This window comes from Pedobacter sp. CG_S7, assembly GCF_040544395.1.
Lineage (GTDB): Bacteria > Bacteroidota > Bacteroidia > Sphingobacteriales > Sphingobacteriaceae > Pedobacter.
This window is the reverse complement of sequence record NZ_JBEONS010000001.1, coordinates 115,343-346,028: the sequence shown is the minus strand read 5'-3', so window position 1 is coordinate 346,028 and position 230,686 is coordinate 115,343. Positions and strand designations below refer to the sequence as shown.

Sequence of the window (230,686 nt, the reverse complement as noted above, 5' to 3'; positions counted from 1 at the left end):
CTAAAACCACCAGTGTAGTAATGGGCTGCCCCACATTACTGATGGTATTAAATATTGCCCTGAGTGTATACAAGGGCGAAGTGCCAATGTCTCCATAAACAATTCCTAAACTAATGAGTAAGCCTGCGGCCGATAACTTATGAGTCCTTTTAGGGTCTGACACAATTGTATAGATAACAGTAATTTGTGTAAAATTTGTTAAATATTGTTAAATATTGTCTTTTAAACAATTTCTTAGAATTCTTTGTTTTATAATATATACTTTTGTTTAAATCAAATGAAAAGACCAACACAAATAACGCTTCTTATTTATACGCTATGCATTGCATGTATAAGCGTATTTGGAAGCGCACAAGTTTGTGCTCAGCGAGCGGACAGTATTTACTATGCATCCTTAAAAAAGAAAGTTAATAATACGCCACAAATTAAGACAAATATAAAGTCTTACCGTCCTTTCTTCGGTTTTATCCCCTATAATACCTTCTCCAGCAACTTCAACAAAGCAACAGTATCTAAATCTGATAAAATTTTAACAGTAATAAAAGTTTATCCAAATCCGGTTGACGACCAGATCAACATCACTTTTAGATTAGAGCGTGAATCCCAATTGTCTATTAAAATAATGGATCTACTGGGTAATGAGGTGATTACCTTAGCTAATGAGCGCTTTCTTTCTGGCGAAACGACCAAAAACTTCTCCTTCCCTAATCGCTTAAACAGCGGCATTTACTTCCTTAGAATAGTTGCTGGTGGAGAAACCAGTGTAAAACGTATCTCCGTTTTATAGTTTTCATACTTTTCTTTCTTATTTTTACGAAAAACCTATTAAAACTGAAACCTGCAATATGATGCAAGCTTCATCAACATTAATAAGAAAAACGAACAAATGAAGATCATTGCTATTGGACGCAATTATGCTGCCCACGCTAAAGAATTAAATAACCCGGTACCGAGTAGTCCAGTTATCTTTATGAAGCCTGATACGGCCTTGCTAAAAGATAATAAGCCCTTTTATATCCCTGATTTTTCTAGTGATATCCATTACGAACTGGAAGTGGTTCTAAAAATAGGTAAAGAAGGTAAACATATTCAGGAAAAATTTGCTTCCAATTATTTTGAAGAAATAGGCTTAGGAATAGATTTTACAGCGCGAGATCTGCAAAGCAGGCTCAAAGAAAAAGGATTACCATGGGAACTCTCCAAAGCTTTTGACCAGTCTGCTGCTGTAAGTACTTTTATTCATAAATATAGTGTGGAGAACATTTATGATTTTAACTTTGAGCTGGATATTAACCAGCAACGCCGCCAAAATGGAAACACTAAAAACCTTTTGTTCTCGTTTGAAAAGATAATTGCTTTTGTTTCTCAGTACATCACCCTAAAGAAAGGTGATCTTATTTTTACGGGCACACCAGAGGGAGTTGGCCAGGTTCTTGCCGGAGATCACCTGGAAGCCTCGTTAAATGGAAAGGAACTTCTTAATTTCCATATAAAATAAACTAAATGAATAAAAAATACGCTGTAATATTGCTGCTCTGCTGCACTTCCTATTTTGCCAAAGCACAATTCCTAAACAGCAATAATAAATATCCACTAGTCGACTTTAGGACTCCATTAAACATCTTACCGCCAGCATTGTCTGGATCTTTTGGTGAGATAAGGGGTAATCACCTTCATTCGGGGATAGATTTCAGGACCAACCAAAGGGAGGGTTATCCTGTTTATGCCATCGGTGATGGCTATATTTCAAGGCTTAGGGTACAAAACAGTGGTTTCGGACAGGCCTTATACTTAAGTCACCCTAATGGCTATACCTCCGTTTATGGGCATCTGCAACGTTTTAATCCTAAAATAGCCCAACAGGTGGAGCGAATTCAATATGCAAAGAAAACGTTCGAAATAGATGAATTTCCTGCTCCAACGCTTATTCCTATCCGTAAAGGTGATGTTATCGGCTATTCAGGTAACCGTGGAAGTTCTGGCGGCCCACACCTGCATTTTGAAATTCGTGATTCTAAAACTGAAGCAACTATTAATCCGCAGTTGTTTGGAATTGAAATTCCAGACAATATCCCCCCGGTTATCTATTCCATGTATGTGTACCGCCTCAACAATAAACCATTTAATGAATTTACACCTAAACAATATTACCAGGTTTTGGGTGGCTCAGGCAAATATCACCTTAATCAAGTCAATACCCTTCGTATAGGTGGCGAATTTGGCTTAGGTATTACCACAACAGATAAACATAATGGGGCTTCTGGTACAAATGGCGTTTACTCCATACAACTTGAGGTAGATGGCACCGTGGTCTACACTTCTGCCATGGAGCAATTTAAGTTTGAAAATAGTAAGGGTGTAAATTCTCATATAGATTATCCTACCTATATAACCACCAAGCGCACCATACAAAAAAGCTTTGTCGACCCAGGTAATCCGCTCCAAATCTATTACTATTTACAGAATAATGGTCGTATTGATTTTACTGATCAGGGTTTACACGAATTAAAATACACGATTACAGACAGCAAAGGGAACGAAAGTAAGCTGCAGTTTAATGTTCAAGCCGACAGTAATGCGGTTATTCTTGCCAAAGCTTATCCTTCTGGAATTTTATTTCCTTATAACCAGCTGAATGAATTCAACAATAATGAGGTTAAAGTAAGTATCCCTAACGGCAGCCTTTACAATGACTTGAACTTTATTTATGCTACAAAGCCTAAACCTGCTACAAATGCCTATTCTGCTATTCATCAAATTCACAATAAATTAACCCCCTTACATACGGGCTTTGACTTGTGGATAATACCAGATGCAGCTTTAACACCTTACTTAGATAAAGCATTGATAGTGAACACCAACAGGGTTTCTCAAGGTGGCAGTTTTGAAAATGGTTATATCAAAACCAGGGCCCGTAATTTTGGTGATTTCTTTATTTCCATTGATACATTGGCACCCACTATTTCCCCTGTAAATATCTCTTCAGGAAAGAATATGAGGGGCATCAGCAAAATGACTTTTAAAATAAGAGACAACCTTTCAGGTCTGAAAAGTTTTAATGGCTATATTGACGACCAATGGGTTTTGATGGAGTTTGATACTAAAACGGCAACGCTATGGCATACTTTCGACGAGCGTACTTCCCCTGGGAAACATACACTTAAGTTAGTAGTGGATGACTTAAAAAACAATGTTAAAATTTTGAATCTTGATTTTTACCGCTAAAAAATAAAACTATGAGCACATTAATTGAAGGACAGCAAGCACCTGCTTTTAAAGCAAAAGACCAGAATGGTAATCCCGTCTCACTGAATCAGTTTGAAGGGAAAAAAGTGGTATTGTATTTTTATCCCAAAGATAACACCCCGGGTTGTACAACTGAGGCATGTGATTTCAGGGATAATTACCAGGGTTTAACAGCTCAGGGCATTGTAGTGATCGGTGTTAGCGTAGATGACGAAAAATCACACCAGAATTTTATCGCCAAATACAATTTGCCTTTTACGTTGCTGGCCGATACAGACAAGAAAATTGTGGAAGCTTACGGGGTATGGGTGGAGAAGAACAATTTTGGCAAAAAATACATGGGAATTTCCCGTAAAACTTTCCTTATTGATGAGCAAGGTATCATTACCCATATTATCGATAAAGTAGACACAAAAAATGCCACAGCCCAGGTTTTAGAGCTGTTAAAATAAATAATAATTAAACAAGTAAATAATTACATTTGCTGCTATTAACACATTTCCAATTTAATGAAACAGACAATCAATGAATTAGAAAATATCGCTTCTCAAGTTAGAAGGGATATTGTAAGAATGGTTCATGGGTGCCAATCCGGACATCCAGGAGGATCACTAGGCTGTGCAGATTTCGTGACCGCATTATATTTTGAGGCCATGAATCATTCCACAGATTTTAAAATGAAGGGTGAGGGAGAGGATTTATTCTTCCTGTCTAACGGTCACATTTCTCCTGTATGGTATAGCGTATTGGCCAGGTCTGGTTATTTTGACCCGAGCGAAATGGTTACCTTCAGAAAATTAAACACCCGTTTACAAGGTCACCCGACCACACATGAACACCTGCCTGGAATTAGAATTGCCTCCGGATCTTTAGGTCAGGGTTTATCTGTTTCGATTGGTGCTGCTTTAGCGAAAAAATTGAACAAGGATACTTCTCTTGTGTATACATTATTAGGCGATGGAGAATTGCAAGAAGGACAAAACTGGGAAGCCATCATGTTTGCACCACACAATAAGGTAGATAATTTAATTGCTACAATAGATTATAACGGTCAACAAATTGATGGTCCTACAGAAAAAGTCTTATCACTTGAAAATCTACAGGCTAAATTTGAAGCTTTTGGCTGGCATGTAATTACTTCTAATGGTAATGACATGGAGGATATTGTTAAAGCGCTGCACTATGCGAAGTCTTTAACGGGAAAAGGCAAACCGATTTTGAATTTAATGAGCACGCAAATGGGTAGTGGTGTTGATTTCATGATGGGATCGCATAAATGGCATGGTGTTGCTCCAAATGATGAACAACTGGCCGCCGCGTTAGCGCAATTAAACAGCACTTTAAAAGATTACTAAAAAGAATTCTCGTGAGAAAAAAATATACATACACAGAAAAGAAAGACACCCGCTCTGGTTTTGGAGCCGGACTACTTGAAGCTGGAAAAAACAATCCTGAAGTAGTGGCACTTTGTGCAGATCTTGTGGGTTCTTTAAAAATGGATGCTTTTATTAAAGAATTTCCTGAACGTTTTTTCCAAATTGGTATTGCCGAGGCTAACATGATCGGTATTGCTGCAGGATTAACTATTGGTGGTAAAGTTCCATTTACAGGAACTTTCGCGAACTTTTCTACTGGCCGTGTTTACGATCAGATTCGCCAGTCTGTGGCTTACTCTAATAAAAACGTTAAAATTTGTGCTTCACATGCTGGCCTTACTTTAGGCGAGGATGGTGCTACACATCAAATTTTAGAAGACATCGGTTTAATGAAAATGCTTCCGGGAATGACCGTAATCAATACTTGTGATTACAACCAAACCAAGGCAGCAACCATTGCTATTGCCGAATATGAAGGCCCTGTTTACTTGCGTTTTGGTCGCCCTGTGTTGCCGGTATTCACGCCTGCTGATCAGAAATTTGAGATCGGTAAAGCATGGATGGTAGACGAAGGAACGGATGTTACCATTATTGCTACGGGCCATATGGTGTGGAAAGCAATAGAAGCTGGTGAACAATTAGCAGAATTGGGTATCTCAGCAGAAATTATCAACATACATACCATCAAACCTTTGGATGAAGAAGCAATCTTGAAATCTTTAAGAAAAACAGGCTGTGTGGTAACTGCTGAAGAACACAATAAATTTGGTGGTCTGGGTGAAAGTGTTGCTCGTTTGTTAACTACTGAATTACCTTCGCCACAAGAATTTGTGGCTGTTAATGATAGCTTTGGAGAAAGTGGCACACCAGATCAGCTAATGACTAAATATGGTTTAGATACCATTAACATTGTTGAAGCTGCACAGAAAGTGATTAAAAGAAAATAATACATTTATGAAGCAGGTTGAAGATGCAGAAATCATCGCTAAATTCTCTCAGGAGAATACCCGAAGTGAGGCCTTTAACCTGCTTTTAAATAAATACCAACAAAAAATATACTGGCATATCCGCCGCCTTGTTATTGACCATGATGATACCGACGACCTGGTGCAGGAAGTTTTTATCAAAGTCTGGAAAAACCTGGAGAAATTCAGAAATGATTCACAATTGTATACCTGGATTTACAGGATTGCAACAAATGAGTCTATCACTTTTCTGAATAAGAAAAAACAAAAAAACAATACACCATTAGACGAGGTATCGGCTGAACTTGCAGAAAGTTTAGTGGAAACATCCTATTTCAACGGAAACAAGGTAGAATTAAAATTACAGCAAGCCATACTCAGCCTGCCTGAAAAACAAAGATTAGTTTTTAACATGAAGTTTTATGATGATCTAAAATATGAAGAAATTTCTGCTATCGTTGGAACTTCTGTAGGTGCCCTGAAAGCATCTTACCACATCGCTGTTAAAAAAATTGAAACATTTATGCTAAATGAAGACATTACGTTTTAAACCTTTTGCAGTTTAATGCATCAAAACATATGTTATGAATAAGGAGACAGAGGATAATTTAAAAGGAATGATTGGGAAGACGGGGTTTTCTGTCCCAGAGCATTATTTTGAACAGCTAAACAGGGATATCCAAACCCGTATCGCGGAAGAAAACCTGAAAGCACTTGCCACCGGAAACGGTTTTAAAGTTCCTGATTTGTATTTTGAACAGTTAAGCAACAAAATTGAGGCAAAAATAGTATCCGCAACTACTAAAAACCCAACAAATGTTATTCGTTTGTGGAATAGTGATCTTTTAAAATATGCTACCGCAGCTTGTTTCATCTTAATCACTGCACTGGGTCTTTATATTAATAACAACACTTTTAATATACCTGAAGTAGCTACTGAAATGGTAAGTGAGCAAGATCTTTTTGATATTGATGAACAATTAATCATAGATGATTTGCAAAAAGAAACGCTGCTAAAAACCAGGACTTCCGCTTCTGAACAAGAAATTGAGGCTTATATACTTAGCAATTACTCTTCAAATGACATTGCTGCTAACCTTTAAAGAATAGAAGCTTATGAAAGCTTCATCACGTTTTAAAACATATATATACCGATGAAAAACTTAATGCTATTCTTATTATTTACCTGTATAGGAAGTTACGCTTTTTCGCAGAGACCAACTGATAGAAGAGATGAGATTGAATCTTACAGAGTTGCTTATCTCACCCAAAGAATGGAACTTTCTCTAGAAGAAGCTAAGATCTTCTGGCCCATTTATAAACGCTGGCAAGATGAACAGCAGGTTTTAAGAAAAGTGCGCGGACAGAAAATGATCAGCTACAGAAAGATCGAAGATATTGAAACCTTATCTGATAGTGAAGTGCAAAGCTTAATTGCCAATGAGCTTAACATTAAACAAAAAGCATTAAATATTGACAAGAAGTACTATAACCTGTTAAAATCAAGTCTGCCCATCAAAATTGTTGGTAAGTATTACCGTGCCCAGGAAACCTTTAAAAAGGAACTTTTTAACAGGTATAGGGAAGGAAAAAGAAATTAATATTTCTTTAAGCTTAAATCACAGCCTTAAAGCTTAAGTGCAAAGTCAAATTCGTATTTTTACAACATGATCAAGACATTGCGCTTAAATGAGTATAAAGTTCTATGCTATAGAATATTTTTAGGGTATTTGTTCTATTTCATTAGCCGGATTTTATTCTATATTTTTAATGAATCACTTTTTGGCATTGAAGACACCTTTAGTTTATTAAAACTGTGTTACTATGGCCTCGCATTTGACACCACAGCACTATTGTACATCAATAGTCTGTTTATTCTGCTTAGTATACTTCCGCTAATTATCAATAAAGAATTAAAATTTCAAAAATTATTGCTATGGCTTTACTTCATTTCCAATTTAATAGCCTATTCCACAAATTTCTTCGACATCATCTACTACCGTTTTAGCCAGTCAAGATCTACCATGGCAACATTGGATGTCATTGTAAATGAAGAAAACAAATCTGCTCTTTTCACACATTTTATAGGTACCTATTGGTACGTGGCTGTTCTATTTTTATTAAGCAGCCTCCTATGGATCTGGTTGTATAAGAAGGTAAACATTATTAAAGTTAAGCAAAACAGTAAACTGCTTCCTTATTTTTCGTTCTCCCTTGTTGGTATGTTGCTCATCAGCACAATTATTGTAGGTGGAATAAGGGGAGATTTCAAACATAGTACCCGTCCAATTAATCTGGTTGATGCTTACCGGCATGTTCATATTCCAAACCAGGGCGATGTGGTATTGAACACCCCTTTTTCTATATTCAGAACATTAAAAGCGGCCAATTATAAAGTGCCGATGTGGACAGATGAAGCTTATATTAAGACCAACATTAAACCGATTAAACAGTATAACCGCAGCATAAATACAAAGCCAAATGTTGTCATTTTTATTTTGGAGAGCATGGCCAGAGAATACTGGGGCAGTATGAACCCTGAAACTTCCATTCCAAATTTTAAATCTTATACCCCATTTTTAGATTCACTTGCACACAACAGCCTTATCTTTACCAATGGATATGCAAATGGCAGGCAATCTATTCATGCCATGTCTTCTGTTTTAGCAGGTATTCCATCTTTCCAAACGGCTTTTACCTCTTCGCCTTATGCCAAGCAGAAAATACAATCTTTAATTTCAATAGCGGATACTTTAGGCTATCAAACTTCCTTTTTTCATGGAGCTGGTAATGGTTCTATGGGCTTTTTAGGTTTCAGCAATATTTTAGGCATTAAAAATTATTACGGTAGGACCGAGTATAATAATGATGATGACTATGATGGGATATGGGGCATTTGGGATGAGCCCTTTTTTCAATTCATGAATAAAACCCTTGATAAACAACAACAGCCATTTCTGGCTACCATGTTTTCCATATCTTCTCATGATCCATTTAAAATTCCTGAGAAATATAAACAAAGGTTTAAAGGAGGGCCTGTACAAATGGATAAATGTGTGGAATATACAGACCATGCCCTGAGGAGTTTCTTTAATTATGCTAAAACACAAGACTGGTATGAAAACACTATTTTCGTAATCACTGCCGACCATACCAACCAGAGTAATTACGAAGCATATAACAATGCCATAAACCGCTTTGCCATCCCGATCTTATTCTTCAGTCCAAATAAGGATTATAAACTTAAAGGTGTACGAAGAGATTTAGCATCCCAAACAGATATTTACCCTTCAATTGTTGATTTGATGGGCTATGACAAACCTTTCCGCTCCTGGGGCAGAAGTTTAATTGCTAATAACACTAACGAAACTCCTCGGGTAATTAATTCTCCTGGAAGCCTTTATCAGTTTATGGAAGGCAATTATACTTATATTTTTGATGGGGAGAAATTTTCGGGAGTATTTACCATTACAGATAAAAAATTGGAGAAGAACCTTATCGACAATAATAACGCAGAGATGCAAAAGGGCATGGCAAATTGCAAAGCCTATATTCAGGATTACATGTATCGGGTAACTAACAAACAATTAAACCCCTAATACCGCTATAAATCAAAAAAGGCAGCTGTTTTACAGCTGCCTTTTTTGATTTATGAATTTCTTATTACAATTGTTTATCTAACTTCTGTGCCAAGACAGATTTAGGAACAGCACCAACTTGTTTATCTACTACTTCTCCACCTTTAAAAAACAATAAAGCAGGAATATTACGAATTCCAAATTGTGTAGAGATTTGAGGATTATTGTCTACGTTAACTTTTCCAACAATCGCTTTTCCTTCATATTCTTTGGAAATCTCTTCTACAATAGGACCTACCATACGACAAGGGCCACACCATTCTGCCCAAAAGTCAACTAATACAGGTTTATCTGATTTTAAAACAAGTTCTTCAAAGTTTGCATCTGTGATTTCAATAGCCATAATTTCTATTTATATATAAGTTTTATATTTAATATCTCAAACAACATCAGCTAGCATTAACTGCCAACTAATTGCTGCTCTTATTTATACAAAGATATAATCAATACCAATGCCATCAACTTATCAATGCCAAAATGACATTATTTCAACTTACAATTAACACCATTCAATTGCATTAATTGTTCGAGAAAATCATTATTAGGATTGATTTTCAACGACTTCGAAGGCATTTCCAAGAAAAAATTCTGTTCACGGTCGTAAATAGAAAAATGTAACTGGCAGTTTTGCTGCTCGGTAGTCTCCTTATTAACTGCTACAATAGCATTGAAATTTTTAATAAACTCTTCATTGATGCCCTCTATTGGGATTTGTATATTGAGGCATTTGGCAAATTTATCGCGCAAATCAGACAACAGAGCCATAGAGGTAATTTTAAATTCCCAATCGCCCTCTTTCCTGAAACGCTCACCTACCCTACCCCTTATTTGCAAGAAATAGCCATCAGTCATAAATTGTTTAAACTTGATAAAATCCTCACCAAACAAAGCAATTTCACAACTATCATCATAATCTTCAAAAACAATAATTCCAAAAGGCTTACCTGTTCTGGTCATGCGTTGTTCAGCAAGTACGACCAGGCCACCAATCACCAATTCCTTGTTTTTTAAGGACTCAAACTCATACAACACCTCTTCATTGGTGTCGCCGGTTCTGATTTTATTGATCACACTGAGGTGTTTAACCTTTTGCAAACAAAATTCTTTAAGTTCAAACTTATAATTGTCGAGCGGATGGCCACTTAAGAAAATACCTATGGCATCTTTTTCATATTTAAGCTTATCAATAATGCTCCATTCGGGAGCCACAGGCAAGGAAGGTTCTAAAATCAGGTCTGCAATAGTACCACCAAACAAAGAAGACTGTGACGAAGATTCGTTATTCTGGAAGTCGTTAGCATATTTGATCAGTTTTTCGATACCATTCATTTTATCGTTAATGCCGGTAAAGAAATACTGTGCTCTGTTAAAGCCAAAACTATCAAAAGCACCCCCATAAACGAAGCTTTCATAAGCTCTCTTATTAACCGTTCTGGTATTAGAGCGTTTCGAAAAATCGTAGATACTGGTAAAAAGACCATTGGCATTTCTCTCTAAAATGATGCTCTCTACGGCTTTTTCGCCCACACCTTTCATACCCGACAAGCCAAAACGCACTTCGCCACGATCGTTGACAGAGAATTTGATGTCTGATTCATTGACATCAGGGCCAAGTACCTGTACATCCATTTGGCGGCATTCTTCCATAAAGAAAGCAACCTGTTTAATATCGTTCCTATTGTTGGAGAGCACAGCGGCCATATATTCAGCAGGATAATGGGCTTTTAAATAAGCCGTTTGATAAGCGATCCAGGCATAACAAGTAGAGTGCGATTTATTAAAAGCATAAGAAGCAAAAGCCTCCCAATCTTTCCATATTTTTTCAAGAACCACGGGTGCATGGCCTTTCTCTGCTGCCTGAGCCACAAACTTAGGCTTCATTTTGTCAAGCACATCCTTTTGTTTCTTACCCATAGCCTTACGCAAAACATCGGCCTCACCTTTAGTAAAGCCAGCCAATTTCTGCGACAGCAGCATCACTTGTTCCTGGTAAACGGTAATTCCGTAAGTTTCTTTTAAATATTCCTCACAAGCATCAAGGTCATATTGGATCTCCTCTTCACCATTTTTTCTGCGAACGAAACTTGGAATATATTCCAGTGGTCCGGGACGATACAAGGCATTCATGGCAATCAAATCACCAAAAACGGTAGGCTTCAATTCCTTCATGTATTTTTGCATGCCATTAGACTCATATTGGAAGATTCCAATGGTGTCTCCACGCTGGAAAAGTTCATAGGTCTTAGCGTCATCAATAGGAAATTCATCAGGATCAAGCTCTATTCCACTCCTTAATTTGACCAGCTTCACCGTATCCTTAATGAGGGTAAGGGTCTTCAAACCCAAAAAGTCCATTTTCAGCAAACCAGCACTCTCCACCACAGAGTTATCAAACTGGGTAACATAAAGGTCAGAATCTTTGGCGGTGGCTACGGGCACAAAATTAGTGATGTCACTTGGCGTAATGATTACCCCACAGGCATGGATACCCGTATTACGTAAAGAGCCCTCCAGAACCTGAGCCTGGGTTATGGTCTCCGCACTGAGGTCTTTGGCGTTGGCAATACCTTTAAGTTCCAGTACCCTTTCGTATTCATCAGGCCTTAAAGCCTCTTTGAGCGTTTTCTCATCAAGGTTGAATATCTTCGCCAATTTCATATTAGGAATCAGCTTGGCTATTTTATTGGCTTCAAAAAGTGGTAGATCCAATACCCTGGCGGTATCCTTTATAGAAGATTTGGCAGCCATAGTACCATAAGTAATAATTTGAGCTACTTGGTTAGAACCATATTTCTTGATAACGTAATCCATAACCCTACCGCGACCTTCATCGTCAAAATCGATGTCAATATCGGGCATGGAAACCCTGTCAGGATTTAAGAAACGCTCAAATAGTAAATCATACTTAATGGGGTCAATATTGGTGATCCATAAACAGTAGGCCACGACAGAACCTGCAGCAGAACCCCTGCCCGGACCAACAGAAACATCAAGGTTCCTCGCCTCTGCAATAAAATCCTGTACAATAAGAAAATAACCCGGGTAACCGGTTTTCTCGATAGTTTGCAACTCGAAATCCAGTCTTTCTTCAATGGCAGGTGTAATTTCTCCATAACGTTTCTTAGCACCTACAAAAGTAAGGTGGCGCAAGTACTTATTCTCCCCTCTTTTACCAGCATCCTGTTCATCTTCGGGTACTATAAATTGATCAGGGATATCAAATTTAGGTAATAAAACCTCCCTGGCTAATTTATAGATTTCTATCTTATCAATGATTTCCTGAATATTGAAAATTGCTTCAGGTAAATCGGCAAAGAGCATTTTCATCTCATCGCCAGATTTGAAATAATATTCCTGGTTAGGAAGACCATACCGAAAACCGCGGCCACGACCAATTGGTGTAGCCTGCTTTTCGCCCTCTTTTACACACAATAAAATATCATGTGCATTAGCATCTTTTTTATTGATGTAATAAGTATTGTTAGTGGCAACAATTTTTACGTCGTGTTTATTAGCAAGGGCGACTAAAGTTTTGTTGACAATATTTTCATCTTCCTGATTATGACGCATCAATTCAACATAAAAATCAGGACCAAACTGCGTTTTCCACCAAAGTAAAGCATCCTCTGCCTGGTTTTCGCCTACATTTAATAACTTACTGGATATTTCTCCATACAAGTTACCTGAAAGCACAATAATATCTTCCTTATATTGTTCAATAATTTGCTTGTCTATTCTTGGCACATAATAGAAACCTTTGGTATAGGCAATGGAAGACATTTTAGCTAGATTATGGTAGCCCGTTTTATTTTTGGCCATCAAAACCATCTGGAAACCATTGTCCTTTCTACTTTTATCAAGATGGTCTTCACAAACAAAGAATTCGCAACCTACTATGGGTTTAATGATCACTTCAGTTGGCACTTCCCCATTTTCAATGGCTACTTTATTTTTAGCCTCTACACCCTTGTTATAATTCAACACCTGACTCACAAAATGAAAAGCCCCCATCATATTGGCGTGATCTGTCATAGCTACAGCAGGCATTTTATCTGCAGCAGCAGCATTAATCAGCGCTGGAATATTGATAGTAGATTGCAGAACAGAAAACTGCGTATGGTTATGCAAATGCACAAAAGTGGCATCCTTTAATTCTAGTTTATTGTCTTTAAGGGTTTGTTTTGATATTGTACTGCCTTCTGCTTTTTTCAGTCTGGCCCTGATGGCTTCAGAAGCATGCTTGAGGTTAATGTGCTTTATGCCGGTTTTTTGAATTACCCCAGGATTAAACTCTTTAAAAGACTTTATGTATTCAGGTGCCCTGTTCAATTGCTCTGGCTTATAGCCATCAATTTTCAATAACTGCAGGAAGCACCTGGTTGTGGCTTCCACATCTGCTGTAGCATTGTGTGCTTCAGAAAAAGGTTCACCAAATAAATATTGATGCAACTCTGTTAAAGTCGGCAATTTAAACCTACCCCCACGACCACCGGGTAATTTCAACAATCCTGCAGTAATTTCAGTGCAGGTATCCAGAACAGGCATCTCGGCTAGTCTGTTTGTTATGCCCTGGCGGTAAAACTCACAGCCCATGATATTGATGTCGAAACCAACATTTTGACCCACAAGAAATTCTGCTTTAGATAAGGCGACATTAAATTTTGCCAGTGCCTCATCAAGTGCTATCCCCTGTTCTTCGGCTAGTTCTGTAGAAATACCATGGATACGTTCTGCATCATAGGGGATATTAAAACCATCCGGACGAACCAGGAAGTCATGATTTTCCAGCAGCCTGCCATATTCATCATGCAGTTGCCAGGCAATTTGAATACATCGCGGCCAGTTAACAGTATTGGTAATTGGGGCATTATAATTACCTGGTAAACCAGTGGTCTCGGTGTCAAAAATCAAATACATATTAGGGGCAAATTTACGGAATTTTTAGCACCCAATATGGTAGTATTTTTTATTGTGCAGTAGCTTTATCCTTGGCTACAGGCTTATGTCCTTGCGACACCAGCATGGAAGTATCATAACCTTTTGCCTTACAACGACTAATAATATCATCAAGCAGGTATTTGGGTAAATAGGGCTTTCTAGACATGATAAAAAGGTGTTTATTTTCGGGATGGCCAACAACCACATAAGAATAATCTTCAGGAAGTTCAATTACCCAATAATCCACTTTAAAGGGCCACACCATTTGTGCTTTGTATTCTGCATTTCCCGTGCCACGCACAGTAAACAATTTCGAACGTTTATATTTTTGTTTTTCTTCACCAATAACTTTGTAAGTCATGAAAACAGCATAATAGCCATCAGGATGTATCACATAGGTTGCTGTTGTCTGTCTCCAGTGAGCATCAAGAAAAGTGGGAATAGAAAATAGGGAATACCATTTTCCAGCATAGGAGAGCACATCTACTTTTTCAACAGGCATATTATCCATGGTCGTTTCGTTAATTTACTATGAAGCAAATGTAAATTCTTTATCATAAAACCCCCAGGGAAACATAAAGTTTTAAAAACCATTTTTTATAAGGGTCTAATTTTATAACTTGTTCAAATTAATGTAACCATGGGTTTGTAAGCTTCATCACATTTTAAAATATATCATATGAAAATAACTGTTGTAGGGGCGGGAGCCGTTGGCGCTACTTGCGCTGATAATATTGCCAGAAAAGAATTAGCACAAGAACTAGTTTTATTAGATATTAAAGAAGGATTTGCTGAAGGCAAAGCCATAGACATGATGCAGACTGCCGCACTCTTAGGTTTTGACACTAAGGTAACTGGGGTAACCAACGATTACAGCAAAACAGCTGGATCTGCCGTTGCCGTAATCACTTCTGGCTTGCCACGCAAGCCCGGTATGACCAGGGAAGAACTGATTGGCATTAATGCTGGGATTGTTAAAGGTGTTGCTGAAAATATTTTAAAATTCTCTCCGGATGCCATCATCATTGTGATCAGCAACCCGATGGACACCATGACTTACCTTGCGCTAAAATCTCTTGGTTTACCGAAAAACAGGATTATCGGAATGGGTGGAACCCTTGACAGTGCCCGCTATAAGTATTACTTGAGTGTTGCCTTAAATTGCAATTCTAACGATCTTCAAGGTTTTGTTATTGGTGGACATGGCGATACAACCATGATTCCATTAACACGTTATGCTACTTACCAAAGTTTACCGGTAAGCAATTTATTGGACCAGGCGGTATTAGATAAAGTTGCTGCAGACACGATGGTTGGCGGTGCAACATTAACTGGCTTATTGGGTACTTCTGCCTGGTATGCTCCAGGTGCTGCCGGTGCGGCATTGGTAGAAAGCATTGTACGTGATGAAAAGAAATTATTTACTTGCTGTGTGGCTTTAGAAGGCGAATATGGACAAACTGACATTTGTTTAGGTGTACCTGTTATTGTTGGTAGAAATGGATGGGAATCCATCATTGATTATAAATTAAATGAAACAGAACAAGCCGCATTCAATAAAAGTGCTGATGCGGTTAGAACGATGAATAACGTATTGAGCGAGATGAAACTGATCTAAGCTGCATGAGAACGATTATTGTTCCATTAAGGCTCATCAATTTACAAGACGACGGTTTCCACCTTTTGGTGGAAATTGTTGTTTTTGGAAAAATCCACCTGGCTGTTGTGGATACCGGTGCTTCGAGAACAGTGTTTGATAAAGCGATTATTGACAAACACATTACCGATGTAGTGATCCATGAGGATCCACATGAAGAGGATCACCAGGCTACAACACTATTCACTACATCAAATGCCATTCTGGCTACTTTTCCGGTAGTAAAACTAGGTAAGTTGATTTTAAAAGAATTCACGGCTGTAGGCCTTAACCTGCAAAGCGTAAATGAAACTTATAAACAATTAGGTCATCCGGTTATTGCGGCAATTATTGGCGGGGATATCCTCTTTCAATACCATGCGGTTATTAATTATAAAAAGCTATCCTTAAATTTGTATAAATAAGCACAAATAAAAAAGGCTGTCGACATCATTGACAGCCTTTATATAATTTTAGAAACTTTAATTAAGCATCGATTTTCGCATATTTTGCGTTTTTCTCAATAAATTCACGTCTTGGTGCTACCTCATCACCCATTAACATGGAGAAAGTACGGTCGCATTCCACAGCATTTTCAATTGTTGCCTGTAATAAAGTACGATTAGCAGGATTTAAAGTTGTATCCCATAACTGTTCTGCATTCATCTCACCCAAACCTTTGTAACGTTGAATATGAACACTCTCTTCTTTACCTGCACCTTTTAAACGTTGAACGGCAATGTCACGTTGCTGGTCATTCCAGCAATATTCTTGTTCTTTTCCTTTTTTAACCAAATACAATGGCGGCGCAGCAATGTAAACATAGCCGGCTTCGATTAAGGCTTTCATGTAGCGGAAGAAGAAGGTTAAAATTAAAGTAGTAATGTGAGAACCGTCAATATCCGCATCCGTCATGATGACAATTTTATGGTAGCGGAGTTTGGTAATGTTTAAAGCTTTGTCATCATCAGGCGTACCAATACTAACGCCCAGGGCAGTAAACATATTCTTGATCTCATCATTTTCATAGATCTTATGTTCCATTGCCTTTTCCACATTCAGGATTTTACCTTTTAAAGGCAGGATAGCCTGGTAATTACGGTCACGGCCTTGTTTTGCCGTACCACCCGCTGAGTCTCCCTCGACAAGGTAAATTTCACATTTCACAGGATCACTATCAGAACAATCGGCAAGTTTACCTGGAAGGCCTGAGCCACCCATTACACTTTTACGTTGTACCATTTCGCGAGCTTTACGAGCTGCTGAACGTGCTGTTGCGGCTATAATTACTTTATTGATGATTAGCTTGGCTTCTCTTGGATTTTCTTCCAGATAGTTATTTAAAGCCTCCCCAACAGCAATATCAACGGCACCCATTACTTCAGTGTTACCTAGTTTAGTTTTGGTTTGACCTTCAAACTGTGGCTCCTGAACTTTTACAGAAATTACAGCAGTCAGACCTTCCCGAAAATCATCACCAGTAATTTCAATTTTCAAGTTCTTTAACAGACCTGATTTATCGGCATAACCTTTTAAGGTACGCGTTAAACCTCTTCTGAAACCGGCAATGTGTGTGCCACCTTCATGGGTATTAATGTTATTCACATAAGAATGTACATTCTCAGTATAGCTGTCATTGTATTGCAAGGCCAGTTCTACAGGAATACCATTTTTGATGCCTTCAACATAAATAGGTTCTTCAATCAATGAAGGACGATTACCATCTAAGAACTGAACAAATTCTTTCAAACCACCTTCAGAGTGAAAAAGTTCAGTTTCGAAATCACCATTCTCATCAACTTCCCTTTCATCGGTAAGGGTAAGTTTAATGCCCTTATTTAAATAAGCTAGCTCCCTTAACCTGGCGGCAAGGGTATCATAACGATATTCTATGGTTTGAGTAAAGATAGATGCATCTGGCGTAAATGTAATAATGGTACCTCTTTTATCGGTTTCCCCTATAGATTTAACATCATATAATGGCTTACCAATATTGTATTCCTGCACCCATACCTTACCTTCACGATGAACTTCAGCTTTCAAGTGTGCGGAAAGCGCATTAACACAACTTACCCCTACACCGTGTAGACCACCTGAAACTTTGTATGTATCTTTATCAAATTTACCACCGGCATGTAATACTGTCATTACAATTTCTAATGCGGATATCTTTTCTTTAGTAGTGATTCCTGTTGGAATACCACGACCATTATCTTCCACGCGGATAGAATTGTCTTTCAAAATATTTACCTGGATCATATCTGCGTGTCCAGCTAGTGCTTCATCAATCGAATTATCAACAACTTCATAAACCAAGTGGTGTAAACCTTTGGTCCCGGTGTCTCCTATATACATTGAAGGGCGTTTACGAACCGCTTCTAATCCTTCTAATACTTGTATATTATCTGCCGAATAATTTGACTTTGAATCTTGTTCTTCGTTCATATATGTCATTAAAAAATTAAACACAAAAATAATGATTAAAGCGCAAATAAAGGCACATGTGGATAACTATTTGCACTGAAAACAGCATAATTCTGCATAAAAATCACTCTTTTTTAGGATACTAAATTTGAAATTTTATATTTGCTAAAATTTACCGGCCGTCAAACACTTTTATGGCTGAAAAACATACCGCTAATTGCATAGATAAATAAGAAAATAATGAAAATGACGACATTAAAATTAAGCGGAATCGCTACCGCCGTTGCTATAGTTGCTGTTATGGCTTCTTGTCAAAACAAAGATAATGCAACAAGTACAACTACAAAAACGGCTAGTACTAATGTACCGGATAAAGAACAGATTGTTTATGTTAACTCGGATTCATTGTTAACTAAATATCAATACTTTAAAGACCTGCAAACTAAAATGGATGCAAAATCTAAAGCTGCACAAGCAGATATGGGTTCTAAAACGCAAGCATTTCAAAGAGAAGTGACAGAATACCAACAACAACAAAATACTATGCCAGCTGACCAGAGAGCGACAACGGAACAGCGGTTAGCACGTAAACAACAAGAATTGCAAACGTACCAACAAAATGCAGGTTCGGCATTACAACGTGACCAGGCTACAGAACAAGAGAAACTGTATGACAAAGTTGCTGATTACTTAAAAACTTACGCAAAGAAAAAAGGCTTTAAAATGGTTCTTACATACTCAAAAGGTAACAGTGCTATTCTTTTCGCAGATGAATCTTTAGACATTACCAGTGAAGTTATTGTAGGCTTGAACGACGCTTATAAAACTGATAAAAAATAAGTTACTTACCATTTCAATTAATGCCCTGATTTTCGGGGCATTTTTTTTGCTCCTTTATTTTTAATTCAATATGGAAAACACGACTTTATTACACGAAAAATTCATGCGGATAGCCATTCAATTGGCTGAAAAAAATGTTTTGGAAAGCATAGGTGGCCCATTTGGAGCTGTTGTGGTTAAGGACGGCGTAATCATTTCCCAGAGTGGCAATAGGGTAACTGCCACAAATGATCCCACTGCACATGCCGAGGTATCGGCCATCAGACTGGCCTGCACAGAACTGAATGTCTTTGATTTATCCGGTTGCGTGATCTACACGAGCTGCGAGCCCTGTCCGATGTGCCTAAGTGCAATTTACTGGTCACGGATCAGCGCCATTTATTATGCCAACACCAAAACCGATGCAGGCAACTTTGGCTTTGATGATCAATTTATTTATGAGGAACTAGAAAAGCCGATGGACCAACGCAGCATCCCCGTTATACAATTGATGAGAAATGAAGCACAACATGCTTTCCATCTTTGGAAGCAGGATGAAATGAAAAGAACTTATTAATTAGTCCTCTTCAAATAAATTGCCTGTTAAATCATCAATTTCCCGCCTGTCACGCTTTGTCGGTCTACCAGTCCCCCTATCTCTTTTTAGCACTGGGGCATGAAACATCGATTTAAAAGCATGAGTTTCTTCTAGGGGTGTTATGTCTTTATACATGGTAACGGCTAATTTAGCTTCTACCCTATTGTATAAAAGCGCTACCACTTCGATTATTTTTTTTTCAATACCTCTGGAAACCTGGTAAACATCACCAGGCTTTACAATTGCAGAAGGCTTGATATTCTGCCCTTTGATTTTAACACGACCAGCCTTGCAGGCTTCAGTTGCTAAGCTTCTGGTTTTGAAAAGCCGTATAGCCCACAAATATTTATCTATCCTTAATTTTTCTGATTCAGCCATAAAAAATCAAAAATACATAAGAAAACATCGCTCAATACATAAATTTCATTTATTTTGTAAAAAAAATAAAATAAAACATGATAGCAGATTTAAAAAAGTTAGTCGAAGCCGCTTGGGAAGACAGAACTCTATTAGAATATTCACAATATTATGAAGCCATTGAAACTGTAATTATGCGGTTAGACAATGGTGAAATTCGTGTTGCAGAACCTGTATTAAACAACTGGGTAACAAACGAATGGGTTAAAAAGGCCGTAATTCTTTATTTTCCGATCAGAGAAATGAAAGAAATTACTGTAGGTCCTTTCGTTTACCATGATAAAATGAAGTTAAAAACCAATTATAAGGAAATAGGCGTTCGCGTGGTACCAAATGCGGTAGCAAGGTATGGTGCTTATTTAGCTAAAGGGGTAATTTTAATGCCATCGTATGTAAATATTGGTGCTTATGTTGATGAAGGCACTATGGTTGACACCTGGGCAACCGTTGGTTCTTGTGCACAAATTGGTAAAAATGTTCATTTAAGTGGTGGTGTTGGTATTGGTGGTGTATTAGAACCTATACAAGGAGCTCCTGTAATTATTGAAGATAACTGTTTTATTGGTTCAAGAGCCATCGTTGTTGAAGGTGTTCGGGTAGAACGTGAAGCAGTATTAGGTGCCAATGTGGTATTAACTGCTTCTACAAAAATTATCGATGTATCTGGCAGCACACCAGTTGAATATAAAGGGATTGTTCCAGCACGCTCGGTAGTCATTCCGGGAAGCTATACTAAAAAATTCCCTGCAGGTGATTTTCAGGTACCTTGTGCGCTAATTATTGGTAAGCGTAAAGAATCGACAGACAAAAAAACTTCCCTAAATGATGCATTAAGGGAAAATAACGTAGCCGTATAATGAATATTGGTTTTGATGGGAAAAGAGCGGCAAATAATTTAACCGGTTTAGGCAATTATAGCCGGTCGCTGCTCGCGCAGTTGCTAAAGCTTTTCGATCAAAACCAATACTTTGTTTACACACCTAAAGTTACTAAAAACCCCAAAATTATTGCTTTTTTTGAGAGCCATCAGCTTCAGCTAAAGTTACCATCACCTGGTTCCATAAAATTATTCTGGCGAAGTTTTAGCATTAAGAAACAACTTATTCAAGATAAAATTGACCTGTTTCATGGTTTAAGTCAGGAGATTCCTGTAGGTTTGAGAAAAGAAAAAATCAAGTCTGTGGTTACCATCCATGACTTAATTTACTTGCGCCATCCGGAATATTACAAAACCATAGACCGTTATATTTATAATAAAAAAAGTGAATATGCCTGTAAAAACAGTGACCGCATTATAGCCATTAGTGAAAGGACTAAGAAAGACATTATAGACTTTTACGCTATTCCTGAAGATAAAATTGAAGTCATTTATCAGAGCTGTGACGATTCTTTTAAAAAGCTAACTCAGCTTGATGCCCAAAAAAAAGTATTAAAAAAGTATGAATTACCAGACAAGTATTTATTAAATGTAGGTACTATTGAACCCCGTAAAAACTTATTGTTGGTGATTGAAGGTTTACAAGCTATAAATCACGATTACAAACTGGTGGTAGTAGGTAAACAACAGGCATATGCCAGAATAGTTAAAGCAGAAATTAATCGTTTAAACCTCAATGACAGGGTTATTTTTTTGGAGAAAATTCCATTTGAAGATTTGCCAGTAATTTATCAAATGGCTACTATTTTCATTTATCCTTCTCTATATGAAGGTTTTGGGATCCCAATTATTGAAGCTTTGTATTCAAAAGTACCTGTGATTGCTGCAACGGGATCTTGCTTGGAAGAAGCAGGCGGACCTGGAAGCATTTACATCTCGCCGTCGAATGCAAAAGAGTTGGCGCTGGAAACAAACAAGGTTTTAGCAGATAAAGAATTACAAAAAAACATGAAGGAGGAAGGATTGAAATATGTACAACAATTTGACAATCAATTACTGGCAAAACAATTGATGAACTGTTATCTAAAGACCTTAAATGGTAAATTTACATCATGCTAAAAACAGAAATAGACAATGCCATTGCGGTGCTTAAAAACGGTGGTGTAATACTTTATCCTACCGATACGGTGTGGGGTTTAGGTTGTGATGCCACCAATGAAGCGGCCGTAGCCAAAATAAATGCTATTAAAGGACGTGGCGAGGATAAAAGTTTTATTATACTCCTGGATTCTGATGCAAAGCTGCAAAGCTATGTTACCGAAATACCAGATGTAGCTTATGACCTTATTGAATATGCTGAAAACCCTTTATCCATCATTTTTTGTGGCGCAAAAAACCTGGCAAAAAATGTGATCAATAGCGATGGCAGTGTTGGTATCAGAATTGTAAAACATGAATTCTGTAAACAGCTGATACAAAAGTTTCGTAAACCAATAACATCAACATCTGCAAATGTGTCCGGACAGCCAACCCCGACCATATTTGAAGAGATTGACCCTGAAATTAAAAATACAGTTGATTATGTAGTCAATTTGGAACAAGACAAAATGACACCGAAAAAATCATCTACGCTAATGAAATTAGGGCCCAGTGGTCAATTTTCCTTTATTAGAAGGTAACTTTTACTATTTTTGCACCATATAAACCATTTACGAATTTTTTAGCATCTTATGGGTGGATTAAAACTATGGAAAAACACTTAAAACATCCTGTTTTCAAGGTGCTTGCTGATATTGCTAGTCAAAATAATATCGAAGCTTATGTAATTGGAGGTTATGTACGTGATATTTTTCTAAACCGTCCTTCTAAAGATATTGATATCGTAGTGCTTGGCAATGGTATAGAATTTGCTGAATTAGCAGGAAAAAAGTTAAAGACAAAGGTAGCTGTTTTTAAAAATTTCGGTACCGCCATGTTAAAGTATCAGGACCTTGAAATTGAATTTGTTGGCGCAAGGAAAGAATCCTACCGTTCAGATTCCCGGAAACCTATTGTGGAAAATGGATCTATCGAAGATGACCAGCTTAGGCGAGATTTCACCATCAATGCCTTAGCCATTTCTTTAAATAAAACAAACTACGGGGCACTAATAGATCCTTTTAATGGCGTAACCGACCTGAAACAAGGTTTGATTAAAACACCTCTGGATCCTGAAATCACTTTTTCTGATGATCCATTGCGGATGATGCGTGCGATTAGATTTGCATCACAGCTTAATTTCAACATTGATGAAGCTGCGCTTGTAGCTATAAAAAAACAAAAAGACCGGATAGCCATTCTTTCCAAAGAACGTATTACGGATGAATTGAATAAAGTAATTTTGTCTCCTGTACCTTCTATAGGCTTTAAATATTTATTTGATACCGGCCTGTTGAAACTAATTTTCCCTCAAATGGCTAACCTTTATGGTGTGGAGTTCATCAATGGAAAAGGTCATAAGGATAATTTTTACCATACTTTACAGGTTTTAGATAACATTTCTTTAAATACCGATGATTTATGGTTACGCTGGGCTGCTATTTTACATGACATTGCTAAACCACCTACAAAACGCTTTGAGGAAGGTCATGGATGGACTTTTCATGGGCATGAGGATAAAGGAGCTCGTATGGTACCGCAAATATTTGCACAACTTAAATTGCCTCTGAATGAGAAAATGAAATTTGTGCAGAAATTAGTTCAATTGCATTTAAGACCTATCGTTTTGGCACAAGAAGTGGTGACTGATTCTGCCGTAAGAAGATTGTTATTTGACGCAGGCGATGATATAGAAAGTTTGATGTTGTTGTGTAATGCTGATGTGACTACAAAAAATGAATATAAGGTAAAAAAATATAGAAACAACTTTGAGCTAGTTAAACAGAAACTTAAAGATGTAGAAGAACGTGATAAGGTCAGAAACTGGCAGCCTCCTATTTCTGGTAATGACATCATGATCTTTTTTGGACTAACTGCTGGGAAAGAAGTGGGTTTAATTAAGAATGCAATACGCGAGGCAATTCTTGAAGGAGAAATCAATAACACTTATGAGGAAGCGGTACAGTTTATGCTGAGGAAAGCAAAAGAATATGGCCTTAATCCTGTTCAGGAAAAGCATATAACAAAACAATAATTGTTAATTAATAAAAGAAATAAAGATTCAAATGGCAATCTATAGATTTAAAGTAAGTTTTGAAGATTATGATGAGGTGGTTAGAGAAATCGACATCAAGTCTACACAAAAGTTTGAGGATTTACACAAAGCAATTCATCGGTCCACCGGCTATGATCCAGAAAAATCTTCCTCTTTTTATGTAAGTACAGATCATTGGATTAAAGGAGATGAAATTTCCTATATGCCCAACCAACGTAAAGTTGACTGGGGGGTGAGTTTAATGGAAAACGTTAAATTAAACAGCCTGATCGAAGATCCTCATCAGAAATTTTATTATATCTACAATTTCGACCGTCCTTATGATTTCCATGTGGAGTTGATTAAAATAATTTTGGAGACGGATCCAAATATTGAATATCCCTACTTATTCAAAAGTGTAGGTATAGCTCCAAAAATCTTTGACAAAAACAATCCTGCTGCGCTTGCTACGGAAGTTGCGCCAGCGATTAATGAATTTGACTTCCTCAATGAGCTTAATATTGTGCCCGAAGATACTGAAGAACTAGCTGCAATGGGTGGTACAGGCATCAATGCCAAAGAACAAAATGTGGATGATGATGATGAAGAGAAAGATGATGATCAGGATACTTTTGCCGATGATGACGATTATGAAGAAGGATATGACAGTAAAGAGGATGATTATTAGTGCCTAATGATGGAGCTGAATAAAAGCCTTATTGTTATTGTTGGGCCAACTGCTATTGGAAAAACTACAATGGCCATTAAATTAGCCAATCACTTAGCTACAGAAATTATTTCGGCAGATTCCAGGCAATTTTTCAAGGAAATGGAAATCGGTACTGCAAAGCCATCAACAGAGGAGCTTATTGCAGCTCGTCACCATTTTATCAATTCACATAGCATCAATACCTTTTTCAGTACTGGAGATTTTGAAAATGAGGCTTTAATTACTGCTAATAACTTATTCAAAAGCCATGATCAGCTGGTAATGGTAGGTGGTTCTGGTTTGTACATCAATGCTGTTTGCAATGGCCTAGACGAACTTCCTGATACGGACTTAACAATTAGGGCTACACTTAAAGAAACCTTCAGACAAAAAGGTATTGAAGAAATAAAATCAAAGCTCTCCGCAGTAGATCCTGAATTTTATGCAAAGGTTGACCAGAGCAACCCCCAAAGGATGATAAGAGGTTTAGAGTTTTTTCTTTCAACAGGCTTTAAACTCTCTGCTTACCAAACCAATAGCAAAAAAGAAAGACCCTTTAAAATCATTAAGATAGGTTTGAATACAGACCGTGCAAAACTATATCAACAAATTAATCAACGTGTAGACCAAATGATGGATAGAGGCCTGCTGGAAGAAGTAAGAAATCTTCTCCCTTTTAGGCACCATAATGCATTAAACACTGTGGGGTACACAGAACTGTTTAATTACTTGGAAGGAAAACATAGCCTGGAAGAAGCTGTTAGTTTAATCAAACAAAATACACGTCGTTTTGCCAAAAGACAGTTAACCTGGTTCCGCAAAGATCCAGATACCCATTGGTTTGAGCCAGATGCATATTCTGCTATTTTAGCCTACATAAAAACAGCTATTTAAGCTTGGGCCGTTGGTCCGCCAAACTGCATAGGGATTGATGCGTCCTCCTGGATTTTAATACGTCCATTTATAGCTTCATATTTTTCAATGTTATCAAGAAGTGCAATGGCTATACGCTTGGCGTGTTCAGGAGTTAGGATTAATCTGGATTTCACTTTTGCTTTGGGCATACCCGGCATGACCCTGATAAAATCTATAACAAATTCTGTGTTAGAATGTGTTATAACAGCTAGATTAGAAAATATACCCTCAGCTATCTCTTCTGATAATTCAATCTGCATCTGGTTGTCGTTATTTTGTTGCTCCATAGCACAAAACTAACTTAATAATATGAAGGATGAAAATGTTTAACGAAATATAGCATGCATAAAAAAAGTCCCTCAGCTTTAACTGAGGGACTTGAAATAGTTATTAAAAAATTAAGCTTCTACTTCTTCTTTTTTCGATGCTAATAATTTATCGTACTCTTCTTGAGAACCTACAATGATTTTCTCGTAGCCACGTACACCAGTACCTGAAGGAATCAAGTGACCAACGATTACGTTTTCTTTCAATCCAAGCATGTTATCACGTTTACCAGCAATGGCTGCCTCGTTTAACACTTTAGTAGTTTCCTGGAAGGAAGCTGCAGAGATGAATGATTTAGTTCCTAATGAAGCACGTGTGATACCTTGCAGAATAGAACTCGCAGTTGCAGGTTTTGCATCACGAACTTCTATTTGCTTCAGATCTTTACGTTTAAGCTGAGAATTTTCATCTCTTAATTTACGTAAGGAAAGGATTTGACCAGGTTTCACGTTATTTGAATCACCTGCTTCAACGACAACCTTTTTGTCATAGATCTCATCATTCTCAATCATAAAGTCCCAACGATCCACAGAGTTGTTTTCTAAGAACATGGTATCACCTGGATCTTCGATATGAACTTTCTGCATCATTTGATGCACAATTACCTCAAAGTGTTTATCATTGATTTTTACACCTTGTAAACGGTAAACCTCTTGAACACCATTAACTAGGTATTCCTGAACAGCTGCAGGGCCTTTAATTTTCAAGATATCTGCAGGAGAGATAGAACCATCAGACAAAGGCATACCAGCTTTCACAAAGTCATTATCCTGTACCAGGATATGTTTGGACAATGGAACAAGATATTTTTTAACTTCACCTTCTTTAGATTCAATGGTGATTTCGCGGTTACCACGTTTCACACCACCTAAGGTTACAACACCATCAATCTCTGTTACTACTGCAGGGTTTGAAGGGTTACGAGCCTCAAATAACTCCGTTACACGAGGCAAACCACCAGTAATATCTCGGGTTTTACCACTTGTACGAGGAATCTTAACCAAGATCTGACCAGTTTTAACAGCATCACCTTCGTCAACAGCAATGTGTGCGCCAACTGGAATGTTATATCCTCTGATCAATTCACCTTTTTTATCTACAACCCTTACAGAAGGATTTTTAGTTTTATCACGTGTATCAATAATTACTTTCTCACGGTGACCAGTTTGATCATCTGATTCTTCACGGAAGGTAACACCCTCAACGATGGCATCAAATTCAATCTTACCGGCAAACTCCGAAATAATAACGGCGTTATATGGATCCCATGAACAAATTCTATCTCCTTTGGTAATTTTCGCACCATCTTCAACGTACAAGAATGATCCGTAAGGAATATTATTGGTCATGATTATTTTACCAGTAACAGGTTCAATGATTTTGAATTCACCTGAACGACCTAAAACGATCTGGTTAGCAACATCATCATTGATGTTTTCTACGGTACGAATATTTTCAAATTCGATAACCCCATCAAATTTCGCGATAATCTGAGATTCTGCGGCAATGTTTGATGCAGTACCACCTACGTGGAAAGTACGTAATGTTAACTGTGTACCCGGTTCACCAATAGATTGTGCCGCGATAACACCAACAGCTTCTCCTCTTTGAACACGTTTACCAGAAGCTAAGTTACGACCATAACAAAGGGCACAAACACCTCTTTTATTTTCACAGGTTAGAACAGAACGAATTTCAACACCTTCGATTGGCGATTGCTCAATTGCTTTAGCAACATCCTCGTCGATATCATCTCCTGCAGCTACCAATAAAGCACCATCAAGAGGATTAAATACATCATGAAGGGAAATACGACCTAAAATTCTGTCATATAAAGGCTCAACAATGTCTTCATTATCTTTAAGGGCAGTAGTATACATACCTCTCAAAGTACCACAATCAGGAGAATTAACAATCATATCCTGTGCAACGTCGTGCAAACGACGAGTCAAATAACCCGCATCCGCAGTTTTTAACGCTGTATCCGCCAAACCTTTACGTGCACCGTGAGTAGAGATAAAGTACTCTAATACGGATAGCCCTTCTTTAAAGTTCGACAGAATTGGATTTTCAATAATCTCACCACCAGAACCTGATTTTTGAGGCTTAGCCATCAAACCACGCATCCCGCATAGCTGACGAATCTGCTCCTTAGAACCACGGGCTCCAGAATCCAACATCATATAAACAGAGTTGAATCCCTGATTATCACTCGATAACTGCGTCATCACGTATGATGTTAAACGGTTATTAATACGAGTCCAGATATCGATGATTTGGTTATAACGCTCGTTATTGGTAATGAATCCCATATTATAGTTATTCCTTACCTCTTCAACTTCTGCAGAAGCTTGTTCCAATAGTGCTTGTTTCTCTACTGGAATGTTTACGTCTTGCAAATTAAATGACAAACCACCTCTGAATGCCATTTGGAAACCTAATTCTTTGATGTCATCTAAGAAACGGGCTGCACGTGACATACCGGTAATTTTAACAACTTCACCAATAATATCTCTAAGAGATTTTTTGGTTAGCAATTCGTTGATATAACCCACTTCTTCAGGTACCATTTGATTAAATAGTACACGACCAACTGTAGTATCAACAAGTTTATTTACAATAACTCCATTTTCTTCTTTAACATTTACCTTAACTCTGATAAATGCATGAAGATCAATACTTTTCTCATTGTAAGCAATAATTACTTCTTCAGGAGAATAGAAAATTGAATCTTGTCCTTTTACTACTCTTGTCTCATCAGTTCTACGGCCTTTAGTAATGTAATAAAGACCCAAAACCATATCCTGAGATGGTACTGTAATAGGCGTACCATTCGCTGGATTAAGAATATTATGAGCAGCTAACATCAAAACTTGGGCTTCCAAAATTGCAGCATTACCTAAAGGTAAGTGTACTGCCATCTGGTCACCATCAAAATCCGCGTTAAATGCTGTACATACAAGAGGGTGCAATTGTATCGCTTTACCTTCAATTAATTTAGGTTGGAAAGCCTGGATACCCAATCTGTGCAAAGTAGGCGCACGATTCAGTAATACAGGATGTCCTTTAAGAACATTCTCCAAAATATCCCAAACTAAAGGATCTTTTCTATCTACAATTTTCTTAGCAGACTTTACGGTTTTAACAATACCCCTTTCAATCATTTTACGAATGATGAACGGTTTAAATAGCTCAGCAGCCATATCTTTAGGTAAACCACATTCATGTAATTTAAGGCTTGGCCCTACAACAATTACAGAACGAGCAGAGTAATCCACACGTTTACCTAATAAATTCTGACGGAAACGACCTTGCTTACCTTTTAAAATATCAGAAAGAGATTTCAGGGCACGGTTACCTTCAGTTTTAACTGCATTAACTTTACGGGAGTTATCAAATAGCGAATCAACCGCTTCTTGCAACATCCTTTTTTCATTACGCAAAATTACTTCTGGTGCTTTGATTTCGATCAAACGCTTTAAACGATTGTTACGGATAATTACACGACGGTAAAGATCGTTTAAATCTGAAGTAGCGAAACGACCACCTTCAAGAGGTACTAACGGACGCAATTCAGGCGGAATAACAGGAACGATCTTAATGATCATCCACTCTGGGTTATTCTCAATGCGAGATCTGGAACCACGGAAAGCCTCAACTACTTGTAAGCGTTTTAAAGCTTCATTTTTACGTTGTTGAGAAGTTTCGTTTGCAGCCTGGTGACGTAAATTGTATGATAAAGTATCTAAATCAATACGTTTCAATAGATCCTCTAATGCTTCAGCACCCATTTTGGCGATGAATTTATTAGGATCTTTATCATCTAGGTATTGGTTTTCTTTAGGCAACTTATCAAGAATATCTAAATATTCTTCTTCAGTTAAGAAATCCATATATTGGATACCCTCTTCGCCCATAAAACCAGCTTGAATAACTACATAACGTTCGTAGTAAATAATCAAATCTAATCTTTTAGTAGGCAAACCTAATAGGTATCCGATTTTATTTGGAAGGGAACGGAAATACCAGATATGAGCAACAGGAACTACCAAATTAATGTGTCCCATACGTTCTCTACGTACTTTCTTTTCCGTTACTTCAACACCACAACGATCACAAACAATACCTTTATAGCGGATACGCTTGTATTTACCGCAATGACATTCGTAATCTTTAACCGGGCCAAAAATACGCTCACAAAACAAACCATCACGCTCAGGTTTGTAAGTACGGTAATTGATGGTTTCAGGTTTCAACACTTCCCCACTAGAGCGCTCCAATATAGCCTCCGGCGATGCCAGACTAATGGTAATGGAAGTGAAGTTGCTTTTTAATTTATTATCCTTTTTGTAAGACATATCTTTATTATTTGTAAGTCTTAAGTTGAAAAGCATGCGTTATGTAACCATAACGCATACTAATAACCTAAAATTAGTCTAACGTAATATCTAAACCTAATCCGCGTAACTCATGTACCAAAACATTGAATGATTCAGGTACGCCTGGTGTAGGAAGGTTATCCCCTTTTACAATAGCTTCGTAAGTTTTTGCTCTACCGATAACATCATCAGATTTAACAGTTAAGATTTCCTGCAGGATATTGGCAGCACCAAATGCCTCCAATGCCCAAACCTCCATCTCACCAAAACGCTGACCACCGAATTGAGCCTTACCACCTAAAGGTTGTTGAGTAATTAAAGAGTACGGTCCGATAGAACGGGCGTGCATCTTATCATCAACCATGTGGCCTAATTTCAACATGTAGATAATACCAACAGTTGTCGGCTGATCGAATCTATCTCCAGTTAAACCATTATTTAAATAAGTTCTTCCAGATGCAGGTACTCCAGCTTTAGCGATCCATGCTTCCACTTCATCATGCTTGGCACCGTCAAAAATAGGCGTTGCAAATTTAACACCCAATTCCTGACCAGCCCATGCTAATACAGTTTCATAGATCTGACCAAGGTTCATACGTGAAGGTACACCCAAAGGGTTCAACACAATATCAACAGGCGTTCCATCATCTAAGAAAGGCATGTCTTCATCACGTACAATACGCGCAACAATACCTTTATTACCGTGACGACCAGCCATCTTATCACCTACTTTTAGTTTACGCTTTTTAGCTACATAAACTTTAGCCATTTGAACAATACCAGAAGGCAGTTCATCACCCACACTAATAGCGAATTTATCACGTTTATAAGCACCTAATTCTTCGTTTACACGAATACCGTAGTTGTGCAACAACAATTTGATCTGGTCATTTTTATCCTCATCAGTAGTCCATTTATATGGATTGATGTGTGCATATTCCAGTTCAGTTAAACTTTTCTGAGTGAATTTCGCACCTTTAGGAAACAAGAGTTCTTTGTAAACATTGAAAACACCTTGGGATGTTTTACCATTTACAATTTGGAACAACTTATCAACCAATTCGTTTTTAAGGTTCTCAACAGCTAAATTATATCTTTTGTCTAATTTCTCAATTGCAGCTTTCTCTTCTGCTTTTGTAGTTTTCTTAGCTCTGGAAAACAATTTAGTATCAATAACAACCCCTTTAATAGATGGTGGGGTTTTTAAGGAAGCATCTTTAACATCTCCGGCTTTATCACCAAAGATTGCACGAAGTAGTTTTTCTTCCGGTGAAGGATCAGACTCTCCTTTAGGAGTGATCTTTCCAATTAAAATATCACCTTCTTTAACTTCAGCACCAATACGGATAATACCATTTTCATCTAAATCTTTAGTGGCTTCTTCAGAAACGTTAGGGATATCAGAGGTTAACTCTTCTTCACCACGTTTTGTATCACGCACTTCCAATTCAAACTCTTCAATGTGTAAGGAAGTAAAAATATCATCTCTAACAATACGCTCGTTAATTACGATCGCATCCTCAAAGTTATATCCTTGCCAAGGCATGAAAGCAACTTTTAAGTTTCTTCCTAATGCCAACTCACCATTTTCGGTAGCATATCCTTCACAAAGTACCTGTCCTTTGGTAACTTTTTCACCTTTCTTAACGATAGGCTTAAGGTTAATACAAGTATTCTGATTGGTCTTTTTGAATTTGATTAATCTATAAGTTTTGCTGTCACCTTCAAATGAAACTAAACGATCTCCATCATTTCTTTCATATTTAATGGTGATTTCATTCGCATCAACATATTCAACAACACCATTACCTTCAGCATTGATTAACGTTCTGGAGTCACGTGCAACACGACCTTCCAGTCCGGTACCAACAATCGGCGCTTCAGGACGCAATAAGGGAACTGCCTGACGTTGCATGTTGGAACCCATCAATGCACGGTTAGCATCATCATGCTCTAAGAAAGGAATCAATGAAGCTGCAATCGAAGTAATTTGATTCGGGGCAACATCCATTAAATCTAATTTCTCGGGCTCAATAACTGGGAAATCACCCTCGTAACGTGCTTTAACACGTGCCGTAGTAAAATTACCCTTATCATCATAAGCTGCATTTGCCTGTGCAATTGTTTTACCATCTTCATCTTCAGCAGAAAGATAAATAACAGGCTCATCTACTGCAACCACACCGTCAATTACTTTCTTGTATGGTGTTTCAATAAAACCTAAAGTATTAATCTTAGCATGAACACAAAGAGAAGAAATCAAACCAATATTTGGTCCCTCTGGGGTTTCAATCGTACACAAACGACCGTAGTGAGTATAGTGAACATCACGAACCTCAAAACCAGCACGCTCACGCGAAAGACCACCTGGGCCTAATGCTGACAAACGACGTTTATGCGTAATTTCAGCTAATGGATTTGTTTGATCCATAAACTGAGACAACTGGTTAGTACCAAAGAAGGAATTAATAACCGACGATAAAGTACGGGCATTAATTAAATCTGTAGGAGTAAACACCTCATTGTCACGAATATTCATCCGTTCACGAATGGTACGAGCCATACGTGCTAAACCAACACCAAATTGAGCATATAATTGCTCACCTACCGTACGTACACGACGATTAGACAAGTGGTCAATATCATCCACCTCTTCTTTAGAGTTAATTAATTTGATCAGATATTTAACTATAGCAATGATATCAGCTTTTGTTAAAACCTTCACATGGTCTGGCGTATCCATTTTCAACTTACGGTTAATGCGGTAACGACCAACATCACCTAAGTCATAACGTTTATCTGAAAAAAACAAACGTTCAATAATACCCCTCGCTGTTTCCTCATCAGGTGGTTCTGCGTTACGCAAAGCACGATAGATGTTTTCCACAGCCTCTTTCTCAGAGTTAGAAGTATCCTTTTGTAAAGTATTATATATAATGGTATAATCAGCTTGACTCGCGCCATCCTCTTTAGATAAGATGATGGTTTTAACACCCGCGTCAATGATCATATCGACATGTTCATCTTCTAATACAGTGTCTCTGTCTAAGATTACTTCGTTACGATCTATAGAAACTACCTCACCGGTATCTTCATCGACAAAATCTTCAACCCATTTTCTTAATACCCTTGCCGCAAGTTTACGTCCGATGTATTTCTTCAAACCAGACTTGCTCACCTTAACCTCATCGGCCAGGTCAAACAATTCAAGGATGTCTTTATCAGAATCATAACCGATAGCACGCAATAACGTAGTTACCGGGAACTTTTTCTTACGATCAATGTAAGCATACATGACATTATTCACATCCGTAGCAAACTCAATCCACGATCCCTTAAATGGAATTACACGGGCAGAATAAAGCTTGGTACCATTAGTGTGACGGCTCTGGCCGAAAAACACACCCGGAGACCTATGTAATTGTGAAACAATAACACGCTCAGCTCCGTTAATCACAAATGTACCCTTAGGTGTCATATATGGAATAGTTCCTAAATAGACATCTTGAATAATAGTTTCAAAATCTTCGTGTTCTGCGTCATTACAAGAAAGCTTAAGTTTAGCTTTCAGGGGAACACTATAAGTCAATCCACGGTCAATACACTCAGGTATATCATAACGAGGTGGATCAATAAAATAATCAAGGAATTCCAAAACAAAAATATTTCTGGAATCAGTGATTGGAAAATTCTCAGCAAAAACTTTAAATAAACCTTCTGTATGACGGTTATCTGAAGTAGTCTCAATCTGAAAAAATTCTCTGAAGGATTGCAACTGCACATCTAGAAAATCAGGATAATCTATAATATGCTTACTACGTGCAAAATTTACTCTTTGGTCGACTTTATTTGCCAATGGACTAAAGTTAAATTACTTTAAGAATAAACTATTTGTTTGGTTTGCCACAAATAACATTTCATCAGCCAAACTAAATGAAATGTTTATAAACAGGTATAGACTCCGACTGTAATAGTCGGAGTCTATGATAAAGTTATATTAAAATTAAGTGATTACTTAATTTCAACTACAGCTCCAGCTTCTTCCAATTGTTTTTTCAAAGCTTCAGCTTCGTCTTTAGTAACACCAGATTTCAATTCTTTTGGTGCACTATCAACTAATTCTTTTGATTCTTTCAAACCTAAGCCAGTTAAATCTTTAACCAATTTAACTACTGCTAATTTAGCACCACCAGCTTCTTTCAATATAACATCAAAAGTAGTTTTTTCTTCAACTGCAGGAGCAGCATCACCAGCAGGACCTGCAACAGCAACTGCAGCAGCAGCTGGTTCGATACCATACTCGTCTTTCAAGATTTGAGCTAATTCGTTAACTTCTTTAACTGTTAAGTTTACCAATTGCTCAGCAAACGCTTTTAAATCTGCCATTTGTATAGATTTTAAAATTTTATGTAAAATAATTTATTTTAATATGAAACTTTTAGAGGCGTTCCTTAACCTTCTCTTTCTTGAAGAGTTTTAACAATTCCTGCAATTTTACCACCGCTAGACTTAAGTGCTGAAATAACGTTTTTAGCTGGCGATTGTAATAATCCAACAATATCTCCAATAAGCTCTTCTCTCGATTTCAAGCTTACCAAGGCATCTAAATGGTTATCACCAACGTATACCGATGAATCAATATATGCACCTTTAAGTTGAGGTTTATCAGTTCCTTTTCTCAAGGATTTGATCAGCTTTGCTGGTCCATTTCCTGTTGTTGAGAATAGTAATGCCGATTGGCCTTTTAGCGCTGCAAAAATCTCTGATGCATCACCATCCAATGCTTCAATCGCTTTTCTGATTAAAGTATTTTTAGCAACTTGCATTTCGATTCCGCTTTCGAAACATTTGCGGCGGATATTATTTATTTTTTCAACAGACAATCCTGAAGTATCGGCAATATAAAAATTACCAAACTCTTGCATTTTCTCTTGAAGAGCTAAAACTAGTTCGTGTTTTTCTTCTCTGTTCATAATTATGCCCCCGCTACTGATTTAGGTTCGATAGCAATTCCAGGACTCATAGTTGAAGAAACATGAATGCTCTTAAAATAAGTTCCTTTTGCAGCAGAAGGTTTTAATTTTGAAATTACTTGTAGTACTTCTAAAGCATTTTCATAAATTTTCTCTGCAGGGAATGATACTTTTCCTACCGAAGCATGAATGATACCACTTTTGTCAACTTTAAAATCTATTTTCCCACCTTTAACATCGGTAACTGCTTTACCAACATCGTTGGTTACAGTACCTGACTTAGGGTTCGGCATAAGGTTACGTGGACCTAAAACCCGGCCCAGTTTACCTACTTTTGCCATACAAGCAGGAGTAGTGATAATAATGTCAACATCAGTCCATCCACCTTCAATCTTGGCTACATATTCGTCTAAACCTACGAAATCTGCACCTGCAGCCTTAGCTTCATCTTCCTTATCTGGATTACAAAGTACTAAAACACGTACAGTCTTACCTGTGCCGTGTGGTAAAGTTGCGATACCACGAACCATTTGATTGGCCTTACGTGGATCCACACCTAAAGCGATGTCGATATCTACCGAGGCATCAAATTTAGTTGTAGTGATCTCTTTTACCAAAGCAGCCGCATCCTCTAAAGAATACGTTTTACCGACTTCTAGTTTAGCATGTGCCTTTTTTTGATTTTTTGTTAATTTAGCCACTGTTGTAAACTGTTTTTTGTTAATTAATTTGTCCAGGGTGCGTCACCGCTAACGGTGATTCCCATACTGCGTGCTGTACCGGCAACCATACTCATTGCCGCTTCGATAGTGAAGGCATTTAAATCTACCATCTTATCTTCAGCAATCGACTTAACCTGATCCCAAGTCACCGAACCAACTTTCTTACGGTTGGGCTCAGCAGAACCACTCTTTAATTTAGTAGCATCTTTTAACTGGATAGCTACAGGAGGGGTTTTGATGATAAATTCGAAAGACTTGTCAGCATAAACAGTAATTACAACTGGTAATACTTTACCGGGCTTATCTTGGGTACGAGCATTAAACTGCTTGCAAAATTCCATTATGTTCACCCCTTTAGCACCCAATGCAGGCCCTACTGGTGGTGATGGATTTGCGGCTCCACCCTTGATTTGTAATTTAACAAGCGCACTGACTTCTTTTGCCATTTTATGTTTTGTTAATTGTAATACTCAATGTTAAATATGGAAGCATGTAACATTTAAGGTCTTTATTTTATTCTTTTTCTACTTGCATATAGTTCAGTTCAAGCGGACTTTTACGTCCAAAGATCTTCACCATAACTTTCAACTTCTTTTTCTCTTCGTTTACTTCTTCGATAACGCCTGTAAAACCATTGAATGGTCCGTCCATAACTTTAACGTTTTCTCCAACATAATAAGCAATGTTCATTGTTTCGCCTTGTTGGCTCATTTCATCAACTTTACCTAGAATGCGATTAACCTCTGATTGACGCATAGGAACTGGATTGCCGCCTTTATCTCCGAGAAAACCGATCACACTATTAACACCTTTAATAATGTGCTCTAATTCTCCATCTAGCTGAGCTTCTATCAAAACATAGCCTGGGTAGAAGTTACGTTCTTTAGCAATTTTCTTGCCATCTTTCATCTGGTAGTATTTTTCCATCGGGATTAATACTTGAGGAACAAGATTTGAAAAACCTAAACGACTAATTTCAGAATCGATATACTGCTTAACCTTCTTCTCTTTTCCGCTAACAGCCCTAACTACATACCACTTTAACTGATCGTTCATTTAGCTATTTATATTTTAATTAGAAAGTGATTTATAAAAAGTATCTAAAACAAATGTTGATCCCTTATCCATTGCAAAGATAACGATTGCAATGATAAATGAAGCTACAAGAACCAACACTGCAGAATTTAACAATTCTGCCCATGCAGGCCAGGTAACCTTTTGGGTCATTTCTTCATATGATTCTTTAACAAATTGAACTACCTTAGCCATATTTTAGTATTTGCACGGGAACAAGGATTCGAACCCTGATCAAAGGTTTTGGAGACCTCTATTCTACCGTTGAACTATTCCCGTATTGATTTTATTAAAAGAACTTAGTACTTAGATGCTTGGCAATTTTCGCCGTATCTAAGTACTAAGCTTTGTATGATATTAAGTACAAAAGTACTAAATATTATTTTAAGATTTCAGTTACCTGACCAGCACCTACTGTTCTACCACCCTCACGGATAGCGAAACGAAGACCTTTTTCCATTGCGATTGCGTTGATCAATTTTACTGTAATCGTTACGTTATCACCTGGCATAACCATTTCAGTTCCTTCAGCTAGTGAAATTTCACCAGTAACATCTGTTGTACGGAAATAGAATTGTGGACGGTATTTGTTAAAGAACGGTGTGTGACGACCACCTTCAGCTTTTGATAATACATAGATTTCAGCTTTGAAATCAGTATGAGGAGTTACAGTACCTGGTTTACAGATAACCATACCACGACGGATATCAGTTTTCTCAATACCACGTAACAGTAAACCTACGTTATCACCTGCTTCACCATAATCAAGGATCTTACGGAACATCTCAACACCTGTAACAGTTGATTTAAGATTTTCAGCACCCATACCCAAGATCTCAACAGGATCTCCAGAGTTGATTACACCACGCTCAATACGACCAGTTGCAACAGTACCACGACCAGTGATCGAGAATACATCTTCAACAGGCATTAAGAATGGAAGTTCAGTTAAACGTGGAGGAATTGGAATGTAGCTATCAACAGCATTCATCAAATCCATGATTGCACCAACCCATTTTGGATCACCATTCAAACCACCCAAGGCAGAACCTTGAATAACCGGAATATCATCACCAGGGAATTCATAAAACGATAATAATTCACGAATTTCCATCTCTACTAATTCAAGTAATTCAGGATCATCAACCATATCAACTTTGTTCATGAAAACTACCAATGAAGGAACTCCTACCTGACGAGCCAATAAAATATGCTCACGAGTTTGTGGCATTGGGCCATCTGTAGCAGCTACAACAATAATAGCTCCATCCATTTGTGCAGCACCCGTAACCATGTTTTTCACATAATCCGCGTGACCTGGACAGTCAACGTGAGCATAGTGACGTAACGCAGTTGAATACTCAACGTGTGATGTATTGATAGTGATACCTCTTTCTTTTTCCTCAGGTGCTGAGTCAATAGAATCAAATGAACGCGCCTCAGATAAACCTGCATCAGATAACACTTTTGTGATAGCTGCTGTTAAGGTTGTTTTACCGTGGTCAACGTGACCGATTGTGCCGATGTTTAAGTGCGGCTTGCTGCGGTCAAACTTTTCTTTTGCCATGTTTTTATACTTATTAGTAGGTTAACTTTTATTTTAATTTTGTTGTTTTGATAGTATTCAATACAAAAAACCCTGTTCCCTCTGTTCTTATTACAGACTTAACAAAGTTCCTTATTCTATGAGCCAAAGATGGGACTTGAACCCACGACCTCTTCCTTACCAAGGAAGTGCTCTACCGCTGAGCTACTTCGGCTAATCTCAGCTTGCAATCCATTTTAGCCGGCTGCCCAACTTATTTTAGAGCGGAAGACGAGGTTCGAACTCGCGACCTATAGCTTGGAAGGCTATCGCTCTACCAACTGAGCTACTTCCGCTTCTTTATTGGTGGGGGGAGAAGGATTCGAACCTTCGAAGTCTTGCGACAACAGAGTTACAGTCTGTTCCATTTGGCCACTCTGGTATCCCCCCATTCTTTAAACTGCCTACACCTTGCGATGTTGAGTAAAAAGAGCCTCCTATCGGGATCGAACCAATGACCTACTGATTACAAGTCAGTTGCTCTACCAGCTGAGCTAAGGAGGCTTATTAAATTTAAACTTTCATAGAACCTTTTTCCTTTTCTTAAAAGCTCAACGCCTCTTCCGATTGGGAATGCAAATCTACAAGAATTTATCACCTATCCAAAATTATTTTAAAAAAAAATTGACGGTTTTTATGCCGTCAATTTTTTATCGAAAAAACTTTGAAATATATACCTAATAATCAGACACTTCATTCGAGCTTAAAATTTCTTTATGCTCACTTAATTTTGTTCTGGTCTTATCTTTATGTTTAGTAATTTGCTTTTTTAAGGACTCTATCGACAAATCTGTCGCTTCCTCAAATGTTTTACATTGCTCCTTTGCGAACATTGTCATGCCCGGAACTAATAGTTTTATCTCACTTATCTTATTGGCCTCATCATCTACATTCTCTAGTTTTAAATATACTTCCCCACTGATGATCTGATCAAAGTACTGGTCTAACTTATCTACTTTTCTTTGTATAAAGTCTAATAACTTCTGGTCTGCATTGAAATGGATCGATTGAACTCTAATTTTCATGTTGTCCTCCTTTTTTATGCCTTTGGATGGGCTTGTTTATAAATTGTTTTTAATCTTTCAATGGAATTGTGTGTATAGACCTCTGTGGACGCTAAACTAGCATGCCCAAGCAACTCTTTGATTGCATTTAAGTCTGCGCCTCTATTTAATAAGCTGGTGGCATAAGAGTGCCTTAAAACATGTGGACTCCTCTTGTCCTGTGTTGATATAAATGTCAAATAACTTTTTACTGTGCTATAAATAAATGAACGGTTAGCCTGCTTCCCTGTGTTACTAACGATTAAGGCCTCCGTTTTGTTGTCGAAATATTGTAAAGATTTCAAGTTAATAAATTCCCTTAACAATACAGCTAAAGGTTTAGGTAAAGGAATAATTCTTTGCTTCCCGCCTTTCCCATAAACTTTTACACTCCCATCGTAAAAATCGATATCATTATCTTTAAGCGCAATTAATTCAGCAAGGCGCATACCTGTACCAAACAGCACTTCTAATATAAGTTTGTCGCGAACCGAAGCAAAACTTCCATTAAAATACTCCTCAGAATCAAGCAATTTATCTAACTGCTGATCGGCTATAAAAACAGGTAAAGGTTTAGCGGCCTTCGGACTTTTAATTAATGATAAGGGATTGGAAGTAATGACCCCTTGCCGCTGGTTATATTTATAAAAACTTCTAAGGGCAGACATTTTTCTCCCTACTGAATTGGCACCTATGTTATTCTCCATTAAATATACCATGTAATCTCTCACCTGCACATACTTTGCTTCCAGCAAATCAAGCTCAAAAGTTAACAACAGGTATTCTTTAAATTGACGTAAGTCATTTTCATACGATAAAACGGTATGTGGAGAATACCGTTTTTCATGAGACAAATAAGATAAAAATATTTCTATAGACATACTTACTGTTTATGGAAAACTTATAAAGTCAATATAGTAAAAGATCTATACAAATCAATTTATTAAAAATTATTATACAAAAAAAGCGCTACCGAAATTTCGATAGCGCTTTCTATGATAGAACTATGGGAATATTAAATTACTCCTTCTAGTTGCATATTTTGTTTGTAAATAGCGTGTTTCACTAACGTACGACGAGTTACAGATTTTTTCTCGTATGCTTGTCGGCTACGAAGTTCTCTTAAAACTCCAGTTTTTTCGAATTTCTTCTTGAAACGCTTTAGCGCTTTATCAAGTGATTCGCCGTCTTTAATATTAATTATAATCATAACGTTAAAATACCTCCTCTCGTTGTTTTTAGGATTGCAAATGTATAATAAATATTTAACAAATCAACCAGATCGCATTAAAATACTGAGGTAAATAAAAAAACCGGAGAACATTAAAGCTCACCGGTTTTTTTTGCATTATATATTTGGTTAGAATAGGCTATTTATTAATAATTGAATTCTAAGTTAGGCATTCAATACTTCTCTTGCAATAACTATTTTTTGTATTTCAGAGGTTCCCTCTCCAATTGTACACAATTTGCTATCGCGATAAAACTTTTCAACGGGAAAATCTTTGGTATAACCATAGCCTCCAAAAATTTGAACTGCTTCTGTAGATGCCCTCACGCAAACTTCTGAAGCATAATACTTCGCCATTGCAGATTCTTTAGTCATCTTGAGCCCACGGTTTTTCATGTCCGCAGCCTGCCTGATTAATAAATCAGCAGCTTCAATTTCTGTGGCCATATCTGCCAGTTTAAAACTAATGCCCTGAAAACTAGAAATCGGTTGCCCAAATTGCTGCCGTTCTTTTGAATAAGCCAAAGCAGCTTCATAAGCACCTTTGGCAATACCTAATGACAAGGCCGCAATAGAAATCCGGCCACCATCTAATACTTTCATGGCTTGTTTAAAACCATCGCCTAAATTTCCTAATAAATTTTCTTTAGGCACCCTACAATTATCAAATATCATTTCGGTGGTTTCAGAAGCCCGCATACCCAGCTTATTTTCTTTCTTACCGGCAGAAAAACCTATAGTACCCCTTTCTACAACAATAGCAGAAATCCCTTTAGAACTACCCGTTTCACCAGTACGCACCATTACTACAGCAATATCACCAGATTTACCATGGGTAATCCAATTCTTAGCCCCATTAATAACGTAATCGTCACCATCAAGGGTTGCAGTAGTCATCATCCTTAAAGCATCAGAACCTGTATTAGCCTCTGTTAAACCCCAGGCACCTATCCATTCTGCAGTGGCCAATTTAGGCAACCATTTCTGTTTTTGTACTTCATTACCAAAAGCAAGAATATGCCCTGTACATAAAGAATTATGTGCCGCCACCGAAAGGCCGATAGAACCACAAACTTTAGCCACTTCAACAATTACATCTACATATTCCTGGTATCCAAAACCTGAACCACCATAATTTTCTGGCACCAAAACCCCCATTAAACCCAGTTCGCCAAGTTTTTTGAATAATTCTACCGGAAAATATTGTGCTTCATCCCATTCCATTACATGCGGACGAATATTTTTTTCAGCAAAATCTTTAACCATTTTTCTGACCATCAGTTGATTTTCAGAAATGGCAAAGCTATAGCCCACAGAATTTTCTAACGTTTCTTCCATCATGTTTAACGAATTTGAACAATAATAATGAATAAATTTACAGATTTACTAGAAGATTATTCTTTACATTTTAGTACACAACGGTATTTAGTCCAATAACCTAAATACACGTGTTTTAAGCGGTAAAAAACAAGCTAAAATAATTCGAAATTATTTTAGCTTGTTTTCAATATTACCTCATCCATATTAAAAACCTTTAATAATTATATAATTTATGAGAATTAAGAGTCAAAATATAGATTAAAATAACGGGAATAAATGTGGGTAATAATTAGATTAATAGCCTAACTAGCTGATAATGCTGGTGATACAACGATGGGCAAAACGAAAATGGGCATTTTCAAACATGATGTCCGTGATCCGTTATCATTTGATGACTAATATCGATCTATTCAAATTTCTTAAATCACTGCTGCAGATTGGGTGCAAGCTAAACAACTTAAAACAACCCCAGTTATGCCTATTTACAACATAAGGGGCTTCTATTTACAAAGGAGTAAAGTGGTTTGCTTTGATGATAAATCAAACCGCTTTTATTGAAACTCTAAAATTTAATCGGACAGCAATGATATTTATTATTTCAATGTCTGTTTTCAAAGTAATAGAATTTGGCAAATTATTTAACTTCTTCAACCTCGGATATTATATTTGCCTTGACAGGGTAAGTTCCCGTCCACTTTCCCGTTATCTTTACCACTCTTCCCGATGGTTGGCTTACAAATGTAGCTACATAAGTAGCAGCATATTGATGCACGGTGATTGTCCATTGAGAAGTTAATCTCGTATAGGGCTTTACGGGAATAGTTTGTTTTAAATTTAATGTGCTTGGTAATTGTATTACCCGACCACTATAGCCCCATTTATCTATACCTAATTGAATATCCTTATTTGCATAAATATAATCAGGAACACCTACCTTTATGGAATCCTTATCCAAATTGAAAGCATCTTTCGCATCACTTTGGAAAATAGGACGTTTCCATAGGCTCCGGAACGACCACAGCCTGCTGCGTAACGGATGTTCTATTTATAAATACAGATGATTGGGAATTGGTTTGAAACTCTTTTTCAATATCTCCTTCTTCAACAGTATATTTAATATCTTTAAATTTATAGGTCTCTACGGGTACTGGTTGAACAGGAACGACAGGTTCTGCCAAATCTTTGTTTTTGTCACAGGCAGCCAAGAAAAACAGGCAAAGAATAAATGGAATTAGTTTTTTCATGGATTATTATCTGTCTTTGAATTATTGTTTCAACCTTAAAAGTGTACCAAATTCTTTCTCTTTAATTTCAGTTTCAGAAATAATCTCAAAAGCATAAGAACCAGAGTTCTGTTCAGTTTTAACCTTAATCTTAGCACCATTAATTTTATAGGTGCCTCTATAACTAATATCACCGGTAGGCAAAATATCCACAGATCCGTCGGGATTTAATGTTAATCGCCAACCACCGTCATATTCGTTTTGTGCCGTATGCCCCACCTCTTCATATTCCTTTATTTGATCTACATTTAATTTATCTTTTTTACAACCGGCAACCGTAAGGATAAATAAGAATAGAAGAACAGGTAAATAGTTGTTTTTTAATAGTTTTAGTTTCATAACTTGTGTTTTTAATAGTTAATTATGCTGTGTTTTTCTCCTGAGTATCCTATTTTGTACTGACAACGCAACCGGTTTTAAATACGCCTTAGTACGGGTCTAAAGCTTTTTGCAGGCCGCTTAAAATGTCCTGGTAAACGGCTGCATCATCTATTATCCCTTTGTCCTCATAGTAATGTCCGTTTGAAGCACCGCTAAAAAAGTACCCTTCACTATAAATGTTTAGCATGACATTTATATTATTGCCTGTTGGTCTTAAGATAAAGTTCATTGTTCTTCTTTCTCCTACTTTGGCTGACAAGATCTTTTTATGTTTCACAAATACTTTCGCCTGTATAAATCCGGCTTGCTTATCAACCGACTGGATGAAAAAATCCTTCGCCTGTAAATAGTCGATGGTTTTATCAAACGCAACATCTTTACCGGCGGTTACCATAATTGTCTTAAATGACTTGTCATTTGCTATAATTTGTGCAAATGTGATGGTTGTGCAAATGAACAAAAGTAGCAATGCTAATAAGATCTTTGCCTTCATGACGTATTCGAATTATTCAAGCAAATATATTGTATATTTTTACTCCAAGTGGTGATATAATTGAATTATTACCTTTTACGGTTTAACTTTAAGGCTAAAATTCATTTAGATTTAATTGTTAATGGAAAAAAGAAAGTATCATGGCCCGATAAAGGACAAGGAGCGGACAAAACAAAAATTGTTGGAAGCGGTAGGCGAAATTATCAGAAGCGAGGGATATACAGGATTAGGGGTCAATAAAGTGGCAAAGTTGGCTGGCGTTGACAAAAAACTCATTTATGATTATTATACCAATCTTGATACGCTTGTCACCACTTACATCCGTCAGAAAGATTACTGGTTATCCTTTTTAGGTGAGGTAGCAGATAAGACCAACAAAGATAAAGCGTTTCCTACTGCGGAAATGTTTACTTCCATTTTGACCGGGCACCTAAATTATTTTGCCGAAAATAAGGAAATGCAACAGATTGTTAGATGGGAATTGTCGGAAAAAAACCCCATTGTATCAGAAATTTGCCAAGCCCGGGAAATTATTGGAGAACAATTTCTTAGTGCAACCGATGGCTATTTTCAGGAAACAACAGTAGATCTACGGGCTATCAGCGCTTTACTGGTAGGAGGAATTTATCATTTAATCCTTCATTCCAATACCAAGAACAGTTTATTTTGCGGGTTAGATATTTCTACCGCAGAAGGAAAAGATAGGATAACCAATGCTCTAGAATGGATCATTTCACAAGCCTACTTACAAGTTGATCCAAAAAAGTAATTCAATAATAGCGATCAGAAAAGATCAGGGGTTACATAAGCCCCTGGTCTGGGTAGGAATAATAGCCTTTATTGGTAATAATCAAATGATCTAATACGCTTATATAAAGTAGTTTACCTGCTTATTTTAAGCGTGTAGTAATTCTTAAATATTCAACGCTGGGTTGTAAATTTCCTGAGGGATGGGGGTCACCCATAACTCCGGCTATTAATCCGCTTGACATTGATACTGGCTTCATAATGTCATATTTTTAAAAAGCAAATTCCAATGGCCCAGACCTGATCAGGGAAGCCGCTCAGCAATCATCATTATCTTTTTATTTATCCGGATAAGCTTAACCCGAACGTAACGCGGAGTTAATACAAGTCCGCTATACTTGCATTTTATTTAAATATAGTTTGAAATGTCTGAAGAAAGTAGCTTCAGTCTGATTAAAAGGCGCAGCTTTTTAAGCGGATTGTCAAAAGCGAGTTTATTAATGTGTTTGCCATTGCCTGCTTTGGCTGCAAATGATACCACAGCACCTAACGAAGGATTAACGGGAATTCAATTCCTTTCTGATCCCTATTTACAGAATTGTACCGAGCATTCGGTTACCGTGATGTGGCTGACCAATAATGATTGCCTGAGCTGGGTGGAGTTGATCGCACCGGATAATACAAGGAAAAAATGTTTTACTGAAGCCCATGGATTGGTGTCCGCTGGAAAGGGTTTGCATAAAATCAAATTGTTAGACCTCCTTCCAGATACCAATTACCGCTATGAGGTTTTTTCTAAGGAAATCGAGGACTTTCATCCTTATCACCTCGTATATGGCGAGACAATAAAAAAAGGTCCTTTTTCTTTTAAAACATTTTCAGCACAGCAGGACGAGGTTCGTTTTGTTGTCCTAAATGACCTTCATGACCATCCGGATAATATTACCGAAATGATGGCTGCCGGTTGTAAACCTTCAGATTATGATTTTGTGGTCTTGAACGGGGATGCTTTTGATTATGTGAGTGATGAAGCGCAGATTTTAAGAAATGTTCTGGTGCCGGCGACAAGCATTTTTGCCTCCGAAAAGCCTTTTTTAATGGTACAGGGTAATCATGAAGTGCGTGGTAAATTTGCACGTCAACTTTTCAGCTACTTCGACTATCCTAAAGGAAATAGCTACTATGCCTTTACCCAGGGTCCGGTTCGTTTTATTGTGATGGATGCCGGTGAGGATAAGGATGATGATCACGCGGAGTATGGCGGACTGATTTCATTTAACCCTTATCGCGAAGCTCAGGCTTTATGGCTGGAAAAGGAAATTGAGAACCCTGCTTTTAAAACAGCGGCTTTCAGGGTGGTTTTAATTCATATCCCAGTGTTCCACAGCGGCGAAGGCCACGGTTCTTTGCATTGCCGTAAATTGTTTAATCCCCTATTTAACAAAGGTAAAATTGATCTGTCTCTTTCCGGACATACCCATCGTTATGGTACATATGATGCAGATGAGGCCACACACAATTACCCGATAGTGATTGGTGGCGGCCCCGGAACAGCGGTTCGTAAGGATGGCAGGCGAACCTTAATTAAAGTTCATGCTACTAAGACCTCACTTGCCTTGGATATGCTGACCGACGATGGAAAGATTGTTGGCGCCTATCGTCTTAAAAAGTAATCCATGCAAATTCAATTATAATTTTAAATTAAATGATTAAAAAGTTTACTAATTCTTTAGGCTGTGCCATGGGAATGACTATAGGTCTTCTCTGTGTAGTTCCGACTTATGCTTTTTCGGGAAATACCGGTTCTTTTGTGTTCCGCACCGCTGATGTGGTGGTGACTGGAAAGGTCTCTGATGAAAATGGGGTCGGCCTCCCCGGCGTGACCATACGTCTTAAAGATTCCAAAGTGGCAGCAATTACTGATGTGAATGGCCAATACGGTATCGTGGTACCAAAGCAAGGTGATATACTCGTGTTTAGCATGCTTGGATATACTTCGATAGAGAAGATCGTGAATGGCGCTTCATTAAATGTATCGCTGGAGGTTAGTTCCAGTAATTTAGAGCAGGTAGTTGTAGTAGGCTACGGTACGCAGAAGGTGGCTACCGTAACCGGCGCAATCAGTTCGGTAAAGGGAGAATCTCTGGTTTCATCACCTGCAGTAAATCTTTCTAATTCCCTGGTCGGAAAACTACCTGGTTTGGTGGCTGTGACCCGCTCGGGTGAACCGGGTGGTGATGGTTCAACCCTCAGGATAAGGGGCGGTAATACCCTTGGTGATAATTCGCCATTAATTGTTGTGGATGGTATCTCCAACCGCGGTTTGGAACGACTCAACCCTAATGATATTGAAAGTGTAACTATTTTAAAGGATGCTTCGGCAGCAATTTATGGTGCGCAGGCAGCAAACGGTGTAATTTTGGTGACCACTAAAAAAGGTAAACTGGGTAAACCCGAAGTTCGGTTTTCGGTAAACCAAGGTTTTAGTACACCTACCGTGATCCCTGAAAGTGCTGATGCCGCAACTTACCTGGAGATGCTGAATGAAATTTCCATATATGCTGGTCAGAAGCCGAAATACAATGCGGAAACCATACAAAATTACAGGATTGGTAGTGATCCATGGCTTTACCCTAATACGGACTGGTATGGGGAAACTTTCAGGGATTACGCGCCGCAAACAAGTGCTAACCTAAATATTTCAGGAGGACAAGAAAGCCTGCGTTATTTTATTTCTGCCGGTTTAAACAATCAGGATGGGATTTATAAAAATAGTGCGACTAAATATAAACAAATGGATTTCAGACTGAATTTGGATGGACAGCTTTCAAAATATGTTAAATATGGGGTAAATGTGGCCGCCAGGGAAGAGAATCGTAACTTTCCAACTCGCTCGGCTTCTAATATTTTTTCGATGCTGCGCAGGGGAAAACCGAACATGCATGCATTCTGGCCTAATGGTTTAAACGGCCCGGATATAGAATATGGAAATAACCCAGTGGTAGTAACCACCAATCAAACAGGTTATGACCGTAACAAAACTGCTGTTTTGCAAACCAATGCCAAATTAGACATAACTATTCCTTGGGTGGATGGCTTGTCGATATCAGGTAATGCTGGTTTTGATCAACAGACGAATAACAATAAGTTATGGCAGATTCCATGGTATTTATATTCTTGGGATGGCGTAACCTACGATGGTAGCCAGGTGCCTGTATTGAACAAAGGCCAGAAAGGTTTTACAAATCCTCAGTTAACGCAGGATATGTCGGATACCGATCTCTTAACATTGAATACCCTCATTAATTATCAGAAGAGTTTAAATGATAAACATAATTTAAAAGTACTACTTGGTGTGGAGAGAATTTCGGGCGAGAGCATGAATTTTTCAGCATTCCGTAAAAACTTTATTTCTCCAAGTATTGATCAGCTTTTTGCCGGTGCGGATGCAGAAAAAACCAATTCGGGTTCGGCTTCTGAACAAGCACGTCTTAATTATTTTGGTCGTGTGAATTACGACTTCCTGGGCAAATATTTATTTGAATTCGTATGGCGTTATGATGGTTCTTATATATTCCCTGAATCAAAACGCTTTGGTTTTTTTCCGGGTGTTTCCGCAGGATGGCGTATTTCTGAAGAGAGATTCTGGGAAAACCTAAGTCCGGTAGTGAATAGTTTAAAAATTAGAGGTTCATGGGGGAAAACCGGAAATGACAGGATCGGTACCTATCAGTATTTGTCGAGTTATGGTTTTGCTACCGGAGCCAGTAACATTTACACCTTTGGCGCTGATGTGGAAAATAAAATCCTCAGCGAATTGCGTATTCCTAACCGCAACGTGACCTGGGAAGTAGCCAACCAAGCCAATGTTGGTGTAGATGGAGAGTTGTTTAATGGAAAGGTAAACTTTTCTGCAGAGTATTTCTATAACCACAGAACGGATATTTTATGGCAAAGGAATGCATCTGTGCCGAGTTCAAGTGGTTTGACACTGCCAAGTGAAAATATTGGGGAGGTGATTAATCAGGGTACCGAATTTCAACTGGGTTATCAGAACAATGACAATGAGTTAAAATATGGTTTTACAGCAAGCCTGAGTTTCAATAAAAATAAAATCAAGTTCTGGGATGAAACACCTGGCGTACCGGATTATCAGCAAAGTACGGGTAAACCGATGAATTCGGCGTTGATTTATAATGCTATAGGTGTTTTTAATGATGAAGCGGAGGTAGAAGCCTACCCGCATTGGGCAAATGCTCGTCCGGGAGATATTATTTTCGAAGATGTTAATCAGGATGGTAAAATTGACGGTCTTGATAGGGTGAGAATGGATAAAACTGATTTACCTATACAAATCGGGGGGTTGAATATCAATTTAGCTTATAAAGGTTTTTATACCAATTTGTTTTTCCAATGGGCGATGGGTGCTGTCCGTAATAATTATTTTGAGACGCAGGGTGAAGCTGGAAACTTTCTTCAACAGGATGTGGATGGCCGCTGGACGATAGAGAATCCAACTGCCGATCAGCCCCGTACCTGGAACCGTTATAGTGAATACTGGAGAAGTAATTCCAATACGTACTGGTATCAAAGTTCGAATTATTTACGTATGAAGAATATGGAATTTGGCTATAACCTGCCGGGTACATTCACTAAGAAATTCGGTGTGCGCAATGCACAGGTGTATTTCACCGGTCTAAACCTGCTGACGTTTACCGCGGTGAAGGATTTCGATCCTGAATCTACTTCTGGTATAGCTTACCCGCTCAACAAAGTTTACAACTTCGGAATTTCATTAACATTTTAATCTTAATACTATGAATCATTTATATAAGGCAGTCCTGCTCATTTCAATATTATCCTTTTGGGGCTGTAAAAAGGATTTCCTGGAAACAGATCCTTCTTCTGAGTTTTCTGAAACTGCAGTGTGGACGGATCCTGCTTTGGCAGAAACTTTTTTAAACCAGATTTATTTCCGCCTGGATGAACCGCTTTCTGCGGGCAGGATGAAATCCAATCTGGTTGATGAAACGCATTACCGTGGAAATGCGGCTTCCCGCAATTTTAACAATAGCTTGCTTACTCCTGATGATATCCCCAGTTGGGGAAGTGTAATAAGATACAGGTCATGGTCTGATTTGTACAAATCAGTCCGTTATTGTAATATCTTCTTTAAGAAAGTGGGTGAACTACCGGTAAGTGACGCTTTGATTGATGGAAAAACCTTGACAGACAGAATGACTGGTGAGGCACATTTTTTACGGGCTTATTTGTACTTTAATTTAAGCAGTACTTATGGGGGTGTACCTTTGGTAACACAAGTATATGAGTTAAGCGATGACTTCAGTGTTGCCAGAAGTTCTTTTGCAGAAACGATTGATTTAATTGTAAAAGACCTTGACCAGGCTGCTGCTTTATTGCCTGTTGTTAACAGTGGAAATGCTTTGGGCAGGGCAACTAAGGGTGCTGCTTTGGCTTTAAAGTCCCGTGTATTATTATATGCGGCCAGTGATTTATACAATACACCGGTATTTCCAGGGTATGCAAATACGGAATTGATTTCCTATACCGACGTAAATAGAACTGTGCGTTGGCAGGCAGCTAAAGATGCGGCTAAAGCGGTGATTGATATGGGCGTGTACCAGTTGCATAAAGCGAACCCAGCACCCAGTGATCCGATTGCAGAGAACTTAAATGAAATCTTCCTGTCGAGACAAACGGAAGAGGATATATTTGTAAAGTTTTTCACCACGGCTATGGCACAGAACTTCGGTTTGTATTCATCGCCTAACGGTTATCATGGCTGGGGAACAAATGCACCCATAGCTGAATTGGTGGATGACTATGAAATGGCGGATGGGACGCGATTTGACTGGACAAATCCTACTCAGGCAGCCGAGCCTTATTTAAACCGTGAACCGCGTTTTTATGCGAACATTTTATATAATGAGGCTCCATGGAGGACTCGCCCGGATGATGCTAAAGGCCTCGATCCGCTAAATAAAGTACAAACTGGCATTTGGCAGCGTTGGAATGCTGCCTCAAACAGCATGGTTGAAGTGTATGGTGTGGATACTCGAAAAAGCACCATAGAGGATTGGAATGGTTCTTATACTGGTTATTATATACGAAAGTATTTAGATCCTTCTGTAAATTCACAATACGTGAAACAGGCCCTAACTTGGCGTTTTATTCGTTATGCGGAAGTGCTTTTGAATTATGCAGAGGCTTGTATCGAACTAGGTCTGGATGATGAAGCACGTACCTATATTAATCTCGTGAGAAAAAGGGCCGGTTTGCCGGGAGTGACAGCGTCTGGTGCTGAACTTCGTGAACGATACCGCAATGAACGTAGAATTGAATTGGCTTTTGAAGATCATCGTTTCTTTGATGTGAGGCGTTGGGTAATTGGCCCGGAGGCTTATAAGCCTATACATGTGGCTAAAATTGTCTATCCATTGAAAACCGATAAAACGACAGCTGAACGGCCTAATATAACCCACGTAGCTTTTGAAAGTCATAGCTGGAAGAATAAAGCGTATTTTCTGCCAATCTTAAGGGCTGAGATGAATAAGAATACCTTATTAATTCAAAATCCGGAATATTAAATAAGATTATATTTTATGTAAACCACGGCGTTAATGCTTTAATGCAATTAAAGCCGTCTACGTTGAATGTCCCTCTCCTAAGTCTAACAACCAATAGAATCTTTCTTCAATTGGTTGTTAGACTTAGGAAAGGGCTTTCTAGTATAAGCGCTAATAACCATACTCTCAGGATCATAGAGTATTAATATCTGCTATTAATACGAAGTTAAAGCAAAAGTTTGCGGCGTAAATTCTTTCAAAATTTCCCTGCCATTTAAAAAATCTAAGGCGATAATAAAGGAGCAACCCACTACCTCGGCCTGCAATTGTGTAATCAGTTTAGCAGCAGCCACAACCGTACCACCTGTAGCCAGCAGGTCATCATGAATTAAAACTTTTTGTCCGGCTATTAACGCATCTTCATGCAATTCCAGTATTGCACTGCCATATTCCAGGTTACAAGCCTGCTGAATGGTTTTTGATGGTAGTTTTCCTGCTTTTCGGATAGGAACAAAGGGCACTTTTAATGCTTGAGCCAGCAACATCCCAAACAAGAAACCACGGCTTTCAATACCCGTAACCACATCTATTTTCAAACCTGCAAGCTGCTTTACCAGGGCAGCAGTAATTTCGCCACACAACTCAGCACTCTTTAAAATTGGGGTAATGTCTTTAAAAACAATTCCAGGTTTAGGAAAATCGGCTACATCTCTAACCGTTTGTTTTATCTTTGCTTCAATCATGGTGTAAAGGAAATATATGGTGCTAATTGTTCCAGAATTTCAGGAGTTAAAATAGCCACCTTTTTTAAGTCTGCAAAATTACCATAATTTCCGTGTTGTGCTCTATACTGTAAAATAGCATTCACTTGTTTATACCTTAAATAAGGGTTATTTTTAAAGTCTTCCAACTTTGCCGTGTTAATATTCAGCTTCTTAAGCCCAGAAACATCAAGATACACCTGATCTTTGATTTCCTTGAATTTGACAGAATCCAAACCAAAAACCTCCATCAGTTGCTCCTTTTTATGAAAACCACCTATCCGTTCCCGGTATTTTACAATACGCCGGGCAAAAGCAGGTCCTATGCCCCTTATTTTATCCAGCACTAAAGTATCTGCACTATTAATTTCTACCATTACTACTGTTACAGGTCCCTTATTAGATGCAGGTTGTTTTTTAAAAATAAGATTTTCTTTTTGTTGCAACGCAACCTTTATACGTACATAGGGTTTCAACATTTTATAAGTTTCGGGCGAAACCACATACAATTTCTCCAGGTCTTCTACTTTACGAAAAACACCTCCTTTTTGCACATAGTTTAAAATAGCCTGTGCCTGCTTTTCCGAAAACCCCAGCATTTGCCATCCTTGCTTATCTAATGTGTTTGGATCGAAGTTCTTTAATACCACAATTTTTCCAACCGTTATTTTTTCCTTATCATTCGTTTTAAAACTACTTTCAACATTTTTATTCTTAAAGGAAGCAGCTTTAAAAGCGGCGGCCTCCTTTTCTTTAATCACCTGCTGAAGTGCTATAATAACTTCGTCCTCTGCCAAATGATCAGGTTCAATGGGCCATACCCAACCGTAAATTACTGGTGCCAGCGTAATGCCTATGATTAAGGTTACCAACACTAATAACCCATTAAATTCTCCTTTTGTGATATCGAAGTAGCCTGTCAACCATTTTCTCATAGTCCTTTAAGGTACTACTGATTTATAAGAATATAAAGCTTATTTTTGCGGTTATTTGAAATAAATAAAACTGAAAAATGGAAATCATAACCACTGCTGAATTTGCAAAGGCTACAAAGATTGATAAGTTAGGCGTACCTGGCCTGGCAGCCTTGTTAATGGAAGTGATGAAATTAAACGACATTAATAAAGTTTTTTCTCAAAACAAACATTATAATGGATTAGAGTTCGTCGACAAGATTTTAGAAACCATTGGCGTAAGTATTGATTTTGATGAAGATGACCTGAAAAATATCCCTAAAACAGGCGGCTTTATTGCAATTGCTAATCACCCTTATGGTGGTGTTGAAGGACTTGCATTGGTAAAACTACTGTGTACAGTAAGACCAGAGGCAAAAGTGATGGTTAATTTTATTTTAAAAAAAATACCTAACCTTGATGAATTTTTTGTGGCGGTTAATCCTTTTGAAAATGTGCAGCATACTTCGAGCATCAGTGGTTTGAAGGCTACGTTTGATCTGCTTCAAAATGGAATACCGATAGGTATTTTTCCTGCTGGTGAAGTTTCTACCTTCAGCCTCGATAAACAGGAAATTACAGATCGTTTATGGCATCCTGTTGTAGGTAAACTAATTGCAAGAGCAAAAGTTCCGGTAGTACCCATTTATTTCCGTGGCAATAACAGCGTTCTATTTAATATTTTAAGTTTTATTCACCCTACATTAAGAACGGCGAAATTACCCTCAGAATTTTTAAATAAGCATGGCCTTAAAATTAAAGTAAGAATAGGGAAACCTATACATATTGAAGATATCTCTTATAAAAAAGACACCAATAAGCTACTCGATTTTTTACGTGCGCGTACTTATGCGCTCGGTACAGGATTAGAGCAGGAGAAAAAACTCTTTAACCCGATCGCACTCTTTAAAATAAAGAAAAAACCGGAACCTATTATTGATGAAACACCACAGCCAATAATTGCTGCAGAAGTAGAAACACTGGAAAATTTCAAGGTTTGGGTAGAAAAACAATACGAAGTCTACATCTGCCCTACCTCAAGCATTCCAAATATATTGAGAGAAATTGGCCGCTTAAGAGAAATCACGTTTCGGGAAGTTGGCGAAGGCACCAATAAAAAGATAGATCTTGATAATTATGATATCTATTATAATCATTTGTTTATTTGGGACACAGACCTGCAAAACATAGTTGGCGCTTACCGCATTGGAAAAGGTGATGAGATTTTAGACACCATGGGCAGACGTGGTTTTTATTTATCAGAACTGTTTAAAATCAAAGAACCATTTTATCCTATTCTTCGCTGCGGAATAGAATTAGGGCGTTCATGGATACGCAAAGAATATCAACAAAAACCCCTTCCATTATTTTTATTGTGGAAAGGGATATTAAAATACCTTCTCGATAATCCGAAATACCGTTATATGTTTGGCCCGGTAAGTATCAGCAATAACTTTTCAAAGTTTTCAAAATCGTTGATTGTGGATTACATTACGAAAAATCATTTCGATTATGAACTGGCTCATTATGTAAAGCCAAAAAATAAGTTTAAAGCAGACTTAACACCCATTAATAAAGATCTATTAATTGAAAGCAGTGAATCTTTAAAAGATTTAGACAGCCTGATATCAGATATCGAAAATACGCATATTAAAATTCCGATTTTATTAAGACAATACTTAAATTTAAATGCTAAAATTATTTGCTTCAACATAGATCCTAAGTTTTCTGATTGCCTTGATGGGTTTTTAGTGGTGGATACGCAAGAAATTCCTCGGGAGATGCTGGATAAAATAGGAAAAAACCTTTAAAACATAAAAGCCCCGACATCCATCGGGGCTTTTATATTATTCAACTAAACCTAAACTTGTAAATACTAACCAAATATTTATAAGACAAAAGTAAAGCCGGGGTGTTAAGTTGATGTTAATAGCGTATTACTTATTAAATTAATAGTTACGTACTTTTTTAATTCCTAAACCAGGCAAATTATTTAAAGTAATTTTTCCATCAATCACATCCATACCTTTATATACATCATTACCAATCAGCAAGGCGCCATCTAAATCTGCCCAATCTACCATAGGTGCCAGTTGGGCTGCCGCAGAAATAGCACAGGAAGTTTCCGTCATACAGCCGATCATAATTTTCATATCAAGCGCTTTGCCTAGTTCCAGCATTTTATGCGCTTCGCGCATACCGGTACATTTCATCAGCTTAATATTAATGCCGCTGTAAACCTGGTGTGCTTTCATTACATCGTCTAAACGTTGTACAGCCTCATCACCAATTGTTGGAATCGGACTATTTTCTGTTAACCAGGCATTGCCATCAAGATCTTCTTTAGGCATACCCTGCTCTATAAATACCACTCCTTTTTCATGCAACCAGTGTGCCATGTCTAATGCAAAGGCCTTGTCTTTCCAACCCTGGTTTACATCTACACAGATAGGTTTATCAGTAACCTCCCTAATGGTTTCGATCATATTTTTGTCCGTATCCCGGCCAAGCTTTACTTTCAATATTTTATAAGGTGCCGCTTCTTTTACTTTTTTACGGATCATCTCCGAAGTATCAATACCAATAGTAAAAGAGGTATCAGGTGTTTTAGCTGCATCATAGCCCCAAATTTTATACCAGGGCTGCTTCATTATTTTACCCACTAAATCATGCAAAGCAATGTCTACTGCTGCTTTTGCTGCGCGGTTACCTGGTTCCAGGTCATCTACGTAATTTAAAATGTTTTCCATATCAAATGGATCATCAAATTTAGACAGGTCTACTTTTGCCAGAAATTTCATCACCGTATCATGTGATTCGCCAAGATAAGGCGGCATGGAAGCCTCACCATAACCTATCACGCCATTATATTCCAGTTCTGTTAATACAACTGGTGTAGTTGATCTTGAACTTGTAGCAAGGGTAAAAACATGATTTAGTTGCAGCGTATAAGGTTTAAAACGAAGTTTAAATTTACCTTTTCCTGCAAAATTATCGCGTGCACTGACTAACAGTGGCGAGGTTCCAAGCATTAAACTTGATCCGGCTAGTATGGTGCTTGTTTTTAAAAAATTTCTTCTATTGTTCATGGTTTAATTGTGGTATAAAATTCGTGCTGGTCAATGCGGGAAATCTCTGGGCTCCCAATAGCATTTAGCATTCTGCGTGCACTAACGAAAGTTTTAGAGTGATAGGCTTCATAATCTGCTGCCGCAGGATCAAAGCTATTGATACGTACCATACCTGCCGATTGAATAAATTGGCCATTACCCATATAAATTGCTGTATGAGTAACTCTTGGATTTGGCATTTTACCTTTATTAGCTGCAAAAAATAGCAAATCCCCAGGTTGAAGGTTCTTTAAACACTTCGCCAGATTAACGGTATCTGCTTCATAAATATCTACAGCTTTCCCTACTAAAGCTTGCTGAGACGCATCTCTGGGAAGGATAATTCCATTTAAGAAATAACTGGTCTTGGTAAAACCACTACAATCAACTCCTTTTACAGAAGTTCCACCCCATAAGTAAGGCACACCCATTAAAGTTTTAGCGGATTTTAAAATTTGCGCTGCATTAGGATTTGGTCGTGCTGCCCATGTCTGATAGTCTGTGGCATCTTTTACTGAAACATAAGCAATGCGCTCATCTGGATAAGCAACTTTATAAAAACCCTTTTCTTTACCTAGCACTTTAAATACCGCTCCACTTACCAAATCAGAGACTCTTAAAGATTTATCATCTGCTGAGGAATAAGAAAAACCATAATCTGCTGTGTACACCAATTTTTTAGCATTTTTCCAGTCTTGCATTGCCGTAGCATCTATGATCGCTATAGCTCCATTATCAACCCAAGAGATGTATCCGTCTGGAGACCTAACCAAATAATAACCTCGTTCTTTTTTTAACAGCTGTACTGGTGTGCCCATGAGCATCTGCGTCATCATTTCAGCCGAATGACCAGGGTTTTTTCTATTGTTGGTAACTGAGATGCTTACCAAACCAAACACCTTATTGCCTAATTCTACTGCTGGAAGTACCGTAGAATTAACAGTTACCTTCAATCCTGCATGTTGAAAGGCATCGCGCAATGCTTGTGCTGCTGTAGGTAAGGTAGTTTCTAAGGCTAATTCGGTTGTGCTCCTGTCTATTAATTCGTAAGCGAAAATAGCCGTCCTTTTATCAGGAGCAAGCGTTTTACCTACCCCAGCTGCGATGCTATTAATCTTATTGATTAAATTGCTATCTAAGGTATTGGCTGCATGGACTGCAGAAGCAGCAAAAATTAACAAACAGCATAAAATATTTTTTTTGAAAGGCATCATGGTTAATATTATTGATTTAGAAAAGATAGGTTTAACAAAAGCTAAATGTAATTTTTATTCTGAAACATTGCAAATATAGGTAGCAATTTACTTCCTAAACCCGCATAAACACGCAAAATAAATTGTTGTTTTAAATATTGAGCGAAAGATGAAATGAGCTTATTAAAAATAAATATTGTAAATTTAGGTAAAGCGAAAGCTGATGTACCTGAATTCTTAAGGATGGCTCCATTAATTAAACTATACGGAACACTGTTTTTATTTTTTTCCTTAGCAACAAGCTATGGCCAGGAAAGTAATTATAACATCAGTTTTGAGTTTTATAACCATACCTACAATCTTGCTGTAGATTCTTCCATCATGATTACCAGGTCTGTTGAACTTTCTGAACAACATATTAAAGCTTATTATAAAAGTGTAAACCAGGGAAAGTATAACAACATAGTGGATACGCTGCTAGTTAACAAAGAAAAGTACCTGCTCAACGACTGGCTTTATTACCAACTGGTGAGAAAAACAGCTGAACAGATTAGTCCGAAAAAGCAGAATTATGAAAGGTATACTTTCTATAAATGGTTCCTGATGGTGAAATCAGGCTATGATGCCCGCTTAACCATTTCGGATGGTAGGATTATTTTTTATGTTTTCAATGACGAGGATATTTCAGACATCCCCTTTCTGATGTTTGAGAACAAAAAGTTCATGTGCCTTAATTACCACGATTATGCACATGCTGATTTAAATAAAGTACCCCCACTTGATATGATTGGCATCCCAGAGGCAAAAAAGTCCTTTTCCTACAAAGTAACCCGCATGCCCGACTTTAAACCAGAGCCTTATCAGGAGAAATTATTGACTTTCAAATACCGCCAAAAAACCTATCACTTCAATATTAAACTAAACACGGCTGTTGAAAACATTTTTACCAATTATCCTGGTGTAGCCTTTGAAAACTATTTTAATATCCCATTAAGCAAGGAAACCTATAGCTCCATTATCCCAGCCCTTAAAAAGAATGTGAGCAAAATGAAACAGAAAAAGGGTATCGATTATTTAATGTGCTTTACACGTTATGCGTTTTTATATGAAGATGATGAAGCTAATTATGGAAAAGAAAAACGATTATCGCCTGAAGGAACACTATTTTCTGAATACAGTGATTGCGATGACAGGGCAGCATTATTCTTTTACCTGGTTAAAGAGATCTATGATTTACCAGTGATTGCCCTACTCTACCCAACACATATTACCATTGCTATACAATTCGAGAAACCCATTGGTCAGCCCATTTTATATAATGGCCATATCTATTCCGTTTGTGAACCTACTCCACAAGCCGAGAATTTGTCAATTGGCCAGCTTGCTTCAAAATATAAGCATATTCCATACCAGGTTGTGTATGCTTATGAACCAAAAAAAGGGCTTTTATCAACGATAAAATAACCACTCCCGTATTTTTTGCACCTTCACTTTTTTTAGATCTCATTTCTTAACCTAAAAAGTCTTTTAGGTTATTCCCAACTTATATTTTAGTAATTACAAGGCAACGTTTACCTGGAATTTACGCTTTCAGTGTAAAGCAAAATCTATATAGGAAAAGTTAAAATTGGCAGGACGTTGGTAGGTCGTTGGTAGGTCATTGGTAGGTCGTTGGTAGGTCTAAATGACCTGCAAAGGACCTACCAACGTCCTGCCAATAATCTATCCATTTACAAGTAAAGAACTGGGAACCTCAACTTGACTGATCAGCAGGTTTCAGCCAATTAAAACAAAAATAGGATAACACAAAAAGGCCTGTGCTCATCATAAATGAGACAGGCCTTTTTATATAGACTAGATTAAACTTTTTATTTTATAGCACCTGGTGTTGTATAAGCTAAAACCTGAGGATTAAAACTTGCCCATCCTGCAGTCCAATCTGTAGTACCAAAAGCACCTTTATAAGCAACATTCTCAAAGAAAGAACCTGTAACTTTCGCATTGGTAAATAATGCACCTGAAGCTGCAGCAGATCCTGCAATTAAAGTAAAGTTAGGTACGCCTTGCTTACCAGATTTAGAAGAAACTAAATCAGGAGAAAATTTATAAGGATCAGTAAACAAACTTGAAGCATAAGCATCAGGAGTAAAAACATTATCAAGGTTTAGACCTGCGGAAATTAACGCTAAGGCAGCAGTATTAGATGCTTTAATTTGATTTGATTTTTCATTACTACCAATAATCATGTTATTTGAAAACACTGATCTGCCACTAGTGTAATTGTTGCTTGAATTTTCTGTTCCAGTGGTAGGTGCAGCATCATCATAAAAAACACCTTCTGTATAACCTGCAAAAACAGAGTTTAGAATACTGATTGCAGAATTACGACGAATTTGAACAGCATGTTGGTAATTGGCATTGATACTTCCTGCTCCTGCTTTATCTAACGGGCCTAATACTGTAATGTTAGAGAACACAGCATTTGTTTGAGGCGTATTGTTTGCACCAGAACTTAAGTTATCTGATTCAAAACCATTTGATCCTGAAACATCAGCAATGGAAGCCACACGTTGTGCAATACCGAACTGAACTTTACCAGAGTAACCATTGTCACTATCAAAATCATCATCCCATGAACCCACTGTAATTAAGTGTTTGGCATTAACAGCACCACCAAACCATTCAAAAGCATCATCTCCTGAGCGGTAAACTTGTACATAATCAATAGTAGTACCAGAACCAACACTACCAAATGTTACACCGTTAATTTCGTTATCTGGGCCTAAAGCAATACCTGCATATTCAACACGTACATATTTTAAAGTACCTGAATTATCAGCATCATCAGTACCACCATGTTTTCCTTTTTCGGTAGCATCAGAAATACCCTCTATCGGAACAGAGGTGCCTAAATTATTTTTTGCTTTTCCTAATAAAACCAGGCCACCCCAATCGCCAGGTCCACGTGCACCAGCGCCGATATTTGAAGTAAATACAATTGGTTTATCAACTGTACCTGCAGCTTCAATTTTTGAACCCCTGGTTATAATTAAAGCACCCTTGGTTGATTTATCACCTTTTATAATTGTTCCGGGTTGTATGGTTAAAGTAACATTATTGGTTACAAAAACATTCCCTTTTAACAGATAAATTTTATCTGCAGTCCATGTTGTAGCTGCAGTTACGTCGCCTGTTATTTCTACAACACCTGAAGTATTGCCTGGGTCAACCGGATTTATAGGCGATTCATCCATCGTAGTTTTTGAACAACTTGCCAGTAGTACTAACAGACTTAAGGCAGAAGCTAAAATTTTCTTTTTCATTTTTTTCGATTTATTGATTAGCACAAAATTGTTAATTTGCTTTAACAGCAACGTTAATAGAAGTTTATCTTATTGTTATGTAATGGCCTCCGGCCGTAATATTATTTTAACACTAAAAGGTATAAGAAAATGCAAGTGAGAAATTACTACCAGATTTATAGCTGCTCAATGTATCATCAGTCGGACTACCATCGTATTTCTTGTTTACGTTTTGATCGTAATACAATACGCTTCTTTGATTTAAAATATCTCCAGCATTAAATTTCACCTCTCCTTTGTTTTTCAACACTTTTAGGCCCAACTGCAAATCAATTACATCTCTTGGCGCTTCCCAAACGGCAGGGTAAACTGCACCAGCGGCTATGGCTAACCGGCGTCCAACCTTATTGTATAAAGCATTAAAATTTAATTTGTTGTCGAGGAAACTATGTTGCAAACCTGCATTGATTACATAAGGTGCCTGCCCAACCATTGGTCGTTCTGCATCTTTCAGGTTTAAACCACTTTCTTCAGGATTGCTTACTTTTGATTTGATGAGGGTCAAATTAGCGTAGGCTGTTGTATTTTTCATAAAATCATTCTCAAGAATAAAATCCAGAGATTTACGAACTTCAAATTCTAAACCATAAACAGTTGCCTTTTTTGAATTAAAATAAGTTATAGTCCTTGTAGAGCCAGCATCACTATTTAAGGTTTCTATAGCATTTTTAAACTTCTTGTAAAATCCTGACACGGAAATAATCTGCCCTGCAGAAGGGTATAATTCAAAACGTAAATCTGCATTGTCAATAGTGGAACGCTTCAAATTCGGATTTCCTTGTTGGAAAGCTAATAACTCATAATCGTAATAAGAGGAGATAGACAATTCTCTAAACTCCGGACGGGCAAGGGTACGATAATAAGAAGCGCGTAGATTGATTTTATCGGTAAGGTTATAGGTAAAGTTGGCCGACGGTAATACATCTATATAATTTTGTTTAACCGTAGAAAGTGAAGCATCCTTGGCTTCTAAATTCAAATTAAACTGCTCAACTCTCGCACCCCAAACTATTCTTGCCTTATCACCAATTTTATTATCGAGCATAACATAACCTGCATTGGTAAGGGAATTACCATTATACGAATCCTGTACATTAGGGATCTCATCTAGCTTATATATATTATTATCAATCAAGTCTTTGCCAAATAATTGATTTAAAGGTCTTTCTCTAATAGCGGCATCATCAGTTCTTAACAATAACCCAAGGAAACGCACATCAAAACTCCTATCGCGGTACTGTGATGTTAATCCGGCTTTAAAAGTGCTTGTTTTGTTAAACATATTAACCGGTAGCGTATAATTTACCGCTGCAGCATAACTGTCTTCATTGAGTTTGGAATACAAACGAGTATTCTCTTTTCCTAATGTAGAAAGGTTTGCAGCATAGCCAACATCAGGGTTATTCGCATCAACAAAAAGCTTTGTATAACTTACTTTACGTTGATCTGGCTGATCGTTTAATACATTACTATAGCTTAACGACCAATTAATTTTAGCGCTCTTTTCGCCCAATTGGTGAGTACCCTCTACTGTGGATTTGAACAATGACTTTTGCATCAAATCAAAAGCAAAAAACTTCATATCACTCTGTGTATTTTGATTTGTTCCTGTCCGGGAAAGGAACTGATCGTCGTAAATTCTGTTGTAAATATTTTTGAAGGTAATTTTGTTCTTTCCAAATGTATAGGCAAAATTAGCGAGTGCACCGATATTAGTAGAGAACTTGTAAACATCATCGCGGTAATCAAAATCGTAATAATCACGAACAACATCCTGCGAAATCGTTTGAGAATTGCGGTAGGTTAAGGACACAATGGCACCCAATTTTGAATTATTTTCCAGTTCTTTTACCTTACCAATAGTAAACTGGTAATTTTGTGTGGGTAAGGCAGATCGCTGGTAAATATTCCAGTCTTGTGGCAAACTCCTTAATGCTTTTATATTTTGCTCTGTATTTAAACCATTAACAATCTGATTTGTGTTATAGAAATTTGTTGGCAATTGTTTCTTGCCATTGTCAAACCCTAAATAATTTGTAGCTGTTCTGGTTCCACTCTTAAAGTTTTTGAAAGTGGAAACCGTATTGTAACCCGCACCTGCACCCAGGGTAATAAAATTCTGGTCTGGAATGTCTTTTGTTAAAATCTGAATGGCACCACCTGTAAAATCTGCTGGCAGATCTGGGGTAGCCGTTTTATTGATAATGAGATTATCAACCAAATTGGAAGGAACGATATCAAAAGAAAAGGCTTTTCTGTTGGGTTCTGTACTTGGTAAAGAGGCTCCATCAAGCATAGCTGTATTATACCTGTCGCTCAAACCTCGGATAACAACAAACTTATTATCCTGAATGGTCGCACCACTTACTCTTTTTAAGACATCAGAAGTATTTTTGTCGGGAGAACGCTTAATGAGTTCAGAAGAAATACCATCAGAAATTGAAGCATTATTTTTTTGCTGTGCATAAAGTGCATTGATACTTTCTTTCTTAAAGGACCCCTGTATGACTACCTCTGATAAGTTTTGACCACTTGCCTCAGCCAATATCACATTGAGGATGGTGTTTTGACCTGCAGTAACTTGAACATCACTGATTTCTTTGCCATCGTAACTTACGTATTGAAAAGTAACGATATGTTTACCAACAGGCAGACCAGTTAAGGTATATTTACCGTCAACGTCTGTGGCTATGCCTTGCGTTGATCCTTTAATTCTAACGGTGACGCCAATCAGCGTTTCACCCGATTTCTTGTCAGATACGGTACCGGAAATCTTTCCAGCATTTTGTGCGAATACTGATGTACTTATAATTACACAAATGATGGTAATTATTGCTTTTAGTTTAGTTTGTAATTTCAATTTGCCCTGATAATTAGTTAGGACAAAAGTATTACGGCCAGGTTAATTGGTTGTTAGCTAAAAATTACCATTCGTTTACCATAATGTTACATTAATGTTAAATGGCGTCTGAATTAATAACGCAAGCCTATTTTATTACAAATGAAATGTAATAACCATATTGGCCCAATTAACAAGAACTTAACATCATCTAAAAAAGAAGGCTTTTTACCTTCAATTTTATGTCCTACAATTTGACCAATCCAGGAAAGCACAAAAATAATTCCACACACCACCCAAACGGCTGGACCACCTGCCATCTCAACCTTTTCTAATTGAACCACCAAAATGCTCATGGCGAAAACAATTAGCAGCATTAGGTAAGACATTACTGGGGAAAGTTTATAATAGTAATAAATAGAAAAGGCAAGTAGAAAAGATGCCCAATTTACATATCCATTGTACTTACCTAAAAAACTCAGATATGGAAATGGAATTGACCATGCCAATCCTAAAATACTAAATACAATTAAAGGCACACAAATCCAATGTATCATTTCATTGGTGGAGTTCTGGTGACTTTCAGCATATTTATCAAAAAGGATATCTACCTTGCTTTTTGGATTTTGTTTCATAATGGTATGGTATTAATCAGCATTGTGCTTTGTTACCTTTAAACTGTATTCTATATCTTTAATTTTATAAAGATCAATAAATTTAGGACAAGAAAACAGTTAAGGTAATAAATTTTGAATTGAACTGAAAACGTGTAAAAATAAAAAAAGCGATAGATAAACTATCGCTTTTAAAATCATATTGTTGTAAAATGCTTATTTATTTTGCAAAAGCAACAGACCGTGTTTCTCTAATTACGGTTACTTTAATTTGACCAGGATACGTCATTTCTGTTTGTATGCGGTTAGAGATATCTGCTGCAAGTAATTCTGCTTGCTGATCGGTTACTCTTTCACTTTCCACTACAACCCTTAATTCTCTTCCTGCCTGTATAGCGAATGTTTTCTCTACACCAGGGTAAGAAAGTGCCAGTTCTTCTAATTCTTTCAAACGCTTAATGTAGCTTTCTACTACTTCACGTCGGGCACCCGGACGAGCACCTGATATCGCATCACAAGCCTGTATAATTGGCGAAATCATGGAAGTCATTTCTATTTCATCATGGTGGGCACCAATGGCATTACAAATTTCAGGATGTTCCTTATATTTTTCTGCCAATTGCATACCTAAAATAGCATGAGGTAATTCAGGATTGTCATCAGGCACTTTACCTATATCATGTAGTAAACCTGCTCTTTTTGCCATTTTTGCATTTAAGCCCAATTCTGCCGCCATTGTTGCGCAGAAGTTAGCCACCTCGCGAGAGTGATGCAATAAGTTTTGTCCGTAAGAAGAGCGGTAACGCATGCGACCAACCATTCTGATCAACTCAGGATGTAAGCCATGGATCCCCAGGTCAATAACCGTACGTTCACCAATTTCTACAATCTCTTCTTCAATTTGTTTTTTAGTTTTCGCTACCACCTCTTCAATACGTGCAGGGTGAATACGACCATCAGTAACCAAACGGTGTAAGGCCAAACGAGCAATTTCTCTTCTTACCGGGTCAAAACCTGATAAAATAATGGCTTCAGGAGTGTCATCTACAATGATTTCAATTCCAGTAGCCGCCTCAAGTGCACGGATGTTTCTTCCTTCTCTACCAATTACGCGTCCTTTAATCTCGTCGCTTTCAATATGGAATATAGAAACCGTATTTTCAATTGCAGCCTCCACAGCAGTACGCTGTATGGTTTGGATAACAACTTTTTTAGCTTCTTTTGTCGCCGTAAGTTTAGCTTCGTCAACAATGTCTTTAACCTGAATCATCGCTTGAGACCTTGCCGCTTCTTTCATGTTTTCAACTAATTGGTTTTTTGCTTCTTCAGCACTTAAGCCAGCTATAGTTTCCAATTGTTTTACATGTTCGGTTTTTAACAAGTCAACATCTTCCTGTTTTTTAATCGCAATTTCAGTTTGTTTTTCGAGGTGTTTTTTCTGGGTATCTAATTCCTGCTCCTTGCGGTTTACATTTTCCATGCGCTGGTTAAGACTTTGCTCTTTTTGCTTAACGGCATTTTCACGCTGATTGATTTGGTTATTTTTTGTATTTACTTCTTGTTCGTGTTCTGCTTTTAGCGACAGAAACTTTTCTTTAGCTTCCAGTAAGCGATCTCTTTTTAAGATGTCGGCATTAACCTCGGCATCCTTAAGAATTTTTTTAACTTTCGTTTGTGCAGCAACTTCTTGTTTCTTCAACAAGGTGCGCAGCAGGTATCTGCCTATTGCTATACCGATGACCAGGCCTGCAAGTACATATCCTATTATTCCAACTATTTCCATTTTTATTGTATAAAAAAAACCGTAATTAAATATTAAATTTCGTGCGCTGTATCCTCAATTGCTGCCATATCAAAAAGAAGATCCCTCTCCAAAACGAAAGCAATATAAATAAAACCAATGAAACTTAAGATTTAACTACGGTTAAATTCTTTTACGCCATAAAGAACTTTCCTATTTTGAGAAAAAATCATTTAATAAACTATCTAGTTCTTCCACTTTATCAGCAACGGCAGAGTCCTGATCCTGGACTTTATTTTCTACTCTTAAAACAGCTGTTGCATAATGCAGCACTGCCATGGAGAGTAAATCTTGTTTATCTCTTACCGCATAATTCTCCTGATAATCCTTTATGCGTTCGTTAATAATTTTGGCTGCCCGCCTTACAATTTCTTCCTCTTCCGTACTCACCTTTAAAGGGTAGATACGGTCAGAAATAGTTATTTTTATAGAGATTTCTCCCATTTTTTAGCTTTGTTTCAATTCTTGGTATTATTTACTTTTTAAGCAACACAACACACTTGTCAATCTCCCGCACAAAATCGTTAATTTTTTGCTTTATATCAAGCGACTTCTCACTTGTTCCTTCAATACTTTTTGCTAGCTTTAGTACTCTTAGCTTTTCTTCCAGGTCTGTATGCTTCGTTTTTGCCGCATCAAAGTTGGTCTTTATGAATTGATTTTCAAGCTTTAATAACTCATTTTCTTCTTGTAGAGCATTACATAACTCAATTAAACGAGTTGTTTTCTGTAATACCGAATTTAATTGTTCTGAAACCGAAGTCATGTTATTAACCTTTTATTTTAATCAAAATACCAATAAATAAAATTATTTTCTGATCTCTGCTTTTGCTGTTTGCGCTAAGTTATATATAATCTTTTGCATAACCGCATCAATTTGCTTATCGGTTAAGGTTTGCTCCTCGTCCTGAAGCGTAAAACTTAAAGCGTAAGATTTCTTTCCCTCAGGCAATTTATCGCCCAAATAAACATCAAATACTTGCACATTCTTAATCAAGCGCTTTTCAGTTTTAAATGCAATCGTTTTTAATTCGTCAAAAGTAACCTGCAAATCTACCAACATTGATAAATCTCTTCTAACCGCAGGGTATTTAGGAACTTCCTTGTTTACGATTTTATTCTTTTTTACCATATTTAACAATAAGGCCCAGTCAAAATCTGCATAAAAAACATCTTTATTCACATCCGCTTTCTTTTTATCGGCTGTTGTCGCTGCTCCAAAGGTTACAATTGTCTTATCGCCCCTGTAATACCTGATGCCATAAGCAAAATCTTCATTACTCACTTCTTCCACCTGGTAGTTAGCAATACCCAATCTGCCAATCACCGCATCAACAGCGGCTTTAATATGGTAAAAACTTACTGCACTACTTTTATGATTCCAATACTCAGCCTGGTTAGCGCCAGATAAAACGATTAATAAACATGGCCTTTCTACATATTTTTCATTAATCAAATGGTAGGTTTTGCCAAACTCATAAAATTTGATATCCGGGTTCTTCCGGTTATGGTTATAGGCAACACTCTCCAAAGCAGGCATTAATAAGGCCTGGCGCATTACATTTAAATCTGAACTTAAAGGATTTAGAATTTTTACCGCTTCATCGATGTGCTTAGAATAAACAGCTTTAGTGAGTGAATTGCACCATATTTCTAAGAAACCATTGGCCGTAAGCATGTCTGCAATCACATGCTGCGTTTGCTCAGAATCAGGTTTATCGATATAAGATAAAGAAGCATTAATTTTGCTTGGTATTTCAATCGTATTGTAGCCGTAAATTCGTAATACCTCTTCCGTAATGTCGCATTCCCTGGTTACATCCACCCTATAGACTGGAACTTCCAATACTAAATTGTCCTGATCTTCAGTAGCGATCTTAATGTTTAAAGCGAGGATAATATTTTTTATCTCTTCATTTGGAATGTTTGCCCCTATCAATTTATTGATATTGTGATAAGAAACGGCCACTTCAAAAGGCTTCATTGGTAGAGGATAGACATCAGAAATTGAAGAAGAAATAACACCACCTGCTAATTCTTGAATTAATAAGGCTGCTCTTTTTAAGGCATAAACAGTGATTTCCGGATCGGTACCTCTTTCATAACGGAAAGAAGCATCGGTTTTCAGCCCATGCCTTTTTGCTGTTTTACGAACAGAAACAGCATTGAAGTAAGCGCTTTCCAGGAATATATTAGTCGTGGCCTCCGTTACGCCAGAATCTTTACCACCATAAACACCTGCTATGGTCATAGGTTGCTCAGCATCACAAATCATCAAATCCTCAGCAGATAATTTACGCACAACGCCATCAAGGGTTATAAATGGCGTTCCTTCTGCACACTTCTTTACCAGTACTTTTTTACCAGTTATCTGATCAGCATCAAAAGCATGTAAAGGCTGACCAAGATCATGAAGCACATAATTGGTGATGTCTACGATGTTATTAATAGGACGGATACCAATAACTTTCAACTTATCCTGCAACCAATCTGGCGATGGTTGTATGGTTACACCACTAATGGTTACGCTGCTATACCTCGGACAAGCAATACTATCTTCAACCTCAACACTAATGGTTAAGTTCTCATTTTCTGTGTGGAAAGCAGAAACATCTGGCATGGTAATTTCCGTACGGAAATAGGCCGCTAAATCTCTGGCTACACCAAGGTGTGAGGCCGCATCGGCACGATTGGGGGTAAGTCCAATTTCATACAGAAAATCATCCTCCATTTTAAAATGATCTTTTGCCGCAATGCCAATTACCGTAGTTATTGGCAACTCCATAATACCATCATGAGAAACGCCTAAACCAATTTCATCTTCCGCACAAATCATTCCCTCAGAAACTTCTCCCCTTATTTTTGATTTATTGATTTTAAAAGGCTCCCCTTCATTTGGATGAACAGTAGTACCAACAGTGGCTACAACCACTACTTGTCCTGCGGATACATTAGATGCACCACAAACAATCTGTAGCATTTCTGCCCTGCCTACATCAACAGTTGTCACCTTCAAACGATCAGCATTAGGATGTTGCACACAATTCAATACCTTTCCAATCAACAAACCTTCAAGGCCACCTGCAATGGGTTGGACTTTTTCTACACTTTCCACCTCTAAACCAATATCAGTTAAGAGGAGCGAAAGTTCTTGTGGTGTTTTATCTGTTTGTATGAATTGCTTGAGCCAATTATAAGAGATCTTCATGTTTTGTTATCAGTGTAAAACGCAAAGATATAAAATATCAAAGCAATCCTTCATCTGCAAAACTAAAGAATAATTTATCTGCAATGATTAAATGGTCCAGTATAGGTATATCCATCATTTTCCCTGCTTCCACTAACCTTTTTGTAACCTTTATATCTTCGGCACTGGGTTTGGAATTACCAGAAGGATGGTTATGTGCCAGAATGATTGAAGCTGCATTGTTTTCCAATGCGCTTTTAAAGATAATTTTAGAATCTACTACCGTACCCGACTGCCCGCCCTTGCTGATCATAAATTTACCTTTCACAAAATTAGCCCTGTTCAAAATCAATATCCAGAACTCTTCGTGATTAAGATCAGTCATAAATGGAGCCAGAATATCATAAGCATCTTTTGCTCCTGAAATTTTCAAAACCTTGGCCACAGGATTATCTTTCCTTCTTCTGCCAAGCTCCATTGCTGCCACAATAGCAATCGCTTTCGCCTCACCAATTCCTTTAAACTTTGAAAGCTCAATAACCGTTGCTTTACCAAGCGCATCGAGGTCGTTATTTGAAACAGCGAGGATACGCTTGCTGAGGTCTACCGCAGTTTCCGTTCTATTGCCAGAGCCAATCAGGATGGCAATCAATTCTGCGTCAGTCAAATGCCTTCTTCCATGAAGCAGTAACTTTTCCCTCGGACGGTCTTCTTCCGCCCAAAGCTTTATCCCTAGTTTTTGTTCATACGATTCCATAGAAACAAAAAAAACGGGATAAGCAATGCTTATCCCGTTTTCAATAGTATTAAAGCTAAACTTAATTCAAGCTATTAACAAACTTTGTTAATTTTGATTTGTTGTTTGCTGCTTTATTTTTGTGAATAACATTTTTCTTAGCTAAACGATCTAACATGGAAATCACTTTAGGTAATAATTCTAATCCAGTTTTTTTATCTTCAGCACCACGTAATCTTTTGATAAAAGTACGTGTAGTTTTTGCCTGATATCTGTTACGTAGACGTTTAGTTGCGTTTGCTCTAATTCTTTTTATTGAAGATTTATGATTTGCCATTGTTCTTTAGCCTTTGATTTTTCTATTTTTTTTCGGACTGCAAATATAGAGTTTATGTTTTTAATATGCAAAATGATATGTAACTTTTTTCATTAAGCCAATTAAATTATCATTAATTCTATTGCTTTGTTTCCTTCTTGCTGACAAATATACTGAGAGTTCATGACATTTACACAATTGATTTCGGAAAAAAACATTTAAGTTCTTCAAAGTCAGTATTGCAAAGGAATATGGATTTGCTGTAATAAAGTAGAAAAACAGGCGGATAAGAAGCAAAAATCGAGTTTTCCATGAATTAAAAACACTATTAAGTTCTTAAAATACTAATTTTGGAATAGTAATAACGAAGAAATACAATCCAATGAAAAAACGTATTGCCATACTTGCCTCAGGATCTGGCACTAACGCCCAGAAATTAATAGAGCACTTTTCGGAAAGTGCTGAAATTGAAATAGCTTTAGTACTCAGCAACAATCCGGATGCCTTTGTTTTACAGCGCGCCGACAATTATGAAATACCTACTCATATTTTTACTAAGGAAGAATTTTACAATAGCGAAGAGATTGTTGGGTTATTAAAAAAAATGGACATCGACTTTATCGTTTTGGCGGGCTTTTTATGGCTGATTCCAAAAAATATACTGGCAGCCTACCCTAACCGCATCATAAACATTCATCCGGCCATATTACCGAAATTTGGTGGCAAAGGAATGTATGGTGATAAAGTCCATAACGCGGTACTGGCTTCAGGAGAAACAGAAGGCGGAATTACGATTCATTTTGTTAACGAACATTACGATGACGGAGAGTATATTTACCAAGGCAGATACAAGATTGAAAAAGGCGACAATTTAGAAATGATTAAATTCAAAGGTCAGCAGCTTGAACACCAACATTTTCCACGCATCGTAGAAAGTGTTTTGAAGAAGATAAAAAAGTAAGTATTTTAATTTATTTCTGTTAAAATTTATCGCATAAAAAACCTTATTTTTGCGGCTCAAAAATTAACTCTAATGAGCCAATCCATAAAGATCAAAAATGCTTTAATTTCAGTGTATTACAAGGACGGTTTAGCGCCTTTAGTTCGCCTTCTTGCAGCACAAGGAGTACAATTATTCTCTACAGGTGGAACTGAACAATTTATAAAAGATTTAAATCTTCCTGTTACTGCTGTAGAAACTTTAACGGGCTATCCTTCTATTTTAGGAGGCCGGGTTAAAACTTTACACCCTAAAGTTTTCGGGGGTATATTAAACCGCAGAAACTTAAGTGAAGATAAAGAACAAATCGAAGCTTATGAAATTCCTGAAATTGATTTGGTAATTGTTGATTTATATCCTTTCGAAGAAACGGTTAAAGCCGGAGCTTCTGAAGCAGAAATTATTGAAAAGATCGATATTGGCGGCATCTCCTTAATACGTGCAGCAGCTAAAAACTTTAATGATGTCGTTATTTTAGCCTCTAATGACGATTACAGTAACTTACAACAACAACTTGAAGCTCAAAATGGGGAGACCAACTTGGAACAACGAAAAGCGTATGCAAAAAAGGCTTTCCATACTTCTTCTCATTATGACACTGCTATTTTCAACTATTTCAATAACGACGAACCTTTAACGGTATTTAAACAAAGTATTAAACAAGCCCAAACGCTTCGTTATGGTGAAAACCCTCACCAGCAAGGTGTATTCTATGGTAATTTAGATGAAATGTTCACCAAATTAAACGGCAAAGAACTTTCTTATAATAACCTGGTTGACGTTGATGCTGCTGTTTCCTTAATTGAAGAATTCGACGAGCCTACATTCGTGATCTTAAAACACACGAATGCTTGTGGTGTTGCCTCTAGAACAACTATTCTTGAAGCATGGAATGATGCTTTAGCATGTGATCCTGTTTCTGCATTCGGTGGGGTCTTAATTGCTAACGGAGAAATTGACCTTGCAACAGCAACAGAAATTAATAAACTATTTTTTGAAGTATTAATTGCACCCTCTTACCAAGCTGAAGCAGTTGAATTGTTTAAGACTAAAAAGAACCGTGTTATTTTAAAAAGAAATGAAATCGACTTGTCTAAAAAACAATTCAAAACCTTACTTAATGGCGTAATTGAGCAAGATAAAGATTTAATTATCGAAGGCCCGGAACAAATGACCAGTGTAACTGAAAAATCAGCTACTGCGGAAGAATTAAAAGACCTGTACTTCGCTAATAAAATTGTAAAACATACAAAATCCAACACCATCGTTTTCGCAAAAAACAACACCCTAATTGCAAGTGGCGTCGGACAAACATCGAGAGTTGATGCACTGAAACAAGCTATTGTTAAAGCTGATGCTTTTAACTTCAGTTTAAAGGGCGCAGTGATGGCTTCTGATGCTTTTTTTCCATTCCCTGACTGTGTAGAAATTGCTGCAGAAGCAGGAATTACAGCCGTTTTACAACCCGGCGGATCAATCAAAGATGCTGATTCTATAAACATGGCTAATGAGAAAGAAATTGCTATGGTAACAACCGGCATCAGACATTTTAAACACTAATATATTTAACATTAAATACAATAAAAAGATGTAGTTTTACATTACTATATTATATAGATATTTTTAATTCATAATTTTCTCCTATAAATGGGTTTATTTAACTGGTTTACACAAGAGGTCGCTATTGATTTAGGCACCGCTAACACCCTGATTATACATAACGATAAAGTGGTTGTTGATGAACCTTCTATCGTTGCATTTGACAGACAAACAAATAAAATTATAGCAATTGGCCGACAAGCCATGCAAATGGAAGGTAAAACCCACGATAACATTCGTACGGTGAGACCTTTAAAGGATGGCGTGATTGCCGATTTTAATGCTGCCGAAGCAATGATCAAAGGAATGATCAAAATGCTCAATGGTGGTAAGGGATGGATGTTTCCTTCCCTGAGAATGGTAATTTGCATTCCTTCAGGTATAACTGAAGTGGAAAAACGTGCAGTTCGCGATTCAGCGGAAATTGCCGGAGCCAAAGAAGTTTACCTCATCCACGAACCAATGGCTGCTGCTGTAGGTATCGGTATCGATGTGGAAGAACCTATGGGAAATATGATCATTGACATAGGTGGTGGTACAACTGAAATTGCTGTTATCGCTTTATCTGGTATTGTTTGTGATCAATCTATCCGCGTTGCGGGAGATAATTTCGATTCTGACATCGTTAACTACATCCGTCGCCAGCACAACATCATGATCGGTGACCGTACTGCAGAGAAAATCAAAATTGAAGTTGGTGCTGCTTTGCCAGAATTACAAGATCCACCCGCAGACTTTGCCGTTCAGGGAAGAGATTTAATGACCGGTGTACCTAAACAAATTACAGTATCATATACTGAAATTGCCCATTGCCTCGACAAATCCATTTCTAAAATAGAAGAAGCAATTCTTAAAGCATTGGAGATTACGCCTCCAGAACTTTCTGCTGATATTTATCAAACTGGGATTTATTTAACTGGTGGTGGCGCTTTATTACGTGGACTAGATAAACGTGTGGCTGCTAAAACTAAGCTTCCGGTACACGTTGCTGAAGATCCACTTAGAGCCGTGGTACGCGGCACAGGTATCGCACTTAAAAACATTGGTGGTTATAAATTCTTAATGCAATAAAGGTAGTTCTGTTGTAAGTTATAAGTAAAGAACTTATAACTTACCGCGCAACCCAACAACTCTGAAATTATGCGTAACCTTTGGATCTTTATTAACAGATATAACGCATTTTTCCTATTTATAATTTTCTTTACAACAGGTATTGTACTCACCGTAAAAAACAATGCCTACCAGCGAAGTGTAACCTTTAACTCTACCAACGAAATTGTTGGTAACACTTACGAGAAACTTAATGTACTTAAAAAGTACCTTAACCTGGGTAAAGTAAATGATAGCCTGGCTTTTGAAAATGCACAACTGTATACTCAACTCCTGAGGATGAGGAATATTGACAGTGCTAAAAACACTATTGTTAAAGACACTTTAACACATCAGCAATACACCTATCTGCCTGCGAGGGTCATCAAAAACTCAATCACTTTAAGGAACAACATCATTACCATCAATAAAGGTAGTCTTGATGGTATAAAAAGCGGCATGGCAGTTATCTCTCCACAAAAAGGAGTGGTCGGTTTTATACGCGATGTATCTGAACACCTCGCTACCATTCAATCTTTGTTGCACAAAGACACAAAAATTAGTGTAAACATTAAAAAGAACAATGCGCTAGGCTCTTTAGTATGGGGAGAAAGAAACTTCGATTACCGAAAAGCATATATCAAAGATATTCCAAATCATTTTAAAGTTAACTTAAAAGACACTGTCATCACCTCCGGTTTTGGATCATTTCCACCAGGAATTATTGTTGGCAGTATCAGCAATGCAGGTATTACAACAGGCGACAATTTCTTAACCATTGAAATTAATCTATTTAATGATTTCAATACCTTACAGTATGTTTATGTCATTAAAGATAAATTTGCTGAAGAGCAAAAATCTTTAGAATCTAAATTGTCAAATGAATAGCAAATTAATATTAATCAACATTCTGCGGTGGTTTATACTACTTTTTATTCAAATTATCCTGTTACGGAATTTGAGTTTTTATGACCTGGCCACTCCGTTCATTTACGTATTGTTCCTGCTGTTACTCCCTTTTGGAATCCCAAACATCTTGCTTTACCTTATTGCTTTTGGTACCGGCTTAACACTGGATGCTTTTTACGATACCCTTGGCGTTCATGCTTCAGCCTGTGTGACACTTGTCTTTGTAAGGATACAGTTTATCTCCATTAGTGTTAACCGTGATGGATTTGACGAGCCTGAACCTGGATTAGGAAACATGGGTTTCAAATGGTTTTCCTTATATTCATTGTTATGTATTTTCTCCCATCATCTTGTGGTATTTGTTTTAGAAGCATTTAAAATATCTGAACTCTCTTATACGTTGATGAGATGCCTGATGGGCGGAATATTTACTTTCTTTATCATCATTTTAATAGAATTTTTATTTTATAATAAGAGATTACGCTAATGGACAATCTGTTTAGTAGAAAATATACCATACAAGGAATTTTCCTTGTGGTTTGCCTCATCCTTGTTGGCAAACTTTTCTATATGCAGGTAGTTAGCGATAAATACTTTCTTTTATCTAATAGCAACGTATTGCGCAAAATATATACTTTCCCGGCAAGGGGAGTAATTTATGATAGGAAAGGAAAAATACTGGTACAAAATGAACCGGTTTATGATTTAATGGTTATCCCAAATCAGGTTAAACCATTCGACACATTAGTACTCTGCAACATTATAGGCATAGATATGCCTGGTTTTAAAAAACGTTTTAACAAAGCCGTTGCACAATCCAGGTACCAGCCCTCTGCCTTTGAGAAACAACTTTCTGTACAGACCTATGCCGCATTGCAAGAAAAGCTTAGCAGTTTTAAAGGATTTCTTGTACAGGGCAGAACGGTACGCCATTATCCAGATAGTATTGCTGGTCAGTTTTTTGGATATGTAAAAGAAGTTACTCAAAAAGACATAGACAATAACAACGGTTATTACAGACCAGGTGATTATATTGGGAAAGCAGGTGTTGAGCGGCAATACAATGAGGCTTTACGTGGCGAACGTGGCGTAATCAATATGCTTTATGACGCACGAAATGTTCCACAGGGCAGTTACCTGGAGGGTAAATTCGACACTTTAGCCCGTTCAGGGGAAAAAGTAGTTTCTTCACTGGATATGGAAATCCAAAGACTCGGCGAAGAGTTGATGCAAAATAAAGTGGGGAGTATCGTGGCTATAGAGCCATCCACAGGAGAAGTACTTGCATTTGTGAGTAGCCCAGGTTACGACCCAAATAAGATGGTAGGCCGCCAGCAAGGAAATAATTACATGGAAATATTTGGCCAAGCCAACCGGCCATTCCTGGTCAGGCCAATTTCAGGATACTACTCACCAGGATCAGCATTTAAACCTTTAGATGCTTTAATTGGTTTGCAAGAAGGCGTAATAGATCCAGAAACAACCTTCTACTGTCCGGGTGCGTACTGGGCGGGTAACCATAAAGTAAAATGCGAACACGTAGATGGTAACATCAGTTTACGCAGAGGGCTGGCCAGATCTTGTAACACCTATGCCAGTTATGTTTTTGAAAGACTGCTTACTCAAAAAAAATACAAGAGCCAGAAAGTAGCCTATGATGAATGGCAAAAAAAGGTTCGTAAATTCGGCCTTGGATCAAAATTAGGTATCGACATGCCTTTTGAACGTAAAGGAACCTTATTCACTGCAGAAGAATACACGAAATGGTATGGTAAATACTGGGGATATACCACTATTATTTCTCTTGGTATCGGACAAGGAGAAATAAATACCACGCCCCTACAAATGGCTAACATTATGGCCATCATTGCCAATAAAGGCTATTACATTAAACCACACCTTATCAAATCTATAGGCGACAAGAAGATGATCAATAAAGATTATGTTCATAAAAACTATGTAGGTATAGACCAAGGGCATTTTGACCCTGTAATTGATGGGATGCAGGAAGCGGTAAACAGTCCTTGGGGAACTGCCCTTGCTTCGCGTATTCCCAACATCATGATGTGTGGAAAAACAGGAACCGTACAAAATCCACATGGCAAAAATCACTCTGTATTTATAGGCTTTGCTCCGAGAGACAATCCAAAAATTGCTATAGCAGTCATTGTTGAGAATGCTGGTTATGGTTCTTCCTATGCAGCACCAATTGCCAGTTACCTTACTGAAAAATACCTTACCGATTCTGTTTCTACAGGTCGATTAGCACAAATGGAATGGATGAAAAAACAAAATATGTTACCAGAAATTCCTAAACCTAAAGTAAAAGTCCTTGCAAAAACAACAGATACGCTACTCAACAAAAATACAAAGCCCACAGATAAGGAAAACTTACCAGCAACAAAAAGTAATTTACCACCAGTAATTAGCAAGCCAGTGGAAGTGAAAAGCAATTTGCCCACTACAATAAGCATTACAGCCAATAAACTAAAAAAAACAGGTAGTACAAAATGAAAAATCAACAAGCCAACAGGTTCTTTTTCAATGTAGATTGGATTACAATTCTAATTTATATGGCCTTATGTACCGTTGGCTATGTTAATATTTATGCTTCTGTTTACAATGCGGACGTATCTGATGTATATGATTTTGGCAGTAACTATGGTAAACAATTCATTTTCATTTTATCAGCATTGATTTTAGGATTTTCTATTCTGCTGCTCGATGCTAAATTCTTCAGCGTATTTTCCCCAATTGTGTATGGGGTTACCATACTGCTGTTAATTGCAGTACTGGTAATTGGGCGAAAAATAGCAGGTAACCAGGCCTGGATACCTTTAGGAAGTTTCAGGTTACAGCCATCAGAATTAGCTAAATTTGGAACAGCATTGCTCTTATCACGGTATATCAGCACCTTTAACCCTAAGTTTAAAGACTTCAAATCCATTTTATTTGCGGGCATGATTGTGGCATTGCCTTTATTTTTCATCATGATGCAGCCCGACGCAGGCTCTGCATTAGTCTTTTTGGCCTTCATGTTTCCAATGTACAGAGAAGGCTTATCGGGCTATTTTCTTTTGATATTTTTAGGAATGATTGTGCTTTTCATCGCCGTATTTCTTCTGCCTTTATATGTCGTTATACCCGCAATTTTAATTGTAGGAGGGTGTAGCATTTACTTAAACAAAAGAAAGCAGAAAATTATGATTTCTATAGCCATGGCCACAGTTATAGCCATTGCTTATCTGTTTCTGGTGAAGCTTACCTATACCAAGGTTTTAGAGCCTCACCAACGCAGCAGGATAGAAATTATGCTAGGATTGAAAACAGATCCAAAAGGTGCAGGTTACAATGTGATACAATCTAAAATAGCTATTGGCTCCGGACAAGTATTAGGCAGGGGATTTTTATTAGGTACACAAACAAAATACGGTTATGTACCTGAGCAAAGCACCGACTTTATCTTCTCTACCATAGGCGAAGAATGGGGTTTTGCAGGTTGCGTTGTTTTAATTGGGCTATACTTATTTTTAATGCTAAGGGTTATCAATTTAGCTGAGCGGCAACGATCACAATTCTCCAGAGTATACGGCTATTGCGTAGCTAGCATTATCTTTTTCCACGTGTTCATCAATATCGGGATGACCATAGGTATCGTGCCGGTTATTGGTATCCCATTGCCTTTTATTAGCTATGGGGGTTCCTCCTTATGGAGTTTTACAGTGCTCCTGTTTATTTTTCTAAAACTAGACTCTAACCGGATGGGCTTTATTTAACCGGAAAGCGCCTGTTTAAAAGATCATAAAAACGATCTACCGTATCCTGTTTAGATTTCCAGTCGTTCTTTAACGCATAATTTTGCTGTAGAAATTTATCAGCTGTATTTAAATCAGGCATTTTGTTAAGCAATTCGATTACTTCCGCGTAAGCAAGGTTGTAGCCATGAAACAAATCTTTAACAAACATCAGCTTGTCATTCAAACTAATGGCCTTTTTTAAATCTTTAATTTCAACCCTGGTACTTTCCGTATTTCCATTAGCAGTTTTTTTTCCAGCAAGTAATTCATTTAATGTTAATTTTTCAGCAACTTCTGAAACAGGACTTTCTATAGGAGCAGGCTCAACATTAACCACTACAGCAGCAATTGGTGTTATTACTAATGGTTCCTCTTTCACTATTTCAACCGCTAAAGTTTCTTCTTTTATAAACTCCTGTTGTTCTGGCACTAAAGACGGCTCTGGCTCTACCTCTTCCTCCTGATGAACCTTTTTAATCGTTTCTACATCATTTTTAACAGCTTGCTTCTGCGCAATAATTTGTTGCTCCTCGGCAGTTAATGGCCGGTTAAAAAGTGAATTAACTTCCTTCTCCTCAAATTCAAATTTTTCTTGATTTTGAGGACCATTGTTCAAAATACCCAAAGTTGCAGGCTCTTTTTCAGGTTTATAAATCTTTTCAGGAGCAATGGATTTCACTTCATGCAAGTTATTTGATTTAATGACAATATGAATATGATCTGTTAAAAAATTGGCATTAGACAAAAACAACTCTAATTCTAACTCATTGATTTTTTGAGGATTTTCAGCTAAATATTGATACTGATCCTGAAGTTCCGTAAGTATATTTCCGATTTTTTTAAAAAGATATTCTTGATTCATCATAGATTAATAACGGTAAAATGAGTGTTTTATGTTGGTAACTTGACTATCAAAAGTACTACAAAATTCTGATATTAGCGGACTCTAAAGTTTCAACAAACAGGATGTTATTCAGCGAACAAAATTACAAAAGGGGCATTTACCGTGGTAGCATAGAAGTGATATGTGGTTCAATGTTCTCGGGTAAAACAGAAGAATTAATCAGAAGAATTAAACGTGCGGAAATAGCTAAACTAAATGTTGAAATTTTTAAGCCTACAACAGATATCCGCTATGATGAAAATGCAGTCGTATCACACGACTTCAATTCTATTCAATCTACCCCTGTTGACAACTCTTCTGCCATATTGTTTCTCCACGCAGCTACACAGGTGGTAGGTATTGATGAAGCACAATTTTTTGACGAAAACCTGCCTGAAGTTTGCAATAAACTGGCTAATAAAGGCATTCGGGTAATTGTGGCAGGATTAGACATGGATTTTACTGGCAAACCCTTTGGCCCCATGCCCGCATTAATGTGCATTGCAGAACTGGTAACTAAGGTAAATGCTGTTTGCGTGTGCTGCGGCAGTCCGGCAATGTACTCTTATCGTAAAGTAACCAATAATGCAAAAATATTGCTTGGTGAAAAAGAGAGTTATGAGCCCCGGTGCAGGTTTTGCTATAGTCAAGTGGATTAATTTTCATCATTAAAAGCCTGCTTTAAGATCATCCTACTTCAAAAAAGCACTCGCTAAAACTTATAAAAACCAACAGCTTTTTTCGTGTCTGGCTAATGAAAACACAATATAAGTAACCTAAGTTCTTATAAATTATTAAATTATAGGAAGTGTGGTTTCAGCTACCTTAATATTTTGATTCAATACTAATTTACTCTTTGGCTTATTCTTTTTCATTTTGTTGATCCAGATCAAGGTACCAGTAACAGGCAAACTGGTGGCAATTAAACATGCCAGGAAATAGATGATCTTTGTAAACATGCCATAAACATCGCCCATATGTAGTGCTTTAATAGAGGCTGAAACCCGCTCGTTAAAAGGCATATCTGCAAAACGTTCCACTCTAATAACTTTATAAGTAAACTGTTCCAGCGCTAAGCGATCGGCAGCAGCAGGAGCAAAAAAACCAGCTTTAAACTTAGTTATACTCACTTCTTCTCCTGCAACTGCTGGTAAAGAAATCATAACATCCCCTTTAAAATTAAATATTTTAGCAGCCGCTGCTTGATAAGCATCAAGATCAATTTTTTGAGGTTCCCTTGAAGGAATTGCGGCGACTGGCCATTTCTCTGAACTACTTTTACCTTTTGGTTTTGCTGCTTTTTCAGGTTTATAAGTACCTAAAGTTTTCTTTAAACCCGTTCTATACCACTCAAAAGACCATTGCGGACCAGTAATACCCATTATAAACAAGAATACACATGCATAAAGACCTAAAGAATTATGGAGGTCATGGTTAATACGTTTCCAATTACTACTCCACTTTATCTTAAAACCCTGTTTCCAGGCCCTAACTTTTCTAGGAAACCAAATTACCATTCCGGTTATTACCCCTATAGTAAATAAGATTGTTGCCGTACCCGTTATATAACTCCCTAATTTTCTATTTTCTAATTCCCCGAATATGGGTTTCTCAATTTTATCTAAAATTAACCACCTGTGCAAGCTAAACATATAGGTCATGAAAGTAACCGTTCCTGATTTTATTTCACCTGAATTTCCTAATATCGCTGCATTATAAGGATTTACATAATATACTGTTGGTCTGGCACTGCCACCTTTGGCCCCATCATTTTCAACAGGTTTTTTAACATTCAATTGCCAGGAACGAGCTGCATCTGCAGGAATTTTTACACTAACCACTTTTCCGCCACTGGCCGCTTCTACCCTAGTGATCAATTGAGCACCGGCAATTTTCCGACCATCAGCAGCAGGTATAACTTTAAAAAGCTCTGGCGTTGCCGCCTCCCTTATTTCAGTGTTAAAGACATAAATAGTTCCACTTAAACATACTGCAAAAACAATTAATCCACTGGCAAGGCCAATCCATAAATGGATATCATTTAAAAACTTTCTTGTTTTAGTCCAGTTGGTGGTGTTTGTTATCATATCCTTATATTAATTGCTATTTACAACCTGTAGTCTTCTAATGGTTTTACCAGTAGTCATAACTATGTAAGTTTCCATTCAAAAAGCATAACAGATATAATTTCCCTTACGTCAAAAGTACTATTTAGAATTAGAATAAATAAACATCTATTAAAATAATCTTTAGCAAAGTGCATCTCCTAACGCTTTTGTGTATAGCAAAATTTATAAATCAGCTAAATTATAAAAGTTGCTTAAAAGTTACGAGGTGCAGAAAGTAAAGATTAGCTCAAACCCACAAATTCTTTGGAACGAGTATTGAAGTAAGAATTACACTAAAATTGTGTAAATTACATTAATAAATAAATGACTTATGGATACTATGACAACCGTTTCGCAGGTATTAAATCAATTGAAAGAGCAAGGATACACTGTAGATTTTAATCTTGATGACAATTGCATTATTTGTTCAGGCAACAGCTTAAAAATCCATCCCGATGATTTCGAAGTAGATAAGCATTACCGCTTTGAAGGCATGTCAGATCCTGCAGATGAAGCCGTCGTATATGCAATTTCATCAGCTAAACATAATTTAAAAGGCGTTCTGGTTAATGGTTACGGAATTTATAGTGATGCGCATACGGATGAAATTATCAAAACATTGTACAAAAAAACACTTGCCACTAAAGCCGCTGAACATAAAGCAGCCTCATCAACTAAATTTAATGAGGCTACTCCGTTAAGACCAGAAGGTGACCGTGCTTTGGATGCACCGATACTGAACATGGATTTAAATGCCTTCAAAATACAAATTAAAGAGGAACAGTCGTGGAAAACCAGTGACCGTACTGCCATCACCATTTTTAAAACAGATGTAATGCGTGTTGTTTTGATTGCAATGCATGAAGGAGCTGAGATGAAACAACATACTGCCCCAGGAGTTATTACCGTGCAGGTATTGGAAGGTCATATTAGCTTCCACACCAGTATACAAACCGTTGAATTAAGGGCTGCACAAATGATTGCTTTACATACGGGTATACCGCATAGTGTATTTGCAAATCAGGAATCTATTTTCTTGTTAACCATGGCTATGTCAAATTCATAGCTACATTTTCTTTAAACCCATCGCATATTGCAAACCACCTAAAACATGCTTTAAAAACAGTGGATTGGAATAGGCTTCAGCGGTATGGCCAAGTTCGGTATAGAAAGACCTGCCGCCATCAAAATTATGGTACCAGCTAATAGGGTGCTTTGCTCCCATTTTTCCTGGTCCAGCCTCATAACTATTCTCATCAACGGTAATCAATACATTCAACTTTTCCTTAGTCATCCATTTAAAATTATACCATTCGTCTGTCCATATCCATTCTTTTGGTAAATGCCTGGTAGAGTTAGTCTTATTATTGAGCACATTTAAAGTTGCTTCTTGTATCTTAGGGTGACTTAAAAAATAAGCACCAACTAAATTTCCGTACCAAGGCCAATCATATTCCGTATCTGTAGCGGCATGAATACCTACAAAACCTTTTCCGGATTGAATGTATTCCTGAAGAGCATTTTGTTGTTCTGGATTAAATACATCTCCTGTGGTATTTAAAAATACAACCGCAGCATATTGCTTTAAATTTTCTTTGTTAAAATGGCTGGCATCATTAGTGGTATCAACATCAAAATCATGCTTTACACCCAACTGTTGAAAAGCAATTTTGCCCTCTACAATTGACTTATGATGATAACCACTCGTTTTATAGAAAACGAGAATCTTGTTTTTTTTCTGCGCGATGCTGTTGAAGGTGAAAAGAAGCAGGAAGATTAAAAAATAACCGCTAAGTTTTATAGCACTTTTGTTCATTTAAGTAGGGATCTGGTTATAGGTTGATGAAATTTTATTCAAGATAGTTTAATTACTGGAGAAAAGCGACTAATCTTAAAGATACAGGAGAATATTACCAACACTTTGATTTAAGAATAAGCCGCAACAAACAGGGCCTTTATAGGGACCTGGTTCGGACCTCGTTGCGCTTTACCGCAACGAGGTCAGTACCAGGTCTGAACTGGCATGCCATTTGCCTTGAATTTGGTATGAACATGAAGCAATTTATACCATTACTATTGTTAACAATGCTCCTTACTGCCTGTAGTATTACAAAACAAGAAACAACAACAGGTGCACCCGCCGATAAGACTAATATTAACTTTTCTGCGACGGGCAATGAACCTTTCTGGTCTTTAAACATAGATTTCAACGCTAGCATGCACTTTAAAACAATAGATGGGTATGAGCTTATTGTACCGACAGTAAAAGGAGAAAAAGCAGCAGATGCAAATGTAACTCGTTATTATTCAGTTACACCTGAAGGTGCATTAACAGTACAAATTTTTAACCAGCCGTGTGTGGATAATATGTCGGGTAAAAATAATGACTTTAAAGTGCAGGTCAATCTAAAAAAGAGTGGGGACAAAGAGGAGCAGTCCTTTAACGGTTGTGGAAATTACCTTGGCACTTATCAGTTAAATACCATTTGGACATTACAAAGCATAGGAAGCAAGAATATTGACCTAAAAAAAACGTCAAATAGGCTGCCTAATATGGAATTAAATTTAAATGAGGAAAGAGTTTTCGGTTACGCAGGATGCAACCGCTACTCTGGAAGTTTTAAATTGGAAAAGGACTCCATTACTTTTGGTAACCTTTTGAGCACAAAAATGGCTTGTGCAGCTTTGGATGTAGAAACAGAATTTCTAGCAGCATTATCAGCCGAAAAAAAACCTTATAAAATAGTAGAAGGAGTCCTCTATATCGGAAAGGGAGCGAAAATGCTTACTTTCAAAAAAGTTAATGTAGTGAAATAACTAAAAACAGCCATCTTATAAAGTAATTATATTTAGATGGCTGTTTTAATTAATTAAGGAAAGTTAGGTTAAAACTTTAACCTCACAAAAGCTTCCATAGCTTCATACTCTGCTAAACCAAGCTGATTGTATCGACTTGCGGTTTCACTTGTTCTTTGTTCGGCTCTAACCCAAAACTCACGCTCATCTTCACCCGGAAACACAGGTCTGTCTTTTTGTGATTGGTGTTTAAAAATTGCCAGCCTTTTTTTCTCTACTTCTTTTGGAGATAAAGGAACAGCCATTTCAATTTCATGGATTTCAAATTCATGCCATGCACCACGATATAACCATAACCAGCAGTCTTTAACCCACTCTTCGGTTTCTTTTAAACGTTTTAAAGCTTGCAAAACAATGTCAAAACACACCTTATGCGTACCATGAGGATCGGCGAAATCACCAGCAGCAAAAACCTGCTGCGGTTTTACTTTATTTAAAAGCGCCATGGTTTGCACAATATCATCTTCAAAAGAGACATTCTTTTGCGTTTTGCTGCGATCATAAAATGGTAAGTCCATAAAATGGATATTTTCATCTTTCAATCCGGCAAACCTTGCCCCTGCTCTTGCTTCTCCTTTTCTAATGGTTCCCTTAATATTTCTTAATGCGATGGTATCTGCCTGATTGGGTTGTTTCGTTTTCAGGAAAGTCCTCATTTCAGCATATAATTCATCCAAATAAGCAGTCTCCATTTTCAACTGTTTGTTTAAATCGATAGAGAATTCTAAATACCTTAAAGCTTCATCATCCCAGACAGCAGTATTTCCAGAGGTTTGGTAGCCAACATGAACATCATGACCATGATCGGCTAACCTAATGAAGGTACCGCCCATAGAAATTACATCATCATCAGGATGCGGAGAAAAAATAATGGAAGCCTTTTTAGCAGGCAAAGCTCGTTCCGGACGCTGACTATCATCGGCTTCTGGTTTACCACCCGGCCAACCCGTTATGGTATGTTGTATTTTATTAAAAACATGGATGTTAATGTCATAAACAGGCCCTTCTTGCGTGGCAAGCTGCGCCATCCCGTTTGTATTGTAATCTTCTTCTGTTAATTTTAAGATAGGCTTATTTAAAGTTGTAGACAACCATATCACTGCTTTTTTGATTAAATTTTCATTCCATAAGCAATCTTTAACCAGCCAAGGCGTGTTAAACCTGGTCAGTGAAGTAGCAGCATCCAGATCTAAAACAAACTCTACATTATCTGATAACTGCAAATAAGTAGCTGGAACTTCAGCAGAAAGCTCTCCTTCAACAGCCTTTTTAACGATTTCTGATTTCTTTTCATTCCATGCCATGAGTATTATTTCCCTTGCTTTGAAAATAGTACCAATACCCATGGTTATTGCTTTTTCAGGAACATTTGCCTTACCACCAAAATCTCTTGAAGCATCTATCCTGGTTAAATCATCTAAAGTTACCAACCGGGTTCCTGAATTTGGTGCAGAACCTGGCTCATTAAAACCGATGTGACCTGTACGGCCAATACCTAAAAGTTGTAAATCTAATCCACCTAAAGCACTAATTTTCTTTTCATAAGCAAGGCAAAAAGCGGCAATATCTGCTTTAGGAATTGTTCCGTCTGGAATGTTAATATTTTCAGGTTTAATATCAACATGGCTAAATAAATGAAGATTCATAAATTTGACATAGCTCTGCTCTGCATTTGGCTGCATAGGGTAATATTCATCCAGATTGAACGTGATGACATTGCTAAAACTAAGTCCTTCTTCTTTATGCAACCTTACTAATTCTGCATAGACATCAATTGGAGTTGCACCTGTAGCCAGCCCTAAAATGGCATTTTCACCATTTAGTTGTTTCTTTTTTATAAGACCTGCTATTTTTTTAGCTACCGCTGTTGAAGCCACATATTGATCTATATAAATACGAACAGGTACTTTTTCGAATCTTGTTTCTTCCAGAAGATTTAATCTTTTCATGTAAAATTTTTTTAAACTTATTATTTATTCAATTATAAAACTTAATTTTTGATTTTATGGACCCAAACAGCATAATAAAATATAATTATGTAGCCATAATTATCGCTTGCAGTTCTTCACTATCTTCTTCTAACCGCAGCAGTAACCTTAATTGTGCCTTAGTACGTTGTAAATTATGTTCTGGAAAATCTATTTTAAAATAATGATCACCTTCAATAAAGTCTGTCAGAAAACGAACCGCTTGAATATAGGGCAGCAAAAGAGCCCCTAAAAACAGAGAATTCACTTCATCAGGCGTTATAAATATTTTTGATTCAGCCAAATACCCCTTAGTAAAAGCAGCAAATAAGGGTATGTTAACATCAATTTTGTCTAAATCTTTTTCATCTTCAGCAGCTGTATTTACAGAAGTACGTATTGCATCTCCAAAATCATAAGCAACGTAACCAGCCATTACTGTATCCAGATCTACAACACACTGCGCTTCATCATTTTTATTTAACAGTACATTATTGAATTTCGTATCATTATGCGTAATTCTTTTGGGCAATTTACCTGCTTCACCTAAGCGAAGAATGGCACACATTTTATTGGCTCTTTGATTTATAAAGTCAATTTCAGCAGTAACTTCTTTAACCCTGTTTTTAGGATCTGAAAGAAGTGCATTTCTAAAACTTTCAAGTCTTTTTTCAATGTTATGAAAATCAGGTATAGTGTCTGTGAGTAAATTGATGTCGAGATCTGAAAGTAAAGCCTGGAAACGGCCAAATGCTAAACCACCTTGATAAGCCTGCTGTTCGGTAGTTACAATATTATAACTATTAGTATCTTTGATATAGTTATAAATCCGCCAGTAGTTACCAGAATTGTCTTTATAGTAATACATCCCTTCCCTTGTTTTATTCAGTAACAACACTTCTTTTGTTGCATCCGAACCAGGCTGATTCATTAATTTCTCCCTTAAATGAGAAGTTACCTGCTGTATATTAGCGATCATTGCTGGAATGTCCTTAAATACATTGCTGTTAATTCGCTGTAATAAATAGTCAGGACATGAAGGATCTTCATTTTTCACTAGAAATGTATCATTGATATGTCCGGAAATATAAGGTTCTATAGCATTAACCTTGCCTTCTAAGCAGAATTGACTCACTATAGCAGTAATATCGTATTTGAAGTTTGTAGACATAAGCTATTGAAGAATAGTTGACACACAAATATATATATTAATCGTGTGCACGCACACACAAATAATATATTAATATATAATATTTCACTTTTCAATTAATTCGTTATAAAATTCTTTCTTCCACATCATCACCAATAAAATAGTTGGCATTCTCTTTTGTCACCACATCTAATGGAAGATATTTTAAAATGGGCACTTCTTTTTTAAATATTAAATGATCGGCAAACATTTTTAAACCCCAATAACCTTGGCCCTTAGGGTTTTGATTAATCAAAAAACTGATAAAATTATTTTCCAGAAAATGGAGGTTTTTAAGCACCAAGTCATACCCTACTATTTTAATATGATGAATATGCCTTTGTTTTAAATAAGTAGCTATTTCATAGGCTTTAGATGTTGACACAAAAACACTTTTCAAATCAGGCGTACTTTCAAACAATTCATCCAATTGTTTCACAAAAGAAGCATAATTTGAGCTGTTTAATTCGGCCTTTATAATCGTATACTGGAATAAGTTATTTTGACTAAAATAATTGCGAAAGCCTTGCTCTTTTTTTTCAAGATGGGCCGAATTTGATAGGTCTTCATCAAAATGTGCAATCAATATGGCGCAAGGGTTTGGTTGGCCATATTGAACCAGCTTACCTGCCAGGTAACCACTTTTATAGGAATCCTGACCAATATAACTAATTGGCTCACATGCTGTTATTTCGGTATTGATAAGAACAAAAGGAATAGCCGTTTCTTTCCATTGTTTGAAAAACGGTAAAGCTTCCCGCTGAAAAATAGGCGATAACAATATTCCATCAGGCGAGCTAGCTGTAGCTTCACGAGCTTTCTCTACAAAAGATTCTACTTTATTTGGATTAAAAAGGTATTTATCAACTACCAGTCCATATTGTTTTAAGTCTTTCTCTGCTTTTAGAATCCCCTCTTTTGGCGCATGCCAATAGGAATCATAAGCTTCATCGGGTATTAAAGCGGCAATATGATAGGTTTTTTTTGAACTCAGTGCTCTTGCAATTAAGTTTGGCTCATAATCCATCTCTTTTAAAATCTTAAGCACTTTTTCCTGCACAGTAGCAGAAACACGCCCCCTATTATGCAGCACTCTATCTACTGTACCTGTTGATACCATTGCTTTAATTGCAATATCTTTAATTGTAATGGTTTTATCTTTCATTAAAATATTCGTCTCTACCGGTGAAATTACAACTAAGCAGGCAAAAGCCATATCAATATGATGACCATTTAACCACTGGCCAATAAAACTACATAATATTTGAGGATACGAACATAAAAGAATAGTGACAAATTAATTTCAATCATTCAAAATCAACTTGTAAACGCATCATAACTGTAGCGGCGGTCCAACAACCTGCATTTCATGGTCTGAAAAAATTTTATCTATTTCCTGAGCAGTAGGATCATGATCTAAAGCTGCCACAGCTAAGAAAAAACTTTCCATTTTACCCGCGGGTTGAAAAATTACACTCAGTTTCCCTTTTTCAGAAGCCTGAACCCAGGAATGCGGAACTTTACGTGGCAAAAAAATGCTGTCACCACTATTTAATTTATACTTTTCCTTACCTACTTGAAAGTAATAAGCTCCTTCTAAAACATAAAAAACTTCGTCCTGAAAATGGTGAATATGTAAAGGTGCCCCTCTCCTTTGAGTATGTGATATTTGTTCAAACATAGCCAGGTCTCCGTTGGTATCATTTCCTGATATCTTCATATCTAGTATATTAGAATTAATACCTTTTAACACAATATGTCCATGTTTTCTACCTTCACCAGCTTTCACAATAAATCCTTTAGCATTTATCAGCATCGGTTTTTGTCTTTGAGATAATAGCAAGAAGGGCGCTGCTGCTATAGTTAAAAAAGAAGCTATAAATTGATTTCTTTTCATCGTACAAAAATTAATTCATCCTATTTCAGCATCTGAAAGATTCTACTTAAATTTAAGAAAAAGACAGGATAAATTATACCGAATTTTACAACTTAATTAATAGAATTTGAAACACATTACCCCCACAATTTGGATTTTATCAATAGTAAGTTTGCTGACAGATACAGCAAGTGAAATGCTATATCCCATAATGCCCATTTATTTAAAGTCAATAGGCTTTTCAATTATACTTATTGGCATACTTGAAGGGGTTGCAGAAGCAACGGCAGGAATTAGCAAAGGGTATTTTGGCAAACTATCGGACACTTCAGGCAAACGCATTCCATTTGTGCAAATAGGTTATGCGCTTAGCGCTGTATCAAAGCCTATGATGGCAATTTTTATTTATCCACTTTGGATATTCTTTGCGAGGACAATAGACCGTTTTGGAAAAGGAATAAGAACGGGAGCAAGAGATGCCATACTTTCAGATGAGGCCATGCCTGAAACAAAAGCAAAAGTTTTCGGCTTTCACCGCTCTATGGATACGTTAGGTGCTGTTTTGGGCCCTGCACTGGCATTAGTGTATTTGTATTATTACCCACAAAACTATAAGATGCTTTTTTTTATTGCTTTTGTCCCTGGCCTGCTTGCTGTGCTCGCTTCATTTTATTTAAAAGACAAAAAAACAAAGAAACCTGATCAAAAGATTTCAACACCTTTTTTTTCCTTTCTACAGTATTGGAGCGCAAGTCCACAGGCCTACCGAAAAGTGGTTATTGGATTGCTTATTTTTACTTTATTCAACAGCTCAGATGTCTTCCTTTTACTTAAAGCAAACCAAGCGGGGCTGGATGACAAAATGGTCATTGCCATTTATATCTTTTACAACTTCATTTATGCACTGTTTGCTTTTCCTATCGGAATTATTGCCGACAAAATAGGACTAAAAACAGTTTTCATTATTGGCCTTACGTTTTTTGCAACAGTATATTTTGGAATGTCTTTCTATACAAGTATTCCCTATTTCTTTGGCTTATTTTTTCTTTATGGCATTTATGCTGCAGCTACTGAAGGAGTTTCAAAAGCGTGGATTTCAAATATTACCGACAAGAAAGATACAGCAACTGCAATTGGCACCTATACTGGACTTCAAAGTATTTGCACAATGTTAGCCAGTTCTCTAACAGGACTAATTTGGTTTAGATTTGGCGCCAATGCTGCATTTATAACAACAGGAACAATGACTTTATTAGTGATCATTTACTTTCTTACCCTTACTGATGAAGTGAATATAAAGCATCAATAAGACCCTAAACCACTTTAAATCAATGATTAGACTTAGTATTTTAACTCATTTTTTTGCAAAGATAAGTTAAAACGACCTTTTTGATAGATTTAATTTATCTTTGCAAGATTATCTGAATAAATAGTATTCGAAATAAATGATAGAATTAAAAAACGTAACTAAAACGTTTATTCAAAAAAACAAAAGTATAGTTGCTTTAGCTGATGTGTCTTTACATGTGCCAAAAGGAAAAGTATTTGGTGTTATTGGCTCTTCCGGTGCCGGTAAAAGCACTTTAATTAGGTGTGTAAATCTTCTTGAGCGCCCAACATCCGGAGAGGTAATTATTGATGGCACTAACTTACTTACGCTAACCTCACGCGAACTCGCAAAAGAAAGAAGACAGATAGGAATGATTTTTCAGCATTTCAACCTCCTTTCTTCAAAAACAGTCTTTGAAAATATAGCTTTCCCTTTGCAGCTCGATCAAACTTCTAAAGTGGATATCAAACGAAGAGTTTTAGAATTATTGGATTTAGTAGGGTTGCAGGACAAGGTGAATGACTATCCTTCCAGCTTATCGGGGGGACAAAAACAGCGTGTAGCAATTGCGCGAACCTTAGCTACAAATCCTAAAGTATTACTTTGCGACGAGGCAACCAGTGCGCTGGATCCTGCAACGACAATGTCCATACTAACCTTGTTAAAGGATATTAATAAACGTTTGAACATCACCATATTATTAATTACACATGAAATGAATGTGGTAAAACGAATCTGCGATGAAGTAGCCATTATAAGTGAGGGCAAACTTATTGAACAAGGAACTGTTAGCGAGGTTTTTACAAACCCTAAAACGGAATTAGCAAAAGATTTCATCACCTCTTCAATTAATTATTATGTCTGATGCGATGATTCTGATGCTACTCAAAGGAGCAGGAGAAACTATATTTATGACTTTAGCGTCAGGTCTTTTTGGGTTTATAATAGGCCTTCCAGCAGGGGTACTTTTATTTATGACAAGAAAAGGCCAGGTTTTAGAACATAAAATTTCACATTATACGCTGGCCGTATTTGTAAATATATTTAGGTCGATACCATTCATTATCTTAATAGTTTGGATGATTCCATTTACTCGTATGGTTGTCGGCACCTCAATTGGAGTAGAAGCCGCTTTAGTGCCATTAAGTATCGGTGCTGCACCCTTCATTGCGCGTATGGTTGAAAACAGTTTATTAGAAGTTCCACCAGGTTTAATTGAAGCTGCGAGAGCAATGGGTGCTAAACCATTCCAAATTATTTGGAAAGTACTCCTGCCGGAAGCCTTGCCTTCATTAATAAATACGGCATCAATTACCTTGATAACATTAGTTGGCTATTCTGCAATGGGTGGAGCTGTTGGCGCTGGTGGATTGGGACAAATTGGTTACCAGTATGGCTATGTTGGTTATGATGTGACTGTAATGAATACGGTTCTGCTTTCGTTGGTTGCCTTAGTTTTTATCATCCAATTTACAGGAGATTTTTTTGCCAAACGTGTAGATCACAGAAAATAAAATAAATCATATTACTTATGAAAAACAATATTAAACGATTTTTAACAGTATTCTTACTTGCAGCCACCTTTTCATATGGATGCGGTAGCGGAAAAAAAGTCAGTGACCCAAACCATATTAAAGTTGGTGTAATATCCGGTCCTGAATACACAATAGCACAGGCAGCACAAAAAGTGGCAAAGGAGAAATACGGACTAGAAGTAGAGCTGATACAATTTAATGATTATGTAATGCCAAACGAATCCTTGCTGCAGGGGGACATTGATGCAAATGCATTCCAAAACAGACCTTTTCTGGATGTACAATCAAAACAACGGGGTTATAAATTTGCCATTGTAGGGAATACATTTGTTTATCCTCTTGCTGGTTATTCAAAGAAGATTAAAAACATTAGCGAGCTTAAGGATGGCAGTACAGTCATTATACCAAACGACCTCACTAACGGTGGCAGATCTTTGTTGCTCTTACAAAAAACTGGCCTTTTAAAGCTTAAAGATGGTGTTGGCTTATTGCCAACTGTTAATGACATTACAGATAACCCAAAAAAGCTTAAGATCGTAGAACTTGAGGCACCTCAACTTCCTAGAGCATTGGATGACCAAAACGTTACCATAGCTATTATAAACAATACTTTTGCAAGCCCCATAGGTTTGATTGCTGGCCGTGATGGCCTTTTTGTTGAAGCCAAGGAATCACCATACGTGAACATAATTGTAGCAAGGGAAGATAACAAGAATGCTGAAAATGTAAAAAAGTTTGTTAAAGCATTTCAATCTGCCGAAGTTGCAAATGCGGCCGAAAAAGAATTTAAAGGAAGTGCAATAAAAGGATGGTAAAATAAAATTTTATCTATCGGTTATTTACAGATTTTTTGATCTGATATTTAGATACTCATTCCTGTACTGAAGAGGGGTCTTACCGGTCACCTCTTTGAACTGCTTATTAAAGTTAGAAAGAGTAGTATAACCCGAATCGTAGCTCACGCTGTTAATACTTATTTTATTTTCATTCAAAAACTTACGCGCATAATCAATTCTAAGTTCTTTTAAAAAATCAGAAAAAGACTTGTTAACCCTAGATTTGAAATATCGGCTAAACGAAGTCGGGGTCATATTTATCAGCTCGGCTATTACTTTCAGATTAATTTTATGTCTAAAGTTTTTCATTATGTAATCATAGATTTTATTCATCCTGTCGGACTCCGTTCTATTATTTATCGGAATATAATTAACATGAGTTATAGGCATGCAATCTAAAGAATCAGCGATTGTATTAAGAATCTGGAGCAGAATTATTATTCGCAATGCACCTTTAGCAGGAAGCAGTTCTTGCATCATTTTGCTAACGATCTTATTTGTTTTACCATGAATTTCAAGTCCTCTGCCTGCTTTTTCAAATAGCAGACGAATGTTCTCCAGTTCATCCTTTATATTTATAATATCACCCAAAAAGTTTTCAGGAAAATAGATAACAATACCAAGTGTTTTAGAAGATTTTTTATTGTCTGCAGGATCATTACGCCATAAGTGCGGCAAATTAGGACCCGTAAACACAAGATCGCCTGGGTTGAATTGCTTAATGTTATCTCCAATAAAGCGTGTCCCGCCTCCATTTAACACCAAAAAAAGTTGATATTCTGGGTGTAAATGTAAGTTGGGATCAAAATTTAATTCTTCCAGACGCTTAACAACAAGAACTTTAGAATCAGGAATGGCAGATTTTTGTACAATAGTTTTCATGATTTCGAAATTGTTTACTCCTTATGATTTCATTTGATATGAAAGTACAAAAAATTAACAAAATGATATAATAAGCTCAGAAACTGATAATATTTAGATAGAATAATGCCATAAGAATTCTCTTATTTGTCTTTCCAAATATAAGAATAACCAATATGAGAAAGTTTATTATTCTAATTGTACTAGCAAGTACGCTATTTCAATATTGTTCAAACAGAACTAGGTTAACCACTGGCAATGCAGATAAACAATATCCGCGCAGAGCAGAAGTTCTGTTTCTTGGCAATGAAAGCACCCATCACAATTCGTCAAGATTTGCACCAATGCTGCTCAGCCCTCTTTTTGAATTGGGAATTAATGTAACCTATACAACAGATACCAGCCTGCTAAACGCTGAAACATTAAGTAAGTATGATGGGCTAATCATCTATGCTAATTACGATGAAATAACGCCCAATAATGAAAAGGCACTTAAAGACTTTGTAGAAGGAGGAAAAGCCTTGATACCTATTCATTCAGCTTCATTTTGCTTTCAGAATTCAGACTGGTATATAAAAGCAGTGGGTGGGCAGTTCAAAACTCATCAAACGGGCACATTCTCTGCTGTTACCGTAAATAAAAATCATCCCGTAATGAAGGGTGTAAGTCCTTTTTCATCCTGGGATGAAACCTATGTACACACCAAACTCAATCCTGATATGACTGTTTTGCAGGAACGTATAGAAGGCGATTTACATGAACCATATACCTGGATTCGCAAACAAGGAAAAGGGAGGGTCTTTTATACTGCAAGCGGCCATAACGATAGCACTTGGAAACAACCTGATTTTATAAAGCTAATAGGAAATGGCGTACTATGGGCACTGGGAGATAAGGTTCAAAAGCAAATTGCCGATTATAAAATCTCAGCAGGCGTATATTCAGATGCCAATATTCCAAATTATGAAAAGCGTGATCCGGCACCCAAATTCCAGCATGCTTTTACAACCCAGGAATCTCAAAAACGTATTCAGGTTCCAGTTGACTTTGATATAGAACTTTTTGCTTCAGAACCAGATATTACCAATCCTATTTCGATGGCATGGGATGAAAGAGGAAGACTTTGGGTGATAGAGACGGTAGATTATCCTAATACCATACGGAACAAAGATGGTAAAGGCGACGACAGGATAAAAATTTGCGAAGATACCAATGGTGATGGTAAGGCAGATAAGTTCACCATTTTTGCCGAGGGCTTAAATATCCCAACCAGTATGATGTTCTCCAATGGTGGTGTAATTATAGCACAAGCACCAAACTTTATTTTCTTAAAAGACAACGATGGTGATGATAAAGCGGATATACGCGAAAATTTAATAACTGGATGGGGTAAAAGTGATACACATGCTGGCCCCTCCAACTTAAAATATGGATTTGACAATAAGATCTGGGGAGTGGTAGGATATGCCGGTTTTGAAGGTAAGGTTGGCCAAAATAGCTTGAAGTTTGGTCAGGGAGTTTACAGTTTTACTCCTGATGGCAAAAGCCTCGACTTTAAAGCAAAAACAAGTAACAACACCTGGGGATTAGCCTTTACAGAAGAGAACGACGTTTTCATCTCTACGGCCAACAACACCCACACTGCATTTCTCTCCATGCCAGAGAAATACATGAATAAAATACTGCCTGGCTCCACTATTCATCCGGTTCAAAAAATCGACGGCCATTATGAGATGCATGTTGTATTTCCAAATTTAAGACAGGTAGACGTGCATGGTGGTTTTACCGCTGCCGCAGGTCACAATTTCTATACGGCTAGAAACTTTCCTAAAAGTTACTGGAACAGTACCGCCTTTGTTTGCGAGCCTACAGGACGGGTAATCCATAGCGCCATACTAGAAAAGAATGGCGCTGGTTTTGTTGAGAAAGACGGATGGAATTTACTGGCGAGTTCAGATGAATGGGTAGCACCTGTACATGCGGAAGTTGGCCCTGATGGTGCGGTATGGGTAGCGGATTGGTATGATTTTATTATTCAACATAACCCAACACCGCGTGGCTTTGAAAATGGTGAAGGCAATGCTTACATCAATCCACTTCGCGATCGGGAACGTGGCCGTATATATAGAATCAAATATAAAAACGCAAAGGCTTATACACCCATCAAACTATCAAAGGATAACCCCGAAGGACTATTGTCGGCCCTTGAAAACGATAATCTATTTTGGAGGATGACGGCGCAACGTTTATTGGTCGAATCTAAAAACACCAGCGTTATACCAGGGCTTTACAAAATAATTAACAATCAAGAACTTGATGAAATCGGATTAAACGGACCTGCAGTAAACGCTATATGGACCCTACAGGGGTTAGGCACCTTAGATGGAAGCAATGCTGAGGCTTTAAAAGTAGTACAAGCAGCTTTAACGCATCCCGCTGCAGGAGTAAGAAAAGCAGCAATTCAGGCCCTTCCAAAAGACAATGCCATGATCGGATTGATTCAAAAAGCAGGCTTGCTTAAAGATAAAGATCTGCGTGTTCGACTTGCAGTACTGTTAGCAGTTTCAGATATTCCTGCATCAATACATATTGGTCATCTTTTATTTGAGGCAGCAGCAGATACCGTTAATGCCAAAGATAAGTATATCGCTCAGGCATTGTATACAGCTGGCTTATTGCATTCTGAAGGATTTTTGGCAATGTCCAAATCGGCTTCCAATCCTTCTCCTTTTATTCAAGCCATCATTAAGGCTATTTTACCGATTGCGAAGGATAAAGAGATGGCATCAGACAAAGAACATCATTCTACTGCTCCAGCTGATGAAATTGTAATCAATATTAAAGTTGTAGAGCATTTAATGAAATTTAATAAGACATCCTTCACCGTAAAAGCTGGGCAAAGCGTAACCATCATTTTGGAGAATCCAGATTTTATGCAACATAACATGGTCATTGCAAAACCAGGAACACTTAAAAAAGTTGGTGCTGCTGCAGATGAAATGGTTAAGGATCCAAATGGAGCAGAAAAGAACTACGTTCCAGGCATTCCAGAAGTATTATTTTCATCTAAACTTCTGAATCCAGAGGAAACACAAACATTTAAGTTTACTGCACCAGATTTACCTGGTGACTATCCATTTGTTTGCACTTTTCCAGGGCATTGGAGTATTATGAATGGAATAATGAAAGTAATAAAAAAATAAGCTCATGAGTTTGAATAATAAATTAGGAGTTAGTACATGGTTGTGGGCCTCCCCTTTTAAAACAGAAACCATAGCATTGTTCTCAAAAATTAAGCGCATGGGGTACGATATGGTAGAAATACCAGTTGAAGATCCATCTTTAATTGATATCAAAAAAGTTAAAGAAGCCCTCAAAGAGTTTGATTTACAGCCTGCAATTTGTGGGGCTTTTGGGCCAGGTAGAGACTTAACAAATGAAGATGTGAGTTATCACCAGGTTAGTTTTAACTATATAGAATCTTGTCTGGAAATAGCCTATGGACTTGGAGCTTTATTTTTTGCCGGCCCCATGTATTCTTCTGTAGGTAAAGCACGGCTGGTCTCACCTGAACAGAAAAAAAAAGAATGGGATAGGGCTGTTACTAACCTTCATAAAGTTGGCAAGATGGCAGACGAAAGAGGACTTCAGCTCGCTATAGAACCTTTAAATCGTTTTGAATCTGATCTAATTAATACAGCTGAGGATGTAGTTCGTTTGATTAAAGACATCAATCATCCGGCAGCAAAAATATTATTAGATGGCTTCCACATGAATATTGAAGAGCCTGACATTGAAAAGGCTCTTTTACTTGCAGGCGACAACCTAATACACCTGCAAGTATCAGAAAACTACAGAGGTACACCAGGCACAGGACAAACCCGCTGGGATGCGTATAAAAAAGGTTTGGAGGCCATAAATTACCACGGTGCAATTTCTATCGAAAGCTTTACCCCTGAGGTAAAAGAACTAGCCGGAGCAGTTTGCATCTGGCGTGCACTTGCCTCCAGTCAGGATAGTTTTGCCGATGAGGGGATTAAATTTTTAAGGAACTGGAGTAAATAATAGCTTAAACAAACATTCTAAAAGGGAATAAAATGAGTCAGAAAAAAATAAATATTGCCATCGTTGGACTTGGATTTGGTGCAGAATTCATCCCAATTTACCAAAAACATCCTTATGCTAACATGTATGCTATTTGCCAGCGTAATACAGAAAAACTTAAGGAAATAGGTGATGCATTTGGCATTGAGAAAAGATATGCGAGTTTTGAGGAATTACTTCAGGATCCTAATGTAGATGCCGTTCACATTAACACACCAATACAAAATCATGCAGAACAGTCTATCGCAGCGTTAAGAGCTGGTAAACATGTGGCTTGTACCGTGCCCATGGCTACAACTGTGGAAGAGTGCCGTCAGATTGTTGAGGCTGTAAAAGAAACCGGATTAACCTATATGATGATGGAAACGGTGATTTACAGTCGTGAATTTCTCTTTGTTAAAGAGCTATATGAAAAAGGAGAATTGGGTAAGATTCAATTTCTAAGGGCCTCTCACCAACAGGAAATGGCAGGCTGGCCGGGATATTGGGAAGGATTACCACCAATGCATTATGCCACACATTGCGTTGCGCCTGTGTTGGCTTTACCAAAAGCACAGGCCGCCTATGTTTCGTGTTTTGGTTCAGGTAAAATTGACGATAACCTTATTGAAAAATATGGTTCACCATTTGCCATCGAAACCTGTCATATTAAATATCGTGATTCAGATCTTTCTGCAGAAGTTACCAGATCGCTGTTCAATACGGCAAGACAATACCGCGAAAGTTTTGATGTATACGGATCTAAAAAATCTTTTGAATGGACATTGGTTGAAAATGAGGATAGTGTAATTCATACGGGTGAAACACCTGAAAAGGTTAAAATACCAGATTATGCGCACCTTCTACCTAAAGAAATTCAGCATTTTACAACTGCAGGAGTTTATGATTCTGAAGAGAATCAACATCTTTCATTTATACAGGGAGCAGGCCATGGAGGTTCACATCCGCATCTGGTAAATGAGTTTATTGATGCACTAATAGAAAATAGAAATCCGTATCCTGATGCCAAAGAATCAGCTAATATAACTTGCGTTGGAATTTTAGCTCACGAATCGGCAATGAAAGGTGGTGAAATTATTCATTTACCTGAATTCACATTCAAATAAAGTGCTTTTGGCATCATTGGAGAAGGAAACGTCTCCATTACCTCAATCATTTTAGTCTCGAGCTGCGCTCCAGCCAGTTTTTTTTTGTATTGTGCCTTGTTTTCGTCCGAAAGGAATGACTGGTCGATGAGGTCAAAAACTTTGTCCTGAGCTGCGGCAAATTTGCTGATCACTCTTTGAAATACTTTATCTAAAAGGCCCAGGGCTTTTGCAAGGTTTTGAAAATCCTTCAGTTTGATTTTAATTTTGCGCCCGCTCAGCATTATGGCCATATCTTCCTTCTCCTTTGGATAAACCAAGGCGCTGTTGATTAAGTCATAGGCTGGTGAAAGCACGATCTCCTCGCCTTGGTACAGGATAGAAAAATTCTTCATGTGAATCTTAGCGTTTCCTTTTCTGTCAAAGCTTTTAGCGATGACTGCCATGCGTAACTGCTGACTTCCTAAAGGGATTAACGGCTTCATGACGGGGTCCTACCGGATACAAATAGGTAAGCTCCCGTATTAACATATTCCAAAGCACAATATATTAGCTTTACCCTTTTCTTTGTTAAGGATTTTACCCTATCCATTGACCTTAATGAATATAAACTATATAGCTGTTAATGTATATTTAGGACTACCCCAAATTTAATTTCATATTGTATTCCATTATTTAAACTCGATTCAATTACTCTCGAAATACATGGGTAAGTTAATTAGTTTGAAATTATGATCAAACATGAAGTGGGCAGATCTGGAGTTACGGGATCTATCCCACTTCCTGTATTACTACCAACAGAACAGGTAGTTTATGAATTGGTTTCACAGTTAGAAATACCGCCCACAGTTATACATGCATTCACAATAGTTGTAACGCATTCTTGAAATCCTTGAGTTGACATACCTCCTCACGCTGACATAAGTTTGTCTCTCGAAGATTAACTTATGTTTCTTTTTAAATTTATAAATATGGAATTTGGTTTGAACCAATTTTCAACTATCATTATCTCACTAAACTCTTTACCTTCAGACCAGTAATGATCTGTGATCATTCCTAACATTTCTATCGGAGAAGCATTAAACCCCTTTCCTAAATCGATCCCATTCCAAAACCTGATATGTTCTGGGCTTGCTCATTATCCACCCGGTAAAAGCGGTCAAAGCCTTGATTCTGTACAGAGACCTGAAAGAAATTTCCAATGGTGGTACAGGCTACGTTGATAGTCGTTTCGCCAGGAGCATATTTAATTACATTACTAATAAGGTTAATAATTTGCTTTAAAGCGTTCAGGATACAATAGAACGGATTCAGTTTCATTACCGTCGGAACAATTCTATAATACCTGTTTTGAACCTTTATCAGGAACCAAGCTAATCTTCTTCAATGAAAAATGTAAACAAACCAGTTTTCGCTTCGGAATACTCCATTTGGATCAGTAAGACTGCTTGTAAAAACCATTACGGTCTGGACAATAAACCGTATTAGGAAAACCTGCCTTTTATTGATATGTAACCGTTGCCAATCCTTTAAGGCTAACTCACTGCTTAAAAATAATCGTCAAGGAGCGCTTTCAAACGTATAAAAATTTAATGGAGCGTCTTTCTTTGTGTAAACTGGCAATTATAAAACCGTTTAGCATAACTCAATGTAGTCTCAATATTCAACATAATTAGATTATTTTTTTTTTGCGGTTTCAGTTCAATTATACTTTTTGGCAAGTTCATTCTCAAATTTTGTCACTTTAGGCGAAAATGATTTTTCCGGACAATCCTGCAGCTACCTTTGAGCTACAAATAAAACATATAATATTAGAAATATGAAAAAATCAATTTTAATCTTGCTATTTGGAATGCTCGCTTTTAATACGACCTACGCACAGAAGTATATTAGAAAGACGTATCCACACACAAAAATGATAGATGAGTATTTTGATGTTGCCGATCTAACAAAGGAGCATACTGTTGGTGCGGATTGTAGATGAAACAAAATTAATTACAATAGACGAAGCTATCGCAAAGACTTTTTTTAATGATCAATGCGAAATTACTTTTCATTCTCCAAAATAATTCAATTGATTAATAAGTCATAGCATCTATTTCCTATTATCTATCTACTGTTTATAATTACATTTTTAACAAATGAAAAACAATTTTATGAAACGTTTTAATATTTTTGCGTTAATTTTTACCTTCTCTTTTATGCTGCTTGCTGGTTGTAAAAAAGAAATGGATCATCCCGTTAACCCGGATTTAGCCGAAGTGGTGCCAACTGACTGCGGTGGTACTAGTCCCTCAAATCTCTGGCTTTTAGAGCAACTTACTGGCTGGAGTCAAGGGGCAGTAAACATTATTAGCAATGAGGAGGCGGCAAAATTGGCAATTTTTGTCGCAATATTTTCTGAAAATAGTTCGGAAAACCAATATTATGGTATGAACGGCGAATATACCGCTCAGTTAAATAAGGGCTTTAAAGATCTAAAGCGTTTTTGGGACATTAAGTCGGACGACATCATTATGGTTGCAGCGCATGGCTCCATGCTGCAGGACCGGGAAAAAGTACTCAAAGTGTATAAGGCAGAATATGGTTACAGTGATGAGAAGGCTAATTATTATGCTGACTCGTTAACCACTTTATTTAAAACTTATCCAGAGTACCTAAACGGAAATCATCCTTTTTTTACCGTTAATGGCTATGCCCACCAGGAAAAAAACTATCCTGCTGTTGGTAAAATTCAGGATAAAATTGTTCTTGGTGATGGCCTTTTGCAGGCTTTTGAAGCGCTCGGTTATGGAGATATTGCTCCGCAGGCTATTCTGGCCCATGAGTTTGCGCATCATATTCAATATAATTTGGGAATAAAAGATTATGGTATCCCACTAACCCCGGCAGGTAATCGCCGCACCGAGTTAATGGCCGATGCGTATGCTGCATACTTCCTCTCGCATCCCCAAGGTGCAGCAATGCAGTGGAAAGGCGTGGAACAAGCCGCGGAGGTATTTTCTAATCTGGGTGATTGCCTGTTTGACATTGAATTGCACCATGGTACTCCTACCCAACGAAAGGTAGCCACCGAGTGGGGGTACAAGCTGGTTAACGATGCAGACAAACAAGGCTATATTATAAATAGTCGGGAATTTGCGAGCCTATTTGATGCAGCATTAAAAGATATTGTCAAAAATTAATCCTTTATAACTGATCATAAGGGCAAAATCGTCTTGCTGCCTTCCAGCTATAAACCGTCCCTGGAAGGCAATCAAAGAAAGTTATCCCCCCTCTCCGGCATGAATAAATATTCAACTGACGGGCATGACTCCTTAAAGGCGCTAATTTATCCAATATCAATGACAGTAATGATTTAAACCTTTCACCAAGCGGTAATGCATTCGATTTCAAGGACGACTACAACCGTTCACTTGGATTCGAGGAGGGGCTTTCTTCTGTTTTGGTAAAATGTTCTATATCCAGCTAGAGATTTTGATGTCTCCAAAAGGCGGCAAGTTCAATGTATAAGAAGACGTTTTGGTGAACGATAGAAAAGTGGACGTGCGTTTTTCCAACTTTGATGTTCCTGTCCTTTTTAAGGTGTTATAATAGAAAATCCGTAAGTATTGGTTTGAGCTCTTGCCTTTTGGCCTTTAGTTTATGGCTTCAACAAAAACAGTTATCAAAAAACGGTAAAATCTCTAACCTAGCGGACAATTGGCGCATCATTGATTGCCACAAACATTTCTGCAGAATAATTTATCGGAAAGAGCGGATCAGGCTTTAAAATGGGGTTTGCTATTGCAAATTATGAATGGATATGAATACTTCGGCTTCATGACAGGCGTAATTGTAGCGTATCTCATGGCAGCCGCTAAAAGTGATGCTTGAAATCTAATAGCCCCTTAGTTATTGCCTCATTTTGCGTTTCTCTTATTCTTAGCCAGTCAAGTCATTGGTAGAGGTCGTTAAATTTAATTTTGAATAAGTAAGATAAAAACCATTAATATCCACATAATCATCAACTAATTACGTACCGTCATGGCGATTAGAAAGATAATTGTGACTCGATGAACTTACTCCCTAATCTATGAAAGTCGCAAATTCGCTTTCAGGTATCCTAACTTTCCTTAGGTTCGCGTAAGCATCAAGTTCCTCATCTCTGAATCCAATAGCAAAGGTTACCACGGTTTTCAACCCCTTTGCTTTTAAACCCAATAGATCATCAAACTTAGCTGCATCAAAACCTCCTGTCCATCTGTATATCAATATCAGTAATGAAGCAAACCATCTAAATAATAAAGCGGCAATGAGAGGAGCTACAAACTTTACCCCCTCTTGCATCGGCTGGCAGATCCCCCGTATCATGTACGCCTTATGCAATGGTTAATCCATGTTATTCATTCAAGGTGACTGGTTCCAGCCTAAGGTATCTACGCCAAGTTCTTTTGCCGTTTTGATGACAGCGGATGGATAAGATTTCGATTCCTGTGGGTTGGAATGTGCTGAGAGTATTCTAGCAATTGGTGGATTTAATTTAATCATCAATTTTAACAACCAAGCGCCAATACTCACGGGCAGTAAGAATAAAAGATAATCCGATAAGTTCCGGCGCAGTACAATTCCTCTGGCTTCAACGAGTTTAAGGCCCCATCTAATATTTAATATTGCCTTTTTGGCCTCTTGGTTGTTGGTCAAAACCTGAATGACATTCCTCGTGCCACCGACCCTGGAGAAAAGCCCAGCATTAATAATGAAATGAATGTAAAGCCAGCCTTTAAAATCTCTATGTTCAATGATCTTGAATTTTGCTTCCTTAAATACAGCCCTAATGATCAGGTCAGCTTCGGACATTTCGGTACAAAAGGTTCCAAAATGAACGTCTTTTAAAATGGAGCCTGTAAGTGTATGCTCCTCTGTCCATCCTCCTCCCGCTTGTGGAAAACCCCAGACAAGTTTTTTAGCAGGGAAATCTTGAGTTAGCTGTTGGGGATCTTGCCAGAAGTTGCTAAAAACAAGGACAATGGCACCGTTTATTTTGGACAAAAGCTCCGTAGCTGCCTGTCCAAAACTATAATGTTGAACACTTAAAATGATTAACTCGTAGTCGTGATCAGCTGGAATGTATTCGATTAAGGTGATATCCACAATCTTAACCACGCGCATTTGCTTGGCGTCAAACCTTGCGTCAAGTAAATCGAGATGGACTTGCGATCCATATAGTTCCTTTTTACCGGGCCGAACATAAAAATGAACTGTGTGCCCTGCTTCTTCTAAGGCCCAACCATACTGTAGCGAGATAACCCCTCGCCCAAACATCAATATTTTCATTTTAGTAGTTTTAAATATATACAACATTCCACTCTAGATAATCTATTTTCTATTGGGTGTTATATTGCAAAAGTATAATTGATTCTATATGTTTGCAATAAGAGACGTGCTGGTTCGTAAAGCACCTAAGGGTTAGAAATGGGAGAACAGGCTACAGGAGCAGAAAAAAAATTAAAAAATATTCAGGATTTTCTTTCCGCAGAAATCAATGAAGAATATTGTGGGAGCGTATTGAACATTTTTTCCTTCATAACTCAAAAATGGACTATGTCAATTCTAGCTGCTTTGGAGACCTCTTCGCTCAGAAATTATGAGCTTCTGCGCAAACTACATGGAATTTCACCTAAGATGCTTAATGAAGTTCTAAAGCGTCTGGTGGATTATAAAATGGTTCATCGTACAGTTTATCCTGAAGTACCCCCAAAGGTGGAATACGAACTTACGGAATTTGGCAGAAGCCTCTATGAACCTACACTTTCGATTTTACATTGGGCAGTAAAAAACAAAACCGAAATTCAAGAGATCAAAAAACAAGTGTAAGTGCATCTAGAGTGATAATTAATTTATCAAAACATCAATTATAATATGCTCTTTTCGATCTGAATCTTACCAAGATTTTTAAGTTGGTTATCGTTCTAGATATTCCGATCAAAGTACACCAGTGTTCCTCGTTAAAGTACCCCCATTTATTCCGGAGCAAAGTACACCAGCCAGACCGGCCAGTATCATCACTAATCAAGAGTGAAATTAGTCAAACTTAATAATTTTTTTCTTTCTCAAAGATTTACCCGTAAGGGCTATTCTATGTGTAGAAGCTGTCAGTCAGTCCATAATGGCGTCAGCCAGGGTAGGTTCATTAATAAAGTTGTACCAACTATCCACTTTTAAGTTGTAATTCCAGTTTGCGCCCTTGCTAATCAGGCCAGGTAGCATGAAAAAGTAAGACAAACGGGATTCAAAGCCTTCAATACAATTGCTAAATCTATACAAAATCATTTCGCAACAATCCTGAACCACTTTGATAACAGATCTACCAATGCTTCTGCTGAATCTTTTAAAATAAAGGCTTTTAGAACCCAATTCACAGGCGTGAAGAACATAGAATTCTTTCTTTACAGACTCACTCAGTTATATGCTTAAAATCAGAAAAAACTCCCTCATCCCATAACATTTGGCATTGATCCGAAACAAAGCCCTTGAACACCGCCAAACCCTTTAAAACAAAAAAGCTCCAGATTTCTCTGAAGCTTTTTAAAGTGGTGTGGGTCGGGATCGAACCGACGACACAAGGATTTTCAGTCCTTTGCTCTACCGACTGAGCTACCGCACCAACTTTTAAAGTGCTATTTTCATAACGTTTCCCCGTTGTTGGGAGTGCAAATGTAGTTTCTTTTTTCAATCTTCCAAACTTTTTTCTAAAAAACTTTAAAATAATTTTTAATCACCCTAAAAAACCTAAAAATAATAGCTTTTATGCATGCATAGTAATTTGTTACCAGAATTAGTTTTAACTTAGCATAACTATAAAGATATTTTACAAAATGATACCACAGATCCTATTTATAGCGCTTACCATTGCAACAATAGCTTTATTTAGCTTCAATGCAAAAAAAGTCATTCGCAACATTCGCCTTGGAAAAGCAGTAAACCGCTTTGATCAACCGCAAAAAAGATTAATGACCATGCTCAAGGTAGCATTCGGACAAACCAAAATGTTTTTCCGACCTATACCCGCCTTACTACATCTTTTCGTTTACCTCGGCTTTGTAATCATCAACCTCGAAGTGCTGGAGATTATGATCGATGGAATTTTCGGTACGCACCGTATTTTCGGCGGACTAGGAGAAATATACAATATACTGATCGGTTCATTTGAGATCCTTGCTTTAAGTGTGTGGCTGGCCTGCGTTATTTTCCTCCTCCGTAGAAACGTTTTAAAACTTAAAAGATTTAGCGGGGTCGAAATGACCAGCTGGCCTAAATCTGATGCTAATTATATCCTGATCACAGAAATTTTGCTCATGACTGCCTTTTTATTCATGAATGCAGCTGACGCTAAACTCCAAGCTTTAGGTTACGGTCATTATATCACTGCTGGTGCATTCCCTGTAAGCCAGTTCCTGCAAAATCTTTTACCCGACAGTGCCGCAGCATTGTTAATGGTGGAAAGAGTTTGCTGGTGGTTCCATATTGTTGGTATTTTTGCCTTTTTAAACTACCTGCCTTATTCAAAACACTTCCATATCATGCTGGCTTTCCCTAACACCTGGTTCTCGAACCTGAAGCCTAAGGGAGAGTTCACCAACATGCAAAGTGTAACCAATGAAGTTAAAGCCATGCTCGACCCTTCTTTTACGCCAGAACCTGCCGAAGGAGGCCGTTTCGGCGCTAAGGATGTCAACGATTTAAGCTGGATCAATTTAATGAATGCCTATACCTGCACCGAATGTGGAAGATGTACTGATGTATGTCCTGCAAATATAACCGGTAAGCTTTTATCTCCACGTAAAATCATGATGGATACCAGGGATAGGCTAACTGAAGTGGGTAAAAACATTGATAAAACGGGTAATGGATTTGATGACGGCAAATCACTGATCGACGATTACATTACCAGAGAAGAAATATGGGCCTGTACCAGCTGTAACGCTTGTACGCAGGCTTGTCCAATTAACATAGATCCTTTAGCCATTATTACTGATCTTCGACGCTATGCCGTTATGGAGGAGTCTAAATCCCCGGCAAGCCTTAACACTATGATGAGTAATGTGGAAAACAATGGTGCGCCTTGGAAATATTCTCCGGCAGACCGTTTTAACTGGGCTAAAGAAAACTAACAACAAAAATTTGAGCTGAAAGATGAGCGAGCAATTAAATTTTGAAGTGCCTACAATGGCACAAATGGTGGCGAATGGTGAAGTCCCTGAAATTCTTTTTTGGGTCGGCTGCGCCGGAAGTTACGATGAACGTGCACAAAAAACAACCCGTGATATTTGTAAAATCCTACACCATGTTGGTTTAAAATATGCCGTGTTGGGTACCGAAGAAAGTTGTACCGGTGATCCTGCAAAACGTGCTGGAAACGAATTCTTATTCCAGATGCAGGCCATGACCAATATTGAGGTCTTAAATGGTTACGACATCAAGAAAATTGTAACCGGCTGCCCCCACTGCTTTAATACCATCAAAAATGAATATCCCGGTTTAGGGGGCAATTATGAAGTGATCCACCACAGTCAATTGATTCAACAATTGATTGATGAAGGAAAACTTAAAGCCGAGGGTGGTGAAAGTTTCAAAGGTAAAAAAATTACTTTTCATGACCCCTGTTACCTTGGTCGTGGAAATGATGTATACGAAGCTCCCCGCAGGGCTTTAGAAGTCTTAGATGCCCAGTTGGTTGAAATGAAACGCTGTAAATCTAACGGTTTATGCTGTGGTGCCGGCGGGGCACAAATGTTTAAAGAACCCGAAAAAGGTCTTAAAGACATCAACATAGAAAGAATTGAAGAAGCATTGGAAACTAACCCCGAAATTGTTGCCGCTGCTTGTCCTTTTTGCATGACCATGTTAAGTGATGGTGTTAAAATGAAAGACCAGTCAGACAATGTAAAAGTTTTAGATATCGCAGAAATCACAGCAAGAGCAAATGGCTTGTAACACCTTATTTATTACCTCTTTAAATTCCGGAAGCAATGGAAACTGCTACTATGTGGGCAATAAAGAGGAAGCGATATTAATTGATGCCGGAATTTCTTGTAAGGAAACGGAAATAAGAATGCAGCGCTTGGGGCTTTCCATGGGTAAAGTTAAAGCTATATTCATCTCTCATGAACATTCAGACCATATCAGGGGTGTTTGTGTCATGGCCAGGAAATACCAAATCCCGGTGTACATTACGCCAGCAACGCGTTCAAACTGTAAGTTTAAAATCAAAGACGAACAGTTTCGCGACCTCCGCAGCCACGAAATCAATAATGTCGGAAATTTAAAAATTACTGCTTTCCCAAAAATCCACGATGCTGCCGAGCCTCATAGTTTTATTGTTACCTGTGGTGAAACAAAAGTTGGTGTTTTCACCGATTTAGGAATCGTATGTAAAGAATTAATCAGCCACTTTAAACAATGTAATGCTGCTTTTCTAGAAGCTAATTATGATGAGGAAATGCTCCAAAATGGAAATTATCCCTATCACTTGAAAGAACGCATCCGCGGTGGCGAAGGTCATTTATCGAACAAACAAGCTTTAGAATTGTTCATTGAACATAAACCGGCTTTCATGACCCACCTGTTGTTGTCGCACCTTTCGAAAGACAATAATTCTCCTGAATTGGTACAACAGCTTTTTGAAACCCATGCGGGTAATATAAAAGTTATCATTGCTTCCAGGTTTGCTGAAACACCAATCTTTTCTGTAAAAGCTGAAATTCCGATTGAAACTGCGCTACCTGCTCCGACAAAATTTTTAGATCAACTCATTCTATTTCCTTCAACGGGATAGAAACAAATTAACTTATTATAAGTTATAATAAATTGTTAAATTTGCAATATGAGTCTTTCACCACAATCTAAAGTTTGGGTTTACCAAAGCGACCGTGAGTTAACCGGCCCAGAGGTTGAAGCAATTCAACAACAACTGAATGTTTTTACAGAACAATGGAAAGCACACGGCCATCAGTTAGCTGCTGTAGCTAAAGTGCTTTACAGCTTCTTTATTGTCTTTATTGTTGATGAAAAGACAGCTAACGTTACTGGCTGCTCCATTGATGCTTCAGTAAGGATAGTTAAAGACATAGAACAAACTTATCATCTTGACCTGCTTAACAGGTTCAATATGGCCTATAAAATAGGCGACAAGGTTGTGGCAACCAACAAAGAAGATTTTGAAACCCTCGTCAACATCAAAAAAATAGGCCCTAAAACCATGGTATTTAACAACATGGTTCAAACCCTTGCAGAGTTTGAAACCAAGTGGGAAATCCCTTTTGAAAAAAGCTGGCATAGTACTGTGTTTGCACACTTGTTGTAATTGCCTGGCTATTTTAAATTAAACTGATCTCCTGCTGTATACAGGCTGAAGCGCAAATTATCCATAGAAATCAAATGCTTTGCACTTACCTTTATATGCTTAGGGCTAGATAGGCTCAATACCTGGCTCACTCCTGCTACAGTAATCTTTTTACCCTGCACAATAATGGCTGTGCCCTCATCTATACCAATGCATTGAAACTTTGGATAAGCAGCTAAGGCAGAAATGAGCCGGTTGTAGCGACTGCGTTTAAGAAAATGCTGGTCAATAATGACCGATTGCAACAAGCCCAACCCTTCTTCAAACTCAATATTATCTGCCCATAGCTTATTAAATGTTTCCCTGTAATTGGTGTCCAGCAATTCCTTGCCTGTAATCATGTTTTTACTCATCACAGCGGCACCAGCGCTGGTACCAGCAATAGTTGCCCCATTTTGATATGCCCTATGGATAGCCCTATAAACAGGAGTGTTCAAAACCACTTTCATAAAGCGGCTTTGGTCTCCTCCAGTAATAAAAATCAACTTCGCATTGGCTAAAGAATCCAACCACTTTTTATCTGTAACAAGCTCCGCAGTAAAATTAAGGTTACCAATATTATTTTTTGAAGCTATAGTAAGTTGCTTTTTAATCGCTTCATAAGAAGCTTCTGGTTCACCACTCGACATAGGCAACACAATCATGTAATCCTGAGCACTCATATCAGCTGTAGTAACCAAAGTTTGAATCAATGCTGCAGAACGAGTTCCACCACCTATAATAAACAACTTACCTTGTTGTGCCATTGCCTGATTCAATGATAACAGGAAAAAGACGGTTAGTATATATTTAGTAACGCCTTCAATAAATTTCGACATCTTCTAGCTTATTTATAAATCAACACCTCAATTTTCCCATCCTCAGTAACTGTACCTCTGTACATGCCTTCTGTATTAAATGGCATTGTAACGTTTCCATTTTTGTCTAAAGCAATCAGACCACCATCACCACCCATTTTACCTACTTTGTCTAAGGCAGCTTTAGCGGCCGCAGCAACAGACATTTTTTTGTATTCCATCATCGCAGAAATATCATAAGCTACAACATTACGGATGTAAAACTCTCCCCAACCAGTACAAGAAATACCTGCTGTTGAATTATTGGCATAAGTTCCTGCACCAATAATAGGCGCATCTCCAACCCTGCCGAATTTTTTATTCGTCATACCCCCTGTTGAAGTACCTGCAGCTAGATTACCAGCCTGATCTAACGCTACAGCGCCTACAGTACCAAATTTATAATCATGGTTAAGGGTTCCTAATTTCATTACTCCTTTACTATGATGATCTAGTACGGCTTTCATAGAATCTTCTTTCATTGCCTGCTGTAAACCATTCCAGCGTTCTTTGGTATAAAAATATTTCGGATTAACCAATTGCATTCCGCTCTGTCTTGCAAATGTTTCAGCTCCTCGGCCAACCATCATCACATGTTCAGACTTTTCCATTACTGCCCTTGCAGCTGAAATTGGATTTTTGATGATAGAAACTCCTGCTACTGCACCTGCCATTTGGTTGCTGCCATCCATAATAGCGGCATCCATTTCATTTTTCCCATCATGCGTAAAAACTGAACCTTTCCCTGCGTTAAACAATGGAGAATCTTCCATAATGTGAATTGTAGCCTCTACTGCATCTAAGCTACTTTTCCCTGCTTTTAAAGCATCATATCCTGTTTGTAATGCTTGGGTTAACACCGCAGTATATGCTTTTTCCTTCTCAGGCGACATGTTTTTCTTTAAAATCGTACCCGCGCCACCATGGATAACCATCACGTATTTCTGTCCTTGTTTTTGCGCAAATGAATTCATTGCCACCATACAAAAAAGGAGGGCCATTGTTACTTTTATATGCTTGTTCATTTCTTTAATTATTAATATTTTTAAGTTTTATCAATTTCCCGTTGTCAACATTCCACCAAAACCAGGTGCCACCATTAGCTTCAGTAGTACTAAAATTAGCTAAATTAAAATTACCATTTCCGGTTAAAGAGCCAGTAATTTCATATACTTGAATGGCCTTATCGTTTTGCTTCCATACCATAGGTTTATTCGCTAAAAATTGCTCAGGTAATTTGTTAGCATCAGGCAAGAGAAAATAAGCGCTGCTGCTGCCAAAAACTTGTGCTTTGCCATCTTTATCGATACAGACTGCCGTTTTCTCATCAACAGCAATTCCTTTGGGAAGCAGGTTAAAATCATTATAAATCTTACCTAGAAAAACAATACTTCTACCTTCACGCGAGCGTGTTAGATAATGTTGATCTGTAATTACATTTTCTAAAAACGGAGCATGCAAGAAATCGTTATTATAGAGATTAATATTACTTGCAAAAGGATTAGCTAAGGCTTCATCAGAAACAACGCTACCATTTTCTCCACTAAAATAAAAACCTCCCAAGATGGCACAGCCTGCGCTGGTACCACCAAAGGGAGCCTTTTTTTCTTGCAACAAATAGTTAAGCGCTTTTTCCGTTTTCGTACCTTTCCATAACCTCATGTAGTCTGATTGGTCTCCACCAGCAATAAATAGCATTTCTGCATTTCTAATGATATTCGCCACCGTATCATTATTGGCCAATTCGCGAGTATCAATTTTTAATGTTTCTACAGAATTTACTGCTGCAATTTTATTTACAAAACTATTGTAAGCATCCGTGCCAGAAACCCTTATAATCACTACATCACCTCCGCCACTCCTATCCATCATCCATTTAAAGGCAGTCTCCACATCCGTTCCTCCACCCATTAACACCATACCACCATTAACAGCCTTTGTTACATTAGCTGTATCACCAATAATACCAATAGATGCAGGCCTGCGGCTTACCACTGGAGTGGTTGTACCTCCACCTGTAACAGGTATTCCCGGTGGTGTTTGTTTACTGCACCCAAAGGTGGAGAGCCAAATGAAAGCAAAAGCAATAATTAATAGATAACGCATCAGCTTAAAATTAAAATTTAATAGTTAGGGTTTTGAACTGTATTTTTATTTACAGAGATCTCCAAAGCCGGAATTGGAAACGAATATTGTGCTTTCTCTGGCAATAAAGTAAGTGCTCCAGAAGTGTTGATTGCATCTTCGGCTAAACGCTGTACTGGCATATTCCTTCTTTTTAAATCAAAGAAGCGATGACCTTCAAAAGCCAATTCTTTAAAGCGCTCGATATAAATTGCACTAATTAATGCTGGTTTATCTGCGAAAGCTACATTATTATAACCTGTAATCCTTGCAGCACGTAAAGCATTAATATCCGCAGCAGCATCACCAGTAGATTCAGCTGCGGCTTCTGCCCTAATTAAATACATTTCACCTGTTCTAAACATTTTAACATCGGCCATGCCCGGTGAAGCTGTTGTACCAATGTATTTATTAACCAGGAATTGAGATTTCGTTCCTGTTCTGCTTGCATCAAATTTTATATATGCTGCATAACGAACATCATTTACCTTATCAAAGGTATTGATGAGCTTAAATGCAGGTGCATATAAAACAATACCACCCGTCTGACGGAAAAATAAATCACCTGTACGGCTATCTGTAGGTAAACGTTTCAATTTCCAGATCACTTCATTATCTACTGCATCAGTCCAAACACCAGGAAACTGTGCTTTGGTTGCCAAAGGCATGGCATTGATCACTTCCGTAGAATAAGTAATTGCTTCAGCCCAATTTTTCTCATATAGAGCCAGTCTTGCTTGAATGGCTGAAACACCTATTTTAGTAAGGTGCGTTTTATCAGTATATAATGCAGGAATCAATGCTTTTGCCGCTAAAAGATCAATTTTAGCATCAGCGACTACAGACTCAAAAGAATCTCTAGCAGGATAGCCATTGGCAGAAACTTTCATATAAGGAATACCTAAAGCCCCATTTTGATAAGCAGAGGCATAAGTCCTTAATAACTCAAAGTGGCAAAACGCTCTTAAACCGAGTAACTCACCCTGATAGCGGTTTTTCAACGCCTGCTCTGCTGCAGGAAAAGTGATGGCGTTTATTCCTACCAGCACCCTGTTAATCCTGTCTATAGCCACATAAAAAGTGTAATAAGAAGAAGTAACCGAACCACTTCCGGCAGTATATAACCACCGGTGGGCATCTGTATTACTTACGGTATTTTCCGTTGGCAACATCACCTCATCTGAAGCAATTGCATTAGTGCCTATCAGCGTATTGTCAAGTACGGCATAGACCCCAAGCAAGCCCAAGTTGATGTCACCGATGTTCCGGTAGGCTTTAGAAGCATCAATTAAATCTGTAGGTTTAAAATCAAGCTTTGTACATGACACCGTTAGCATCAACAAAGAAAATAAAAGTGTATATGGGATAGATGTGTTTTTAATCATTTTCGTAAGTATTAAAAGTTAGCACTAAGTCCTGCGGTATATGTCCGGGCATTTGGGTATTGAAAACGACCATAAACGCTGTTATTTTCCGGATCCAAGCCTCTCCATTTCGTCCATGTAAATAGGTTTTGACCTTGAACGAAAACTTTTAAAGTTTTAACGACCTTAATTTTTTCCATAAAGGCCATAGGAACAGTATAGCCGATGTTTACATTTCTCAACCTCAAAAAGGAAGCATCTTCAATATCTTTTGATGAAAAATTTCTAGGTATATCAAACCGCTGCAGGGTTTTCACATCTCCTGGTTTCATCCACCTATCGGCTAACATTCTTAGCGATTGGTTACTGGTGGCATAACGTTGGTTCTCATTATAGAAATCTTCATTATTCCATCGGTTTACACCAGAGACGAACGACAACAAAGCACTTGCACTAATGCCTTTATAGGTTAGGCTCGTATTAAAACCTCCGGTTAATGAAGGATATAAACTGCCTGATTTGGCTACACTTTGCGTATTTACATTATATGTTGTGGTTACGCTGCCATCAAGGTTATAATATTGTGCTTCACCGGTAGTTGAATTTACGCCCGCCCATTGTGGCGCAAAATAAGACCCATAAGGCAAACCAACTTGCAAAATTCGGGTATCTCCATCCGGATAAGAATTAGTAATATCCGTAACATGAAGAATTTCATTTTTATTGTAACCTGCATTTACACCTATTGTCCAGGTAAAATCTGCCGTTTTTAGCACATCACCACTTACATCAAATTCTACTCCCTTATTTCTCATTTTCCCAGAGCTTAAACTTAGGATAGGGAAACCAAAAGTAGCTGAGGGCGGTTGATCGATAAACATGTTATTGGTAATCTTATTATAATAATCGGCAGTTAATCGTAACCTGCGGCTTTTAAATAATGTCAGCTCAAATCCAGTATTAAACTCCTTCACATATTCCCAGTCGAAATCAGTATTTCCCGCTGCTGTTGGACGAATTCCTGATGCCCCTCCATAAGTTGTGTTGGCCGCATAGGTTGCCAAGTATAAAAAATCATTACTGCTAAAAGGACTTGCTGATGTACCGTAACTAGCCCTAAGACTCAATTCTGCTATAAAATCGTTGTCTTTTAGGAAGTTCTCGTTCTTAACATTCCAGTTTCCTCCAAGAGAATAAAAGCCATGCCACTTGTTTTTTGGTGCAACTTTCGTAGAACCATCATAACGATAACTCCCTGTCAGCGTGTATTTATTATCATAAGTGTACCTCGCTAAACTCATAAAGGAGGCTAATGCACTTTTGGTTTTTCCGCCACCAACTATTGGTAAATAGGCCGCACTATTGGTTATGCTTGCTGGTGTTCCTGGTAAACGTCCGTCTAAACCAAAACCAGAAAAACTAAAAGAATTGTAATTGTTATATACGTATTCGTAAAAACCTGAAACTTCAAAATCATGCTTTTCATTAAATGTTTTGGCAAAAGTTAACCCTGTAGTAGAAATGAAATTGAAATTCCTCCTGTTCCCCTCATCAAAACGGCCTTTACCTCCTAATGTATTAGTCACACTTCTGCCGCCATAATAAGAATCTGGATTAATATAAGCCTCATCTGTAGAGTTTCTATAATCGATACCAGCTCTAGTCGTAATTTTCAACTCTGGCAATAACTGGTAAGCCAGTGAAGTACCAATAATTGATTTTAGCTGATCTGTTTGATTAGAAGAATTATACAGGCGCTCCAAAGCCTGACTGCCCTCGCGCTGGTCAAGGATAAAATAGTTAGCTTTATTTCCTGGATGAATTAATGTACCATCAGCACCGTATGGGTTTTCATAAGGAAGCGCATAGTAAACAGCCGACATCGCCGTACCTGCACCAGTGCTCCCCTCTCCTTCTGTAAAAGTAGACCTGGAATAACCTAAGGTTAAATTTACATTTCCAGATAATTTGTCTGCTTTAAAATCTATGTTGCTTTTCAAGGAATACCTGTCTAAGCCTGTACGTTTAGCAATACCATCCTGGTTATAATAATTAAGGGAGTTATAAAAACGAAGATTTTCATTACCACCACTAATACTTACTTGCTGTTCTTGAAATTTACTGTTTTGATAAAACTGATCTCTCCAATCAATATTGATTTTGCTCAGACTATCTAAAATACGATCCGCATTTTGCCTGAACACAGGCGTTCCAGAAATGTAATTAGGATTTTTGGATGAATAGGTCCATCCTGGTCCTATATTTCTTCCAAAATCTGCACCAACTCCTTCTTCAAAAGTTAATCGTTGAGCAGTATTCATCATGGTCGATTTAGGTTCGGTCAGGTTAGAGAATCCATACTGCGAAGTATACTGAACAGCTATCTTACCCACTTTCCCTTTTTTACTGGTAATTAGAATAACACCATTCGAACCTCTTGAACCAAATTGCGCTTTCGCTGAAGCATCTTTTAACACCGTAACGTTTTCAATATCTTCTGGATTGATCGTTTGAAAATACCCACCTTCTATGGGCGTACCATCAAGGATATACAAAGGACTGGAAGATCCATTAACACTTCCAATACCCCTTATTACTACTGCAGCACTCTGACCAGGCTGCCCAGAACTGGAAATCACACTCATCCCCGGTACGCGTCCTTGTAAAATCTGATCTACCGTTAATCCGGCTACGTTATTGATCTTTTCTGCCGTAACCAAAGTGGCAGCACTTGCAGATTGCTCTCTCTTGTAACTGGTGTAACCCGTAACAATTACTTCTTGCAAACTTTTTGTGTCGGCCTTAAGGGTAATATTAACTACGTTTTTAGTCCCTACGGCAATAACCTGAAGTGTATAACCTAAATACGAGAACTCCAGAGCAGCATTATTATCTGCTACACGAATAGAATAAGCACCATTATTATCTGTAACTGTTGCTACTGCCAAACCGCTAACTTTAACTGAAACGCCCGGCATCGGCTGCCCACCTTCATCAAGAACCCTACCCGTTATAACGATATCCTTAGTTTCCATAACCGATGAATAAATAATAACCAGGTTATTTTCTTTCAGAGCATAAGTAATATTGGTTTCTTTCCAGATGCATTTCATCACTTCGTCGAGCGAAACCTGGTAGAGTTTTACGGAAATCTTCTTTTCAGGAGAAAGCGCCTGTGTGCTGTAAACAAAACGGTAATCTGTCTGTTTTTCAATATTTCTTAGCAAATTCCTGATACTCATATCATTTGCAGTGATACTGATTTTTTGTTGTGCAAATCCAGAGGCCGAAACCTGTAAACACATGATTAACAAAATTAAGCTGGTCAATTTCAATGTCAGCAGCATCCGGCTTGACAATGAAAATTCACTTAAATGCTTTAAGAGTAAAGTTTTTTTCATAGGAAGGGTTTTAGGTTGTTTAGTTGTTATGTATAAAAAGGCTTTATTTATTGATGATGATTTTATTCTGCTCCACTTTAAATTCAAAAGGGTAAGAAAGCTGCAGCGCTTCCAAGGTTTTAATGATCGTTTCATTTTCAAATACCCCAGAATAATGGTAATTCTTCACGGCTTCATCTTTTATGACTATTTCAATTCCATACCAGGTTTCCAGTTTTTTCGCGATCAGGGAAAGTGGTTCATTTTCTATTTCCAAGCGTTGCTGAATCCATTGAACTTCTTCTGGCTTTTGTGTTTCACTATTCATTTTCAACATCGTAATGTGGAATGGCTTTTGAACTTCAGTACTTACTTTTACTAAATAATTATTGGTTATTAACTTTTCATTCGGTTTTAAGATGACAAATTTGCCTGGATATTTTTTAGAATCAACCCTTACACTTCCCCGAATAAGGGAGGTCTCCATTTCCTTATCGGAGGAATAGGCCTTAACATTAAAAACAGTTCCTAAAACTTTGATATCATTATAGGTTGTGCGAACAATAAAAGGATGTTTAGAATCGTGTTTTACATCGAAATAGGCTTCACCACTCAACCACAATGCTCTATTGTTTTTATTAAAACCTTCCTCTAATTTGATGACACTTTCTCTAGCCAGCGTTATAACGCTACCATCAATCAATACTATAGTTTTACGTAAAGCCTTGCCGGAAGAAAAATGCTCCCCCACAGGTTGCTTAAGCAGGTTAAGATTAACAGCCGGCAGGGTGTAAAAATAAATGAACACTGCAACCAACACTACTGCGGCAATGCCAGCTGCATATTGATAAAGCAAAGGAAATCTATTTGGCGACTGTGATGATACAGCGGTGTAGCTTTCTGGCGATAGCGCTTTTGAAAATAATTCACGCTGCTCCACGCCACTCCTTAATTCTTTAACTTGTTTGATCCTGCTACCTTGTTTAACAGTCAAAATTTCTACCAGTCGCTTTGACTCTTCAAACTCAGCTCTTTTATGAGGGTGTTTTTTTATCCAATCCTGCCAAAGCAGCTGGTTTTCAAGGCTCGTACCTAGACAATAATGTTGAAATGATTCATTGCAGATCAATTCTTCTACAGAAAAATTCTCATTAGGCATTTGCATAGCATTGTTTTACTACACAGACGCCAATAGCAGGTTTTTTTCCTAAGGAAATGAAAACTTTTTTTTAACGCTATTATTTCATCAGCTTTCTTAAGGTCTTAATCGCATCGTAAATGGTATTGTAAGCAGTTTTTACAGTAAGGGCAGTTTTTTCTGCAATCTGGTCATAACTTAAGCCTTCAAAAAATTTGAGCTCTATCAATTCCATTTGCCGCGGGGTAAGTTGCTGGATGGCCAAAGTGAGTTTACGCTTCAAGTCTTCGTCTTGCTGAACATTAATCATGATTTCTTCATAAGAAAGTTCATTCCAATCTTCTTCAGCCCCCATCTTATTTAAGGCCGTATTGGTTTTATGAAGATAATCAAGCTGATCCAGCATACACCTTTTTAAGGAAGTGATGATGTAAGATTTAACATTTTCTACTGCTGGCAACCGCTCCCGCTTGTCCCACAAATTCAAAAACACCTGATTAACACAGTCCTTAACCAGTTCATCATCTGCATTTATTTTCAGGCCAATCCTGATCAGGTGGAAATACATGTTGTTATATAACTCAAATAACGCTTGCTTATCGCCAAGCCGCATTTTCCCCCAATAATGACGATCGTCTTCCTCCAGCATATCTGCTGCTGAAGTTAGTAATTTTCAAGACTTTTTTTAGGTTTGAATTAAAATTCCAACGGACCAAGTCGCTGCATGTTTCTTATAATTAAATATTGCCGGTGTTTAATGTAGCGTGTAGGGTGGTTGGGCGACCAGTGCCTTGGGTTAGGGAAACATGCTGCAATCAGGGCAGCCTGTGCTTTGCTCAGCGTGCGACAAGATTTTCCGAAATATTCTTGTGCTGCTGCCTCAGCACCATAAATACCGTCGCCCATCTCAATTACATTCAGGTAAACTTCCAAAATACGCTCTTTAGGCCATAAAATCTCTTATAATAAAGTAAAATAAGCTTCAAAGCCTTTGCGTAACCAGGAACGGCCAGGCCATAGAAATACGTTCTTGGCAGTTTGTTGAGAAATGGTACTGCCCCCTTTTATTTTTTTTCCTTTTGCATTGCCTTCAAAGGCTTTTTCAATTGCTTTTATATCAAAGCCTATATGCTTTAAAAATAACTGATCTTCTGCAGATACAGCGGCCCTTTTCATATTAACCGAAATCGATTCAAAATTAACCCACTTTTTGTCGGTTTTAAAGTTCTTCCCATTAGCTTTACGCTCAATGTTCCGCGTAATCATTAATAAGGTAATTGGCGGGTTAATAAAGCGGTAAACTAATACCCACAGCACGCTGACCATTAAAAACCAAATTAAAACTTTACTCAACAGGGAAGTTATTCTTTTTACCAGGGGTAACTTAGTTTTATGACCAGAGCGTGTTTTTAGTGACATCAATCAAAGGTAATAAAAACATCAGTCAAGCCCCAAAATCTTGACAAGCACCAATAAAGAAATTAATACCTTTGGAAAATCATTTTTTAAAAGAAAAATTTAAACCATAAATCTGTCAAATGAAATTCACAGCATCAAGACTCTCAGAAGGTAATAAAGCCTTCCCTACAGAGATCCATTTAGAGGAAAACAATATCGAGATAAAAAAACCAGGTGTATTTAGCGGCGATTCAAAATACCTGAATTATGAAGACATCACCGCAATTGAAGTAGATTCACCTATGATTGGGTTTTCTACTTTAAGGTTGTTTCTAAATGGTAATAAAATAGAAGTGAATGGCTTTTCTAAAAACGATGTTAAAGAAATAAGAAACTTGATTGAAGAAGGAAGAAGCAGAAGGAGAAAGTAAAGTTATCCTATTATTGCTAGGTTGTTGGTAGGTCCTTGCTAGGTCATTTAGATATACTAAAGACCTGGTAAGGACCTACCAACGACCTACCAACCCTAACCTTTCCTAGAAAAAGCTAAGGTGAAAATTGAGATCTTCAAAGCCTGTAGCATTACAAAAAATAAGGTCAAAAAAAAAGCGTCCTGAAGTTCAGGACGCTTTTTAAATATCGAGTAAGACAGCTTATTCAGCTACAACTTCGAAAGGAACTTTAACTTTCACTTCTTTGTGCAAGTTTAAGTTAGCGATGTACTCGCCAACAAATTTAGGCTCAGTTTCGAAAGTAATACGGCGACGATCAACTTCAAAACCTTGTTGTTTTAATGCTTCAGCAATCATAATGGTGTTTACTGCACCAAAAATCTTACCTGATTCGCCTGCTTTAGCACCGATAGATAGTTTAACAGTTGTTAAACGCTCAGCGATACCTTCAGCATCTTTCTTAATTTTATCCTGTTTAAAAGCAGCCTGTTTTAAGTTTTCTGCTAAAACTTTTTTAGCTGAAGGAGTAGCCAAAGCACCAAATCCTTGTGGGATTAAGTAATTACGACCATATCCTGGCTTTACATTCACGATATCATCTTTCTCCCCTAGGGATTTGATATCTTGTTTTAATATAATTTCCATTTTTCAGCTCCTATTTTAATTGGTCAGCAACGAAAGGTAACAAACCAATGTGGCGCGCACGCTTTACAGCCTGAGCAACTTTACGTTGGAATTTTAATGAAGTACCCGTTAAACGGCGAGGTAAAATTTTACCTTGATCATTAATGAATTTCAACAAAAAGTTTGCGTCTTTGTAATCAATATATTTAATACCGTTTTTTCTGAAACGGCAATATTTTTTTCTGTTATCGTCCACTTTTGGAGCGGTAACATATTGTATTTGATCCTTAGCCATTATACTGCAGCCTCCTGTTTAGGTTTCTTGTTAAAAGCTCCACTGCGTTTTTTCTCGTTATAAGCAACCGCATGACGGTCTAATCTTATAGTCAAGAAACGTAGCACACGCTCATCGCGCTTAAGCTCTAACTCCAACTTGTTAATTAATTCACCTGAAGATTTGTACTCTGTAAGGTGGAAAAATCCGCTTGCTTTTTTTTCAATCGGATACGCTAATTTTCTCAAACCCCAATTGTCCTCTTGAACAATTTCGGCTCCGCTATCAGAAATGATTTTGCTAAATTTTGCTATTGCTTCTTTAGCTACTTCTTCTGACAACAATGGGGTAAGAACGATAACAGTTTCGTACTGATTCATTGTTATTTATTTATTAATTAATTGTAACCCATACTTACTATGGGGCTGCAAATGTAGCAATAAATTTCTATTGGTAAAAGAGCAATTGAATATTAATGCTTACCCAACAGGAAATTAATTCCAAGGGTTACTCTTTGTACAACAATGTTATACTCTGCGTATTGCGTAACTGCTGAGGGCACACTATAACCTGCAGACAGTTCAAACCTATTGTTAAGCACTAAACCTGCATTAAAACGTGCCGAATAATTAAAATTGATCAACTCTAAATAATTATCCTCACTAATGAATATTGTTTCCCCATAATCATCTAAATAAGGAATATTTGTGCCTCTACTTTTATCATAACCAGATAAGTTTAATGATAAACCAGCAGAGGCAAAAAATTTCAACTTATTGGTATTGTATATATTGAAGATTATTTGTGGCGTTAATTGAGCTGTGTATTGATTAAAAACATATTTAGCCTTGATACTTTTTTCATTTGTACCTGAACCTACATTTAGGTCATTAGACATTTCATATTGGCCCATTAAAAAAGAAAGCTCTGCCCGGTAAATTATCTTTTTAATTGCTGGATTGCCAAACATATCAATGCCAAGCGTTAAAAAGGGAGAATAAGAACTTTTATTTTCGGCACCTTCGCCTGCAAGTGCATTTTTAACAACCGGTCTGTTTCCATCTCTTATATATATATATTTCTTTTTAACTCTTCAGGTGTTTTATGATGCTGATCTGAAATATAGAATCTTTTTTTTAGTGGATCCTGATAGGCATATAAAACTACATTCTTACCACTTTGTAATACCTTTAAAAAAACAGTGTCTCTTCTTTCTGAATTATCTAATCCATGGGATAGATTATTGTTATTCTCCTTACTCATACTAATAGCAACAACAAAACGCTGATAGGTTTCTAAATGATTAATGCCAAAAGCAGTACAATCATTAATAGTGTACTGCTGAGTTAGACTATACTTGTGAGGCTTAAAAACCACCTTTACAGGATTCACGCTTCGTTCTTTATAATCAATAAAACCAATTACAGTATCGCCTTTTGGAGTAACAATATAGCCAGGTTGAAAATTAGACTGCGCAAAAGAAAAAAATGGGAATATAAAAAGGAGGAGAAGACGAAGAAAGAATTTCATGAGAGCGCTTTAAAATTTGACACTAAGCTATTTTTATTTTTCAGATAAAACCTGCTCACTCCATAAATATTTTATAATTTCGTATCGAATGGAAAATTTTATAGTATCGGCCCGTAAATACCGTCCTTCTACGTTTGACACCGTTGTAGGACAAAACCATATTACCGGAACCTTAAAAAATGCTATAAAAAACAACCAACTGGCACAGGCATTTCTTTTTTGCGGTCCTCGTGGTGTTGGTAAAACTACCTGCGCACGTATTCTAGCAAAAACCATCAACTGTTTTAACATCAGTGCAGATCAGGAAGCTTGCGGTGTTTGCGACTCTTGTATTTCTTTTCAAACAGGTCACTCTTTTAACTTTCATGAACTGGATGCCGCCTCAAATAACTCGGTAGATGACATCAGAAGCCTCATTGAACAGGTAAGGATACCTCCACAAGCAGGGAAATATAAAATTTATATTATTGATGAGGTGCACATGCTTTCGGCAAATGCCTTCAACGCTTTCTTGAAAACTTTAGAAGAACCTCCTTCTTATGCTATTTTTATATTAGCGACAACTGAAAAACATAAAATACTGCCTACTATATTATCTCGTTGTCAGATCTTTGATTTCAACAGGATACAGGTAGAGGATATTACCACGCACCTGAATAAAATTGCGTTGCGTGAAAACATTGCCGTAGAAGAAGACGGACTGCACATTATTGCTCAAAAAGCTGATGGTGGCTTAAGGGATGCCCTTTCTATGTTCGATCAAATTGTTAGTTTCACTAATAAGAACCTAACTTATAAATCGGTTATAGCTAATTTAAATATCCTTGATTACGATTACTACTTTAAATTGACCACCTATTTGACCTCAGCAAATGTAGGTCAGGCATTGGTTTTGTTTGATGAGGTATTAAACAATGGGTTCGATGGCAATAATTTTATTAACGGATTGGCCAGTCACCTGCGCAATTTATTGGTAGGCAAAGACCCGCAAACCATTAAGCTTTTAGAAGTTAGTGAAAATATTAAACAAAAATACCTGGAACAGAGTCAGCAGACTTCAGTTTCATTTATTTTAACAGCACTTAACCTGGCTAACCAGTGTGACCTGATCTATAAAAACAGCAAAAATCAACGTTTGCAAGTAGAACTTGCGCTCATTAAGATGTGTCACATTCCATCGGTGCTAAATTTAGCTCAACTACCCGCTACCAATGCCATAACTGATACAGATCAGCATAAAAAAAAAACTAAAGTAAGTACTGAAAGCACTGTGGTAACCCCACAAAAACCTGCTAAAATACCTGCGGAGGCTATTGCACCTGAAATCTCGGCTCCTTCAACTCCAACGCCAACGCCCACCCCTTTGCCTGTAATTCCTGAAATTCCAGTTGTGGAAACAGAAAAACAGGCAATACAACCCCAGCGCAGTACACAGCCCTTGGGTAATACAATTAGTTTAAAGCTACAACAAGGAGCTAATAATGTGGGTGGCACACTAATACCTTCACTTACGGCATTAGAAAATGTGGCAGCAGGAGTTGAAAACAAAGAGCCAAAATACATTGATGGCAGCGAAAAAGATGCTTTCACTTTTGAAAAGCTGATGGAATGGTGGAATATTTACGCCCATAAGGCTAAAGACGATGGTAAAATAAATATCTTCACCCTCCTGACCAGTAATGATCCGATTTTAGAAAATGAAGAAATTACGATACTGATAGAAAATAAGATTCAGGAAAGTATACTTCAGGATGAACAGGTTTACTTTTTGAACTTTCTCAGGGCACAATTGAATAATTTCAACTTAAACATTATTACCCGGAAAGTAGAAAGAGAATTAAAAAACAGGCTTTATACCAGCATTGAAAAATATCAATACCTGGTTCAAAAAAACCCCCAGCTTGAAGAAATGCGCAAGCAGTTTAACCTTGATGTTAATTCCTAAAGCTTAAAACATTTTTGGTGTATCATTTAATGGATAACCTTCTTCATCCAGATCAGTCCTGTCATCCTCCGGTGTTTTAGCTAAGTATTCATCTTCAGCATCAACTTCTACACTTTTTCCATTATCTACATGCATCCCTAATTCGTCCAGGTCATTTTCTATCTGCTCCTCTTTCTTAGCGTATTCATCACCAATATAAGGATTGGATTCATCGTAATCTGAATTTTCATCGCCCCCGTTAGCAGCGGCAGTTTCATAAGGCAAAGGATGGTTATAATCTTTATCCTCGCTTTTTACGTCAATTTCAAAACTATTTTTATCCTTATCATAAACCAAATTTTTAGCATCTTTAGTCTCACCTAAATCAGCGTCATGTAATTTATCCTTAGAACCTTGTTGACCGGGGCGGTTGTTTTTATTAGTAGTCATAGCATCATAATTTATATGTTCATAACGTTAGGAAATCTTTAATTGTTTCAGAATTCTTATCTTAGCCACCTTATATAATCAATTTAAATTGAATCCATAATATGTCAGTACAAAAAATTAAAGTAACTCAGCCCGTTGTTGAGTTAGATGGTGACGAAATGACCCGTATCATCTGGAAATTCATTAAAGATAAATTGATCCTTCCTTATTTGGATCTTGATATTAAATACTATGATCTTAGTATTGAATACCGTGATGAAACGAATGACCAGGTTACTATTGACGCAGCTGAAGCTATTAAAAAACATGGTGTAGGTATCAAATGCGCAACCATTACTCCTGATGAACAACGTGTTACGGAATTTAATTTAAAACAAATGTGGAGATCACCAAACGGAACCATCCGCAATATTCTTGATGGTACTGTTTTCCGTGAACCAATTGTAATGAGTAATGTTCCACGTTTAGTTCCAAACTGGACTGCCCCTATTTGTATTGGCCGTCACGCTTTTGGTGATCAATACCGCGCTACTGATTTAGTAACGAAAGGTAAAGGTAAATTAACTTTAACTTTTACTCCTGAAGATGGTGGTGAAGTTCAATCTTTTGATGTTTACAACTTTAAAGGTGATGGTGTTGCTTTAGCCATGTACAACACTGACGAAAGTATTATTGGTTTTGCCCATGCTTGTTTCAACCAGGCTTTAAGTAAAAAATGGCCTTTATACTTATCAACAAAAAATACTATCCTAAAAAAATATGATGGGCGTTTCAAAGATATCTTCGAAGAAATCTACCAAAGCGACTACAAAACTAAATTTGAAACAGCTGGAATTACTTATGAACACCGTTTAATCGATGACATGGTTGCCTCTGCGCTAAAATGGAATGGTAACTTTGTTTGGGCTTGTAAAAACTATGATGGTGATGTACAGTCTGACACGGTAGCTCAGGGATTTGGTTCTCTAGGTTTAATGACTTCTGTATTGATTACGCCAGACGGAAAAACAATGGAAGCTGAAGCTGCACATGGTACTGTGACTCGTCACTACCGTGATCACCAGGGTGGAAAACCAACATCTACCAATCCAATCGCTTCAATTTTCGCATGGACAAGAGGTCTTGAATTCCGTGGTGGTTTAGATAACAACCAAGAGCTGATTGATTTCTGTCATACTTTAGAAAAGGTTTGTATCGAAACTGTTGAAAGTGGTAAAATGACCAAAGATTTAGCAGTTTGTATCCATGGAAATAAAGTAGAGCATGGCAAACATTACTTATATACCGAAGAGTTCTTAGCTGCTATAGATGAGAATCTACAAGCTAGATTAGCTTAAGTTTATATAATTACATTTGATGAAGCCGTTTCTGTAACTTAGCAGAAACGGCTTTTTCGTTACCTAATGTGTTTGACGAATTATTTGTTTAAAAAAATGACTGATTAATGAAAAGAATACTACTTCCTGCACTTTCTTTCTGCTATTTTCTTGGCTTCGCCCAAACAGTTCCTGATTCCAGCAGGAGATTAAAAGAGGTCATCATTAGACCTTATTTTTCTGATCAACCACTATTGAGGACCACAGGTTCTTTTGGCCTTATAGACAGCCTAACCTTACAAAGGCAACAGGCTAATAGTTTAGTTCCAGCAATGAATACTATTGCTGGCGTAAGAATGGAGGAAAGATCGCCGGGAAGCTACCGTCTTTCTATCCGCGGAAGTTTATTACGCTCTCCTTTTGGCATCAGAAATGTAAAAATATACCTGGATGAGTTTCCTTTAACAGACGCTGGTGGCAATAGTTACCTCAATGCATTGGATGCAGGAAGCGTTGGAGGGATACAAGTTTTAAAGGGTCCACAGAGTAGTATTTTCGGCGCTAATTCTGGCGGCGTAGTGCTGATTAGTCCTTTAGCGATTGGCAAGGACAGCACGCTTTTGAAGTTTAAATTGCAGGGTGGCTCTTATGGCCTTTTTCAAGAAAATATTCAGTTGGGAAAACAATGGAAAAATTACCAGCTCAACATTAGCCAGGCTTACCAGCGCAGTGATGGTTATAGGGATCACAGCGGTATGGAACGCCACTATTTTCAGGCTTTGCAAAAATATAATTATTCTGCCGCTGCAAGCTTAAAGGGACTCCTGTTTTATTCAGACTTGCATTACAATACGCCGGGTGGATTGAACGCTGCACAGTTTGCTGCAAACCCTAGATTATCAAGACAGGCAACAAAATTCACTAAAAGCGCTATAGAACAGAAAGCTGGTATTTACAGTAAAACACTTTATGGCGGTATTTCTAACGAATGGCAAATCTCACCCCAACTTAAACATATTGCTTCCCTTTTTACTTCTTATACTGATTTTAAAAATCCTTTTATTACCAATTACGAGCATCGAAAAGAATCTACCATAGGCTTACGTACTTATATAGAATATGAAGCGCGAAAAAGCACCTTGAACTGGAAGTTTAATTTAGGCTTAGAAAGCATGCAAACCAGCACTACCTTTGATAATTTCGATAATAACTTTGGAACCCGGGGTGCGGTGCAAGCAGCAGATAAATTAAAATCAGCAGCAAATTTCGCTTTTGCACACCTTAACTTTGATTACCTCGATAAATGGCTGCTAGAGATTTCTGGAAGTGCCAACCTCTATGGCTACCGCTACCAAAGTATAGCACCTGTTGCTGTTGCAGAAAAAACAAAGAATTTTGATGTACAGTTTATGCCAAGAGTTGCCCTCTCTTATTTAGCTAGTCCGGAATTCTCTTTACATGCGTCCTTGAGTAAGGGTTATTCTCCACCTACATTGGCTGAAGTAAGGGCTTCTGATAATGTTATTAATGTTGCATTACAACCTGAGTTTGGCTGGAATTATGAAACCGGCTTTAAATATGAAGCACTCCAGAAAAGAATTTTTATTGATGTCACTGGTTTTTATTACCATTTAAAAAGTGCTATCGTGAGGCGATTAAACCAAAATGACACAGAATATTTTATCAACGCAGGTGGCACCAAACAATGGGGTTTGGAAACCGCGGTTTCTGCATGGGTTATTCCACTTAAATCTGCTGGTTTTATTAGGGGCCTGCAGTTGAGAAATGCTTATACGCTGAGCCGCTTTAAGTTTAGTGATTATCTGGATAAGGCTGTTGATTACACTGGAAATGATTTAACTGGTGTTCCTAAAAACATTGTTTTAAGCAGTGCCGATTTACAATTATTAAATGGCTGGTATTTATTTGTGCAGCACAATTACACGTCAAAAATACCACTTAATGATGCCAATACGGTTTATGCTGGTAACTATCATTTGCTGCAAGGCAAATTAGGTTGGAAAAACTTAAATATTGGAAAGCTCCCTTTGGAGTTATTTATTGGAGCAGATAACTTGTTAAACAAAAAATATAGTCTTGGAAATGACTTAAATTCAATAGGTGGCAGGCATTTTAATGCTGCAGCGGGAAGGAATTTTTACGCCGGACTTGTGCTGAAAATCAAATGATAAAAAGGAGCAGGTTGCTCCTGCTCCTTTTTATATAACCATGTTAAATCCCTGTCTTGATACCCAAGGTGAACCATGAACCTGGCATTGGAACCGCGCCTGCTTCAACATATTGTACGTTGAAAAGATTAGCACCATCGGCATAAATACTATAATTAGGCTGCTTAAAAGCCAATCTGGCATCTAATACAGTGTAGGACTTATAATTAATCCGCTCGTTATATCGTGCGGTTAAGGTTAAAGCAAGTAAATTAGAAAACTCCGCATTGACTGTTCCACTCCATTGATTTCTCAAACTTTCCAGCGCATAACGGGAAAAATTCGCCGTAGCGAGTGTTGTCTTAAAACTTGGATCAAGATGAGTATACGAAGCCCCAAAACGCAAGCTATTAAAAATTGCTAAGTCGCTTTTAACCAGATAATCGCCACTTATTGTAAATCCTTCGGTGTTAACGTCACTAAAGTTCTCTGGTTTCCAGGGTTCACTCTGTGTGGCTTTCACCCAATCAATAAAATTAGTAATGCGTCGAGTAAAATAACTCACATTCAGCACCAAACCTTCTTTATTGTATTTCAATCCCCCCTCAGCATAAGTAGATTTTTCTGGCTGCAGCAAATCATTACCTACATTGGTTGGTCCTTTGTAGTATAAATCAGTATAGGTTGGCAAACGCTGCCCGGTTCCTAGATTTGCGAATAAACGCCAATCACCATAAAAATTATACCCTGCATCTATACCTGGAAAGGCCTGCCAGCCATAATCAGAATTATAATTGGCATAAGCACCTACATTTATCAACAATCGGTTGAAAGGTTCAAATTTATATTCACCAAAAACACCTGTATTTGTACGATTTCTTTTACCCAAATTGGTACTGTTGATCTGTTCAGTTCTCGCTTCTAGTCCGAGGCCAAACGTTCCAATTTTTGTTTGGATGGTATTGTTCAGCTCAGCATCAATAACATTTGTTTGGTGGTGGTTGTGAAATTTATCAGGACGTTGTTTAATATACAGATAATCGTCTACATTATTCCTGTAACTGATTCTTGGGGTGAGCTGCCAATTGGCACTTAGCTTTGTGGTATAGGCAACGGAGGCTAGTAAAGTATTCACCGTTTCTTCACTCTCTTTATCACCTGGGGCAGCGTAGAATGCATTTGCACCAAAGTTATTATGGGTATAACCTGCCATTAAATCAATCTGGTCGCCTTTACCAACAGCCAGCTGCCCCTGGTAAAAAATCTTTTGATTGTTAAAGGCTGTATTGTAGCGATAGCCATTTCCTGCTTCCTGTGCGATAGATAAGGAATGAATGCCGTTTTTTTGCACAACACTCCCGCTTGCTTGTATGCCATAATTAGCATAAGTATCTCCGGATACCTCATCTTTTTTAAAACTACTTCCAGAGAAAAGCTGGGCAGAAACACCTGTTTTTTGAGCAGTGCGGGTTACAATATTAATAGCTCCGGTTAAAGCATTAATGCCATACACCCTGGAAGCGGAACCTCTCAGCACTTCAATATGATCAATATCACTAAGGGTAATGGGCAGGTTCATCATGTTATGACCAGTTTGCGGATCAGCAACCTTGACCCCATTAAGCAACACCAAAGTTTGATCAAAAGTACCACCATCGATACTGATGTCTGCTTGTGCACCACCCGGACCACGTTGGCGAACGTCTACCCCGGATACGTAACTCAACAGCTCACTTACCGAACGGGCAGGTAAACTTTTTATCTTCTCCTGGTCGATGATCCAGATATTGCGGTTCTGTTGAGAAAACGGAAGCTGTATCCTGTTTTCTTTGATGAGAACTTCATTTAGCCTATTGACAGAGTCGTTTTTGGAAGGTTTGATTGTGGTGTCTTGTGCTTTTACCGCAACGGCAAAACAAATTAATACCAGTGCAGCAATGCCGATTTTATGATAGCCCATTTATTTATTTAATGGGAGGCAAATATAGGATGTTTACGACACTCCACAATCAAAAAACTGACTCAAGAGCTCAAAGTAATTATCAAAAGCCGTTAAAGGTAAAGTTTCTGCCCTATCATAAATATCGTGATAAGCTTGAATACCACCCTGTGTATAGATAAAAAAAGAAGGTACGCCTTGTTGATAAAAACGGCAATGATCACTATTACAGGCTTCACCTCTGCTATCTACTTTTTTAAGGAGCTGATTTTGCTGATTAAGTTGCACTAATTTATCGAATTGAACTTTATACTTTGTGGCATTCACAACCTTTACACCTTCCTCTCCTGTACCTGCCAAATCAAAATTAACCAGAAACTTGATTTTATCCAATGCTATAAGAGGCTTTTTCACAAAAGCTGCTGAGCCTAGCAGACCAATCTCCTCCCCAGAAAAAGCAAGGAAAACCATATTGTACTTTGGCGGATGCTGTGCATAATGGCGGGCAAAACTCAGCAACATAGCTACGCCGCTGGCATTATCATTAGCACCAGGGAAATACACCTTCTTACCTAATAAACCCAGGTGGTCATAATGGGCAGTAATCACTAGCGTAGAATCTATACCTGAACTACCTTTAACCAAACCAGCTACATTTCTTGTGGTATAAGCGGGTATAAATTTAACGTCTACAGCAATGCTGAGGCTGTTTACCTTTGTCGGATCCAAGTCTTTTTTATTGATCTTAATCACAGGCCTTTTAGTTTGGTAACTTAAGGTGGTCCACGTTAACTTATCTGATGAATAAATGAGCAGGCCTTTGAAATTGAATGTTTCATTTTTAATCAATTCATTAATTTGCCCATCGATGAACTGCTTTACTTCTGGAAGCTCCTCTTTTAATGCCCTGTTATCAATAAGAATAAAAGCATCGACAGACCGAACTAGAATTTCCGCTAATTTAGTAACATTATTGATATCCGTACGGTTTACGGATATCACTTTATAAGTGCCATGTATCGGCGGACTAGAAGCACTCACCAGGTAATCTACTGCGGTAGTCAGCAGTCCTCCGTTAAGCTTCAGTTCCACTTTCCCCGGAAAAGTGTTTACCGGTAAATTGAATTCCTGAAAATAGGAATCTTTATTTAATGGCAGCAATCCGAATTTCTTAAACTCACCAGCAATATAGGCGGAGGCTTTATGATCACCACTTTCTACATATCCCCGGCCTTTAAAAGCTGGGGAAGCCAAAGTTTGAATTACTTTTCTGGCATAGACCGTTTGCTGTGAAAATGTAGTATTAGCAATCCCTGACAGCATAAATATTAACAAGAAAAATTTACTACAGTTCATTTTCTGCATGATGTAGGAACAAAACATTTAGTTTAATTTTTTATTAGGTTTAGCCGACATAAAGAACTGTATTTCACCGCCAGCAGTAATTTCTTGATGGGTAATGTATTTACGATCTAACATTTTACCATTCAACATTACCTTTCCCACAAAAACATTTTTATCGCTTTGATTTTTAGTTTTTACGGTAAAGGTTTTACCATTCTCCAGGTTCATAGTGGCATTAATTACTGCCGGACTACCCAATTCGTAATTCACCGATCCTGGAGCCATAGGATAAAAACCTAATGCGCTAAATATATACCAGGCACTCATCTGACCGCAATCATCATTGCCACCTAATCCATCTGCTGTTGGACCGTACATTTTCTTAAGAATCATGCGCACCCTTTCCTGCGTTTTCCATGGCGTATTGGTATAATTATACAAATAAGCTGCATGATGTGCGGGTTCATTGCCATGTACATAATTCCCGATAATCCCTTCCCGGGTGATGTCTTCCGTTTCAGCAAAAAACTCATCTGGCAGGTACATCGTAAACAAAGAATCAAGGTGTGTTGCAAAACGCTGTTTCCCTCCTCTTAAGGCAATCATTTCTGCAGGCTGATGTGGCACATACAAGCTGTAATTCCATGCATTTCCTTCAATAAACCCTTGTCCGTGGGTACTCAGCACATCGAAATCTTTCCTGAAACTGCCATCTTTCAACCTTGGACGCATAAAACCAGACTGCTTATCATATACATTCCTCCAATTTTCAGAACGTTTAATAAATTCATTATAGAGGTCCGTTTTACCTAATTTCTTAGCCAGTTGGGCAATACACCAATCATCATAAGCATATTCCATTGTATTGGAAACCGAAGTTCCGTTTGCTTCTGCAGAAATATAACCTTTATCCATGTATTCGCCAATACCTTCATAACTTCGATGCTTGGCAGTAGCAACACATGCAGCCAGAGCAGCTTCAGCATCGCCTTTATAGTTTCCTTTAATAATTGCATCAGCAACCACTGAAACACTATGATAACCACTCATACACCAGTTATCATTGGCATAATGCGACCAGATCGGCAACATTTTTAAAGTACTTTGATCATAATGGGCCAACATAGAAGAAACCATATCTGCATTTCTAGTAGGTTGTATCAAATTAAAGAAAGGATGCAAAGCACGGTAAGTATCCCATAAGGAAAAGGTAGTGTAATTGTTGAAACCTTCTGCATTATGTGTATCCTGATCTAAACCTTTATACTCGCCATTCACATCAGCATACAAGGTAGGATTGATGAAAGTATGGTACATTGAGGTATAGAAATTGATTTTATCATTCTCATTCAACGTATTTACGGCTATTTTACTTAATTCTTTGTTCCATGCCTGCTGCCCGTCGCGCTTAACCTTTTCGAAATCCCAACCCGGTATCTCGGTACGCAGGTTTTCCAAAGCATTTTTCTGACTCACAGGAGAAAGGGCGAATTTAATTTTAACCTTTTCTCCAGCTTCGGTTTTAAAGTCAAAATATGCCCTGATTTTCCTTCCTGCCATTTCAGGAAAGTTTTTTGTTTCATCAAACTTACGCCAGAAACCTTTGTAAACTTGCTGCTCATCATAGTTTTTCTGACCATAACTGATGAAAGGCCTAGAGAAGGTCATGGCAAAATAAACTGTCCGCGTACGTGCCCAACCTGAAGTTTGGCGATAGCCTGTAATCAGCGTATCGTTAACTACCCGCACAAAAGTCCACACGTTTTTATCATCATAATTATATATGCCACTCATCAAGTCTAGCACAATGTGCGATTCATCAGACTTGGGAAAAGTATATTGATGAAAACCAACCCTCGGACTGGTAGTCAATTCTGCGGTGATGTTATGGTCGTCGAGTTTTACTTTGTAATAATTGGCTTCAACAACTTCATTTTGATGAGAGAAAGCAGAACGGTAACCATTTTGTGGCTGATCTGCTGTTCCAGGATTAAGCTGTAATTTACCTGTTGTGGGCATAATCAGAAAATCACCAAGGTCAGAATGCCCGGTACCACTAAAATGCGTATGACTAAAACCTACAATAGTTTTATCGGTGTACTGATAGCCTGCACAATATTTATACATATCCTTATTGTATTTACCATTGAGCTCATAAGATAAGGTATCTGTATCTGGACTTAACTGTACAGCACCAAAAGGAACTGTTGCTCCTGGAAAGGTATGTCCCATTTTAGCTGTTCCAATAATCGGTTTTACATATTGATAAGGTTGTTTTTGTGCCTGAACAGTTAGGCTAAAAAATAGACAATAGATAATCGGTAAAAGTTTTGGTAGGTTCATTTGTGTTTTTAAATCTTGAGTTAATATATATATCAGTAATGGCTGTTAATCCATTTTCAATCTTTTAATCATTTCTGTGCTTTGTTCTCTTCCATGTTCCAAGCGCTCATTGAAAAACAATTTAGTTTGTTCAAATTGTTGTTTATAACCGGCCATATCACCAAAACGAATAATAGAAGACCATTCCCTCACTGCAGAATGAAACTCTAAATCATCTGCCCGTATTTTACGGTCATATAAAGCAGTCTCAATAGATTCTTCCAGCAAATCCTCATTTCTGAATAAGTATTCCACAATACCGAGTCTTAATTTAAAAGGTGGGGTCTGACAGATCAGGTTATCGTATGGATTTACCCCTAGTTTAAACCAGGAGTCAGCCATGCTTAGCAAGCTAAGGTGTGAATTTGGTTTGCGTGATCCGGGATTACCAGAAAGTGAAAACTCTTTCATGATGTTATCATCGAGCAATAATGGCTTCTGGTTCTCATGAAATATAAAGTCTCTGGCTTTGTAAAGCCGGCTTTTAAACTCGGCTGCTTCCTCCATAATCATCAGCTTAAACAATTCAGATTCTGATTGTGCATAACTTTTCACCTGCTGCCGGGCATAGGGGTTTAAAATAGCGAGGCCACCATAAATATGAGCTTTATAACTAAAGATCCTTAGCGTAGTTAAAATTTTAACATTGTCAATACCACCCAGATAGGCTGCGTTTTCCCATGGAAAAAAACCTGCCTCTTTCCATGCGGTGCCCATGCTTTCAAAACCTACATGCGTTGCCGCTTGTGTATCGGCCACAATTTTATCATGTTCATGGTAATCGGCAATTTCCACCATGTCAGAACCCAGGGTAGCTAATACATCATACATCCTTTGGTAGGCTTCTTTAGTAGTACGATGCGGTATAACGATTAACTTTTGTCCCACTGGATCAAAAGCCGGTCCGTGTAACGAGTGACAAGTAATGATATGAACATCCTTAGGGAGGTATTTTTCGAAAGCAGCAATTTCAGGATGTTTGATAGAAGTTTGTCCGCCTACAATGGCACCATATTTTGTTGAGCTGCCATACATGGCTAGTACCTGATCAATTTTCTCCGCCTCTACGGCATAAAAAATAACATCGCAGCGACGGGAAACTGCATTCCCGTCATCCATCATCTGGATGCCTAGCGGTGCAAGTTCTTCAATTAAATTTTCTTTGAATTGTGGCAGGTCCGAACCAAAAACACTATACCCCGCTTTTGCAAAACACTTCGCATAAAGCTTTCCCATATCGCCTAATCCAATAATTCCTATATCCATATTTATAAAATGTGCTCCAAGTAAGGTTATTTATCTGTGAATAAAAAAGATAGCTGTAATCAAATGAACTTCCCACTGCTTTTCACTTTGAGGATTAAAACAGGAACCGATATAGACGGCAATAAGAGCCGGGAAAGTGATAAATGAAAACATTTTTTTTCTAATTATAAATTAAAGTTAATCATAACAACTAAGAAAACTTAAAAAAGAAGGAACTGTTAAAACTTCATGTAAAAAAAACAGCACAACAGCAGTAATTAAGGAATTAAGCTAAAATAATAACAACTTTTACCTGTAAAAATAAGCGGCAATTTTCGATTTGAAAATTGCCGCTTATTTACTCAACAGGAAGCCTTAAAAAATCACAGCTTCATGTCTATTAATCTTATACGCTTATTTCTTTTCTGTAGATAAAGAATAAGGGAAATCTGAAACGGCCGTTCCTCTTTGTTTATTAGGTGTAGCCGACATTTTAAAATTCAATACTGCACCGTTTTGTAATCCCGAATGACTGATCCAGTTTTTAGAATAAGGTTTACCATTGATCTGCAGCGATTGCACATATTTATTTTCTGCGTTATTTGCAGGTGCATTGATCACTACTTTTTTTCCATTTTCTAGGTTAATAGTTACCTTTTTAAACAACGGTGCGCCCAAAACATATTGGTCAACTGCTGGCGTAACAGGGTAAAAACCCATGGCAGAGAAAACATACCAGGCAGAAGTTTGTCCGTTATCCTCATCTCCACAATAACCATCCGGCGTAGCGCTATACATTCTATTCATGGTTTCTCTTGCCCAATATTGGGTTTTCCAGGGTGCACCACCATAATTATATAAATAAATCATGTGCTGTATCGGTTGGTTTCCATGTGCATACTGGCCCATGTTAGCAATCTGCATCTCCCTAATTTCGTGTATCACCCCACCATAAGCACTTTCATCAAATACTGGCGGCATAGAGAATACAGAATCAATTTTCTGCACAAACTTTTCACTGCCACCCATCAATTTAGATAAACCGGCGATGTCATGAAAAACCGACCAGGTATAATGCCAGCTATTGCCTTCGGTAAAAGCACCACCCCATTTAAATGGGGAGAAAGGAGCTTGAAAAGTGCCATCCTCATTTTTACCACGCATTAAGCCTGAAGAAGGATCAAAAAGGTTTTTATAATTCATGCTTCGTTTTGCATAAATACCAATCTCACTCTCAGGTTTCCCTAAAGCTCTTCCCAGCTGATAAATCGCAAAATCATCATAAGCATATTCTAATGTTTTTGCTGCGTTCTCATTTATTTTAACATCAAAAGGCACATAACCCAGTTTATTATAATACTTAACACCATGGCGACCCACAGCATCCATCGGACCTTCGTTATTTGCACCATGGATTACTGCATCCCATAGGGTATTGATCTCATAGCCTCTCAAACCTTTGATATAAGCATCACTCACTACAGAGGCAGAATTATTACCCACCATAATGTTGGCATAACCAGGACTACTCCATTCCGGCAACCAACCTCCTTCTTTAAAATCGTTGATCAGACCTTCTTGCATCTCTTTATTGATAGAAGGATACATGAGGTTCAAGAATGGATACAATGCACGGAATGTATCCCAGAAACCTGTTCCGGCAAACATATATCCAGGAAGTGTTTTGCCATTATACGGACTCCAGTGAACAATTTTATTGTTCGCATCAATTTCATATAACTTGTTAGGGAAAAACAAAGTACGGTACATAGAAGAATAAAAAGTACGTGTTTGGTCAACTGTACCTCCTTCTACATTAATACGACCAAGGTTTTTATTCCACAGGTCTTTTGCCTTCTGTTTGGTCGACTCAAAACTATCATTAGCTAACTCGCGTTTTAAGCTGATTTCTGCCTGCTCAAAACTGATGAAGGAAGAGGCAACTTTAGCAATAACCTTTTCACCTTTAGTCGTTTTAAACCCAATAATGGCACCACTGTGTTTGCTGTCTAACTCCAAACCTTCTTTTAATTCCTTTTCACTCCAGGTTTTAGCAATGGCAAAGTCTTTGTCAAAATAGATAACAAAGTAATTCTTGAAGTTCTTTGGCAATGGCCCTCGGGCATATTTAGTAGAGTAGCCAATGATCTTTCTCTCCTTTGGAAGGATTTTAATATAAGAACCTTTGTCCAAAGCATCTACGACAACAAAAGAGCTATCCGCTTTAGGAAAAGTAAACCTAAATTGTGCTGCACGTTCTGTAGGTGTAATCTCAGTAGTTACATCAGCATCAGCTAAATAAACACTGTAATAATACGGTGTAGCAGTTTCTGCCTTATGACTAAACCAGCTGGCGCGGTCATCTTCATTGAATTTCATTTTACCGGTAACTGGCATAATGGCAAATTGACCGTAATCATTCATCCAAGGCGAAGGCTGATGGGTTTGTTTAAAGCCTCTAATTTTATCGGCATCATAGGTATATGCCCATCCATCACCCATTTTTCCGGTTTGAGGAGTCCAGATGTTCATGCCCCAGGGCACCCCAATAGCAGGATACGTATTACCGTTAGAAAGGGAGGGTTTAGATTGTGTTCCCATCAATGTATTCACATAATCAACCGGACTAGCAATTTTACCTCCCGTTTGCGCAACAGCACAACTGGTACCTAACAGCAGTAATGCACTAAATATTCTCTTTATCATGGTTTATTTGTTAAAGTGTTATTGGTTATTACATTCTAAAACTATTTTTATAATTTAGCCACTCTACCAGTGCGTTTATTTCTAAACACCTGTTTTTAAAGCTATACTAATGGTGGCGAAGCTCCCAGCAACTCGCTGCACCAATTAAAGAAGCATCTTCTTTCAGTTCGGCTATTTTTACTTGGGCTATCACCTTATTTTCCTGAAGTTTCCTCTTTACATCAGGCAAAAAAGCAAGGTACGACTGCGCAATATTACCGCCCAGCACAACCATATCGGCATGGCGCTCCTTAATTAAAGGGCTAAGAAAATCGACCAGGTTATTACTAAATTCTTCAAAAATCAACTTTCGCACTGCAGCTTGATTTTCCAGACTCATTAGCTCTTTAACACCAGCAATCTCCTGTCCGGTTAATTGAAAATAACGATCAACAAACCAGCGAGTAGATAAGTAATCTTCAGCAATACCTGCTTTAAATTTCAATTGCCAAAGTGCTGCATCCACAGCGATACTATTTTCACAAAATGCAGAACCCAATCCAGTACCTAAAGTAAGGCCTATCACTTGTTTTCCTTCCCGGGCTGCCCCTGCAAATACTTCGCCCTGTAAAAACCCTGCTGCATCATTTACAAACCTGATATTTGCTGCATCGATATTTAAAAGAGAAGCAAGTTCATTTTTTAAATTCAGCTGGTACAATGACTTAAACTTGTCCTGATCCTGAATCAGGCAAATACCTGCTTCATAATCAAATGGTCCAGGCATAGCAATTCCAATCCGTTTATTGCCATTCTGAACCTTTAAAAAGGCGGCATTAATTACCTCGCACCAGGAAGTTAAAATTCGCTCAGCCGTATCTTTCGAATTTACCGCAAGCCGTTGTGAAGAACCCTCAACAATAGTTTGTGTTTCCAGGTCTACAAGCGCTGCAGTTATATGGGATCCCCCGATATCAATGCCTAATACAAAATCTTTCATTAATTAATTATAGCTTAGGATTGTAAAATTTCGGGCATGGTATGGTACGTTTTCCATAACAATTCGCCAAATAATGTATTTGACCAGGCAAACCAGGAACGGGTAAATTTTGCTGGATCATCTTTATGAAAAGATTCATGCATGAAGCCAGTACCGGCATGTGTTTTCTGTAAAGTTTGTATACACTGTTTTATTTCTTCTTTATTGTTTGAAGTTAATCCACGTATGGTAAGACTCATAGGCCAAATCATATCCTGACCTGCATGCGGACCACCAATTCCTTCTGCAGCAGTTCCTTTAAAGAAATAAGGATTATCAGTCGATAGTACAAATTTCCTTGTGTTTTTATAAACCTCATCATCATCTGCAATGGCACCTAAATAAGGCAGCGCCAATAAGCTGGGCACATTAGAATCATCCATTAAATAAGCACTACCGAAGCCATCTACTTCAAAAGCATATATTTTACCGTACTTCGGATGATTTTTAATACCATGTTTTTGAATTGCCGCTTCCACTTCTGTTGCCAGTGCAAGTAAATCAGCCGTTAAACTTTCATCATTATACAGCGCCTTTATCATTTCTGCTGCTTGTTTAAGCGAAGTAACGGCAAAAAAGTTAGATGGAATTAAAAAAGGAAATATAGTAGCATCATCACTTGGCCGAAAAGCAGAACAAATTAAGCCAACCGGATTAACCGGAAAACCAAAACCTGCCATAGGTAAAGAATCTGTTGGGTTTGTTGCATTGCGCTGAAATGAATAAGGTCCGGTGTTTGTTTTACGCTGTTGTTCTTTAAAAACGCGTAAAGTACTTTCCACTCCTTTTTTCCAATTGGCATCAAAAGGTTGTTTATCACCCGTTTTTTTCCAGTAATGAAATGCCAGTCTTATGGGGTAACATAATGAATCAATTTCCCATTTTCTTTCGTGTATGCCCGGCACCATTTTCGTATGGTCCGTTTTCCACTCTCCTACTTTTTCAGGGTCATTGTAAAAAGCATTGGCATAAGGGTCTTTTAAAATACATTTAGTTTGGTGAGCAATAACGCCTGCAATTAAATTCTTTAAAGATTTATCTTCATTCACAAATTGCAGGTATGGCCAAACTTGTGCAGAGCTGTCACGCAGCCACATCGCATCGATATCACCTGTTATGACATAAGTATCGGGCTTGCCATTATTTTCACTATAATAAACGGTGGTATCTAGTGTATTTGGAAAACAGTTCTCAAATAACCATTGCAATTCAGGATTTTTAACTTTCGACTGAAAGGTTTTTATTGCAGCATCAACAGCCTTACTTCTAAAATGACGTTTGGATACAGGTACACGTACTATAGGGAATTGAGGTGAAGCAGCAAATGACAATTCTGACGCTAATAAGCCAGCACCAAGTATCCCTGTATTTCTTAAAAAGATCCTTCTTTTCATATTTTATTAAATTTATATTCGGTAAAACGTTTTAGCTATTCAATAATAAACATATTTTCCAACATTCGCTAACAACATCAGAAAATTAAATGTAATTTTAAAGATACGTTACTGAAATTAATGCTTAACGAAGTATTAATTTCGCAGGTAATACAACCTGTTCTTTTGCTACAACTTCCGTCGTATTGAGCTGTTTAAATATAAGACTAACTATTTTTTCTGCAATTTCTTCCACAGGTTGTTCAACAGCTGAAATCTGAGGACTGTGCAATTTAAATACTTCCCCATCATCATAAGCAATAACTTTAAAATTATCATTCACCAGCTTATCCATTTTTTTTAAGGCAGATAAGCCACTAATTGCCAAATAATTTGTTGCAAATAAGACGGCATCAATTTCTTTATGTTCCTTAAATAAACCGACCAGCTGTTCAACAGTTTCCTCTTTTTGCTGGTTAAAAGGCACTTTTAATACTAAATGTTCCCGAAAAGGCAAATCGAAAGCTAACAAAGCTTTTTTATACCCCTCCTGACGGTCAGTAATTTGCTGAACCTCCAAGTCAATGGTAACTAGTGCAATATGTTTTTGATAAGTAGAAGCAAAATGAGTAGTAGCATCGTAAGAAGCTTTAAAATGATCCACTCCAACATAATTAGCCGCTAAAGAAGGCAAATAACGATCAAAAAGAACAACAGGCTTTCTTTCATTCATTAGACTTTGAATGTCCTTTTCTGCCCCCTGGACCGGCGAAATTATATAAGCGTCAACCTGCATCGATTTAAATAAATTGATGAGTTCGGTCATTTTTTCAGGAAAGTTCTCTGTGCTGGAATAAATAATTTTATAACCTCTTTTATAAGCTTTCTCTTCTACCAAACGAGCTATACTTGCAAAGAAAGGATTAGAAATATCTTCCACAATTAAGGCTATAATTTTAGAACTGCCGGTACGCAAGCTACGTGCAACTTGGTTTGGTTTATAACCAACAGCCTTAACAATTTCTTCCACTCTCTTAATTACCGCAGTACTGATATTCTTTTCTACAGCCTTTCCATTTATAATGAAAGATACGGTTGTAATAGATACATTAGCTTTTTGTGCGATGTCTTTTATGGAATATGCTTTGGTTGACATAAAAAAGAGTGTTTATTTGGTTAGCACAAATCTATAAAATATTGGCGTATAACCAAGTAGAGGAGCTAATTAGCTCCTCTACAATTATAAATTTTTTATTAATATCCCGGATTTTGTGCCAGGTTACTGTTCAGGTCTCGTTGTCGCTGTGGAATTGGATACAGCTCACGGGTAACACTGGAAGGTTGATGATCCCACCAAGATGCGGTAGTAAATTTACCAAACCTGATGAGGTCTGCCCTACGGAAGCCTTCAAATATAAATTCACGACCACGTTCTGCCAACAATTCATTTAAGGTTAAAGTTGCAGTAGTATAAGCCTTGTTAGTCCAGTCTGCAGTTGTATAAGAACGTTTTTTACTTTCATTAATCAAAGCTACAGCATCAGCATTTGCCGTACCACCACTTTTACGCATTAAAGCTTCTGCTTTTGCAAAATAGATCCAGGTTAACCTGTAAATATTCCAATCCGTATTGTTGTAATTTGGATTAATTGCTGGAATATCATTTGGGCCGGCAAGTTGGTTACCCAATTTGTACTTATTAAAACGAACTCCACTATTTTCTTCACCTTCACTCATGTTAGAAACAGTAGAACCAGATTTGTTTTTCTGAATGTTATCTACAAAAGTAAGTTGCTGACCATCGTATTCCTCAGAAGCTAACACAGGGCTCACGCCATCCGTAAACTTAACCATTGGACCAATCAAAAGCCAATCAGACTTCCGTTTGTCTGCAGCCTCAAATGTGTTATATACACCGGGAACCAAAACGATACCGTTATTACCATTACGGCCACCACCATAAATTTCCTGTTGTTTAAAATGATAAAATTCTGAAGGCCATCCACCAGCAAAATTGGCAACCTTATAATCATAAGCAATAGAGAAGATCACTTCTTTAGAAAGGTTGTTATCTGGTTTAAACTGATCAACAATATTTGGATCTAATGCCATTGCACCATTTTGCCCACCAGCTTCACTGTTGATTAGTTTATCAGCTGCAGCAATACAATCGTCCCAGCGAGCTGTTCCGGTCCATACTTCTGCATTCAAATACAGCTCTACCAACATGGCATAGGCACCCGCCTGACTCATGCGACCCATCATGTCTTTGGAAAGCTTGGGTACTAATGCAATGTTTTCCTTGATTTCCTTTTCAATAAAATTGAAGACGTCTTTTCTAGGCATCGTTTCAGGTTTAGCAGGCTCACCAACTTTAGTAACTACAGGAATGTTTCCCCATAGGTCCATCAATTTAAGATAGTGAAATGCCCTCAACAGTTTCAATTCTGCTAAATAAGCGTCCTTTTCTACCTGGGTAATGCCCATTGTTGCAATGTCCCTTTTCTCAATATTTTCTATAGGGTCATTACATAAGCCCATTCCCCAGTACATTAAAGACCAAGCTTGGTTTAAGCCGCCTTCATCTACTGTCCAGCTGTGGTAATGGAACCTTTTCCATTTACCACCATCTTCACCATGGCGACCTTTAGTTGGCCATGCAAGTTGATCTGCAGAAAGTTCTGCGGCACGCCACCAACCATCTTGGCCAGCTGGGGTTACCCAAGCATTTGCATGCGTATATGGCCTTAACACAGCCGAAAGCACTTCAGTTTTGTTGTTGTAAAAATCATCTGTCAACAACTGGTCATAAGCATTCTCATCCAACTTTGTACAAGCATTTGTAAAAGTTAATGTAGCAGCAAGACCTATATATAGAATTGATTTATTTTTCATCAGTATATTTATATTTTATCGGTGATAAAGCCATCTTTAGCTGTGATGGTATCATTTGTATTTTTTAATTAAAACCCAACATTTAATCCAACAAGGAATGAACGGGTACTTGGATACGCACCTCTGTTATCAATTCCAGCACCAAAACCTGTATCTTGTACAAAATCAGGATCATTACCGCTATAGCCCGTAATAGTTGCCAAATTTTGGCCTGTAGCATAAACCCTTATATTTCTGGCCCATTTAGTTTTCAAATCAAAATTATACCCCAGGGTAACTTCATCTATTTTAATGTTCGTTCCATTTTCCAGGTAATAATCAGAGTACATATAGGTATCATCTATTCCCTTGTATTTTGTAAACGTATCTTTTAGTAAATTACCACTCCAGGATTTGTTACCATAAGTTAAAGCTGTAGTATTTAAGATTTTATAATCAAATTTTCCACGAAGAAAAATACGGAGGTCGAAATTTTTGTAAGTGACATTATGCGTCCAGGAAGCATAATATTTAGGAATAGCATTTCCTAAAAGTACCAGATCGGTTGTGTTCTTATCTTTTGAATTATTGATTTTGTCATTTCTAACAGCTTCTCCATTTTTATTGTAAAACAACCATTTTCCATCGTCAGTAAAACCGGCGAATTTTTTACCCCAAAATTCACCAAGTGCCCCACCTTGGTAAGTGGTAATGGCATCACCCAGGGCGCCAGCACCGCCAATTCCACCAAATGTTTTATACAATACTTTAAACTGATCATTAGAATAAGAATCTAACGTATTTTTTAAGGCACTAGCCGTAACATCCATGTTCCATGAAAAATCAGTTGTTTTAACAGCAGCATAACTTAAAGCCAATTCTATTCCTTTCGAAGAAATAGTACCTACGTTGGCGTAAATGTTGGACTGTACATAAGGAGGCTGTGGTGTAGTATAAGTATCCAGCAAATCTTTGGTTGTACGATTAAACACATCAATGGAACCGGTTAATTTATAATCAAACAACTTGTAATCTAAACCAATGTTCAATTCTCTTTTTGTTTCCCACTTTAAGTTAGGATTAGGGTTTCGGTCTGGGCCATAGGTCTCATAATATTTTCCATCTGGAAAAAGGTACCTGCCGCCACCACCAAGGGTTACCCTTGAGGCATTATTGCTAAATCCACTGTTTCCTGTAACCCCATAACCTACCCTCAATTTAAGGTAATCTACAAATTTCACATCCTGAAGAAAATCTTCTTCAGAAATATTCCATCCAGCAGAAACAGCAGGGAAATTACCCCATTTATTATTTGCGCCAAACCTGGATGATCCTTCGCGTCTTAAAATAAATTGTGCAAGGTATTTATTATCAAAAGCGTAGTTTACCCTTCCAAAAAAAGCAATTAAGGTATTGTCATTTTTATAACTACCCATTGCAGCCTTTCCAACACTTAATGCACTGCCTTTAGATAAATTATCTTCATGCAAAAGGTCATTTATAAAGCCACGGTTAGAGGCATCAGAGCCCTCTTCTATATGGTATCTGTAGCTATATCCCGTAACCGCGGTTAAGCTGTGCTTTTCAAAAAATGTTTTTGAATAATTCAATGTAGGTTCTACCGCAAAATCCTGGTTCAGCGAACTTCCTTTATAAGCATAGCCTCCACCGGGAAAATCCGTATTTTCCATTGAGTTTTCACTCGCTTTTAGTCGGTATTGACCATTATTATTGCTATTTCTTGTTACTGATCCAAAAACTGATGCTTTTAAACCATTAATGATATCCAAGTCCAATTTACCATCAGCCGAGGTAGTTTGTTGTTTCCTGTAATTTGTTTCCTGAATTAAACGTGCATATTCATTGGTACTGGTTAAATCAAAACGATAGCTTCCGTCGGCATTGTAATTAGAACGCGTAGGGTTTTTTGTCATCTCACTTTCCCAGCCACCGCCACCTAACAAATTAGCATTGTTAAAATTACTGGCTAAATTAAACTGTGCGCTTAAACGATCATTAAAACCTTTCTGGTTTACATTTAAACGTACCGTATATTCTTTTCGGCCATTCTCCAAACTAATGCCCTGAAGGTCACGGTAATTTACACTAGCCCGGTAACTGGTGTTATCTGAACCACCGGATAAGGATAGGTTATGATTTTGTGATAAATTATCAGGATTAATCAAGTCGTTATAAAAATCGGTACTGCTACTAAAGTCTTGTTGTTTAATTTCTCCGCTACTAATTTTTTGACGGTATTCATCTGCGTTTAGAAAATCCTGTTTTCCCTGTACATATTCTTTTCTGAAATAGGTAGAATAGTTAAATTGAGCAGGACCAGCCTTACCTTTTTTAGTGGTAATGATAATTACCCCCGCATTTGCCCGGGTACCATAAATTGCTGCACCAGATCCATCTTTTAATACATCGATCGATTCAATATCGTCTTGTTGCAATAAATCAGGATTGGCATCTGGAATACCATCAATTACAAATAAAGGACTCGCACTACCAGTAATAGAAATGGCCCCCCTCAACTGTACAGAAACACCACCGTTTGGATTAGACCCTCCTGTTCTTGTTAAGGTTAGGCCTGGAACTTTACCCTGAATTAAATCTAAAGGATTTCTGGAGCCACTTCTATTAAATTTTTCAGCTGAAATATGGGTCACTGCAGAAGTTATTTCCTTAGAAGATAGTGTACCGTAACCTACAGAAACGATATCAACGTTATCAAGCGTTGTACTGTTGGCTTCCAGTAGTACTGAAATAGTTTTTTGGGCACCAACTGTTACTTCTTTTGGAGCATACCCTACATAAGTGAAAACTAAGACCGAAGTTGTAGCGGGTACTGTAATACTGAATTTACCCGCAGCATCTGTTGAAACAACAGTTTCCGTACCTTTTACTTTAACACTTACACCAGGTAAATGGCCGCCCTCCCGGTCATTTACCACACCCTGCACAATGATAGCTGCAGCTTGAAAGTTAATCGACTTACTCAGACCAACATTAAGGGGGTTAATGCTCGCCGCTTGTAAATTTAAAGTGTTTAAACCAAGTCCTACAAGAACGCTTCCTACTAAAAATGCAGGACCCGGTTTAATAAGTTTAACAAAATTTTTTTTCATACAAATATTTTTACTTGATTGTTTTTCATAAATATTAGTGAATCACTAATTGGTTTTATTTAACTTTATTTTATGTAAAACGATTTAGTAAACCTAGATATTTTAATTTAACTGTTTCAAAAATTCATACTTATTTAAGTAACCTTATTGTTACAAATGGAATTGTAACAATAAAAAGCAAATATAAAAAAGCCCGTCCGGTAGGACAGGCTTAACATTAAAAATAGCACTGTTGGTATCCTTAATCCTTTTTAACCAGGTTTACAGCATAGCTTGGAACTGTTGCTGAACCTTGGGTTTTATCTGCCATAAATTTATCTGTTTTGATGATGGCCAATTTGTCTTTTACCAAAATATGCTGACCAGCAGATCCACTTAGTTTCAATTTAGCGTGGTCATTTACCATGGTATACAAACTTTTGGTGGATACATTTAAATTGACCCTAGCTCCATCATATAAAAATACCTGCAGCAAATCTAAATCAAAATTACCTTTTGTTTTAACCATTGACTCATTGGAAGCATGGATGCGTTTTAAGTCCTTTAAATATACATAAACCGTTCTCCGTTCTGGTCCCGCTCCATCAATAAACAACTTGTTTCCTTGTTTTTTAATGGAAAAGTTTACTCCTTCACTTTCTATTGCGGCTACCGTAATAGCCTCTTTATCTCCTTGAATAAGGTAAACATTGACATTACCAGTAACCTTTACCATATTTACACCGCTGATAGTGTTATCGGCTGTTGGGCTTTTAATTCGATCAGTTGCAAATGTAGTGAATGCTGTTGATGATAAAATGATGGCAGTTAATGCCGTTGCTAATGCTGTTTTGATTGAAGTTTTCATATCCTTAAGTTTTTGTTTTTGTTTAAACCTTTGTGAATAAGACGACCGCATTTCAAAAACGTTTCAACAGCATGGGCCCTTTTATACCAGCTTAAACAAAATATCGACCAACTAGCTATTTTGTTATACTAGCTGGTGTCTTTACAAGTGTTACTGATGGCAAGGGCTGAAGGCATTAAACTGGATCTAATGTATTAAAACAAGAAAGCACCAGGTGTTGACCTGATGCTTTATGAAATTTGATGAAATTAATTTATTTTGGAAACAGCTTCAATGCGGAAAACTTTTACGCCTTCGGGCATTTCCCATTGTAGTTGTGCACCCTGAGGGTAACCCAGCATAGCCACCCCTATTGGCGACAAAATAGAAAGGGTATTGTGCTTTCTCCTGGCTTTACCTGGTGCTACTAAATCACAGGTAAATTCAACTCCACTAGCAATTTCTTTTACTTTAACACGGGTATCTACATCAACCACGTTTTCAGGCAAATTACATCTTAAAACCTGACTGGCATATTTCAACTCCAACTCTAATTTGGCTTCATTGTATTTGCTTAATTTTCTGGTTCTGATATGGCTTTTTAATAAGTCAAAAATACCGCGTGATAAAATAATGGGGGTGTTATCTAGTTTAATTACTGTCGTATTCATTATAAATGGAATAAAAAAAATGAAAAAAAATATAGGTTACAAGAATTCATAATGGCCCCAGCATAAAGTGTTTGCCGGAGCTTAATCTTCGAAAATCTTACTACCCAATCTTTTTAATCTTACCATCTTATTTTTTAGTTTATAAATTATTATTGCCGACAGTTATATATTTTAATAACATGGCGGAATATTATGCCATACATGAAGCCATAAAGAGCTTATGCAAAGTGCATCAATTAAAAGAAAATTGTAAAGAAATAAGCGAACGCTCTATTAATCCCCAGTTCCTGAAAAAGGCTGGGGCTTATTTAATAAAGTCCTTGCTGCTTTTAAGAAAGGAATCCCTAAAGCGGTATGGTAAAGAAAGAAAACGAAACAATGGAGTTTCCATACTTACAAAGGTAAGTTTAATATCTTGAAATAAGATTATTACACAGTAATAAGGCAATGTTAATGCAATTCTAGATTGCACTAACATTGCCTTACCATTGCGTTACCATTGCGTTAACCCTCTACGCTGCACAATAACAGGTAAAGAAACCGGACTTGACATACCGCACCAGCTTTCACTCGTAACTGATCAATTATCAAACGCAAAAAGGGGGTAATCTTTTCAGAATCACCCCCTTTGTATGGATTTAACAAAAATCTTATTTCAGTTTCACCTCTACCAGGATAGGGAAATGGTCTGAAACAAATTTGCCCCGATAGGTATCTGTTAAAATGCCCCAACGTTGCGCAGTGAAATGTTTGGTTACAAATACATGGTCAATAATATCTTTAGTGGCTAATTGTTTGCCCCAGCCATTAAAAGAGGAGTTATTTACATAAGGATATTTTACCTGCGAATAGGTGTCGGTTAAAAATCCGGAGTTTTTTAACGATAAATACCATTCACTGCTGTGGTTACCATTTAAATCGCCTGTAAAAATTGCCGGTTGACTACCTGCAATTTCTTTGATCTTTTTCATAACCAGTTTACTGCTTTCCACACGGGCAATTTTCCCTTCGTGATCAAAGTGTGCATTGAAGACATAGAACTTTTTACCACTTTTAACATCCTGAAGATAAACCCAGGTACAAATTCGGTTGCAGCAGGTGGCATCCCAGCCTAAACCCGGCTTATTAGGGGTTTCAGACAACCAAAAGTCGCCTTTGTTTAACAACTTAAACTTGTTTTTAAGGTAAAAAATGCTCGAGTGTTCGCCGCCTTCTTTACCGTCGTCACGACCCAAGCCATAATGTGCATATTCTGGCAACAAGCTGTTTAAATCGTCTATCTGGTTTTTCTTTCCTTCTTGTGTTCCAAAAACATCAAATTGATGGAAGCGCAGCAGGTTTGCTGCAACCTCGCTTCTTTGCTCCCAAAGGTTGCCAACATCTCCCCTGTTATCGTTACGAACGTTAAAAGATCCAATAGTGAATTCTTGTGCAAAAGCAGTACAGCTAATGATTAAAAAAAGTGCAGCTAGTGTAAATTGTTTCATTTTCATTAGTATATAATTTGTTTTTTAAAGGTGATGAAGCTATCATAAACTTATTCATTATTTACAGCATTACCATCCTGGATTCTGACCAAGTGTAGGGTTAAACAAACGATCGGTTTCTGGTATAGGATAAAGATAGTTTTTATCTGTGAAAACACGTGTAGTAGTGGCTAACCATGTGAGTTCTCCATAAGTATTGTTACTTAAACGTTGCGGGTTTGGGCCACCATTAATAGTTTCAGCAACATTGATGTAATTTACGCCAGCAACAGGATTAGCAGGCATTACCTGATAAAAGGCCACATCCATTTTCCCATCTTCATTCAAGTCCATCGGTACGTTAAGTGCCGGAACGTAAAAGCCATTCCATACTTTAGTCATCAGGCTTCCTTTTTTCCACCTCACGATATCGTCAAAACGTAAACCTTCGAACGACAACTCTATACCGCGTTCTCTGCGGATTTCCAGCAGCGAAGGATCGGCAATTTCAGGGAAATAATTAACCTGTAAGTAAGGATCTGCCAAAACAGGTTTTGTGTTCAAACCACCAGTAATACCGGCGCGCTGGCGCAATGCACCAATTGTTTTTATCCAGTCGGCATCGGTAAAAGTACCTAACTCTGCTTTAGCTTCTGCAAAATTCAATAATATTTCTGCATAACGCATTAAGGAAATGGAATTGATGTTTTGCGCCCCCCCATCATAACGCATATCATCTAGCACCCATTTTATAGGTTGATAGCCGGTATAGGTATAAGAAAAAATAGGAGGAGCAACTTCTGGCGTACCACCGTTTATACGTTTATAATCGCCCATCCTAATGGTTTGTTGTAACCTTTTATCCCGGCCTTTAACTTCGTTTTTGAACTCAAGGGTTTGGTAATTACTTCTGTTTGTAAATGGTGTACCATCAATATTGAGATAAGTATTTACAAAAGTTCTGGTTAAACTTATCCTCGAACCGTAAGTAGCGCTGGTCCACCACCAATTGGCATCATTGTAAACAGACAAATTAGCATCAGTAACAGAGGCCAACATTACTTCTGTGGCTACTGGTGTTGGACTGATAAATAAATTGCGGTATGCCAAGTCTGTGCCACCAGCGGTATTTAATGAAAAACCGCCTTCGGTCATTACTTTTTGTGCTGCATCTACTGATTGTTGTAACCATTGTGCTGCAGTACTGGTCAAGCCGGCTTCCTCATGGTATTTTCTGTAAGTTCCTTCATATAAAGTTACCCTTGATTTAAAGCCAAGTGCAACATGTTTAGTGATTAGCGAACGGGTGTTATCTGTGGTTTTCGCAATATTCTCACAGGCAAAATTCAAATCTGCCAAAACAGAATCCATCACCAGGCTGCGCTTGTCACGCCCGTTAAACAGTGCAGGATCATCTACCTTAAAGGTTTTATTGATCCAGGGTACATCACCAAAGCGCCTTACTTTTTCATAGTAAAAGTAAGCCCTAAAAAACCTGGCCAATGCCATATAGTTTTGTCTAACTGCAGTAGGAACCCTGGTGTCATGGTTGTTTTCAATGAAATAATTGATGTTTCTAAGCTCATCCCAGGCCCATCCATTACTTTGGCGCGGACCAAAGGCACCTTCACGTAAAAAATCTGGTGCCTGACTACGGGCTGCATAATCAGCCATGGCATCGCCTTTATGTGCATCGGAGGCACTAGGTAGCAGCTTATAAAAAGAATTAGCATAAAGTTCTAAACCTTTTTCGCTGCTAAATACAGCTTCTTTTGTTGCGGTATCTTGTGGTACCTGATCTAATTTCTTACACCCTACAAATATTAATGCCGCAGGTATAATCCATAAAAAGAATTTTTTCATTTTCAATATTTTTATAATCGCTTATGTTTTAATTGTTATTTGATTAAAAAGTGGCCGACAAACCAATGCTGTAACTTTTCAGAATTGGATAATTGTTTCCGTTACCACTGTTACCATCAGTAACCACCGCATCAGACCTGCCAATACTTTCTATATCAAGGTCTTTGGTAATTTTATACATTGGAGAGTAAGACCACAGGTTTTCTCCAGATAAAAAGATCCTGACATTACTTAGTCCGGCTCTTTTTACAAAGGTTTGTGACACATTGTAACCAATTTGCAGGTTTTTCAACCTAATGTAGGCCACATTTTGCATATACTTTGTCTGCGCTTGTCTGAGTGTGCCAGAACCGTTCTGTGCGATATAGCCCCTGTATCTTGGAAAATAAGCATTTGTATTTTCCTCAGACCAGATATTACCTAATTGTGATTTAGGGATTTTGTTGTAAGGACGGTTATATTGGCCCCAAAAAGTTCCATTTTCAGAACCTGGGTACCAATCCATTTTGGCTACCCCCTGCAGAAAAGTACTGAAGAAAAAGCCTTTCCAATCTGCACCAAGAGCTATCCCATAGGTATATCTAGGCGTTGAATTACCAATAACTTTTCTGTCGCCAGGGTTACCTACAGTATTATCTCCATTGTTGATTACCCCATCGCCATTAAGGTCTGCAAATTTAATATCACCAGGCAAGCTCTTACCTGTGTTAGATGATTTATACAAAATTTGTTTGGGAGAATTGGCGATATCCTCTGCTGAAGTATAATAACCATCGGTTACAAAGCCCCAAATCTCGCCTACGGTTTGTCCGCTGTAATAATCTGTAAGCTTCTGTTCAGGATTATTGAATTTAAGGATCTTAGCAGTATAATCAGAAAGTGTTAACCTCACTGTATAATTTAGTGGCTCTGCAGCTACAACAAACTTATCGTTCCAAGTAATACTGGCTTCCCATCCCTTTGTTTCTAAATCTGCGTAATTTCCTTTAGGCACCCCAATTCCAAAAACGGCCGGTAAGGTCATACCCACGGTAAACATATCAGTAGTTTTACGGATGTAGGCATCACCACTAAAGTTTAAACGGTTATTTAGGAAGGCAATGTCGAGACCTAAATTCTTAGTGGTAGAAGTTTCCCAGGTAAGACCATCAGGAATAACACCCGGCTGACTGCTTTGCTGTGGACGGACACCATTTAGAATTTTTGGAGATTGTGAAATTCCGAATTTCTCCATAAAAGCATAAGAGCCAATATTTCCGTTACCCAGGGAACCATAAGAAGCCCGGATTTTAACATCTGTGATAGCGTTGGGATTTATTTTCCAAAAAGGTTCTTTACTTAACCTCCAACCTGCAGAAAAAGAAGGAAAGAAAGCATAGCGCTGGTTCTCTGGAAATTTAGAAGAACCATCGTATCGGCCGTTAACTTCTACCAGGTAACGATCTTTAAAAGCATAGTTTAAACGATAGAAACCACCAAGAATTGCCCATTCTTCAAAGCCACCAGAAGTGGTAATCGACTGTCCAAGTGCAAGATTAATGTCTGTCGCATCTTCAAAAATCAATCCGTTACGTACAGCTTCTAACCTTTTGTAGGTAGATTGTTCGTAATTGTAACCCGCAAGAATTTTTATATAATGGTCATCGCTAATTCTGGGCTCATATTCGCCATAAATATTGGTTACCATATATTGTGTATTCCGTTCCAGTTGTTGCAAATCGTTGTAATTTTGGCCTACATACTCAATTACGCCGGGCTTGCGACTGTAAGGTACAGGCACACGTTTCCTGCTTTCATCTTTAGTTGTATTCTGGAAGGTAAAATCACCTTTAATCTTTAATTTATCAGCAAAGAAATTTGTGCTGAAACCTGTGGTATTACGGAACACTTTGTTATCCATATCAATTCCGTTTTTGCCCAAATACATGTCGCCTACCGTAAAAGCAGCTGAATAACTTAAAGTACCATCAGGGTTAAACATTGGCGACATGTTATGCCCTTCATCGGCAATGTTCCTCCAGATTCCACCCCCTTCACCAACATTTACTGGATTATGGTATTTAGAGGCAGAATAATCTGCGTTATTATAAACTTTTAACCAGGGGTATAACTGTATAGAACCCTTTGCCCGCATGTTATACATTTGAAAGTCATCTGAATTATAGCGGAATAACCCAGATTGCCGATATGACCTGCCTGAAACATAAAAATCTGTTTTTCCACTTCCGCCCGCTAAAGATATATTTTGCTCTGTGGCACTATTGTTATCTTTATATAATTCGTGGTACCAATCTGTATTGTCGTAATACACATATTCACCATTTTGATTAACTTCAACCTTTGGAAGGCTTGGATCCAAAGACCTGCGTTTTAATTCTTCCAGGTAAGCTGGAGAAAATTTAACAGTTTTATTAATGTTCTGTGGTGTTTGTGAATAATCATTCCATGCCGACCAGCCCTCATTGAACATGCTGGCAAATGTATACCCATCGGTTACATAATCGGGAACAGTAGTTGGCGATTTTACAGATTGAGTGATACTGTAATTTACAGCCGTTTTTTCTTTGGTTGGATTTTTAGTGGTGATTAAAACGACACCAAATGCAGCTCTGGCACCATAAATGGAAGCCGAGGCCGCATCCTTTAATACCGTAACACTGGCAATGTCATTTGGATTTATCCTTGATGGATCACCTTCAATACCATCAACGAGTACCAATGCGTTTCCCCCCTGACCAATGGAAGTGGTTCCCCTGAGGTTGAAAGCTGGAGACTGCGTCGGTTTTCCATCAGCAACAGTGAGGTTTAGATTGGGAATTACGCCTTGTAAACCCTGGGAAAGGTTAGCTAAAGAACGATTTTCTAACACTTTGGAGGTTACCTGATCTACTGCTCCAGTAAGGTTTTCGCGTTTCTGCGTACCATAACCTACCACAAGCACTTCATTTAAAGTACCCGATTGCGCAGTTAAGGAAACGTTTAAGGTAGTTGCTTGTCCAGCCTTTACTTGCACTTTCGTTTGCGTAGAACTGGAAAAGGAGATAAAACTAACCGTTATGGTGTATATTCCCGGGGCCGCATTTAAAGTGTAAGTACCATCGGAGTTGCTTTGCACTCCGGTATGGAGTTCTAAGATCCTGATGCTTGCACCAGGTAAGGGCTCTCCTTTTTCATCTACAATTTTTCCGCTGATCTTTCCAGGATCCTGGATTTGAAAAGCCGGTTTAAAATTTGGCTTAAATTCGACATTCGCCTGAACTCGGAAAGAGACGAGCAGACCTACCAAAAGGAAAAAAAACATCCTTTTAGGGTTTGTAAACTTTCTAAACATAAGTTATTTTGTTAAATTGGATACGGCAAGTTTTACCTAATAAAACGGCACGTAAACATTGATTTTGTTGGCATGATAGACATTTCCCCAGCACATTTCCGACAGTATTAAACATGCCCAAAAGTAAGTTCCTAATATAAAGCGGATGTTAATTTTGTGATATAAAACCACTAAATTTACATAACAAAATCAGCGAAAAGCGCAAAAAAGTGATGAAAGTAAAAATAGATTATGATGGGACTAACGTACATCTTTCTATTGAGGCGGAAACTTCAAAGCTTGCAAAGCTTATAATGCTTCTTTTGAATTTAATTGGTATTGCCCTGATAATTATTGGCATCCTGGAGTGGTTGCTGGTTTTATTGATTATGGGTGTTTTATGGGTGTTATTTTTTGGCTGGCTCACTTTGTGGAACTTTTTCGGAAGAGAAATGATTACCATCAATACCAGTTCATTGAGTTATCAACAGTATTATGGCTTTTATAAAACGGAATTAGAAAAAAAGCCCGTCAACAGAGCTTTGAATATTTCTTTGATTCCAACATTAGAACGCCAAGAGAAAAAATACTTCCAATTGATTTTCGAAACCTATAATGAGTTTAACCTCCCGGAAGAAATTTACCGCACTTCGCTACCCATTTCTGAAACTGACCTTGAGCTGCTAAAGAAATCCATCCGGATGTTGTATTTTAAAAAGGTATATCCTGATTATATTAATATGCCTTACTTATTGAACTAAATTTTTAATAGAACCTGCAGGAAATCTTGTAACCTTCATTACAGTTAAAAAACAACAATAAAAATCTTTTACCTTCGTACAGTATGACCAGAACTCACCAGTTTTTATTATCCCTGTTCACTTTATTTTTTTCAACGCTACCTATTTTTGCACAAAATATTTTTAAAAAACTTCCTTTACCCTCAGAAATCAGTAGTGTGAAAGAAGAGTTTTCAGGAATGGCATGGTCGCAAAAACGCTTATACCTTTTACCGCAATATGGCGGTTACAAAGAAACATTAATGGATGGTAAATTTTCAATTTACAGTCTTCATGCAGACAGCATTGCCAGGGTAATTGACGGCAAAGACACTTCGCTTACTTCGTATAGAATTCTTGCAGTAAAGAACCTGAACAAACTGCCGGATTCAGTAAAAAAATACTATCAGGGTTTTGAAGCGATTACCATTGTAAACAACCAGGTGTTTTTAGCCATAGAAACAGCTGATCAGTATAATTATTGCTTTATTCTAAAAGGAACCCTGGATGTGCAGCAGAATGAAATCATTATTGACCCTATTAGCTTTATTGCTTTAAAACGATATCCTTATATTTTCAATGCAGGCTTTGAAAGCCTGACTTATCTTCCTGCTAAAAAGAAACTAATGGCTATGTTTGAATTTAATGGCATGGCTAATGGCGGGATTGGTTTTTTGATTGACACAACTTTTAAAAACCAGCCAAAAAAGATTAAAGTGCCCTTTTTACCATTCCGCATAACAGACACGCAGGTAAACAGCCGGGGTAGAATTTATGGGCTCAATTATTATTGGGAAGGAGATTATGAAACCTACTTAAACAACATCTTGCTTAGAAATCAGGAAAATGGAATCAAGAAATTAATACCCGATTTCGGCGGCAATTTAAAAACCAATTCTTATGCTCGAATTGTAACTAAAAAGCGATGGAATTCAAAAAAATGGGAACACGTAGTTTCATTTGACGGGAAATATCTTAACTGGGAAGGTTTAGCGCTTTTTAGAAATGGTGCTTTAATTATCACCGATGCCAATAGAAGTAACAAACTTTACACCACACTTGCCTACATAACCTTTTAAAATATAAATCCTGCCTGTTTTTTGAATGGATTCAAAAAACAGGCAGGATAGAAAATGAATTATTAATAACAGATTAATATCCGGTATTTTGTTTGAGCACTTTATTACTCCTATCAATTTGCTCTTGTGGTATTGGGAAATAACTATCTCGCGGCAAGATGGTTAAACCTTTAAGATAAGTAAGGTATGTACCTTCAAATCCATAATAGCTTTCCAAAGTCGTTTTCAATGTACCCCAGCGTACAAGATCATAAAAACGGTGACCTTCCAAAGATAATTCCAGTCTGCGTTCAAAACGAACAGCAGTACGTGCATAAGTTTTGTCTGGGAAAGAAGGATATAGACCTATTTTATATGCAGCTAGTTTTGTTACACCATCAGGTGCTACTTTCTGTTTAATTAAGCCTGCACGTGTACGAATGTTATTCACCAGGGTCAAGGCATTAGAAAGAACTCCTACCTCCACTTCACATTCTGCTGCCATCAGGTAAACATCCGCTAAACGAATAAGATTGATGTTTAAGCCCGTAACATTAGGTGTTCCAGGAGCAGAACCTGTTGCAATTTGTGCCGCATCAATTACATTTTTGTAAGCTAGAAAAGGCCCACCATTAGCAGCATTCCTGATCCAGGTATCGCCTACCATCACTCCCCAATCAAGGAAAGGAACACCTCTTCTACCCATGGTATAATCCATACGTGTATCTATTGCTAACGTACGATCCAACTGGTAATTTGCTTTGTTTGCTACTCCAAAATCAGATTTGTATGGATTGGTACGGTATGAATTATCAAGAAACGGTAATCCATTTGCATCCACTTTAAAGGCATTGGCAAGGTCAAAAGAAGGCTGGAAAAATCCACAGCAATTTATCGCAATCGCTTTATCACTACCATAAGGGAAGTTAAGCATATCGCCAACATTACCATTGTCACCACCAGAACCATCTCCACCTACAGACATTTGTACCGAAAATATAGTTTCTGGTCCATTTTCTTTGGTGATATCAAAGTTATCAGTATATGGCATAGTTGTAATGGCATTAACACCACCTTTTGCTGCAATCACAGCATTTAATAAAGGTAGAGCTTCGCTATATTTCTGTTGATACAACAACACTTTACCCAAATAAGCCTGAGCGATGATTTTATTCATCCGTCCAACCTGAGCTTGAGTGTTTACTGCCGCTAGATTATCAGAAGCATATTTTAAATCAGCAACGATCGAAGGATAAATATCCGCTGTATTGTCAACCGCAGGATCAGTTGTGCTTTCTGTAATTAAAGGCACATTTTTAAAGGCCCGGGCCAAAAAGAAATAATAATGCGCACGCAATAACCTTGCTTCCCCCTGAACTTCAATAGCTCTTGCAGCTGAAAACGGGATTTCACTACCACCTGCTTGCAATATAGCCAGGATTTTCAAGGTACTATTACAAGCTTGTATACCTTCAAAACAACGAGTCCACATGGCAGACAAGTTATCATTGGTACTGTTAGGGTTATGTCGCTCTAAATCATTCATGTTAGGTTGATCTCCAGGATCACTGCCTTTATGCGCATTATCGGAGGTTACTTCGCCTAAAAGCCATTGACTTGGACCTGAAGCATAGTTTCCCCAGGTACCATTTAAATTGCCATTAAGCATGGAATAAGCATGTGTTAATAAGCCATTTACCCCTTTTTGATTAGTTAATTGTTCCAGCGTCAGTTCCCCCTGAGGCTTTTTCTCCAGGAAGTCTTGACGACATCCCGCTATGGTGAACAGAAATAATGCAAATAATATATAATTAATCTTTTTCATATTTTCTATTTTTTTCATTAAAATCCTACACTTAAACCTAAAAGAAATTGACGTGGACTTGGGTATACCCCAAAATCTACACCTGGTGCAGAGAAAGTACTTGAAGTCTGACTAACTTCAGGATCTAGACCACTATACTTTGTTAAAGTGAAAATGTTAGTTGCACTGGCGTAAACTCTTAATTTACTAATGCCTAATTTTGAACCGAATAATTTTTCAGCTTCGAAATTATAGCCTACCTGCAAATTCTTCATGCGGAAGAAACTACCATCCTGTACAAAATAACTGGATGAATTGTATTCAAAACTGGAGGCCAGAATACTTGCAGAAGGGATCATACTAGTTGGATTGGTTGGACTCCATGCATCTAATAACCTTGTACTTCTTGCACCAGCAAAGGTGTTGAAATCTGTGTAATACCTGGTGGCATCATACAAGTCATTGCCTTGAGAACCATTGAAGAACATGTTAATGTCGAAGTTTTTATAAGAGGCATTTACACTAAAGGAGTAAAGAAAATCCGGATTCGGGTTTCCGATAATTGTCCTGTCTGCAGCATCAACTTTACCATCACCATTTACATCTTTAAATTTAAATCCACCAATACGAGCACCTGAATAAACAGGACTTGCCGCTAAATCAGCTGCACTTTGGTAGATTCCATCTGTAGCATAACCATAAAAAGATCCAAATGGTTGTCCTGCCTGAAGAATACTAGTCTGTAAACTTCTAAAATTTCCATAAGGCTGATTATCAATTCCTGGAGCCAGTTTAACAATTTTGTTTACGTTTTTTGAAAAGTTAAAACCTATATCAAATTTAAGTGGCTTATCCTCTATTTTCCCATAATGATAGGCTAAGGCAATTTCTATACCTTTATTACTCATATCACCAACATTAACAAATGGAGAATTTCCCATCCCAACAGCTGTTGATGGCAATGGCACTGGATAAAGCATGTCACTGGTTTTCTTATTGTACCAGTCAAATGAACCGTCAAAAACCGAATTAAATAAGGTAAAATCCAAACCTAAATTCACTGAGCTTAAACCTTCCCATTTGATAGCAGGATTGGAATAGGAATTTTGCCATACCCCAGTCGTAACGCTGTTACCACCACCAAAACCATAAGCTGCAGAGGTTAAAGAGGATTGGTACCTGTTCAGGTATTGGAAACCCGGAATACGTTGGTTACCAGTTTCACCATAACCTGCACGAAGTTTCAAGTCAGTTACCCATGTTGCATTTTCCTTAATGAAGCTTTCTTCAGAAAGTCTCCAGGCTAAACTTCCCGCTGGGAAATAACCATATTTATTTTCAGGTCCAAAGTTAGATGATCCATCACGACGAAGGGTCACACTCGCTAAATACTTGTCGTTGAAAGCATAATCTGCACGACCAAATAAAGAGAATAGAGAAGCTAAACTTCCTGTACTTGCATTGCTAATGTTTGAAGAACCCACATTCAGGTAATAATAATTTTGATCACCCAAAAGGAAGAAATCATTACGTCCTGCATTTAACTGGCGATTAGTAGATTTAATACCTTCAGTACCTGCCAATAAATTCAGTCTGTGTTTTTCAGCAAAGACTTTACTGTAAGTTAAAGTGTTGGTCCAGGTCCATTCTGTTGTATATCCTTGATATTCATTCAAGTTATTTGAGTTGTTACCTTCAGAAAACTCCAGATTGGGATAACGCATGCTTCTGCCGTTATAATTTTCATAACGCAGACCAAAACTTGTTTTGGCAACTAATCCTTTGATAATGTCAACTTCTGCAAAGGCATTTCCGAAAAAGAAATTGCTTCTGTTTATATTATCTTTTCCGCGGAAAAGTGTGGCTAATGGATTTTCGGCATTACCTAATAGACTTCCACGGCTACCTGCAAAATTTCCTTTGATATCATAAACAGGAATAATAGTTGGAATACGGTAAGCCCAGCCTATCGCACTGCCCTCTCCCTGAGCGCTTCCGGAAGTGTTTGTATTAACACCATAACCAACTCCTTCAGAATAACTGTATTGTATGTTTTCTCCAAAGCGAAGTCTTTTATTCAAAGCAGTTACGCTAGTGTTGGCACGAACATTATAGCGCTTGAAGCCCGTATATTTGATCGTTCCTTTTTGATCCAGGTAACCGGAAGAAAAATTGTAAGTAGAATTTTCACCACCACCGGCAGCACTCAATTGATAATTTTGTATGGGTGCATTTTCAGTTATTTCTTCCATCCAATTTGTACCCTGCTGATTGGCTTTGGTAATCTGGTAGAAACTATTTGGATCTTGGCTATATTTTGAAGGATCTGCAGCTGCAGCAGTCACATCTTGTCCACTTTTATCACCTGCTATCAGATATTCTGGCAAAGTAGGGGTTGCACCAGTACCATAATTCGTTCCTGCTACCACCGGTAATTTTACATTGGTGAAAAGCGAATACTGATATTGAGCATATTGCAAAGGGTTCATCATTTTTGGAAAAGTATTTTTCCGGGGTGATTGAGTACCATAATAAGAATCGAAAGTTATTTTTGGTGCACTACCCTGGGTTCCTTTTCTGGTTGTGATGATTACAACACCATTGTTTGCACGAGCACCATAAATTGATGCTGAAGAAGCATCTTTTAACACTTGCATGCTCTCAATGTCATTTGGATTTAACCAGCTTAACTTTCCTTCATAAGGTACGCCATCCACAACATACAATGGATCATTGTTGTTAATGGTTGTTACCCCACGGACACGAATTTGAGGTGTAGAACCTGGCGCACCATCGTTAACAATCTGTACACCTGGAGCCTTACCTTGTAAAGCTTCCACAGCACTGGCTGCAGGAACAGATTTTAACTGTGCAATATCAACTACTGATACGGCTCCTGTTAAATCTTTTTTCCGCTGACTGGTATAACCTGTCACCACAATTTCTGTAAGTTTATTAGCCTCTGCCTCTAATACAACGGTAATAGAAGTTTGGGTTCCTATTGTAACTTCGGTCGGTTTATAACCCACGTAAGAAATCACAATAACATCTGTAGCTTTTGCAATTAAAGCAAAAGAGCCATTAGTATTGGTCATTGTGCCCTGACTTGTGCCTTTCACCTTAATCGAGGCTCCAATAATTGGTAATTTATCATCACTGCTGGAAACTGTTCCTGTGATGTTGACTTGTGCAATAGCTCCAACCGAAAGGAGGAGGCAGGCAAACAAAAGAAAGATTCTTCTTTTGAGAATAAGTAGTTTTTTAAACATAAAATATTTGGTTAAGTGATTGAATAAAAAATAGATACAATTTTTTTACATAAGAAACATGTTTAATGAATATTAATAAGCTATACCGCCTTGGTATTAACCAAATCTAAACATAACAAAAATAATACACAAGCTTTTAAAGAAAAAATTAACACACAATAAAATGTAAAAATCTTCAGCTCTTTTACACACTTTAAAACATATTAAAGCAATAAAATCACAGTTCTTTGCATAGTGTATTATATACACTAACTTTGTATATAAATAACCTATTTAACTTTACAGCTTACAAAAAACAAGGAATAAAAGCTTTTAATAGCTTCATCACCTTTTATTACATAAATACGCTAATGAAAAGAAGTTTATACAGTTTAACCTTAGGAGGCTTGGGAATTGGTATTACAGAATTCGTAATGATGGGCCTGTTACCTGATATTGCTACAGATCTTTCTATTACCATTCCGCAGGCCGGTCACTTAATTTCGGCCTATGCTATAGGCGTAGTTATTGGCGCACCCTTACTCATTGTTATTGCAGGAAGCTATCCACCAAAGAAGATATTGATTGCCCTCATGCTGATGTTTACGGCTTTCAATGCATTATCGGCATTTGCACCGGATTACCCTACACTTTTTCTGGCCAGACTATTGGCCGGTTTACCTCACGGAGCATTTTTTGGTGTAGGTTCTGTTGTAGCTAGCAAGTTAGCTGAAAAAGGAAAAGAAGCACAAGCCGTATCATTAATGTTTGCAGGTTTAACGGTGGCTAATATTGCTGGCGTACCATTGGGAACTTATATTGGTCATCACTTTCTTTGGCGTTATACCTTTGTCATTGTCGTAATAGTTGGAATAGCCACGCTGTTAAGTTTAAAATACTGGCTTCCTGCTTTACCTGCAATAAAAAACCGTAACCTCAAGCAGGAATTGAACTTTTTTAAATTACCTGAAGCTTGGGTTATCATTTTAATGATTTCCATCGGGACTGGCGGATTATTTTCATGGTACAGCTATATTGCCCCATTGCTTACCGATGTTTCGGGATTTTCTGCTGATTCTATAACCTACATTTTAATCCTTGCAGGCTTAGGTATGTTTGTCGGCAATTTAATAGGTGGCAGGCTTGCCGATCGTTTTTCACCAGCAAAGGCCTGTGTTGTATTGTTGCTCAGCATGGCAGTTACACTTACTATTGTTCATTACATTTCTGAAAACCAGGTTTTATCCTTAATCATGACCTTTGTAACGGGAGCTGTTGCCTTTGGATTAGCCTCTCCTATTCAAATGCTGATGATTAATACAGCGAAAGGCTCTGAAATGCTTGCCGCTTCGGTAAGCCAGGCGAGTTTTAATATTGGAAATGCCCTAGGTGCTTTTTTAGGAGGCATACCTTTAGCTGCTGGTTACGATTATACTTCACCAGTTTTTGTAGGAACGCTTATGGCGCTTACCGGTGCTGCTTTTGCCTGGTTGTTGATAGCGAGAAACAAGAGGTCAGCGCTTGCTTTACAAACTATAAAAGCAAGTTAAGCTCAAAAGAAAATATTATCTTCGCTTAATAAATGGCGACAGTATTTCTAAAACCTTGGAATTTCAATCTTGCATTGCTTTATATAGCATTGCTGTTTGCTACAAAAACTTCAGCTCAGGTTCCGGTAGAGATACAAGATAACCTAAAACAGGAAATATTTTCTTTCCAGCAAATTGAATTACTGCAGGATCCTAAAGAGGAATACACCTTCGAACAGGTCAGCAGCAAGGCTTTCAGCAAGAAATTTCAAGCGAGTAAAAGCAGCACACCTCAAACCCTGGCCTTGCATACCACTTATTGGTTCAGGATAAACATCAAACATAACAGTAAGGCAAAGAAACATTTTCTTTTGGAGTTTTTTGATCAAACTATTGATTACGTCACTGCTTATATTCCACAAAAAGACGGCAGTTATAAAATAAAAGAATTTGGAGACAGATACAAATTCAGGGAGCGCGAGTTAAGTCACAAAAACTTTGAATTGTCTATTGACAATGACAGCGACGAGGTACAAAGCTATTATTTCAGGGTTAAGTCATCACAAATTGCTGATATTATCATTGTTCTCCGTTCGGTAGACTGGTTCATCTCCTATGCTTTGAATGAATATTTCTATTTCGGAATATTTTATGGAATGATCCTGGTTTTCAGTTTCTATAACCTGATCATGTTCATCTCCATGCGTCAGAGACAATACCTTTATTATGTACTTTACAATCTAAGTGTTGGCTTATTTGAGATGAGCAACGATGGTATTGCCTATCAATATTTATGGCCCAACAGCCCCGACTGGAACCAAATAGCCTTTGCCGTAGCCCTTTGCAGCACCAGCATTTTTGCCTTATTATTTACACGATCCCTTTTATTTGTAGCAGCAAAAGCCCCCAGACTAAATCAACTGATTTTGTGGATTATTGGCTTACGGATCGCTATATTCTTTTATTCCCTGTTGTTTAATCAAAACCTGTTCAACTATAAGTTTATAGAATTTATTCCCTTATCCGTTGCTTTCTTTACGGGCATCTATATTTACAAACAGGGTTATCAGCCTGCAAGGTTTTTCGTGTTAGGTTATAGTTTTCTATTTGTTGGTTTCACGCTCAAATTATTAATCATGCTTGGCTTTGCATGGTTAAATTTTGGTGTAGCAAGTTATTACAGTTTAAGCTTCTGTTTTGTAATGGAAATGGTTTTTCTTTCCTTTGCCATTGGCGATAAAGTAAGCATTCTTAAACGTAAGAAAGAAACTGTACAGCGGCAAATGATCAGACAAATGGCCGTTAACGCGAAATTAAAAGACAACTTGAATCAGGAACTGGAGAAACAAGTGGAAGCCCGCACTAAAGAAGTTTTCCACAAGTCAGTCATAATTGAAGCCAAAAACAGTGAATTACTGGATGCAAATGACCAGCTAAAACAACAGGCAGAAGAAATCTCCAGGATGAATACATTACTGGAACAAGACAACCAGGAGCTTCAAATCAATGTAGAAAAAGTAACCCGCGACAGGGTAATGTCGGCTGATGTAGATTTCGAAGAATTCAGTAAAATTTACCCCGATAAAGAAAGCTGCAATATTTACCTTTCAGAGTTAAAATGGAAAGACGGTTACAGTTGCCGTAAGTGCAAAAATACCCATTTTTACCCTGGCCATATTACCTGTAGCAGGCGTTGCAGTAAATGCGGTTATGAAGAATCGGTAACCACTTATACCATTTTTCACAACACCAGGATCCCTATTAACAAAGCTTTTTATATGGTTTTTCTCCTCTATACTACCAAGGGAAAAATCTCTTCTCACAAATTGGGCGAGCTCCTTAACTTAAGGCAAAGCACCTGCTGGACTTACGGATCAAGGATAAAATTAGTGATGGAAGAAAAGAAAACAAAGCTTAAAAAATCAAATAAACACGGCTGGTCTGTATTGGTACTTGATTAAACTTAAAATATTCAGCTCAAATTTTCAAGGGTACGGAAGCGTATCAGAATGCCAAAGCAGGCTTTGATAAACACGGTGCATATACACTGTTTATCAGCTGTTAAGCCCTATTTAAGCCTAGGGTGTTAAAGCGTATCAAATACGACACAACATAATGATTATCAATCATTTACGTAAAATATTTTTAGTGTTTTACTTGCAAATACAACTTCACAAGCCTTAACTTTAGCCATCCAATTATATTAAACAAAGCAAATATTATGAGAAAAAAGTTTACTCTTTTTATTGTTTGTCTCCTGTGTAGTCTCTCGGTAGCTATGGCACAAGACATCACTGTTAAAGGTGAAGTAAAAGACGAACAAGGCCTTCCTTTGCCAGGTGTATCCGTAAAGGTTAAAGGCAGTGCACAAGGTGCAATGACAAATTCAAATGGTGTATATAGCTTAAGCGCACCTGCTGATGCTACACTTGCTTTTTCTTACATCGGTTTCAAAACCATCGAGCAAGCCATCAGCGGCAAAACGACAATTAACGTTTCCCTGACAGAAGATAACAATCAGTTGAATGAAGTGGTCGTTGTAGGTTATGGCACCCAAACTAAAAAAGACCTGACAACAGCAGTGGTATCTATATCGGCAAAAGATTTAGAAAACCAGCCTGTCACCAATCCATTACAAGCCATACAAGGTAAAGCAGCAGGCGTACAAATCAACTCTCAGTCTGGTAAACCAGGAGCAGGCATTTCCATCACCATCCGCGGTAACACTTCGATTAACGCGTCCAACAGTCCGCTGTATGTAATTGATGGCGTAACTTCAAGAGATGCAAGTTTCATCAATCCATCAGACATTGAAAGCATGACCATTTTAAAGGATGCATCTGGTGCAGCCATTTATGGATCAAGTGGTGCTAATGGCGTAGTTTTAATTACGACAAAAAAAGGTACAGAGAAATTAAGTGTAGCCTTTAATGCTTTTACAGGTTTTTCTAACCTATGGCAAAAACAGGATGTCTTAAACAAAGACCAATATACAGCCCTGATGGGCGATATGGGTTATGCTTTGGCAGGTTTAGGCACCCAAAACACCGACTGGCAGAAAGAAACCTTCGGTACAGGAATTCAAAACAACTACCAATTATCTTTTTCCGGTGGTTTTAAAAAAGGGCAATACTCCTTTTCCAGCGGTTACCAACAAGATAAAGGTGTTGTAGCCCCAGCCAAATTAGACAAATATACTTTCCATTTTAATGGCTCACAGCCCATAACCGATTGGTTAAAATTAACTGCGTCGGCTGCATTAACGTCTAATAAATCAAGAGATGTAAGCGACAATGCCAACGTGGCAAGAGGAGGCACAATTTTATCTGCCTTAACCACACCACCCACTATTGGTATTTATGCTGCTGATGGATCTTATGCCTTTAATCCATATAAAGGCGGTTCTGAAAACCCGGTTGCCAATGCTTTCGCAGCACAAAACAACAACAGAGACACTCGTTTCCTTGGCTCTTTTGCAGCTGAAGTAAAATTTACAAAAGATTTATCTTTTAAATCAAGCATCAGTGCCAACAATAGAGATGCTTATTATACTTATTTCCTTGATCCGTTCTCTACCACTTATGGAAGAGACCAACGTGGTTTATATAACAATAACAAAACTGAAGATCACGTTTGGTTAAATGAAAACATTTTAAGCTACGTGAAAAATGTAGGTAAAAATGCCATTACTGCTACAGCAGGTATGACTTTACAAGAATCAAATTATTTGTTCGCCCCTTATTCAGAAAGTGATTTCTTAGGCCCAAATAAAGAATTATTACCTCGGGGTGAATCCATTCCAAAACAAATAACGAATGGCTCACAATGGTCTAAACGTTCTTATTTAGCCCGTTTTACTTATGCTTACGACGGCAAATATTTGTTCAGTTCTAATTTCCGTGCCGACGGTTCTTCCCGTTTCGGCCCAGCCAACCGCTACGGTTATTTCCCTTCTGCCTCGGTAGGATGGCGCATATCTGGAGAAAACTTCCTTAAAGACAGCGAATCTATTGACGACTTAAAAGTAAGAGCTAGTTGGGGTAAAGTAGGTAACGACGAAAACATCGGTGATTACGCTTATTTAGAGCTCTATCAGCCAACTCCAGAAGGTGCTTATAACTTAAGCCAGCTACGCAACGACAGGCTGAAATGGGAAACCACTACGCAAACCAATATTGGTCTTGATTTAACAATGTTTAACAGTCGCCTGGTTTTTACTGCTGATGCTTACCTTAAAAAAACCAATGATTTGTTAATTTATCAACCACTGCCTGCCAGTGTTGGCTTTAACCAGATTGTAAGCAACGTAGGTGCCATGGAGAACAAAGGTATAGAATTTGTACTTTCTACAAAAAACGTAACCGGCGATAAATTTACCTGGTCTACAGATTTGAACTTTTCTATTAATAAAAACAAGGTAACTGACCTTGGCGACAAGGTAAACAACATTAACTTTGCTGGAATTTATGAGCGCGATGCAGCGATCAGAGTAGTTACTGGTCGCCCATTAGGTAGTTTCTTCGGTTATGTTTCTGAGGGAGTAAATCCTGCAACAGGAGATATTGTTTATTCAGATTTAAATGGTGACAACAAAATCACTACAGATGACCGCACATTTATTGGCAATGCGCAGCCTGATTTCACTTATGGTCTTAACAACACCTTTGGCTATGGCAATTTTGGTTTAAGCTTCTTGTTCCAGGGTGTACAAGGCAATCAAATGTTCAATGCTTCCAGAATGGAATTAGAAGGAATGAATGATTCCAAAAACCAATTGGCTACAGTATTGGACAGGTGGACAACTCCCGGTCAGGTTACTTCTATGCCTAGGGCTTCAAGAGACAACACTTCTAATACTTTAACCTCGAGCAGGTTTATTGAAGATGGTTCTTATTTACGCTTAAAAACAGCGACAATATCTTACAATTTCGGCCAAATGGCTTTAGGAAAATTAAAAATGAGCCGTTTCATGATCTATGCATCCGGTTACAACTTGTTAACCTTCACAAAATACAGCGGACTAGATCCTGAGGTGAACCAATACAGTGCAAACGGGCCTTCTATGGGCGTAGATTATGGAACTTATCCACAATCAAGAACATTCTTATTTGGTGTTAACGTAGGTTTTTAAATATAACAGAAGATGAAATTTAAAATATATACTATAGCAGCAGCAAGTGCCCTGATAATGGCATTTGGAAGCTGTAAAAAAGATTTCTTAGACAAGGAACCTGTTTCGCAGGTAGGTCCTGAAATAGCCTTTGCAGATGCGGCAGCTGCAGAGAAAATTATGTTGGGAGCCTATTCAGGCATGTATAACGATTACCACATTTGGGATTTCATGACTAATGGTGATGTAACGTCAGACAATGCTTATGCTGGCGGTGATAATGCTGCTAACATTGCCATTGATAAGTTTACCGCTAATTCTACCAACGGCAACTTAACCCGCGATTGGAATGGTTTATACAGCAACATTAAGGATGCAAACATTGTACTAAACAATGTACCGAGCATTAAAGACGCAAAACTAGATGTAAACAATAGAAGAAATGAGATGCTTGGCGAAGCCAGCATTTTAAGGGCTTACATGTATTTTAACCTTGTACGCTTATGGGGTTCAGTACCTTTGGTACTGGCTTTACCTACCAACGATGCAGAATTCTATCCTTCAAAAGTTAGCGTAGATGCCATTTATGCACAAATCATTAAAGATTTAGAATTTGGTGCCGCAAATGCACCAATTAATGTACCCAACAAAGGTATTGTAACAAAAGGGGTGGCTAATGCTTTATTAGCTAAGGTATACGCCTCAAAACCTACACCAGATTGGGCAAAAGTTCAGCAATATAGTGATGCTGTAATTTCTGGTGGTTATTCATTGGTAAGCAGTTATGATGCTTTGTGGGATGCCCAACATGAAAACAATAGCGAAGCTATATGGGAAATGCAATACGATGGCTGGGGCGGTATCCATGGTAACTGGATGCCAAGTGTAATTGTAGGTACAGGATGGAAAAGATTCAATACGCCTACAAATGACCTGGTAGCGGCTTTTAACTCAGAAAATGACAATATCAGAAGAAACTCCAGCATTAGCTTCAAAAACGTTGTTAGTGAAGGCTGGGCAGATGATTACTGGTCGAAAGCCAATTACCCTTATGTTAATAAATACAGGGCTGACGATAAATCTAACAGTTACATCCTTAGGTTAGCTGATATCCTGTTACTAAAAGCAGAAGCTTTAAACGAGCAAAATTCAGGTGGTTGGGCACAAGCCAAAACCCTGGTAGACCAGGTGAGGAAGCGTGTAAATTTACCAGCAACAACTGCTGCAAACCAAACGGCTATGCGCTTAGTAATTGAAAAAGAACGCAGACTGGAGCTTGCTTTTGAAGGTCACCGCTGGTTTGACCTGCTACGTACAAAAAGGGCAATAACGGTGATGAATGCACAAAAAGATGGCAATGGCGCATCTTTAAACTATAACGTAACCGAAGCCAAACTATTTTTCCCAATTCCGCAGGATGAATGGGACAGAAATCCGAATGTAAGATAATGTAATACTATAAAAAGGCTGTGTAAACAGCTTTTTTATATAAACATACCCAATGATATTAAGAAGAAATTTAGCACTGTTGCTGCTTGCTGGCAGTGTATTAACAGCTAGGGCACAAACCAATAATGAGGCAAAAGTTGAAGCCCTGTTAAAGAAGATGACCCTGGAAGAAAAAGTAGGCCAGATGGCTCAAATTACCCTTGATGTAGTTGGTAAAGGCGGAGACCGCTATTCTAGTGCAGAGCCTTTTTCACTGGATCAAAAAGAACTGGAAAAAGCGCTGGTAAAATACAAGATTGGATCGGTGTTAAACACTTCTAATAACCGGGCACGAAGCACAGACGTATGGTATAAAATCATAAGCCAGATTCAAAAGGCGGCTATGACAAAAACCCCTAATAAAATCCCAGTCATTTATGGTATTGATGCCATCCATGGAGAAACTTATACAGTAGGCGCTACCATGTTTCCACAGCAAATTGGTCAGGCGGCAACATTTAACCGTGCATTAGTGCGCCAGGGTGCAGAAATATCTGCCTATGAAACCCGTGCAAGTGCTATTCCATGGGCATTCTCCCCACTTTTAGATTTAGGTGCAGACCCACGTTTCCCACGCCAATGGGAAAGTTTTGGTGAAGACCCCTACCTGGTTGGAGAACTGGGTTATGAAATGGTAAAAGGATTTGAGGGTGAAAACAATGATGTAGCTAATCCTTTTAAAGTAGCCTCTTCGGTCAAACACTTCTTGGGTTACCAGGTACCGGTATCTGGTAAAGACAGAACCCCTGCCGTTATTTCAGACCAGGCGCTGCGGGAATACCACCTCCCTCCTTTCAAAAAAGCGATAGATGCAGGAGCAAAAACCATTATGGTAAACTCTGGTATCATCAACGGCGTTCCTGTACATGCCAATTATAACATCCTTACCAAATTACTAAAAGAAGAATTGGGCTTTAAAGGTCTGGTAGTAACCGATTGGGGAGATGTAGAAAACCTTTATCAAAGAGACCGCGTAGCAAAAGACAATAAAGAAGCCGTTAGAATTGCCATCAACGCAGGTATCGACATGTCAATGATTGCTTATAACTATGAGCCTTTCTGCGATGACCTGATTGCTTTGGTTAAAGAAGGTAAAGTTACCGAAGAACGCATCAATGATGCCGTAAGAAGAATTTTATTGGTTAAATATGATTTGAATCTTTTTGAAAAACCAACCACTAACCCTAAAGATTACCCTAAATTTGCAAGTAAAGAATTTGAATTGGCTGCCTATAACAATGCTGCAGAATCAATTACCTTGTTAAAAAACAATGATAACGCTTTACCGCTAAGCAAAAACACCAAAATATTAGTCACAGGCCCGAATGCCAATTCCATGAGAACCTTAAATGGTGCCTGGACTTACTCCTGGCAAGGAGAAAAAGTAGAGGAGTTTGCCGCCAAATACAACACCATATTAGAAGCTTTACAACAAAAAGCCGGCGCCCAAAATGTTACTTATATACCTGGTGTAAGCTATAAAATGGATGGCAAATATTTCGAAGAATATGCCGACAAGTTAGAAGAGGCTGTATTAGCTGCAAAAGATGCAGATGTAGTAATTCTTTGTTTAGGAGAGAACAGTTATACTGAAACACCGGGCAACTTAAGTGACCTTTACTTATCAGACCTGCAAACTGAACTGGCACAAAGACTGGCTGCAACAGGTAAAAAAATCATTTTAGTCTTAAATGAAGGCAGACCTAGGGTGATAAGCAAATTTGAGCGTAAAATGCAGGCAGTGGTACAAACCTACCTTCCGGGAAACTTCGGCGGAGATGCTTTAGCTGCAATTTTATTTGGCGATGTTAACCCTTCAGGCAGACTGCCCTATACTTATCCGCAATACCCCAATGCTCTATTCAATTACTACCATAAACCAGCTGAATCAAGATCGACTACCGAAGGTGTTTATAACTATGATGCAGATTATAACCCACAATATGTATTCGGTCATGGCTTAAGTTACACTACTTTTACCTATAGCGGCATCAAATTAAGCAACAGCATCTTAAAAGCTGGTGAAACTTTAACTGTTTCAGTAAACGTAACTAACAGCGGCAAAGTTTCTGGCAAAGAAAGTGTGTTGATGTATACTTCAGACCTGGTAGCAACCTTGATTAGTCCGGATGCTAAACGCCTTAGAGGCTTTGATAAAATTGACTTAAAACCCGGAGAAACAAAAACTGTAACTTTTAAATTAACCGCGGCAGACCTGAGCTTTATTACACCAGAATTAAAGGCTATAACTGAGGCTGGCGACTTTACCATACAAATTGCTAATCAAAAAATCAATTTCAATTATGAGTTATAAAAACTTGATGAACCCTATTAACTACCTTGCTTTATTTATGGTGCTTACCTTGAGTGCCTGCAGTAATAAAAAAAACGGTGAAATAGCTGATGCAACTAAAAGTGACGTGTCTTTTTGGTTAACAAAGGGAGATAAATCAGCCCTACTGGCAAAGCAAAACACGGTATTAAACTTTATCGAGGCTACTAACAGCAACCCTACTATAGTAGTTAATGAAAAAGAAAGCTTTCAAACTATTGATGGCTTTGGCTATACGTTAACAGGCGGAAGCGCCAGCCTGATTAATGGCCTAGCAGAAACTGAAAAAGATGCCCTTTTACAGGAACTGTTTTCTCCAGAAGGCAATGGTATTGGCATTAACTATTTAAGGGTCAGCATTGGTGCTTCAGATTTAAGTGCTAGCACCTTCACCTATAATGAACTTCCAGCTGGAGAAACTGATGTAAATCAGGATAAATTCGCTATGGCAATGGAAATGACCGACCTTATTCCAATCTTAAAGAAGATCGTAAAAATTAACCCTGCTATTAAAATATTGGGTTCACCATGGACAGCACCTACCTGGATGAAGGACAATAAAAGTTTTAAAGGTGGCAGTTTAAAACCTGAATACTACCAGAGTTTTGCACGGTATTTTGCAAAATACATCAAAGCAATGGCAGAACTGGGGATAACCATCGATGCCGTTACCATCCAAAATGAACCTTTACACCCCGGTAATGTACCCAGCATGTATATGGAAGCCCCAGATCAGGCCAATTTTATTAAAACAGCTTTAGGTCCGCTTTTTAAAGCCGAAGGACTGAAAACAAAAATCATTTTATATGACCATAATGCAGACAAGCCCGAGTACCCGATCTCGATTTTAGATGATCCGGAAGCAAAGAAATATGTTGATGGTTCTGCTTTCCACCTATATGGTGGCACAATAGATGCCTTATCAAAAGTGCATGATGCCCATCCCGATAAGAATATATATTTTACAGAACAATGGGTTGGCGGACCAGGCAACTTCGCTGAAGACCTTAAATGGCACGTCTCCACCCTTATTATTGGCGCTACCCGCAACTGGAGCAAGAATGTTTTAGAGTGGAACCTGGCGGCAGATCCTGGCTATGGCCCTCATACCGATGGTGGTTGTGTGACTTGTTTAGGTGCTTTAACCATTGGACAATCGGTGACCAGAAATGTAGCCTATTATGTAATTGCACATGCTTCAAAATTTGTACCTCAAAATTCTACCAGAATAGCTTCCAACAATATAGAAAGCTTACCAAATGTTGCTTTTAAAACGCCAGAAGGCAAAAAAGTTTTAATTGTTACAAATACGGGTACTGCTGAACAAAATTTCAACATTAAAAGTGAAGGCAAAATGGTGAGCGTAAGTTTACCTGCAGGAGCAGCTGGTACTTTTGTATGGTAAAACTACCGCCCAACTTTGCTTTTATCATAGATACTACCTAAACGTGGCCTATTGGGGAGTTAATAGGGAGCTGGTTTCGGTTTTCCGCTACGAGGTCCCTACCAGCTCCCTACCAGGTGCGTTGTTGCCTGGTTCTTGCCCCGGCTTTAGAATGAGCCTAACTATTTCCGTTTTTAATTGTTACCTTATTGATCTTGCTTAGGAGAGCTTAATTGCCTTTGAAAAATTAATGATATAATTATGAAAAATTATTTAATGATACTCTTTGCATTAACTATCCTGATGACAGCTTGCCAGGATACCTCAAAAACAAAAACACCAGGAAAAACTGGATTAGAAGAAGCTATCATAGATGGTGTGCAGCAAGATTGTTATTTATATATTAAGAACCGAGATACCGTTTCCTTAACCCTAACCAGCGATGGCAACAAGCACAAGGGTGAGTTGACTTATAATTTGTTTGAAAAAGATAAAAACGCAGGAAAGGTAAGCGGCGAAATGAAGGGCGACACCCTTATGATGGACTATACTTTTAATTCGGAAGGCACAACTTCTGTCAGGCAAATTGCCTTTTTAAAGAGAGGCAATCAATTAATTGAAGGCTATGGTGCTGCGGAAGAGAAAGATGGCAAGATGGTTTTTAAGGCCACTCAAAATTTAGATTTTAGCTCTAATGGTATAACTTTAACAAAAACAGATTGTTTATAAGGGGTTTTAAAACCCCTCAAAACGCTCCCAAAAACCATCTACAGGCAACTTAGCAAAAATAGTAACTAGTTCTTTTTTAACGGGATGGATAAATTGCAACCTGCGGGCATGTAAACAAATACTGCCTTTACGGCTCCCTCTGGGGTAACCATATTTATTGTCTCCAACAATTGGACAACCCATACTGGAAAGCTGCACTCTGATTTGATGTGACCTTCCTGTTAGCGGATCTATTTCGAGAAGGTAAAAGCCGTTCAATTCGCCGATCATTTTATAGCTCAGCTCCGCACGCTGGCTTCCGGCAACTTCTTTTTGATATGCGGTAACCACATTTTTTTGAGTGTTCTTAATCAGCCAATGTATTAAAGTACCCGATTCTGCTGGTGGCCTATTTCTTACCACTGCCCAATAAGTCTTTTTTATCTCCCGGTTTTTAAACATGTCGTTCATGCGTGCCAGCGCTTTACTGGTGCGGGCAAACAAAATCACACCACTAACCGGACGGTCCAGGCGGTGCATTACACCCAAATAAACTTCATTGGGCTTATTGTATTTAATGGCAATATATTTCTTCACTTTTTCGTCCAGCGACTCATCACCAGTTTCATCAACCTGCACAATATCTCCTGCACGCTTATTTACTGCTATTAAATGGTTGTCTTCAAAAAGGATATCTTTTTCGGTAATAGGCATTAGTACTGTTCTTTTTCGTTGGGGAAATCTTTCCCTTTTACATCATTAATATAGGATTCGGCAGCACCTTTAATACCTTCATATAAATCAAGGTACTGACGTAAAAACCGTGGCCTGAAACCTTTGGTTAATCCAATCATGTCATTTACTACAAGTACTTGTCCATCGCAATGCGGACCAGCACCGATACCGATCGTTGGCACGTGCAGACTTTCAGAGACCACTTTCGCTAATTTTGCAGGTATTTTTTCCAGAACTACAGCAAAACAACCTGCTTCCTGTAAAACTAAGGCGTCACTTTTTAGTTTCTCCGCTTCGAGCTCACTTTTAGCCCTTACGGTATAAGTTCCAAACTTATAAATAGACTGTGGTGTTAAACCTAAATGGCCCATTACGGGTATGCCGGCAGTAATAATGCGCTGTACAGATTCTACAATTTCTTTTCCGCCTTCCAGTTTCACCCCATGCGCACCAGATTCTTTCATAATTCTGATGGCCGAGTTCAGCGCTTCTTTAGAATTTCCCTGATAAGTACCAAAAGGAAGATCAACCACTACAAATGCACGTCCGGCTCCTCTAACTACACCTTGGGCATGATAAATCATTTGATCAAGCGTAATGGGTAAAGTCGTTTCATGACCCGCCATCACGTTCGATGCGGAATCACCAACCAACAATACATCCAGACCCGCATCGCCAAGAATGGTTGCCATAGAAAAATCATAAGCAGTTAACATGGCAATCTTTTCACCACGATCTTTCATTTCCTGGAGGGTATGAGTAGTGATGCGCTTTAATTCTTTATTTACAGACATTTCTATAAGTTTTAGGAAAACAAAATTAAGTTTTACAATTGAAAAACTGGCCTAATGAGGAGTATTAAAAAAAATATTGAAATTAGATGTCAAAAACCTATCTTTGTATCCCGAAATGAACGGGTTATATAACAGCACATTTGTTAATTGTAAAAGCAGCGGCAATGCCTCTATTCCCTATTATTTTTTCTCTTTTTTCAATATAATTTCTGATTCATATTATCATGACTAACTACATCAAGTTACCTGCGATCTTGTTATTGGCAGATGGCACCGTATTTTACGGCAAAGCTGCTGGGAAAATCGGCACCACTACCGGAGAAATTTGTTTCAATACTGGAATGACAGGTTACCAGGAGATTTTTACAGATCCCTCTTATTTCGGACAAATCATGGTGACTACCAATGCCCACATCGGAAATTATGGTATACATAAAGAAGAAGGTGAGTCTGAGTCCATCAAAATTGCAGGTCTGGTTTGTAAAAACTACAACATCGGCTATAGTCGCAAGGAAGCTTCTGAATCTATTCAAGACTACTTTCAAGATGAAAACATTGTCGGCATTTCTGACATTGATACGCGTTCTTTGGTTCGTCACATCAGGAATAAAGGTGCAATGAACGCCATTATTTCTTCCGAAATTTTAGATTTAGAGGAGTTAACAACAAAACTTGCTGCCGTACCTTCCATGGATGGACTAGAGTTATCTTCTCAAGTTTCTACAAAAACGCCTTATTTCTATGGATCTCCAGAAGCATCCTTAAAAATTGCGGCTTTGGATCTTGGAATTAAAAAAAATATCCTGCGTAATTTTGACCTAAGAGATATTTACGTACAAGTTTTTCCAGCAAAAACATCTTTTGAAGAAATGGAAAAATGGGGTGCTGATGGTTATTTCATTTCTAACGGCCCCGGCGACCCGTCGGCGATGCCTTACGCTATTGAAACCGTAAAAGAAATTTTAGCTGCTGATAAACCATTGTTCGGTATCTGCCTCGGTCACCAGTTATTGGCACAAGCCAATGGAATTGGTACTATGAAAATGTTTAATGGTCACCGTGGATTGAACCACCCTGTTAAAAACATTATCAAAAACCATTGTGAAGTAACTTCACAAAACCATGGTTTTGGCGTAGTGCCAGATGAGGTTAGAAATTCTGACAAAGTAGAAATTACGCATTTAAACTTAAACGATCAATCTATTGAAGGTATACGTGTGAAAGGTAAAAAAGCATTCTCGGTACAATACCACCCAGAATCTTCTCCTGGCCCACACGATTCGCGTTATCTTTTTGATGATTTTATTGAGATGATCAAAGGCGAATTAGCCTGGTAAGCTGCTCAGGCAGGTTATTAAACATTCTTTAACGATATTTTACAGGTTTTAGAGAAAAGAGCAGTTTCTTTTCCTAAAACCTTTTATTTTTACATCATGGATTTAAAAAAGGCCATTATTAGTGTAAAGGACCTGGTAAAAAACTACGATGACTTTGCGGCGGTGCAGGGCATAAGTTTTGAGGTTTTTGAAAACGAGATCTTTGGTTTACTAGGGCCAAATGGCGCCGGAAAAACCACCACATTGGAGATTATCGAAACGCTAAGGGAAAAAACTTCAGGAGAGATTTTGGTAGCTGGTTTTTCTGTTGACAAGGATGTCCAGCAAATCAAACAAATTATTGGTGTGCAATTGCAAGCGGCAGGTTATTATCCGAACTTGAATTTGGTGGAACTGCTGGAACTTTTTTCCGGTTTATATGGTGTAGACATCAATCCAATGGAAATGTTGGGCAAGGTAAATTTACAGGATAAAGCTAAGGCGAAATACAAAGCTTTATCGGGCGGACAAAAACAACGCTTCTCCATTGCTACAACGTTGATCAATAACCCTAAAATCATTTTCCTTGATGAGCCAACTACAGGACTTGACCCACAGGCACGACGAAATTTATGGGACTTAATCATCGGCATACGTAACAACGGCACCACAGTAGTGATAACCACGCATTATATGGATGAGGCAGAGCAGCTATGTGACCGGGTGGCTTTTGTGGAAAACGGTAAAATAATAGCGCTGGATACCCCAGATAATTTAATAGACAATTTGGTGAACAGTGGCTTCGAACGGAAGAAAGAAGTTAAAAAAGCAAACCTGGAAGATGTATTTATTAACCTAACAGGCCAGGAATGGCGGGAGGGGTAAACAAAAAAAAATGAATAAACCTTACAATAATACTAGGGCAACCCTGGCCCTGGCCAAAGCAAGTTTCAGATCCATCACCCGTAGTCCTTCTGCAGTGGTTTTCACCCTGGCATTTCCCCTGATCTTTATATTGGTTTTTGGATTTATGGGCGGTGGTGGCGTAAAAGTTGACCTCGCCGTATTACCAGGCTCCGACGTAAATAACCCTGTTATAGCAGCATTAGAGCAGATTTCGGTAGTCCGTTTAACTAAAAACAAAAATGCACAGGAAATTAAGGCAGCTTTGGAAAAAGGAAACCTGGATGCCTCGATAGCTGTAAAGAAAAATGCTACTGGTTTACCAGCTTATAGTGCAAACGTGACTTATACTTCAGCCTCTTTAGATAAAGCGAATATCTTAAAATCTATCTTAAACAATTTACTTTTCACGCTGAACACGAAAGATACAAAACCTACTGTTGCAGAAATTAACGAAAGTACAATGACAGGCAGAATATACCGGACCATTGACTTTATTTTACCCGGGCAGCTAGGCTTTGCCTTGTTAAGTACAGGTGTTTTTGGTACTGCTTTCGTTTTTTTTAATTTACGACAAACGTTAGTAATTAAACGGTTTTTTGCCACTCCGGTAAGGCGGTCGAGCATTGTTTTAGGAGAATGCCTTGCGCGTATTGGTTTCTCTTTGTTGGGCGCTTTATTTATAATTATCCTTGGGCGATTATTTTTCAACTTTACTCTGATACATGGTTTTATAACTGTCATAAACATGCTTTTGCTTGCTACTATTGGTGTTATTGTGTTTATGGGGTTCGGGTTTGTGGTATCTGGCATTGCGAAAAGCGAGAGTACTATACCGCCCATCTCTAATATTATTACCTTACCACAGTTTTTACTTTCAGGCACTTTCTTTTCTATTGATGCTTTCCCTAACTGGTTACAACCAATCAGCAGGGCATTGCCACTCACCTATTTGAATGATGCGATGCGAAAAGTAGCCTTTGAAGGTGCAGGTTTATGGGAGGTGAAAACTCAAATTTTGATTATGTTACTTTGGGGAGTGGTGGTTTATGCCGCTGCCGTAAAAGTTTTTAAATGGGAATAATTTTATGAAAGCAAAACTACTTATTATACTTTTTTCGATTGTTTTAATCGTAAATCTGGTTATACTTTATCAAAACAATTTTAGCTGGAAAGCGCATTATGTAAATTATGCTGGCGTGGTGAGCATGAGTCTTTTAATTGTTTCACAGGTGATTGGCATAAAACAACGTCAAAAAAATGGACAATCTAACTGATAATTTAAAATTTATTTTAACTTTGGATATACGCTTAGTAATTGTATAATTTACACTAAGACGGATTTAACCATAAAATTAATAAAAATGAGTTTAATTATTGATGTTCACGCAAGACAGATCCTCGATTCAAGAGGCAACCCTACAATTGAAGTAGAGGTAGTAACAGAAAACGGCAACATGGGCCGTGCAGCAGTTCCTTCTGGAGCCAGCACAGGTAAACATGAGGCAGTTGAACTGAGAGACGGAGATGATAAAGTCTACATGGGCAAAGGTGTATTAAAAGCTGTTGATAATGTAAATAGCAAAATAGCTAAAGAACTGCAAGGTGTTGATGTTTTTGAACAGAATTTGATCGATAAATTGATGATCAATCTTGATGGTTCTGAAAACAAAGGTAACCTGGGTGCTAATGCAATTCTTGGTGTTTCACTTGCTGTAGCTAAAGCTGCCGCACAAGAAAGCAGACAACCTTTATACCGTTATATTGGTGGTGTAAATGCAAATACTTTACCGATACCGATGATGAACATCTTAAATGGTGGTGCACATGCGGATAATAAAATTGATTTTCAGGAATTTATGATCATGCCTTTAGGTGCAAAAAGTTTCTCTGAAGCTTTGCAAATGGGTACTGAAGTTTTCCATAACCTGAAAACAGTATTAAAGAAAAAAGGATATTCTACAAATGTTGGTGATGAAGGTGGTTTTGCCCCAAACATCGGTTCTAACGTTGAAGCTATTGAAACGGTATTAACGGCAATTGAGGCTTCAGGCTTTACGCCAGGAAAAGATATTTGGATAGCAATGGATGCTGCAGCTTCTGAGATGTACGATTCGAAAACAAAAACCTATAATTTCCACAAATCTTCTGGCGAGAAATTAACTTCTGATGAGATGGTTAATTACTGGGTAGACTGGGCAAGCAAATATCCTATCATTTCAATTGAAGATGGTTTGGATGAAGATGACTGGGCTGCATGGGAAGCTTTAACAAGAGCAATTGGTGATAAAGTACAATTGGTAGGTGATGATTTATTTGTGACCAACGTAAAACGCTTACAACAAGGTGTAGATAAAAATATTGCAAACTCTATTTTAGTGAAAGTTAACCAGATCGGTACTTTAACAGAAACGATTAATGCGGTTAGTTTAGCACAAAACAGTGGCTATACCTCGGTAATGAGTCATAGAAGTGGTGAAACTGAAGACACTACAATTGCTGATTTAGCGGTTGCCTTGAACTGTGGTCAAATTAAAACAGGTTCTGCTTCACGTTCTGACAGGATTGCAAAATACAACCAATTGTTACGTATTGAAGAAGAATTAGGTTCTGCAGCACGTTTTATTGGTAAAGATTTCAAATTCTTAAAAAAATAATTATTATCATAGCGCCAGTAATGCTGGCAATAAATTTTAACAAAATAAATCCCTACCTTTAATTAGGCAGGGATTTTTTGTTTTATCTTTGTAGCCATGAATCGCTTAATTGAACTTTTCCGCAATAAATATTTTGTCGCAACTGCGGCCTTTGTGGTCTGGATGTTATTTTTTGACAAAAACGATGTACTTTCTCAGTATGAGTTCCGTCACGAAGTGAAAGATCTTCGCGAAGAAAAAAATTTCTACCAAAAAGAAACGGCTCAAGTTAAGAAAGATTTAAAAGAGCTCAGCACAAACCTTAAATCTGCTGAAAAATTTGCCCGGGAAAAGTATTTCATGAAAAAAGATAATGAAGATATTTTCGTGATCATAAAGGAAGCACCAAAAAAATAATCAATCTTAAATAGACCCCAACGGAATTTCGAGGTAGAACTTTGTCCCTTTATTTACCTCACTTTCAAACCAGACACTACCGCCATGACTTTCGGTAAGTGATTTCACAATCCACATCCCTAATCCCATAGAGTCTTCGCCATTTACCCCTGCCCTTCCTGCTTTAGTATATTTTTTAAAAAGAATAGGTCGCAAACTTCTTGGAATACCTATTCCGTCATCAGCTACCGTAACCAGAAAAGTTTTTTCTAATTTCTCTACATGTACCTGAATACTTCCATTTTCTCTCGTGAATTTTATGGCGTTTGAAACTAAATTATTAATAATTTGAAGGAACTTCATACTGTCTGCATTAACATAAATTTCTTTATGAGAATGGGTGAAACCTAATTTTTTGTGAATTGCCTCTTGCGATTTAATATAAATTTCCATCACCTGTTTAATCTCCCAAACCACATCCAACCGCTCTTTACTCATTGCCACTTCGGCAGTATCAAGTGCTTCCCGCTTAAGTACTGTATTAATTAAATTAATGTTTCTTCTGGAAATATCTTCAATCAATTCTGTAAGCTTATGGATCTCCTCATTTTCCGGCAATTTTTTAGCAATAACAGAGGCCAGCATTTTCACTGTTCCGATGGGACCGCGTAAATCATGGGAGAGAATTTCAAGAGTAGAATTTTTCCACCCGTTTATCTTTTGCATATTGAACACACTCGCTATCCTGGCTGTTTCATCTTCTCCCATACCGCATAAATACTGTATCTTACCGTCCTCCACAATAGGATATACCTTAAGACTTATCCATCTTTCTGTTTTATCTGGCCTTACAACCCTAAAATTCAACAAACTACTTGTTTCCTTCTTTAAAAGAGCTTTAAAATTAAGTTTAACATATTGCAAATCGTCTTTGAATACTATTTTAAGTAATAACCCAGGGTTTTTAAACAGTTCGTCGGATTTTCTCCTCGTAATTTCTTCAAATGCGGTATTCACAAATTTAAAACGACGTTCGGTAGCATTGAAAATAAAAAATATATCATCAGATTGAAGCGTCATCTGTTTCAGAATTAAACCTTCACTATTACTCATAGATAAAATAAGATTAAGGATACAATTTTAATTAAACAATTTATTGTAAATAATGTTTTTTCCATTTACAGCGTATTTAACTTTTAAGGGAATTTAGAATTCCAAAAGTTACCAGAAAAGAAGATTACAATTGGAAAGGCGTAAAAAAATTAAAAAGCTTTTCTTTGTTTAGTTGGAGTTAGAAACTGGGCTCATCTGCACTGGGGCCATAGGTAGCAGGAAGTGGTACATCAAGCAAACGAAGGTAAACACCTAATTGAGCTCGGTGATGGATGGTCTGACTTAAAGCATGACGTATGAGCTCTCCTTTGGTGATTGTCATCAGCACCTGATCACCATTCCTTAAAGTCCAATTCGGCAATAAATCTTCATCTTTACCATTTTCAAGGTTTTTCTCTGCTCCTGCGAGGGATTTTTCAAGAATAGCCAACAGTGCTGAATTATCCACCCAGGAAGGCAACTCATAAGGCTTTCCACCAAAATCAAGTTCTTCGGTGGTAAAAGCCAAACTTATCCAATCGGGCAATTCTGCTAGATGTGCCGCCAATTGCCTGATAGGCATACTTTTTTCATGAGGCTGCCAATCCTGTTTGTCGGATGGAATACGCTCTAGCATTTTACGGGTAACTAATGACTCCTGTTTTAATTCTTTCAGTAAACTTTGAATAGTTGATTTCATATTTTTGTTTTGATATATTCAAAGATATCACTGCATGGTGACAACCCTATGTCAGCAGTGCTGATTAATTTTCTAATTTTTCACTAATAGCAGAAAAAAGAGTCTTTACGCGGGTCAGCAATGCTACTGGATGAATGATATTTGCATGGTCGGCGAACGTCATATACCATCGAGCAAAGCCCTCTAAAGAAACAGTCAGAAAATGCATCTCGACACCTTTTGATGTTTGATTTTCAAACACATAACCTTGGTAATATTTTTGTTCGCCAAGATGCAGACAGGCATGTTGATCGATGCTTAAGATAACTTCCTGCAGCTGCATTTCTTTATATTGATCATTTAAAATCGTTTTTAGAGAAGGGTGAACATCAATAAATTTTTCAGAAGTGGTACTGATATCTGTAATTCTGTCAAACCGGAAATCCCGGAAAGCTTTTCTTTCCCTACAATAGGCAATCAAATGCCAGTAAGGACTGAGGTAAAATACACCAATGGGTTCTATGATCCTTTGAGTGTGTATTTGCCTGTAGTAGGCGAAATAGTTAAGTTGCATCACTTGCCTTATGGCAATGGCATGGAGAATGGTTTGCAAGGGATTGTGATGGGATTGAAGTTCTGGCGGCTTGTTAGTTCTGAGTACTTGAATCCTATTGTCAAGCTGTTCCAGATAATCCTTTTCAGTAGTTTTAAGTACAGCCCTTATTTTATAAAGGGCTGTACTGTAATATTTTCCGTTCGTTGCATCAGTTAAGCTCAGCACCAGCTTTTCTGCAGTAATGAAAGCCAATGCCTCTTCGCGGGTAAACATTACCGGAGGCAGCCTGTAACCCTCCGCCAGCGCATACCCTATTCCCGCTTCACCCAGAATCGGCACACCGGCTTCTTCTAAGGATCGAATATCTCTGTAAACGGTTCGCAGACTGATCTGAAAACGGTCAGCAATGTCTTGAGCCTTAACGGTTCTGCGCGACTGCAATTGTATGAGTATAGCAGACAAACGGTTTATTCGGTTCATCTTCCAAATTTATAAAATGAAATCGATGAAACCATCAGCAGCAAACTATCAAACAAAAAACCCCGGTAATTAAGCATTGCCGGGGTTTTCAAGGAAATAATTTATTTTAAAGCATCCCTCCGCAAACGGAAATCACTTGTCCCGTTACGTAAGCGCTCATATCTGAGGCTAAAAACACACAAACATTAGCTACGTCTTCAGGCTCACCTGCTCTTTTCAGAGGTATACCTTGCTCCCAGCCCTGAACAACTTTTGGATCTAATACTTCGGTCATCTCTGTACGAATAAAACCCGGGGCCACCACATTGGAACGGATGTTACGTGAACCTAATTCTTTTGCAACTGACTTAGAGAAACCTATAATACCTGCTTTTGATGCGGCATAATTAGCCTGACCTGCATTTCCTTGTACGCCAACCACAGAGCTCATGTTGATAAATACACCTTTACGATTTTTCATCATAATTTTTGAGGCAGCTTTAGTCACATTGAAAACGGATTTCAAGTTTACATTGATCACGTCATCCCAATTTTGTTCACTCATTCGCATTAACAAACCATCTTTTGTGATACCGGCATTATTAACCACAATATCCAGGGTACCGAAATCAGCCACAATAGCACTGATTAATTGCTCTGCTTCATCAAATTTCGAAGCGTCAGAACGGTAGCCTTTAATTTTAGTTCCATACGATTGCAATTCCTGTTCCAGCGCTTCGCCTTTTTCAACAGATGATAAATAAGTAAAAGCTACATTAGCACCTTGTGCTGCAAATGTTTCTGCTATTTTACGGCCTATTCCTTTTGAAGCACCAGTAATCAGTGCGGTTTTTCCTTCAAGTAATTTCATGTATAAATTTGGTTATAGAGTAAGGATAAAGTTAATGGGTAATTGCAGGTTCCTGCTGACTTAAACAATGGAAGCTACCCAAGCCCCAAATGATATCTATAGAATCTATTCCAACAACCTCACGGTCGGGAAAGGCTTTCTGGATTATTGCTAAAGCAATAGTATCGTTGACGTCCCTGAAAGTAGGCACGATAACGGCTTTATTGGCAATATAAAAGTTAGCATAAGAAGCTGGCAAACGGGTATCTTCATGGATAACCGGTGATGGCATTGGCAAAGTGATGATGTTTAAAGCCTCGCCATTTAATAAGCGCATTCCTTTTAAGCTTTCCAGGTTTTCCTGCAGCAATACGTAATTGTCATCCAATGGGTTACTTTCTACTACGGTAAGCACTGTATTACGGTTCACAAAACGGGTAATGTCATCAATATGACCATCTGTATCATCTCCTACAATACCATCGCCCAACCAAAGCACTTGTTCCACACCATAGTAATCCATCAGGTACTGTTCAATCTGGAATTTACTAAGGTCAGGATTTCTATTTTCATTTAATAAACAAGCAGTAGTGGTTAAAATAGTACCTGCACCATTGAATTCTACAGAACCACCTTCCATCACAATACCCGGGATGTAAAGCGGCAATTTAAAATGCTCAGCTATTCTAGTCGGAATCACATCATCAAGTTCATAGGGTGGATATTTATTACCCCATGCATTGTAAGCCCAATCTATGACCACTTTTTTACTCCCATCTTTGTTTAACAAAAAAGCAGGACCGTGATCACGGCACCATGCATCATTGCTGGGATGGAAATAAAATTCAATATTAGCTAAATCTACCCCTGCTTTTTCAAGTTCAGCAATGGCAAAAGCCTTGGTTTCTTCATCATTGATGTTGATCCTTACTTTTTCGCCTTGTGCCAGTACTTTTATAAATGCACAGTAGGGCGCATAAATTGTTTCTAATTTACCGGGCCAGGAAGCTTCTTTATGTGGCCAGGTTAGCCAGGTAGCCTCATGCTGTGCCCATTCAGGAGGGAAAACATAACCCTGTTTCTTAGGTGTATCGTTAAATAGATTCGTCATCTATGTATCTTTTTGTGATTTGTGAATAACTGTCAATGCGCCTGTCGCGCAAAAAAGGCCAATGTGTTCTGTAACTATCAGATTTTGATAAGTCGAGCGTTACAACCTTCAATTCTTCTTCATTGTGCGAAGCCTGGTATAACAGGGTTCCAAATGGATTGGAAACAAAAGACCCACCCCAGAATTTAACTCCTGCTTCTTCGCCTACGCGATTAATACTGACAACGGGAATACCGTTGGCAATAGCATGCGAACGTTGTATAGTTTGCCAGGCATTGTATTGTTCTTTATTCGTTTCTTCATCTTGTGTGCTTGCCCAACCTATAGCAGTAGGATAAACCAAAAAGTCTGCCCCCATTAATGCGGTTAGTCTTGCTGCTTCCGGGTACCATTGGTCCCAGCAAATCAGGACACCTATTTTTGCATATTTAGTGTTGAATACTTTATAGCCTAAATCACCAGGAGTGAAGTAAAATTTCTCATAAAAACCAGGATCATCAGGGATGTGCATTTTACGGTATTTACCTAAATATGCTCCATCAGCATCTAACACAGCCGTGGTATTGTGGTAAAGGCCTTCAGCCCTTTTTTCAAATAGTGAAGCAACGATAACTACCTTTAATTCGGCAGCAACTTTCGATAATGCGTCTGTTGTAGGACCAGGAATTGCTTCTGCCAATTTAAAATTGTCGTAATCCTCTACATCACAAAAATAAAGAGAGGTAAACAATTCCTGCAAGCAGACAACTTGAGCACCCTGTGCTGCAATTTCCCTGATTTTAACAATCGCGTTCTCTATATTTTCTTCTTTATTAGCGGTACAGCTCATCTGCACCAAACCAACTTGTACTTTAGCCATTCTGTAAAATTTGAAATACAAAGTTAACAGAAAATTTTTGTTTGCAGGAAGATTGAAGTTTTCAGTTGAGACAAATACAGCCGGTTAACCAGGATTGACGAACATTACAGCACGATATTCTGCTTGCAGCGCCAATAAGCATTGGGCACAAAGGCAACCATCATACAATTCACTGATGTATTGCATTTCGTTAAGGTCTAGCTGAACCGCATTACACTGGCATTTTAAAGAGGCATTAGCCTTACATTCAATGCTAGTATTACAGCGTTCGCAAGGTATGATTTCATGTTTAGCCATGAACGCAAAGATAGCGCATAAAAAAAGGAGTAAGAAATGAATCTTACCCCTTGTAATACTTTATTGCTTTACTTGTTTTAACCGGAGCAACTGATACAACCTTCTTCCATAGAACAAACTGGTCCTTCAGCAATTTCTTCTGCACCTCCTTCAATATGTTCTGGAATTACTGGCTCCAGGTTTTTACCCGACTGATTTTCAACTGTAAACTTCACTGCTTGAGCAGCAGCTTGTGTACGCAAGTAATACATACCAGTTTTTAAACCTTTCTTCCAGGCATAAAAATGCATTGAAGTTAATTTAGAAGTGTTTGGTGCATTAATGAACAAGTTCAATGATTGCGACTGGCAGATATAAGCACCACGATCGGCGGCCATATCAATAATACTACGCATTTTAATTTCCCAAACAGTTTTATATAATTCCTTAATGTAATCAGGAATTTCAGGTATGTGTTGAATAGAGCCATTCGCCAAAATAATCCTATCTTTCATTGCTGTATTCCACAATCCTAAAGCCACTAAATCTTTTAACAAGTGTTTATTTACAACAACAAATTCTCCGCTTAAAACTCTTCTGGTATAAATATTAGAAGTATAAGGCTCGAAGCATTCATTGTTACCCAATATTTGAGAAGTAGAAGCTGTTGGCATCGGAGCTACTAATAAAGAATTGTAAGCACCGTTTTTAATAACTTTTTCACGCAATGTTTCCCAATCCCAACGGTTACTATCTGGTGTAACATTCCATAAATCAAACTGAAACTGTCCTTTAGATAAAGGAGAGCCCTTAAATGTTTGATAAGGACCATGCTTAACAGCAAGGTCATGGGAAGCATTCATGGCAGCAAAATAGATCGTTTCAAAGATATCTTTGTTGAGCACCTTTGCCTCCTCGCTTTCAAAAGGAAGGCGCAATAAGATAAAAGCGTCCGCCAATCCTTGAACACCCAAACCTATAGGTCTGTGGCGCATGTTAGAATTCCTGGCTTCTTCTACCGGATAATAGTTATGGTCGATAATCTTATTGAGGTTTAAAGTAGCCTGGTAAGTTACCTCATATAATTTCTGGTGATCAAACTCTCCATTGATGACGTATCTTGGTAAAGCCAGGGAAGCTAAATTACATACCGCCACCTCGTCTTTTGAGGTATATTCAATAATTTCTGTGCACAAGTTAGAGCTTTTAATGGTACCCAGGTTTTGCTGGTTCGATTTGCTATTAGCCGCATCTTTATACAATAAATAAGGTGTGCCAGTTTCAATTTGAGAATCCAGTATGGCAAACCAAAGCTCTTGAGCTTTAATGGTTTTTCTTGCTTTACCTTCACGCTCGTAACGGGTATACAATTCATCGAATTCTTCGCCAAAACAATCAGCTAAACCTGGTGCTTCATGCGGACAAAAAAGGCTCCATTCGCCATTTTCTTCCACACGTTTCATAAATAGATCGCAAATCCATAAAGCGTAGAACAAATCACGTGCACGCAATTCTTCTTTACCATGGTTTTTACGCAAGTCAAGGAAACTGAAAACATCAGCATGCCAAGGCTCCAGGTAAATTGCAAAAGCGCCTTTACGCTTACCACCACCCTGATCTACGTATCGTGCCGTGTCATTAAAAACTTTTAGCATGGGTACAATACCATTACTGGTGCCGTTGGTACCACCAATGTAAGTGCCTGTTGCCCTGATATTATGAATACTTAAACCAATACCACCTGCACTCTGAGAGATTTTAGCAGTTTGTTTCAAAGTATCGTATATTCCTTCAATGCTGTCATCCTGCATGGTTAACAAAAAGCAGGAAGACATTTGAGGTTTTGGCGTAGCCGCATTAAATAAGGTAGGTGTAGCATGGGTAAACCAACGCTCACTCATCAGGTTATAAGTAGCAATAGCACTTTCAATATCTTCTTTATGGATTCCTACGGATACACGCATAAATAAATGCTGCGGGCGCTCCACGATCTGACCTTCAATTTTTAGGAGGTATGATTTCTCTAAGGTTTTAAAACCGAAGTAATCAAAGCCAAAATCTCTGTCGTAAATAATAGTGCTGTCTAAAATATCTGCATTTTCTTTAATCACCTGCCAAACATCTTCTGCAATAAGAGACGCTGATTTACCGGTTTTTGAATCCACATAATTGTATAACATCTCCATCGTTTTTGAGAACGATTTAGTGGTGTTTTTATGCAAATTAGAGACCGCAATCCTGGAAGCCAGCAAGGCATAATCAGGATGTTTAGTGGTTAAGGAGGCTGCCGTTTCTGCAGCAAGGTTATCGAGTTCTGAAGTAGTTACCCCATCATACAATCCTTCAATTACCTTTTTAGCTACATCAATTGGGTCAACCAACTCAGGGTTGAAGCCATAACATAGCTTTTCAATGCGAGCCGTAATTTTATCAAATTTGACCACTTCCTGGCGGCCGTCTCTTTTTTGTACAAACATATTTAACAGTATTTTGATTGTGCCTTCCCCATTGTTTTTAGCAATAGCAATACGCACCAGTTTTTTTATTTTAATTTATATGCCTAGAAATCATCATCCAAAGAAAAAGCAGAGGCTTTATCTTCTGTAGATGTCAATACGCCACTTTTTTGGTAATCACCAACACGTTTCTCAAAGAAATTGGTTTTACCCTGCAAGGATATCATCTCCATGAAATCAAATGGATTCGTAGCATTGTAAATCTTGGTATAACCGAGTTCCTGTAACCACCTGTCGGCTACAAATTCAATGTATTGTGACATTAACTTTGCGTTCATACCAATTAAAGCAACCGGAAGTGCATCAGTAATAAATTCTTTTTCAATTTCTACAGCATCGCGGATAATAGACTGAACAGCTTCTTCACTCAATTTATTCTCCAGCATTCTGTACAGCAGGCAAGCGAACTCACAGTGCATGCCTTCATCGCGGGAAATCAACTCATTACTAAAGGTTAATCCCGGCATTAAGCCTCTTTTCTTTAGCCAGAATATGGAGCAAAAACTACCACTAAAGAATATACCTTCAACGGCAGCAAAAGCAACAAGACGTTCAGCAAAACTGCCTCCATCAATCCAGCGCAATGCCCATTCTGCTTTCCGTTTTACACAAGGAACTGTTTCTACAGCATGGAACAAACGGTCTTTTTCTTCAGGGTCTTTAATATAGCTATCAATTAACAAGGCATAAGTTTCTGAGTGAATGTTTTCCATCATAATTTGAAAACCATAGAAACAGCGTGCTTCAGGCAATTGCACTTCGCTCATGAAATTAACGGCGAGGTTTTCGTTAACGATACCATCACTTGCAGCAAAGAAAGCCAGAATATGAGAAATGAAGTGACGTTCGCCAGAATTTAAGTTATCCCAATGCTTCTGATCGTCCGAAAGATCAATTTCCTCCGCAGTCCAAAAGCTAGCTTCACTTTTCTTGTACATCTCCCAAATTTCAGGGTATTTAATAGGCAAAAGAACAAAACGGTCTTTATTTTCTCTCAATAACACTTCATCTTCCTGCATAAGCTTGATTTTAAATCTTCAATATTTTAATAATTTTCTTCCATAAAGAAACACCACTTGTTAAGCCTCAATCATACAAATTCAAGGTGTAACAATGATTAAAAAAGGCGTGTAATTTACTAAAGAAACTGTATAACAAATATAACGCGCGAAGGCTTTGTTTTGGACAAATAAGTTGTTAACAACTATAGAAATTTATCAACAACCGCAGCAGAAATTGACATATAAATTACCCCAAAAACTTGCCGCTGATTTAAATATTTAAATCAGAAAATGAGCTAAGCACTGTTAATAAATTTAAATTTCTGATTGCAATGTAGTTATGAAAAGAAGCTTACACACCTGAGGTATCATAACTAATTTCTACTCTGGAATGCCCTTTTTTATAAAAGCCTAAAAGCTTAGCGGCCCCTTCAGAAATATCAATGATATATTTCTGGGTAAATGGGCCTCGGTCATTGACTTCTACGTCGACAGACTTGCCATTATTTAGATTGGTAACGGTAACAATAGTACCGAAAGGTAAAGTTCTATGCGCTGCAGTCAATTTTACTGAACGGTATTTTTCGCCACTAGTGGTTTTTCTACCCTCAAATTTTTTCGCATAATAAGTAGCATAACCGCTCTTTGTACGTAATTTGGAAAAATGTTGTGTTTTTTCTTCTTGCGCATGCACCTTTAAAAACAAGAACATGCTCATTAAAATCAAACAATACTTCATATAAAACCCTAATTGATGAATGGTCAAAGATAAGAAAACTAACCATTTATAAAAATCTACAGCCCTATGAGCAATTCACAGGGCTGTAGAAAATCAAAAAAAAAAATAAAAAACGAGCTCTAAAGTGCTTTAGGAACGAAATTCATCGATACAGAATTTACACAATGACGGGTGTTTTTAGCCGTAAATCCTTCACCAACAAAGACATGGCCGAGGTGACCTTTACATTTAGCGCAAACAATTTCAGTTCTCATCCCATCGGCATCGGCAATTTTAATCACGGCGCCTTCAATTTCATCATCGAAACTTGGCCAGCCACATTCTGATTCAAATTTAGAGGTTGATTTATAAAGAGGTGCATTGCATCTTTTACATACATAAGTACCCTCTTGTTTATTATTCAAGAGCTCGCCTGTACCAGGATATTCAGTTCCCTTATTTACAATAACCGCCTCTTCTTCTTTAGTTAATTTATTCCATTCCATATGCTGTGTTGTTTTTACAGGCTGTTCTTTCTTATCCTTTTGTGCACAAGCGGTGAAACTTGTCATAAAGAATAATCCCAACAGGATTACAATTTTACTAATTATAGGTTTCATAACTATCATTTATACCCAATATACGTAAAAACCAATTCTTGAGTTTCCCGAACAGGTAAAATTTTTGTCATAAGGAAAAACAAGAAAAGCTCCGGTGATGGACACCGAAGCTTTTTATATGATTTAAGGAAAACTTTTTATTTATTCAATAACAATTCTGCCATAGCAGCACCTATTTCAGCAGGACTTTCTACAACACGAATACCACATTCAGCCATAATTTTCATTTTAGCAGCAGCAGTATCATCAGCACCACCAACAATGGCACCCGCATGACCCATTCTACGTCCCGCAGGAGCAGTTTGTCCGGCGATAAAACCAACTACAGGTTTAGTACCATGTTCTTTAATCCAAAGTGCAGCTTCAGCTTCCATACCACCACCAATTTCACCAATCATGATGATACCTTCAGTTTCCGGATCGTTCATTAACAATTCAACCGCTTCTTTAGTAGTTGTACCAATGATTGGATCGCCACCAATACCTATAGCTGTAGTAATACCCAAACCTGCTTTAACAACCTGATCAACAGCTTCGTAAGTTAAAGTACCTGATTTAGATACCACACCTACCGTACCTTTTTTGAAGATAAAACCTGGCATAATACCAATTTTAGCCTCATCAGCAGTGATGATACCTGGACAATTTGGCCCGATTAAACGACAATCTCTGTCAGAAATATATTCTTTTACCTGAATCATATCCTTAGTAGGAATACCTTCAGTAATACAAACAATAACTTTAATTCCCGCTTCAGCAGCTTCCATAATGGCATCTGCAGCAAAAGCTGGGGGAACAAAAATGATAGATACATTGGCACCGGCCTGATCAACCGCATCCTTAACAGTATTAAATACGGGTCTGTCTAAGTGGGTTTGTCCACCTTTACCTGGGGTAACACCGCCAACTACGTCAGTTCCGTATTCTATCATTTGAGAAGCATGATAAGTACCTTCATTTCCTGTAAAACCCTGAACAATAACTTTTGAATCTTTATTTACTAAAACACTCATGTATCTATATTTTTTCTTGCAAATCTAAACTAATTGGAATGGAATGTCAAATGAAATCCTCAACTGATGTTGCCATCAGCAAAAAAACAAAAGACTACCCAAATAAATCGCTGCTTAAATAACGATCTCCGCGATCGCAGGCAATAAAAACAATTACCCCCGACTCCATTTCCTTAGCCAATTTAATTGCTGCAAAAAGTGCTCCTCCGCTACTCATCCCAGCAAAGATTCCTTCTACTTTAGCAAGCTGACGTGTCATTTCGGTGGCATCCTGATCTGAAACATCGATAATCCGGTCAACTCTTGAAGCATCGAATATTTCAGGTAAATAAGCTGCTGGCCAGCGCCTAATGCCAGGAATAGAAGAACCTTCTGTTGGCTGACAGCCGACAATCTGTATGTTAGGATTTTGTTCTTTTAAAAACATAGAATTGCCCATAATACTACCCGTAGTACCCATGGCACTTACAAAATGAGTAATCTTCTTTTCGGTGGCAGACCATATTTCAGGACCAGTTGTTTTATAATGGGCAAGGTAATTATCAGGGTTTGAAAACTGATTCAATAAAAAATATCCTTTTTTACTACCTTTTTCTACCGCATAATCTCTACAAGTTTCAATAGAATCCAGCAGGGTAACCTGAGCACCATAAGCCTCCATGGTTAACTTACGCTCTCTTGTTGAATTGGAGGGCATAACCAATTCTATTTCCATACCATATAACCGGGCAATCATGGCCAGGGCAATACCTGTATTTCCACTAGTGGCTTCTATCAAACGAGTATCCTTATTGATATCTCCCCTATCTATTGCACTTCGGATCATGTTTAACGCAGCCCGGTCTTTTACACTACCACCAGGATTACTACCTTCGAGTTTTGCATACAACTTAACCTGCGGATTTGGATTCAATTTCTGAATCTCCACCAGCGGTGTATTTCCTATAAAGTCTATAATATTTGCCATTTAACTTTTACTTTTCCTGTTAACAACTTCAACCGCAGCTTTATGGTAAACCACAGAGCTTTCGGCCACACTTTTAGTCAGCCAAACATTACCACCAATTACACTATTCTTCCCTATAATCGTATCCCCACCCAAAATAGTAGCTCCGGAATAAATAATGACTCCATCCTCAATAGTAGGATGTCTTTTCGTGTCAACCATCGTTTTATCAACACTCAAAGCACCCAGGGTTACGCCTTGATATAATTTCACATAATTCCCTATAATGGATGTTTCCCCTATAACAACTCCGGTACCATGATCAATATATAAATGTGTGCCAATAATAGCTCCGGGATGAATATCAATACCGGTCTTGGAGTGAGCATACTCAGTTAAAATCCTCGGAATTAAAGGCACCTCAGCGACCCATAAAGCATGTGCAATCCGGTAAAAACAAATCGCATAAAAACCCGGATAGGCCCTTATGATTTCAAATTCACTTTTCGCGGCAGGATCGCCTTCCAGGATGGCACTGATATCTGTATTAAGAGCAGCAAAAATTACAGGTATATTTTCAAAAAAAGTCCTTGATACCAAATGATTATTGCAGTCACGACAAGCCGTAGTTGCATTCAAAATGGAAGTTAATGTTATCTCTAGTTTAATAAATTCATCCTGAATTTCTTTCACCGAAGAATGATGCTGCGCTAAACGTTCAGGGTACATTAAATCCATCAGTTTTAAAGCCCAATGTGCAATCACCTTATTTGAAGGAACCGCTTCAATTCCTTGTTGCTTATGTAATATTTGAAGGTAAAAATCTTCGTTAATCATGATCAATACGGGTTTATGTACTGGCAATGCCTACAGTATTAAACTGCAGATCGTATAATTTTTTATAATAGCCATCAATTTTAAGTAATTCCTGATGGGTGCCTTTCTCTTTAATTTCACCTTTATCCAAAACGATAATCTGATCCGCTTTTTGTATGGTAGATAAGCGGTGGGCAATAACAATCGCTGTACGTCCTTTCATTAAATTATCTATTGCAAGTTGAATCAGCATTTCCGTTTCGGTATCTACTGAAGAAGTTGCCTCATCCAATACTAAAATAGATGGGTTATAAACCAAAGCCCTGATGAAAGAAATCAGCTGCGCTTGTCCGGCTGAAAGGGTAGAACCTCTTTCCATCACATTATAATGATAACCTCCGGGCAGGCGCTCAATAAAATCATGGGCACCGACTTTTTTAGCCGCATCTACCACCTCTTCCATTGTAATAGAGGGGTTATTCAAGGTAATGTTATGAAATATGCTATCTGAAAACAAGAAAACATCCTGCAAAACTGTTGCAATATTTTTGCGGAGATAACCCAGTTCATAGTGCTGAATGGCAACACCATCCACTTTTATTTCTCCTTTTTGAATTTCATAGAATCGGTTAAGGATATTAATGGTAGAAGACTTACCTGCTCCTGTGGCGCCAACAAGGGCTACGGTATGACCAGCCTGAACTTCAAAAGAAATATCCTTCAACACGTAGTTTTCGTCATTATAAGCAAACCAAACCTTATCGAAAGAAATTGCCCCATGCATTTTCTGCGGCACATAAGTCCCTTCATTTACGGTAATCTCATTATTGTCTAAAACTTTAAATACCCGTTCTGCACCTACCATACCCATTTGAAGGGTATTAAATTTATCTGCGAGCTCGCGGATAGGCCGGAAAAGCATACTGATATACATCAGGAATTCGGCAATAGTACCCGGGGTTACATCTAGTGGTTTGGCTAAAATACTCTTTGCACCATACCAAACTAATAAACCCATAGACATGGCTGAGATAATTTCCACCACGGGGAAAAATATAGAATAGTACCAGTTAGAACGAATATTCGCATCACGATAGCGGGAATTGATGTTATGGAATTTCCTGTATTCTTGAGATTCGCGGGCGAAATACTGAATAATAGCAATGCCGGTAATGTGCTCCTGTAAAAAAGTATTCAGGTTAGAAACCTCCGTACGCACCTGCTGAAATACCGATTTAATTGATTTTTGAAAGATAGAAGTAGCCAAAACCAAAAGCGGCATAGGCAGCAGCACCACCAGTGTAAGCTCCCAATCGGTATAAAACATGACTGCAAGGATGGCAGCCACCTGTAAAACATCACCTATAATAACAATTAAACCTTCAGAAAAGATATCAGAGATAGTTTCCAGATCAGACACTGTACGGGTAATGAGCTGACCAATAGGTGTTTTATCAAAGTACTTTAACCTAAGTTTAGTAATGTGGTTAAAAACATTGATCCTCAAATCACGAATTGCTGATTGGCCAAGGGTATTGGTAAGTAAAGTATGGCTGTATTGTACTAGACTCTGCACAACGAGCAAAAGCAGCATAATCAAGGTCAGCATTACTAAACCACTGTATTGGCCTTTCAAAATATAATTATCAAGGGTATATTTAATTAACAGCGGACGCAAAGGAGCTAAAACAGCTAATAAAATAGTCAGGATTACAGACCAGATAAAGATGCCCCGATAAGGTTTTACATATTGAAAAACCCTTTTCAGCAAGCCCACATTAAAAACATCTCCGGCGATTTTAGACATATTTATTTTATAAAAGGATAATCAACAGCCACTAAAAACAAGCCACAGGCAGGCGCAGACTCACCAGCTTTACTACGGTCCTTACTCTCCATAATTTGTATCAGATCATTAAGATCCACCTCTTCTTTACCCACTTTGATGAGGGTACCCACAATAGCCCTTACCATATTCCTTAGGAAGCGGTCGGCTCTGATCGTAAAAACCAGCCCATCCTCTACCATCTCAAAAGAAGCAGCTGCAATTTTACAATTATTAGTAAAAGTTTGTGTATTCGATTTACTGAAGCAAGAAAAGTCAGTGTAGGTAGTCATCAACTGCGCGGCCGCATTCATGGCAGCCACATTCAATGCGCCTTTATACAACCAGGACCTGTTGAGTTTAAATGGATCCTTGTTAAAATGAATATAATATTTATAGGCTCTTGACACGGCCCCAAAACGTGCATGGGCATCATCCCCCACTTTAAACATACGTTTAACTGCAATGTCATAAGGCAAGAGAGAATTAATGCCAGTAATTTTACCGTCCACTGGCTTTTGATCAGGGAGCATCAGATCAAAATGAGCATAAAATTGTGTCGCATGCACACCCGCATCAGTTCTGCCACAACCCAGCGTAATTACGGGCTGCCTGAAATAAATCGTGAGTGCCTTGTCCAGGCATTCCTGTACAGTTAGCGCATTAGGCTGTATCTGCCAGCCGTGATAAGGCGTGCCGTTGTAAATTAGTTCGATAAAAAAACGCTGCATATTCAATATTACAAAGTTAATCTTTCTTGCTGCACTTCTCACAATTGTCGTTGCTTAGTGTGCACCTTTTAATATATTTGCTAAAATAAACCGACAGATATGATACAAAGAGTACAATCCATTTGGCTTTTCTTAGCGAGCTTAACTTTGTTTATGTTATTACTGGTACCCATTATCACCAAGTTATTTAATGGAACAGAGTATTGGATATTAGTAAGCGGATTGTATGAAAAAGCGACTACAGGCACCATCAAGGTAGAAGGCTTTTTAGCGATGTTCATCAGCACGATCATTATTGCTTTGATAGCCTTTGCAAATATATTTAACTTTAAAAATAGAAGTTTGCAGAAGCAGGTTTGTAATGTGGTTATCATATTAACAGCAGGTTTAAGTTTTTGGATTAGTCAGATGGTACAAAGAATTCCCGGGGGACTAGAAGGTGCGGGTTACAATGCAGGCGCTTTATTACCATTACTGGCAATTATTTTCTGTTTTTTAGCCATGCGAGGCATCAGAAAAGACGAACAATTGATTAAATCTGCAGACCGTTTACGCTAAGTGCTTGAAAATCTGTAGTGTTTTATTTTACGAATTAACAAAAGAATACAACTATTTAATGATACCTTTGCGGCTTAATTAAATAATACATGACAAACCCATTTAAATTATTGGGGATAAGTGATGACGTTGTTAATGCTGTAAAGGATTTAGGTTTCGAAAATCCCACACCTATTCAGGAACAAAGTATTCCTGTACTGTTAGAGGGCGTTAATGATTTTGTTGGTTTGGCCCAAACAGGTACAGGAAAAACAGCCGCATTCGGCTTGCCGCTGTTAGAATTAGTAGACTTTAAAAGCAATAAGCCTCAGGCGTTGATTTTATGCCCTACGAGAGAGCTTTGCCTACAGATTACGAGCGACATCAAGAATTTCTCAAAAAACATCTCCGGTGCTAGTGTTGTTGCCGTTTACGGTGGTGCAAACATTATGCAGCAATTACGTGAGATCAGAATCGGTGTACAAATTGTAGTGGCTACACCGGGCCGTATGTTAGACATTATTGGCCGTAAGGCTATAGATTTCTCAAATGTGAAATTTGTAGTTTTAGACGAGGCTGACGAAATGTTGAACATGGGTTTCCAAGAAGACATTAACGATATTTTATCTACTACACCAGATGATAAAAAAACTTGGTTATTCTCTGCAACTATGCCTCCCGAGGTTAGAAGAATAGCTAAGAACTACATGGACAACCCTATTGAGTTGACTATGGGTACCAAAAATGCAGGAAACGTTAATATTGAGCACGAATATTACATCGTTAAAGCGAGAGATAAATATGCTGCACTTAAACGTATTGTAGATTTTAACCCTGAAATTTTTGCTGTTGTATTTTGTAAAACCAAAATGGACACGCAGGATGTTGCTGAGCACTTAATCAAAGATGGTTACAATGCCGATGCATTACATGGTGATCTTTCTCAACAACAACGTGATAAAGTGATGCAACGTTTCCGCGACAAACACATGCAATTATTAATTGCTACCGATGTTGCTGCTCGTGGTATTGACGTTAATAGCATTACACACGTGATCAACTATTCCTTACCTGATGAAATTGAAAGTTATACCCACCGTTCTGGCCGTACTGGTCGTGCAGGTAAAACAGGCATTTCAATCTGTATCATCAACGCTAAGGAAACAGGTAAAATTCGTCAGATTGAAAGAATCATTGGAAAGCAGTTTACTAAAGCTGAATTACCTACTGGTTTTGATGTTTGCGAAAAACAATTGTTCTCTTTAGTTCATAAAGTAAACAACGTTGAAGTTAACGAAGCACAAATCGAACAATATATCCCAAGGATTATGGACGAGTTTGCTGAATTATCGAAAGAAGAAGTTATCAAGCGTTTCGCATCTTTAGAGTTTAACCGCTTTTTAGAGTATTACAAAAACGCTCCTGATTTAAATGCATCTTCGGATGATCGTGGCGAACGCGGAGAGCGTAGTGAACGTGGTGAGCGTGGATCTAGAAATAGTGAAGGTTACACTCGTTTGTTTATCAACTTAGGTTCGGTAGATGAATTTACCAGAGGCGATTTATTATCTTTTGTATGTAACAACGGTAAGATTAGCGGAAAAAGCATTGGTAAGATTGATCTTAAAGGTGTTTATTCGTTCTTCGAAGTGGAAGATGCAAGTGTTGATTCCTTATTTGGTAATTTCAAAGACATCCAGTTTAACAACCGCGGCGTAAGGATTGAAAAATCTGGCGATGCAGCTGAAAGCAGAAGTGGTGGCGGCGGCGATAGAAAACGCAGTTACAGCGGTGGCGGCGGCGGCGAGAGAAAAAGCTATGGTGGCGGTGGTCGTCGCGATGGCGGAAGCTTTGGCGGCAGACGTGAAGGTGGAAACAGTGGCGGTGGATTCAAAGATTTCTCTGGTAGAAGTCGTGAAGACAGAGGTGCTGGTGCAGGTGCTGGAAGACGTGAAGGCGGAAGCAGTGCTGGTGGCGACAGAAGACGCAGGTCTTAATTAACCCCAAGCCTTAATATATTTAAAGCCCCGGAAATTCCGGGGCTTTTTTGTTTTACAGCTATTTCAGTTCCTTCCTCTTTTAAAAATTCAACGCTAAGCGGGTAAATACATAACGGCCAAGGAAACCAAATTGCGGGGCTTGGTTTGGATACAAAATTCCTGAAGTACCCTGGCTGCCTAACAACAGTTGTGCAGGATAAACATCAAATATATTGTTAGCACCTAAAGTAATTTTCAAGCTTTTGGTTAAGTTATACCCAACACCTAAATCAGTAATTACCCTTCCGGTAAGTTCCTGCTCGTTGGCAACAACATTTGTTGGTTGAGAAACTTTACCGAAATACACATTACGCAAAAACATATTCCAATCCTTTACGGAATAATCAAGCGTCAAATTAGCTTTTAAGCGTGGCGTAACCCTCTCAATCAAGATACGGCTGGCATTATCAAGGTAAATATTTTCCTTACCAACCAGCAATGGAGAGGCATGTATGTCGTTAATGATTTCCGTTTTAGTAACCGTACCTGCTAAATCTGCACGCAAAACCCCTAAACCTAAAGGAGTTGAATAAGTAACCACGGCATCAATTCCTTTAGTCCTGGTGTCTATTGCATTAGCAAAAAAACGAGCTGTTGTTGCATTAGCCTGGCGCAACAAATTATAAATCTCTTTATCCTGTGGACTAGCAGTTGCGGCATTACTACCACTAAACTGGCCTGTATAAATAACCCGGTTTTTAATTTCAATCAAATAACCATCCACAGTAAATTTAAATTTACCGATATTAGAAGTAAATCCAAGACTGTAGCTGGTGGAAGTTTCTTCTTTTAATTTGGGGATACCTAACAATTGAGCTACACGACTATCGTTAGAAAAAGTTCCGGATTCAACAAAAGCACCATCAATAAACACCGTTGAAGTAGCATTAAAGTACCTCTGGTGCAATGATGGAGCACGGAAACCCGTGCTAAAAGCACCGCGGAGCAAGAACATATCAGAAAATTTGTATCTGGATGCAATTTTTCCATTGACTGTAGAGCCAAAATCAGAATAATTTTCAAACCTTAAAGCTCCATCTACCAAGAATTTCTCTGTAAAATTCAACTCCACATCGGCATATGCCGCAATAGAATTACGGGAAGCATTGGTCAGGTTATCTTTACTGATACCCGGAAAGCCTTGGGCACCCCCAGAAAAAGCCGCTCCATTAGGCGCAAAACGTGTAGGCACATTTCCTTTTGGGTCAGGAATTAAAATCGGTTTACCCGTGGCATCCGTGCCAACGTTAAGAGCATTACCATAATTTACATAAGAAGCCTCCTCACCCGGATTGATTTGATAGTGCTCTATCCGGTTTTCTAAACCGAAAGCGACGTTCAGGCCGCTAAGTGTATTTTCAAAGAAGCGGGAAAAATCAAGGTTGGTTGTGTTTTGCGCAAAATCATAACCACCAGACTCAAAAGACGTTGGAGAAGCAGCAAGCATAGATGCATTTACAGAATTTATCGTTTGAAGTTCGACCACATTGCGACCAAAACTATTGCTAAAATCAGTTTTCCACTGCCCCAGTTTACCTCTAATACCTAAAGCAAAAGACTGATCCAGGTTATTGGTTACAATTTGAGGTAAAAATCCATTAGGATAAATAGTGGCCACATTTTGCGTTAGTTGTCTGGGTGTACGATAGAAGGCTGTAGAAGTACCATTTCTATAATTCAAGCCTCCGAAAGCATAGATTTCAGCCTCATGTGCCACAGGAATAACGGAATTGAAGAACATTGTGCCTCCACGGTTTCTGCTCTGGCCAATATTTGGCACAAAATCTTCCCTGCTTTGTCCTCGTAAAGCAAGTTCAGCATTGGTGATATCCACCCCTTTAGGGGTTGGATATAAGGTAGGGTTATTATAATCGGTATAAATTACGCCACGATAAGGCGTTGTTCGGGAAGCAAAATTTCGGTAGTCAAATGAGCCAGATAAATTTAGAAAGCCGCCCTTTTCTGTTAATGCAACACCATAATTTACATTGGCTTGCACGGTCTCGCCATCTAAACCATCAGCATGTTTACCTGTAAAACCACCGGTTGTTACACTTGAAGTTAACTGATTTACATTATCATTTAAAATAATATTGATGACACCAGCGATGGCATCAGAGCCATATTGAGCTGCAGCACCATCACGTAATATTTCCACTCTCTTAATTGCCGAAGTTGGAATAGCATTTAAATCCGTTCCAACAGAACCCTTACCTAAACTACCATTAATGTTAATCACGGAAGTTGTATGTCTTCTTTTCCCGTTTACCAATACCAAAACCTGGTCTGGTCCTAAGCCACGTAAAGAAGCGGGGTCAATATGATCGGTAGCATCAGTCAAACTCAATACGTTTGAAGTAAAAGAAGGGGCCACAAAATTAAGGATTTGGTTAAGAGAAATTTGTGGTGCACTTTGCGTTAATCTTTTTATATCAACAACATCTACAGGCACAGGCGTATCTAAATAAGAACGAGGAGCACTTCTGGAACCCAAAACTACTACATCACTTAACAACGTAGCATCAGCAGAAAGAATAAATTCAAGCTCTTTAATTTCATCCGCAGCCACTGTTACAGTCTTTTGAAGGGATTGATAACCAATATAACTCACCGAAATCTGATAAGTTCCTGGAGCAGTTAACCGTAATTCAAACCGCCCGTTAGCATCTGTTCCAACCCTTTGTTTTTGTCCGGCTACAGAAACTGTAGCCCCAATAATGGTCTGCCCGGTATCTTTAACCACTCCTCTTATGGTTTGGGCTTCGAGCTGAAAAGCCAGTCCGGTTAAAATAAAGATAAGTGCGTAAATTTTTTTCATAAAAATGATTAATTAGTGTGCTCAAATATATTTTATATATTCCATTAAAACTATAGGCTTTATATTTTAATTAAATGAAGGGTGAAGCCACACATATTTTTCATCAGCATGCTGCCAGGATATTGGCCTATCTCTGGCAGGTCCTTTGCAGGTCATTTAGACCTACCAACGACCTACCAACGACCTACTAAGGACCTATCAAAGACCTTACAATTTTCACTTAATTATCACGATAAGACAGGGCAATCCACAGCAAAAAAAAGAGACTGTTTCATTAAAAAAATGATACAGTCTCTTTTCTACAATATTGCAAGCTGAATTTAATATGTTTTCGCTGGCCTAGTTCTAATTTCAGAAGCTTTAAGATAAATCCTTGCCCCGCGTTTATTGATATAGTACTTACGATTTTTATTGTTGATGTAAACATCAGTACCATCGGGGGCCATTTTACCTTTCCAAACCTTATCTACAACTTTAGAAGTACCCTTTACAGCCACTTCAGCGGTTTTGTTCCCCACTTTAGTGGCCGTTTTATCAATCTTTTGACCAACAGTTTGCTTTTTCTCCTGAGCAGTGGCAGCTAAGGTAAAGGTGCTTAACAAGCCAAATACTAATGCGTGAATTAAAAATTTTGTTTTCATTATAAACGTTTTTTCAATATAACAGGATCAAAAAACGTTTTGTTTTAAATTTAACATTTTGTTTTTGAAGCGCTTGGATGGAGGAGAAATGAATAAAAATTAATTCAGCTGTTCTGTTAGTAGCCTCATTTCAATTTGCGGCGAATGTTTTTCGTACAAAACGGCATAAACGGCCCTGCTAATAGGCATGTGCACTTTATACTTTTTATTGATTACATGCATACAGCTTGCGGCATAATAACCTTCGGCTATCATGTTCATTTCCAATTGCGCAGATTTTACGGTATAGCCTTTTCCAATCATATTCCCAAAAGTACGGTTCCTGCTAAACTGAGAGTAGGCGGTTACCAATAGATCGCCCAAATAGGCTGATTCCATGATATCTCTTGAAATTGGATGTACAGCATTTACAAATTGGTTAATCTCTCTGATGGCATTAGAAATGAGCACTGCCTGAAAATTATCACCATAACCTACCCCATGGCATATACCACTGGCAACGGCATAAATATTTTTGAGTACAGCTGCATATTCCGTTCCGAAGATGTCATCAGAAATATTGGTTTTAATATAACGGGTATTCAATAACCCAGCGAAGTTATGCGCATTTTCTGTATCAACACCTGCTATAGTGAGGTAGGAAAGTTTCTCCAGGGCCACTTCCTCTGCATGACAAGGGCCACTGATCACCAAAATATCTTTAACAGGTATTTGATATTTTTCCTGCATAAATTCACCTATTATTTGGTTTTCATCCGGTACGATACCTTTAATAGCCGAAACAATCTTTTTACCCTGCAAATCCGCAGCGGTAACATCCTTCAGCGTTTCCTTCAAAAATGCCGCAGGCACATTCAAAATAATATAATCTGCAGCCTGAATAATCATTTTTATATCAGCAGAAATATGACCTGATGGCAAATGAATTTCTACGGCACTTAAATAATTCGGATTGTGATGATAAGCCTCAATATGATCAATAGCTGTTGTATTTCGCATCCACCAATACAGCGTTTTTTCTGTAAGATTATCAGATAACATTTTTATAATGGCAGTAGCCCAACTACCCCCACCTATCATTGCAATTTTTGGCACCATATCCTATAAATAAAAATCCCGGCTTAATGTTTTAAACCGGGACAATTTACTGAATTTATTACTGATGACAGGTCTTACTTCTTTGCCGGATCAGCAAAGAGCTTATCCTTAGTGGTTTTTTCTACTTTCATACCTTCTTTCAGACGGTTTTGTATGGCCGCATAAGGACCAGTTACGATTTCAGTACCTGCTTTAAGACCCGATTTAATGATGATATACATGTCATTTTGGATACCAGTAGTAACTTCCACTTTTTTTACTGTACCATTATTATATGCATATACATATTGCTTCACTGTTTTATCAGTTAATTTACTTTTCTGTTTTTCCTGATCAGCATCGTTACCTGTTTTTTCTTTCGAGTCTGTAGCTTTACCTTTTTCGCCGGTAAATACAGATTGAATTGGTATGGACAACCCTTTTAACATGTCACTTTCAATATCTACACTGGCCGAAAGACCAGGTCTAAATGGCGAAGGAAGATCCTTAGCGCCACCTTTAATATTACTGTAAGAATCTGCAATGATGCGGACTTTAACCAGGAAGTTGGTCACCTGATCTACAGAAGAAGCCGCCGAAGTACCTACATCTTTAGAAGAACTGGCAATTTCAGTCACCACACCCTTAAATTTTTTATCACCAAATGCATCCACTTCAATCACAGCGCTATCACCCACGTTAACGCGGTTAATGTCATTTTCATTTACATCAACATTAACTTCCATGGTGGTAAGGTTAGAAATACGCATAATTTCTGTACCCGCCATTTGCGTGGTGCCTAAAATACGGTCGCCCAACTCAATAGACAATTTAGAAATCACCCCATCCACAGGAGCAGAGATCGTCGTTTTAGCCAAATTGGCGGCCGATTCTCTCACATTTGCACCACTTTGCTCTAAACTGTATCTGGAGCCCGTTACATTAGCTCTTAAACGTGCTATATCAGCCTGTGCAGCGAAATATTCTGCTTTAGCTGCATCAAATTCAGACGCAGAAATCACTTTTTTCTTAAAAAGTTCTTCGCTTCTTTTGTAAGCACTTTCTGTATTTTTAAAAGTTGCCATGGCTTGTTTCAACTGTTGCTCTGAAGCTAATAAAACTGCTTTCTGTGTATTATTAGAAGCAACGGCTCTTTCATAACCAGAGAGCAAAACATCAGGTCTAACTTTACACAAGACTTGGCCTTTTTTAACCACATCACCTTCTTTAACTAACAATTGAACAACCTCTCCCGAAACTTCAGAACTCAGTTTAACCTCAGTTTCTGGTTGTACTTTACCACTTGCGGTTATGGTTTCAACTACTTTTCTTTCTGCAGCTTTTTCTATCGTTACTTTTTCAGTTTTATCTCCACCGATAACCCCTGTATATACCAAAACTGCCAATATTGCTATAAGCACGCCTACGGTTATAATAATGTGTTTAAGTTTCATTTGTTCTTGTTGTTTATTGTCTGTTTAAGCTGAAGTCTATTAAAAAGTAATTTGTTTGCCAAGGTAGTAATCTATAACTTTTGATCTGAAAAGCAGGTCATATTTCGCTTGTATAAAATCAATTTCTGCTTTATTGCGGTTGGTTATAGAAGTATTATAATCCAGAGAATTTACTAAACCTACATTGTAACGCTGATCAATTACATTAAAAGCATCCTTTTGCGCATTATATGTATTCTGAGTAGAAACATAGCGGCTTTCAGCGGCTTTTAAATCTGCTACTGCCTGAGCAATAATTTTACTTAAGTTATTTTTAGCCAATTGTTCCTGAATCTGGTAACCCTGGTAATTAATCTTGGCACGCTTAACATTAGATTTGGCAGAAAGACCATTAAAAATTGGTATTTGCAAACTTAGGCCGATATATTGGTTAAAGCGATCCTTAACTTGAGTTGTAAAGTTATCCTGGTTAAAATCGCTATTAAAAGTATAAGAGTAAGAAGAACGTAAACCTGCATCTAAAGAAATTTTAGGGTAATATGAACCTTTAGCAATAGCTATTCCTTTTTCAGCAGCCTGGCTATTTAAAGCAGCCAGTTTAATATCAGGTTGAGTTTTTAATGCAATGTCATAAACATCATTAACTTTGTAATTGGTTTGAGCAATTTCGATTTCTGCTATAGTTGGTGCCACTACCTTAAACGCATTCATATCAGCACCCATCTCCATTAATTGAGATAAAGTAAGGTAAGAAATGGTGAGTGAATTTTGTGCATTGGTTACATTTAATTCAGCAGTTGCCACCTGGGCCTTTGCCTGAGAAATATCTGCCATGGTCTTGTTCCCAACATCCATTAAAGCATTTTCCCTTTTAAGCGTCTGCTCTGCCACTAACAATTGCTCCTTTGATGCTTTTAACAAGTCTTCATTATATACTACCTGCATATAAGATACGACCACATCCAGGGTCAGGTCATTTTTTATCTTGTTCAGGTTACTGTTATCTGCTTCTAAAAGAATCTTATTTTGACGGATTTGGTTTACTTTAGTGAAACCTCCAAATAAATCTACCGAAGTACCTATACTTCCACTAGACTGGAATAATTTCTGATTAACAATTTGAAATGAAGTCTGATCTAACCCACGCCCAAAACTAATGTTATTAGATGCACTTGCATTTAAATCAGGAAGGAGCGCTGCCTTAGACTGGCGCAAATTCACATCAGAGGTTGCAACATTTAAAAACCCCTGTTTAATATTCAGGTTATTCTTCAGCATCCTGTCTATCGCCTGTGGCAAGGTAATAGCCTCTTGTGCATTGACTTCGATAGGAAAGGTCAGAACAATAACGCTCAGAAAAAAAATGCGGGTTATATTTGGCAATAAAAGCTTATAAGTAAAGTTCTTCATAAATTTAATTTCACAATATTATAGTAAACAACTATTTCCTTTTGTAATTTTTAAAGTTCAAGCCGGCAATTTTATATCTTTGGACATGTACCTGGTTAAATCACCTTTATTATTAAAATGGTATTACCCATCATTAGTCTGGAACAAAACCCGCACAGACAAAGTCATTTATTTAACCTTTGACGACGGTCCTATACCTGATGTTACAGACTTTGTTCTAAAAACTTTAAATAGTTTTAATGCAAAGGCAACTTTCTTCTGCATAGGTGATAATATCATTAAGTATCCAGCAGTTTTTGACCGGGTTGTAGCCTCCGGACATCAGCTTGGCAACCACACCTTTAACCACTTAAAAGGCTGGAAAACGACTGATGAAACTTATGTCCGCAATGTGCAAAAATGCCAGTCATTAACCCAGTCCCACTTGTTTCGTCCGCCATATGGCCGCATTAAAAAATCGCAGATCAGCCGCATTAAAGTTGCTTATCCGGAGATACAAATCATCATGTGGGATGTGCTTAGCGGCGATTTTGATGTATCGCTTGCGCCAGAAAAATGTTTCAAAAATGTGATTAAACATACCAGGAATGGATCTATTATAGTTTTTCATGACAGTATTAAAGCGTTTGAAAGATTGCGTTATACCCTACCCAAAGTTTTGAGCTATTTTCAGGAACATGGTTATTCTTTCGCTACGTTATAGGGCACTGTGCAGCAAACCATGGTCATTACTAAGTTAAAGTTAGTACAAAAAACTATTATACAGCTGGTTAAATAAAAAACTTAATTTGATCATGTTCGTTTATGTAAAGTAGCGTAAACTAACGAACATGATCATTTTACTATTTAGATCATTTATAAATAATACAATGATATGCAGATGATGGCACTCCCCTGTTTTTTTTCGTAAATTCGCTTAGATATAACTAATATTTTACCTTTTAAATACAGATTATCAATGGCTTTTGATATAGATATGATCAAAAAGGTTTATGCAAACTTTGGTCCCCGTGTAGAGGCGGCCCGTAAATTAGTAGGCAGACCCTTAACACTTTCAGAAAAAGTTTTATATACTCACCTTTGGGATGAGAAAGCAAATACCGCTTATGTAAGGGGTGCAGACTATGTAGATTTTGCGCCAGACAGAGTGGCAATGCAAGATGCAACTGCACAAATGGCCTTATTGCAATTTATGCAGGCTGGTCGTCCTCAAGTTGCAGTTCCTTCAACTGTACATTGCGATCACTTGATTACCGCAAAATTTGGTGCAGAACAAGATTTACCTGCTGCCAATACAGAAAGTAAAGAGGTTTTTGATTTCCTTGCTTCTGTTTCTAATAAATATGGTATCGGCTTCTGGAAACCAGGTGCGGGTATTATTCACCAGGTTGTGTTAGAAAACTATGCATTTCCAGGTGGATTAATGATTGGTACCGACTCACACACCGTAAATGCAGGTGGTTTAGGTATGATTGCCATTGGCGTTGGTGGTGCTGATGCTTGTGATGTTATGGCAGGCTTACCTTGGGAGCTTAAATTTCCAAAATTAATTGGCATCAAGTTAACCGGTAAATTAAATGGCTGGGCTTCTGCTAAAGATATTATTTTAAAAGTGGCAGGTATTTTAACTGTAAAAGGTGGTACTGGTGCTGTTGTTGAATATTTTGGCGAAGGTGCTCAAAACCTTAGCTGTACTGGTAAAGGTACTATTTGTAACATGGGTGCTGAAGTGGGCGCTACAACCTCCACTTTCGGCTACGACGAAAGTATGGAGCGTTATTTACGCGCAACCGGAAGAGCTGATGTTGCTGATGCAGCTAATGAGATCAAAGAACATTTAACTGGTGATGCTGAAGTTTACGCTAACCCGGAACTTTACTTTGATCAGTTAATTGAGATCGACTTATCTACTTTAGAGCCTTACTTAAACGGTCCGTTTACCCCAGATTTGGCAACGCCTATTTCTAAAATGAAAGAGGTAGCCTTAGAAAATGGTTGGCCAATGAAAATTGATGTTGGTTTGATTGGTTCATGTACAAACTCTTCTTACGAAGATATTTCACGTGCAGTAAGTGTAGCCAAACAGGTTTCTGAAAAGGGCTTGAAAACCAATTCAAAATATTGCATTAACCCGGGTTCTGAGCAAATCCGTTATACCATCGAACGTGATGGTTTCCTTGATGTATTTAAAAATATCGGTGCTACGGTATTTACAAATGCTTGCGGACCATGTATTGGTATGTGGGACAGGGTTGGTGCAGAAAAACAAGAAAAGAATACTATTGTACACTCGTTTAACAGAAACTTTGCAAAACGTGCCGATGGTAATCCAAATACTTTTGCTTTTGTTGGTTCTCCGGAACTGGTTACTGCTTTAGCTATTGCTGGTGACTTAAGCTTTAACCCTTTAACCGATACCTTAAACAACGAGAAAGGTGAACAAGTTAAATTAGATCCGCCTACAGGAAATGAATTACCTCCACGAGGTTTTGATGTGGGAGATGCTGGTTTTCAGGCTCCTGCAGCTGATGGTAGCGGCGTAGAGATTTTGGTATCCCCAACTTCTCATCGTTTGCAATTATTAGATCCTTTTACCCCTTGGGAAGGTACAAACCTTAAAGGTTTACGCTTATTGATCAAAGCAAAAGGTAAATGTACTACTGATCATATCTCTATGGCTGGTCCATGGTTGAAATTCCGTGGTCACCTCGATAACATTTCCAACAATATGTTAATTGGTGCTGTTAACTACTTTAATGATAAAACAGACACCGTTAAGAATGCTTCAACAGGTGAAGTTGGACCGGTTCCTGCAACTCAACGTGCTTATAAAGCAGCTGGAATAGGTACTATTGTAGTGGGTGATGAAAACTATGGTGAAGGCTCTAGTCGGGAACACGCGGCAATGGAACCTCGTCACCTAGGTGTTCGTGCTGTATTGGTGAAATCTTTTGCCCGTATCCACGAAACTAACCTTAAAAAACAAGGAATGTTAGGCTTAACTTTTGTTAACAAAGACGATTATGATTTGATACGTGAAGATGACGTGATCGATATCGTTGGCTTAACTACATTTACACCGAATGTTGCATTAACAGTGGTATTACACCATAATGATGGAACTGTAGAAGAGATTAAAGTTAATCATACTTATAATGCACAACAAATAGAATGGTTTAAAGCTGGCGGTGCGTTAAACATTATCCGCAGACAAATAGCTTCATAAGACTTCCTTTTAATATAAAAAAGCTCTTGTAGAAATACAGGAGCTTTTTTTTTACATGAGATATCGCCAGCCTAAAGGGTTGCAGTTAGTAATTAATTACAAACCAATCTGTTTTAATAAAATTGCGGCATTAAAAGTTTTACACGCGCCATGCTTCAACTTATAATCAAAGTGCATTTCACTTTCAGTAATTTGGATGTCGAAATGGTAATTACGCACCTTCTGTGGATAATGCACTTCCATTTCAGAAAGTGCGAGGTCGTGAGTGGCAAATAAGGTTATCGTTTCTTGTGTGATCATCCGCTCGATAAACACTTTAGAACCTTGAAACTTATCTTTGCTATTGGTTCCCCGCAGCATTTCATCAATCAGCACAAAAGTATTTGCGGAAAGCTTAGACTCCTCCAAAATCATCTTCAACCGGTTGAGTTCTGCCTTAAAGGTAGAGGTCTGATCGTTCAGCGAATCTTTAATCCTCATGTAAGAAAGCACATTAAAAATCGACAAATTTAAGGCCTTCGCACAAACTGGTGCACCAGCAAAAGCTAATACCATATTTACACCCAGGGTTCTTAAAAAAGTACTTTTCCCTGCCATGTTTGAACCGGTAACGATATCAACCGTTGCCCTGTTACTTAAAGAATAGTCATTGGCAATGCGCTTCTCTATTTCAATGAGTGGGTGACCGATTTGCAGGGCCTCCAAACCAAAAGAAGGCTTTATTTCAGGGAAAGTCCATTCCGGCTCATTGTAGGTTAAGGTGGCAAAAGAAATCAGTTCTTCAAACTGACTGATTCTATCCAATCCTTTTAAGATATGTTTTGATGAACCTTTATACCATTTATCCAGGCGGATGGAACATTTCAAATCCCAGAGGAAGAAAAGGTTTAAAAACAAGGCAACAATCATATTCAAGCGGGCATCAAAAGATTGAATAATGGAGGCCAAGTCTTTAATTTCTTTACTAACAGGAACACTACCTGCTGAGGTACTAAAAAAGGCTTTGATATAATTAGATTTCCAGCTTATTTTCTCCGTCCACTCAATGGTTCCTGAATAAGCCTTTAATAAATCAGCACTGCCGCTAAAGCCATAATAAACAGGGTTGATGTGTTTAAGGTTAAAGAAAACTATTGCAGCATTGAATATTGCTAACAGGGCAAATAAATTCCAGATGGCTCCACCCATAAAAATTGCGACAAGTAACATCGTGAACATCAGAAAAGGTGCAATCATTACGTAAGTACGCAATATTTTAGATGCTGTAAACTTTAATTGCGAAGGTAATTCATGTGTTAATTTTTGTTCAATAGCCCGCAGTTGTGCAGGTTGATGGTTTTGAAGTCTGGCCCTGAATTGAAATGTATCATCCATGTAGCTAGTGAGCTCTTTTATAGCTTCCTGACGTTGCAGGATCACATCAATTGTTTGGGCTTTATTTAATTGAGCTGCTAACAAGCTCATGCCTTTCTCTGTTTTACAGCGGTTTATGTAAGCATAGAGAGACAGTTGCCCAAAAACATCGAGATCCGAAGAATAAGGATGGTATTCATTTTGGAAAGCTTCCCCATCATCATATCCATTTTTACGGCTCAACAAATGATCTTCCTCATTTTGGTAAACCCACAGCAATTGTTTGGCATAAATTAGCTCGGCTTGTACCTTACCTTGTTTTTTAACCAGCACCAGAAAATAAACCAGCGGTAAGAAGATTAAAATCAGGTATACCCAGTGAAATCCCCAACTGATAATTAGTGTTAACCATATAATTTCAACAATAAACAAACCTAACCGCGACAACGAGATTTGGTTTAGTTGTTTTGCTAAACCGTCTATACGACTTTGTTGTGCTTGTATTTTATGAGAATAATTTTTTAAAATGTTTTCTTTGGAATTTAACATAGGAATAGGAATGTGCTGGAAAGATAAAGAAAGGGGGTTATTATTCAAAAGAATATTTCTGCAGGTTTTTCTGCACCTTTTTTAATGATAAACCATAGGTCAACAAAGATTGCTGCAATGTTTCAAAGGAATCATTCTTAAGACTGAAATTAAAATAATCAGCAAATAGCGATTTGTAGTTAAATTCGACCTTTAAAGCAAGAGCACGTTCTAATTGTTCCGATAAGGTATTCAGCGTGCCATTTTTAATGGTAATTACATTAGCGCCTTCTGTTTGGACAATACCGCTATAAAAAGGGTCATTCTGTTTTACTTTTACCAGGTTCAGTTTCAGCGTATCAATAACCGTGATCTGCGCTACAACTTGAATAGCATTTGAAAGAACGGTCTTTAATTTAAGGTTTTCTAAAAGGTTCTTTAACAAAAACTTTTCTCCATGTTCCTTATTCAAAAGCCCATCCTGTTTAAAGCAATAGGCTATTACTTTAGTCTTCAAATCCTTCGGTAATTCAATTTGATTTTCCTTGCAATGAAGCAAATGCGAAATTACAGTATTAATTTTTACGCCAATCTCGAAAATATGATATGTATGCTGGCTAATTACCTTACTGGAAGATATGCCAAGTTTAGGTTTAGCAGAAATAGACATGCTAAAATAATTTTTAACATTCGGATCTTCAAAAGCAACCTTATAATTATTTGCCAAAGATTCCCAGTCTTTTACAGCGGTTAATTTTGCAGTTGTAATTGGAACCGGTCTCTCCTGTTCTTTATTGTTTTTTTCAATAACTTCAACAGCAAATTGAGCTTGGGTATTTATTGTTAAAAGCCAAAAGGCAAGAAATACAAGCACTTTATTCATGTCGCAATTTAGCAAAAAACTACCTAAACCTGTTCTTGTAAAACAAAGAAGATAACAATCCAACACCTACCCCCCCAACAGCAACAAGGTTCCATAATTCTCTGCCAAGTATTACTTTGAAAAAAGGCTGAAATAATGTAGCATTGCGATATAAATAAATATTTCAACCTGCTTTTTTGATTGATTTGCCATAAATGCAAGAATGCTAAACCCTATTAACGCAATAAACCTAATAAATTGAAAATAACCATAAGGCAGGTCTAAAAAGCAAACAAATAATTATGTTATTTTACGTGAAATATTAAAAATAAACACAAGAACTATAATTTATATCGCGGCAATGACGGGTTGTCTAATCAACTCAATTTAAAGGAGTTGAAGGTTATTTTGTAATATTTTTAACCCTTGAGATAGGGGCCTATTTGTAAAAAACCTATTTTTTTCTTACATTTGTAAAAAATAATATATCTGACAACCTTACAAATGTTATACTGAGTCATCATTTTGATTCTCTTCCTATAGCGACAGATATACTTCATCTTCATGAGTTTTTACTCATCTAAATCAGCCAAAAGGAGCTGAAATACAATACCGTTTAATCTTTCTTTAGGAAAAAGGTCGAACAATTCATTTTATGAAAAACATCAAAATTTACAACAACCTAAATCCACCTACGGATTTGGAACAAAATCAAATTGTTTTGTTTCTTTTAACACAATTAGAAGAATACGGCGACCCGCAACACGATATTGAAAAAGCTATTGCCTATGCTTTAAAAGACAATCCAGGAGGCCTGGTTATAGCCGCTATGGATGGCTCCATATTAACAGGTGCAGTGGTTTTAAACCGAACCGGTATGGATAGTTATATACCAGAAAACATATTAGTTTATATAGCCACCCATAAAAACTACCGCGGCCAGGGCATTGGAAAAGACCTCATGCGCACGGCAATTGATCAATCACAAGGTAATATTGCCTTACATGTTGAACCAAATAATCCTGCAAAGAATCTTTACGAAAAACTGGGCTTTACTAACAAATACCTGGAGATGCGCTTAATTAAAAAAAATTAACATGGCTTTTATTACATTAAATAGAAAAAAATTAAAAGAGAATTTTGACCATCTAAATATTATGTTTGCTCAAAATAATATAGAATGGGCCATTGTAGGTAAAATGCTTTGTGGCAACAGGAAATACCTGGAAGAAATAATTAACCTCGGAATTAAGGAAATTTGCGATAGCAGGATAAGGAATCTGCAAATGGTGAAATCTATAAACCCCAACATTCAAACGGTTTTTATTAAACCTCCTGCCATTGGAAACATTGCTCGAGTGGTAGAATTTGCAGATGTAAGTTTTAATACGGAATTAGAGACCATTAAACTTTTATCTGAAGAAGCGGCAAAACAAGGTAAAACACATAAAATTGTGATCATGATTGAGCTTGGTGAATTACGCGAGGGTGTGATGCGAGAGCAATTTGTTGATTTTTATGCTAATGTTTTTGACCTGCCTAATATTGAAGTTACGGGCATTGGAACAAACCTAACCTGCATGTACGGCGTTTTGCCTAGTCAGGATAAACTCATTCAACTTTGTTTATATAAACAATTAGTAGAGGCTAAGTTTAACAAAACCATACCTTTCATTTCCGGAGGCACATCAGTTACTATTCCATTAATAGAAAAAGGTCTTCTACCAGAAAACATCAATCACTTTAGGGTAGGTGAAACTTTGTATTTAGGTACGGATGTTTACAATAGTCAGCCTTTTGATCACATGCATAACGATGTTTTCAAACTGTATGCAGAAATTATTGAACTTCATGAGAAACCTTTACTGCCAGATGGGGAATTAGGACAAAATTTAACGGGAAACATCGCCACTTTTGATGAAAAGTTAGTTAATTCATCTTCTTATAGGGCAATTATAGATGTAGGTCTGCTAGATGTAGAAGATGGTCACATTAAACCTGTGGATAAAGATGTGGAGATTGTTGGGGCCAGTTCTGACATGATTGTACTTGATTTGGGAGAAAATCACCGAAAATTGAATGTGGGAGACCTCGTAGAGTTCAATTTAGATTATATGGGCATTTTAAGGATCATGAATTCAGCCTATGTAGATAAAAGGTTTGAAGAGGAGAAGATTGCTGTTAAAACACCCGCTCTAGCACAACTTTCACCTGCTTTTTCTTTCAATTAGACACCAATTTATAAACTATGTCCTGGATTGACATCACTATATTTATCATCTACTTTATACTGATGCTCGGCGTCGGATTGTTCTTTGCCAATAAACATAATGATGAAAGAGATTATTTTACTGGCGGAGGAAACATGGGCAGTGGCCACGTTGGTTTATCTGTTGTTGCTACTGATGTTGGCGGTGGTTTCTCTATCGGCCTTGGAGGCATAGGATTTACCATGGGACTTTCCGGTTCATGGCTTTTATTTACTGGCCTTGTGGGTGCCTGGATTAGTGCAGTCTTTTTAATTCCCCTTGTTTTTAAATGGCAAAAGGCGCACGGACACTACTTTCTTACTTTACCACAGGTCTTTGGCTATCTTTACAATAAAAAAGTAGCCTTTATTGCTTCCATTATTTGCGTTATAGGCTACACAGGATTTACCAGCTCACAGCTATTGGCTGGAGCTAAGCTTACCTCCGCTATTTATCCACAAATGGATACTTACAGTATGTTATGGATTATGGGTGCCATAGCAGTTATTTACACCATGCTCGGAGGGATGAAAGCAGTTATATATACCGACACTATTCAATGGATCATTCTGCTTGCCGGACTTATGGGGGTAGCTATTCCATTATCATGGATAAAATTAGGCGGTTATGATGGAATTGCTCCTTATTTAACCGATGAAATGATGTCTTTAACTAACATTACCTGGCAGCACATTATAAATTGGAGTGTAACCATTATTCCGATTTGGTTTGTAGGAATGACATTATATCAGCGCATTTTTTCTTGCAGGGATGAGAAGGCAGCTAAAAAAGCCTGGTTTATTGCCGGTGTTTTAGAATGGCCTTTTATGGCCTTCACAGGGGTAATATTAGGCATGTTGGCCAATGTTGCCGTTCAGAAAGGATTAATCCCTGTAGAAGGAGGTATATTACATGACAGTGAAATGGGATTACCTTTATTAGTTAAAAACATATTACCCATTGGTTTTACCGGAATTGTAATTGCAGCTTATTTTTCTGCCATACTTTCCACCGCAGATAGCTGTTTAATGGCCGCTTCAGGAAGTGTGGTAGGAGACTTGTTACCAAAACATAAAAAAGTCAACAATAAATCTGTTGTTCGTTTCTCACAATTGGCTACCTTCATCATTGGCTTGTTGGCTATCCTGCTGGCTTCAACTATGGAAAATGTATTGTCAATGATGTTATATGCTTATGCTTTCATGGTATCAGGGTTATTTATACCTGTTGTTGCAGCCATGGTTTTGAAAAAGAGATTTCCTCAGCCAGCATTGATTTCCATGATTACAGGTGGCACAATAACCATTGCATTGATTGTTACTGAAATGAAACTCCCTTATGAACTAAATGCCAATATTTTTGGTATAACTGCAGCTTTAATAAGCTATATCATAGCCTATCAGTATATGCTTCATATTGATGATAAACGAATGATTACCTAGAACAATGCAATACTGCATTTCTTAAAATAAGGCAAAGATCATTACCTTCGCTGCATTAAAAGAATTGATATTAGACGATGAAGATAACCTTACTAGTGGTAGGTAAAACGGAAGACAAATACTTGATCGAAGGGATTGAAAAATATCTCGGCAGGTTAAAGCATTATATAGGTTTTAACCTGGTGGTGATTCCGGAATTAAAAAACACTAAAAACCTAACTGAGGCACAGCAAAAGACTAAAGAGGCGGAATTAATTTCTAAACAACTCAGCAATTTAGATGTTGTTATACTTTTGGATGAGAAAGGCAAAAAGCACACCTCTGTATCATTTGCAAATTATTTAAACAAACAAATGATTGGAAGTGTTCAACATTTGGTGTTTATTATTGGTGGGCCTTATGGTTTTGACGAAAGCACTTATAAACGTTCCAATTCAAGCATTTCCTTATCGGATATGACTTTTTCTCACCAAATGGTAAGGCTGTTTTTTGTAGAGCAACTTTACCGTGCTTTTAGTATATTAAAAGGTGAACCTTATCACCACGAATAATTAATCCAATTTTATGGATTTAAGTTGAACAAATCATCATAAAGAAAACAGGAAATTATGGGACCAGGAGATTTTAAACGTAAATATAGGTATAGAAGTGATGTCACAAAGTCAAGATATGCCTATTGGATTGCCATCATCATTTCCATCATTGTATTTTGGCTATTGTGGACTTACTTGTAGACAATAAAAAGGACATAGCAATATTAGTTAGAAATTTGTCATACTAACAAGGCCGGAGATGCAAACATCTCCGGCCTTGTTAGTAATAAAAACCTTATTAAACGCCTTTTTTACTCGTCATGCTTGCTTTTTTAGCAGGCTGATTAGTCTTACTTGGTGCTTTCGCGTTTGCTGGTTTAGCTGTTGCTTTTAACTTAGCAGCATTTTTATCTTCCCCTAAAACACTATCATGATCTTCAGTACTTGGTGCAGCTTCACTAAACAAAGGTAAATCCTTTAACAAATGATACCAGGTAACAATCTTTTTCATGTCAGAAGTATAAACCTTCTCTTTATCATGATTTGGTGCAACTTCCACAAAAAAGGCTTTCAATGTTGCGATATCGGCTTTTGAATCAGGAACTTCTCCTGTTGCAGCAACGATATTTGCTAACACATCAACCAATTTCAAGTCATCTTCCTGACCATAAACAGTAATATCCTCTAATGATGCTAATTTAGTATTCGCAACATTAGCTATAATTTTCACTTGTTGAGCATCAAGGCTTTCCAAAACATATCCCGCCTTATTTTGTCCTACCAGTTTAAATAGACCTGGTCTACCAGAAACGGCTACAATTCCTCTTAAATTCATAATTAATCTTCTATCAAATCTATTCCTACTATCTTATCACCCGCTTTAATGTCATCCACTAAATCAACATTATCCACTACTTTACCAAAGCAAGTATGAACCCTGTCTAAATGAGCGGTATTTTCTCGGCTGTGACAAACAAAGAATTGTGAACCACCTGTATTTCTTCCTGCATGAGCCATAGATAAAACACCACGGTCATGGTACTGGTTTTCTCCAGTTAATTCACAATCAATTTTATAACCCGGGCCACCAGTACCAGCTAAATGTGCTGTTTTAGGATCTTTAGAATTCGGACATCCACCTTGAATAACAAAATTAGGAATAACACGGTGAAAAGTAACGCCATCATAAAAACCCTCTTTCGCAAGTTTTTTAAAGTTGGCTACGGTATTAGGTGCATCGTTGTCGTAAAACTCAACGGTCATGTCCCCTTTTTCTGTTTTTATTATTGCTTTGCTCATATTCGTTTTTTTATGTAAAATCCAAATTTAGTAAATTGAAATCAAACCTAAACACTAAGGCTTAAAATGCTGTAGGGATAAAAGTATATATTTTAATCGTAAAAGTTCCAACTTACGCCAAACTTCAACATCTGTTGTGGCATTAAATAGCCTCTAACCGTAGAATAATCTGACGAAAGCAACCCTTGATTTACATACTCATATTTTACAAATAAGTTCGCTTTCCTTAAGCTTGCACGCAGCCAAACATCAATAACAGGATCCGACTTTAGTTTCATATTATCATTTGGAATATAAAACTGACTGGCAGCTGGAGAATAAGCATAGCTTAAGTATTGCGTATTATACCTCAGGTCAAAACCTACATCCGTTTTAAGAAATTTGAAGAAAGTTTGATTCAAGTAAAAACTATTAAAGGTATAAAAATCAGGAGTACGCAAGATACTCGCATTATCAGTTTTTTGATAAACCACATAGCTATCTAAATTAAATTTGCCAAAATTCAACTTTTTACCTACGGTTACTTTAAGTAAGTTAATGCTGCCACCAGCTTGTATTGGTTTGATGCCAACATCACCTTCCTGTCCAAAATATAGGTGATTATTGATGAGGAAATATTGCGCCCCTGCTTCTAATTTATACTTATCATTGAGGTAATTAAAGGAGAAATTAACGGTCTTAGTTCTGTCGAAATCATTCACCCAGTTGTAATGGTTGCCAAAATAACGGTCATATATTTCTTCAGGAGATTTATTCTGGATGTAAGCACCCATTACAATACGACCAACAGCATTACTTAACAACAAATTACTTTTCGCTTCATAAAGGAAATCACCAATTTGTCGGCCCTGAAATACTTGCTGTACATTAACATTTAGATCTACCCGGTTACTAAAACGGTAACCCATTGTGCCTAATAAGCTGGCGTTTTGAAAAGTAGAATTATAGTTGTAATAATCGGTCAGGTCTGCATATTTTGCAACTTGCATATATTTGTAATAATCATGCCGAATACCCACATCAACTTTAAGCTCGTTTTTAATGATGGAATTTGATTTTCCACGCAGAAAAAAACTATAAATGAACTCATTCTGCAGGTGTTTAACATTGGTAGAGTCGTGGGTAAAGGATAAATTAATAAGGCCTTGCGGTAATATGGCAAAGTTATCTTGTTCGTTTTTAAGAAAACTAAAAGACTCGTTATTATAAGATAAACTGTAACTTACTTTATTAGTTGGCAGCACCTTTTTCATTACTTCTTGCGGCACGGTATCTATTCTACCTATAAAATAGGTTTGCTTTAACAATAAGAAGTTTTTACGCGAAACCTGCTTCGCCGTTGTTAAATTAACCACCAAAGCCTCATTGGTTACCGAGCCACCAGAATTATTAGCATCTACAAACAGTCCCCCGTTTTCCTGCGCTTTTAAAGTATTAAAAACGCCATTTACCCATAAATTATATCTTTTGTTTGGCGATTGATACCAACTAACAATTGCACCATTTAAATCATCGCCCCTTTGATTTGCATAAACACCTTTGGCGCCAATACGAAAATAATTGGCCGCAATGCTCCAGTTCTTTTTGATGTTTTGGCTATGCGTTACCTTAAAAACTTGTTCCGTTTGCCCGGCACCCATGTAATAAAGGTTACTAAAAGGGGTACGCGCCTGGTAATAAATAACATCATCGTGAGTCATTACATAATCATCCAGGGTATGAAAACCAGCGTCGAAACCTACAGACTTGGCAGGTTCAAATAATAAAGATTTAGTTGCAAGGCCAAGGTTTCCGGTTCCAATAGTTGGGCGGCGGGGTTGGTTAATCGGACTATAATTCTGAAAATTCCTCAAACTCGTGTCTAGCGGTAGTGTTTGGATGCTGTCTTTCGTTAACCGCAGCGTTGTGTAGCGTACATATTTGGAGGTAAAAATGACCGAGTCTTCCCCTCCATCCAGTTTTTTCCTTAATGAATCGAGTTCTTTATTATCGTTAACATTGGTCTTCAGATCCTGGCCATTAACTTTTTGCCCCATTAAAAGGAAACAAATCAGAATGGAAAGAACAAGTACTTTATACATTAGAGTTTAAAAATTAACTGGCTTAATATTTTGGTCATTTTAGGTTCTGCAAGGTGTGCAGTTTCCAGAATCTCTTCCAGAGTACAAGGAAGCAATATTTCGGGAAAACCTTCATCAGTAATTACAGAGATGGCAAAAACGGGTAATTTCATGTGGTTTGCCACAATAACTTCTGGCACAGTGCTCATACCTACCGCGTCGCCACCAATAATACGCAGGTATTTATATTCTGCTTTGGTTTCGAGGCTTGGACCTGTAACCGAAACATATACCCCCTGCATACAAGTAATACCTTCTACCTTAGCAATTTCCATCGCTTGTTGTATCAATGTACGGCTGTAAGGCTCACTCATATCTGGAAAACGAGGGCCCATTTCCGCATCATTTCTTCCCCTCAAAGGGCTATCTAATTGTAAATTAATATGGTCATTGATTACCATTAAATCCCCTTTTTTAAGGTCAGGATTTAAGGAACCCGCCGCATTGGAGACAAATAAACAATGTATGCCTAATGCTTTCATTACCTTTACAGGAAATGTGATCTGCTGCATATTATACCCTTCGTAATGGTGCAAACGACCTTGCATGGCCACCACCCTTTTACCATTCAGCACACCAAAAATCAGTTTGCCCGAATGAAACTCCAGTGTAGAAATGGGGAAATTGGGAATATTAGCGTACATTAAACTAAAAGCAACTTCAATTTCTGCAACAAGGCCACCCAGGCCAGTGCCCAAAATAATTCCAACTTCTGGCTGGAACTGTTCTGTTTTTTTCTTTATGTAATCAACGGTTTCGTGTATAGCTTGAAACATAGTTTATGATGTTTTTCTCAAAGATAAGCTTATCTTCTTCCAGTATATCTATTTTTATTGGCAAAAAAAAGAGGGGCAAGTCTAACAATATTTCTTTAATACCGACAGCATTTAAACGTTGTGAGTCCTTTTCTGTTGTGATTATTATTTTTTCTTTTGTTTTTTCTTGCTCAAAAGCTTTCACCAGTTTATTGATTTCTGTAGCATTGAACTGGTGATGATCTGGATGATCATAATGAACAATATTGCTGCTATAGTTTTTTAAATGAGCGATTAAGGGTTCAGGATTAGCAATTCCGGTGAGTAAAAAAAGGGTTGTATCTTTGGAAATCTGCGATAAAGGCAGCTTTTCTCCGCCAAAAACTGGACACAAGTCTCCGTACTTGAGCACTGAAAATGCAGGCTTCCATGCTGCTGAAAATTGCTGTTCAACACTTAATTTATCTTGCACCTGAAGCTTAGCCGGCACTTTTGTCACCAATACCGCTTGGGCACGTTGATAACCTTTAAATGGTTCCCTCAAATTTCCTGCGGGGAGTAAAAACTGACTTTTCAACAGCTTACCATATTCAAACAATAAAATGTTAAAGCCTGGTTTTACACTTCTATGCTGAAAAGCATCATCTAAAATAACCAGGTCGTGCGTTGCTTTCAACTGCTGGATACCTTTAACCCTATCTTCACAAACGGCTACCGTTACTTCAGGAAATTTCTTATAATACTGCATAGGCTCATCGCCAATACTTTGTGCCGTTGCATTTTCATCAGCTAACAAAAAACCTTTGGTTTCCCGACCATAACCTCTGCTCAGGATCACAATTTTATAGCCACCTAGCAAGTTTACCAGGTATTCGGTTACGGGTGTTTTCCCTGATCCTCCAACAACCAGATTACCAACACAGATTACGGGCAGGTCAAAAACCTGAGATTTGAAAAAGCCCCAGTCGTAAAATTTATTCCTAATGATCACAACCAGACCATATAGTAAAGCAAACGGAAACAGCAGTAAGCGCAGGATATTTATCATCTCTGCTTCAAAAATAAGCAATATCCTTCGAAAATGCGAGGCTGGCAGAGCCACCTTTAAAAAGGCAAAAAAATAAAAACTATCTTTGCATAAACTAATTTAATATCATGCTTAAAGGATTTTTTAACGTACCCATTCCGACGAATGAACCTATTTTTGGTTATGCACCCGGAAGTAAAGAACGTGAACTTTTAAAAGCGGCATTAGCTGATGCCCGTTCTACACAAATTGATATCCCTATGTATATTGGTGGTGCTGAAGTTCATACTAAAAACAAGGCAAATACCACTCCCCCCCACGATCATCAACATATTTTAGGACAATACAGCAAGGGCGAGAAGAGCCATGTTACCCAAGCCATCGACGCCGCTTTAGCGGCAAAAGAAGATTGGGAAAACTTAGCTTGGGAACAACGTGCAGCCATTTTTTTGAAAGCTGCCGACCTGATTGCTGGTCCTTACCGTTATAAATTAAATGCTGCAACGATGTTGGGGCAGAGTAAAAATGCTTACCAAGCTGAAATAGATGCTGCCTGTGAGTTTATCGATTTCCTAAGGTTCAACGTTAGCTACATGGCTGAAATATATAAGCAACAGCCTATCTCCTCTACCGGAGTATGGAACCGCGTAGAGCACCGCCCCTTAGAAGGTTTTGTTTTTGCTTTAACGCCATTTAACTTCACGGCTATAGCTGGTAATTTACCAACTTCGGCAGCAATGATGGGTAATGTTGTGGTTTGGAAACCTGCAAATACACAGATCTATGCTGCCAATGTAATTATGCAGATTCTAAAAGAAGCCGGATTACCGGATGGTGTAATTAACCTGATTTATGTTTCAGGTCCTGATGCCGGTGACGTTATTTTCAGTCACCCTGATTTTGCTGGCATCCACTTTACCGGTTCTACGGGAGTATTCCAGAACATCTGGAAAACAATAGGAAACAATATCCATAAGTTTAAAACTTACCCACGTATTGTTGGCGAAACCGGAGGCAAGGATTTTATTGTTATTCATGGTTCTGCAGCTGTTGAAGTTTCTAGTACAGCAATTTTAAGAGGTGCTTTTGAATACCAGGGACAAAAATGTTCTGCAGCATCGAGGGTTTATGTAGCAAAAAGCATATGGCCTAAAATTAAGGCATTAATGGTGCGTGATATGGCGACCTTCAAAATGGGCCCTACAGAAGATTTCAGCAATTACATCAATGCCGTAATTGATGAAAACTCTTTTGATAAGCTCGCAAAATATATCGATGCCGCTAAAAAAGATCCTGGTGTTGAGGTAATGGCTGGTGGAAATTACGATAAAACTGTTGGTTATTTTATTGAGCCTACCGTTTTGGTAGTGGATGATCCTAAATATAATACCATGTGCGATGAGTTGTTTGGCCCGGTATTGACTGTTTACGTTTATAATGATGAGGAATTTGATGAGGTGTTAACCTTGGTTGATCAAACTTCAATTTATGCTTTAACAGGATCCATTATTGCGCAAGACAGGTATGCCGTTGAAAAAGCCACTCACCGCTTACGTAATGCAGCTGGTAACTTCTATATCAACGATAAATGTACAGGTGCTGTTGTTGGTCAGCAGCCTTTTGGTGGTGCAAGAGGTTCTGGCACCAACGATAAAGCTGGCTCAATGGTCAATCTTCTACGCTGGGTTTCTCCTCGTACCATTAAAGAAACTTTTGTACCTGCTAAAGATTACCGTTATCCATTTTTAGCAGAAGATTAATCTCCATTCTTTATGAAATAATGAAAGTATCATAAACTTAACACAAAAAGCCTGTCTCATTGATCATGACGACAGGCTTTTTTGTGCGTTAATTGTGGGCTTTCTATTTCCAGAACTTTAGCAGGTTGTTGGCAGGTCCTTGCTAGGTCATTTAGATATACAAACGACCTACTAAGGACCTACCAACGACCTATCAAGGACCTACCAACCCACAGTTTTCGACAAACATATTACACAAAAAAAGGTTGCACCACTTTTACAGTGATACAACCTTATATTTCTAAAATTTATTTATAATTATTTAATTACTGGCTCATCCATTTTAAATACATTGCCCAAATGATTATTGGCTTCGCAACTTACATTCAGGTCTTTAATTAGTCCGCTATTCAAGCTGTATACCCAGCCGTGAACACCTAATTTCTTTCCGCTAGACCATCTATTTTGTATAATAGATGATTTCGTTAAATTAAATACACCTTCTATCACATTTAACTCCGTCAATCGTTCAACCCTTTTTTTATGATCAGAAATAATATCTAACTCATGGTAATGTAAACGGTAAGTATCTTTAATATTCCTTAACCAGTTATCTATAATACCATGCTGTTTATTGCTTAAGGCCGCTTCTACACCACCACAGCCATAATGGCCGCAAATAATAACGTGTTCTACTTCTAATATATTCACAGCATAATCCAACACACTTAATAAATTCATATCGGTATGTACCACCACATTGGCAATGTTGCGGTGAACAAAAATATCACCTGGATTGGTGTTGGTAATTTGGTTAGCAGGCACACGACTATCTGAACAGCCGATCCACAAAATTGGTGGTTTTTGTCCTGCCGCTAATTTGTCAAAATATGCTGGATCCTCTAACAACGTTTCAGCCACCCAGTCTTTATTACCTTGTAAAAGACTCTCGTAAGTTATTTCATTAGTATGATGTTCTATTTTTGCACACATAAGTTTGGTTTTAGATTTTAATTAACTAATTCATCAGATAATTTAGAGACGGTATATTGCTTCTGTACATTTTTCAATGTAACAATAACGCCCTTTGAATAAGCATTGTGCTTATAATTAAAAATAGCTTCTAGTACATCGGGATCAATGTATTTTGAATTTGTTGCGTCGATAAGCACATTGGTTTCTTTTGGAATTTTACGCAAGATGCCCTGGATAGCCGCTTTATTCAAAAAAGAAACTTCCTCAGCTAAATTAATGCGCAGGTCTTTTTTACTTCCATCTTGTTCAATTTTATAGAAATAAGGGTTACGCATATTGGTACGTAAAAGGTAAAATATGGATACCATCATCCCGATAGCAACCCCTTTTAACAGGTCGGTAAGCAATACTGCTATAATAGTAGCGACAAAAGGAATAAACTGGTCCCAGCCTTTATGGTACATGTGTTGAAATAAAGCTATCCTGGTTAATTTATATCCTGTAAATAAAAGGATACCAGCCAAACAGGCCAAAGGAATCATATTAATAACACCGGGAATAAACAAAAACGATAACAACAGCCATGTACCATGGAAAATGGATGACATTTTTGACTTGCCACCCGAGTTGACATTGGCAGAACTTCGAACAATAACAGAAGTCATTGGTAAACCACCCAGCATTCCACTGGTCATGTTCCCAATACCCTGAGCAATAAGCTCTCTATTTGATGGAGTAGTTCTTTTTAACTTGTCAATTTTATCTACAGCTTCAATACCAAGCAAGGTTTCTAAACTTGCCACAATGGCAATGGTACCTGCCACCACCCAAACCTGTGTGTTTTGTATGGCAGTAAAATCTGGCATTATAAACAAACTGGAGAATTCACTCCAGCCACTAACTTCAGGAATGGCAACCATTTGTTTGGCATCAATAGCATAAGCAGAATTTTTAAAGACATAACTTAAGGCTATACCTACAGCCACCACTACCAATGGTGCCGGTACGATACTAAGTTTTTTAAATTTAGGCCAAAAAATTAATATGGCCAGCGACAGTAGGCCAATAATAATTGCGGCAATGCCAAATGGTGTATTACCACTTGTAAGGCCAGCAAATGAATACTGGGAGGGATCTAACCCTAATATATAAGGTAATTGATTAAGGATCAAAGTTATACCAATAGCTGCCAGCATTCCTTCGATTACGCTGGAGGGGAAATAACTACTTACTGAACCGGCTTTGATTAAGCCCAATATCAGTTGCATTGCTCCCGCAATAACCAGCGCCAATAAGAAAATTTGATAGCTACCCAATTGCGTAATGGCACCCAATACAATAACTGTTAAACCCGCCGCAGGCCCACTTACACTTAATTGTGAGCCACTAAAACTGGCCACCACCACACCACCAATAACACCCGTAAGCAAACCAGCAAACAGTGGTGCCCCAGAGGCTAGAGCGATACCTAAACATAGTGGAAGCGCTACTAAAAACACAACTATACTCGCTGGCAAGTCATGCTTTAAGTTCTTTTTTAAGATATACTTCTTCACTTCCAATCTCGAAAAGACTGAATTTCTATCTTGCATAAAATATATTTTTTAATGTATATATGTAATTAATTGTTTTTGCAACACAGGTAAAACTTGTATTGCATTAGAAAAAATTATGCAAGGTTTGGTGGAGGAGTTGGTACGGAAGGATGAAATGGATTAACATAACGCTTAAAATGCGCTATATAACCGTTACTAATGTAGAAATGATAACGTAAGGGAAGCAAAGCATCCATAGCATGATGGTCAATGATTTTGCAATCAACATGCTTTAAAATTTTGCCGGAATCGCTATCGGCACCATGCTCCAGCTCTACCTGCATGATGACGCTTTTCATTATTTCTTTATCGAAATGAGCAACAAATACAGGTGCAACAGAAATTAACATCTTCGCGGTGAAGATGCTTAAAAAAGCGATGACAATAAATAAACGATATTTTTTTACTCCCATTTTTTATTCCTGTACTATTTAACAGACAAAAGTAGTTCCAAAGACTGCAAATTAAAGAAACTTCCGATAAATATTGCAAAACATGAACGAAAATTGATAACATTAGCCATAAATCGTAAATTAGCAAGTTAATAATACTGCCAATCTCATGAAAACCAATTTACTAATTTTATTGTTTATTTTTCCGCTAGTTTCCATCGGACAAAGTAACAATTCACCTTCAACTTATGATGTACATGACTTAAAGATAACGGGGTACCTGCAAACGCAATACCAGCGAGCGCAATCGGAAGGTATTTCTTCTTTCTCTGGTGGTGATTTTTCAGAAAACTCAAGAGATCGCTTTATGATAAGGAGAGGTCGATTAAAGATAGACAGGGTGGATAAATATTCCAGCATCGTTTTCCAGATTGATGCAACACAAAATGGTGTACAATTGATGGATGCCTTTATACAATTATACCAGCCTGATTCAAAAGCACTCCTATTTACTGCTGGTGTCTTTAACCGTCCTTTTGGGCATTCCATTATTTACTCTTCAGGTTTCCGTGATTTTCCGGAACGTGCTCGTGTTTTTCAAACCATTATGCCCAGAGAAAGGGATATTGGCGCAATGCTCGGCTACAACCCATCAAATAAATATAAGTTTATCACTGCTGAACTTGCTGTTGTAAATGGTAGTGGTTACTCGGCAAGAGATTATGACTCCCGGAAGGATTTAATTGGTAACCTGGGTTTCAAATTTGATAGCCTGGCAAATAATAAGCTAAAAATGGGCTTTGGTGGCTCCATATACAGTGGTACTGTACGCAACAATACAGAAAGCTATTATACTGATAATGGAAACGGCTTTACAATTAACAACAACACAGCAAATGTAGGCTGGAATGCTAAAAGGGAATATTTTGGCGCAAACTTGCAGCTGGAATACGACAATACTTTTGGAAACACCATTTTTAAAGCGGAATATGTTGGAGGAAAACAACCGGGAGTGGCCTCTTCTGCAAATATCAGAGGTCCAGTTGCCAGTCAGAGTTTTTCTGCCCAACCTGCAACAGACTTGTACCTTCGCTCCTTTTCTGGTTATTATATATGGCTAACGCAACAAATAGCAGATTCTAAATTTACGGCGCTTTTGGCCTATGACTCCTACGACCCTAACATACATATAAAGGAAAATGGGATTGGCCCAGATAACAATACCTCTGCCGGGGATATAAAATTTAGTACACTGGGTTATGGAATAAGCTATGTGCCAACGACCAGGGTTAAATTTACTTTATACAATGAACATGTGGTAAACAGTGGAACTAACTTACCCGATTACAAGTCAGATATTAAAGATGATGTCTTTACGGCAAGACTGCAATATCGGTGGTAAATAATTACTTTTATAAAAATCGACAACATTAAGATGCAGGATAAAATAGCTTTACTTCAGAATAAAATAGAACAAGCCCATGCCGGTGGTGGGGAAATACGTATTGCTGGTCAGCATAAGAAAGGAAAGTTGACCGCCCGTGAACGCCTTCATTTTCTTATGGATGAAGGTTCTTTTGAGGAAATTGGCATGCTTGTGACCCACAGAAGTACCGATTTTGGGATGGAAAAGGAACGCTATGCTGGTGATGGTGTTGTGACAGGATATGGCAACATCAATGGCCGTTTGGTTTACGTTTTTTCACAGGATTTTACCATTTTTGGTGGCTCACTTTCTGAAACCCATGCCGAGAAAATCTGCAAAATCATGGACATGGCCATGAAGAATGGGGCACCTGTAATTGGCCTTAACGATAGCGGTGGTGCAAGAATTCAAGAGGGTGTAGTATCATTAGGCGGTTATGCAGATATTTTCTATAAGAACGTACAGGCATCAGGAGTAATACCCCAGCTTTCTGCCATCATGGGCCCTTGTGCTGGTGGTGCAGTTTATTCGCCTGCTATCACCGATTTTATTTTAATGGTGGAAAACACTTCTTACATGTTTGTAACCGGACCCAATGTGGTTAAAACGGTAACACATGAAATAGTTACTTCTGAAGAACTTGGTGGCGCCAATACCCATGCCACCAAATCTGGTGTCACACATTTCGCTTGTCCAAATGAAATAGATGCCATCAACCACATAAAAAAACTGTTGAGCTACATGCCACAGAATTGTGAGGAGCTTGCTGCAAACTTACCCTATACGATTGGAGAAGAAGGAAGGCCAGCATTGAATAGTGTAATGCCACAAAATGCGAATCAACCTTACGATATCCGCTCGGTGATTACCGAAGTGGCAGATGGCGATAGCTTTCTGGAGGTTCACAAAGATTATGCAGAAAATATGGTTGTTGGCTTTGCCCGTTTAGCTGGCCGAAGTATTGGCATTGTTGCCAATCAGCCTGCTTACTCAGCCGGTGTTTTAGATAACCATGCTTCAGTAAAAGCGGCACGTTTTGTTCGTTTCTGCGACTGCTTTAACATTCCGCTTTTGGTTTTTGAAGATGTGCCTGGATTTTTGCCTGGAACAGACCAGGAATGGAATGGCATAATTGCCAACGGGGCGAAATTGCTTTATGCTTTTAGTGAAGCTACCGTGCCCCGAATTACCGTAATTACCCGAAAAGCTTATGGTGGTGCTTACGATGTAATGAATTCTAAACACATTGGTGCTGATTTAAACTTTGCCTGGCCTACAGCTGAGATTGCGGTAATGGGTGCTAAAGGTGCTGCTGAAATCATCTTTAAAAGAGAAATCAATGCGGCTGAAAATCCTGAAGAAAAATGGCTGGAAAAAGAAAAGCTCTATTCAGAAATTTTCGCTAACCCTTATCGTGCTGCGGAGCGTGGCTTTGTAGATGAAGTGATAGTACCTGCGCATACCAGGATAAAATTGATTAAAGCTTTTAAAATGCTGGAAAATAAAGCAGTTAAAAATCCACGTAAAAAGCACGGAAACATCCCTTTATAAAATGAAATTGAATCGTAGTGATGTGCTGCTAATGTCATTTTGCACCGGCTTAATTGTAGCAAACATCTA

The 230,686-nt window shown here is 37.9% G+C and carries 193 protein-coding genes, 6 tRNA genes and 5 pseudogenes (2 of these 204 cut by a window edge); 83 read left to right on the top strand and 121 right to left on the bottom strand.

Features of this window, described 5'->3' with window-relative positions:
* Positions 1 to 163, bottom strand: partial view of a KUP/HAK/KT family potassium transporter gene (locus AAKU52_RS01590; protein ID WP_354329495.1) — the 5' portion only. 1,790 nt of this gene lie to the left of the window's left edge; only the first 163 of its 1,953 coding nucleotides appear in the window; it begins with the start codon at positions 161 to 163; its stop codon lies off the left edge, out of view.
* A 114-nt stretch (positions 164 to 277) separates the two neighbouring features.
* Here AAKU52_RS01590 and AAKU52_RS01585 point away from each other — a divergent pair, with 114 nt between their 5' ends.
* From AAKU52_RS01585 to AAKU52_RS01540, 10 genes are all read left to right on the top strand, one after another.
* Positions 278 to 787, top strand: coding sequence for a T9SS type A sorting domain-containing protein (locus AAKU52_RS01585; RefSeq protein WP_354329493.1), 510 nt, complete (start codon positions 278 to 280; stop codon positions 785 to 787).
* A 99-nt stretch (positions 788 to 886) separates the two neighbouring features.
* Entirely contained in the window at positions 887 to 1,498 is a 612-nt protein-coding gene (locus AAKU52_RS01580) for a fumarylacetoacetate hydrolase family protein (RefSeq protein WP_354329491.1), read from the top strand.
* Positions 1,499 to 1,503: 5 nt separating this feature from the next.
* A complete protein-coding gene (locus tag AAKU52_RS01575; protein ID WP_354329489.1) occupies positions 1,504 to 3,225 on the top strand; it encodes a M23 family metallopeptidase in 1,722 nt (573 codons plus the stop codon).
* Positions 3,226 to 3,236: 11 nt separating this feature from the next.
* Positions 3,237 to 3,698: a thioredoxin-dependent thiol peroxidase gene (gene bcp, locus AAKU52_RS01570; protein ID WP_354329487.1), complete on the top strand. Its 462-nt coding sequence runs from the start codon at positions 3,237 to 3,239 to the stop codon at positions 3,696 to 3,698.
* Between the two features lie 57 nt (positions 3,699 to 3,755).
* Positions 3,756 to 4,601 carry a transketolase gene (locus tag AAKU52_RS01565; protein WP_354329485.1) on the top strand — a complete coding sequence of 282 codons (846 nt, stop codon included), beginning with the start codon at positions 3,756 to 3,758 and terminating at the stop codon, positions 4,599 to 4,601.
* A gap of 11 nt (positions 4,602 to 4,612) precedes the next feature.
* Positions 4,613 to 5,569, top strand: coding sequence for a transketolase family protein (locus AAKU52_RS01560; RefSeq protein ID WP_354329483.1), 957 nt, complete (start codon positions 4,613 to 4,615; stop codon positions 5,567 to 5,569).
* Positions 5,570 to 5,576: 7 nt separating this feature from the next.
* Positions 5,577 to 6,137: an RNA polymerase sigma factor gene (locus AAKU52_RS01555; RefSeq protein WP_354329481.1), complete on the top strand. Its 561-nt coding sequence runs from the start codon at positions 5,577 to 5,579 to the stop codon at positions 6,135 to 6,137.
* A 34-nt stretch (positions 6,138 to 6,171) separates the two neighbouring features.
* Positions 6,172 to 6,690, top strand: a complete 519-nt coding sequence (locus AAKU52_RS01550; protein WP_354329478.1) for a hypothetical protein — start codon at positions 6,172 to 6,174, stop codon at positions 6,688 to 6,690.
* A 51-nt stretch (positions 6,691 to 6,741) separates the two neighbouring features.
* Positions 6,742 to 7,188 (top strand): hypothetical protein, encoded by a 447-nt coding sequence (locus AAKU52_RS01545; RefSeq protein WP_354329476.1) that lies wholly within the window; start codon positions 6,742 to 6,744, stop codon positions 7,186 to 7,188.
* Between the two features lie 66 nt (positions 7,189 to 7,254).
* Positions 7,255 to 9,186 carry an LTA synthase family protein gene (locus AAKU52_RS01540; RefSeq protein WP_354329474.1) on the top strand — a complete coding sequence of 644 codons (1,932 nt, stop codon included), beginning with the start codon at positions 7,255 to 7,257 and terminating at the stop codon, positions 9,184 to 9,186.
* A gap of 64 nt (positions 9,187 to 9,250) precedes the next feature.
* Here AAKU52_RS01540 and trxA read toward each other — a convergent pair whose 3' ends face one another.
* The 3 genes from trxA to AAKU52_RS01525 form a co-directional block, all read right to left on the bottom strand.
* Positions 9,251 to 9,568, bottom strand: a complete 318-nt coding sequence (gene trxA, locus AAKU52_RS01535) for a thioredoxin (RefSeq protein WP_354329472.1) — start codon at positions 9,566 to 9,568, stop codon at positions 9,251 to 9,253.
* A 140-nt stretch (positions 9,569 to 9,708) separates the two neighbouring features.
* Positions 9,709 to 14,142 (bottom strand): DNA polymerase III subunit alpha, encoded by a 4,434-nt coding sequence (gene dnaE, locus AAKU52_RS01530; protein WP_354329470.1) that lies wholly within the window; start codon positions 14,140 to 14,142, stop codon positions 9,709 to 9,711.
* A 49-nt stretch (positions 14,143 to 14,191) separates the two neighbouring features.
* Positions 14,192 to 14,674, bottom strand: a complete 483-nt coding sequence (locus AAKU52_RS01525; RefSeq protein ID WP_354329468.1) for a lipocalin family protein — start codon at positions 14,672 to 14,674, stop codon at positions 14,192 to 14,194.
* A gap of 168 nt (positions 14,675 to 14,842) precedes the next feature.
* Between AAKU52_RS01525 and mdh the strand changes: the two genes are divergently transcribed.
* Positions 14,843 to 15,781 carry a malate dehydrogenase gene (mdh, locus tag AAKU52_RS01520; protein WP_354329466.1) on the top strand — a complete coding sequence of 313 codons (939 nt, stop codon included), beginning with the start codon at positions 14,843 to 14,845 and terminating at the stop codon, positions 15,779 to 15,781.
* Between the two features lie 5 nt (positions 15,782 to 15,786).
* Positions 15,787 to 16,224, top strand: coding sequence for a pepsin/retropepsin-like aspartic protease family protein (locus tag AAKU52_RS01515; RefSeq protein WP_354329464.1), 438 nt, complete (start codon positions 15,787 to 15,789; stop codon positions 16,222 to 16,224).
* A 61-nt stretch (positions 16,225 to 16,285) separates the two neighbouring features.
* Here AAKU52_RS01515 and gyrB read toward each other — a convergent pair whose 3' ends face one another.
* Positions 16,286 to 18,244, bottom strand: coding sequence for a DNA topoisomerase (ATP-hydrolyzing) subunit B (gene gyrB, locus AAKU52_RS01510; protein ID WP_354329462.1), 1,959 nt, complete (start codon positions 18,242 to 18,244; stop codon positions 16,286 to 16,288).
* Positions 18,245 to 18,469: 225 nt separating this feature from the next.
* Here gyrB and AAKU52_RS01505 point away from each other — a divergent pair, with 225 nt between their 5' ends.
* Together AAKU52_RS01505 and AAKU52_RS01500 are read left to right on the top strand one after the other, a co-directional pair.
* Complete coding sequence (locus AAKU52_RS01505; RefSeq protein WP_502931007.1) at positions 18,470 to 19,063, top strand: OmpH/Skp family outer membrane protein; 594 nt, start codon at positions 18,470 to 18,472, stop codon at positions 19,061 to 19,063.
* 70 nt (positions 19,064 to 19,133) lie between these two features.
* Positions 19,134 to 19,619: a nucleoside deaminase gene (locus AAKU52_RS01500; protein ID WP_354329458.1), complete on the top strand. Its 486-nt coding sequence runs from the start codon at positions 19,134 to 19,136 to the stop codon at positions 19,617 to 19,619.
* Here the strand turns inward: AAKU52_RS01500 and AAKU52_RS01495 are convergent, their stop codons facing one another.
* Positions 19,620 to 20,018, bottom strand: a complete 399-nt coding sequence (locus tag AAKU52_RS01495) for an RNA-binding S4 domain-containing protein (protein ID WP_354329456.1) — start codon at positions 20,016 to 20,018, stop codon at positions 19,620 to 19,622. It abuts the gene before it with no gap.
* A gap of 77 nt (positions 20,019 to 20,095) precedes the next feature.
* On the opposite strand from AAKU52_RS01495, the gene AAKU52_RS01490 reads away from it, so the two are divergent.
* The 6 genes from AAKU52_RS01490 (at position 20,096) to miaA (ending at position 25,709) form a co-directional block, all read left to right on the top strand.
* Positions 20,096 to 20,914 carry a 2,3,4,5-tetrahydropyridine-2,6-dicarboxylate N-succinyltransferase gene (locus tag AAKU52_RS01490; RefSeq protein WP_354329454.1) on the top strand — a complete coding sequence of 273 codons (819 nt, stop codon included), beginning with the start codon at positions 20,096 to 20,098 and terminating at the stop codon, positions 20,912 to 20,914.
* Positions 20,914 to 22,053 carry a glycosyltransferase family 4 protein gene (locus tag AAKU52_RS01485; protein WP_354329452.1) on the top strand — a complete coding sequence of 380 codons (1,140 nt, stop codon included), beginning with the start codon at positions 20,914 to 20,916 and terminating at the stop codon, positions 22,051 to 22,053. The genes AAKU52_RS01490 and AAKU52_RS01485 overlap by 1 nt, the downstream gene beginning before the upstream one ends.
* The gene (locus AAKU52_RS01480) at positions 22,047 to 22,613 is read left to right on the top strand and encodes an L-threonylcarbamoyladenylate synthase (protein WP_354329450.1); all 567 of its coding nucleotides are present in this window, start codon (positions 22,047 to 22,049) and stop codon (positions 22,611 to 22,613) included. The genes AAKU52_RS01485 and AAKU52_RS01480 overlap by 7 nt, the downstream gene beginning before the upstream one ends.
* Before the next feature lie 68 nt (positions 22,614 to 22,681).
* Positions 22,682 to 24,106, top strand: a complete 1,425-nt coding sequence (locus tag AAKU52_RS01475) for a CCA tRNA nucleotidyltransferase (RefSeq protein ID WP_354329448.1) — start codon at positions 22,682 to 22,684, stop codon at positions 24,104 to 24,106.
* Between the two features lie 31 nt (positions 24,107 to 24,137).
* Positions 24,138 to 24,794 carry an IS1096 element passenger TnpR family protein gene (locus AAKU52_RS01470; protein ID WP_354329446.1) on the top strand — a complete coding sequence of 219 codons (657 nt, stop codon included), beginning with the start codon at positions 24,138 to 24,140 and terminating at the stop codon, positions 24,792 to 24,794.
* A gap of 6 nt (positions 24,795 to 24,800) precedes the next feature.
* Positions 24,801 to 25,709, top strand: a complete 909-nt coding sequence (gene miaA, locus AAKU52_RS01465; RefSeq protein ID WP_354329444.1) for a tRNA (adenosine(37)-N6)-dimethylallyltransferase MiaA — start codon at positions 24,801 to 24,803, stop codon at positions 25,707 to 25,709.
* On the opposite strand, the gene AAKU52_RS01460 is transcribed toward miaA, so the two are convergent.
* The 23 genes from AAKU52_RS01460 to AAKU52_RS01350 form a co-directional block, all read right to left on the bottom strand.
* A complete protein-coding gene (locus AAKU52_RS01460) occupies positions 25,706 to 26,017 on the bottom strand; it encodes a DUF3467 domain-containing protein (RefSeq protein ID WP_354329442.1) in 312 nt (103 codons plus the stop codon). The two genes, miaA and AAKU52_RS01460, sit on opposite strands and share 4 nt — an antisense overlap.
* A 111-nt stretch (positions 26,018 to 26,128) precedes the next feature.
* A complete protein-coding gene (gene rpoC / locus AAKU52_RS01455; RefSeq protein WP_354329440.1) occupies positions 26,129 to 30,415 on the bottom strand; it encodes a DNA-directed RNA polymerase subunit beta' in 4,287 nt (1,428 codons plus the stop codon).
* Positions 30,416 to 30,488: 73 nt separating this feature from the next.
* Complete coding sequence (rpoB, locus tag AAKU52_RS01450) at positions 30,489 to 34,292, bottom strand: DNA-directed RNA polymerase subunit beta (protein WP_354329437.1); 3,804 nt, start codon at positions 34,290 to 34,292, stop codon at positions 30,489 to 30,491.
* A 155-nt stretch (positions 34,293 to 34,447) separates the two neighbouring features.
* Positions 34,448 to 34,822, bottom strand: a complete 375-nt coding sequence (gene rplL, locus AAKU52_RS01445; protein WP_354329435.1) for a 50S ribosomal protein L7/L12 — start codon at positions 34,820 to 34,822, stop codon at positions 34,448 to 34,450.
* Positions 34,823 to 34,887: 65 nt separating this feature from the next.
* Positions 34,888 to 35,409 carry a 50S ribosomal protein L10 gene (rplJ, locus tag AAKU52_RS01440; protein ID WP_354329433.1) on the bottom strand — a complete coding sequence of 174 codons (522 nt, stop codon included), beginning with the start codon at positions 35,407 to 35,409 and terminating at the stop codon, positions 34,888 to 34,890.
* A gap of 2 nt (positions 35,410 to 35,411) precedes the next feature.
* Positions 35,412 to 36,110, bottom strand: coding sequence for a 50S ribosomal protein L1 (rplA, locus tag AAKU52_RS01435; RefSeq protein ID WP_354329431.1), 699 nt, complete (start codon positions 36,108 to 36,110; stop codon positions 35,412 to 35,414).
* Positions 36,111 to 36,133: 23 nt separating this feature from the next.
* The gene (rplK, locus tag AAKU52_RS01430) at positions 36,134 to 36,577 is read right to left on the bottom strand and encodes a 50S ribosomal protein L11 (protein ID WP_354329429.1); all 444 of its coding nucleotides are present in this window, start codon (positions 36,575 to 36,577) and stop codon (positions 36,134 to 36,136) included.
* A gap of 67 nt (positions 36,578 to 36,644) precedes the next feature.
* Positions 36,645 to 37,187, bottom strand: a complete 543-nt coding sequence (nusG, locus tag AAKU52_RS01425) for a transcription termination/antitermination protein NusG (RefSeq protein WP_354329427.1) — start codon at positions 37,185 to 37,187, stop codon at positions 36,645 to 36,647.
* Between the two features lie 15 nt (positions 37,188 to 37,202).
* The gene (secE, locus tag AAKU52_RS01420; protein WP_354329425.1) at positions 37,203 to 37,400 is read right to left on the bottom strand and encodes a preprotein translocase subunit SecE; all 198 of its coding nucleotides are present in this window, start codon (positions 37,398 to 37,400) and stop codon (positions 37,203 to 37,205) included.
* Positions 37,401 to 37,413: 13 nt separating this feature from the next.
* A tRNA-Trp gene (locus AAKU52_RS01415) sits at positions 37,414 to 37,484 on the bottom strand.
* 100 nt (positions 37,485 to 37,584) lie between these two features.
* On the bottom strand, positions 37,585 to 38,772 hold the full coding sequence (gene tuf / locus AAKU52_RS01410) for an elongation factor Tu (protein WP_354329423.1): 1,188 nt from the start codon (positions 38,770 to 38,772) through the stop codon (positions 37,585 to 37,587).
* A gap of 121 nt (positions 38,773 to 38,893) precedes the next feature.
* Positions 38,894 to 38,965: transfer RNA gene (locus AAKU52_RS01405), tRNA-Thr, on the bottom strand.
* A 48-nt stretch (positions 38,966 to 39,013) separates the two neighbouring features.
* Positions 39,014 to 39,086 (bottom strand) — tRNA-Gly (locus AAKU52_RS01400).
* A gap of 8 nt (positions 39,087 to 39,094) precedes the next feature.
* A tRNA-Tyr gene (locus AAKU52_RS01395) sits at positions 39,095 to 39,180 on the bottom strand.
* A 41-nt stretch (positions 39,181 to 39,221) separates the two neighbouring features.
* Positions 39,222 to 39,294, bottom strand: a tRNA-Thr gene (locus tag AAKU52_RS01390).
* 173 nt (positions 39,295 to 39,467) lie between these two features.
* On the bottom strand, positions 39,468 to 39,815 hold the full coding sequence (gene hpf / locus AAKU52_RS01385) for a ribosome hibernation-promoting factor, HPF/YfiA family (RefSeq protein ID WP_354329421.1): 348 nt from the start codon (positions 39,813 to 39,815) through the stop codon (positions 39,468 to 39,470).
* 14 nt (positions 39,816 to 39,829) lie between these two features.
* A complete protein-coding gene (locus AAKU52_RS01380) occupies positions 39,830 to 40,714 on the bottom strand; it encodes a tyrosine-type recombinase/integrase (protein WP_354329418.1) in 885 nt (294 codons plus the stop codon).
* A gap of 134 nt (positions 40,715 to 40,848) precedes the next feature.
* Complete coding sequence (gene rpsU, locus AAKU52_RS01375; protein ID WP_354329416.1) at positions 40,849 to 41,043, bottom strand: 30S ribosomal protein S21; 195 nt, start codon at positions 41,041 to 41,043, stop codon at positions 40,849 to 40,851.
* 186 nt (positions 41,044 to 41,229) lie between these two features.
* Positions 41,230 to 42,402: an acyl-CoA dehydrogenase family protein gene (locus AAKU52_RS01370; RefSeq protein WP_354329627.1), complete on the bottom strand. Its 1,173-nt coding sequence runs from the start codon at positions 42,400 to 42,402 to the stop codon at positions 41,230 to 41,232.
* A 616-nt stretch (positions 42,403 to 43,018) separates the two neighbouring features.
* A complete protein-coding gene (locus AAKU52_RS01365) occupies positions 43,019 to 43,339 on the bottom strand; it encodes a hypothetical protein (protein WP_354329414.1) in 321 nt (106 codons plus the stop codon).
* Between the two features lie 19 nt (positions 43,340 to 43,358).
* Positions 43,359 to 43,628, bottom strand: coding sequence for a hypothetical protein (locus tag AAKU52_RS01360; protein WP_354329412.1), 270 nt, complete (start codon positions 43,626 to 43,628; stop codon positions 43,359 to 43,361).
* 21 nt (positions 43,629 to 43,649) lie between these two features.
* Positions 43,650 to 44,006 (bottom strand): hypothetical protein, encoded by a 357-nt coding sequence (locus AAKU52_RS01355; protein WP_354329410.1) that lies wholly within the window; start codon positions 44,004 to 44,006, stop codon positions 43,650 to 43,652.
* A gap of 88 nt (positions 44,007 to 44,094) precedes the next feature.
* Positions 44,095 to 44,541, bottom strand: coding sequence for a hypothetical protein (locus tag AAKU52_RS01350; protein ID WP_354329408.1), 447 nt, complete (start codon positions 44,539 to 44,541; stop codon positions 44,095 to 44,097).
* Positions 44,542 to 44,662: 121 nt separating this feature from the next.
* Between AAKU52_RS01350 and AAKU52_RS01345 the strand changes: the two genes are divergently transcribed.
* Positions 44,663 to 45,310: a TetR/AcrR family transcriptional regulator gene (locus AAKU52_RS01345; RefSeq protein WP_354329406.1), complete on the top strand. Its 648-nt coding sequence runs from the start codon at positions 44,663 to 44,665 to the stop codon at positions 45,308 to 45,310.
* 31 nt (positions 45,311 to 45,341) lie between these two features.
* Here the strand turns inward: AAKU52_RS01345 and AAKU52_RS01340 are convergent.
* Positions 45,342 to 45,419 (bottom strand): annotated as a pseudogene (locus AAKU52_RS01340) (JAB domain-containing protein); the annotation flags it as partial.
* Positions 45,420 to 45,713: 294 nt separating this feature from the next.
* Here AAKU52_RS01340 and AAKU52_RS01335 point away from each other — a divergent pair.
* Genes AAKU52_RS01335 through AAKU52_RS01325 form a run of 3 tightly spaced genes read left to right on the top strand, consistent with a single transcriptional unit; the run spans position 45,714 to position 51,896 of the window.
* A complete protein-coding gene (locus AAKU52_RS01335; protein WP_354329404.1) occupies positions 45,714 to 46,961 on the top strand; it encodes a metallophosphoesterase family protein in 1,248 nt (415 codons plus the stop codon).
* A 32-nt stretch (positions 46,962 to 46,993) separates the two neighbouring features.
* Positions 46,994 to 50,095: a SusC/RagA family TonB-linked outer membrane protein gene (locus tag AAKU52_RS01330; protein ID WP_354329402.1), complete on the top strand. Its 3,102-nt coding sequence runs from the start codon at positions 46,994 to 46,996 to the stop codon at positions 50,093 to 50,095.
* Positions 50,096 to 50,105: 10 nt separating this feature from the next.
* On the top strand, positions 50,106 to 51,896 hold the full coding sequence (locus AAKU52_RS01325; RefSeq protein WP_354329400.1) for a RagB/SusD family nutrient uptake outer membrane protein: 1,791 nt from the start codon (positions 50,106 to 50,108) through the stop codon (positions 51,894 to 51,896).
* Between the two features lie 194 nt (positions 51,897 to 52,090).
* On the opposite strand, the gene AAKU52_RS01320 is transcribed toward AAKU52_RS01325, so the two are convergent.
* Positions 52,091 to 52,618 carry an adenine phosphoribosyltransferase gene (locus AAKU52_RS01320; RefSeq protein WP_354329398.1) on the bottom strand — a complete coding sequence of 176 codons (528 nt, stop codon included), beginning with the start codon at positions 52,616 to 52,618 and terminating at the stop codon, positions 52,091 to 52,093.
* The gene (locus AAKU52_RS01315) at positions 52,615 to 53,571 is read right to left on the bottom strand and encodes a ComEA family DNA-binding protein (protein WP_354329396.1); all 957 of its coding nucleotides are present in this window, start codon (positions 53,569 to 53,571) and stop codon (positions 52,615 to 52,617) included. Before AAKU52_RS01315 ends, AAKU52_RS01320 begins: the two co-directional genes overlap by 4 nt.
* 77 nt (positions 53,572 to 53,648) lie before the next feature.
* Here AAKU52_RS01315 and AAKU52_RS01310 point away from each other — a divergent pair, with 77 nt between their 5' ends.
* Positions 53,649 to 55,400: a bifunctional lysophospholipid acyltransferase family protein/GNAT family N-acetyltransferase gene (locus tag AAKU52_RS01310; protein WP_354329394.1), complete on the top strand. Its 1,752-nt coding sequence runs from the start codon at positions 53,649 to 53,651 to the stop codon at positions 55,398 to 55,400.
* A 138-nt stretch (positions 55,401 to 55,538) separates the two neighbouring features.
* Here the strand turns inward: AAKU52_RS01310 and AAKU52_RS01305 are convergent, their stop codons facing one another.
* A complete protein-coding gene (locus AAKU52_RS01305) occupies positions 55,539 to 56,678 on the bottom strand; it encodes a dipeptide epimerase (protein ID WP_354329391.1) in 1,140 nt (379 codons plus the stop codon).
* Positions 56,675 to 57,913 (bottom strand): C40 family peptidase, encoded by a 1,239-nt coding sequence (locus AAKU52_RS01300; RefSeq protein WP_354329389.1) that lies wholly within the window; start codon positions 57,911 to 57,913, stop codon positions 56,675 to 56,677. Before AAKU52_RS01300 ends, AAKU52_RS01305 begins: the two co-directional genes overlap by 4 nt.
* Before the next feature lie 153 nt (positions 57,914 to 58,066).
* Between AAKU52_RS01300 and AAKU52_RS01295 the strand changes: the two genes are divergently transcribed.
* Positions 58,067 to 59,356: a hypothetical protein gene (locus tag AAKU52_RS01295; protein ID WP_354329387.1), complete on the top strand. Its 1,290-nt coding sequence runs from the start codon at positions 58,067 to 58,069 to the stop codon at positions 59,354 to 59,356.
* Between the two features lie 404 nt (positions 59,357 to 59,760).
* Here AAKU52_RS01295 and AAKU52_RS01290 read toward each other — a convergent pair whose 3' ends face one another.
* The 9 genes from AAKU52_RS01290 to rpsT all read right to left on the bottom strand — a co-directional run bounded on the left by AAKU52_RS01290 (position 59,761) and on the right by rpsT (position 70,768).
* The gene (locus tag AAKU52_RS01290; RefSeq protein WP_354329384.1) at positions 59,761 to 61,215 is read right to left on the bottom strand and encodes a beta-helix domain-containing protein; all 1,455 of its coding nucleotides are present in this window, start codon (positions 61,213 to 61,215) and stop codon (positions 59,761 to 59,763) included.
* A gap of 112 nt (positions 61,216 to 61,327) precedes the next feature.
* Positions 61,328 to 64,114 (bottom strand): TonB-dependent receptor, encoded by a 2,787-nt coding sequence (locus tag AAKU52_RS01285; protein ID WP_354329382.1) that lies wholly within the window; start codon positions 64,112 to 64,114, stop codon positions 61,328 to 61,330.
* Between the two features lie 113 nt (positions 64,115 to 64,227).
* Positions 64,228 to 64,728, bottom strand: a complete 501-nt coding sequence (locus AAKU52_RS01280; RefSeq protein WP_354329380.1) for an Mpo1 family 2-hydroxy fatty acid dioxygenase — start codon at positions 64,726 to 64,728, stop codon at positions 64,228 to 64,230.
* Between the two features lie 199 nt (positions 64,729 to 64,927).
* The gene (gene rny, locus AAKU52_RS01275) at positions 64,928 to 66,490 is read right to left on the bottom strand and encodes a ribonuclease Y (RefSeq protein WP_354329377.1); all 1,563 of its coding nucleotides are present in this window, start codon (positions 66,488 to 66,490) and stop codon (positions 64,928 to 64,930) included.
* Between the two features lie 171 nt (positions 66,491 to 66,661).
* The gene (locus tag AAKU52_RS01270) at positions 66,662 to 66,952 is read right to left on the bottom strand and encodes a cell division protein ZapA (protein WP_354329375.1); all 291 of its coding nucleotides are present in this window, start codon (positions 66,950 to 66,952) and stop codon (positions 66,662 to 66,664) included.
* A gap of 31 nt (positions 66,953 to 66,983) precedes the next feature.
* On the bottom strand, positions 66,984 to 67,274 hold the full coding sequence (locus AAKU52_RS01265; RefSeq protein ID WP_354329373.1) for a hypothetical protein: 291 nt from the start codon (positions 67,272 to 67,274) through the stop codon (positions 66,984 to 66,986).
* Positions 67,275 to 67,316: 42 nt separating this feature from the next.
* Positions 67,317 to 69,716 (bottom strand): phenylalanine--tRNA ligase subunit beta, encoded by a 2,400-nt coding sequence (gene pheT / locus AAKU52_RS01260; protein ID WP_354329371.1) that lies wholly within the window; start codon positions 69,714 to 69,716, stop codon positions 67,317 to 67,319.
* Between the two features lie 37 nt (positions 69,717 to 69,753).
* Positions 69,754 to 70,452 (bottom strand): RadC family protein, encoded by a 699-nt coding sequence (radC, locus tag AAKU52_RS01255; protein WP_354329370.1) that lies wholly within the window; start codon positions 70,450 to 70,452, stop codon positions 69,754 to 69,756.
* Between the two features lie 61 nt (positions 70,453 to 70,513).
* Positions 70,514 to 70,768, bottom strand: a complete 255-nt coding sequence (gene rpsT, locus AAKU52_RS01250; RefSeq protein ID WP_354329369.1) for a 30S ribosomal protein S20 — start codon at positions 70,766 to 70,768, stop codon at positions 70,514 to 70,516.
* Positions 70,769 to 71,129: 361 nt separating this feature from the next.
* Here rpsT and purN point away from each other — a divergent pair, with 361 nt between their 5' ends.
* The 7 genes from purN (at position 71,130) to rodA (ending at position 79,120) form a co-directional block, all read left to right on the top strand.
* Positions 71,130 to 71,708, top strand: coding sequence for a phosphoribosylglycinamide formyltransferase (gene purN, locus AAKU52_RS01245; RefSeq protein WP_354329366.1), 579 nt, complete (start codon positions 71,130 to 71,132; stop codon positions 71,706 to 71,708).
* Positions 71,709 to 71,780: 72 nt separating this feature from the next.
* Positions 71,781 to 73,307 (top strand): bifunctional phosphoribosylaminoimidazolecarboxamide formyltransferase/IMP cyclohydrolase, encoded by a 1,527-nt coding sequence (gene purH / locus AAKU52_RS01240; RefSeq protein WP_354329364.1) that lies wholly within the window; start codon positions 71,781 to 71,783, stop codon positions 73,305 to 73,307.
* 87 nt (positions 73,308 to 73,394) lie between these two features.
* Positions 73,395 to 74,417 (top strand): rod shape-determining protein, encoded by a 1,023-nt coding sequence (locus AAKU52_RS01235; protein ID WP_354329362.1) that lies wholly within the window; start codon positions 73,395 to 73,397, stop codon positions 74,415 to 74,417.
* Positions 74,418 to 74,486: 69 nt separating this feature from the next.
* The gene (gene mreC / locus AAKU52_RS01230) at positions 74,487 to 75,323 is read left to right on the top strand and encodes a rod shape-determining protein MreC (RefSeq protein WP_354329359.1); all 837 of its coding nucleotides are present in this window, start codon (positions 74,487 to 74,489) and stop codon (positions 75,321 to 75,323) included.
* Positions 75,316 to 75,831 (top strand): rod shape-determining protein MreD, encoded by a 516-nt coding sequence (locus AAKU52_RS01225; protein WP_354329357.1) that lies wholly within the window; start codon positions 75,316 to 75,318, stop codon positions 75,829 to 75,831. Before mreC ends, AAKU52_RS01225 begins: the two co-directional genes overlap by 8 nt.
* Complete coding sequence (mrdA, locus tag AAKU52_RS01220; protein ID WP_354329355.1) at positions 75,831 to 77,858, top strand: penicillin-binding protein 2; 2,028 nt, start codon at positions 75,831 to 75,833, stop codon at positions 77,856 to 77,858. Before AAKU52_RS01225 ends, mrdA begins: the two co-directional genes overlap by 1 nt.
* Positions 77,855 to 79,120, top strand: a complete 1,266-nt coding sequence (gene rodA / locus AAKU52_RS01215; protein WP_354329353.1) for a rod shape-determining protein RodA — start codon at positions 77,855 to 77,857, stop codon at positions 79,118 to 79,120. Before mrdA ends, rodA begins: the two co-directional genes overlap by 4 nt.
* On the opposite strand, the gene AAKU52_RS01210 is transcribed toward rodA, so the two are convergent.
* On the bottom strand, positions 79,113 to 80,006 hold the full coding sequence (locus AAKU52_RS01210) for a DUF8457 domain-containing protein (RefSeq protein WP_354329351.1): 894 nt from the start codon (positions 80,004 to 80,006) through the stop codon (positions 79,113 to 79,115). The genes rodA and AAKU52_RS01210 overlap by 8 nt on opposite strands.
* Positions 80,007 to 80,107: 101 nt before the next feature.
* Between AAKU52_RS01210 and AAKU52_RS01205 the strand changes: the two genes are divergently transcribed.
* On the top strand, positions 80,108 to 80,683 hold the full coding sequence (locus AAKU52_RS01205) for a thymidine kinase (protein ID WP_354329348.1): 576 nt from the start codon (positions 80,108 to 80,110) through the stop codon (positions 80,681 to 80,683).
* A 135-nt stretch (positions 80,684 to 80,818) separates the two neighbouring features.
* On the opposite strand, the gene AAKU52_RS01200 is transcribed toward AAKU52_RS01205, so the two are convergent.
* Positions 80,819 to 82,111: a PepSY-associated TM helix domain-containing protein gene (locus tag AAKU52_RS01200; RefSeq protein WP_354329346.1), complete on the bottom strand. Its 1,293-nt coding sequence runs from the start codon at positions 82,109 to 82,111 to the stop codon at positions 80,819 to 80,821.
* A gap of 352 nt (positions 82,112 to 82,463) precedes the next feature.
* Between AAKU52_RS01200 and AAKU52_RS01195 the strand changes: the two genes are divergently transcribed.
* Complete coding sequence (locus tag AAKU52_RS01195; RefSeq protein ID WP_354329344.1) at positions 82,464 to 83,198, top strand: cupin domain-containing protein; 735 nt, start codon at positions 82,464 to 82,466, stop codon at positions 83,196 to 83,198.
* Here AAKU52_RS01195 and AAKU52_RS01190 read toward each other — a convergent pair whose 3' ends face one another.
* Positions 83,199 to 83,948 carry a ThuA domain-containing protein gene (locus tag AAKU52_RS01190; protein ID WP_354329341.1) on the bottom strand — a complete coding sequence of 250 codons (750 nt, stop codon included), beginning with the start codon at positions 83,946 to 83,948 and terminating at the stop codon, positions 83,199 to 83,201.
* Positions 83,949 to 84,184: 236 nt separating this feature from the next.
* On the opposite strand from AAKU52_RS01190, the gene AAKU52_RS01185 reads away from it, so the two are divergent.
* A complete protein-coding gene (locus AAKU52_RS01185) occupies positions 84,185 to 84,949 on the top strand; it encodes an META domain-containing protein (RefSeq protein ID WP_354329338.1) in 765 nt (254 codons plus the stop codon).
* A 68-nt stretch (positions 84,950 to 85,017) separates the two neighbouring features.
* Here the strand turns inward: AAKU52_RS01185 and nagB are convergent, their stop codons facing one another.
* The 4 genes from nagB to AAKU52_RS01165 form a co-directional block, all read right to left on the bottom strand.
* Positions 85,018 to 86,937, bottom strand: a complete 1,920-nt coding sequence (gene nagB, locus AAKU52_RS01180; protein ID WP_354329336.1) for a glucosamine-6-phosphate deaminase — start codon at positions 86,935 to 86,937, stop codon at positions 85,018 to 85,020.
* Positions 86,938 to 87,022: 85 nt separating this feature from the next.
* Positions 87,023 to 88,126, bottom strand: coding sequence for a phosphotransferase enzyme family protein (locus AAKU52_RS01175; protein WP_354329334.1), 1,104 nt, complete (start codon positions 88,124 to 88,126; stop codon positions 87,023 to 87,025).
* A 103-nt stretch (positions 88,127 to 88,229) separates the two neighbouring features.
* Positions 88,230 to 89,360, bottom strand: coding sequence for a substrate-binding domain-containing protein (locus AAKU52_RS01170; protein WP_354329332.1), 1,131 nt, complete (start codon positions 89,358 to 89,360; stop codon positions 88,230 to 88,232).
* 117 nt (positions 89,361 to 89,477) lie between these two features.
* Positions 89,478 to 90,041, bottom strand: a complete 564-nt coding sequence (locus AAKU52_RS01165) for a cupin domain-containing protein (RefSeq protein WP_354329330.1) — start codon at positions 90,039 to 90,041, stop codon at positions 89,478 to 89,480.
* Between the two features lie 106 nt (positions 90,042 to 90,147).
* Between AAKU52_RS01165 and AAKU52_RS01160 the strand changes: the two genes are divergently transcribed.
* The 4 genes from AAKU52_RS01160 (at position 90,148) to metQ (ending at position 93,700) form a co-directional block, all read left to right on the top strand.
* Complete coding sequence (locus AAKU52_RS01160) at positions 90,148 to 91,329, top strand: MFS transporter (RefSeq protein ID WP_354329328.1); 1,182 nt, start codon at positions 90,148 to 90,150, stop codon at positions 91,327 to 91,329.
* Between the two features lie 136 nt (positions 91,330 to 91,465).
* A complete protein-coding gene (locus AAKU52_RS01155) occupies positions 91,466 to 92,215 on the top strand; it encodes a methionine ABC transporter ATP-binding protein (RefSeq protein WP_502931006.1) in 750 nt (249 codons plus the stop codon).
* A complete protein-coding gene (gene metI, locus AAKU52_RS01150; RefSeq protein ID WP_354329326.1) occupies positions 92,208 to 92,864 on the top strand; it encodes a methionine ABC transporter permease MetI in 657 nt (218 codons plus the stop codon). Before AAKU52_RS01155 ends, metI begins: the two co-directional genes overlap by 8 nt.
* A 17-nt stretch (positions 92,865 to 92,881) precedes the next feature.
* On the top strand, positions 92,882 to 93,700 hold the full coding sequence (metQ, locus tag AAKU52_RS01145) for a methionine ABC transporter substrate-binding lipoprotein MetQ (protein WP_354329325.1): 819 nt from the start codon (positions 92,882 to 92,884) through the stop codon (positions 93,698 to 93,700).
* A gap of 24 nt (positions 93,701 to 93,724) precedes the next feature.
* On the opposite strand, the gene AAKU52_RS01140 is transcribed toward metQ, so the two are convergent.
* Positions 93,725 to 94,603: an AraC family transcriptional regulator gene (locus AAKU52_RS01140; protein WP_354329323.1), complete on the bottom strand. Its 879-nt coding sequence runs from the start codon at positions 94,601 to 94,603 to the stop codon at positions 93,725 to 93,727.
* Between the two features lie 155 nt (positions 94,604 to 94,758).
* Between AAKU52_RS01140 and AAKU52_RS01135 the strand changes: the two genes are divergently transcribed.
* Genes AAKU52_RS01135 through AAKU52_RS01125 form a run of 3 tightly spaced genes read left to right on the top strand, consistent with a single transcriptional unit; the run spans position 94,759 to position 99,792 of the window.
* A complete protein-coding gene (locus AAKU52_RS01135) occupies positions 94,759 to 97,785 on the top strand; it encodes a PVC-type heme-binding CxxCH protein (RefSeq protein ID WP_354329320.1) in 3,027 nt (1,008 codons plus the stop codon).
* Between the two features lie 4 nt (positions 97,786 to 97,789).
* Positions 97,790 to 98,647: a sugar phosphate isomerase/epimerase family protein gene (locus tag AAKU52_RS01130; RefSeq protein WP_354329318.1), complete on the top strand. Its 858-nt coding sequence runs from the start codon at positions 97,790 to 97,792 to the stop codon at positions 98,645 to 98,647.
* 32 nt (positions 98,648 to 98,679) lie between these two features.
* Positions 98,680 to 99,792, top strand: a complete 1,113-nt coding sequence (locus AAKU52_RS01125; RefSeq protein ID WP_354329316.1) for a Gfo/Idh/MocA family protein — start codon at positions 98,680 to 98,682, stop codon at positions 99,790 to 99,792.
* On the opposite strand, the gene AAKU52_RS01120 is transcribed toward AAKU52_RS01125, so the two are convergent.
* Positions 99,765 to 100,256, bottom strand: coding sequence for a HipA domain-containing protein (locus AAKU52_RS01120; RefSeq protein WP_354329314.1), 492 nt, complete (start codon positions 100,254 to 100,256; stop codon positions 99,765 to 99,767). The genes AAKU52_RS01125 and AAKU52_RS01120 overlap by 28 nt on opposite strands.
* A 246-nt stretch (positions 100,257 to 100,502) precedes the next feature.
* On the opposite strand from AAKU52_RS01120, the gene AAKU52_RS01115 reads away from it, so the two are divergent.
* A complete protein-coding gene (locus AAKU52_RS01115) occupies positions 100,503 to 100,658 on the top strand; it encodes a hypothetical protein (protein ID WP_354329312.1) in 156 nt (51 codons plus the stop codon).
* A gap of 205 nt (positions 100,659 to 100,863) precedes the next feature.
* On the opposite strand, the gene AAKU52_RS01110 is transcribed toward AAKU52_RS01115, so the two are convergent.
* Positions 100,864 to 101,091: a hypothetical protein gene (locus AAKU52_RS01110; protein WP_354329310.1), complete on the bottom strand. Its 228-nt coding sequence runs from the start codon at positions 101,089 to 101,091 to the stop codon at positions 100,864 to 100,866.
* A gap of 821 nt (positions 101,092 to 101,912) precedes the next feature.
* Here AAKU52_RS01110 and AAKU52_RS01105 point away from each other — a divergent pair.
* On the top strand, positions 101,913 to 102,956 hold the full coding sequence (locus AAKU52_RS01105; protein WP_354329308.1) for a hypothetical protein: 1,044 nt from the start codon (positions 101,913 to 101,915) through the stop codon (positions 102,954 to 102,956).
* A 516-nt stretch (positions 102,957 to 103,472) separates the two neighbouring features.
* Positions 103,473 to 103,577, top strand: a pseudogene (locus AAKU52_RS17505) (sodium:solute symporter family transporter); the annotation flags it as partial.
* A gap of 262 nt (positions 103,578 to 103,839) precedes the next feature.
* On the opposite strand, the gene AAKU52_RS01100 reads toward AAKU52_RS17505, so the two are convergent.
* Together AAKU52_RS01100 and AAKU52_RS01095 are read right to left on the bottom strand one after the other, a co-directional pair.
* On the bottom strand, positions 103,840 to 104,124 hold the full coding sequence (locus AAKU52_RS01100) for a nitroreductase family protein (protein ID WP_354329306.1): 285 nt from the start codon (positions 104,122 to 104,124) through the stop codon (positions 103,840 to 103,842).
* A 36-nt stretch (positions 104,125 to 104,160) separates the two neighbouring features.
* Positions 104,161 to 105,114, bottom strand: a complete 954-nt coding sequence (locus tag AAKU52_RS01095) for a ketopantoate reductase family protein (protein ID WP_354329304.1) — start codon at positions 105,112 to 105,114, stop codon at positions 104,161 to 104,163.
* A gap of 111 nt (positions 105,115 to 105,225) precedes the next feature.
* On the opposite strand from AAKU52_RS01095, the gene AAKU52_RS01090 reads away from it, so the two are divergent.
* Both AAKU52_RS01090 and AAKU52_RS01085 read left to right on the top strand, forming a co-directional pair.
* Entirely contained in the window at positions 105,226 to 105,627 is a 402-nt protein-coding gene (locus AAKU52_RS01090; protein WP_354329302.1) for a winged helix-turn-helix transcriptional regulator, read from the top strand.
* Between the two features lie 405 nt (positions 105,628 to 106,032).
* Positions 106,033 to 106,227, top strand: a pseudogene (locus tag AAKU52_RS01085) (transposase); the annotation flags it as partial.
* 117 nt (positions 106,228 to 106,344) lie between these two features.
* Here AAKU52_RS01085 and AAKU52_RS01080 read toward each other — a convergent pair.
* Positions 106,345 to 106,417: transfer RNA gene (locus AAKU52_RS01080), tRNA-Phe, on the bottom strand.
* 211 nt (positions 106,418 to 106,628) lie between these two features.
* Here AAKU52_RS01080 and AAKU52_RS01075 point away from each other — a divergent pair.
* Genes AAKU52_RS01075 through AAKU52_RS01060 form a run of 4 tightly spaced genes read left to right on the top strand, consistent with a single transcriptional unit; the run spans position 106,629 to position 110,116 of the window.
* Positions 106,629 to 107,924 carry a 4Fe-4S dicluster domain-containing protein gene (locus AAKU52_RS01075; protein WP_354329300.1) on the top strand — a complete coding sequence of 432 codons (1,296 nt, stop codon included), beginning with the start codon at positions 106,629 to 106,631 and terminating at the stop codon, positions 107,922 to 107,924.
* A 22-nt stretch (positions 107,925 to 107,946) separates the two neighbouring features.
* Complete coding sequence (locus tag AAKU52_RS01070) at positions 107,947 to 108,747, top strand: (Fe-S)-binding protein (RefSeq protein WP_354329298.1); 801 nt, start codon at positions 107,947 to 107,949, stop codon at positions 108,745 to 108,747.
* Positions 108,737 to 109,588, top strand: a complete 852-nt coding sequence (locus AAKU52_RS01065) for an MBL fold metallo-hydrolase (protein ID WP_354329296.1) — start codon at positions 108,737 to 108,739, stop codon at positions 109,586 to 109,588. The genes AAKU52_RS01070 and AAKU52_RS01065 overlap by 11 nt, the downstream gene beginning before the upstream one ends.
* 48 nt (positions 109,589 to 109,636) lie before the next feature.
* Positions 109,637 to 110,116 carry an ABC transporter ATPase gene (locus tag AAKU52_RS01060; RefSeq protein ID WP_354329294.1) on the top strand — a complete coding sequence of 160 codons (480 nt, stop codon included), beginning with the start codon at positions 109,637 to 109,639 and terminating at the stop codon, positions 110,114 to 110,116.
* An 8-nt stretch (positions 110,117 to 110,124) separates the two neighbouring features.
* Here the strand turns inward: AAKU52_RS01060 and AAKU52_RS01055 are convergent, their stop codons facing one another.
* The 8 genes and pseudogenes from AAKU52_RS01055 to mtgA form a co-directional block, all read right to left on the bottom strand.
* On the bottom strand, positions 110,125 to 110,973 hold the full coding sequence (locus tag AAKU52_RS01055; RefSeq protein WP_354329292.1) for a cyanophycinase: 849 nt from the start codon (positions 110,971 to 110,973) through the stop codon (positions 110,125 to 110,127).
* 8 nt (positions 110,974 to 110,981) lie between these two features.
* Positions 110,982 to 112,016, bottom strand: a complete 1,035-nt coding sequence (locus AAKU52_RS01050) for an isoaspartyl peptidase/L-asparaginase family protein (protein ID WP_354329290.1) — start codon at positions 112,014 to 112,016, stop codon at positions 110,982 to 110,984.
* A gap of 4 nt (positions 112,017 to 112,020) precedes the next feature.
* Positions 112,021 to 113,097: a cyanophycinase gene (locus AAKU52_RS01045; protein WP_354329288.1), complete on the bottom strand. Its 1,077-nt coding sequence runs from the start codon at positions 113,095 to 113,097 to the stop codon at positions 112,021 to 112,023.
* A gap of 17 nt (positions 113,098 to 113,114) precedes the next feature.
* Complete coding sequence (locus AAKU52_RS01040; RefSeq protein WP_354329286.1) at positions 113,115 to 114,500, bottom strand: RagB/SusD family nutrient uptake outer membrane protein; 1,386 nt, start codon at positions 114,498 to 114,500, stop codon at positions 113,115 to 113,117.
* Between the two features lie 11 nt (positions 114,501 to 114,511).
* Entirely contained in the window at positions 114,512 to 117,880 is a 3,369-nt protein-coding gene (locus tag AAKU52_RS01035; protein WP_354329283.1) for a SusC/RagA family TonB-linked outer membrane protein, read from the bottom strand.
* Between the two features lie 43 nt (positions 117,881 to 117,923).
* Positions 117,924 to 119,024 (bottom strand): FecR family protein, encoded by a 1,101-nt coding sequence (locus AAKU52_RS01030; RefSeq protein WP_354329281.1) that lies wholly within the window; start codon positions 119,022 to 119,024, stop codon positions 117,924 to 117,926.
* Positions 119,025 to 119,097: 73 nt separating this feature from the next.
* A complete protein-coding gene (locus tag AAKU52_RS01025; protein ID WP_354329279.1) occupies positions 119,098 to 119,646 on the bottom strand; it encodes an RNA polymerase sigma factor in 549 nt (182 codons plus the stop codon).
* Between the two features lie 47 nt (positions 119,647 to 119,693).
* Positions 119,694 to 120,416 (bottom strand): annotated as a pseudogene (gene mtgA, locus AAKU52_RS01020) (monofunctional biosynthetic peptidoglycan transglycosylase).
* A 119-nt stretch (positions 120,417 to 120,535) separates the two neighbouring features.
* Between mtgA and AAKU52_RS01015 the strand changes: the two are divergent.
* Entirely contained in the window at positions 120,536 to 120,826 is a 291-nt protein-coding gene (locus AAKU52_RS01015; RefSeq protein WP_354329277.1) for a PH domain-containing protein, read from the top strand.
* Between the two features lie 222 nt (positions 120,827 to 121,048).
* Here AAKU52_RS01015 and rplI read toward each other — a convergent pair whose 3' ends face one another.
* The 5 genes from rplI to AAKU52_RS00990 form a co-directional block, all read right to left on the bottom strand.
* Positions 121,049 to 121,492, bottom strand: coding sequence for a 50S ribosomal protein L9 (gene rplI, locus AAKU52_RS01010; protein WP_354329275.1), 444 nt, complete (start codon positions 121,490 to 121,492; stop codon positions 121,049 to 121,051).
* 10 nt (positions 121,493 to 121,502) lie between these two features.
* Positions 121,503 to 121,766, bottom strand: a complete 264-nt coding sequence (rpsR, locus tag AAKU52_RS01005; protein ID WP_012780908.1) for a 30S ribosomal protein S18 — start codon at positions 121,764 to 121,766, stop codon at positions 121,503 to 121,505.
* Positions 121,766 to 122,125: a 30S ribosomal protein S6 gene (gene rpsF, locus AAKU52_RS01000; RefSeq protein ID WP_354329273.1), complete on the bottom strand. Its 360-nt coding sequence runs from the start codon at positions 122,123 to 122,125 to the stop codon at positions 121,766 to 121,768. The genes rpsR and rpsF overlap by 1 nt, the downstream gene beginning before the upstream one ends.
* A 92-nt stretch (positions 122,126 to 122,217) precedes the next feature.
* On the bottom strand, positions 122,218 to 122,715 hold the full coding sequence (locus tag AAKU52_RS00995; RefSeq protein ID WP_354329271.1) for a hypothetical protein: 498 nt from the start codon (positions 122,713 to 122,715) through the stop codon (positions 122,218 to 122,220).
* 95 nt (positions 122,716 to 122,810) lie between these two features.
* The gene (locus tag AAKU52_RS00990) at positions 122,811 to 123,275 is read right to left on the bottom strand and encodes a hypothetical protein (RefSeq protein ID WP_354329269.1); all 465 of its coding nucleotides are present in this window, start codon (positions 123,273 to 123,275) and stop codon (positions 122,811 to 122,813) included.
* An 88-nt stretch (positions 123,276 to 123,363) separates the two neighbouring features.
* Here AAKU52_RS00990 and AAKU52_RS00985 point away from each other — a divergent pair, with 88 nt between their 5' ends.
* A complete protein-coding gene (locus AAKU52_RS00985) occupies positions 123,364 to 125,220 on the top strand; it encodes a DNA polymerase III subunit gamma/tau (protein ID WP_354329267.1) in 1,857 nt (618 codons plus the stop codon).
* A gap of 3 nt (positions 125,221 to 125,223) precedes the next feature.
* On the opposite strand, the gene AAKU52_RS00980 is transcribed toward AAKU52_RS00985, so the two are convergent.
* The gene (locus AAKU52_RS00980; protein WP_354329265.1) at positions 125,224 to 125,649 is read right to left on the bottom strand and encodes a hypothetical protein; all 426 of its coding nucleotides are present in this window, start codon (positions 125,647 to 125,649) and stop codon (positions 125,224 to 125,226) included.
* A gap of 101 nt (positions 125,650 to 125,750) precedes the next feature.
* Here AAKU52_RS00980 and AAKU52_RS00975 point away from each other — a divergent pair, with 101 nt between their 5' ends.
* Both AAKU52_RS00975 and AAKU52_RS00970 read left to right on the top strand, forming a co-directional pair.
* Positions 125,751 to 126,986: an isocitrate dehydrogenase (NADP(+)) gene (locus AAKU52_RS00975; protein ID WP_354329263.1), complete on the top strand. Its 1,236-nt coding sequence runs from the start codon at positions 125,751 to 125,753 to the stop codon at positions 126,984 to 126,986.
* Between the two features lie 107 nt (positions 126,987 to 127,093).
* Positions 127,094 to 129,154: a TonB-dependent receptor gene (locus tag AAKU52_RS00970; RefSeq protein ID WP_354329261.1), complete on the top strand. Its 2,061-nt coding sequence runs from the start codon at positions 127,094 to 127,096 to the stop codon at positions 129,152 to 129,154.
* A 43-nt stretch (positions 129,155 to 129,197) separates the two neighbouring features.
* On the opposite strand, the gene AAKU52_RS00965 is transcribed toward AAKU52_RS00970, so the two are convergent.
* The 15 genes from AAKU52_RS00965 to AAKU52_RS00895 all read right to left on the bottom strand — a co-directional run bounded on the left by AAKU52_RS00965 (position 129,198) and on the right by AAKU52_RS00895 (position 155,272).
* Positions 129,198 to 131,093 carry a TonB-dependent receptor plug domain-containing protein gene (locus AAKU52_RS00965; protein ID WP_354329259.1) on the bottom strand — a complete coding sequence of 632 codons (1,896 nt, stop codon included), beginning with the start codon at positions 131,091 to 131,093 and terminating at the stop codon, positions 129,198 to 129,200.
* 33 nt (positions 131,094 to 131,126) lie between these two features.
* A complete protein-coding gene (locus tag AAKU52_RS00960) occupies positions 131,127 to 132,395 on the bottom strand; it encodes a M28 family metallopeptidase (protein ID WP_354329257.1) in 1,269 nt (422 codons plus the stop codon).
* A gap of 60 nt (positions 132,396 to 132,455) precedes the next feature.
* Entirely contained in the window at positions 132,456 to 134,759 is a 2,304-nt protein-coding gene (locus AAKU52_RS00955) for a GH92 family glycosyl hydrolase (protein ID WP_354329255.1), read from the bottom strand.
* 45 nt (positions 134,760 to 134,804) lie between these two features.
* Positions 134,805 to 136,064 carry an NAD(P)-binding domain-containing protein gene (locus AAKU52_RS00950; protein WP_354329253.1) on the bottom strand — a complete coding sequence of 420 codons (1,260 nt, stop codon included), beginning with the start codon at positions 136,062 to 136,064 and terminating at the stop codon, positions 134,805 to 134,807.
* A gap of 393 nt (positions 136,065 to 136,457) precedes the next feature.
* Complete coding sequence (locus tag AAKU52_RS00945; RefSeq protein ID WP_354329251.1) at positions 136,458 to 138,749, bottom strand: GH92 family glycosyl hydrolase; 2,292 nt, start codon at positions 138,747 to 138,749, stop codon at positions 136,458 to 136,460.
* Between the two features lie 106 nt (positions 138,750 to 138,855).
* On the bottom strand, positions 138,856 to 139,728 hold the full coding sequence (locus AAKU52_RS00940) for an ROK family protein (RefSeq protein ID WP_354329249.1): 873 nt from the start codon (positions 139,726 to 139,728) through the stop codon (positions 138,856 to 138,858).
* A gap of 14 nt (positions 139,729 to 139,742) precedes the next feature.
* Entirely contained in the window at positions 139,743 to 141,161 is a 1,419-nt protein-coding gene (locus AAKU52_RS00935; RefSeq protein WP_354329247.1) for a glycoside hydrolase family 125 protein, read from the bottom strand.
* Between the two features lie 124 nt (positions 141,162 to 141,285).
* On the bottom strand, positions 141,286 to 142,296 hold the full coding sequence (locus tag AAKU52_RS00930; RefSeq protein ID WP_354329245.1) for a LacI family DNA-binding transcriptional regulator: 1,011 nt from the start codon (positions 142,294 to 142,296) through the stop codon (positions 141,286 to 141,288).
* 98 nt (positions 142,297 to 142,394) lie between these two features.
* Positions 142,395 to 144,035: a RagB/SusD family nutrient uptake outer membrane protein gene (locus AAKU52_RS00925; protein WP_354329242.1), complete on the bottom strand. Its 1,641-nt coding sequence runs from the start codon at positions 144,033 to 144,035 to the stop codon at positions 142,395 to 142,397.
* A 68-nt stretch (positions 144,036 to 144,103) separates the two neighbouring features.
* Positions 144,104 to 147,145, bottom strand: a complete 3,042-nt coding sequence (locus AAKU52_RS00920) for a SusC/RagA family TonB-linked outer membrane protein (protein WP_354329240.1) — start codon at positions 147,143 to 147,145, stop codon at positions 144,104 to 144,106.
* 241 nt (positions 147,146 to 147,386) lie between these two features.
* Positions 147,387 to 147,992 (bottom strand): GIN domain-containing protein, encoded by a 606-nt coding sequence (locus tag AAKU52_RS00915; RefSeq protein WP_354329238.1) that lies wholly within the window; start codon positions 147,990 to 147,992, stop codon positions 147,387 to 147,389.
* A gap of 248 nt (positions 147,993 to 148,240) precedes the next feature.
* Positions 148,241 to 148,642, bottom strand: a complete 402-nt coding sequence (locus AAKU52_RS00910) for a GreA/GreB family elongation factor (protein ID WP_354329236.1) — start codon at positions 148,640 to 148,642, stop codon at positions 148,241 to 148,243.
* A gap of 650 nt (positions 148,643 to 149,292) precedes the next feature.
* On the bottom strand, positions 149,293 to 150,135 hold the full coding sequence (locus AAKU52_RS00905) for an endonuclease/exonuclease/phosphatase family protein (RefSeq protein WP_354329233.1): 843 nt from the start codon (positions 150,133 to 150,135) through the stop codon (positions 149,293 to 149,295).
* Positions 150,136 to 150,198: 63 nt separating this feature from the next.
* Positions 150,199 to 151,971, bottom strand: a complete 1,773-nt coding sequence (locus tag AAKU52_RS00900) for a RagB/SusD family nutrient uptake outer membrane protein (protein ID WP_354329230.1) — start codon at positions 151,969 to 151,971, stop codon at positions 150,199 to 150,201.
* Positions 151,972 to 152,014: 43 nt separating this feature from the next.
* Positions 152,015 to 155,272, bottom strand: coding sequence for a SusC/RagA family TonB-linked outer membrane protein (locus tag AAKU52_RS00895; protein WP_354329228.1), 3,258 nt, complete (start codon positions 155,270 to 155,272; stop codon positions 152,015 to 152,017).
* Positions 155,273 to 155,514: 242 nt separating this feature from the next.
* Here AAKU52_RS00895 and AAKU52_RS00890 point away from each other — a divergent pair, with 242 nt between their 5' ends.
* Both AAKU52_RS00890 and AAKU52_RS00885 read left to right on the top strand, forming a co-directional pair.
* Complete coding sequence (locus AAKU52_RS00890; protein WP_354329226.1) at positions 155,515 to 156,042, top strand: hypothetical protein; 528 nt, start codon at positions 155,515 to 155,517, stop codon at positions 156,040 to 156,042.
* An 83-nt stretch (positions 156,043 to 156,125) separates the two neighbouring features.
* Positions 156,126 to 157,139: a hypothetical protein gene (locus AAKU52_RS00885; RefSeq protein ID WP_354329224.1), complete on the top strand. Its 1,014-nt coding sequence runs from the start codon at positions 156,126 to 156,128 to the stop codon at positions 157,137 to 157,139.
* 73 nt (positions 157,140 to 157,212) lie between these two features.
* Here the strand turns inward: AAKU52_RS00885 and AAKU52_RS00880 are convergent, their stop codons facing one another.
* Both AAKU52_RS00880 and AAKU52_RS00875 read right to left on the bottom strand, forming a co-directional pair.
* Positions 157,213 to 158,943: a RagB/SusD family nutrient uptake outer membrane protein gene (locus AAKU52_RS00880; protein ID WP_354329222.1), complete on the bottom strand. Its 1,731-nt coding sequence runs from the start codon at positions 158,941 to 158,943 to the stop codon at positions 157,213 to 157,215.
* Between the two features lie 17 nt (positions 158,944 to 158,960).
* On the bottom strand, positions 158,961 to 162,191 hold the full coding sequence (locus tag AAKU52_RS00875) for a SusC/RagA family TonB-linked outer membrane protein (RefSeq protein ID WP_354329220.1): 3,231 nt from the start codon (positions 162,189 to 162,191) through the stop codon (positions 158,961 to 158,963).
* A gap of 350 nt (positions 162,192 to 162,541) precedes the next feature.
* Between AAKU52_RS00875 and AAKU52_RS00870 the strand changes: the two genes are divergently transcribed.
* From AAKU52_RS00870 to AAKU52_RS00840, 7 genes are all read left to right on the top strand, one after another.
* Positions 162,542 to 163,720 carry an MFS transporter gene (locus tag AAKU52_RS00870; RefSeq protein ID WP_354329218.1) on the top strand — a complete coding sequence of 393 codons (1,179 nt, stop codon included), beginning with the start codon at positions 162,542 to 162,544 and terminating at the stop codon, positions 163,718 to 163,720.
* Between the two features lie 32 nt (positions 163,721 to 163,752).
* Positions 163,753 to 165,660 carry a 7TM diverse intracellular signaling domain-containing protein gene (locus AAKU52_RS00865; RefSeq protein WP_354329216.1) on the top strand — a complete coding sequence of 636 codons (1,908 nt, stop codon included), beginning with the start codon at positions 163,753 to 163,755 and terminating at the stop codon, positions 165,658 to 165,660.
* 260 nt (positions 165,661 to 165,920) lie between these two features.
* On the top strand, positions 165,921 to 168,830 hold the full coding sequence (locus AAKU52_RS00860; RefSeq protein WP_354329214.1) for a SusC/RagA family TonB-linked outer membrane protein: 2,910 nt from the start codon (positions 165,921 to 165,923) through the stop codon (positions 168,828 to 168,830).
* A 12-nt stretch (positions 168,831 to 168,842) separates the two neighbouring features.
* Complete coding sequence (locus AAKU52_RS00855) at positions 168,843 to 170,258, top strand: RagB/SusD family nutrient uptake outer membrane protein (protein ID WP_354329212.1); 1,416 nt, start codon at positions 168,843 to 168,845, stop codon at positions 170,256 to 170,258.
* A gap of 52 nt (positions 170,259 to 170,310) precedes the next feature.
* Positions 170,311 to 172,611 carry a glycoside hydrolase family 3 N-terminal domain-containing protein gene (locus AAKU52_RS00850; RefSeq protein WP_354329210.1) on the top strand — a complete coding sequence of 767 codons (2,301 nt, stop codon included), beginning with the start codon at positions 170,311 to 170,313 and terminating at the stop codon, positions 172,609 to 172,611.
* Positions 172,601 to 174,034: a glycoside hydrolase family 30 protein gene (locus AAKU52_RS00845; RefSeq protein WP_354329208.1), complete on the top strand. Its 1,434-nt coding sequence runs from the start codon at positions 172,601 to 172,603 to the stop codon at positions 174,032 to 174,034. The genes AAKU52_RS00850 and AAKU52_RS00845 overlap by 11 nt, the downstream gene beginning before the upstream one ends.
* 240 nt (positions 174,035 to 174,274) lie before the next feature.
* Positions 174,275 to 174,742, top strand: a complete 468-nt coding sequence (locus tag AAKU52_RS00840) for a hypothetical protein (protein WP_354329206.1) — start codon at positions 174,275 to 174,277, stop codon at positions 174,740 to 174,742.
* A 6-nt stretch (positions 174,743 to 174,748) separates the two neighbouring features.
* On the opposite strand, the gene AAKU52_RS00835 is transcribed toward AAKU52_RS00840, so the two are convergent.
* Both AAKU52_RS00835 and panB read right to left on the bottom strand, forming a co-directional pair.
* On the bottom strand, positions 174,749 to 175,435 hold the full coding sequence (locus AAKU52_RS00835; RefSeq protein ID WP_354329204.1) for an RluA family pseudouridine synthase: 687 nt from the start codon (positions 175,433 to 175,435) through the stop codon (positions 174,749 to 174,751).
* Positions 175,435 to 176,250, bottom strand: a complete 816-nt coding sequence (gene panB / locus AAKU52_RS00830; protein ID WP_354329202.1) for a 3-methyl-2-oxobutanoate hydroxymethyltransferase — start codon at positions 176,248 to 176,250, stop codon at positions 175,435 to 175,437. The genes AAKU52_RS00835 and panB overlap by 1 nt, the downstream gene beginning before the upstream one ends.
* Before the next feature lie 224 nt (positions 176,251 to 176,474).
* Between panB and carA the strand changes: the two genes are divergently transcribed.
* The 6 genes from carA to AAKU52_RS00800 all read left to right on the top strand — a co-directional run bounded on the left by carA (position 176,475) and on the right by AAKU52_RS00800 (position 181,522).
* Positions 176,475 to 177,587 (top strand): glutamine-hydrolyzing carbamoyl-phosphate synthase small subunit, encoded by a 1,113-nt coding sequence (gene carA / locus AAKU52_RS00825; protein WP_354329200.1) that lies wholly within the window; start codon positions 176,475 to 176,477, stop codon positions 177,585 to 177,587.
* Positions 177,588 to 177,683: 96 nt separating this feature from the next.
* The gene (locus AAKU52_RS00820; protein ID WP_354329198.1) at positions 177,684 to 178,451 is read left to right on the top strand and encodes an ABC transporter ATP-binding protein; all 768 of its coding nucleotides are present in this window, start codon (positions 177,684 to 177,686) and stop codon (positions 178,449 to 178,451) included.
* 10 nt (positions 178,452 to 178,461) lie between these two features.
* Entirely contained in the window at positions 178,462 to 179,553 is a 1,092-nt protein-coding gene (locus AAKU52_RS00815) for an ABC transporter permease (RefSeq protein WP_354329196.1), read from the top strand.
* Positions 179,554 to 179,557: 4 nt separating this feature from the next.
* The gene (locus tag AAKU52_RS00810) at positions 179,558 to 179,746 is read left to right on the top strand and encodes a hypothetical protein (RefSeq protein WP_354329194.1); all 189 of its coding nucleotides are present in this window, start codon (positions 179,558 to 179,560) and stop codon (positions 179,744 to 179,746) included.
* 87 nt (positions 179,747 to 179,833) lie between these two features.
* Positions 179,834 to 181,126, top strand: a complete 1,293-nt coding sequence (gene eno / locus AAKU52_RS00805) for a phosphopyruvate hydratase (protein ID WP_354329192.1) — start codon at positions 179,834 to 179,836, stop codon at positions 181,124 to 181,126.
* Positions 181,127 to 181,222: 96 nt separating this feature from the next.
* On the top strand, positions 181,223 to 181,522 hold the full coding sequence (locus AAKU52_RS00800; RefSeq protein WP_354329190.1) for an FtsB family cell division protein: 300 nt from the start codon (positions 181,223 to 181,225) through the stop codon (positions 181,520 to 181,522).
* A 6-nt stretch (positions 181,523 to 181,528) separates the two neighbouring features.
* On the opposite strand, the gene AAKU52_RS00795 is transcribed toward AAKU52_RS00800, so the two are convergent.
* The 16 genes from AAKU52_RS00795 to truA all read right to left on the bottom strand — a co-directional run bounded on the left by AAKU52_RS00795 (position 181,529) and on the right by truA (position 197,569).
* Positions 181,529 to 182,614, bottom strand: coding sequence for a PAS domain-containing sensor histidine kinase (locus tag AAKU52_RS00795; protein ID WP_354329188.1), 1,086 nt, complete (start codon positions 182,612 to 182,614; stop codon positions 181,529 to 181,531).
* Positions 182,615 to 182,792: 178 nt separating this feature from the next.
* A complete protein-coding gene (locus tag AAKU52_RS00790) occupies positions 182,793 to 183,293 on the bottom strand; it encodes a DinB family protein (protein WP_354329186.1) in 501 nt (166 codons plus the stop codon).
* A 64-nt stretch (positions 183,294 to 183,357) separates the two neighbouring features.
* The gene (locus AAKU52_RS00785; protein ID WP_354329184.1) at positions 183,358 to 184,308 is read right to left on the bottom strand and encodes a helix-turn-helix transcriptional regulator; all 951 of its coding nucleotides are present in this window, start codon (positions 184,306 to 184,308) and stop codon (positions 183,358 to 183,360) included.
* 106 nt (positions 184,309 to 184,414) lie between these two features.
* Complete coding sequence (gene fabG / locus AAKU52_RS00780) at positions 184,415 to 185,158, bottom strand: 3-oxoacyl-[acyl-carrier-protein] reductase (RefSeq protein ID WP_354329182.1); 744 nt, start codon at positions 185,156 to 185,158, stop codon at positions 184,415 to 184,417.
* A gap of 31 nt (positions 185,159 to 185,189) precedes the next feature.
* Complete coding sequence (locus AAKU52_RS00775; protein ID WP_354329180.1) at positions 185,190 to 186,248, bottom strand: agmatine deiminase family protein; 1,059 nt, start codon at positions 186,246 to 186,248, stop codon at positions 185,190 to 185,192.
* Complete coding sequence (locus tag AAKU52_RS00770) at positions 186,232 to 187,107, bottom strand: carbon-nitrogen hydrolase (RefSeq protein ID WP_354329178.1); 876 nt, start codon at positions 187,105 to 187,107, stop codon at positions 186,232 to 186,234. Before AAKU52_RS00770 ends, AAKU52_RS00775 begins: the two co-directional genes overlap by 17 nt.
* A gap of 84 nt (positions 187,108 to 187,191) precedes the next feature.
* Positions 187,192 to 187,404: a cysteine-rich CWC family protein gene (locus AAKU52_RS00765; protein ID WP_354329176.1), complete on the bottom strand. Its 213-nt coding sequence runs from the start codon at positions 187,402 to 187,404 to the stop codon at positions 187,192 to 187,194.
* A 77-nt stretch (positions 187,405 to 187,481) separates the two neighbouring features.
* Positions 187,482 to 189,860, bottom strand: coding sequence for a ribonucleoside-diphosphate reductase subunit alpha (locus AAKU52_RS00760; RefSeq protein WP_354329173.1), 2,379 nt, complete (start codon positions 189,858 to 189,860; stop codon positions 187,482 to 187,484).
* Between the two features lie 83 nt (positions 189,861 to 189,943).
* Positions 189,944 to 190,918, bottom strand: a complete 975-nt coding sequence (locus AAKU52_RS00755) for a ribonucleoside-diphosphate reductase small subunit (RefSeq protein ID WP_354329171.1) — start codon at positions 190,916 to 190,918, stop codon at positions 189,944 to 189,946.
* Between the two features lie 334 nt (positions 190,919 to 191,252).
* Positions 191,253 to 191,639: a septal ring lytic transglycosylase RlpA family protein gene (locus tag AAKU52_RS00750; RefSeq protein WP_354329169.1), complete on the bottom strand. Its 387-nt coding sequence runs from the start codon at positions 191,637 to 191,639 to the stop codon at positions 191,253 to 191,255.
* A 119-nt stretch (positions 191,640 to 191,758) separates the two neighbouring features.
* Positions 191,759 to 192,238 (bottom strand): methionine-R-sulfoxide reductase, encoded by a 480-nt coding sequence (locus AAKU52_RS00745; protein WP_354329167.1) that lies wholly within the window; start codon positions 192,236 to 192,238, stop codon positions 191,759 to 191,761.
* Positions 192,239 to 192,375: 137 nt separating this feature from the next.
* Positions 192,376 to 193,251 carry a succinate--CoA ligase subunit alpha gene (gene sucD, locus AAKU52_RS00740; protein WP_354329165.1) on the bottom strand — a complete coding sequence of 292 codons (876 nt, stop codon included), beginning with the start codon at positions 193,249 to 193,251 and terminating at the stop codon, positions 192,376 to 192,378.
* Between the two features lie 94 nt (positions 193,252 to 193,345).
* The gene (gene cysM / locus AAKU52_RS00735; RefSeq protein WP_354329163.1) at positions 193,346 to 194,218 is read right to left on the bottom strand and encodes a cysteine synthase CysM; all 873 of its coding nucleotides are present in this window, start codon (positions 194,216 to 194,218) and stop codon (positions 193,346 to 193,348) included.
* Positions 194,219 to 195,031: a serine O-acetyltransferase EpsC gene (epsC, locus tag AAKU52_RS00730; protein WP_354329625.1), complete on the bottom strand. Its 813-nt coding sequence runs from the start codon at positions 195,029 to 195,031 to the stop codon at positions 194,219 to 194,221.
* Positions 195,032 to 195,047: 16 nt separating this feature from the next.
* Positions 195,048 to 196,820, bottom strand: coding sequence for an ABC transporter ATP-binding protein (locus AAKU52_RS00725; RefSeq protein WP_354329161.1), 1,773 nt, complete (start codon positions 196,818 to 196,820; stop codon positions 195,048 to 195,050).
* Positions 196,821 to 196,822: 2 nt separating this feature from the next.
* A complete protein-coding gene (truA, locus tag AAKU52_RS00720) occupies positions 196,823 to 197,569 on the bottom strand; it encodes a tRNA pseudouridine(38-40) synthase TruA (protein WP_502931008.1) in 747 nt (248 codons plus the stop codon).
* 99 nt (positions 197,570 to 197,668) lie between these two features.
* On the opposite strand from truA, the gene AAKU52_RS00715 reads away from it, so the two are divergent.
* Positions 197,669 to 198,127, top strand: coding sequence for a DUF4293 domain-containing protein (locus AAKU52_RS00715; RefSeq protein WP_354329156.1), 459 nt, complete (start codon positions 197,669 to 197,671; stop codon positions 198,125 to 198,127).
* Positions 198,128 to 198,216: 89 nt separating this feature from the next.
* Positions 198,217 to 200,103, top strand: coding sequence for a DEAD/DEAH box helicase (locus AAKU52_RS00710; RefSeq protein WP_354329154.1), 1,887 nt, complete (start codon positions 198,217 to 198,219; stop codon positions 200,101 to 200,103).
* Positions 200,104 to 200,185: 82 nt separating this feature from the next.
* Here the strand turns inward: AAKU52_RS00710 and AAKU52_RS00705 are convergent, their stop codons facing one another.
* The 5 genes from AAKU52_RS00705 to AAKU52_RS00685 form a co-directional block, all read right to left on the bottom strand.
* Positions 200,186 to 202,963, bottom strand: a complete 2,778-nt coding sequence (locus tag AAKU52_RS00705) for a TonB-dependent receptor (protein ID WP_354329152.1) — start codon at positions 202,961 to 202,963, stop codon at positions 200,186 to 200,188.
* A 320-nt stretch (positions 202,964 to 203,283) separates the two neighbouring features.
* Entirely contained in the window at positions 203,284 to 203,604 is a 321-nt protein-coding gene (locus AAKU52_RS00700) for a hypothetical protein (RefSeq protein ID WP_354329150.1), read from the bottom strand.
* A gap of 99 nt (positions 203,605 to 203,703) precedes the next feature.
* The gene (locus AAKU52_RS00695; protein WP_354329148.1) at positions 203,704 to 204,702 is read right to left on the bottom strand and encodes an NAD(P)H-dependent glycerol-3-phosphate dehydrogenase; all 999 of its coding nucleotides are present in this window, start codon (positions 204,700 to 204,702) and stop codon (positions 203,704 to 203,706) included.
* Between the two features lie 74 nt (positions 204,703 to 204,776).
* A complete protein-coding gene (locus tag AAKU52_RS00690; protein ID WP_354329146.1) occupies positions 204,777 to 206,135 on the bottom strand; it encodes an efflux RND transporter periplasmic adaptor subunit in 1,359 nt (452 codons plus the stop codon).
* Positions 206,136 to 206,174: 39 nt separating this feature from the next.
* Positions 206,175 to 207,545, bottom strand: a complete 1,371-nt coding sequence (locus tag AAKU52_RS00685) for a TolC family protein (protein WP_354329144.1) — start codon at positions 207,543 to 207,545, stop codon at positions 206,175 to 206,177.
* 85 nt (positions 207,546 to 207,630) lie between these two features.
* Here AAKU52_RS00685 and AAKU52_RS00680 point away from each other — a divergent pair, with 85 nt between their 5' ends.
* Complete coding sequence (locus AAKU52_RS00680) at positions 207,631 to 208,248, top strand: polysaccharide deacetylase family protein (RefSeq protein WP_354329142.1); 618 nt, start codon at positions 207,631 to 207,633, stop codon at positions 208,246 to 208,248.
* A gap of 255 nt (positions 208,249 to 208,503) precedes the next feature.
* Positions 208,504 to 210,771, top strand: a complete 2,268-nt coding sequence (locus AAKU52_RS00675; protein ID WP_354329140.1) for an aconitate hydratase — start codon at positions 208,504 to 208,506, stop codon at positions 210,769 to 210,771.
* 96 nt (positions 210,772 to 210,867) lie between these two features.
* Here the strand turns inward: AAKU52_RS00675 and AAKU52_RS00670 are convergent, their stop codons facing one another.
* The 3 genes and pseudogenes from AAKU52_RS00670 to AAKU52_RS00660 all read right to left on the bottom strand — a co-directional run.
* Positions 210,868 to 212,673, bottom strand: coding sequence for a MutS-related protein (locus tag AAKU52_RS00670; protein ID WP_354329138.1), 1,806 nt, complete (start codon positions 212,671 to 212,673; stop codon positions 210,868 to 210,870).
* 40 nt (positions 212,674 to 212,713) lie between these two features.
* Positions 212,714 to 213,535, bottom strand: a complete 822-nt coding sequence (locus AAKU52_RS00665; protein ID WP_354329136.1) for a hypothetical protein — start codon at positions 213,533 to 213,535, stop codon at positions 212,714 to 212,716.
* A gap of 19 nt (positions 213,536 to 213,554) precedes the next feature.
* Positions 213,555 to 213,802 (bottom strand): annotated as a pseudogene (locus AAKU52_RS00660) (DUF6804 family protein); the annotation flags it as partial.
* A 367-nt stretch (positions 213,803 to 214,169) separates the two neighbouring features.
* On the opposite strand from AAKU52_RS00660, the gene AAKU52_RS00655 reads away from it, so the two are divergent.
* The 4 genes from AAKU52_RS00655 (at position 214,170) to rlmH (ending at position 217,756) form a co-directional block, all read left to right on the top strand.
* Positions 214,170 to 214,610 (top strand): GNAT family N-acetyltransferase, encoded by a 441-nt coding sequence (locus tag AAKU52_RS00655; RefSeq protein ID WP_354329134.1) that lies wholly within the window; start codon positions 214,170 to 214,172, stop codon positions 214,608 to 214,610.
* A 1-nt stretch (position 214,611) separates the two neighbouring features.
* Complete coding sequence (locus tag AAKU52_RS00650; protein ID WP_354329132.1) at positions 214,612 to 215,745, top strand: alanine racemase; 1,134 nt, start codon at positions 214,612 to 214,614, stop codon at positions 215,743 to 215,745.
* A gap of 17 nt (positions 215,746 to 215,762) precedes the next feature.
* Positions 215,763 to 217,205 (top strand): sodium:solute symporter family protein, encoded by a 1,443-nt coding sequence (locus AAKU52_RS00645; RefSeq protein WP_354329130.1) that lies wholly within the window; start codon positions 215,763 to 215,765, stop codon positions 217,203 to 217,205.
* A 77-nt stretch (positions 217,206 to 217,282) separates the two neighbouring features.
* Complete coding sequence (rlmH, locus tag AAKU52_RS00640) at positions 217,283 to 217,756, top strand: 23S rRNA (pseudouridine(1915)-N(3))-methyltransferase RlmH (RefSeq protein WP_354329129.1); 474 nt, start codon at positions 217,283 to 217,285, stop codon at positions 217,754 to 217,756.
* Between the two features lie 280 nt (positions 217,757 to 218,036).
* Here the strand turns inward: rlmH and AAKU52_RS00635 are convergent, their stop codons facing one another.
* From AAKU52_RS00635 to lpxK, 5 genes are all read right to left on the bottom strand, one after another.
* Positions 218,037 to 218,573, bottom strand: a complete 537-nt coding sequence (locus AAKU52_RS00635) for a DUF5606 family protein (RefSeq protein WP_354329127.1) — start codon at positions 218,571 to 218,573, stop codon at positions 218,037 to 218,039.
* Between the two features lie 2 nt (positions 218,574 to 218,575).
* The gene (locus tag AAKU52_RS00630) at positions 218,576 to 219,037 is read right to left on the bottom strand and encodes a peptidylprolyl isomerase (protein WP_354329125.1); all 462 of its coding nucleotides are present in this window, start codon (positions 219,035 to 219,037) and stop codon (positions 218,576 to 218,578) included.
* 92 nt (positions 219,038 to 219,129) lie between these two features.
* Positions 219,130 to 221,118: a putative porin gene (locus AAKU52_RS00625; protein ID WP_354329123.1), complete on the bottom strand. Its 1,989-nt coding sequence runs from the start codon at positions 221,116 to 221,118 to the stop codon at positions 219,130 to 219,132.
* Complete coding sequence (locus AAKU52_RS00620) at positions 221,118 to 221,933, bottom strand: purine-nucleoside phosphorylase (protein ID WP_354329121.1); 816 nt, start codon at positions 221,931 to 221,933, stop codon at positions 221,118 to 221,120. Before AAKU52_RS00620 ends, AAKU52_RS00625 begins: the two co-directional genes overlap by 1 nt.
* Positions 221,905 to 222,960: a tetraacyldisaccharide 4'-kinase gene (lpxK, locus tag AAKU52_RS00615; protein WP_354329120.1), complete on the bottom strand. Its 1,056-nt coding sequence runs from the start codon at positions 222,958 to 222,960 to the stop codon at positions 221,905 to 221,907. The genes AAKU52_RS00620 and lpxK overlap by 29 nt, the downstream gene beginning before the upstream one ends.
* Positions 222,961 to 223,067: 107 nt before the next feature.
* On the opposite strand from lpxK, the gene pruA reads away from it, so the two are divergent.
* Positions 223,068 to 224,699 (top strand): L-glutamate gamma-semialdehyde dehydrogenase, encoded by a 1,632-nt coding sequence (gene pruA / locus AAKU52_RS00610; RefSeq protein ID WP_354329118.1) that lies wholly within the window; start codon positions 223,068 to 223,070, stop codon positions 224,697 to 224,699.
* 297 nt (positions 224,700 to 224,996) lie between these two features.
* On the opposite strand, the gene can is transcribed toward pruA, so the two are convergent.
* The 3 genes from can to AAKU52_RS00595 all read right to left on the bottom strand — a co-directional run bounded on the left by can (position 224,997) and on the right by AAKU52_RS00595 (position 227,661).
* Positions 224,997 to 225,671 carry a carbonate dehydratase gene (can, locus tag AAKU52_RS00605; protein WP_354329116.1) on the bottom strand — a complete coding sequence of 225 codons (675 nt, stop codon included), beginning with the start codon at positions 225,669 to 225,671 and terminating at the stop codon, positions 224,997 to 224,999.
* A gap of 17 nt (positions 225,672 to 225,688) precedes the next feature.
* On the bottom strand, positions 225,689 to 227,245 hold the full coding sequence (locus AAKU52_RS00600; protein WP_354329114.1) for a SulP family inorganic anion transporter: 1,557 nt from the start codon (positions 227,243 to 227,245) through the stop codon (positions 225,689 to 225,691).
* Positions 227,246 to 227,322: 77 nt separating this feature from the next.
* Positions 227,323 to 227,661 carry a hypothetical protein gene (locus tag AAKU52_RS00595; RefSeq protein WP_354329111.1) on the bottom strand — a complete coding sequence of 113 codons (339 nt, stop codon included), beginning with the start codon at positions 227,659 to 227,661 and terminating at the stop codon, positions 227,323 to 227,325.
* Positions 227,662 to 227,809: 148 nt separating this feature from the next.
* Between AAKU52_RS00595 and AAKU52_RS00590 the strand changes: the two genes are divergently transcribed.
* The 3 genes in view from AAKU52_RS00590 to AAKU52_RS00580 are tightly spaced (at most 33 nt apart) and all read left to right on the top strand, a layout consistent with a single transcriptional unit that may run on beyond the window.
* Positions 227,810 to 229,042 carry a porin gene (locus AAKU52_RS00590; RefSeq protein ID WP_354329109.1) on the top strand — a complete coding sequence of 411 codons (1,233 nt, stop codon included), beginning with the start codon at positions 227,810 to 227,812 and terminating at the stop codon, positions 229,040 to 229,042.
* Positions 229,043 to 229,075: 33 nt separating this feature from the next.
* Complete coding sequence (locus tag AAKU52_RS00585; protein ID WP_354329107.1) at positions 229,076 to 230,617, top strand: acyl-CoA carboxylase subunit beta; 1,542 nt, start codon at positions 229,076 to 229,078, stop codon at positions 230,615 to 230,617.
* A 1-nt stretch (position 230,618) separates the two neighbouring features.
* Positions 230,619 to 230,686, top strand: partial view of an MFS transporter gene (locus AAKU52_RS00580; protein WP_354329105.1) — the start only. 1,096 nt of this gene lie beyond the right edge of the window; only the first 68 of its 1,164 coding nucleotides appear in the window; it begins with the start codon at positions 230,619 to 230,621; the stop codon falls past the right edge of the window.

Coding starts and splice junctions, on each gene's coding strand:
- AAKU52_RS01585 (WP_354329493.1), top strand. CDS start 278: ATGAAAAGACCAACACAAATAACGCTTCTTATTTATACGCTATGCATT.
- AAKU52_RS01580 (WP_354329491.1), top strand. CDS start 887: ATGAAGATCATTGCTATTGGACGCAATTATGCTGCCCACGCTAAAGAA.
- AAKU52_RS01575 (WP_354329489.1), top strand. CDS start 1,504: ATGAATAAAAAATACGCTGTAATATTGCTGCTCTGCTGCACTTCCTAT.
- bcp (WP_354329487.1), top strand. CDS start 3,237: ATGAGCACATTAATTGAAGGACAGCAAGCACCTGCTTTTAAAGCAAAA.
- AAKU52_RS01565 (WP_354329485.1), top strand. CDS start 3,756: ATGAAACAGACAATCAATGAATTAGAAAATATCGCTTCTCAAGTTAGA.
- AAKU52_RS01555 (WP_354329481.1), top strand. CDS start 5,577: ATGAAGCAGGTTGAAGATGCAGAAATCATCGCTAAATTCTCTCAGGAG.
- AAKU52_RS01550 (WP_354329478.1), top strand. CDS start 6,172: ATGAATAAGGAGACAGAGGATAATTTAAAAGGAATGATTGGGAAGACG.
- AAKU52_RS01545 (WP_354329476.1), top strand. CDS start 6,742: ATGAAAAACTTAATGCTATTCTTATTATTTACCTGTATAGGAAGTTAC.
- AAKU52_RS01540 (WP_354329474.1), top strand. CDS start 7,255: ATGATCAAGACATTGCGCTTAAATGAGTATAAAGTTCTATGCTATAGA.
- trxA (WP_354329472.1), bottom strand. CDS start 9,568: ATGGCTATTGAAATCACAGATGCAAACTTTGAAGAACTTGTTTTAAAA.
- dnaE (WP_354329470.1), bottom strand. CDS start 14,142: ATGTATTTGATTTTTGACACCGAGACCACTGGTTTACCAGGTAATTAT.
- AAKU52_RS01525 (WP_354329468.1), bottom strand. CDS start 14,674: ATGGATAATATGCCTGTTGAAAAAGTAGATGTGCTCTCCTATGCTGGA.
- mdh (WP_354329466.1), top strand. CDS start 14,843: ATGAAAATAACTGTTGTAGGGGCGGGAGCCGTTGGCGCTACTTGCGCT.
- AAKU52_RS01515 (WP_354329464.1), top strand. CDS start 15,787: ATGAGAACGATTATTGTTCCATTAAGGCTCATCAATTTACAAGACGAC.
- gyrB (WP_354329462.1), bottom strand. CDS start 18,244: ATGAACGAAGAACAAGATTCAAAGTCAAATTATTCGGCAGATAATATA.
- AAKU52_RS01505 (WP_502931007.1), top strand. CDS start 18,470: ATGACGACATTAAAATTAAGCGGAATCGCTACCGCCGTTGCTATAGTT.
- AAKU52_RS01500 (WP_354329458.1), top strand. CDS start 19,134: ATGGAAAACACGACTTTATTACACGAAAAATTCATGCGGATAGCCATT.
- AAKU52_RS01495 (WP_354329456.1), bottom strand. CDS start 20,018: ATGGCTGAATCAGAAAAATTAAGGATAGATAAATATTTGTGGGCTATA.
- AAKU52_RS01490 (WP_354329454.1), top strand. CDS start 20,096: ATGATAGCAGATTTAAAAAAGTTAGTCGAAGCCGCTTGGGAAGACAGA.
- AAKU52_RS01485 (WP_354329452.1), top strand. CDS start 20,914: ATGAATATTGGTTTTGATGGGAAAAGAGCGGCAAATAATTTAACCGGT.
- AAKU52_RS01480 (WP_354329450.1), top strand. CDS start 22,047: ATGCTAAAAACAGAAATAGACAATGCCATTGCGGTGCTTAAAAACGGT.
- AAKU52_RS01475 (WP_354329448.1), top strand. CDS start 22,682: ATGGAAAAACACTTAAAACATCCTGTTTTCAAGGTGCTTGCTGATATT.
- AAKU52_RS01470 (WP_354329446.1), top strand. CDS start 24,138: ATGGCAATCTATAGATTTAAAGTAAGTTTTGAAGATTATGATGAGGTG.
- miaA (WP_354329444.1), top strand. CDS start 24,801: ATGATGGAGCTGAATAAAAGCCTTATTGTTATTGTTGGGCCAACTGCT.
- AAKU52_RS01460 (WP_354329442.1), bottom strand. CDS start 26,017: ATGGAGCAACAAAATAACGACAACCAGATGCAGATTGAATTATCAGAA.
- rpoC (WP_354329440.1), bottom strand. CDS start 30,415: ATGTCTTACAAAAAGGATAATAAATTAAAAAGCAACTTCACTTCCATT.
- rplL (WP_354329435.1), bottom strand. CDS start 34,822: ATGGCAGATTTAAAAGCGTTTGCTGAGCAATTGGTAAACTTAACAGTT.
- rplJ (WP_354329433.1), bottom strand. CDS start 35,409: ATGAACAGAGAAGAAAAACACGAACTAGTTTTAGCTCTTCAAGAGAAA.
- rplK (WP_354329429.1), bottom strand. CDS start 36,577: ATGGCAAAAGAAGTCAGTGCGCTTGTTAAATTACAAATCAAGGGTGGA.
- nusG (WP_354329427.1), bottom strand. CDS start 37,187: ATGAACGATCAGTTAAAGTGGTATGTAGTTAGGGCTGTTAGCGGAAAA.
- secE (WP_354329425.1), bottom strand. CDS start 37,400: ATGGCTAAGGTAGTTCAATTTGTTAAAGAATCATATGAAGAAATGACC.
- tuf (WP_354329423.1), bottom strand. CDS start 38,772: ATGGCAAAAGAAAAGTTTGACCGCAGCAAGCCGCACTTAAACATCGGC.
- hpf (WP_354329421.1), bottom strand. CDS start 39,815: ATGAAAATTAGAGTTCAATCGATCCATTTCAATGCAGACCAGAAGTTA.
- AAKU52_RS01380 (WP_354329418.1), bottom strand. CDS start 40,714: ATGTCTATAGAAATATTTTTATCTTATTTGTCTCATGAAAAACGGTAT.
- rpsU (WP_354329416.1), bottom strand. CDS start 41,043: ATGATTATAATTAATATTAAAGACGGCGAATCACTTGATAAAGCGCTA.
- AAKU52_RS01370 (WP_354329627.1), bottom strand. CDS start 42,402: ATGGAAGAAACGTTAGAAAATTCTGTGGGCTATAGCTTTGCCATTTCT.
- AAKU52_RS01360 (WP_354329412.1), bottom strand. CDS start 43,628: ATGAAAAAACTAATTCCATTTATTCTTTGCCTGTTTTTCTTGGCTGCC.
- AAKU52_RS01355 (WP_354329410.1), bottom strand. CDS start 44,006: ATGAAACTAAAACTATTAAAAAACAACTATTTACCTGTTCTTCTATTC.
- AAKU52_RS01350 (WP_354329408.1), bottom strand. CDS start 44,541: ATGAAGGCAAAGATCTTATTAGCATTGCTACTTTTGTTCATTTGCACA.
- AAKU52_RS01345 (WP_354329406.1), top strand. CDS start 44,663: ATGGAAAAAAGAAAGTATCATGGCCCGATAAAGGACAAGGAGCGGACA.
- AAKU52_RS01335 (WP_354329404.1), top strand. CDS start 45,714: ATGTCTGAAGAAAGTAGCTTCAGTCTGATTAAAAGGCGCAGCTTTTTA.
- AAKU52_RS01330 (WP_354329402.1), top strand. CDS start 46,994: ATGATTAAAAAGTTTACTAATTCTTTAGGCTGTGCCATGGGAATGACT.
- AAKU52_RS01325 (WP_354329400.1), top strand. CDS start 50,106: ATGAATCATTTATATAAGGCAGTCCTGCTCATTTCAATATTATCCTTT.
- AAKU52_RS01320 (WP_354329398.1), bottom strand. CDS start 52,618: ATGATTGAAGCAAAGATAAAACAAACGGTTAGAGATGTAGCCGATTTT.
- AAKU52_RS01315 (WP_354329396.1), bottom strand. CDS start 53,571: ATGAGAAAATGGTTGACAGGCTACTTCGATATCACAAAAGGAGAATTT.
- AAKU52_RS01310 (WP_354329394.1), top strand. CDS start 53,649: ATGGAAATCATAACCACTGCTGAATTTGCAAAGGCTACAAAGATTGAT.
- AAKU52_RS01305 (WP_354329391.1), bottom strand. CDS start 56,678: ATGAACAATAGAAGAAATTTTTTAAAAACAAGCACCATACTAGCCGGA.
- AAKU52_RS01300 (WP_354329389.1), bottom strand. CDS start 57,913: ATGATGCCTTTCAAAAAAAATATTTTATGCTGTTTGTTAATTTTTGCT.
- AAKU52_RS01295 (WP_354329387.1), top strand. CDS start 58,067: ATGAGCTTATTAAAAATAAATATTGTAAATTTAGGTAAAGCGAAAGCT.
- AAKU52_RS01290 (WP_354329384.1), bottom strand. CDS start 61,215: ATGAAAAAGAAAATTTTAGCTTCTGCCTTAAGTCTGTTAGTACTACTG.
- AAKU52_RS01280 (WP_354329380.1), bottom strand. CDS start 64,728: ATGAAACAAAATCCAAAAAGCAAGGTAGATATCCTTTTTGATAAATAT.
- rny (WP_354329377.1), bottom strand. CDS start 66,490: ATGGAAATAGTTGGAATAATAGGATATGTACTTGCAGGCCTGGTCATC.
- AAKU52_RS01270 (WP_354329375.1), bottom strand. CDS start 66,952: ATGGGAGAAATCTCTATAAAAATAACTATTTCTGACCGTATCTACCCT.
- AAKU52_RS01265 (WP_354329373.1), bottom strand. CDS start 67,274: ATGACTTCGGTTTCAGAACAATTAAATTCGGTATTACAGAAAACAACT.
- pheT (WP_354329371.1), bottom strand. CDS start 69,716: ATGAAGATCTCTTATAATTGGCTCAAGCAATTCATACAAACAGATAAA.
- radC (WP_354329370.1), bottom strand. CDS start 70,452: ATGGAATCGTATGAACAAAAACTAGGGATAAAGCTTTGGGCGGAAGAA.
- rpsT (WP_354329369.1), bottom strand. CDS start 70,768: ATGGCAAATCATAAATCTTCAATAAAAAGAATTAGAGCAAACGCAACT.
- purN (WP_354329366.1), top strand. CDS start 71,130: ATGAAAAAACGTATTGCCATACTTGCCTCAGGATCTGGCACTAACGCC.
- purH (WP_354329364.1), top strand. CDS start 71,781: ATGAGCCAATCCATAAAGATCAAAAATGCTTTAATTTCAGTGTATTAC.
- AAKU52_RS01235 (WP_354329362.1), top strand. CDS start 73,395: ATGGGTTTATTTAACTGGTTTACACAAGAGGTCGCTATTGATTTAGGC.
- mreC (WP_354329359.1), top strand. CDS start 74,487: ATGCGTAACCTTTGGATCTTTATTAACAGATATAACGCATTTTTCCTA.
- AAKU52_RS01225 (WP_354329357.1), top strand. CDS start 75,316: ATGAATAGCAAATTAATATTAATCAACATTCTGCGGTGGTTTATACTA.
- mrdA (WP_354329355.1), top strand. CDS start 75,831: ATGGACAATCTGTTTAGTAGAAAATATACCATACAAGGAATTTTCCTT.
- rodA (WP_354329353.1), top strand. CDS start 77,855: ATGAAAAATCAACAAGCCAACAGGTTCTTTTTCAATGTAGATTGGATT.
- AAKU52_RS01210 (WP_354329351.1), bottom strand. CDS start 80,006: ATGATGAATCAAGAATATCTTTTTAAAAAAATCGGAAATATACTTACG.
- AAKU52_RS01205 (WP_354329348.1), top strand. CDS start 80,108: ATGTTATTCAGCGAACAAAATTACAAAAGGGGCATTTACCGTGGTAGC.
- AAKU52_RS01200 (WP_354329346.1), bottom strand. CDS start 82,111: ATGATAACAAACACCACCAACTGGACTAAAACAAGAAAGTTTTTAAAT.
- AAKU52_RS01195 (WP_354329344.1), top strand. CDS start 82,464: ATGGATACTATGACAACCGTTTCGCAGGTATTAAATCAATTGAAAGAG.
- AAKU52_RS01190 (WP_354329341.1), bottom strand. CDS start 83,948: ATGAACAAAAGTGCTATAAAACTTAGCGGTTATTTTTTAATCTTCCTG.
- AAKU52_RS01185 (WP_354329338.1), top strand. CDS start 84,185: ATGAAGCAATTTATACCATTACTATTGTTAACAATGCTCCTTACTGCC.
- nagB (WP_354329336.1), bottom strand. CDS start 86,937: ATGAAAAGATTAAATCTTCTGGAAGAAACAAGATTCGAAAAAGTACCT.
- AAKU52_RS01175 (WP_354329334.1), bottom strand. CDS start 88,126: ATGTCTACAAACTTCAAATACGATATTACTGCTATAGTGAGTCAATTC.
- AAKU52_RS01170 (WP_354329332.1), bottom strand. CDS start 89,360: ATGGCTTTTGCCTGCTTAGTTGTAATTTCACCGGTAGAGACGAATATT.
- AAKU52_RS01165 (WP_354329330.1), bottom strand. CDS start 90,041: ATGAAAAGAAATCAATTTATAGCTTCTTTTTTAACTATAGCAGCAGCG.
- AAKU52_RS01155 (WP_502931006.1), top strand. CDS start 91,466: ATGATAGAATTAAAAAACGTAACTAAAACGTTTATTCAAAAAAACAAA.
- metI (WP_354329326.1), top strand. CDS start 92,208: ATGTCTGATGCGATGATTCTGATGCTACTCAAAGGAGCAGGAGAAACT.
- metQ (WP_354329325.1), top strand. CDS start 92,882: ATGAAAAACAATATTAAACGATTTTTAACAGTATTCTTACTTGCAGCC.
- AAKU52_RS01140 (WP_354329323.1), bottom strand. CDS start 94,603: ATGAAAACTATTGTACAAAAATCTGCCATTCCTGATTCTAAAGTTCTT.
- AAKU52_RS01135 (WP_354329320.1), top strand. CDS start 94,759: ATGAGAAAGTTTATTATTCTAATTGTACTAGCAAGTACGCTATTTCAA.
- AAKU52_RS01130 (WP_354329318.1), top strand. CDS start 97,790: ATGAGTTTGAATAATAAATTAGGAGTTAGTACATGGTTGTGGGCCTCC.
- AAKU52_RS01125 (WP_354329316.1), top strand. CDS start 98,680: ATGAGTCAGAAAAAAATAAATATTGCCATCGTTGGACTTGGATTTGGT.
- AAKU52_RS01120 (WP_354329314.1), bottom strand. CDS start 100,256: ATGAAGCCGTTAATCCCTTTAGGAAGTCAGCAGTTACGCATGGCAGTC.
- AAKU52_RS01115 (WP_354329312.1), top strand. CDS start 100,503: ATGATCAAACATGAAGTGGGCAGATCTGGAGTTACGGGATCTATCCCA.
- AAKU52_RS01110 (WP_354329310.1), bottom strand. CDS start 101,091: ATGAAACTGAATCCGTTCTATTGTATCCTGAACGCTTTAAAGCAAATT.
- AAKU52_RS01105 (WP_354329308.1), top strand. CDS start 101,913: ATGAAAAACAATTTTATGAAACGTTTTAATATTTTTGCGTTAATTTTT.
- AAKU52_RS01100 (WP_354329306.1), bottom strand. CDS start 104,124: ATGATACGGGGGATCTGCCAGCCGATGCAAGAGGGGGTAAAGTTTGTA.
- AAKU52_RS01095 (WP_354329304.1), bottom strand. CDS start 105,114: ATGTTGTATATATTTAAAACTACTAAAATGAAAATATTGATGTTTGGG.
- AAKU52_RS01090 (WP_354329302.1), top strand. CDS start 105,226: ATGGGAGAACAGGCTACAGGAGCAGAAAAAAAATTAAAAAATATTCAG.
- AAKU52_RS01075 (WP_354329300.1), top strand. CDS start 106,629: ATGATACCACAGATCCTATTTATAGCGCTTACCATTGCAACAATAGCT.
- AAKU52_RS01070 (WP_354329298.1), top strand. CDS start 107,947: ATGAGCGAGCAATTAAATTTTGAAGTGCCTACAATGGCACAAATGGTG.
- AAKU52_RS01065 (WP_354329296.1), top strand. CDS start 108,737: ATGGCTTGTAACACCTTATTTATTACCTCTTTAAATTCCGGAAGCAAT.
- AAKU52_RS01060 (WP_354329294.1), top strand. CDS start 109,637: ATGAGTCTTTCACCACAATCTAAAGTTTGGGTTTACCAAAGCGACCGT.
- AAKU52_RS01055 (WP_354329292.1), bottom strand. CDS start 110,973: ATGTCGAAATTTATTGAAGGCGTTACTAAATATATACTAACCGTCTTT.
- AAKU52_RS01050 (WP_354329290.1), bottom strand. CDS start 112,016: ATGAACAAGCATATAAAAGTAACAATGGCCCTCCTTTTTTGTATGGTG.
- AAKU52_RS01045 (WP_354329288.1), bottom strand. CDS start 113,097: ATGCGTTATCTATTAATTATTGCTTTTGCTTTCATTTGGCTCTCCACC.
- AAKU52_RS01040 (WP_354329286.1), bottom strand. CDS start 114,500: ATGATTAAAAACACATCTATCCCATATACACTTTTATTTTCTTTGTTG.
- AAKU52_RS01035 (WP_354329283.1), bottom strand. CDS start 117,880: ATGAAAAAAACTTTACTCTTAAAGCATTTAAGTGAATTTTCATTGTCA.
- AAKU52_RS01030 (WP_354329281.1), bottom strand. CDS start 119,024: ATGCAAATGCCTAATGAGAATTTTTCTGTAGAAGAATTGATCTGCAAT.
- AAKU52_RS01025 (WP_354329279.1), bottom strand. CDS start 119,646: ATGCTGGAGGAAGACGATCGTCATTATTGGGGGAAAATGCGGCTTGGC.
- AAKU52_RS01015 (WP_354329277.1), top strand. CDS start 120,536: ATGAAATTCACAGCATCAAGACTCTCAGAAGGTAATAAAGCCTTCCCT.
- rplI (WP_354329275.1), bottom strand. CDS start 121,492: ATGGAAATTATATTAAAACAAGATATCAAATCCCTAGGGGAGAAAGAT.
- rpsR (WP_012780908.1), bottom strand. CDS start 121,766: ATGGCTAAGGATCAAATACAATATGTTACCGCTCCAAAAGTGGACGAT.
- rpsF (WP_354329273.1), bottom strand. CDS start 122,125: ATGAATCAGTACGAAACTGTTATCGTTCTTACCCCATTGTTGTCAGAA.
- AAKU52_RS00995 (WP_354329271.1), bottom strand. CDS start 122,715: ATGTTTGGCAATCCAGCAATTAAAAAGATAATTTACCGGGCAGAGCTT.
- AAKU52_RS00990 (WP_354329269.1), bottom strand. CDS start 123,275: ATGAAATTCTTTCTTCGTCTTCTCCTCCTTTTTATATTCCCATTTTTT.
- AAKU52_RS00985 (WP_354329267.1), top strand. CDS start 123,364: ATGGAAAATTTTATAGTATCGGCCCGTAAATACCGTCCTTCTACGTTT.
- AAKU52_RS00980 (WP_354329265.1), bottom strand. CDS start 125,649: ATGACTACTAATAAAAACAACCGCCCCGGTCAACAAGGTTCTAAGGAT.
- AAKU52_RS00975 (WP_354329263.1), top strand. CDS start 125,751: ATGTCAGTACAAAAAATTAAAGTAACTCAGCCCGTTGTTGAGTTAGAT.
- AAKU52_RS00970 (WP_354329261.1), top strand. CDS start 127,094: ATGAAAAGAATACTACTTCCTGCACTTTCTTTCTGCTATTTTCTTGGC.
- AAKU52_RS00965 (WP_354329259.1), bottom strand. CDS start 131,093: ATGGGCTATCATAAAATCGGCATTGCTGCACTGGTATTAATTTGTTTT.
- AAKU52_RS00960 (WP_354329257.1), bottom strand. CDS start 132,395: ATGCTGTCAGGGATTGCTAATACTACATTTTCACAGCAAACGGTCTAT.
- AAKU52_RS00955 (WP_354329255.1), bottom strand. CDS start 134,759: ATGAACCTACCAAAACTTTTACCGATTATCTATTGTCTATTTTTTAGC.
- AAKU52_RS00950 (WP_354329253.1), bottom strand. CDS start 136,064: ATGGATATAGGAATTATTGGATTAGGCGATATGGGAAAGCTTTATGCG.
- AAKU52_RS00945 (WP_354329251.1), bottom strand. CDS start 138,749: ATGATAAAGAGAATATTTAGTGCATTACTGCTGTTAGGTACCAGTTGT.
- AAKU52_RS00940 (WP_354329249.1), bottom strand. CDS start 139,728: ATGAAAGATTTTGTATTAGGCATTGATATCGGGGGATCCCATATAACT.
- AAKU52_RS00935 (WP_354329247.1), bottom strand. CDS start 141,161: ATGAAAAGAAGGATCTTTTTAAGAAATACAGGGATACTTGGTGCTGGC.
- AAKU52_RS00930 (WP_354329245.1), bottom strand. CDS start 142,296: ATGTCAACCAAAGCATATTCCATAAAAGACATCGCACAAAAAGCTAAT.
- AAKU52_RS00925 (WP_354329242.1), bottom strand. CDS start 144,035: ATGAAAAATAAATCAATTCTATATATAGGTCTTGCTGCTACATTAACT.
- AAKU52_RS00920 (WP_354329240.1), bottom strand. CDS start 147,145: ATGAAAAAAAATTTTGTTAAACTTATTAAACCGGGTCCTGCATTTTTA.
- AAKU52_RS00915 (WP_354329238.1), bottom strand. CDS start 147,992: ATGAAAACTTCAATCAAAACAGCATTAGCAACGGCATTAACTGCCATC.
- AAKU52_RS00910 (WP_354329236.1), bottom strand. CDS start 148,642: ATGAATACGACAGTAATTAAACTAGATAACACCCCCATTATTTTATCA.
- AAKU52_RS00905 (WP_354329233.1), bottom strand. CDS start 150,135: ATGAAAATGAAACAATTTACACTAGCTGCACTTTTTTTAATCATTAGC.
- AAKU52_RS00900 (WP_354329230.1), bottom strand. CDS start 151,971: ATGAAAAAATTCTTTTTATGGATTATACCTGCGGCATTAATATTTGTA.
- AAKU52_RS00895 (WP_354329228.1), bottom strand. CDS start 155,272: ATGTTTTTTTTCCTTTTGGTAGGTCTGCTCGTCTCTTTCCGAGTTCAG.
- AAKU52_RS00890 (WP_354329226.1), top strand. CDS start 155,515: ATGAAAGTAAAAATAGATTATGATGGGACTAACGTACATCTTTCTATT.
- AAKU52_RS00885 (WP_354329224.1), top strand. CDS start 156,126: ATGACCAGAACTCACCAGTTTTTATTATCCCTGTTCACTTTATTTTTT.
- AAKU52_RS00880 (WP_354329222.1), bottom strand. CDS start 158,943: ATGAAAAAGATTAATTATATATTATTTGCATTATTTCTGTTCACCATA.
- AAKU52_RS00875 (WP_354329220.1), bottom strand. CDS start 162,191: ATGTTTAAAAAACTACTTATTCTCAAAAGAAGAATCTTTCTTTTGTTT.
- AAKU52_RS00870 (WP_354329218.1), top strand. CDS start 162,542: ATGAAAAGAAGTTTATACAGTTTAACCTTAGGAGGCTTGGGAATTGGT.
- AAKU52_RS00865 (WP_354329216.1), top strand. CDS start 163,753: ATGGCGACAGTATTTCTAAAACCTTGGAATTTCAATCTTGCATTGCTT.
- AAKU52_RS00860 (WP_354329214.1), top strand. CDS start 165,921: ATGAGAAAAAAGTTTACTCTTTTTATTGTTTGTCTCCTGTGTAGTCTC.
- AAKU52_RS00855 (WP_354329212.1), top strand. CDS start 168,843: ATGAAATTTAAAATATATACTATAGCAGCAGCAAGTGCCCTGATAATG.
- AAKU52_RS00850 (WP_354329210.1), top strand. CDS start 170,311: ATGATATTAAGAAGAAATTTAGCACTGTTGCTGCTTGCTGGCAGTGTA.
- AAKU52_RS00845 (WP_354329208.1), top strand. CDS start 172,601: ATGAGTTATAAAAACTTGATGAACCCTATTAACTACCTTGCTTTATTT.
- AAKU52_RS00840 (WP_354329206.1), top strand. CDS start 174,275: ATGAAAAATTATTTAATGATACTCTTTGCATTAACTATCCTGATGACA.
- AAKU52_RS00835 (WP_354329204.1), bottom strand. CDS start 175,435: ATGCCTATTACCGAAAAAGATATCCTTTTTGAAGACAACCATTTAATA.
- panB (WP_354329202.1), bottom strand. CDS start 176,250: ATGTCTGTAAATAAAGAATTAAAGCGCATCACTACTCATACCCTCCAG.
- carA (WP_354329200.1), top strand. CDS start 176,475: ATGACTAACTACATCAAGTTACCTGCGATCTTGTTATTGGCAGATGGC.
- AAKU52_RS00820 (WP_354329198.1), top strand. CDS start 177,684: ATGGATTTAAAAAAGGCCATTATTAGTGTAAAGGACCTGGTAAAAAAC.
- AAKU52_RS00815 (WP_354329196.1), top strand. CDS start 178,462: ATGAATAAACCTTACAATAATACTAGGGCAACCCTGGCCCTGGCCAAA.
- AAKU52_RS00810 (WP_354329194.1), top strand. CDS start 179,558: ATGAAAGCAAAACTACTTATTATACTTTTTTCGATTGTTTTAATCGTA.
- eno (WP_354329192.1), top strand. CDS start 179,834: ATGAGTTTAATTATTGATGTTCACGCAAGACAGATCCTCGATTCAAGA.
- AAKU52_RS00800 (WP_354329190.1), top strand. CDS start 181,223: ATGAATCGCTTAATTGAACTTTTCCGCAATAAATATTTTGTCGCAACT.
- AAKU52_RS00795 (WP_354329188.1), bottom strand. CDS start 182,614: ATGAGTAATAGTGAAGGTTTAATTCTGAAACAGATGACGCTTCAATCT.
- AAKU52_RS00790 (WP_354329186.1), bottom strand. CDS start 183,293: ATGAAATCAACTATTCAAAGTTTACTGAAAGAATTAAAACAGGAGTCA.
- AAKU52_RS00785 (WP_354329184.1), bottom strand. CDS start 184,308: ATGAACCGAATAAACCGTTTGTCTGCTATACTCATACAATTGCAGTCG.
- fabG (WP_354329182.1), bottom strand. CDS start 185,158: ATGAAATTACTTGAAGGAAAAACCGCACTGATTACTGGTGCTTCAAAA.
- AAKU52_RS00775 (WP_354329180.1), bottom strand. CDS start 186,248: ATGACGAATCTATTTAACGATACACCTAAGAAACAGGGTTATGTTTTC.
- AAKU52_RS00770 (WP_354329178.1), bottom strand. CDS start 187,107: ATGGCTAAAGTACAAGTTGGTTTGGTGCAGATGAGCTGTACCGCTAAT.
- AAKU52_RS00765 (WP_354329176.1), bottom strand. CDS start 187,404: ATGGCTAAACATGAAATCATACCTTGCGAACGCTGTAATACTAGCATT.
- AAKU52_RS00760 (WP_354329173.1), bottom strand. CDS start 189,860: ATGTTTGTACAAAAAAGAGACGGCCGCCAGGAAGTGGTCAAATTTGAT.
- AAKU52_RS00755 (WP_354329171.1), bottom strand. CDS start 190,918: ATGCAGGAAGATGAAGTGTTATTGAGAGAAAATAAAGACCGTTTTGTT.
- AAKU52_RS00750 (WP_354329169.1), bottom strand. CDS start 191,639: ATGAAGTATTGTTTGATTTTAATGAGCATGTTCTTGTTTTTAAAGGTG.
- AAKU52_RS00745 (WP_354329167.1), bottom strand. CDS start 192,238: ATGAAACCTATAATTAGTAAAATTGTAATCCTGTTGGGATTATTCTTT.
- sucD (WP_354329165.1), bottom strand. CDS start 193,251: ATGAGTGTTTTAGTAAATAAAGATTCAAAAGTTATTGTTCAGGGTTTT.
- cysM (WP_354329163.1), bottom strand. CDS start 194,218: ATGGCAAATATTATAGACTTTATAGGAAATACACCGCTGGTGGAGATT.
- AAKU52_RS00725 (WP_354329161.1), bottom strand. CDS start 196,820: ATGTCTAAAATCGCCGGAGATGTTTTTAATGTGGGCTTGCTGAAAAGG.
- truA (WP_502931008.1), bottom strand. CDS start 197,569: ATGCAGCGTTTTTTTATCGAACTAATTTACAACGGCACGCCTTATCAC.
- AAKU52_RS00715 (WP_354329156.1), top strand. CDS start 197,669: ATGATACAAAGAGTACAATCCATTTGGCTTTTCTTAGCGAGCTTAACT.
- AAKU52_RS00710 (WP_354329154.1), top strand. CDS start 198,217: ATGACAAACCCATTTAAATTATTGGGGATAAGTGATGACGTTGTTAAT.
- AAKU52_RS00705 (WP_354329152.1), bottom strand. CDS start 202,963: ATGAAAAAAATTTACGCACTTATCTTTATTTTAACCGGACTGGCTTTT.
- AAKU52_RS00700 (WP_354329150.1), bottom strand. CDS start 203,604: ATGAAAACAAAATTTTTAATTCACGCATTAGTATTTGGCTTGTTAAGC.
- AAKU52_RS00695 (WP_354329148.1), bottom strand. CDS start 204,702: ATGGTGCCAAAAATTGCAATGATAGGTGGGGGTAGTTGGGCTACTGCC.
- AAKU52_RS00690 (WP_354329146.1), bottom strand. CDS start 206,135: ATGAAACTTAAACACATTATTATAACCGTAGGCGTGCTTATAGCAATA.
- AAKU52_RS00685 (WP_354329144.1), bottom strand. CDS start 207,545: ATGAAGAACTTTACTTATAAGCTTTTATTGCCAAATATAACCCGCATT.
- AAKU52_RS00680 (WP_354329142.1), top strand. CDS start 207,631: ATGTACCTGGTTAAATCACCTTTATTATTAAAATGGTATTACCCATCA.
- AAKU52_RS00675 (WP_354329140.1), top strand. CDS start 208,504: ATGGCTTTTGATATAGATATGATCAAAAAGGTTTATGCAAACTTTGGT.
- AAKU52_RS00670 (WP_354329138.1), bottom strand. CDS start 212,673: ATGTTAAATTCCAAAGAAAACATTTTAAAAAATTATTCTCATAAAATA.
- AAKU52_RS00665 (WP_354329136.1), bottom strand. CDS start 213,535: ATGAATAAAGTGCTTGTATTTCTTGCCTTTTGGCTTTTAACAATAAAT.
- AAKU52_RS00655 (WP_354329134.1), top strand. CDS start 214,170: ATGAAAAACATCAAAATTTACAACAACCTAAATCCACCTACGGATTTG.
- AAKU52_RS00650 (WP_354329132.1), top strand. CDS start 214,612: ATGGCTTTTATTACATTAAATAGAAAAAAATTAAAAGAGAATTTTGAC.
- AAKU52_RS00645 (WP_354329130.1), top strand. CDS start 215,763: ATGTCCTGGATTGACATCACTATATTTATCATCTACTTTATACTGATG.
- rlmH (WP_354329129.1), top strand. CDS start 217,283: ATGAAGATAACCTTACTAGTGGTAGGTAAAACGGAAGACAAATACTTG.
- AAKU52_RS00635 (WP_354329127.1), bottom strand. CDS start 218,573: ATGAATTTAAGAGGAATTGTAGCCGTTTCTGGTAGACCAGGTCTATTT.
- AAKU52_RS00630 (WP_354329125.1), bottom strand. CDS start 219,037: ATGAGCAAAGCAATAATAAAAACAGAAAAAGGGGACATGACCGTTGAG.
- AAKU52_RS00625 (WP_354329123.1), bottom strand. CDS start 221,118: ATGTATAAAGTACTTGTTCTTTCCATTCTGATTTGTTTCCTTTTAATG.
- AAKU52_RS00620 (WP_354329121.1), bottom strand. CDS start 221,933: ATGTTTCAAGCTATACACGAAACCGTTGATTACATAAAGAAAAAAACA.
- lpxK (WP_354329120.1), bottom strand. CDS start 222,960: ATGATAAATATCCTGCGCTTACTGCTGTTTCCGTTTGCTTTACTATAT.
- pruA (WP_354329118.1), top strand. CDS start 223,068: ATGCTTAAAGGATTTTTTAACGTACCCATTCCGACGAATGAACCTATT.
- can (WP_354329116.1), bottom strand. CDS start 225,671: ATGTGTGCAAAAATAGAACATCATACTAATGAAATAACTTACGAGAGT.
- AAKU52_RS00600 (WP_354329114.1), bottom strand. CDS start 227,245: ATGCAAGATAGAAATTCAGTCTTTTCGAGATTGGAAGTGAAGAAGTAT.
- AAKU52_RS00595 (WP_354329111.1), bottom strand. CDS start 227,661: ATGGGAGTAAAAAAATATCGTTTATTTATTGTCATCGCTTTTTTAAGC.
- AAKU52_RS00590 (WP_354329109.1), top strand. CDS start 227,810: ATGAAAACCAATTTACTAATTTTATTGTTTATTTTTCCGCTAGTTTCC.
- AAKU52_RS00585 (WP_354329107.1), top strand. CDS start 229,076: ATGCAGGATAAAATAGCTTTACTTCAGAATAAAATAGAACAAGCCCAT.